The sequence below is a fragment of the Nocardioides sp. F233 genome (genome assembly GCF_057813895.1).
Map to the genome: position 1 here is coordinate 1 of NZ_JBVASH010000001.1, position 222,544 is coordinate 222,544.

At 72.5% G+C, this 222,544-nt stretch carries 217 protein-coding genes and 1 riboswitch (1 of these 218 cut by a window edge); of the genes, 111 read left to right on the top strand and 106 right to left on the bottom strand.

Features of this window, described 5'->3' with window-relative positions; translation table 11 throughout:
* Positions 1-184: 184 nt before the first annotated feature.
* The 9 genes from ACZYRU_RS00005 (at position 185) to ACZYRU_RS00045 (ending at position 8,853) form a co-directional block, all read left to right on the top strand.
* On the top strand, positions 185-1,594 hold the full coding sequence (locus tag ACZYRU_RS00005) for an HNH endonuclease signature motif containing protein (protein WP_488955017.1): 1,410 nt from the start codon (positions 185-187) through the stop codon (positions 1,592-1,594).
* Positions 1,595-2,049: 455 nt separating this feature from the next.
* Positions 2,050-3,060, top strand: coding sequence for an IS481 family transposase (locus ACZYRU_RS00010; protein WP_488955018.1), 1,011 nt, complete (start codon positions 2,050-2,052; stop codon positions 3,058-3,060).
* A gap of 151 nt (positions 3,061-3,211) precedes the next feature.
* Positions 3,212-3,835 carry a M15 family metallopeptidase gene (locus tag ACZYRU_RS00015; protein ID WP_488955019.1) on the top strand — a complete coding sequence of 208 codons (624 nt, stop codon included), beginning with the start codon at positions 3,212-3,214 and terminating at the stop codon, positions 3,833-3,835.
* Complete coding sequence (alr, locus tag ACZYRU_RS00020; protein ID WP_488955020.1) at positions 3,832-4,983, top strand: alanine racemase; 1,152 nt, start codon at positions 3,832-3,834, stop codon at positions 4,981-4,983. The genes ACZYRU_RS00015 and alr overlap by 4 nt, the downstream gene beginning before the upstream one ends.
* Positions 4,980-5,918: a D-alanine--D-alanine ligase family protein gene (locus ACZYRU_RS00025; protein WP_488955021.1), complete on the top strand. Its 939-nt coding sequence runs from the start codon at positions 4,980-4,982 to the stop codon at positions 5,916-5,918. The genes alr and ACZYRU_RS00025 overlap by 4 nt, the downstream gene beginning before the upstream one ends.
* 55 nt (positions 5,919-5,973) lie before the next feature.
* The gene (locus ACZYRU_RS00030) at positions 5,974-7,161 is read left to right on the top strand and encodes a sensor histidine kinase (protein ID WP_488955022.1); all 1,188 of its coding nucleotides are present in this window, start codon (positions 5,974-5,976) and stop codon (positions 7,159-7,161) included.
* Positions 7,137-7,814, top strand: a complete 678-nt coding sequence (locus ACZYRU_RS00035) for a response regulator (RefSeq protein WP_488955023.1) — start codon at positions 7,137-7,139, stop codon at positions 7,812-7,814. The genes ACZYRU_RS00030 and ACZYRU_RS00035 overlap by 25 nt, the downstream gene beginning before the upstream one ends.
* Positions 7,815-7,825: 11 nt before the next feature.
* Entirely contained in the window at positions 7,826-8,431 is a 606-nt protein-coding gene (locus tag ACZYRU_RS00040; RefSeq protein WP_488955024.1) for a GrpB family protein, read from the top strand.
* Positions 8,432-8,511: 80 nt separating this feature from the next.
* A complete protein-coding gene (locus ACZYRU_RS00045; RefSeq protein ID WP_488955025.1) occupies positions 8,512-8,853 on the top strand; it encodes a DUF2784 domain-containing protein in 342 nt (113 codons plus the stop codon).
* Here the strand turns inward: ACZYRU_RS00045 and kstD are convergent.
* Positions 8,816-10,519, bottom strand: a complete 1,704-nt coding sequence (kstD, locus tag ACZYRU_RS00050) for a 3-oxosteroid 1-dehydrogenase (RefSeq protein ID WP_488955026.1) — start codon at positions 10,517-10,519, stop codon at positions 8,816-8,818. The two genes, ACZYRU_RS00045 and kstD, sit on opposite strands and share 38 nt — an antisense overlap.
* Before the next feature lie 81 nt (positions 10,520-10,600).
* Here kstD and ACZYRU_RS00055 point away from each other — a divergent pair, with 81 nt between their 5' ends.
* The gene (locus tag ACZYRU_RS00055; RefSeq protein ID WP_488955027.1) at positions 10,601-11,179 is read left to right on the top strand and encodes a TetR family transcriptional regulator; all 579 of its coding nucleotides are present in this window, start codon (positions 10,601-10,603) and stop codon (positions 11,177-11,179) included.
* On the opposite strand, the gene ACZYRU_RS00060 is transcribed toward ACZYRU_RS00055, so the two are convergent.
* From ACZYRU_RS00060 to ACZYRU_RS00080, 5 genes are all read right to left on the bottom strand, one after another.
* Complete coding sequence (locus ACZYRU_RS00060) at positions 11,116-11,790, bottom strand: glyoxalase (RefSeq protein WP_488955028.1); 675 nt, start codon at positions 11,788-11,790, stop codon at positions 11,116-11,118. The two genes, ACZYRU_RS00055 and ACZYRU_RS00060, sit on opposite strands and share 64 nt — an antisense overlap.
* A gap of 144 nt (positions 11,791-11,934) precedes the next feature.
* Positions 11,935-14,151: a heavy metal translocating P-type ATPase gene (locus ACZYRU_RS00065; RefSeq protein WP_488956227.1), complete on the bottom strand. Its 2,217-nt coding sequence runs from the start codon at positions 14,149-14,151 to the stop codon at positions 11,935-11,937.
* 37 nt (positions 14,152-14,188) lie between these two features.
* Positions 14,189-15,121, bottom strand: coding sequence for a DUF8832 domain-containing protein (locus ACZYRU_RS00070; RefSeq protein ID WP_488955029.1), 933 nt, complete (start codon positions 15,119-15,121; stop codon positions 14,189-14,191).
* Positions 15,118-15,324 (bottom strand): heavy-metal-associated domain-containing protein, encoded by a 207-nt coding sequence (locus ACZYRU_RS00075; protein ID WP_488955030.1) that lies wholly within the window; start codon positions 15,322-15,324, stop codon positions 15,118-15,120. Before ACZYRU_RS00075 ends, ACZYRU_RS00070 begins: the two co-directional genes overlap by 4 nt.
* A gap of 44 nt (positions 15,325-15,368) precedes the next feature.
* Complete coding sequence (locus ACZYRU_RS00080; protein WP_488955031.1) at positions 15,369-15,686, bottom strand: metal-sensitive transcriptional regulator; 318 nt, start codon at positions 15,684-15,686, stop codon at positions 15,369-15,371.
* A gap of 135 nt (positions 15,687-15,821) precedes the next feature.
* Between ACZYRU_RS00080 and ACZYRU_RS00085 the strand changes: the two genes are divergently transcribed.
* On the top strand, positions 15,822-17,267 hold the full coding sequence (locus tag ACZYRU_RS00085) for an MFS transporter (RefSeq protein WP_488955032.1): 1,446 nt from the start codon (positions 15,822-15,824) through the stop codon (positions 17,265-17,267).
* Between the two features lie 106 nt (positions 17,268-17,373).
* Positions 17,374-17,916 carry a GNAT family N-acetyltransferase gene (locus tag ACZYRU_RS00090; RefSeq protein ID WP_488955033.1) on the top strand — a complete coding sequence of 181 codons (543 nt, stop codon included), beginning with the start codon at positions 17,374-17,376 and terminating at the stop codon, positions 17,914-17,916.
* A 44-nt stretch (positions 17,917-17,960) separates the two neighbouring features.
* Here the strand turns inward: ACZYRU_RS00090 and chrA are convergent, their stop codons facing one another.
* Genes chrA through ACZYRU_RS00105 form a run of 3 tightly spaced genes read right to left on the bottom strand, consistent with a single transcriptional unit; the run spans position 17,961 to position 20,767 of the window.
* Complete coding sequence (gene chrA / locus ACZYRU_RS00095) at positions 17,961-19,349, bottom strand: chromate efflux transporter (protein WP_488955034.1); 1,389 nt, start codon at positions 19,347-19,349, stop codon at positions 17,961-17,963.
* A 25-nt stretch (positions 19,350-19,374) separates the two neighbouring features.
* On the bottom strand, positions 19,375-20,553 hold the full coding sequence (locus ACZYRU_RS00100; RefSeq protein WP_488955035.1) for an NAD(P)/FAD-dependent oxidoreductase: 1,179 nt from the start codon (positions 20,551-20,553) through the stop codon (positions 19,375-19,377).
* Positions 20,546-20,767: a ferredoxin gene (locus tag ACZYRU_RS00105; RefSeq protein WP_488955036.1), complete on the bottom strand. Its 222-nt coding sequence runs from the start codon at positions 20,765-20,767 to the stop codon at positions 20,546-20,548. The genes ACZYRU_RS00100 and ACZYRU_RS00105 overlap by 8 nt, the downstream gene beginning before the upstream one ends.
* Positions 20,768-20,885: 118 nt before the next feature.
* Here ACZYRU_RS00105 and ACZYRU_RS00110 point away from each other — a divergent pair, with 118 nt between their 5' ends.
* Complete coding sequence (locus tag ACZYRU_RS00110) at positions 20,886-21,674, top strand: IclR family transcriptional regulator (RefSeq protein WP_488955037.1); 789 nt, start codon at positions 20,886-20,888, stop codon at positions 21,672-21,674.
* Here the strand turns inward: ACZYRU_RS00110 and ACZYRU_RS00115 are convergent.
* The 7 genes from ACZYRU_RS00115 to ACZYRU_RS00145 all read right to left on the bottom strand — a co-directional run bounded on the left by ACZYRU_RS00115 (position 21,592) and on the right by ACZYRU_RS00145 (position 27,648).
* The gene (locus ACZYRU_RS00115) at positions 21,592-21,993 is read right to left on the bottom strand and encodes a hypothetical protein (RefSeq protein WP_488955038.1); all 402 of its coding nucleotides are present in this window, start codon (positions 21,991-21,993) and stop codon (positions 21,592-21,594) included. The two genes, ACZYRU_RS00110 and ACZYRU_RS00115, sit on opposite strands and share 83 nt — an antisense overlap.
* Entirely contained in the window at positions 21,990-22,337 is a 348-nt protein-coding gene (locus tag ACZYRU_RS00120) for a hypothetical protein (protein ID WP_488955039.1), read from the bottom strand. Before ACZYRU_RS00120 ends, ACZYRU_RS00115 begins: the two co-directional genes overlap by 4 nt.
* Positions 22,334-23,608 (bottom strand): PepSY-associated TM helix domain-containing protein, encoded by a 1,275-nt coding sequence (locus ACZYRU_RS00125; protein ID WP_488955040.1) that lies wholly within the window; start codon positions 23,606-23,608, stop codon positions 22,334-22,336. Before ACZYRU_RS00125 ends, ACZYRU_RS00120 begins: the two co-directional genes overlap by 4 nt.
* A gap of 145 nt (positions 23,609-23,753) precedes the next feature.
* Positions 23,754-24,752 carry an ABC transporter substrate-binding protein gene (locus ACZYRU_RS00130; protein ID WP_488955041.1) on the bottom strand — a complete coding sequence of 333 codons (999 nt, stop codon included), beginning with the start codon at positions 24,750-24,752 and terminating at the stop codon, positions 23,754-23,756.
* The gene (locus tag ACZYRU_RS00135; protein ID WP_488955042.1) at positions 24,749-25,567 is read right to left on the bottom strand and encodes an ABC transporter ATP-binding protein; all 819 of its coding nucleotides are present in this window, start codon (positions 25,565-25,567) and stop codon (positions 24,749-24,751) included. Before ACZYRU_RS00135 ends, ACZYRU_RS00130 begins: the two co-directional genes overlap by 4 nt.
* Positions 25,564-26,580 (bottom strand): FecCD family ABC transporter permease, encoded by a 1,017-nt coding sequence (locus ACZYRU_RS00140; RefSeq protein WP_488956228.1) that lies wholly within the window; start codon positions 26,578-26,580, stop codon positions 25,564-25,566. The genes ACZYRU_RS00135 and ACZYRU_RS00140 overlap by 4 nt, the downstream gene beginning before the upstream one ends.
* A gap of 90 nt (positions 26,581-26,670) precedes the next feature.
* A riboswitch (cobalamin riboswitch) is annotated at positions 26,671-26,853 on the bottom strand.
* Positions 26,854-26,898: 45 nt separating this feature from the next.
* Positions 26,899-27,648, bottom strand: a complete 750-nt coding sequence (locus ACZYRU_RS00145; RefSeq protein WP_488955043.1) for an IclR family transcriptional regulator — start codon at positions 27,646-27,648, stop codon at positions 26,899-26,901.
* A 104-nt stretch (positions 27,649-27,752) separates the two neighbouring features.
* Between ACZYRU_RS00145 and ACZYRU_RS00150 the strand changes: the two genes are divergently transcribed.
* Genes ACZYRU_RS00150 through ACZYRU_RS00160 form a run of 3 tightly spaced genes read left to right on the top strand, consistent with a single transcriptional unit; the run spans position 27,753 to position 29,852 of the window.
* Positions 27,753-28,457, top strand: a complete 705-nt coding sequence (locus ACZYRU_RS00150) for a CoA transferase subunit A (RefSeq protein WP_488955044.1) — start codon at positions 27,753-27,755, stop codon at positions 28,455-28,457.
* Between the two features lies 1 nt (position 28,458).
* A complete protein-coding gene (locus ACZYRU_RS00155; RefSeq protein ID WP_488955045.1) occupies positions 28,459-29,109 on the top strand; it encodes a CoA transferase subunit B in 651 nt (216 codons plus the stop codon).
* Complete coding sequence (locus ACZYRU_RS00160; RefSeq protein ID WP_488955046.1) at positions 29,106-29,852, top strand: enoyl-CoA hydratase-related protein; 747 nt, start codon at positions 29,106-29,108, stop codon at positions 29,850-29,852. Before ACZYRU_RS00155 ends, ACZYRU_RS00160 begins: the two co-directional genes overlap by 4 nt.
* On the opposite strand, the gene ACZYRU_RS00165 is transcribed toward ACZYRU_RS00160, so the two are convergent.
* A complete protein-coding gene (locus ACZYRU_RS00165) occupies positions 29,818-30,798 on the bottom strand; it encodes a helix-turn-helix domain-containing protein (protein ID WP_488955047.1) in 981 nt (326 codons plus the stop codon). The two genes, ACZYRU_RS00160 and ACZYRU_RS00165, sit on opposite strands and share 35 nt — an antisense overlap.
* 107 nt (positions 30,799-30,905) lie before the next feature.
* Between ACZYRU_RS00165 and ACZYRU_RS00170 the strand changes: the two genes are divergently transcribed.
* The gene (locus tag ACZYRU_RS00170; protein WP_488955048.1) at positions 30,906-31,496 is read left to right on the top strand and encodes a cysteine hydrolase family protein; all 591 of its coding nucleotides are present in this window, start codon (positions 30,906-30,908) and stop codon (positions 31,494-31,496) included.
* A gap of 1 nt (position 31,497) precedes the next feature.
* Here ACZYRU_RS00170 and ACZYRU_RS00175 read toward each other — a convergent pair whose 3' ends face one another.
* Genes ACZYRU_RS00175 through ACZYRU_RS00205 form a run of 7 tightly spaced genes read right to left on the bottom strand, consistent with a single transcriptional unit; the run spans position 31,498 to position 36,382 of the window.
* Positions 31,498-32,385: an RNA polymerase sigma-70 factor gene (locus tag ACZYRU_RS00175; RefSeq protein WP_488955049.1), complete on the bottom strand. Its 888-nt coding sequence runs from the start codon at positions 32,383-32,385 to the stop codon at positions 31,498-31,500.
* Entirely contained in the window at positions 32,382-32,975 is a 594-nt protein-coding gene (locus ACZYRU_RS00180; protein ID WP_488955050.1) for a carboxymuconolactone decarboxylase family protein, read from the bottom strand. The genes ACZYRU_RS00175 and ACZYRU_RS00180 overlap by 4 nt, the downstream gene beginning before the upstream one ends.
* Positions 32,976-33,018: 43 nt before the next feature.
* Complete coding sequence (locus ACZYRU_RS00185; protein ID WP_488955051.1) at positions 33,019-33,957, bottom strand: M43 family zinc metalloprotease; 939 nt, start codon at positions 33,955-33,957, stop codon at positions 33,019-33,021.
* A 55-nt stretch (positions 33,958-34,012) separates the two neighbouring features.
* Positions 34,013-34,648, bottom strand: a complete 636-nt coding sequence (locus tag ACZYRU_RS00190; protein WP_488955052.1) for a DUF305 domain-containing protein — start codon at positions 34,646-34,648, stop codon at positions 34,013-34,015.
* 52 nt (positions 34,649-34,700) lie between these two features.
* Positions 34,701-35,060, bottom strand: coding sequence for a DUF6153 family protein (locus tag ACZYRU_RS00195; RefSeq protein ID WP_488955053.1), 360 nt, complete (start codon positions 35,058-35,060; stop codon positions 34,701-34,703).
* On the bottom strand, positions 35,050-35,841 hold the full coding sequence (locus ACZYRU_RS00200) for a helix-hairpin-helix domain-containing protein (protein WP_488955054.1): 792 nt from the start codon (positions 35,839-35,841) through the stop codon (positions 35,050-35,052). Before ACZYRU_RS00200 ends, ACZYRU_RS00195 begins: the two co-directional genes overlap by 11 nt.
* Before the next feature lie 19 nt (positions 35,842-35,860).
* Positions 35,861-36,382, bottom strand: a complete 522-nt coding sequence (locus tag ACZYRU_RS00205; RefSeq protein WP_488955055.1) for a GGDEF domain-containing protein — start codon at positions 36,380-36,382, stop codon at positions 35,861-35,863.
* Positions 36,383-36,570: 188 nt separating this feature from the next.
* On the opposite strand from ACZYRU_RS00205, the gene ACZYRU_RS00210 reads away from it, so the two are divergent.
* Both ACZYRU_RS00210 and ACZYRU_RS00215 read left to right on the top strand, forming a co-directional pair.
* Positions 36,571-36,921, top strand: a complete 351-nt coding sequence (locus ACZYRU_RS00210; RefSeq protein ID WP_488955056.1) for an ArsR/SmtB family transcription factor — start codon at positions 36,571-36,573, stop codon at positions 36,919-36,921.
* A 2-nt stretch (positions 36,922-36,923) separates the two neighbouring features.
* Positions 36,924-37,841 carry a cation diffusion facilitator family transporter gene (locus tag ACZYRU_RS00215; protein WP_488955057.1) on the top strand — a complete coding sequence of 306 codons (918 nt, stop codon included), beginning with the start codon at positions 36,924-36,926 and terminating at the stop codon, positions 37,839-37,841.
* A gap of 124 nt (positions 37,842-37,965) precedes the next feature.
* On the opposite strand, the gene leuE is transcribed toward ACZYRU_RS00215, so the two are convergent.
* Positions 37,966-38,622 carry a leucine efflux protein LeuE gene (gene leuE, locus ACZYRU_RS00220; RefSeq protein ID WP_488955058.1) on the bottom strand — a complete coding sequence of 219 codons (657 nt, stop codon included), beginning with the start codon at positions 38,620-38,622 and terminating at the stop codon, positions 37,966-37,968.
* 59 nt (positions 38,623-38,681) lie between these two features.
* Between leuE and ACZYRU_RS00225 the strand changes: the two genes are divergently transcribed.
* Entirely contained in the window at positions 38,682-39,302 is a 621-nt protein-coding gene (locus ACZYRU_RS00225; RefSeq protein WP_488955059.1) for a dihydrofolate reductase family protein, read from the top strand.
* A gap of 37 nt (positions 39,303-39,339) precedes the next feature.
* Here ACZYRU_RS00225 and ACZYRU_RS00230 read toward each other — a convergent pair whose 3' ends face one another.
* Positions 39,340-40,056 carry a cache domain-containing protein gene (locus ACZYRU_RS00230; protein WP_488955060.1) on the bottom strand — a complete coding sequence of 239 codons (717 nt, stop codon included), beginning with the start codon at positions 40,054-40,056 and terminating at the stop codon, positions 39,340-39,342.
* Positions 40,053-40,799: a FadR/GntR family transcriptional regulator gene (locus tag ACZYRU_RS00235; RefSeq protein WP_488955061.1), complete on the bottom strand. Its 747-nt coding sequence runs from the start codon at positions 40,797-40,799 to the stop codon at positions 40,053-40,055. Before ACZYRU_RS00235 ends, ACZYRU_RS00230 begins: the two co-directional genes overlap by 4 nt.
* A gap of 118 nt (positions 40,800-40,917) precedes the next feature.
* Here ACZYRU_RS00235 and ACZYRU_RS00240 point away from each other — a divergent pair, with 118 nt between their 5' ends.
* Genes ACZYRU_RS00240 through ACZYRU_RS00260 form a run of 5 tightly spaced genes read left to right on the top strand, consistent with a single transcriptional unit; the run spans position 40,918 to position 46,338 of the window.
* A complete protein-coding gene (locus tag ACZYRU_RS00240) occupies positions 40,918-41,988 on the top strand; it encodes an ABC transporter ATP-binding protein (RefSeq protein WP_488955062.1) in 1,071 nt (356 codons plus the stop codon).
* Positions 41,989-42,026: 38 nt separating this feature from the next.
* Positions 42,027-43,208 (top strand): extracellular solute-binding protein, encoded by a 1,182-nt coding sequence (locus ACZYRU_RS00245; protein WP_488955063.1) that lies wholly within the window; start codon positions 42,027-42,029, stop codon positions 43,206-43,208.
* Between the two features lie 2 nt (positions 43,209-43,210).
* The gene (locus ACZYRU_RS00250; RefSeq protein ID WP_488955064.1) at positions 43,211-44,122 is read left to right on the top strand and encodes an ABC transporter permease; all 912 of its coding nucleotides are present in this window, start codon (positions 43,211-43,213) and stop codon (positions 44,120-44,122) included.
* A gap of 13 nt (positions 44,123-44,135) precedes the next feature.
* Entirely contained in the window at positions 44,136-44,936 is an 801-nt protein-coding gene (locus ACZYRU_RS00255; RefSeq protein ID WP_488955065.1) for an ABC transporter permease, read from the top strand.
* 58 nt (positions 44,937-44,994) lie between these two features.
* Complete coding sequence (locus ACZYRU_RS00260) at positions 44,995-46,338, top strand: NAD-dependent succinate-semialdehyde dehydrogenase (RefSeq protein WP_488955066.1); 1,344 nt, start codon at positions 44,995-44,997, stop codon at positions 46,336-46,338.
* A 50-nt stretch (positions 46,339-46,388) separates the two neighbouring features.
* Here the strand turns inward: ACZYRU_RS00260 and ACZYRU_RS00265 are convergent, their stop codons facing one another.
* Both ACZYRU_RS00265 and ACZYRU_RS00270 read right to left on the bottom strand, forming a co-directional pair.
* Entirely contained in the window at positions 46,389-46,661 is a 273-nt protein-coding gene (locus tag ACZYRU_RS00265) for a hypothetical protein (protein ID WP_488955067.1), read from the bottom strand.
* Positions 46,662-46,711: 50 nt separating this feature from the next.
* Positions 46,712-47,101, bottom strand: a complete 390-nt coding sequence (locus ACZYRU_RS00270) for a VOC family protein (RefSeq protein WP_488955068.1) — start codon at positions 47,099-47,101, stop codon at positions 46,712-46,714.
* Between the two features lie 50 nt (positions 47,102-47,151).
* On the opposite strand from ACZYRU_RS00270, the gene ACZYRU_RS00275 reads away from it, so the two are divergent.
* Positions 47,152-48,033: an AraC family transcriptional regulator gene (locus ACZYRU_RS00275; RefSeq protein ID WP_488955069.1), complete on the top strand. Its 882-nt coding sequence runs from the start codon at positions 47,152-47,154 to the stop codon at positions 48,031-48,033.
* On the opposite strand, the gene ACZYRU_RS00280 is transcribed toward ACZYRU_RS00275, so the two are convergent.
* The 3 genes from ACZYRU_RS00280 to ACZYRU_RS00290 are packed head-to-tail and all read right to left on the bottom strand — an operon-like array spanning position 48,013 to position 49,561.
* The gene (locus tag ACZYRU_RS00280) at positions 48,013-48,483 is read right to left on the bottom strand and encodes a GNAT family N-acetyltransferase (protein ID WP_488955070.1); all 471 of its coding nucleotides are present in this window, start codon (positions 48,481-48,483) and stop codon (positions 48,013-48,015) included. The two genes, ACZYRU_RS00275 and ACZYRU_RS00280, sit on opposite strands and share 21 nt — an antisense overlap.
* The gene (locus ACZYRU_RS00285) at positions 48,480-48,965 is read right to left on the bottom strand and encodes a GNAT family N-acetyltransferase (RefSeq protein ID WP_488955071.1); all 486 of its coding nucleotides are present in this window, start codon (positions 48,963-48,965) and stop codon (positions 48,480-48,482) included. The genes ACZYRU_RS00280 and ACZYRU_RS00285 overlap by 4 nt, the downstream gene beginning before the upstream one ends.
* Positions 48,953-49,561, bottom strand: coding sequence for a TetR/AcrR family transcriptional regulator (locus ACZYRU_RS00290; protein WP_488955072.1), 609 nt, complete (start codon positions 49,559-49,561; stop codon positions 48,953-48,955). Before ACZYRU_RS00290 ends, ACZYRU_RS00285 begins: the two co-directional genes overlap by 13 nt.
* Before the next feature lie 63 nt (positions 49,562-49,624).
* Between ACZYRU_RS00290 and ACZYRU_RS00295 the strand changes: the two genes are divergently transcribed.
* The 5 genes from ACZYRU_RS00295 (at position 49,625) to ACZYRU_RS00315 (ending at position 53,606) form a co-directional block, all read left to right on the top strand.
* Entirely contained in the window at positions 49,625-50,701 is a 1,077-nt protein-coding gene (locus tag ACZYRU_RS00295; protein ID WP_488955073.1) for an oxygenase MpaB family protein, read from the top strand.
* A gap of 50 nt (positions 50,702-50,751) precedes the next feature.
* A complete protein-coding gene (locus ACZYRU_RS00300) occupies positions 50,752-51,042 on the top strand; it encodes a hypothetical protein (protein WP_488955074.1) in 291 nt (96 codons plus the stop codon).
* A 90-nt stretch (positions 51,043-51,132) separates the two neighbouring features.
* Entirely contained in the window at positions 51,133-52,230 is a 1,098-nt protein-coding gene (locus ACZYRU_RS00305; RefSeq protein ID WP_488956229.1) for an ABC transporter permease, read from the top strand.
* A 31-nt stretch (positions 52,231-52,261) separates the two neighbouring features.
* Entirely contained in the window at positions 52,262-52,942 is a 681-nt protein-coding gene (locus tag ACZYRU_RS00310) for an ABC transporter ATP-binding protein (RefSeq protein WP_488955075.1), read from the top strand.
* A gap of 70 nt (positions 52,943-53,012) precedes the next feature.
* A complete protein-coding gene (locus ACZYRU_RS00315; RefSeq protein WP_488955076.1) occupies positions 53,013-53,606 on the top strand; it encodes a TetR/AcrR family transcriptional regulator in 594 nt (197 codons plus the stop codon).
* A gap of 45 nt (positions 53,607-53,651) precedes the next feature.
* On the opposite strand, the gene ACZYRU_RS00320 is transcribed toward ACZYRU_RS00315, so the two are convergent.
* Positions 53,652-54,287 (bottom strand): pentapeptide repeat-containing protein, encoded by a 636-nt coding sequence (locus ACZYRU_RS00320; protein WP_488955077.1) that lies wholly within the window; start codon positions 54,285-54,287, stop codon positions 53,652-53,654.
* Between the two features lie 66 nt (positions 54,288-54,353).
* Between ACZYRU_RS00320 and folE the strand changes: the two genes are divergently transcribed.
* Both folE and ACZYRU_RS00330 read left to right on the top strand, forming a co-directional pair.
* Positions 54,354-54,959, top strand: a complete 606-nt coding sequence (gene folE, locus ACZYRU_RS00325) for a GTP cyclohydrolase I FolE (RefSeq protein ID WP_488955078.1) — start codon at positions 54,354-54,356, stop codon at positions 54,957-54,959.
* Positions 54,956-56,152 (top strand): NAD(P)/FAD-dependent oxidoreductase, encoded by a 1,197-nt coding sequence (locus ACZYRU_RS00330; protein WP_488955079.1) that lies wholly within the window; start codon positions 54,956-54,958, stop codon positions 56,150-56,152. The genes folE and ACZYRU_RS00330 overlap by 4 nt, the downstream gene beginning before the upstream one ends.
* An 80-nt stretch (positions 56,153-56,232) precedes the next feature.
* Here ACZYRU_RS00330 and ACZYRU_RS00335 read toward each other — a convergent pair whose 3' ends face one another.
* Together ACZYRU_RS00335 and ACZYRU_RS00340 are read right to left on the bottom strand one after the other, a co-directional pair.
* Complete coding sequence (locus ACZYRU_RS00335; protein ID WP_488955080.1) at positions 56,233-56,859, bottom strand: response regulator; 627 nt, start codon at positions 56,857-56,859, stop codon at positions 56,233-56,235.
* Positions 56,856-58,097, bottom strand: a complete 1,242-nt coding sequence (locus ACZYRU_RS00340) for a sensor histidine kinase (RefSeq protein ID WP_488955081.1) — start codon at positions 58,095-58,097, stop codon at positions 56,856-56,858. Before ACZYRU_RS00340 ends, ACZYRU_RS00335 begins: the two co-directional genes overlap by 4 nt.
* Before the next feature lie 144 nt (positions 58,098-58,241).
* Here ACZYRU_RS00340 and ACZYRU_RS00345 point away from each other — a divergent pair, with 144 nt between their 5' ends.
* The 6 genes from ACZYRU_RS00345 (at position 58,242) to ACZYRU_RS00370 (ending at position 62,440) form a co-directional block, all read left to right on the top strand.
* Positions 58,242-59,264, top strand: a complete 1,023-nt coding sequence (locus tag ACZYRU_RS00345; RefSeq protein ID WP_488955082.1) for an SMP-30/gluconolactonase/LRE family protein — start codon at positions 58,242-58,244, stop codon at positions 59,262-59,264.
* Positions 59,261-60,526 (top strand): ankyrin repeat domain-containing protein, encoded by a 1,266-nt coding sequence (locus ACZYRU_RS00350; RefSeq protein WP_488955083.1) that lies wholly within the window; start codon positions 59,261-59,263, stop codon positions 60,524-60,526. Before ACZYRU_RS00345 ends, ACZYRU_RS00350 begins: the two co-directional genes overlap by 4 nt.
* A gap of 47 nt (positions 60,527-60,573) precedes the next feature.
* Complete coding sequence (locus ACZYRU_RS00355) at positions 60,574-60,966, top strand: hypothetical protein (protein WP_488955084.1); 393 nt, start codon at positions 60,574-60,576, stop codon at positions 60,964-60,966.
* Between the two features lie 211 nt (positions 60,967-61,177).
* The gene (locus ACZYRU_RS00360; RefSeq protein ID WP_488955085.1) at positions 61,178-61,348 is read left to right on the top strand and encodes a hypothetical protein; all 171 of its coding nucleotides are present in this window, start codon (positions 61,178-61,180) and stop codon (positions 61,346-61,348) included.
* 46 nt (positions 61,349-61,394) lie between these two features.
* A complete protein-coding gene (locus tag ACZYRU_RS00365) occupies positions 61,395-61,703 on the top strand; it encodes a DUF1905 domain-containing protein (protein ID WP_488956230.1) in 309 nt (102 codons plus the stop codon).
* A gap of 2 nt (positions 61,704-61,705) precedes the next feature.
* The gene (locus ACZYRU_RS00370) at positions 61,706-62,440 is read left to right on the top strand and encodes a DUF4184 family protein (RefSeq protein ID WP_488955086.1); all 735 of its coding nucleotides are present in this window, start codon (positions 61,706-61,708) and stop codon (positions 62,438-62,440) included.
* On the opposite strand, the gene ACZYRU_RS00375 is transcribed toward ACZYRU_RS00370, so the two are convergent.
* From ACZYRU_RS00375 to ACZYRU_RS00410, 8 genes are read right to left on the bottom strand one after another with little or no spacing between them, the layout of a single operon-like run.
* The gene (locus ACZYRU_RS00375) at positions 62,418-62,891 is read right to left on the bottom strand and encodes an acyl-CoA thioesterase (protein ID WP_488955087.1); all 474 of its coding nucleotides are present in this window, start codon (positions 62,889-62,891) and stop codon (positions 62,418-62,420) included. The two genes, ACZYRU_RS00370 and ACZYRU_RS00375, sit on opposite strands and share 23 nt — an antisense overlap.
* A gap of 23 nt (positions 62,892-62,914) precedes the next feature.
* Positions 62,915-63,592: a response regulator gene (locus ACZYRU_RS00380; protein WP_488955088.1), complete on the bottom strand. Its 678-nt coding sequence runs from the start codon at positions 63,590-63,592 to the stop codon at positions 62,915-62,917.
* Positions 63,589-66,126, bottom strand: a complete 2,538-nt coding sequence (locus ACZYRU_RS00385; protein ID WP_488955089.1) for a sensor histidine kinase — start codon at positions 66,124-66,126, stop codon at positions 63,589-63,591. Before ACZYRU_RS00385 ends, ACZYRU_RS00380 begins: the two co-directional genes overlap by 4 nt.
* A 4-nt stretch (positions 66,127-66,130) precedes the next feature.
* Positions 66,131-66,733, bottom strand: coding sequence for a potassium-transporting ATPase subunit KdpC (kdpC, locus tag ACZYRU_RS00390; protein WP_488955090.1), 603 nt, complete (start codon positions 66,731-66,733; stop codon positions 66,131-66,133).
* Between the two features lie 23 nt (positions 66,734-66,756).
* Positions 66,757-68,769: a potassium-transporting ATPase subunit KdpB gene (kdpB, locus tag ACZYRU_RS00395; RefSeq protein ID WP_488955091.1), complete on the bottom strand. Its 2,013-nt coding sequence runs from the start codon at positions 68,767-68,769 to the stop codon at positions 66,757-66,759.
* Between the two features lie 59 nt (positions 68,770-68,828).
* A complete protein-coding gene (gene kdpA, locus ACZYRU_RS00400; protein WP_488955092.1) occupies positions 68,829-70,487 on the bottom strand; it encodes a potassium-transporting ATPase subunit KdpA in 1,659 nt (552 codons plus the stop codon).
* Positions 70,488-70,489: 2 nt separating this feature from the next.
* Positions 70,490-70,579 carry a K(+)-transporting ATPase subunit F gene (gene kdpF / locus ACZYRU_RS00405; protein WP_488955093.1) on the bottom strand — a complete coding sequence of 30 codons (90 nt, stop codon included), beginning with the start codon at positions 70,577-70,579 and terminating at the stop codon, positions 70,490-70,492.
* Entirely contained in the window at positions 70,576-70,956 is a 381-nt protein-coding gene (locus ACZYRU_RS00410) for a hypothetical protein (RefSeq protein ID WP_488955094.1), read from the bottom strand. The genes kdpF and ACZYRU_RS00410 overlap by 4 nt, the downstream gene beginning before the upstream one ends.
* A 138-nt stretch (positions 70,957-71,094) precedes the next feature.
* On the opposite strand from ACZYRU_RS00410, the gene ACZYRU_RS00415 reads away from it, so the two are divergent.
* Together ACZYRU_RS00415 and ACZYRU_RS00420 are read left to right on the top strand one after the other, a co-directional pair.
* Positions 71,095-72,999, top strand: coding sequence for an APC family permease (locus tag ACZYRU_RS00415; RefSeq protein WP_488955095.1), 1,905 nt, complete (start codon positions 71,095-71,097; stop codon positions 72,997-72,999).
* Between the two features lie 188 nt (positions 73,000-73,187).
* A complete protein-coding gene (locus ACZYRU_RS00420) occupies positions 73,188-73,517 on the top strand; it encodes a 4a-hydroxytetrahydrobiopterin dehydratase (protein ID WP_488955096.1) in 330 nt (109 codons plus the stop codon).
* 1 nt (position 73,518) lies between these two features.
* Here the strand turns inward: ACZYRU_RS00420 and ACZYRU_RS00425 are convergent, their stop codons facing one another.
* Positions 73,519-75,903, bottom strand: a complete 2,385-nt coding sequence (locus ACZYRU_RS00425) for an ATP-binding cassette domain-containing protein (RefSeq protein ID WP_488955097.1) — start codon at positions 75,901-75,903, stop codon at positions 73,519-73,521.
* A gap of 143 nt (positions 75,904-76,046) precedes the next feature.
* Between ACZYRU_RS00425 and ACZYRU_RS00430 the strand changes: the two genes are divergently transcribed.
* Positions 76,047-76,685: a hypothetical protein gene (locus ACZYRU_RS00430; protein WP_488955098.1), complete on the top strand. Its 639-nt coding sequence runs from the start codon at positions 76,047-76,049 to the stop codon at positions 76,683-76,685.
* On the opposite strand, the gene ACZYRU_RS00435 is transcribed toward ACZYRU_RS00430, so the two are convergent.
* The gene (locus tag ACZYRU_RS00435; protein ID WP_488955099.1) at positions 76,639-76,839 is read right to left on the bottom strand and encodes a hypothetical protein; all 201 of its coding nucleotides are present in this window, start codon (positions 76,837-76,839) and stop codon (positions 76,639-76,641) included. The two genes, ACZYRU_RS00430 and ACZYRU_RS00435, sit on opposite strands and share 47 nt — an antisense overlap.
* 156 nt (positions 76,840-76,995) lie before the next feature.
* Between ACZYRU_RS00435 and ACZYRU_RS00440 the strand changes: the two genes are divergently transcribed.
* Positions 76,996-77,613, top strand: coding sequence for a TetR/AcrR family transcriptional regulator (locus tag ACZYRU_RS00440; RefSeq protein ID WP_488955100.1), 618 nt, complete (start codon positions 76,996-76,998; stop codon positions 77,611-77,613).
* Here ACZYRU_RS00440 and ACZYRU_RS00445 read toward each other — a convergent pair.
* Genes ACZYRU_RS00445 through ACZYRU_RS00455 form a run of 3 tightly spaced genes read right to left on the bottom strand, consistent with a single transcriptional unit; the run spans position 77,603 to position 79,769 of the window.
* Positions 77,603-78,655, bottom strand: coding sequence for an LLM class flavin-dependent oxidoreductase (locus ACZYRU_RS00445; protein WP_488955101.1), 1,053 nt, complete (start codon positions 78,653-78,655; stop codon positions 77,603-77,605). The genes ACZYRU_RS00440 and ACZYRU_RS00445 overlap by 11 nt on opposite strands.
* Positions 78,652-78,999, bottom strand: a complete 348-nt coding sequence (gene trxA / locus ACZYRU_RS00450) for a thioredoxin (RefSeq protein WP_488955102.1) — start codon at positions 78,997-78,999, stop codon at positions 78,652-78,654. Before trxA ends, ACZYRU_RS00445 begins: the two co-directional genes overlap by 4 nt.
* Positions 79,000-79,007: 8 nt before the next feature.
* Positions 79,008-79,769, bottom strand: coding sequence for a glycoside hydrolase family 25 protein (locus ACZYRU_RS00455; RefSeq protein WP_488955103.1), 762 nt, complete (start codon positions 79,767-79,769; stop codon positions 79,008-79,010).
* A 43-nt stretch (positions 79,770-79,812) separates the two neighbouring features.
* Between ACZYRU_RS00455 and ACZYRU_RS00460 the strand changes: the two genes are divergently transcribed.
* The 4 genes from ACZYRU_RS00460 (at position 79,813) to ACZYRU_RS00475 (ending at position 82,912) form a co-directional block, all read left to right on the top strand.
* Positions 79,813-80,331 carry a hypothetical protein gene (locus ACZYRU_RS00460; RefSeq protein WP_488955104.1) on the top strand — a complete coding sequence of 173 codons (519 nt, stop codon included), beginning with the start codon at positions 79,813-79,815 and terminating at the stop codon, positions 80,329-80,331.
* A 46-nt stretch (positions 80,332-80,377) separates the two neighbouring features.
* A complete protein-coding gene (locus ACZYRU_RS00465; RefSeq protein ID WP_488955105.1) occupies positions 80,378-80,935 on the top strand; it encodes an NYN domain-containing protein in 558 nt (185 codons plus the stop codon).
* 37 nt (positions 80,936-80,972) lie between these two features.
* The gene (locus ACZYRU_RS00470) at positions 80,973-81,941 is read left to right on the top strand and encodes an NAD-dependent epimerase/dehydratase family protein (RefSeq protein WP_488955106.1); all 969 of its coding nucleotides are present in this window, start codon (positions 80,973-80,975) and stop codon (positions 81,939-81,941) included.
* Positions 81,942-82,042: 101 nt separating this feature from the next.
* Positions 82,043-82,912, top strand: coding sequence for an exodeoxyribonuclease III (locus tag ACZYRU_RS00475; RefSeq protein WP_488956231.1), 870 nt, complete (start codon positions 82,043-82,045; stop codon positions 82,910-82,912).
* A 4-nt stretch (positions 82,913-82,916) separates the two neighbouring features.
* Here ACZYRU_RS00475 and ACZYRU_RS00480 read toward each other — a convergent pair whose 3' ends face one another.
* The 3 genes from ACZYRU_RS00480 to ACZYRU_RS00490 form a co-directional block, all read right to left on the bottom strand.
* Positions 82,917-83,843 (bottom strand): glycoside hydrolase family 16 protein, encoded by a 927-nt coding sequence (locus ACZYRU_RS00480; protein ID WP_488955107.1) that lies wholly within the window; start codon positions 83,841-83,843, stop codon positions 82,917-82,919.
* Between the two features lie 160 nt (positions 83,844-84,003).
* Positions 84,004-85,215 (bottom strand): glycoside hydrolase family 16 protein, encoded by a 1,212-nt coding sequence (locus ACZYRU_RS00485; protein ID WP_488955108.1) that lies wholly within the window; start codon positions 85,213-85,215, stop codon positions 84,004-84,006.
* 262 nt (positions 85,216-85,477) lie between these two features.
* A complete protein-coding gene (locus ACZYRU_RS00490) occupies positions 85,478-86,725 on the bottom strand; it encodes an MFS transporter (RefSeq protein WP_488955109.1) in 1,248 nt (415 codons plus the stop codon).
* A 155-nt stretch (positions 86,726-86,880) separates the two neighbouring features.
* On the opposite strand from ACZYRU_RS00490, the gene ACZYRU_RS00495 reads away from it, so the two are divergent.
* From ACZYRU_RS00495 to ACZYRU_RS00505, 3 genes are read left to right on the top strand one after another with little or no spacing between them, the layout of a single operon-like run.
* Complete coding sequence (locus tag ACZYRU_RS00495) at positions 86,881-87,765, top strand: hypothetical protein (RefSeq protein WP_488955110.1); 885 nt, start codon at positions 86,881-86,883, stop codon at positions 87,763-87,765.
* A gap of 60 nt (positions 87,766-87,825) precedes the next feature.
* Positions 87,826-89,049 (top strand): sensor histidine kinase, encoded by a 1,224-nt coding sequence (locus tag ACZYRU_RS00500; protein ID WP_488955111.1) that lies wholly within the window; start codon positions 87,826-87,828, stop codon positions 89,047-89,049.
* A 4-nt stretch (positions 89,050-89,053) separates the two neighbouring features.
* Positions 89,054-89,722 carry a helix-turn-helix transcriptional regulator gene (locus ACZYRU_RS00505; protein WP_488955112.1) on the top strand — a complete coding sequence of 223 codons (669 nt, stop codon included), beginning with the start codon at positions 89,054-89,056 and terminating at the stop codon, positions 89,720-89,722.
* Positions 89,723-89,815: 93 nt separating this feature from the next.
* Here the strand turns inward: ACZYRU_RS00505 and ACZYRU_RS00510 are convergent, their stop codons facing one another.
* Both ACZYRU_RS00510 and ACZYRU_RS00515 read right to left on the bottom strand, forming a co-directional pair.
* Positions 89,816-92,332: a glycoside hydrolase family 65 protein gene (locus tag ACZYRU_RS00510; protein WP_488955113.1), complete on the bottom strand. Its 2,517-nt coding sequence runs from the start codon at positions 92,330-92,332 to the stop codon at positions 89,816-89,818.
* On the bottom strand, positions 92,329-93,084 hold the full coding sequence (locus ACZYRU_RS00515) for an HAD family hydrolase (protein ID WP_488955114.1): 756 nt from the start codon (positions 93,082-93,084) through the stop codon (positions 92,329-92,331). The genes ACZYRU_RS00510 and ACZYRU_RS00515 overlap by 4 nt, the downstream gene beginning before the upstream one ends.
* A gap of 262 nt (positions 93,085-93,346) precedes the next feature.
* On the opposite strand from ACZYRU_RS00515, the gene ACZYRU_RS00520 reads away from it, so the two are divergent.
* Positions 93,347-94,699 carry a cytochrome P450 gene (locus ACZYRU_RS00520; RefSeq protein ID WP_488955115.1) on the top strand — a complete coding sequence of 451 codons (1,353 nt, stop codon included), beginning with the start codon at positions 93,347-93,349 and terminating at the stop codon, positions 94,697-94,699.
* A 186-nt stretch (positions 94,700-94,885) separates the two neighbouring features.
* A complete protein-coding gene (locus ACZYRU_RS00525; RefSeq protein WP_488955116.1) occupies positions 94,886-95,326 on the top strand; it encodes a group I truncated hemoglobin in 441 nt (146 codons plus the stop codon).
* Here ACZYRU_RS00525 and ACZYRU_RS00530 read toward each other — a convergent pair.
* Positions 95,246-97,834, bottom strand: coding sequence for a LuxR C-terminal-related transcriptional regulator (locus tag ACZYRU_RS00530; protein WP_488955117.1), 2,589 nt, complete (start codon positions 97,832-97,834; stop codon positions 95,246-95,248). The two genes, ACZYRU_RS00525 and ACZYRU_RS00530, sit on opposite strands and share 81 nt — an antisense overlap.
* A 153-nt stretch (positions 97,835-97,987) precedes the next feature.
* Here ACZYRU_RS00530 and ACZYRU_RS00535 point away from each other — a divergent pair, with 153 nt between their 5' ends.
* The 5 genes from ACZYRU_RS00535 to ACZYRU_RS00555 all read left to right on the top strand — a co-directional run bounded on the left by ACZYRU_RS00535 (position 97,988) and on the right by ACZYRU_RS00555 (position 104,659).
* Positions 97,988-100,183, top strand: a complete 2,196-nt coding sequence (locus ACZYRU_RS00535; protein ID WP_488955118.1) for a cadherin-like domain-containing protein — start codon at positions 97,988-97,990, stop codon at positions 100,181-100,183.
* A 156-nt stretch (positions 100,184-100,339) separates the two neighbouring features.
* Positions 100,340-100,873, top strand: coding sequence for a Dps family protein (locus ACZYRU_RS00540; protein WP_488955119.1), 534 nt, complete (start codon positions 100,340-100,342; stop codon positions 100,871-100,873).
* A gap of 45 nt (positions 100,874-100,918) precedes the next feature.
* Positions 100,919-102,121: a cytochrome P450 gene (locus tag ACZYRU_RS00545; RefSeq protein ID WP_488955120.1), complete on the top strand. Its 1,203-nt coding sequence runs from the start codon at positions 100,919-100,921 to the stop codon at positions 102,119-102,121.
* Positions 102,118-102,633 carry a TetR/AcrR family transcriptional regulator gene (locus ACZYRU_RS00550; RefSeq protein WP_488955121.1) on the top strand — a complete coding sequence of 172 codons (516 nt, stop codon included), beginning with the start codon at positions 102,118-102,120 and terminating at the stop codon, positions 102,631-102,633. Before ACZYRU_RS00545 ends, ACZYRU_RS00550 begins: the two co-directional genes overlap by 4 nt.
* 64 nt (positions 102,634-102,697) lie before the next feature.
* Positions 102,698-104,659: an ABC1 kinase family protein gene (locus ACZYRU_RS00555; protein WP_488955122.1), complete on the top strand. Its 1,962-nt coding sequence runs from the start codon at positions 102,698-102,700 to the stop codon at positions 104,657-104,659.
* A gap of 155 nt (positions 104,660-104,814) precedes the next feature.
* Here ACZYRU_RS00555 and ACZYRU_RS00560 read toward each other — a convergent pair whose 3' ends face one another.
* From ACZYRU_RS00560 to ACZYRU_RS00590, 7 genes are all read right to left on the bottom strand, one after another.
* The gene (locus ACZYRU_RS00560) at positions 104,815-107,154 is read right to left on the bottom strand and encodes an arylsulfatase (RefSeq protein ID WP_488955123.1); all 2,340 of its coding nucleotides are present in this window, start codon (positions 107,152-107,154) and stop codon (positions 104,815-104,817) included.
* 14 nt (positions 107,155-107,168) lie between these two features.
* The gene (locus ACZYRU_RS00565) at positions 107,169-108,092 is read right to left on the bottom strand and encodes a formylglycine-generating enzyme family protein (RefSeq protein ID WP_488955124.1); all 924 of its coding nucleotides are present in this window, start codon (positions 108,090-108,092) and stop codon (positions 107,169-107,171) included.
* A 65-nt stretch (positions 108,093-108,157) separates the two neighbouring features.
* Positions 108,158-109,852, bottom strand: coding sequence for a dipeptide ABC transporter ATP-binding protein (locus ACZYRU_RS00570; protein WP_488955125.1), 1,695 nt, complete (start codon positions 109,850-109,852; stop codon positions 108,158-108,160).
* On the bottom strand, positions 109,845-110,735 hold the full coding sequence (locus tag ACZYRU_RS00575) for an ABC transporter permease (RefSeq protein WP_488955126.1): 891 nt from the start codon (positions 110,733-110,735) through the stop codon (positions 109,845-109,847). Before ACZYRU_RS00575 ends, ACZYRU_RS00570 begins: the two co-directional genes overlap by 8 nt.
* Entirely contained in the window at positions 110,735-111,694 is a 960-nt protein-coding gene (locus ACZYRU_RS00580) for an ABC transporter permease (RefSeq protein ID WP_488955127.1), read from the bottom strand. The genes ACZYRU_RS00575 and ACZYRU_RS00580 overlap by 1 nt, the downstream gene beginning before the upstream one ends.
* Positions 111,695-111,704: 10 nt before the next feature.
* A complete protein-coding gene (locus tag ACZYRU_RS00585; RefSeq protein ID WP_488955128.1) occupies positions 111,705-113,291 on the bottom strand; it encodes an ABC transporter substrate-binding protein in 1,587 nt (528 codons plus the stop codon).
* An 80-nt stretch (positions 113,292-113,371) separates the two neighbouring features.
* The gene (locus ACZYRU_RS00590) at positions 113,372-114,457 is read right to left on the bottom strand and encodes a helix-turn-helix domain-containing protein (protein ID WP_488955129.1); all 1,086 of its coding nucleotides are present in this window, start codon (positions 114,455-114,457) and stop codon (positions 113,372-113,374) included.
* 203 nt (positions 114,458-114,660) lie between these two features.
* Between ACZYRU_RS00590 and ACZYRU_RS00595 the strand changes: the two genes are divergently transcribed.
* From ACZYRU_RS00595 to ACZYRU_RS00605, 3 genes are read left to right on the top strand one after another with little or no spacing between them, the layout of a single operon-like run.
* A complete protein-coding gene (locus ACZYRU_RS00595) occupies positions 114,661-115,599 on the top strand; it encodes a TauD/TfdA dioxygenase family protein (RefSeq protein WP_488955130.1) in 939 nt (312 codons plus the stop codon).
* Between the two features lie 37 nt (positions 115,600-115,636).
* Complete coding sequence (locus ACZYRU_RS00600; protein ID WP_488955131.1) at positions 115,637-116,146, top strand: mycothiol transferase; 510 nt, start codon at positions 115,637-115,639, stop codon at positions 116,144-116,146.
* A gap of 16 nt (positions 116,147-116,162) precedes the next feature.
* The gene (locus ACZYRU_RS00605) at positions 116,163-116,954 is read left to right on the top strand and encodes a class I SAM-dependent methyltransferase (protein ID WP_488955132.1); all 792 of its coding nucleotides are present in this window, start codon (positions 116,163-116,165) and stop codon (positions 116,952-116,954) included.
* On the opposite strand, the gene ACZYRU_RS00610 is transcribed toward ACZYRU_RS00605, so the two are convergent.
* From ACZYRU_RS00610 to ACZYRU_RS00630, 5 genes are read right to left on the bottom strand one after another with little or no spacing between them, the layout of a single operon-like run.
* Positions 116,951-118,090 carry a glycosyltransferase gene (locus ACZYRU_RS00610; protein WP_488955133.1) on the bottom strand — a complete coding sequence of 380 codons (1,140 nt, stop codon included), beginning with the start codon at positions 118,088-118,090 and terminating at the stop codon, positions 116,951-116,953. The genes ACZYRU_RS00605 and ACZYRU_RS00610 overlap by 4 nt on opposite strands.
* Positions 118,091-118,095: 5 nt before the next feature.
* The gene (locus ACZYRU_RS00615) at positions 118,096-119,226 is read right to left on the bottom strand and encodes an aminotransferase class I/II-fold pyridoxal phosphate-dependent enzyme (RefSeq protein ID WP_488955134.1); all 1,131 of its coding nucleotides are present in this window, start codon (positions 119,224-119,226) and stop codon (positions 118,096-118,098) included.
* A complete protein-coding gene (locus tag ACZYRU_RS00620) occupies positions 119,216-119,866 on the bottom strand; it encodes an LbetaH domain-containing protein (RefSeq protein ID WP_488955135.1) in 651 nt (216 codons plus the stop codon). The genes ACZYRU_RS00615 and ACZYRU_RS00620 overlap by 11 nt, the downstream gene beginning before the upstream one ends.
* Positions 119,867-119,912: 46 nt before the next feature.
* Positions 119,913-120,929 carry a nitronate monooxygenase gene (locus ACZYRU_RS00625; protein ID WP_488955136.1) on the bottom strand — a complete coding sequence of 339 codons (1,017 nt, stop codon included), beginning with the start codon at positions 120,927-120,929 and terminating at the stop codon, positions 119,913-119,915.
* 14 nt (positions 120,930-120,943) lie between these two features.
* Positions 120,944-121,414 carry a DUF2231 domain-containing protein gene (locus tag ACZYRU_RS00630; RefSeq protein ID WP_488955137.1) on the bottom strand — a complete coding sequence of 157 codons (471 nt, stop codon included), beginning with the start codon at positions 121,412-121,414 and terminating at the stop codon, positions 120,944-120,946.
* 67 nt (positions 121,415-121,481) lie between these two features.
* On the opposite strand from ACZYRU_RS00630, the gene ACZYRU_RS00635 reads away from it, so the two are divergent.
* The 5 genes from ACZYRU_RS00635 to ACZYRU_RS00655 all read left to right on the top strand — a co-directional run bounded on the left by ACZYRU_RS00635 (position 121,482) and on the right by ACZYRU_RS00655 (position 127,864).
* Positions 121,482-122,681, top strand: coding sequence for an MFS transporter (locus ACZYRU_RS00635; protein ID WP_488955138.1), 1,200 nt, complete (start codon positions 121,482-121,484; stop codon positions 122,679-122,681).
* A 94-nt stretch (positions 122,682-122,775) separates the two neighbouring features.
* Positions 122,776-124,314 carry an amino acid permease gene (locus ACZYRU_RS00640; protein ID WP_488955139.1) on the top strand — a complete coding sequence of 513 codons (1,539 nt, stop codon included), beginning with the start codon at positions 122,776-122,778 and terminating at the stop codon, positions 124,312-124,314.
* An 11-nt stretch (positions 124,315-124,325) separates the two neighbouring features.
* The gene (locus tag ACZYRU_RS00645) at positions 124,326-125,159 is read left to right on the top strand and encodes a glutamate ABC transporter substrate-binding protein (RefSeq protein WP_488955140.1); all 834 of its coding nucleotides are present in this window, start codon (positions 124,326-124,328) and stop codon (positions 125,157-125,159) included.
* 12 nt (positions 125,160-125,171) lie between these two features.
* The gene (locus ACZYRU_RS00650) at positions 125,172-127,016 is read left to right on the top strand and encodes a putative nucleotidyltransferase substrate binding domain-containing protein (protein WP_488955141.1); all 1,845 of its coding nucleotides are present in this window, start codon (positions 125,172-125,174) and stop codon (positions 127,014-127,016) included.
* A complete protein-coding gene (locus ACZYRU_RS00655) occupies positions 127,013-127,864 on the top strand; it encodes a metallophosphoesterase (protein WP_488955142.1) in 852 nt (283 codons plus the stop codon). The genes ACZYRU_RS00650 and ACZYRU_RS00655 overlap by 4 nt, the downstream gene beginning before the upstream one ends.
* Here the strand turns inward: ACZYRU_RS00655 and ACZYRU_RS00660 are convergent.
* Positions 127,837-129,120 carry an MFS transporter gene (locus ACZYRU_RS00660; protein WP_488955143.1) on the bottom strand — a complete coding sequence of 428 codons (1,284 nt, stop codon included), beginning with the start codon at positions 129,118-129,120 and terminating at the stop codon, positions 127,837-127,839. The two genes, ACZYRU_RS00655 and ACZYRU_RS00660, sit on opposite strands and share 28 nt — an antisense overlap.
* 171 nt (positions 129,121-129,291) lie before the next feature.
* Between ACZYRU_RS00660 and ACZYRU_RS00665 the strand changes: the two genes are divergently transcribed.
* The 5 genes from ACZYRU_RS00665 to ACZYRU_RS00685 all read left to right on the top strand — a co-directional run bounded on the left by ACZYRU_RS00665 (position 129,292) and on the right by ACZYRU_RS00685 (position 132,854).
* Positions 129,292-129,531: a helix-turn-helix transcriptional regulator gene (locus ACZYRU_RS00665; protein ID WP_488955144.1), complete on the top strand. Its 240-nt coding sequence runs from the start codon at positions 129,292-129,294 to the stop codon at positions 129,529-129,531.
* Positions 129,528-130,886, top strand: a complete 1,359-nt coding sequence (locus tag ACZYRU_RS00670) for a type II toxin-antitoxin system HipA family toxin (protein ID WP_488955145.1) — start codon at positions 129,528-129,530, stop codon at positions 130,884-130,886. The genes ACZYRU_RS00665 and ACZYRU_RS00670 overlap by 4 nt, the downstream gene beginning before the upstream one ends.
* Positions 130,887-131,017: 131 nt before the next feature.
* A complete protein-coding gene (locus tag ACZYRU_RS00675; RefSeq protein ID WP_488956232.1) occupies positions 131,018-131,170 on the top strand; it encodes a DUF1905 domain-containing protein in 153 nt (50 codons plus the stop codon).
* A 119-nt stretch (positions 131,171-131,289) separates the two neighbouring features.
* The gene (locus ACZYRU_RS00680) at positions 131,290-131,640 is read left to right on the top strand and encodes a YciI family protein (protein WP_488955146.1); all 351 of its coding nucleotides are present in this window, start codon (positions 131,290-131,292) and stop codon (positions 131,638-131,640) included.
* Positions 131,637-132,854, top strand: a complete 1,218-nt coding sequence (locus ACZYRU_RS00685; RefSeq protein ID WP_488955147.1) for an RNA polymerase sigma factor — start codon at positions 131,637-131,639, stop codon at positions 132,852-132,854. The genes ACZYRU_RS00680 and ACZYRU_RS00685 overlap by 4 nt, the downstream gene beginning before the upstream one ends.
* Here the strand turns inward: ACZYRU_RS00685 and ACZYRU_RS00690 are convergent.
* From ACZYRU_RS00690 to ACZYRU_RS00715, 6 genes are all read right to left on the bottom strand, one after another.
* Positions 132,826-134,100 (bottom strand): sensor histidine kinase, encoded by a 1,275-nt coding sequence (locus tag ACZYRU_RS00690; RefSeq protein WP_488955148.1) that lies wholly within the window; start codon positions 134,098-134,100, stop codon positions 132,826-132,828. The two genes, ACZYRU_RS00685 and ACZYRU_RS00690, sit on opposite strands and share 29 nt — an antisense overlap.
* A 91-nt stretch (positions 134,101-134,191) precedes the next feature.
* Positions 134,192-134,929, bottom strand: a complete 738-nt coding sequence (locus ACZYRU_RS00695; RefSeq protein ID WP_488955149.1) for a response regulator transcription factor — start codon at positions 134,927-134,929, stop codon at positions 134,192-134,194.
* A 1-nt stretch (position 134,930) separates the two neighbouring features.
* On the bottom strand, positions 134,931-135,326 hold the full coding sequence (locus ACZYRU_RS00700) for a hypothetical protein (RefSeq protein ID WP_488955150.1): 396 nt from the start codon (positions 135,324-135,326) through the stop codon (positions 134,931-134,933).
* Positions 135,326-137,128, bottom strand: a complete 1,803-nt coding sequence (locus ACZYRU_RS00705) for an Ig-like domain-containing protein (protein WP_488955151.1) — start codon at positions 137,126-137,128, stop codon at positions 135,326-135,328. Before ACZYRU_RS00705 ends, ACZYRU_RS00700 begins: the two co-directional genes overlap by 1 nt.
* 186 nt (positions 137,129-137,314) lie before the next feature.
* Positions 137,315-137,863: a signal peptidase I gene (locus tag ACZYRU_RS00710; RefSeq protein WP_488955152.1), complete on the bottom strand. Its 549-nt coding sequence runs from the start codon at positions 137,861-137,863 to the stop codon at positions 137,315-137,317.
* Positions 137,864-137,898: 35 nt separating this feature from the next.
* Complete coding sequence (locus ACZYRU_RS00715) at positions 137,899-138,429, bottom strand: TasA family protein (protein ID WP_488955153.1); 531 nt, start codon at positions 138,427-138,429, stop codon at positions 137,899-137,901.
* A gap of 160 nt (positions 138,430-138,589) precedes the next feature.
* On the opposite strand from ACZYRU_RS00715, the gene ACZYRU_RS00720 reads away from it, so the two are divergent.
* Positions 138,590-140,530: a M3 family metallopeptidase gene (locus tag ACZYRU_RS00720; RefSeq protein WP_488955154.1), complete on the top strand. Its 1,941-nt coding sequence runs from the start codon at positions 138,590-138,592 to the stop codon at positions 140,528-140,530.
* A gap of 264 nt (positions 140,531-140,794) precedes the next feature.
* Positions 140,795-141,598: a PadR family transcriptional regulator gene (locus ACZYRU_RS00725; protein ID WP_488955155.1), complete on the top strand. Its 804-nt coding sequence runs from the start codon at positions 140,795-140,797 to the stop codon at positions 141,596-141,598.
* A 191-nt stretch (positions 141,599-141,789) separates the two neighbouring features.
* Here ACZYRU_RS00725 and ACZYRU_RS00730 read toward each other — a convergent pair whose 3' ends face one another.
* The gene (locus ACZYRU_RS00730) at positions 141,790-143,166 is read right to left on the bottom strand and encodes an aspartate aminotransferase family protein (protein ID WP_488955156.1); all 1,377 of its coding nucleotides are present in this window, start codon (positions 143,164-143,166) and stop codon (positions 141,790-141,792) included.
* A gap of 5 nt (positions 143,167-143,171) precedes the next feature.
* On the bottom strand, positions 143,172-144,659 hold the full coding sequence (locus ACZYRU_RS00735; protein ID WP_488955157.1) for a CoA-acylating methylmalonate-semialdehyde dehydrogenase: 1,488 nt from the start codon (positions 144,657-144,659) through the stop codon (positions 143,172-143,174).
* Positions 144,660-144,748: 89 nt separating this feature from the next.
* Here ACZYRU_RS00735 and ACZYRU_RS00740 point away from each other — a divergent pair, with 89 nt between their 5' ends.
* Complete coding sequence (locus ACZYRU_RS00740) at positions 144,749-146,314, top strand: PucR family transcriptional regulator (RefSeq protein ID WP_488955158.1); 1,566 nt, start codon at positions 144,749-144,751, stop codon at positions 146,312-146,314.
* On the opposite strand, the gene ACZYRU_RS00745 is transcribed toward ACZYRU_RS00740, so the two are convergent.
* Together ACZYRU_RS00745 and ACZYRU_RS00750 are read right to left on the bottom strand one after the other, a co-directional pair.
* On the bottom strand, positions 146,296-147,405 hold the full coding sequence (locus ACZYRU_RS00745) for a WD40 repeat domain-containing protein (protein ID WP_488955159.1): 1,110 nt from the start codon (positions 147,403-147,405) through the stop codon (positions 146,296-146,298). The genes ACZYRU_RS00740 and ACZYRU_RS00745 overlap by 19 nt on opposite strands.
* Entirely contained in the window at positions 147,398-147,985 is a 588-nt protein-coding gene (locus tag ACZYRU_RS00750; protein ID WP_488955160.1) for a SigE family RNA polymerase sigma factor, read from the bottom strand. The genes ACZYRU_RS00745 and ACZYRU_RS00750 overlap by 8 nt, the downstream gene beginning before the upstream one ends.
* 107 nt (positions 147,986-148,092) lie before the next feature.
* On the opposite strand from ACZYRU_RS00750, the gene ACZYRU_RS00755 reads away from it, so the two are divergent.
* On the top strand, positions 148,093-149,415 hold the full coding sequence (locus ACZYRU_RS00755) for a hypothetical protein (protein ID WP_488955161.1): 1,323 nt from the start codon (positions 148,093-148,095) through the stop codon (positions 149,413-149,415).
* A gap of 116 nt (positions 149,416-149,531) precedes the next feature.
* Here the strand turns inward: ACZYRU_RS00755 and ACZYRU_RS00760 are convergent, their stop codons facing one another.
* The 4 genes from ACZYRU_RS00760 to ACZYRU_RS00775 all read right to left on the bottom strand — a co-directional run bounded on the left by ACZYRU_RS00760 (position 149,532) and on the right by ACZYRU_RS00775 (position 152,472).
* Positions 149,532-150,584, bottom strand: a complete 1,053-nt coding sequence (locus tag ACZYRU_RS00760; protein ID WP_488955162.1) for a serine/threonine-protein kinase — start codon at positions 150,582-150,584, stop codon at positions 149,532-149,534.
* Positions 150,585-150,617: 33 nt separating this feature from the next.
* Complete coding sequence (locus ACZYRU_RS00765) at positions 150,618-151,523, bottom strand: GNAT family N-acetyltransferase (protein ID WP_488955163.1); 906 nt, start codon at positions 151,521-151,523, stop codon at positions 150,618-150,620.
* 48 nt (positions 151,524-151,571) lie between these two features.
* A complete protein-coding gene (locus ACZYRU_RS00770; RefSeq protein ID WP_488955164.1) occupies positions 151,572-152,126 on the bottom strand; it encodes a YceI family protein in 555 nt (184 codons plus the stop codon).
* A gap of 208 nt (positions 152,127-152,334) precedes the next feature.
* On the bottom strand, positions 152,335-152,472 hold the full coding sequence (locus ACZYRU_RS00775; RefSeq protein ID WP_179728396.1) for a hypothetical protein: 138 nt from the start codon (positions 152,470-152,472) through the stop codon (positions 152,335-152,337).
* Between the two features lie 233 nt (positions 152,473-152,705).
* Here ACZYRU_RS00775 and ACZYRU_RS00780 point away from each other — a divergent pair, with 233 nt between their 5' ends.
* The 3 genes from ACZYRU_RS00780 to ACZYRU_RS00790 are packed head-to-tail and all read left to right on the top strand — an operon-like array spanning position 152,706 to position 156,487.
* Entirely contained in the window at positions 152,706-152,969 is a 264-nt protein-coding gene (locus ACZYRU_RS00780) for a hypothetical protein (protein ID WP_488955165.1), read from the top strand.
* A 15-nt stretch (positions 152,970-152,984) separates the two neighbouring features.
* Positions 152,985-154,823, top strand: coding sequence for a glutamine--fructose-6-phosphate transaminase (isomerizing) (gene glmS / locus ACZYRU_RS00785; protein WP_488955166.1), 1,839 nt, complete (start codon positions 152,985-152,987; stop codon positions 154,821-154,823).
* A gap of 17 nt (positions 154,824-154,840) precedes the next feature.
* A complete protein-coding gene (locus tag ACZYRU_RS00790) occupies positions 154,841-156,487 on the top strand; it encodes a glycosyltransferase family 61 protein (protein ID WP_488955167.1) in 1,647 nt (548 codons plus the stop codon).
* 4 nt (positions 156,488-156,491) lie between these two features.
* Here the strand turns inward: ACZYRU_RS00790 and ACZYRU_RS00795 are convergent, their stop codons facing one another.
* Entirely contained in the window at positions 156,492-158,027 is a 1,536-nt protein-coding gene (locus ACZYRU_RS00795; protein ID WP_488955168.1) for a fibronectin type III domain-containing protein, read from the bottom strand.
* Positions 158,028-158,198: 171 nt separating this feature from the next.
* On the opposite strand from ACZYRU_RS00795, the gene ACZYRU_RS00800 reads away from it, so the two are divergent.
* The gene (locus ACZYRU_RS00800; protein ID WP_488955169.1) at positions 158,199-159,935 is read left to right on the top strand and encodes a DEAD/DEAH box helicase; all 1,737 of its coding nucleotides are present in this window, start codon (positions 158,199-158,201) and stop codon (positions 159,933-159,935) included.
* 16 nt (positions 159,936-159,951) lie between these two features.
* Positions 159,952-160,524, top strand: coding sequence for an aggregation-promoting factor C-terminal-like domain-containing protein (locus ACZYRU_RS00805; protein WP_488955170.1), 573 nt, complete (start codon positions 159,952-159,954; stop codon positions 160,522-160,524).
* A gap of 104 nt (positions 160,525-160,628) precedes the next feature.
* On the opposite strand, the gene ACZYRU_RS00810 is transcribed toward ACZYRU_RS00805, so the two are convergent.
* Positions 160,629-161,618, bottom strand: coding sequence for an NAD(P)/FAD-dependent oxidoreductase (locus ACZYRU_RS00810; RefSeq protein WP_488955171.1), 990 nt, complete (start codon positions 161,616-161,618; stop codon positions 160,629-160,631).
* A 27-nt stretch (positions 161,619-161,645) separates the two neighbouring features.
* Between ACZYRU_RS00810 and ACZYRU_RS00815 the strand changes: the two genes are divergently transcribed.
* The 3 genes from ACZYRU_RS00815 (at position 161,646) to ACZYRU_RS00825 (ending at position 165,908) form a co-directional block, all read left to right on the top strand.
* Positions 161,646-162,083, top strand: a complete 438-nt coding sequence (locus tag ACZYRU_RS00815) for a MerR family transcriptional regulator (RefSeq protein ID WP_218234725.1) — start codon at positions 161,646-161,648, stop codon at positions 162,081-162,083.
* 42 nt (positions 162,084-162,125) lie between these two features.
* A complete protein-coding gene (locus tag ACZYRU_RS00820; protein WP_488955172.1) occupies positions 162,126-164,063 on the top strand; it encodes a penicillin-binding transpeptidase domain-containing protein in 1,938 nt (645 codons plus the stop codon).
* A 375-nt stretch (positions 164,064-164,438) separates the two neighbouring features.
* Entirely contained in the window at positions 164,439-165,908 is a 1,470-nt protein-coding gene (locus ACZYRU_RS00825) for an NAD-dependent succinate-semialdehyde dehydrogenase (RefSeq protein WP_488955173.1), read from the top strand.
* Between the two features lie 9 nt (positions 165,909-165,917).
* Here the strand turns inward: ACZYRU_RS00825 and ACZYRU_RS00830 are convergent, their stop codons facing one another.
* Positions 165,918-167,168, bottom strand: a complete 1,251-nt coding sequence (locus ACZYRU_RS00830; RefSeq protein WP_488955174.1) for a low temperature requirement protein A — start codon at positions 167,166-167,168, stop codon at positions 165,918-165,920.
* Between the two features lie 118 nt (positions 167,169-167,286).
* Between ACZYRU_RS00830 and ACZYRU_RS00835 the strand changes: the two genes are divergently transcribed.
* On the top strand, positions 167,287-167,994 hold the full coding sequence (locus ACZYRU_RS00835; protein ID WP_488955175.1) for a hypothetical protein: 708 nt from the start codon (positions 167,287-167,289) through the stop codon (positions 167,992-167,994).
* Positions 167,995-168,015: 21 nt separating this feature from the next.
* Here ACZYRU_RS00835 and ACZYRU_RS00840 read toward each other — a convergent pair whose 3' ends face one another.
* The 4 genes from ACZYRU_RS00840 to ACZYRU_RS00855 all read right to left on the bottom strand — a co-directional run bounded on the left by ACZYRU_RS00840 (position 168,016) and on the right by ACZYRU_RS00855 (position 171,915).
* Positions 168,016-168,588, bottom strand: a complete 573-nt coding sequence (locus ACZYRU_RS00840; protein WP_488955176.1) for a TIGR03086 family metal-binding protein — start codon at positions 168,586-168,588, stop codon at positions 168,016-168,018.
* A gap of 7 nt (positions 168,589-168,595) precedes the next feature.
* Entirely contained in the window at positions 168,596-169,618 is a 1,023-nt protein-coding gene (locus tag ACZYRU_RS00845) for a sigma-70 family RNA polymerase sigma factor (protein ID WP_488955177.1), read from the bottom strand.
* Positions 169,619-169,762: 144 nt separating this feature from the next.
* A complete protein-coding gene (locus ACZYRU_RS00850; RefSeq protein WP_488955178.1) occupies positions 169,763-171,334 on the bottom strand; it encodes a glycerol-3-phosphate dehydrogenase/oxidase in 1,572 nt (523 codons plus the stop codon).
* Complete coding sequence (locus ACZYRU_RS00855; protein ID WP_488955179.1) at positions 171,331-171,915, bottom strand: TetR/AcrR family transcriptional regulator; 585 nt, start codon at positions 171,913-171,915, stop codon at positions 171,331-171,333. Before ACZYRU_RS00855 ends, ACZYRU_RS00850 begins: the two co-directional genes overlap by 4 nt.
* A gap of 17 nt (positions 171,916-171,932) precedes the next feature.
* Here ACZYRU_RS00855 and ACZYRU_RS00860 point away from each other — a divergent pair, with 17 nt between their 5' ends.
* Together ACZYRU_RS00860 and ACZYRU_RS00865 are read left to right on the top strand one after the other, a co-directional pair.
* Complete coding sequence (locus tag ACZYRU_RS00860) at positions 171,933-173,525, top strand: FAD-binding oxidoreductase (RefSeq protein WP_488955180.1); 1,593 nt, start codon at positions 171,933-171,935, stop codon at positions 173,523-173,525.
* Positions 173,522-174,451 carry a diacylglycerol/lipid kinase family protein gene (locus ACZYRU_RS00865; protein ID WP_488955181.1) on the top strand — a complete coding sequence of 310 codons (930 nt, stop codon included), beginning with the start codon at positions 173,522-173,524 and terminating at the stop codon, positions 174,449-174,451. Before ACZYRU_RS00860 ends, ACZYRU_RS00865 begins: the two co-directional genes overlap by 4 nt.
* Before the next feature lie 165 nt (positions 174,452-174,616).
* Here ACZYRU_RS00865 and ACZYRU_RS00870 read toward each other — a convergent pair whose 3' ends face one another.
* A complete protein-coding gene (locus ACZYRU_RS00870) occupies positions 174,617-175,768 on the bottom strand; it encodes an acyl-CoA dehydrogenase family protein (protein WP_488955182.1) in 1,152 nt (383 codons plus the stop codon).
* Between the two features lie 76 nt (positions 175,769-175,844).
* Between ACZYRU_RS00870 and ACZYRU_RS00875 the strand changes: the two genes are divergently transcribed.
* From ACZYRU_RS00875 to ACZYRU_RS00885, 3 genes are all read left to right on the top strand, one after another.
* The gene (locus ACZYRU_RS00875) at positions 175,845-176,546 is read left to right on the top strand and encodes a TetR/AcrR family transcriptional regulator (protein ID WP_488955183.1); all 702 of its coding nucleotides are present in this window, start codon (positions 175,845-175,847) and stop codon (positions 176,544-176,546) included.
* Positions 176,547-176,614: 68 nt separating this feature from the next.
* Positions 176,615-177,355, top strand: coding sequence for a GTP cyclohydrolase II (locus ACZYRU_RS00880; RefSeq protein WP_488955184.1), 741 nt, complete (start codon positions 176,615-176,617; stop codon positions 177,353-177,355).
* Positions 177,352-177,819: a MarR family winged helix-turn-helix transcriptional regulator gene (locus ACZYRU_RS00885; protein ID WP_488955185.1), complete on the top strand. Its 468-nt coding sequence runs from the start codon at positions 177,352-177,354 to the stop codon at positions 177,817-177,819. Before ACZYRU_RS00880 ends, ACZYRU_RS00885 begins: the two co-directional genes overlap by 4 nt.
* 103 nt (positions 177,820-177,922) lie before the next feature.
* On the opposite strand, the gene ACZYRU_RS00890 is transcribed toward ACZYRU_RS00885, so the two are convergent.
* On the bottom strand, positions 177,923-178,612 hold the full coding sequence (locus ACZYRU_RS00890) for a pirin family protein (protein ID WP_488955186.1): 690 nt from the start codon (positions 178,610-178,612) through the stop codon (positions 177,923-177,925).
* Positions 178,613-178,661: 49 nt separating this feature from the next.
* On the opposite strand from ACZYRU_RS00890, the gene ACZYRU_RS00895 reads away from it, so the two are divergent.
* The 3 genes from ACZYRU_RS00895 to ACZYRU_RS00905 all read left to right on the top strand — a co-directional run bounded on the left by ACZYRU_RS00895 (position 178,662) and on the right by ACZYRU_RS00905 (position 182,384).
* Entirely contained in the window at positions 178,662-180,014 is a 1,353-nt protein-coding gene (locus tag ACZYRU_RS00895; protein WP_488955187.1) for a GH1 family beta-glucosidase, read from the top strand.
* A gap of 212 nt (positions 180,015-180,226) precedes the next feature.
* Positions 180,227-181,192, top strand: a complete 966-nt coding sequence (locus ACZYRU_RS00900) for an NADPH:quinone oxidoreductase family protein (protein WP_488955188.1) — start codon at positions 180,227-180,229, stop codon at positions 181,190-181,192.
* Positions 181,193-181,196: 4 nt separating this feature from the next.
* Positions 181,197-182,384, top strand: a complete 1,188-nt coding sequence (locus ACZYRU_RS00905) for a hypothetical protein (RefSeq protein ID WP_488955189.1) — start codon at positions 181,197-181,199, stop codon at positions 182,382-182,384.
* Between the two features lie 10 nt (positions 182,385-182,394).
* Here ACZYRU_RS00905 and ACZYRU_RS00910 read toward each other — a convergent pair whose 3' ends face one another.
* The 4 genes from ACZYRU_RS00910 to ACZYRU_RS00925 all read right to left on the bottom strand — a co-directional run bounded on the left by ACZYRU_RS00910 (position 182,395) and on the right by ACZYRU_RS00925 (position 185,953).
* Positions 182,395-182,907 (bottom strand): CAP domain-containing protein, encoded by a 513-nt coding sequence (locus ACZYRU_RS00910; protein WP_488955190.1) that lies wholly within the window; start codon positions 182,905-182,907, stop codon positions 182,395-182,397.
* Between the two features lie 20 nt (positions 182,908-182,927).
* Positions 182,928-183,578 (bottom strand): CAP domain-containing protein, encoded by a 651-nt coding sequence (locus tag ACZYRU_RS00915; protein ID WP_488955191.1) that lies wholly within the window; start codon positions 183,576-183,578, stop codon positions 182,928-182,930.
* Positions 183,579-183,685: 107 nt separating this feature from the next.
* A complete protein-coding gene (locus ACZYRU_RS00920) occupies positions 183,686-184,219 on the bottom strand; it encodes a CAP domain-containing protein (protein WP_488955192.1) in 534 nt (177 codons plus the stop codon).
* A 72-nt stretch (positions 184,220-184,291) separates the two neighbouring features.
* A complete protein-coding gene (locus ACZYRU_RS00925) occupies positions 184,292-185,953 on the bottom strand; it encodes a TolB family protein (RefSeq protein WP_488955193.1) in 1,662 nt (553 codons plus the stop codon).
* Between the two features lie 72 nt (positions 185,954-186,025).
* On the opposite strand from ACZYRU_RS00925, the gene ACZYRU_RS00930 reads away from it, so the two are divergent.
* Complete coding sequence (locus ACZYRU_RS00930; RefSeq protein WP_488955194.1) at positions 186,026-187,981, top strand: M13 family metallopeptidase; 1,956 nt, start codon at positions 186,026-186,028, stop codon at positions 187,979-187,981.
* Positions 187,978-188,730 carry a hypothetical protein gene (locus ACZYRU_RS00935; RefSeq protein ID WP_488955195.1) on the top strand — a complete coding sequence of 251 codons (753 nt, stop codon included), beginning with the start codon at positions 187,978-187,980 and terminating at the stop codon, positions 188,728-188,730. Before ACZYRU_RS00930 ends, ACZYRU_RS00935 begins: the two co-directional genes overlap by 4 nt.
* Positions 188,731-188,763: 33 nt before the next feature.
* On the opposite strand, the gene ACZYRU_RS00940 is transcribed toward ACZYRU_RS00935, so the two are convergent.
* The 3 genes from ACZYRU_RS00940 to ACZYRU_RS00950 all read right to left on the bottom strand — a co-directional run bounded on the left by ACZYRU_RS00940 (position 188,764) and on the right by ACZYRU_RS00950 (position 190,617).
* Positions 188,764-189,339: a hypothetical protein gene (locus ACZYRU_RS00940; RefSeq protein ID WP_488955196.1), complete on the bottom strand. Its 576-nt coding sequence runs from the start codon at positions 189,337-189,339 to the stop codon at positions 188,764-188,766.
* A gap of 121 nt (positions 189,340-189,460) precedes the next feature.
* Positions 189,461-190,048 (bottom strand): hypothetical protein, encoded by a 588-nt coding sequence (locus tag ACZYRU_RS00945; protein WP_488955197.1) that lies wholly within the window; start codon positions 190,046-190,048, stop codon positions 189,461-189,463.
* The gene (locus ACZYRU_RS00950; RefSeq protein ID WP_488955198.1) at positions 190,045-190,617 is read right to left on the bottom strand and encodes a hypothetical protein; all 573 of its coding nucleotides are present in this window, start codon (positions 190,615-190,617) and stop codon (positions 190,045-190,047) included. Before ACZYRU_RS00950 ends, ACZYRU_RS00945 begins: the two co-directional genes overlap by 4 nt.
* A gap of 123 nt (positions 190,618-190,740) precedes the next feature.
* Between ACZYRU_RS00950 and ACZYRU_RS00955 the strand changes: the two genes are divergently transcribed.
* Positions 190,741-192,372, top strand: coding sequence for a LuxR C-terminal-related transcriptional regulator (locus tag ACZYRU_RS00955; RefSeq protein ID WP_488955199.1), 1,632 nt, complete (start codon positions 190,741-190,743; stop codon positions 192,370-192,372).
* A 143-nt stretch (positions 192,373-192,515) separates the two neighbouring features.
* Here the strand turns inward: ACZYRU_RS00955 and vapC are convergent, their stop codons facing one another.
* Positions 192,516-192,875, bottom strand: coding sequence for a type II toxin-antitoxin system VapC family toxin (gene vapC, locus ACZYRU_RS00960; protein WP_488955200.1), 360 nt, complete (start codon positions 192,873-192,875; stop codon positions 192,516-192,518).
* Positions 192,876-192,964: 89 nt separating this feature from the next.
* On the opposite strand from vapC, the gene ACZYRU_RS00965 reads away from it, so the two are divergent.
* Genes ACZYRU_RS00965 through ACZYRU_RS00975 form a run of 3 tightly spaced genes read left to right on the top strand, consistent with a single transcriptional unit; the run spans position 192,965 to position 199,156 of the window.
* Entirely contained in the window at positions 192,965-195,085 is a 2,121-nt protein-coding gene (locus ACZYRU_RS00965; protein WP_488955201.1) for a RecQ family ATP-dependent DNA helicase, read from the top strand.
* A 52-nt stretch (positions 195,086-195,137) separates the two neighbouring features.
* A complete protein-coding gene (locus ACZYRU_RS00970; protein WP_488955202.1) occupies positions 195,138-196,349 on the top strand; it encodes a hypothetical protein in 1,212 nt (403 codons plus the stop codon).
* A 50-nt stretch (positions 196,350-196,399) separates the two neighbouring features.
* A complete protein-coding gene (locus ACZYRU_RS00975; RefSeq protein WP_488955203.1) occupies positions 196,400-199,156 on the top strand; it encodes a DEAD/DEAH box helicase in 2,757 nt (918 codons plus the stop codon).
* Here the strand turns inward: ACZYRU_RS00975 and ACZYRU_RS00980 are convergent.
* On the bottom strand, positions 199,147-200,214 hold the full coding sequence (locus tag ACZYRU_RS00980) for a methyltransferase domain-containing protein (protein WP_488955204.1): 1,068 nt from the start codon (positions 200,212-200,214) through the stop codon (positions 199,147-199,149). The genes ACZYRU_RS00975 and ACZYRU_RS00980 overlap by 10 nt on opposite strands.
* Positions 200,215-200,240: 26 nt before the next feature.
* On the opposite strand from ACZYRU_RS00980, the gene ACZYRU_RS00985 reads away from it, so the two are divergent.
* Entirely contained in the window at positions 200,241-200,930 is a 690-nt protein-coding gene (locus tag ACZYRU_RS00985; protein WP_488955205.1) for an SWIM zinc finger family protein, read from the top strand.
* On the opposite strand, the gene ACZYRU_RS00990 is transcribed toward ACZYRU_RS00985, so the two are convergent.
* Positions 200,927-201,658, bottom strand: a complete 732-nt coding sequence (locus ACZYRU_RS00990; RefSeq protein ID WP_488955206.1) for a PaaX family transcriptional regulator C-terminal domain-containing protein — start codon at positions 201,656-201,658, stop codon at positions 200,927-200,929. The two genes, ACZYRU_RS00985 and ACZYRU_RS00990, sit on opposite strands and share 4 nt — an antisense overlap.
* A 63-nt stretch (positions 201,659-201,721) precedes the next feature.
* Between ACZYRU_RS00990 and ACZYRU_RS00995 the strand changes: the two genes are divergently transcribed.
* Entirely contained in the window at positions 201,722-203,347 is a 1,626-nt protein-coding gene (locus tag ACZYRU_RS00995; protein ID WP_488955207.1) for an acyl-CoA dehydrogenase family protein, read from the top strand.
* 68 nt (positions 203,348-203,415) lie between these two features.
* On the opposite strand, the gene ACZYRU_RS01000 is transcribed toward ACZYRU_RS00995, so the two are convergent.
* Entirely contained in the window at positions 203,416-204,015 is a 600-nt protein-coding gene (locus ACZYRU_RS01000; RefSeq protein ID WP_488955208.1) for an SACE_7040 family transcriptional regulator, read from the bottom strand.
* A gap of 99 nt (positions 204,016-204,114) precedes the next feature.
* Between ACZYRU_RS01000 and ACZYRU_RS01005 the strand changes: the two genes are divergently transcribed.
* The 6 genes from ACZYRU_RS01005 (at position 204,115) to ACZYRU_RS01030 (ending at position 212,227) form a co-directional block, all read left to right on the top strand.
* Entirely contained in the window at positions 204,115-205,266 is a 1,152-nt protein-coding gene (locus tag ACZYRU_RS01005; RefSeq protein ID WP_488955209.1) for a ScyD/ScyE family protein, read from the top strand.
* 46 nt (positions 205,267-205,312) lie between these two features.
* Positions 205,313-206,863 (top strand): carboxyl transferase domain-containing protein, encoded by a 1,551-nt coding sequence (locus ACZYRU_RS01010; protein WP_488955210.1) that lies wholly within the window; start codon positions 205,313-205,315, stop codon positions 206,861-206,863.
* 132 nt (positions 206,864-206,995) lie between these two features.
* The gene (locus ACZYRU_RS01015; protein ID WP_488955211.1) at positions 206,996-208,795 is read left to right on the top strand and encodes an ATP-binding protein; all 1,800 of its coding nucleotides are present in this window, start codon (positions 206,996-206,998) and stop codon (positions 208,793-208,795) included.
* Positions 208,792-209,733 carry a hydroxymethylglutaryl-CoA lyase gene (locus tag ACZYRU_RS01020; RefSeq protein ID WP_488955212.1) on the top strand — a complete coding sequence of 314 codons (942 nt, stop codon included), beginning with the start codon at positions 208,792-208,794 and terminating at the stop codon, positions 209,731-209,733. The genes ACZYRU_RS01015 and ACZYRU_RS01020 overlap by 4 nt, the downstream gene beginning before the upstream one ends.
* A gap of 95 nt (positions 209,734-209,828) precedes the next feature.
* On the top strand, positions 209,829-210,992 hold the full coding sequence (locus ACZYRU_RS01025) for a hypothetical protein (protein WP_488955213.1): 1,164 nt from the start codon (positions 209,829-209,831) through the stop codon (positions 210,990-210,992).
* The gene (locus ACZYRU_RS01030; RefSeq protein ID WP_488955214.1) at positions 210,989-212,227 is read left to right on the top strand and encodes a hypothetical protein; all 1,239 of its coding nucleotides are present in this window, start codon (positions 210,989-210,991) and stop codon (positions 212,225-212,227) included. The genes ACZYRU_RS01025 and ACZYRU_RS01030 overlap by 4 nt, the downstream gene beginning before the upstream one ends.
* Positions 212,228-212,321: 94 nt before the next feature.
* Here the strand turns inward: ACZYRU_RS01030 and ACZYRU_RS01035 are convergent, their stop codons facing one another.
* Positions 212,322-213,038 (bottom strand): EcsC family protein, encoded by a 717-nt coding sequence (locus ACZYRU_RS01035; protein WP_488955215.1) that lies wholly within the window; start codon positions 213,036-213,038, stop codon positions 212,322-212,324.
* 43 nt (positions 213,039-213,081) lie between these two features.
* Here ACZYRU_RS01035 and aat point away from each other — a divergent pair, with 43 nt between their 5' ends.
* From aat to ACZYRU_RS01050, 3 genes are all read left to right on the top strand, one after another.
* The gene (gene aat, locus ACZYRU_RS01040; protein WP_488955216.1) at positions 213,082-213,822 is read left to right on the top strand and encodes a leucyl/phenylalanyl-tRNA--protein transferase; all 741 of its coding nucleotides are present in this window, start codon (positions 213,082-213,084) and stop codon (positions 213,820-213,822) included.
* Positions 213,823-213,987: 165 nt separating this feature from the next.
* Positions 213,988-214,425 (top strand): hypothetical protein, encoded by a 438-nt coding sequence (locus tag ACZYRU_RS01045; RefSeq protein ID WP_488955217.1) that lies wholly within the window; start codon positions 213,988-213,990, stop codon positions 214,423-214,425.
* 24 nt (positions 214,426-214,449) lie between these two features.
* Positions 214,450-215,070 (top strand): hypothetical protein, encoded by a 621-nt coding sequence (locus ACZYRU_RS01050; protein WP_488955218.1) that lies wholly within the window; start codon positions 214,450-214,452, stop codon positions 215,068-215,070.
* 72 nt (positions 215,071-215,142) lie between these two features.
* Here the strand turns inward: ACZYRU_RS01050 and ACZYRU_RS01055 are convergent, their stop codons facing one another.
* Genes ACZYRU_RS01055 through ACZYRU_RS01070 form a run of 4 tightly spaced genes read right to left on the bottom strand, consistent with a single transcriptional unit; the run spans position 215,143 to position 219,452 of the window.
* Positions 215,143-215,481: a rhodanese-like domain-containing protein gene (locus ACZYRU_RS01055; protein ID WP_488955219.1), complete on the bottom strand. Its 339-nt coding sequence runs from the start codon at positions 215,479-215,481 to the stop codon at positions 215,143-215,145.
* A gap of 35 nt (positions 215,482-215,516) precedes the next feature.
* The gene (locus tag ACZYRU_RS01060; protein ID WP_488955220.1) at positions 215,517-216,785 is read right to left on the bottom strand and encodes a DUF1501 domain-containing protein; all 1,269 of its coding nucleotides are present in this window, start codon (positions 216,783-216,785) and stop codon (positions 215,517-215,519) included.
* Between the two features lie 7 nt (positions 216,786-216,792).
* Positions 216,793-218,547: a DUF1800 domain-containing protein gene (locus tag ACZYRU_RS01065; protein ID WP_488955221.1), complete on the bottom strand. Its 1,755-nt coding sequence runs from the start codon at positions 218,545-218,547 to the stop codon at positions 216,793-216,795.
* A 26-nt stretch (positions 218,548-218,573) separates the two neighbouring features.
* Entirely contained in the window at positions 218,574-219,452 is an 879-nt protein-coding gene (locus tag ACZYRU_RS01070) for an Fpg/Nei family DNA glycosylase (protein ID WP_488955222.1), read from the bottom strand.
* A 159-nt stretch (positions 219,453-219,611) separates the two neighbouring features.
* Here ACZYRU_RS01070 and ACZYRU_RS01075 point away from each other — a divergent pair, with 159 nt between their 5' ends.
* From ACZYRU_RS01075 to ACZYRU_RS01085, 3 genes are all read left to right on the top strand, one after another.
* On the top strand, positions 219,612-220,832 hold the full coding sequence (locus tag ACZYRU_RS01075) for a hypothetical protein (RefSeq protein ID WP_488955223.1): 1,221 nt from the start codon (positions 219,612-219,614) through the stop codon (positions 220,830-220,832).
* 68 nt (positions 220,833-220,900) lie between these two features.
* Positions 220,901-222,109: an ATP-binding protein gene (locus ACZYRU_RS01080; protein ID WP_488955224.1), complete on the top strand. Its 1,209-nt coding sequence runs from the start codon at positions 220,901-220,903 to the stop codon at positions 222,107-222,109.
* A 22-nt stretch (positions 222,110-222,131) separates the two neighbouring features.
* Positions 222,132-222,544, top strand: the 5' portion of a protein-coding gene (locus ACZYRU_RS01085; protein WP_488955225.1) for a hypothetical protein. The gene runs 238 nt beyond the window's last position; 413 of the gene's 651 nt are visible here — the first part of the coding sequence; the start codon lies at positions 222,132-222,134; its stop codon lies off the right edge, out of view.

The window sequence follows — 222,544 nt, forward strand, 5'->3', positions numbered from 1 at the left end:
GCGATACGTCGGCAATGGCCGACCACCCGGAGGCCGCGGCCCCGGACAAGTGTCAGGGAAGTCTTGAGACACCTTCTGTCAGGGATGTCCTGATACAGAACTGTCAGGGATCTCCTGAGACATCACAGCCGTGCAGCGGAATAGGCGACTTGTATTCGAACATATGTTCGAGTAGGATGAGCGCATGACTTCTCCCGGAGCGCTCGATCAGGCCACTGCCGTGGCCGAGCGTGCCGCGGAGCTGGCGGGCGCCGAGTGGGGCCTGCTGGACGGTCCCGAGTCTGTGGCGGGCGTGGAGGCGATCACCGCGGCGCGGTCGTTCCTGGACGCCGCACTGTTGCGGGGCGTTGCTCGCCTCGAGGCCACCGGCGCTCAACGTCCGTTGGGGTGGGCCTCGGTCAAGGACTTCCTGACCCACCTCACCGGCGGCCACAAGGGCACCGGCGGCGGCCTGGTCCGCGCCGCCGAGCAGCTGCGCGACCTCCCCGAGGTCCAGACCGCCCTCGAGTCCGGGCAAGTCACCCTGCCGCAAGCGCGGGCGATCGCCACCAAGGTGCACACGCTGCCCCGGGTCCACGAGTTCCGCACCGCGGTCGCAGGACGGATGCTCGAGCTGGTCGACACCCACGGCCACGACGCCAGTGATCTGCAGACCGCGTTCGGTGACGTGGTCCGTGAGCTCGACCCCAACGCGGAGATCATCAACGCCGAGAAGGAGAAGGCGAAGGCCGAACGCGCCGCCCACCACGCCCGCCACCTCTCCTTCGCCGAGGACGGCCACGGCGGCGTCAGGGTCAAGGGCTACGGCACCATCGAGGACGCCGAGAAGATCAAGGCCACCCTCCACCCCCTCGCCGCCCCGGCCACCACCGAACCCGGAGCCTGCGGTGGGGTGAGCCGTGCACCGGGTGAGGCGATGTTCGACGAGGATGGTGTCTCCACGAGCGCGGCGTGTCTGACGCCGGGATGTGGGCACGATGGGCGTGACCCCCGCGATGCAGGCGCCCGGCTGTGGGACGCCCTCGTCGACGCCTGCGACCGGCTCGCCGCCACCGACGACCTGCCCCGCGACCACGGCACCCAACCCCGCATCGTGGTGCTCATCGACCAGGAATCACTCAAGCAGAAGGTCATCGACGCCGGTCTGGCCCGCAACGGCGAGACCCCGACCGGCGCCAGGTTCTCAGCGAGCGCCGTACGACGCCTGGCCTGCGACGCCGAGATCATCCCCGGTGTGCTCGGTGCCCACGGCCAGGTGCTCGACGTGGGCCGTACCCAACGGCTCGTGACCGCGGCGATCTGGATCGCGCTGGTGATCCGGGACCGGCACTGCGCGTTCCCGGGCTGCACGAGGATGCCCCTCGCGTGCGATGCCCACCACGTTGTGCACTGGGCCGACGGCGGCCCCACTGCTCTCTCGAATCTCGTCCTGCTGTGTCGCCACCACCACGTCCTCCTCCACCAGACCCCCTGGGTCGTGAAGATCGACGACGACACCGGACGACCCGTCTGGACTCCACCACCCCGACACACCCTCGACGATCTGCGCAGATCCGGAATCACCTACCAAGCCGCGCGACCACGCGCCGCCTGAGCGACGCGCACGTAGGTTGGCCTCGTGCCGAGCCGTCTCGAGATCGTCCCCTTCCACGACCCGCCCATGCCGGCGGGGGCGTCGCCCTGGGTGGCGGGTGTCGGCCCGAGCTCGGACGTCGGCGCGCGCTCGGTTGGCGGGCGCTGCTCATCGAGCACGTCGGCTCTTTCGAGCACCGACTGATGCGGGGCATCGACCCGGTCAGTCACGTACACGTCTTCGGCCCGGAGAGCCCGGAGGTCGTCAGGCACCGGCAGTTGCGTGACCGGCTCCGTGGCAACGCCGACGACGGGCGGCAGGCGAGCACGGGATGCAGTACAACGCGCGCTAGGTGTGATGCCCAGGCGCGTTGGTCGAGGACCTGTGACGACACGGCCTGAGGTGTAGATGGGCGAAGGCCTCCCGGTGTGGAGTGGAGCTGTCTAAGGAACCGCTCCGCCACCAAGGAGGCCTTCGTGTCCCACGCTACCCATGCCAACGCCGCTCTGACCCCGCGTGCCCGACTCCGACTCGCCCGGCTGGTCGTCGAGCAGGGCTGGTCGCCGGCCCGCGCTGCCGAGCGCTACGACGTGTCTTGGCGGACCGCGAAGAAGTGGGCCGACCGCTACGAGGCTGAAGGACCAGCTGGGATGGTCGACCGGTCCTCCGCGCCTCATCACCAGCCCAACCGGACCCCGGCGCCAGTCGTGCGCAAGATCGTGCACCTGCGCTGGAAGCAGCGGCTCGGTCCGGTCGAGATCGCCGACCGACTCAACATGGCGTCCTCGACCGTGCACGCGGTCCTGGTGCGGTGCCGGCTCAACCGTCTGTCCCACATCGACCGCGCCACCGGCGAACCGATCCGCCGCTATGAGCATGAGGCGCCCGGCGATCTGCTCCACGTCGACGTCAAGAAGCTTGGCAAGGTGCCCGACGGCGGCGGCTGGCGCTACGTAGGCCGACAGCAAGGGTTGAAGAACCGAGCAGCGACCTCAGCCAGGACCGGAGTGCCGAAGAGCAAGTACCACCAGCCCTTGGTCGGAACCTGCTATCTGCACACCGTCATCGACGACCACTCCCGCGTGGCCTACGTCGAGGCCCGAGATGACGAGACCAAGGAGACCGCGACCGAGGTGCTGCGCCACGCAGTTGCCTGGTTCGCCGACCGCGGAGTGAGCGTGCGTCGCGTCCTGAGCGACAACGGCGGCGCCTACCGATCCCATCTGTGGCGCGATACCTGCGCCGAGCTCGGCGTCACCCCGAAACGGACCCGGCCCTACCGGCCGCAGACCAACGGGAAGATCGAGCGGTTCCACCGCACCCTGGCCGAGGGCTGGGCGTTCAAGAAGTTCTACAGCTCTGAATCAGCCCGGCTCGCGGCTCTGCCAGCATGGGTCCACGAGTACAACCACCACCGGCCCCACTCAGCAATCGGGAAGGCCGCACCCATCACCAGATTGAACAACCTGGCCGGGCATCACAGCTAGGAGCGGGTCGTGCGGGAGATCTACGAGCGCGCCTTCACGGCGATGGGCCTGCTCGATCCGACGGCGGGCTGACGCCCTCGGCACCTGAGGACCGCGACGCGGCACCTCAGGCGGAGGTGCGGAGGACCGCCGTATTCCTAGCGTGGACGGCATGACGATCCTGCTGTCCGATCCCCGCGTCCGTGCGGTTCCCGTGGCCGAGTGCGGCGAGCCGCTGGTGCGCCTCCCGCACGACCTCTCGCCCGCCGGCGCCCTGGTCCGCGCGGACCTGGCCGACCGGCTGGTCGCCGCCGACCGGTTGCTGCCGGCCGGCATCCGGCTCCGCGTGGTGGAGGGCTACCGGCCGGTCGAGGAGCAGCGCGCCATCGTGGCGTCGTACGGCGCCGAGCTGGCCGCGCTGCATCCCGGCATCGGTGACACGGCACTGGAACGGCTGACCAGTCGCTTCGTGGCTCCGGTCGAGGTGGCGCCGCACGTGGCCGGGGCGGCGGTCGACCTCACCCTGGTCGACATCACGGGTGACGAGCTCGACCTGGGTACGCCGATCGACGCGACGCCGGAGCAGAGCGACGGCCGGTGCTGGTTCGCGGCGGCGGGGATCGGCCAGGACGCGCGGGCGCACCGCACCCTGTTGGCCCGGGTGCTGCGCTCGCAGGGACTGGTGAACTACCCGACGGAGTGGTGGCACTGGAGCTACGGCGACCGGTACTGGGCGCTGCTCACCCACGCGCCGCACGCGCTCTACGGCCCGGTCGCCGCGGCGGTCGCGGCATGACCGGCGGGCTCGCCGTGGCCCCGCGCCCGGCGACGGCGTCGACGCCCCGGCTGACCGTCGACCTCGGCGCCGTCGCCCGCAACACCCGCACCCTCGCGGACCGTGCGTCCGGCGAGCTGATGGCCGTGGTCAAGGCCGACGGCTTCGGGCACGGCGCGACCGACGTGGCCCGGACCGCGCTGGCCCACGGCGCCACCCGGCTCGGGGTCACCCACCTCGCGGAGGCGTTCGCGCTGCGCGACGCGGGCCTCGTCGTACCTGTCCTCAGCTGGCTCAACCCGGTCGACGCCGACTTCCCTGCGGCCGCCGTCCGGGACATCGATGTCGCCGTCCCGAGCCTCGCCCACCTCGCGGCCGTGGCCGACGCACCGGGGAGGAGCCGGATCCACCTGCACGTCGACGCCGGCATGGCGCGCGACGGTGCCGAGCCCACCGAGTGGGCCGCACTGTGCCGCGCGGCCCGTCGCGCCGAGCAGCGTGGGGAGGTCGAGGTCGTCGGTGTGATGGGACACCTCGGCTGTGCCGACGACCCGGCCGACGCGTGCAACGCCCGCGGCCGGACCCGGTTCGCGTGGGCTGTCGAGGTCGCCCGCGCCGCCGGCCTGCGGCCCCGCGACCGGCACCTCGCCGCGACCGCCGCCACCCTCACGGACCCGCGCACCCACCACACGATGAGCCGCGTCGGCGCCGGCCTGGTCGGCATCGACTCGTCCCGGACCACCGCGCTGGAGCCGGCGATGACGTTGACCGCGCCGCTGGTGCAGGTACGACGTGTCCGCGCCGGCACCCCGGTCGGGTACGGCCACGACCACCGCACGACCCGCGCCACCCACCTCGGCCTGCTCCCGCTCGGGTACGCCGACGGCCTGCCGCGCGTCGCCTCCGAGCGCGCCGAGGTGCTGGTCCGCGGCGCACGGCGTCCGGTCGTCGGCCGGATCTCGATGGACCAGGTGGTCGTCGACCTCGGCGCCGACGGCGCGCAACCCGGCGAGACCGTCACCGTCTTCGGGCCCGGGCGCGACGGCGAGCCGACCGTCGCCGAGTGGGCCGCGTGGGCCGGCACGATCGAGCACGAGGTGGTCACCGGGATCGGCGCCCGCGTCCCGCGTCTGGTGCGCCCGACGTCGTACCTGCGGCGGCTGGCATGAGGACCCGGGTGGCCGTGATCGGCGGCGGGCAGAACTGCGAGCACGACGTCTCCCTCGCCTCCGCGGCCTCGGTCGCGGGCGCGCTCGACCCGGCGACGTACGACGTCGTCCCGCTCACCATCGGCCGCGACGGCACCTGGCGCGACCGCGGCCTGCGCCCGATCGGGCTCAGCGGCGCGGCCCAGGTGCTGCGCGGCTGCGACGTGGTGTTCCCCGTCGTGCACGGCCCGCGCGGCGAGGACGGCGCGCTGGCCGCGCTGTGCGAGCTCGCCGGCCTGCCGTACGTCGGCAGCGGCATCCGCCCCGGCGCGCTCGCGATGGACAAGTGGGCCACCAAGCTGGTCGCCCAGGCCGTCGGGATCGCGGTCGCACCCGGCGTCCTGGTCACCCGGGCGACGGCCGCGCACCTGCGCTGGACCCACCCGGTGGTGCTCAAGCCGGTCGCGGCCGGTTCGAGCCAGGGCGTCAGCCGGGTCGACGTACCTGATGCGCTTCAGCCCGCTCTCGACGCCGCGTTCGCGCTCGACGACCGGGTACTCGTCGAGGACCTGGTGGTCGGTCGCGAGGTGGACGTGGCGGTGCTGCGGCGCGCGGACGGCAGCCTGTTCGTCCCACCGGCACTGGAGATCGTGGCCGACGGGATCTTCGACTACGACGCGAAGTACGGCGGCCACGCGGACTTCCGGCTTCCCGCCCAGCTCGACGAGACCGACGCCAAGGCGCTCAAGGAGGCAGCGGTCGCCGTGTTCGAGGCGCTCGGCTGCGCGGGCGTCGCGCGGGTCGACTTCTTCCTCACCGACGCCGGCCCGGTGCTCAACGAGGTCAACACGATGCCTGGCATGACCGCGCACTCGCAGGCGCCCCGGATGTTCGCTGCCGGCGGGATGGCGTACGCCGAGCTGCTCGACGAGCTCGTCCGCTCCGCCCACCGATGAGGCGTGTGGTTCGCTGTCCGCAGACCATCCCGATCGACCCGGCAGGAGGACCGGCGTGAACCGTGCCGAGCGCTGGCTGCCGGACCTGGCCGCCGGGGCGGCCGCCTTCGTCATCGGGCTGCTCGAGGTCAAGCGGTCCTACGAGCCCGACCCGTGGGCCGCGCTGCTGGTCGTGATCGGCGTGGCGGTCGCGGTCGGCCTGTCCCGGCGGTTGCCCGCGGCGGCGCTCGTGGTCGCGTGGGGGACCGGGCTGGTGCAGGTCGTGATCGGCGTCGAACCGATGCTGACCGAGGTGCTGCTCGCGGTGGTCGCCTTCGGCTGCGCGCGGTGGGGCCGGCTGCCGACCGTGTGGCTCAGCGGTCTCTCGATCCCCGTGAGTGCGGCGATCGCGGTGCTGATGTGGTCGCCGTACGCCTTCTACGAGGCGCTGCAGATGCTCGGCGTCGATCGGCTCGCCATCGACGCCTACAGCCGCTACGACTGGCGGCTGGCCGCGGGACTGGTCGGCTTCGCACTGTTGGCGACGCCGTGGCTGCTCGGCCTGGCGCTCCGCTTCGCCGCCCGGTCGCAGGACTCGCGCCGCTCGCAGGTCGCCGCCGAGGCGCAGCGCGACCAGGCCGAGGAGATCGCGCGGCTGCGTGAGGAGCAGGCCCAGCTGGCCCGCGACGTGCACGACGTCGTCGGCCACTCGCTGGCCGTGATCCTGGCCCAGGCCGAGGCCGCGCAGTACCTCGAGGACGCTGACACCCAGGGCCTCAGGACCACGATGGCCAACATCGCCGGCTCCGCCCGGTCCTCGCTCGAGGACGTCCGGCAGGTGCTCTCCTCGACCGCCGGACAGGCCGGGCCCACCGCGGCCGCGCAGCACACCGACCTCGACAGCCTGGTCGACGGCGTGCGGGCGAGCGGGCACGAGGTGGTCACGACCGAGGTCGGTACGCCGCAGCCGATGCCGCCCGAGCTCGCGGTCGTCGCGTTCCGCGTGCTCCAGGAGATGCTGACCAACGCGATCAAGCACGGCCGGCGCGACCAGCCGGTCCACGTCGAGCGGCACTGGGAGGGTGACTTGCGGATCGAGGTCCGAAACGCCGTACCTGCGGGGGAATCGGCCGACAGCGGGGGCCAGGGGCTGGACGGGATGCGGCGCCGACTGGAGGCGGTCGGTGGCCGGCTCGACGTACGCCGCCGCGCGGATCCGCCGACCTTCACCGCGACCGCGTGGGTGCCGGTGAGGAACCGGTGATCAGCGTGCTGCTCGTCGACGACCAGGAGCTGTTCCGCGAGGGCGTCCGGGTGATCGTCGACGCCCAGGAGGGGATGGAGGTCGTCGGTACGGCGGCCGACGGCGTCGAGGCCGTGCGCCTGGTCGACGAGCTCGCACCCGACGTGGTGCTGATGGACATCCGGATGCCGGAGATGGACGGTGTCGAGGCGACCCGCCAGATCTTCCTGCCCGACCGCGCCGCCCGCCGCGAGAAGCCGGTCCGCGTCGTCGTGCTCACCACCTTCAACCTCGACGACCGCGCCGCGACCGCGATCAGGTACGGCGCCAGCGGGTTCCTGCTCAAGGGCACCACTCCGGTCATGCTGCGCGACGCCATCCGCACCGTGCACTCCGGCAACGCCGTGCTCGCCCCGGCCGACCTGTCCACCCTGCTCGACAGCCAGTTCAGGGCGGCCGCCGCCCCACCGGCGTCGTACACCGGCCTCACCGACAAGGAGCGCGAGGTCTTCGCCGCCGTCGCGCGCGGGCTGTCGAACCAGGAGATCGCCGGGCAGGTGTTCCTCAGCGAGTCGACCGTGAAGACCCACGTCGGCGCGATCCTGCGCAAGCTCGGGCTGCGCGACCGCGTGCAGATCGTGGTGTTCGCGCACGAGCACGGGCTGGCGGGCTGAGGGAGCCGACCGTGCCGAGCCGCCACGACATCGTCACCTTCCACGACCCGCCCGTCCCGCCCGGCGCCTCGCCGTGGGTCGACGGCGGCGGTCCTTCACCGGAGGTTGCGGTCGTGGCGGCGGATCCCGCATGGGCCGGCCTCTACGACGAGGTCGCTGCGGGGATCAGGGGAGCGCTCGGCTGGCGAGCGCTCGTCAACGAGCACGTCGGCTCCACCGCCGTCCCCGGCCTGCCCGCCAAGCCCGTGATCGACGTCGACCTCGTCGTCGCCGACCCGGCCGACGAGGCGGCGTACGTCCCCGCGCTGGAGGCGCTCGGCTTCGTGCTCCGGGTGCGTGAACCCTGGTGGTTCGAGCACCGACTGCTGCGCGGCAGCTCGCCGACCTCGCACGTGCACGTGTTCGGCCCCGACAGCCCCGAGGTGGTCAAGCACCGGATCTTCCGCGACTGGTTGCGCGGCAACCCCGACGAGCGCGAGCGGTACGCCGCCGCCAAGCTCGCCGCGTCCGCTGCCTCGAGCGCCGCGGGTGAGGACGGCATGCAGTACAACGCCCGCAAGGAGCAGGTGGTGCGCGAGATCTACGCGCGGGCGTTCGCGGCGGCCGGGCTGGTCTGAACGGCGCGGGTCTCGAGAAGCGCCCGTCGATCATGGCACCGCTCCCGAACCTGTGACGCCGTGTCACTACAATCCGGCCCATGCACCGGGTCGTCGCAGCAGGAGCCTTCGTGGTCCACGTGCTGTTCGTCGGCTTCACGGTCGTCGGTGGCTTCCTCGCCTGGCTGATGCCGTGGGTGGTCATCCCGCACCTCGCCGCCGCCGCGTGGGGTGGCCGGATGGCCGCGACCGACGCCGCCTGCCCGCTGTCGCGGCTCGAGGACTGGGGTCGCGAGGGCGCCGGCAAGCCGCGGATGGACGAGCGCGGGTTCATCGCGCACTACTTCGAGGGCCGGATCTACCCCTCGCGCCTGGCTCGTCGGGTCGAGGTCGGCGTCGCGACCGTCATCCTCGGTTCGTGGCTCGGGTTCGCGGTCCGCTGATCTCCCCAGCGCCCACGCAGTCCAGCGCCGCGAGGTAGCCGAACACGAGCGCCGGCCCGATCGTGGCACCCGGGCCGGCGTATGTGTGGCCCATGACGGCGGCGCTCGCGTTGCCCGCGGCGTACAGCCCCTCGATCACGCTGCCGTCCGCGCGCAACGCCCGCGCCCGCTCGTCGGTGAGCACGCCGCCCTTGGTGCCGAGGTCGGCGGGCACCATCCGGGCTGCATGGAACGGCGCCTTCGCGAGGACGCCGAGGCTCGGGTTGGGCTTGTTCGTGGTGTCGCCGTAGTAGTGGTCGTACGCCGACTCGCCGCGCTGGAAGTCGGCGTCCACCCCGGCCCGGGCGAACCCGTTGAACCGCTCGACGGTCGCGGAGAGCGAGGCAGCCGGTACGCCGATCGCCTCCGCCAGCGCCGACAGGCTCCCCGCCCGCGTGATGGCGCCGTCGGCCAGCCAGGACTTCGGCAGCGGCCGGCCGCCGGTGACGCCGGCGAACAGGTAGCGGTCGCGGTAGGTCTGGTCGAACACGAGCCAGCACGGGAGGTTCTCCGCCGGACCGTCGCCGGCGCCGTACGGGCCGCCGAACATCCGGTGCGTGGCCTCGACGTACGGCAGCGACTCGTTCATGAACCGCTCGCCGCGCGCGTTGACGATGATGCTGCCCGGCAGCGAGCGCTCGGCGAGTGCGAACCACGGGCCGCGGGGGAGCGGGATCGACGGCGCCCACCAGGCGTCGTCCATCAGCGCGGTCGCGGCGCCGACGTCGACCGCGGCCCGGATGCCGTCGCCGGTGTTGGTGGTGGCGCCGAGCGAGAGCTGCGGTCCGGCCGGCTCGCGCTGGTGCTCGGCGCGCATCGTGGCCGAGTGGTCGAAGCCGCCGCAGGCGAGGACCACCCCGCGCCGGGCGGTGATCCGGTCGCCGGTCGCCGTCAGGACACCGGTCACCCGGTCGCCGTCGCGGACCAGCTCGGCGAGGGCGGTGTCGAGCCGCAGGGGTACGCCGAGCTCGCGAAGCCCCACCAGCAGGGACGACGACAGCGCGCTGCCCAGCCCGACCAGGCGGCGTCCGCGCAGCCTCGCGAGGATCGTGCGCAGGCCGACCCGCAGCATGTGCAGCGGACCGCGCCAGTGCCGCAGCCCGGTGCTGAGCCAGCGGTAGTCGGACTGCTTGACCACCACGTTGAGCGGCGCCTTCGTGTAGAAGGGCTGCATCGTCGCGGCATCCGGGCCGATCCGGCGCGTGTCGAACGGCCGCGGCTCGCAGGACCGGCCGGCTGCCCGGCCGCCGGGCGCCTCGGGGAAGTAGTCCGAGTAGCCGCGCACCCACTCGAGGTCGAGCGCGGAGTTCTCGGCGAGGAAGCGCAGCGCCTCGGCCCCGCGGTCGAGGTAGGTGTCGATCCGGGCCGGGGCGACACCGGCGGCGGGATCGACGATGGCGTGCAGGTAGCGCCGGGCCTGCTCGAGGTCGTCGGCGGGTGCGTGCTTGCGGAGCACGTCGTTGCCGGGGATCCACACGCCGCCGCCCGATCGGGCCGTCGTACCGCCCCAGACGGGGGCTTTCTCCAGCACCACCGCGGACAACCCGTGCGCGGCGGCGGTGATCGCCGCCGCCATGCCGGCGCCGCCGGAACCCACCACGACCACGTCGAACGTCTCGTCGGCCATCTCGACTCCTTGATAGTCACTCCGAATGTGGGAGTTTCTATCAACTTGTGAGGATGTCCGCAACCGTGGGAGGGTCGCCGGGTGGCCCTGACCCTGCGCGAGCGCAACCGGCTGCGGGTGCGCCGCGACATCCAGGACGCCGCCTGGACGCTGTTCGCCGAGCGCGGCTTCGCGGCGGTGACGACCGACGAGATCGCCGCCGCGGCGGGCGTCTCGACGAGCACCTACTTCCGCTACGTCGCCGCCAAGGAGGACCTGCTCCTCCAGCCGCTGCTGGTCAGCAGTGCCGAGATCGTGGCGACGTACGCCGCCCGCCCCGACGACGAGCCGGTCGCGCCCGCGCTGTCCGCGGCCATCCGCGAGCGCAGCGCCGAGGTGCCGGACGCCGAGCTGCGCCACTGGCGCGACGCGATGCGCACCGCGCCCGAGCTGTCCCCCCGCGTCGTCCTGATCACCGACGGCGACCGCGCCGAGCTGGTCGCGATCGCCGCCGGAAGGATGGGGGTGCCCGACGGCGACGTCCGGGCGGGCGTCGCCGTCGAGGTCGTGCTGGCGGCGGCCGAGTACGCCTACCGCCGGTGGCTGGCCGCGGAGGATCAGTCGTTGCTGGAGCTGATCGACGCAGCGCTGGACGAGGTCGTCTCCGGCGCCTGGCGCTGAGCCGGCTCCCACGGGAAGCCGTCGGGGTCACTCGCCGCGGTGTCGCCACCGACGAGCACCACGCGGTGCGAGCCGCTGCCCTCGATCGGTACGCCGGCGTCCTTGGCCAGCGCCTTGCGGGGCAGCAGGCCGAGGGTCACCGCGCCCGAACCGGGCTCGAACTCGACGTACTTCCGCCCGAAGCTGCGGGCCACCCCGAAGCCGCGGTCGACGTAGAACTGCTTGGTGGCGGTGATGTCGTCGCAGCCGATGAGCAGCACGATGCTCTCGATGTCGCGGCTGGCCGGGCCCTTGTTCTTCTTCGACGAGCTGACGACCTTCCAGATCGCGCCGTCGGGCGCCCGCAGCACGCCGCCGTAGCCCCAGAAGGACTTGGCGACAGGCTTGATCGCGGTGGCCCCGGCCGCCAGGGCGGTCTCGGCGAAGCTGTCGACGTCGGCCGGCTGGGCCAGGGTGAGGGAGACGTGGAAGCCGCGGAAGCCGTCGGTCGGTGCGTCGGAGGCACGGAAGTCGAGCGGCAGGTCCGGACCGAAGGCCCGGGCGTAGAAGTCGCGAGCGGCGGCCGGGTCGGCCACCTCGAGGAGGATGGTGTCCAGGGAGTTCGTGTTCATGTCCCTGACGCTATGACCGACCCGGCCGCCGCTGCTTCTCGATTCCTGACGGGTTGAGCTCGTCGAGTAGCCCGAGCCGCTAGGCGAGGGCGTATCGAGACGCAGGGTGAGGCGTCTCGATACGCCGCTCGCTGGCGCTCGCGGCTACTCGACGGACTCTGGCTTGAACGAGCGCAGCCGCAGGCTGTTGGACACCACGAACACCGACGAGAACGCCATCGCGGCGCCGGCCAGCATCGGGTTGAGCAGGCCGGCCGCGGCGAGCGGCAGGGCGGCGACGTTGTAGGCGAAGGCCCAGAACAGGTTGCCCTTGATCGTGGCCAGGGTCCGCCGGGACAGGCGGATCGCGTCGACCGCGACCTGCAGGTCACCGCGCACCAGGGTCAGGTCACTGGCCTCGATCGCCACGTCGGTGCCGGTGCCCATCGCCAGGCCGAGGTCGGCCTGGGCGAGCGCGGCGGCGTCGTTGACGCCGTCGCCGACCATCGCCACCACGCGGCCCTCGTCCTGCAGCCGCTTGACGACGTCGACCTTGTCGGCAGGCAGGACGTCGGCGATCACGTCGGCCTCGTCGATGCCGACCTCCGCCGCCACGGTCCGGGCCACCACGGCGTTGTCGCCGGTGAGCAGCACCGGCCGCAGCCCGAGCTCCCGGAGCTGGGTGATCGCGGTGGCCGAGGTCGGCTTGATCGCGTCGGCGACCACGATGACCCCGCGCGCACGGCCGTCCCAGCCGACCGCGACCGCCGTACCGCCGGTGTCCTGGGCCTGCGCCAACGCGGCGGCCAGGGCCGGCGACAGGTGCTGCGACCACTCCTCCAGCAGGCGTGGCCGGCCGACGAGCACCGCGTGCGATGCGTCGCCGTCGAGCAGCACGCCCTGCACACCGAGGCCCTCGATGTTCGCGAAGTCCCCGACCGCCGGCAGCGGACCGGCCTCGCGGGCGGCGTCGGCGATGGCGCGGGCGATCGGGTGCTCGGAGGAGTCCTCCAGCGCACCGGCGTACCGCAGCACCTCCGCAGCGTCCTCGCCGTCGTCGGCGATCACGTCGCGCAGGGTCATCCGGCCGGTCGTGACCGTGCCCGTCTTGTCGAGGACGACGGTGTCGACGGCCTTCGTGGACTCCAGCACCTCAGGCCCCTTGATCAGGATGCCCAGCTGGGCGCCGCGCCCGGTGCCGACCATGAGGGCAGTCGGCGTGGCCAGGCCGAGGGCGCACGGGCAGGCGATGATGAGGACGGCGACCGCGGCGGTGAACGCCGCGGCGAGGCCGTTGCCCGTGCCGAGCCAGAAGCCGAGCGTGCCGGCCGCGAGCAGGATGACGATGGGCACGAAGATCCCGGAGATCCGGTCGGCCAGGCGCTGCACCTGGGCCTTGCCGTTCTGGGCGTCCTCGACCAGCCGTGCCATCTGCGCGAGCTGGGTGTCGGCGCCGACCCGGGTCGCGCGGACGACCAGCCTGCCGCCTGCGTTGACCGTCGCGCCCACCACGGCGTCGCCCTCGCCGACCTCGACCGGCACGGACTCGCCGGTCAGCATCGAGGCGTCGACCGCGGAGGAGCCGCGCTCGACCACGCCGTCGGTGGCGATCTTCTCGCCGGGGCGTACGACGAACCGGTCGCCCACCGTCAGCTCCCCCACCGGGACGCGAACCTCGACGTCGTCGGGCCCGAGCACCGCCACCTCCTTGGCACCGAGCTCGAGCAGCGCCTTGAGCGCCGCCCCGGCCCGCCGCTTCGAGCGCTGCTCGAAGTAGCGCCCGGCCAGGATGAACGTCGTCACGCCGGCCGCGGCCTCGAGGTAGATGTTGCCGCTGCCGTCGCTGCGCTCGATGGTCAGCTCGAACGGGTGCTTCATCCCGGTCGTGCCGGCGGTGCCCCAGAACAGCGCGTACAGCGACCAGCCCAGCGCGGCGAGCGTGCCGAGCGAGATCAGCGTGTCCATGGTGGAGGTGCCGTGGCGCAGGTTGGTCCAGGCCGCCTTGTGGAACGGGTACGCGCCCCACACCACGACCGGCGCCGCCAGGGTCAGCGACAGCCACTGCCAGTTGTCGAACTGGAACGCCGGCACCATCGCCATCGCGATCACCGGCACCGTCAGCAGCGCCGAGACGACCAGCCGCTGCCGCAGTGTCGCGACCGGATCCGGCTCTGCTGCGGGCTCCTGGCCCTCGGCAGCGGGCGGCTTCGGCAGCGAGGCGCCGTAGCCCGCCGCCTCGACGGCGGCGACCAGGTCGTCGGTCGAGACACCCTCGGCGTACGACACCTTCGCCTTCTCGGTCGCGTAGTTGACGGTCGCGGTGACGCCCTCGAGCTTGTTGAGCTTGCGCTCGATCCGGTTGGCGCACGACGCGCAGGTCATCCCGGTCAGCGCGAGCTCGACCTGGCTCTTTGGCCCGTCAGTGTGCGTGTCCACTGCCCTGTCCCTCCTGCTGGCCGTGCTTCTCCCCGGCCCCGGAGCTCCCGGCGGCGACGGTGAACGCCGCGGTGCGGACGACGCCGTCGTGCTGGAAGTCGAGGTAGAGGTGGTAGGTGCCGGCGCTGGGGACGGCCGTGTGGAACACGACGTCCGGCCCGGGCTGCGTCGTACCGTCGCCGGGCTCGCCGTCCGGGTGGACGTGGAGGTAGGCGAGGTCACCGCTGCGCAGCGCGACGAGGTGGCCGTAGGCGCCGAGGTAGGGCTGCAGGTCGGTGACGGGCTTCCCGTCCTTGCTGACGCTCAGCGTGAGCTTCGCGTCGGCGCCGGCGGAAAGGTCGCCGTCGAGGGTGACCCGGTAGCCGTCGACCGTGGCGGTGCGGTTCTCCTGCGCCGGCGGTGCCGCCTCGAACGCACCGTCGACCGCGAGGTCGGTGCCGAGGGTCAGCGCCTCGCCGCCGGTGGCCTTGAAGTCGGCGAACAGCCGCCACGTCCCGGGCGTCAGCGCGAGGTCGGTCGACCAGGTGCCGTCGTCGAGGGTGGGGTGGACGTGCTGGAAGCCGCTGAAGTCGCGTCGTACGGCGATCAGGTGGAGCTGCTTGTCGTGCTGGACGTCGTACGACGTCACGGGGGCGCCGTCGGGTCCGGTGATGGTGAAGCTCACCGGTATCGCGCTGCCGGCAGCGGCCTGCGTGCGGTCGAGGGTGAGGGTGTAGCCGTCCTGCGAGGTCATGAGTCCTCCGGGGATCTCGGTTCCCCCGGCCGGCGCCGGCGTCAGGTGGGTGCGCTCCGCGTGCGTGTCGTGGGTCGCGGGCTCCGCGCCGACCGGGCCGATGGCCCGGCCGGCGAGGAGGGCGACTCCGAACACGACCGCGGCGACGGCACCGAAGCCGGCCAGCCGTGTCGGGGTGTTCATGCGAGCTGGTAGCCGGCCTCCTCGACGGCGGCCTTCACGGCGGACTCGTCGAGGGGGGCGGCGCTGGTGATGGTGACCGCACCGGTGGGCAGGTCGACCGCGACGTCCTGGACGCCGGCGATCTCCTGCACCTCCTCGGTGACGGAGGAGACGCAGTGGCCGCAGGTCATGCCGGTGACGGTGAAGGTCTGGGTGGTGCTCATCGGAGGATTCCTCTCGTTGGGGATGGACGTCGGATCGGGACGCGTCAGGAACGGACCAGGCGGGCGATGGCGTCGGAGGCCTCCTTGAGCTTGATGTCGGCCTCCTCGCCCCCTTCCTTGGCGGCGTTCACGACGCAGTGCGCCATGTGCTCGTCGAGCAGGCCGAGGGCGACGGACTGGAGGGCCTTCGTCATGGCGGAGACCTGGGTGAGGATGTCGATGCAGTACTGCTCCTCCTCGACCATCCGCTGCAGACCCCGCGCCTGGCCCTCGATGCGGCGCAGCCGCTTGAGGTAGTCGTCCTTGGTGCGGTTGGCGATGTAGCTGTGCTGGTGCTCCGCGCCGGTGTCGCTGTGTGCCATGGCCCTCTGTCCTTCGTGTGCTGGGAATCGACCTGCCCGAACAGGATACCCCCCTGCGGTATTCCGTGGTAGCGTCCCGATCCGTTCAGTACGGTACCCCCCTAGGGTATCTGTTCGTCAAGAAGGAGATCCACGATGTCTGTCCTCACCCCACCGGAGACCAGCCGCGGCAACCGCCGCTGGCTCGGGCTCGCGGTGATCGCCGCCGCCCAGTTCATGGTCATCATGGACACCTCGATCATCGGCGTGGCCCTGCCCGAGATGCAGCGCGACCTCGGCTTCACGCCGGAGAACCTGTCCTGGGTGTTCAACGCGTACGTCGTCGCGTTCGGCGGCCTGCTGCTGCTCGGCGGCAAGGTGTCCGACGTCCTCGGTGCCCGCTCCGTCTTCGCCGCTGGCTGGGTCGTCCTCGCCGCCGGCTCACTCGTGGCCGCGGTCGCCGGCAACGTCGAGGTCGAGCTCGCCGGCCGTGCGATCCAGGGCGCGGGCGCCGCGCTCATCGCGCCCTCCGCGCTGACCCTGCTGATGATGCTGTTCGGCGGCAACCCGCGCGAGCTCACCAAGGCACTCGCGCTGTACGGCGCGGCCGCGCCCGCCGGCGGCACCGCTGGTGTCTTCCTCGGCGGTGTGATCACCGAGTACCTCAGCTGGCCGTGGGTGTTCGCGATCAACATCCCGATCGCGCTGCTGATCCTCGCCCTCGTCCCGTCCTCGATGCCGGCCGGTCGCTCGGGTGCGTCGCGGCGGGTCGATGTCATCGGTGCGGTCACGGTGACCGCCGGCCTCGCCGCCGTGGTGTACGCCGTGGTCCAGGCTCCCGAGGTCGGCTGGGGTGCCGCACGCACCTGGTGGGTGCTCGGTGCCGGCGTCCTGCTGGTCGCCGTCTTCGTCGCCCAGCAGGCCCGCGGCCGCGACCCGCTGCTCCGCCTCGGCATCTTCCGCGCGCCCGACCTGGCCGCTGCCAACCTCGCCCAGCTGCTGCTCGGCGCGGCGTGGATCCCGATGTGGTTCTTCCTGAACCTCTACCTGCAGCAGGTTCTCGGCTTCACCGCGTTCCCGAGCGGCGCGGCGCTGCTGCCGATGACGCTGCTGATCATGGTCGGGATGGTGGTGCTCGCCCCTCGCGTCCTCGCCGTGCTCGGCGTACGGACCGCGACCGTCACCGGGCTGGTCCTGCTCGCCGCCGGCATGGCCTGGCTGGCGATGATCGACGCGGACGGCAGCTACGCGGTCGACGTACTCCCTGCCTCGCTGGTCGCCGCCCTCGGCATGTCGCTCGCCTTCATCCCCACCCTCGGCACGGCGATCTCCGCCGCGCCGCCGGAGGAGGGCGGCCTCGCCTCGGGCATCGTCAACACCAGCTACCAGATCGGCTCGGCCCTCGGCCTCGCCGTGATGACCGCGATCGCAGCGGGCGCCGGCGCCGACCGGCTGGGCGACCCGGCCGCGCTCACCGAGGGCTACTCGGCGGCGTTCGTCGGCGCGGCGGTCGTGGCCGCGGTGGGTGCGCTCGCCTCGGCCGCGCTGCTCCGGGGACCTGAGCGCTCGTCGAGTAGCCGCCGAAGCGAGGGACGAGCGTAGGTGGCGTATCGAGACGCCGCTCGCGACGTGTTCCGGGTCGCCGCCGCGTGCGCACTGCGCTGCGCGGCGGCGGCCCTGGCCGGCTCGGTCGTGCCACGATCGCCGGGTGGCACCGGTGATCGTCCGACCTCGGCGTGCTGCTGACCTGCCTGCGCTGGCCGCGGTGCTGCGGCAGCAGCAACCGGCGACCCGGTATCCGTTCCGTGACCCGCTGCCGGTCCCGGTCGAGCAGTTCCTCCACGCCGACGCGGCGGCGGCGTGGACCGCGGAGGTCGACGGCCGCCCGGTCGGTCACGTGTGCCGGACCGGGCCTGCCGCCGGCTTCCCGGACGCGGCCGCACTCAACGACGTGTGCGCCCGGGCTCATGACTGCGAGGTCGCGGACCTCGCCTGGGTCAGCACGCTCTTCGTGGACAGCGGCGTTCGCGGACACGGCGTCGGCCGCCTGCTGCTCGACACCGTGGTCGCCGACATACGGGCGACGGGCCTCCGACCGTGCCTCGAGGTGCTGCCGGTCCACCCGGCGGCGTTGGCGCTCTACCGGCGCGCCGGCTGGACGGAGGTGCTGAGCCTGCGTCCCGAGTGGTTGCGCATGGCGGCTGGCGACGACGGGCCAGATGTGCTGGTGCTGACGCTTCCCGCCGCCTGACGGTCATGGAGTTCCGGCGCAAAGACCGGCCCGGCGGCACCGCTCTAGCCCACCAGCCCGACCACGAACGTCCCGACGCCGAGCGCCGCGCACAGCCCGAGCGTGCGCAGCGGGCTCCACCCCCACCTGAACATCACGCCGAGTGCGACGGCGGTGATCGCGAAGGCCACCGGGTCCCACGAGCCGAGCACGGGGACGTCGACGTGGATCCACCCGGCGTCGACGCTCCGGTTGCGGTCGAACAGGTTGTGCAGCGCGAAGAACACCGCGAGGTTCGCGATCACGCCGACCACGGCGGCGGTGATGCCGGTGAGGGCGGCGCCGAGGCCGCGGTTGTCGCGGAGGCGCTCGACGTACGGCGCTCCGAGGAGCACGAACAGGAAGCACGGCACGAAGGTCACCCAGGTGACGAGCAGCGACGCCAGGACCGCCGCGACCCACGGGTCGAGCGATCCGGGCTGGCGGTAGGCGCCGACGAAGGCGACGAACTGGACCACCATGATCAGCGGTCCGGGGGTGGTCTCGGCGAGGGCCAGGCCGCGGACCATCTCGCCGGGTGCCAGCCAGTGGAAGACGCCGACGGCCTGCTGGGCGACGTACGACAGGACGGCGTACGCGCCGCCGAAGGTGACGACCGCGGCGCCGGAGAAGAACAGGCCCTGGTCGACGAAGACGGAGGTGCCGGTCGTGCCGGCGAGGACGGCGAACGCGGCCACCGGTGCGAACCACAGCACGGCCCCCAGCAGCAGCACGCTCCCGGAGCGGCGGACGGTCGGCAGCTCGTGGTGCAGGGCGTCGTCGCTGATCAGCGGTTCGGGTCCGTCGCCGGAGGCGTGGACCGGGGGCTCGCGAAGGGCGGGGAGACGCAGGCTGAGCAGCCAGCCGAGCAGGCCGGCCGTGAAGACCACGACCGGGAAGGGCACCGCGAAGAAGGTGAGGGCGGCGAAGGACGCGACGGCGAGGGCGACCAGGGCCGGGTGGTGCAGCGCCCGCTTGCCGACCCGGTGCACGGCCTGGACGACGATCGCGATGACCGCGGGCGCGACCCCGGCGAAGAGCGCGGTGACGACGTCGGTCTCGCCGTACCCGACGTAGATCCCCGACAGCACGAGCAGCGCGAGCATCCCGGGGAGCACGAACAGGCCTCCCGCGATCAGGCCGCCGCGGATCCCGTTGAGGAGCCAGCCGGTGTAGATCGCCAGCTGCTGGGCCTCGGGCCCCGGCAGCAGCATGCAGAAGTTGAGCGCGTGCAGGAAGCGCTTCTGGCCGATCCACCGCTTCTCGTCGACCAGCTTGTGCTGCATCACCGCGATCTGGCCGGCCGGGCCCCCGAAGGTCTGCAGCGAGATCTGGAACCACGCCCTGGTCGCTTCCCGCAGCGGGATGACGTCGCCACCGGTCGGGTGGAGCGGATCGGGCCGCGCGCCGGACATGGCAGCAATGTCCCACACCAGGCCCTCAGAGCAGCGCGCGGTAGCTGCCCACGACCTCCGGCCGGTTGAGGAGCACGACACCGACCAAGGCGTCCTGGTGGTGGTAGCCGAGGACCGGGGCCTCGCTCAGCTGCCCGTCGAGGACCCGGTGGTCCCGGGTGCCGAGCCCGGGCAGGCCCAGCCCCTGCAGGCGTACGCCGAGCTGGTCGGTCCAGAACGTCGGCAGCGGGTCGAACGGAGCGGCCGCCGCCGCCGGCGCCCCGAGCTGCGCGGCAAGGGTGCGGCCGGCGTGCCGGCCCGACTCGGAGGCGAACGCCCAGTGCTCGACGCGGACCAGGCGCCCGCCGTACCGCCGCGAGGGGAAGCGGACGACGTCGCCGCAGCCCACGACCCGCGCGGTGCCGACCACGGCCAGGTGCTCGTCGCAGAGCAGCCCGTCGGTCAGGTCGAGGTCGTTGCCGCCGAGCCAGTCGGTGCTGGGGACCGAGCCGACGGTCTCGACGACGAGGTCGGCCCGCACCTCGGTCCCGTCGGACAGCCAGGCGCCGGAGGCCGAGTAGCCGAGGACCGCACTGCCGGTGTGGAAGACGGTGCCGCGCTCCTCGTGGCGTCGGCGCAGCTCGCCGGCCAGGGACGTGCCGAGGACCGACTGCATCGGGACCTCGTCGGGACCGACGACGACCTGGACCGCGACCCCGGCGTCGGTGAGCATCGAGGCGAGCTCGCAGCCGAGGACCCCGCCACCGACGACCAGCGCGGTCCGCGCGCCGGTCGCACGCTCGCGCAGGAGCGCGGCGTCCTCGAGGGTGCGCAGGGTCAGCGGTGCCGGGCCGGGCAGCGGGAGCCGGCGGGCGCGGACGCCGGTCGCGACGACGAGCCCGTCGTAGTCGACGGTCTCACCGTCCGGGAGCGTCAGCCGGCGTGAAGCCAGGTCTGCCCCGACGACGCGGGTCGACGTGCGCCACTGCACGTGCTCGGAGTCCGGCAGCGTGAACGACGCCGGCTCGAGCGGTCCGGCCAGCAGGTCCTTCGACAGCGGCGGGCGGGAGTACGGCGGGTGCGGCTCGTCGCCCAGCACCGTGATCCGGCAGTCCAGGCCGGAGCGCAGCAGCGCCTCGACGGCCCGGAGCGCGGCGAGTCCGGCGCCGACGACCGCGACGTACCGCGGCCGGTCAGGCCCTCGGTCAGACCCCCGGTCAGGCATCGTCGCCGACGAGCTCGATCGCCTGCGCGGGGCACGCGAACATGGCCTCCTCGAGCTCGTCGCGCATCGCGTCCGGCAGCGGCTCGGAGCGGAACTCGTCGAGGCCGCCCCTGCGCAGTCCGAGCTTCCCGCGCTTGTCGAGCGGGAAGGACGAGGACGTGAAGGCGCAGTGCCCGTGGTCCTGGCAGGCGCGCAGGTCGACGACGAATCTCATGTGTCCATGGCACCGCACCGGCCGGTACCGTCGCTACGCCGCCGGCGGCCTCCCCGTCTGGGATTGCAGACGTTGAGACGCGTTCCCCGGCGACGAGACGAGGACTAGCGTGCGAGGCGTGCGAGAGGTCCCGGCAGCCGCGAACGCGATGGCCATGCTGCGCTTCCTGGCGGGTCAGCCGAGCCCCGTGACGGCCGCGGTGCTGGCCGCCGAGGTGGGGGTGCCGCGCTCGACGACGTACCAGCTGCTGGCCACGATGGAGGCCCAGGGCTTCGTCATGTCCTACCCGGAGGACCGGCGCTTCGGGCTCGGCCCGGCGGCGTACGACCTCGGCGCGGGCTACCTGCGCCAGGTCCCGCTGCAGCGGATCGCGCGCACGCCGGTGGCGGCGCTCAAGGAGCGGGTCGGGTTCAGCGTGCACATGACGGTGCTGCACGGCCGCGATGTCGTCTACGTCCTCGAGGACAAGGTGCCGGGCGGCCCGCACCTGCTCACCGAGGTGGGCGTCCGCCTCCCCGCCGTGCGTACGGCGAGCGGCCGGGCCATGCTCGCGATGCTCACCCCCGAGCAGCTGCGCGCCAGCCTCACCGCCCTGCCCGGGCTCGACCGCGGCGCCGGCCAGTCCCGGCTCAGCGCGGTCCGCGAGGAGCTGCGCCACGTCCGGGCGCGCGGCTACGCGACCGAGGTCGGCGAGGTCGCCGACGGCCTGGCGTCGGTGGCGGTCGCGGTCATCGACTCGCAGGAGTACCCGGTCGCCTGTGTCGCGGTGACCTACCCGATCGGTGCGGTGGCGCCGGACAGCGTCGAGGCGCTCGCCGGCGAGGTCACGCGGACGGCGCGAGAGCTGGGGCGGCGGATGGGACGGCGCGCGAGCGGTGCAGCCACCCGAGCAGCACGACCGGGATGACCAGCGGCACGAACGCGTAGCCGGCGCCGTACGCCGACCACACGGTCGGGTCCGGGAACAGCCCGGGCGCAGTGAGGCTGAGCGTCCCGACGGCGAGGACGCCGGCGAGCTCGACGCCCGCGAGGAGGCCGATCAGGCGGCGGCGCTGCCCGGCGCGGCGCGGGCTGGTGGCGACGTACCCCGCGAGGTAGCAGCAGAACGCCAGCGTCGACAGGGCGTGGGAGAGGGGCGCGTGGCCCGGGTCGTCCAGCCATTCGACGAGCGAGCGGCCGCCCGCGGCGACGGCGAAGAGCAGGTAGAGGGCGCGGGCGAGGATCATGAGATCGCCTCGATCCGCAGCGCGAGGACGACGGTCGCGAGGCAGCCGATGCCCGCGGTGAGGGCGCGGGAGCGCCCGGTCGCGCCGGTGCCGAGGACCAGCGCGGGCAGCAGCAGCGCCCCGGCCAGCAGGTAGGCGACCTGCTTGGCCTCGACCGGCCGGTCGTCGCCGGCGAGGTCGACGGCGTGGACCAGCACCAGGGCCAGGATCGCCAGCTCCAGCGCGCCGAGGACCAGGCCGAGGTCGCGCGAGAGGCCACGGCCGGTGGCCGCGGCGAGGGTGCACGCGCCACCGGCACCGAGCGCGAAGAGCACGGTGCCGGCGGCGATCGAGGTGGTGGTCACGCGGTGGCCGTGGCCCGCGCGGCCTCGCGGGCCTTCTTGCGGCGGTGCCGGATCGCCCAGCTGGTCAGGCCGGTCGTGAGCAGGAGCAGCGGAGCCAGGCCGAACACGGCCCAGACCAGCCGCACCCAGCCGTTCAGGTACCAGCCGAAGTGGCTCGGGTAGAGCAGCTCCTCGTAGACCCGGTTCTGGACCGGGGCGTCGTGCCCGCTCCACACGACCTTGGTGTGCGTCGGGTCGTACTTGTCGACGTACACCCAGTCGTTGCCGGCGAGCATCGTGCCGTCGTAGGGGTCCCAGTCGGGCTCGGAGATCTCGAAGAGGTACGCCGACGCGGGGTCGCTCGGGTCCGGCAGCGTGTGGTTGCTGATCCGCCCGTCGACCTGGGTCAGCGCGGCCTTCGCGGCCTCGTCGAGGCCGATCTCGGTGGCGCCGTCCGTCGGCTCGCTGGCGAAGTCCCAGTTGAGCGCCTTGACCTGGCCGGTGTCGCCGCCGGTGACGGCCAGCAGGCCCTGCTCGATCGCCGGGTACTTGGCGGCCGCGCCGGTCAGGCCCCACATCAGCAGGAAGGGCAGCGCGATGATGCCGACGACCTTGTGCAGCTCGCGGTGGGTGATGTAGCGGGACTTGCCGCGGCGGAACCGGAAGCCGCTCGAGATCCGGCGCAGACCGGGCCACCACAGGTAGAGCCCGGACAGCGCGAGCAGCACCAGCGCGACGCCGAGCAGGCCGATCAGCGAGTCGCCGAGGGTCTTGCCCTCCAGTGCGGAGATGCCGAAGCTCGGCATCGAGGTGGCCATGAACGGGAGGTAGCCGGGGTAGCGCGGACTGGAGAGGCCGAAGGCGTGCAGGTTCTCGACGAAGCCCTGGAACCCGCCGTAGTAGTGGCCGGAGCCGGTGATCTTCCCGGTGCCCGGGTCGACGCCGTACGCCAGGTTGAGGCGCTGGTCGGCCACCACGTAGATGCCGCTGTCGGAGACGACGTTGCCGGCGGTGAAGTCGGGGTGCGCGTCCCGGACCACCTCGAGCGCCTGCTGCGCGGTGATCGGGTGTGCCGAGTGGGTCGGCTGGTACATGTCGGCGTTGCGTGCCCGGAAGCTCTCCGCGCCGTACAGCAGCGGGACGCCGGCGGCCATCAGCACGACCAGGAAGGCGGAGACCACCAGCGACGTCCAGCGGTGCACCGCGGCGAGCCTGATCCGGAGCCCCTGCTTGCGCGGCTTCGGCCGCGCCTGCTCGGCTGCCACCGTCGGCTGCTCGGTGTCCTGTGCCATCGTGACCCCCTTCGACGCCTCGGCCGGCGTCTTCCTCGTCGGCAAAGTTAGGCGTGACGGGGCCTCCGGGTCTGTGGCCGGGACACGGATCCCGTCTGGGATTGCAGACGTTGTGGACGCGACCCTCGGGCGGAGCGGGGCGCGCTCAGCGGCCGGGGACCAGGCCCCAGCCCTCCAGCGCGGACCGCACCTGCTCCGCTGCATCGACGTTCAGCGGCCCGCTGGTCCACAACGCGTAGGGCAGGTTGATGAAGCGGCCCTCCTTCACGGCGGGCAGGTCCCTCGTGGCGGGGTTGGCCCTCAGCACCGCGACCTTCTGCTCGAAGGTCTGGCCGGGGTAGTCGACGAAGGCGAACGCATCCGGTTGCGAGGTCGCGAGCTTCTCCCAGGAGACCTCGGTCCACGTGTCCCGCACCTGCGCCATCGCGTTCACGCCGCCACCCGACTCGATGATCGCCTGCGGCGCGCCGAAGGCGCCGGAGGTGTAGACCGCCTTCTCGCCGCTGTCGAAGACGAAGACCACGGGCGGTTCCTCCGCCTGCGGGGCGGCGGAGAGGGCCGCGAGGCGCTGGTCGACGTCGGCCACCACCTGCGCGGCGCGGTCCTCGTGGCCGGTGATCGCGCCGAGGTTCGAGAGGTCGTCACGCAGCGCGGTCCACGGGTCGACGATGCCGCGGGCGCTGGTTCCGGCCTGGCGGCAGGACTCGGTGAGCACGTACGCCGCGATGTCGCGCTCGGCGAGGCTGTCGGGGGTGAGCTGCTTCGTCTCGTCGTACCCGTAGCTCCAGCCGGCGACCATCACGTCGGGGCGGGCGGCGACCACGGTCTCCAGGCTCGGGTAGTCGTCGGACACCTGGTTCAGTCCCGCCACCGCGTCGCCGTAGTGCTCGGTCAGCACCTCCTCGTCGCGCCCGATGCTCGACACCGCCGCGACCTGGTCCTCGGCACCGAGCGCCAGGACCATCGAGATCAGGTTCGAGTCGTTGACGAACAGCCGCCGGGCCGGGGTGGGGAAGTCGACCTGCTGGCCGCAGTTCGTGATCGGGGCCGAGGCACGCTTCGGCGCCTCCTCGGCCCCGGCCGAGCAGCCGGTGAGGACGAGGACGGCTGCGGCGGCGAGGACGCCGTACGAGCGCAGGTTCACGGGTGGGTCTCGCTTTCGTCGTGGCTGAACAGCAGGTGCGTCCGGCCGGTGAGGGGGTGGGTGACCCGGGTCGCCAGGACGCCGAAGGCGTCGTGGAGCACGGTCGGGGTGAGGACGTCGTCGGGCTCGCCGGTGGCGACCAGCCGCCCGTCGTGGAGCACCGCGATCCGGTCGCAGAAGGTGGCGGCGAGGTCGAGGTCGTGCAGGGCGAGCACGACCGTCCGGCCCAGGCCGCGGATCAGCCGCATCAGGGCCAGCCGGTGGCCGATGTCGAGGTGGTTCGTCGGCTCGTCGAGGAGCAGCAGCGGCGCCTCCTGCGCCAGGCCCCGCGCGAGCACGGCCCGACGCCGCTCGCCACCGGAGAGCCGGTCCAGCGGCTGGGCGGCGGCGTACTCGAGGTCGACGAGCCGCAGGGCGTTGCGTACGGCGGCCCGGTCGTCCGCGCAGAGCCCACCCCAGGCGCCGCGGTGGGGCACCCGGCCGAGCGCGACCAGCTCGGCGACCAGCAGGTCGGACGGTGCCGCCTCCTCCTGGGCCACGTACCCGATCCGGCGCGCCCGCTCCTGGGGTCGCAGGCGCGCCAGCGACCGGTCACCGACCCGCACCTCACCGGCAGCCGGGGACCGGACGCCGGCCAGGGTCCGCAGCAGTGTGGACTTGCCGGTCCCGTTGGCCCCGATCAGCCCGAGCACCTCGCCCGGCACCACGGCGAGGTCGACGTCGCGCAGCACGGTCCGCCGCCCGATCGCGCAGGTCAGGCCGTGGGCGCTCAACGCCGGGACGGAGGTGCGGGTGGTGGAGTCGAGGAGGCTCACTCGTCGCCCCCGAACCGGTAGCGGCGCCGTCCGAGCAGCACCAGGAAGACGGGGGCGCCGATCAGGCCGGTGACCACGCTGAGCGGGATCTCGGTCGGCCGCACCGCCACCCGGGCGGCGATGTCGACCCAGACCAGGAAGACGGCACCGGCCAGTGCGCTGACGGGGAGCGCGACCCGGTGCCGCGGCCCGACCGTCATCCGGGCCAGGTGAGGCACGACCAGGCCGACGAAGCCGATCCCGCCGGCGACCGCGACGAGGACGCCGACCAGCACGGCGAGCAGCGCGAACAGGCCGATCCGCAGGCGGGCGACCGGTACGCCGAGTGCCGCGGCGGTGTCCGGCCCGACCGCGAGGGCGTCCAGCCAGCCGCTGGCCGCGAGGAGCAGCACGAAGCTCACGACCACCGCGATCGCCGGCAGCCACAGCTGCTGCCACGTCGCGCCCGACACCGAGCCCAGCAGCCAGAACAGCACGGACTGGGCGGCCTGCGGCTCGGCGCTGCGGAACACCAGGAAGCTGGCCATCGAGGAGAACGCCGCGGACAGGACGGTGCCGGTCAGCACCAGGCGGAGCGGGGTCAGGCCGCCCTGCAGCATCGCGATGCCGAAGACCAGGACCGACGCGAGCAGCGCGCCGACCAGGGCGCCGAGGGACAGCGCCCACAGCCCCGCACCGGCGAGCACGCCGGTCGTGATCACCGCGGTGGCGCCCACGCTGGCTCCCGCGGACACCCCGAGCAGGTACGGGTCCGCCAGGGGGTTGCGCACCAGGGTCTGGATGCCGGTGCCCGCAAGAGCCAGTCCGGCGCCGACGACCAGAGCGAGCAGGGTCCGGGGCAGCCGGATGTCCCAGACGATGGCGTCGTACGCCGGGTCGACCGGGGCTGCCGAGAACCGCGCCGCGAGCGTGTCGACGACCACCCCGACGGGCAGCGGCTCGGCGCCGAAGGCGGTCGAGAGGACCACGGTGACGACCGCGGCCGTCACCAGGACGGCGATGCAGGCCGCCACGGGGAGGCGGCGTGCGTCGGGTCGACGCTCCACCGCATCGAGGTTGTGCATCGAAGACCTGTCGGGCCGGGAGCTCAAGTCGCGAAGCTCGGTGGACACATCGAGCCAGCAGGTCTTCGGACTCGGGGTCAATCGGACGAGGCGCCTTCCCAGGCCAGCGTGCGGCCCAGTGGCTTCGTGCCTCGCCCGTCGCCCTCACCGCTGCGCGACAGTTCCGGATTCTCACCGGATTCCCTCACCCCGGGGGGTGTGACTGGCTCGAAGCGGAATCTACGCACCCCGGTCAAGGGCCGACAAGGCCGGGGGGTGTCGGACGGGTCACGCCAGCCGCGAGAGCCGGTGCGCCTCCTCGAGCAACAGCTTGCCGAGCACCGGCTGCCGGTCGCGCCGGAACCGCTGCTCGACACCGGTCAGCGTCAGCGCCCACTCCGGGCGCCCGGCCTTGTCGAACACCGCGGCGGCCATGCCCCACGAGCCCTCGACGACCTGGCCGGGGTTGACGGACCAGCCGGTACGACGGGTCGCGGCCAGCCGCTTGCCGATCGCCGCCGCCGAGTGCTGCTCGCCCCACTCGGCGGTGAGGTCGACCCGGGCGAGGAAGGCGTCGATCTCCCGGTCGGGCAGGTGGGCGAGGATCGCGATGCCGGCCGAGACGACGCCGAGGGGGAAGCGGGCGCTCTCGTAGAGGACGTAGGAACGGATCGGGAAGTCGCCGTCCTCGCGCAACAGCACGACGGTCTCGTCGCCGCGGCGCACGGAGAAGAAGGCGCTCTCGCCGGTCTCCTTCGCCAACCGGAGGACGCTCGTCCGGGCCTCGTTGGTGAGGTCGTAGCGGGTGGCGGCGGCCATGCCGAGCACGTAGGTCTCCGGGCCGAGGAACCAGCGCCCGGTCTGCGGGTCGCGGTCGGCCAGGCCCTCGGCGGCGAGCGACTCGAGCAACCGGTGGGTGGTCGCGCGGGGTTGGTCGGTGGCGGCGGCGAGCGCGGTGGTCGTCGTACCGGACTCGGCAGTGGAGAGGGTGCGGAGCAGGGCGGCGACCTTCTCGACCACACCGGGCGCACGTTCCACGGCACGATCCTACGCGTCCACTCAGTGGACGCCAGCGGCCGGCGGCATCCGCGCACCGGTCACTTCGTTGACGCGACCGGCGCCGGTCGGCGGTGATGGCAGGCATGAGGAAGCTGGTGGACGACGCCCGCACGGCGGTGGCCGAGCGGGTCCGGGACGGCATGACGATCGCGGTGGGTGGCTTCGGCCTGTGCGGCATCCCGCGCGACCTGATCGAGGCGGTGCGCGACAGCGGCGTGCGCGACCTGACCATCGTGTCCAACAACATGGGCGTCGACGGCAAGGGTCTCGGCGTGCTGCTGGAGAACAACCAGGTCGCGAAGGTGATCGCGTCGTACGTCGGGGAGAACAAGCTGTTCGCGCAGCAGTACCTCGACGGCGCGCTCGAGGTCGAGTTCTGCCCGCAGGGCACGCTCGCCGAGCGGTTGCGCGCCGGCGGCTCCGGCATCGCCGGGTTCTACACGCGCACCGGCGTCGGCACCGAGGTCGCGGAGGGCAAGCCGCACGAGGTGTTCGACGGCGAGACCTTCGTGCTCGAGCGCGGCATCGTCGCCGACCTGGCCCTGGTCCACGCCCACACCGCGGACGCCGAGGGCAACCTGCGCTACCGGATGACCGCCCGCAACTTCAACCCGCTGGTCGCGATGAGCGGCCGGGTCTGCATCGCCGAGGCCGAGCACGTCCTCGACGGCTTCCTCGACCCGGACGAGGTGATCACGCCGGGCATCTTCGTCAACGTGACCGTGCAGGCGAGCGACCGGCCCAAGGACATCGAGCAGCGCGTCGTGCGCCAGAAGATCGGAGCCTGACATGGCCTGGAGTCGCGACGAGATGGCGAGCATCGCCGCCCGCGAGCTGAACGACGGCGACTACGTCAACCTCGGCATCGGCATCCCCACCCTGGTGGCCGACCACCTGCCGCCGGGCGTCAACGTGCTGCTGCAGAGCGAGAACGGCCTGCTCGGCATGGGCCCGTTCCCCTACGAGGGCGAGGAGGACGCCGACCTGATCAACGCAGGCAAGCAGACGGTCACGACCGCGCCGGGTGCGTCCTTCTTCGACTCCGCGACCAGCTTCGCGATGATCCGCGGCGGGCACGTCGACATCGCGATCCTCGGTGCGCTGCAGGTCGCCGGCAACGGCGACCTCGCCAACTGGACCGTCCCCGGCAAGCTGGTCAAGGGCATGGGCGGCGCGATGGACCTGGTCGCCGGCACCCGCCGCGTCGTCGTGATCACCGACCACGTCGCCAAGGACGGCACCCCGAAGATCGTCGAGTCCTGCACGCTCCCGCTCACCGGCGCGGGCGTGGTCGACCGGATCATCACCGACCTCGCCGTGCTCGACGTGACGCCCGAGGGCCTCGTGCTCGTGGACGTCGCGCCCGGCATGGACATCGGGAAGGTCCGCGAGCTGACCGGCGCGCCGGTCCTCGACCCGGTTCCCGACCCCGCGTCGTGACCGCGGTCGTCCACTACGCGCGGGTCGAGACCGAGGGTTGGCCGCACGCGGTCGTCACCCTCGACTCGGACCGCAACCGCAACGCGCTGTCCGCCCAGCTCCTCGAGGAGCTGCGGACTGCGCTGCACCGGGCGGCCGAGGACGACGTCCTGGCGGTGGTGCTGCGGGCCGAGGGTCGCGCGTTCTGCGCCGGCGCCGACCTGGCCGAGGCTCACCGGGAGGGGATGGAGGTGTCCGCGCAGCGCCTCGCCGGCCTGCTGCGCGCGATCCTGGCCCACCCCCTCCCGGTGCTCGCCCGGATCCACGGCCCGGTCCGGGCCGGCGGCCTCGGCATCGTCGCGGCCTGCGACCTCGCGGTGGCCAGCGACGACGTCAGCTACGCCTTCACCGAGGCCCGCCTCGGCCTCACGCCCGCGGTCATCTCGCTCAGCGTGCTGCCGCGGATGAACGCCCGGGTCGCCGGCACCACCTTCCTCACGGCCGAGACCTTCGACGCCCGCACCGCGCTCGACAGCGGGCTGATCACCCATGCGGTGGCACCGGACCGGCTCGACGCCACGGTCGACGACCTCGTCGCCGGGCTGACGGCGTGCGAGCGGCAGGGGCTGGAGGCGACGAAGCGGCTGCTGAACGCCGACGCGCTGATGTACCTCGACGACCGGCTCGAGGACATGGTCGCGCTCTCGGCCGAGCTGTTCGCCTCGGATGTCAGCCGACGGCACCTCGCCGCATTCCTGAGGTGAGCGCGAAGTCCGAGCGGTAGCGGGTCGGCGTCACGCCGAGCGCGGCGGTGAAGTGGGTCCGCAGCCGGGCCGCCGTACCGAATCCGACGCGGCGGGCGACCTCGTCGACCCCCAGACCGGTCGTCTCCAGCAGGTCCCGGGCGCGGGCGACCCGCTGGGCGACCAGCCACGGGTGCACGCTCGATCCGGTGCGTGCCCGGAACGCACGGGTGAAGGCGCTGCGGCTCATGCACGCCCGGCCGGCGAGCGCGTCGATGCCGAGCGGGGTGTCGAGGGCGCCGGCCGCCCACGCCATGGCGCGGGCGACGGCGTCGTCGGAGGCCTCGGGCACGGGCGTCTCGATGTACTGCGCCTGGCCGCCGGCGCGGTGCGGAGCGGCGACGATCCGGCGCGCGACCCTGGTGGCGGTCGACTGCCCGGCGCGCTGGGCCAGGACGTACAGGCAGGTGTCGACGCCCGCCGTCGCACCGGCGCCGGTGATGACCGAGCCCTCGTCGACGTACAGCGTCTCGGGGCGCAGCTCGACGGCGGGGAACCGGCGGCGGAAGGTGTCGGCCCACTGCCAGTGGGTGGTCGCGGCGCGGCCGTCGAGCAGGCCGGCGTCGGCGAGCACGAACACGCCGAGGCAGAGCCCGACGACCTGCGCGCCACGGTCGTGGGCCGCGCGCAGCGCCTCGAGGATCGGCTCGGGTGCGGGCTGCTCGGGGTCGTCCCACCACGGCATCACGACGATGTCCGCGCGTTCCAACGCGTCGAGACCGTGCTCGACGGTGATCGCGTAGCCGCCCGAGGTCCGCAACGGACCCGGGTGCACCGCAGCCAGCTCGATCGGCCACGGCGCCATCTCGCCGACCGGCTGCTCGGCGCCCCACACCAGGGACGGCACCGACAGGTGGAACGGGCTGATCCCGTCCACCGCGATCACGGCCACCCGTGGCTGCGTCACGACGTACCTCCGGCCGATGTCGATGTCAGGCGACCCGATTCGACCTGTTGGGACGGATTCGGGTCAGCCACCATGGAAGCACCGACACCCGTGGAAAGGAAACCCCCATGACCTCGACCCCGCTCCGCACCCTCGGCGGCGCCGACGACGCGCCCGCCACCCTCGCCGACGCGACGGTGGTCCTCATCGACTACCAGAACACCTACACGACCGGCGCGATGGAGCTGGAGGGCTGGGATGCCGCGCTCGACCGGGCCGCCGACCTGCTCGGCAAGGCCCGCGCCGCCGGCGCGACCGTCGTCCACGTCCAGCACGACGACGGCCCCGGCAACCTGTACGACACCTCCGCCGAGATCGGCGCGATCCACGACAAGGTGCGCCCGGTCGAGGGCGAGGCCGTGGTCACCAAGGGCGCCCCCAACTCCTTCCACGGCACCGAGCTGGCCGAGCTCCTCGAGGCGGCCGGCAACCAGCAGGTCGTCCTCGCCGGCTTCATGACCCACATGTGCGTCACGTTCACCTCCGAGGGCGCGCTCCTGCGCGGGTACGACGTCACCGTGGTCGCCGACGCCTGCGCCACCCGCTCGCTGCCGAGCGCCGCCGGCGACGTCCCCGCCGCCCAGCTGCACGCCGCGGCGCTGGCCACCATCGGCGACGTCTACGGCACGGTCGTGGGCTCGGTCGCCGACCTCGGCTGACCTACTCGCCGGCCTCGCGGCTCAGCACGAACTCCTCGGTGAGGGAGGTCAGCTTGGCCGGGTTGCGGACCACGAGGATCTTCGAGATCCGGCCGTCCTCGACCTCCAGGCTGATCGCGGTGACCTCGCCGCGGGCGTCGATCCGGGCGCCGAGCGAGCCGTTGATCCACACCGGCTCGATGACGCCGTCGGGTGCGAAGGTCGCGAAGTTCGCCAGCAGCCGGGCGACCGGCTCGGAGCCGTGCAGCGGCTTGCGGATCGCCTGGGCGACGCCGCCGTGGTCGGCCAGCAGCACGACGTCGGGAGCCAGCGAGTCGAGCAGCGTCTGGAGGTCGCCGCCCTGCACCGCGGCGAGGAAGCTCTCGACGACGGCCTGCTGCTCGCTCCGGTCGACGTCGACCCGCGGCCGCCGGGCGGCCACGTGGTTGCGGGCCCGGGTGGCGATCTGCCGGACCGCGGCCGAGGTCTTGCCGACGGCGGTCGCGATCTCGTCGTACGGCAGGTCGAACACCTCGCGCAGCACGAACACCGCCCGCTCGGTCGGCCCCAGCGTCTCGAGGACGGTGAGCATCGCCATCGACACGCTGTCGGCGAGCTCGACGTCCTCGGCGACGTCGGGCGTGGTGAGCAGCGGCTCGGGGAGCCACTCGCCGACGTAGTCCTCGCGTCGCCGGCTCAGGGTGCGCAGCCGGTTGAGGGCCTGGCGGGTGACGATCCGGACCAGGTACGCACGCGGCTCCTGCACCTGCGCCTGGTCCACCTCGGCCCACCGCAGCCAGGTCTCCTGCACGACGTCCTCGGCATCGGCCGCGGAGCCGAGCATCTCGTAGGCGACCGTGAAGAGCAGGTTGCGGTGGGCGACGAAGGGATCGGAGTCCCGAGAGGTCATGCGGGCGAGCCTACGGTGGGTCGCTCGGCGAGCGGCTTCATGCCGCAGGCCGCGGCGAAGCCCTCGGACTCGATGCCGAGCGCGGTGTTGGACCGGGTGGTCAGGTTCGCGAACCCGATCACGCTGGTGAGCTCGATCAGGCCGGCCGGGCCGAGCGCGGCGAGCAGCGGCTCGACCATCTCGTCGGTGACCGTCGGCGGCGTCTGGCTGGCCGCCTCGGCGTACTCCATCACCTGGCGCTCCAGGGTCGAGAAGACAGTCGCGGCCCGCCAGTTCGGGACCTCGCGCGCCTTGTCGACGTCGAGCCCCTTGTCGCGGGCCATGAAGTAGTTGAAGTCGAGGCACCACGAGCAGCCGACGAGCGAGGCGACGGCCATGTGGGCGTAGGTCTTGAGGGTCTCGTCGCACTCGTCCCACTTCTGCAGCTTCTGGCCGTAGGACATGCTCGCCTTGAGTGCGGGCTGGTGGTGCCACAGCACGCCGATCGACTCCGGCATCGAGCCGAACATCTTCGTGGCGAACTTCCTCACCAGTGCTCCGTAGAGGCCGGTGACGGGGGCGGCGGGGACGCGGGTTCCTGAAGTGGTCATGCCATCAAGACACCGGCCGACCGCCAGGTGTGACAGGCGATTGCTACGGCTTCGCGCGGAAGGCCACCCAGGCGTCGCTCATCCGCTGGGCCTGGCCTGAAGTGAACATGTTCATGCAGGAGTCCTGCGTGTAGTCCATGAAGTTGTGGATCGGGTCGGGGCCGGGGGCCGAGCAGGAGTCCGCGCCCTCGGGGCAGTCGAACTGAGCGGCCGCCTCGCGCGGGGTGTCCGCCACGCCGTCACCGGACGCCGAGCAGCCGCCCTGGAAGGTGTGCTCGAGCATCAGCCAGTGGCCGACCTCGTGGGTGAGGGTGTCGCCGAGCGAGTACTTGCCGGCGGTGCCGCCCGGCATCGACTCGTCGAGCATGACGACGCCGTCGATGTAGTCGCGGCCGTTGTTGTAGCCCTTGGGGAAGTACGCCCAGCCGAGCAGCCCGTCGCCGATGTCAGCGGTGTAGACGTTGAGCACCGTCGAGTCGCCGGTGTGCAGCGCCTGCTTCATGTCGCGCTCGGTCTTGCCCGGCGTCACGGTGTACCAGGCCGGGTTGTCGACGAACTGGATCGAGTCGAGGGCGAACCGGAACGGGGTGTCGGCGGCGTCCGGCGCCGTCTGCCCGGAGTACGACGCGTTGAGCACGTCCATCTGCGCGTGCACCATGTCGGCGAGCCGCTCCCTGTCGGCCTGGCTGGCGCCATCCGTGATCACGTGGAAGACGGTCCGGACGGTGACCGTGCCGTTGCCGAGGTACGGCGAGTCCTTGATGACGCCGTACTTGTTGGCCTCGTTCTTCGGGTACAGCGCCGGCTCGGTGGCGTGCGAGCCCGCGGCGACGCGGGCCGCGGAGCCGTCGTGGCAGTCGGCGACCGCAGGCGACGCAGTGCCGGCCGTCGCCACGATGGGCACGGCGGACGCGAGCGGGACGGCGAGCATCAGGGAGCCGGCAGCGACCCCGAGCATCCGGTGCGGGGTGGTGTGGCGCATGGCCAGACCCTAGGACCGGGCGCGGGGTGCTGTCAGCCCCATGATGCCGTGCCGATCAGCCCTTCGCGAGCAGGTCCTCCATGGTCGCGATCTCGGCCGCCTGGCTCTCGGCGATGGACGTCGCCAGGCCGATCGCGTCAGGGAACTTCCCGTCCGTCTGCTCGGCCTTCGCCATCGTGATCGCGCCCTCGTGGTGCTCGATCATCATCGTCATCCAGAGCCTCGGGAACTCCGCGTCGGAGGCGTCCTCGAGGTCCTTCACCTGCTCGCCGGACATCATTCCGGGCATGTCGTGCCCGGGCGCCTCGCCGCCCATGTCGTCCATGTCGTGGCCGGCGTTGGCGTGGTCCATCGAGGTGGCCGGGATGTCCTTTCCCCAGTCGGTCAGCCAGGTGGTCATCGTCTCGACCTCCGGCGTCTGGGCAGCCTGGACCTGGTCGACGAGCGCCCGGACCTCCTCGGGCAACGGGCGGTCCTGGGCGAGCAGCGCCATCTGCAGCGCCTGCGCGTGGTGCGGGATCATCGCGGTCGCGAAGTCCACGTCGGCGCCGTTGAAGACGTCGCCGTTGCGGGCGGTCTCGACCGCCGCGGGCCGGTCGTCCTTGCCGTCGTCGCCGCACGCGGCGAGGCTCAGGGCAAGGGTGATCGCGCCGGTCGCGGAGGCCAACCGGCGGAGGGTGGTGCGGTGCATCTCGTTCTCCTGGTCTGTTCGGTGTGCGTTGCGTGGTGGGAGCGGGGGCTCCTCAGCAGCGCTGCACCGACAGCCGGTGGAGATCGGGTGGGTCGCGGAACCGCGCCGCCCGGGCGACCAGGACCCGCCAGCGGGCGGGCCTGTCTCGCGCGGCGACGAGCGGACGTCGTACGGCGAGCAGGTCGACGACCAGCCCCGCCGCCATGACCAGCAGCGCCAGGCACAGCCCGGCCATGTCGTGACCGGTCGAGCCGCCGTGGTCGGGCGGTGCTGTGTCGTGGTGGGCGACGGCTGCGGCCGGCAGCGGCGCGGAGGCCGCGCCGTGGTCGGCGAGGCCGTGCATGGCGAACAGCCCCGCCAGCGCCGCGATCGTGACGAGCAGGCGGCGCAGGAGGTCGGGCTCAGGTCGCATAGCCGAGGCCGAGCTCGCCCATCGCCGCCTCGAGCCGGTCGAGCGCGATCGGCCCGACCCCGTGCAGTGCCGCGAGGTCGGCCCGGGTCCAGCCGCTGACCGCCTCGAGGGTGTGCACGTCGACCGCCCGCAGCGCGCGGGTCGCCGGGGCGCCGATGGTGCGGGGCAGCGGGGTGCCGGTACGACGAGGCGCGCGCTCGCGAGGCCCGTCCTCGTGGTCCAGGACCGCCTCGCCACGGGGTGAGAGCCGGTACCCGATCGCCAGCGACTCGGTCAGCCCGCGCTCCTTGAGCTTGCGGACGTCCTTCTTAAAGTCGGGGGTCTCGCGGCCCAGCTCGGCAGCGAGGTCGGGTGCCCGGACCTCCGGGTTGCGGTCGATGATCCGCAGCGTGGTGCGGGTCCACGGCCCGATCGCCGAGGCCGCATCCAGCCGGTCGAGGCCCGCGAGGATGGGGGCGATCTCGCCCGCCTCCGGGACGGTGGCGCGCAGGGTCTCGCGGGGGTCGGTGCCGCCGTACCGCAGGCCGACGCGGAACACGGGCCGGTCCGCTCGCGCGGCGAGGGCGTCCTTGAGCGCGGCCAGCGACGCGGCTCCCGCGCGGCGGGCGTCGTCGGCCCGCAGCCGTGAGAGCGCGACTTCCTCGACGCTGGTCACCTCGACCACCCCGACCGCGGTCCGCAGCTGGGTGCCGACCTTGACCCGCGGCCGGTCCCAGCGCCGGAACGCCAGGTCGACGGTCCCGGCGCGCACGCCCTCGAGCTCGGCCGGTCGCATCATCACGACGACGGAGCCTAGCCCTCTAGTCGTGAGGGTCGTCGGCCGTGCGAAGCTCGAAGAGCTGCCCACCCGGGCGTCGTGCGGCAGCGAGCGCCTGGTCCGCCCGGCGCAGCACGGAACGGGGATCGTCGGTGCCCGGCCGAGCCGTGGTGCCGCCGAGACTGGCCGTGACGAAGTACGGCCGCACGCCGAGGATGACGGGCGGGCTCAGCTCGACGACGATGCGGTGGGCGAGGGCCTCGAGTCCGTCCTGGCCGACGTCGCCCGGGAACACGAGCGCAAAGATCTCCGGGCCGTAGCGGCCGACCGAGTCGATCCCGCGGACGGCCGCACTGAGCCGTTCGGCGACCTCCTTGATCACCGCGCGGGCATCGGAGTCGGCGACGGGTCCGTCGGTGCCCTCGATCGAGGTGAGCGCGACGAGGACCACGGCAACGTCGTGTCGGGTGCGCTCGGCACTCCGCAGCGCCATGCCCAGGCGATCCACGACCAGGCTGCGGGTCGGCAGTCCGGTCTCGGCGTCGTACAGGCTGGCGTCGGCCATGGTCCCCACGATGTCCCCCACTCATGGCGGACGTCCCACACGCCGCCCTGGCTCCCACGATACGGGGCGGAGGGCGCCCCGGCCGGGCAAACGCGACGATGCCGCACGCAGCGACGTCTGCACCCGTCCGACGGCGCCCCGACCCTCTCCGCTTGACCACGTTCGCCATTCGGTGATTACATCGCCACATGGCGATGAATCAGCTGGACGGCACGCTGCCCGAGGCGCCCACCGAGGTCGACGCCCTGGCCGACGTGGCGGGCCTGCTCCACGCGCTCAGCGACCCCAACCGGCTGGCGATCCTCGAGCACCTCACCCTCGGCGAGCACCGGGTCGTCGACCTCACCGCCCACCTCGGGCTGGCCCAGTCGACGGTCTCCAAGCACCTCGCCTGCCTGCGCGACTGCGGCCTGGTCGTCTCGCGTCCGAGCGGTCGGGCCTCGTTGATCTCGCTCGCCCAGCCCGAGCTGACCCGCGAGGTGGTCCGCGCAGCCGAGCGGTTGGTCGCGGTCACCGGCGGCCCCTGCGGGAGGGACTGACCATGGGCGTCGGGCACGGGCACGGTCACGGCGGCGACAGCGGGCACGCCGGCGGCCGCCACCGCTGGCGGCTGGGCGTCTCGTTCGGCCTGATCGCGGCGTTCTTCGTCGTCGAGCTGGTCGTCGGCCTGGTCAGCGGCTCGCTCGCGCTGATCTCCGACGCGGGCCACATGGCTGCCGACGTCGTCACGCTCGGGGCGGCGCTGGTCGCGACCAAGATCGCGACCCGCGCGGACAGCACCGGGCGTCGTACCTATGGGTCGTACCGGGCCGAGGTCTTCGCCTCGGGCCTCGCGGTGCTGATGATGCTCGGGGTCGCGGTCTACGTCGTGGTCGAGGCGATCGGACGCATCGGCGCGGATCCCGACGTCGCGACCGGACCGATGCTGGTCGTCGGCTTCCTCGGCCTGGTCGTCAACCTGATCGCGATGGCGCTGCTGCGCGGGGGCTCGCAGGAGTCGCTCAACGTGAAGGGCGCCTACGTCGAGGTCGTCGCCGACACCGCCGGCAGCGTCGGCGTCATGGTCGCCGGCGGCCTGATCCTCGCCACCGACAACACGGTCTGGGACACCGTCGTCGCCTTCCTCATCGGCGCCTTCGTCGCGGTCCGCGCGGTGATGCTCGGTCGCGAGGTGCTCGCCGTCCTCGGCCAGCACGTCCCCGCCGGCGTCGACATCGACACCGTCGCCGGCGCGCTCGGCGGTATCGACGGCGTCTGCGACGTCCACGACCTGCACGCCTGGACCCTCACCTCCGGCATGCACGTCGCCACGGCGCACCTCGTCCTGGTCGAGGGCGCCGACGGCTCCGGCGTGCTCCGGCAGGGGCAGCTGTTGCTGCGTGAGCAGTTCCAGATCGAGCACGCCACGCTGCAGATCGAGGGCCACCGCTCGGCGGCCTGCGACGCCGTCACCTGGTGACCGATCCCTGAGCTCGTCGAGTAGCTGCCGGAGCGAGGAACGAGCGGAGGCGGCGTATCGAGACGCGGTGAGTCGTCTTGATACGCCGCTCGCTGGCGCTCGCGGCTACTCGACGAACTCGGGGTCAGGCGTGCGCGAGGGAGAGCTTGACCGCGAACCCGAGGAAGATCGCGCCGACGGCCGACGTGCCCGCCGCCGAGAGTCCCTTGCGCCGCCGGAAGGCCGCGGCCAGGCGGGTGCCGCCGAAGATCAGCGCGCTGAGGTAGGCGACGCTGGCGACCTGGGCGAGCGTGCCGAGGACGAGGAACGACAGCGCCGGGTGGGCGTACGCCGGGTCGACGAACTGCACGAAGAAGGCGACGAAGAACAAGATCGCCTTCGGGTTGAGCAGGCTGATGACCAGCGCGCGGCGGTACGGGCGCTCCCCGGCCACTGGCGCCGGAGCCCCCTCCTCGACCGCCTTCACCGCCCGCCGCCGGGCCCGCCACATGATGACCGCGCCGCGCAGCATGGTGAACGCGAGGTACCCGAGGTAGCCCGCGCCGACCCATTTCACGATCGAGAACGCGACGTGGTTCGCCTGCAGCAGCGAGGCCACCCCGGCCGCCGACAGCGTCATGAGCACCGCGTCGCCGGTCCACACGCCGGCCGCGGCGGCGTACGCCGGCCGGACGCCACGGCGTGCGGCCACCGACAGCACGTAGAGCGAGTTCGGGCCGGGCAGCAGGATGATCAGGATCAGGCCGACGAGGTACGTCGACAGGTCGGTGATGCCCAGCACGGACCGAATTGTCCCACGTACGCCGATGAGTCGGCGCCCCGATTTCGGTCAGCACCGGCATGGGAATCGTGACCGCGGACATCAGCACCACCCTCGACGGCTTCGGCGCCGCGACCGACCAGACGCGCGAGCACCCGTTCGGGTCGCTCGACGAGAACCAGCTGCACCGCTGGATGTTCGAGCACGGCGACGACAACGCCGCCGAGGTCGCGGCGATCGTCGACGCCGGCGCGTTCGTGATGGGCCGCAACATGTTCGGCCCCGGGCGTGGTGACTGGGACCTCGACTGGCGCGGCTGGTGGGGCGAGGACCCGCCGTACCACGCACCGGTGTTCGTGCTGACCCACCACGAGCGCCCGTCGCTGGAGATGGAGGGCGGGACGACCTTCCACTTCGTCACCGACGGCCTCGACGCCGCGCTCGCCCGGGCCCGCGCCGAGGCCGGCGAGCGCAATGTCGCCGTCGCCGGCGGAGCATCGACGATCAACGCCTGCCTGGCCGCGGGTCACCTCGACGAGCTGCGCCTCCACCTGGTGCCGTACGTCGCCGGGCTGGCCGACGGGTTGGCCACCGGACCCCGGCTGTTCGACGGGACCGGTCCGCTCGGGCTGGAGCCGGTCGCGAGCCGGCACACGCCGTACGTCACCCACCTGACCTACCGGCGGCGGTCCGCTGGTTGAGGTGTGAGGCTCGTCGCACCTCAACCACCGGGAGGCATCAGTCGAGGGCGACCACCGCGAGCGGCAGGTCGCCGACCCGCTGGTCGTCGGGGAGCTCGTCGAAGGAGACCCCGTCGAGCAGGTCGCCGCACAGGTGGCGCCCGCTGTTGCTCGACAGGATCCGGCTGAACCCGTTGACCACGGCGATCCGGTGCTCGCTGGCGCGCAGCGCCGGGAGCAGCGCCTGCTCGGCGTTCTTGACCGCGACGTCAGCGCCGCCGACCCCGCAGAACCGGCCGTCGACGAGGACCGGGACGGTGAAGGTGAGGGTGTACTCCTCGGTGCACAGGTAGTCGACGTACGGCCCGGTCACGTGCCGCCGGCCGCTCTCGCGCGGGACGACGTACCACGGCAGGTGCTGGTAGTCGTAGAAGCCGATCGCCTGCGGCTCGGAGTGGGTGATCAGCCGCTGCGGCCTGCCATCCGTGCCGCGCGCGAACCACTCCAGCCACCACTCGGCGTCCTGGAGGACACCGGGCGCGGCGACGAAGCCGGCGCCCTGGACGGGCTGCCTGCCGTCGGAGAGGACCGGGACGACGAGGGGCTCCACCGCCGCGAGGTCGGCACGACGCGGCGCGGCCCGGCCGGCGAGCGCCTGCTCGACGCTCGTCGCGATGGATGCGGCCAGCCCGAACGCGTGGTCGGCGATCTCGGCGACCGCCGCGATCACCGGCGCGGTGTCGGCGGGGGAGAGGCGGGTCCTGGGCGTGCTCATGCGTGCACCTCGCTCAGCTGGTAGTCGATGAGACGGGCGGTGGAGTCGGCCACCCGCTGCTCGGCCGCCTCACGGGCGGCGTGGGGATCGCGGTCGGCGATCGCGGCGACGACGGCCCGGCAGCTGCGGACCATCTGGGCGTGGCTGTCGTCGTCGCCGAAGGCGAGCCACAGCAGGGTCCCGAACTCGGCCTGGAGGCTGACTTCCTCGTGGTAGAGCCGGGGGGACTGGGCGGCCGCGGCCACCTCGATGTGGAACTGCGCGTCGGCCCGGCGCCGGGCGTCGGGCTTCTCGGCGTGCTCGAGCGCGTCGGCCACGCGCTGCAGCCGGTCGACGTCGTCGGGGCTGGAGCGGCGGGCGGCGAGGGCCGCGCTGGCGCCGCAGATGGCGGCGTACACGTCGCCGAGGTCGCGCAGCTCGCCCAGGCTGAACCCGTCGAGGCGACGCCGGGCGAGGTGGCTGATCCCGTCCTCCGGCGTCCGCACGAAGCTGCCGCCGCCGCGCCCGCGGCGGGTCTCGATGAGCCCTTCGGAGCGCAGCACGGACAGCGCCTCGCGCACGGTCACGGTGGAGACGCCGAAGATCCCGGCGAGGTCGAGCTCGCCGGGCAGCTGCTCGGCATCGGGGAGCAGGCCGAGCGCGATCGCGTCCGTGAGCCGTCGTACGACGAGCTCCGATCGGCTCAGCGACTCCAGCGGCGAGAACACCGCCGCAGATGCTCGCCCGTAGAACGGCACGGCCACCGTCTCGCCTCCAGTCCCTCGTCCCCGGCTGTCCCCGCCATCTTGCCGGAGGCCCTTGTGCTTTGAACTCTGAAGTCATATCTTATCGCCAATCCGTACGTGACGAAAGGCACATCCGATGTCTCTCTCGACCAGTGCTCCCGCTGAGGCCGCTGCCGTCGACCGCACCCCCGCCATCTCGATCCGCGGACTGCGCAAGACCTACGGCGACGTGGTCGCCGTGGACCACGTCGACCTCGACATCGCAGACGGCGAGTTCTTCTCGATGCTGGGCCCGTCCGGTTCCGGCAAGACCACCGTCCTGCGCCTGATCGCCGGCTTCGAGCAGGCCACCGCCGGCTCGGTCGAGCTCGGCGGCGTCGACGTCACCCGCTCCGCGCCCTTCGAGCGCGACGTGCACACCGTCTTCCAGGACTACGCGCTCTTCCCGCACATGACCGTGCTCGACAACGTCGCCTACGGCCTGCGGGTGCGCAAGATGGGCAAGAAGGAGCGCCGCGAGCGGGCCCAGCACGCGCTCGACACCGTCCGCCTCGGCCACCTCGGTGCACGCCGCCCGGCCCAGCTGTCCGGCGGCCAGCGGCAGCGGGTCGCGCTGGCCCGGGCGATCGTGCTCCAGCCGCGGGTGCTGCTCCTCGACGAGCCGCTCGGCGCCCTCGACCTCAAGCTGCGCGAGCAGATGCAGGTCGAGCTCAAGCAGCTCCAGCGCGAGCTCGGCATCACCTTCGTGTTCGTCACCCACGACCAGGAGGAGGCGCTGACGCTCAGCGACCGGATCGCGGTCTTCGACGCCGGTCGCATCCAGCAGCTCGGCACCCCGCGCGAGATCTACGAGAACCCGGCGTCGGCGTACGTCGCCGGCTTCGTCGGCACTACCAACCTCTTCGACGCCGAGACCTCCCAGCGCGTGCTGGGCGTCGCCGGCGAGCACGCCGTGCGCCCCGAGCGGTTGCGGCTCTCGTCGGGCACCGACACCGAGGCCGCCCGCGACGGTGAGGTCCGGCTCGACGCGGTCGTCGTCGAGACCATCTACCTCGGCACCGGCAACCGGGTGCACCTGCGCACCCCCGACGGCCTGGACCTGGTCGCGCTCGAGCAGTCGACCGGCTCGCTCGACGCCCGCGAGCACCGCGGCGAGGACGTCACCGTCCGGTTCGCCCGCGCGGACGTCGTACCCCTCAGCTCATGAATGCTCCCCGCACAACCAACGAGAAAACGGAGAACCCGATGAAGAACACCTTCCGGAGAGGCCGTGTGGCCGCGGCCTGCCTGACCCTGCTCTCGGTCTCCGTGCTGAGCGCCTGCGGCAGCGGTGACAGCGACAAGAAGACCGAGGCCGTCGAGAAGCTCGGCAAGACCGAGGGCAAGGTCTCCATCCTGGCGTGGCCCGGCTACGTCGAGGACGGCAGCAACGACCCCAACGTCGACTGGGTCTCCGCGTTCGAGAAGGAGACCGGCTGCGAGGTCACCAGCAAGAGCTACGGCACCTCCGACGAGGCCTTCAACCTCGCCAAGTCCGGTGAGTACGACGTCATCGCCGCTTCCGGCGACCTGTCGCTGCGCCTGGTCGCGTCGAAGGAGGCCCAGGCGATCAACACCGACCTGGTCCCGAACTACAAGAACGTCTACGACTTCCTCAAGAACACCGAGTGGAACACCGTCGACGGCAAGAACTACGGCGTCCCGCACGGCTACGGCGCCAACCTGCTCATGTTCAACAAGAACGACGTCGACCCGGCGCCCACCTCGTGGGGCGCGGTGTTCGACAAGGCGCAGCTCGAGAAGAACAAGGGCAAGGTGACGGCGTACGACTCGCCGATCTACATCGCCGACGCCGCGCTGTACCTGATGAAGACCAAGCCCGAGCTGAAGATCGAGAACCCCTACGCGCTCGACCAGAAGCAGCTCGACGCCGCCGTGGCCCTGCTCAAGGAGCAGCGCCAGTACGTCGGCGAGTACTGGTCGGACTACCTCAAGGAGATCCAGGCCTTCGAGACCGGCGACTCGGTCGTCGGCACGACCTGGCAGGTCATCAAGAACAACATCAAGAACAAGGACGTCGAGGTCACGCTGCCCACCGAGGGCGCCACGGCGTGGAACGACACCTGGATGTTGTCGTCGCAGGCGAAGAACCCCAACTGCGCCTACAAGTGGATGGACTACATCCTCTCGCCCGAGGCGAACGCGCAGGCGACCGAGTACTTCGGCGAGGCGCCGAACAGCCCGCAGGCCTGCGAGAAGACGACCGACCCCGACCACTGCGCGACCTTCCACGCCGGTGACCAGGACTACGCCAAGCAGCTGTGGTTCTGGCGTACGCCGGTCAAGAAGTGCCTCGATGGCCGCACCGACGTCGAGTGCACCGACTACTCGCAGTGGACCGAGGCCTGGACGGAGATCAAGGGCTGATCATGTCCGCCACGTCCGACACCCGGCCCGGCCCGGCCACCGACCCCGCACTGCGGGGGCCGGTGGCCCGGCCGGGGTCCCGGCTGCTCCACCGCATGGTGTGGCTCCGGCTCTCGCTCCTGCTCTCCGCGCCGCTCGCCTGGATGCTCCTGGTGTACGTCGTCGCGCTGGCGGCGCTGCTGATCACCTCGCTGTGGTCGGTGGACAGCCTCACCAGCGAGATCGACCGGACGTGGACGCTCGACAACTTCCGCACGCTCCTCGACAACGAGGTGTACCGCACGGTCACGATCCGCACCGTCGGCGTGGCCCTGGCGGTGACCGTGATCGACGTGGCGATCGCGCTGCCGATCGCCTTCTACATGGCCAAGATCGCCTCGCCGCGCGTGCGCCGGATGCTGGTGGTCGCGGTGCTGACCCCGCTGTGGGCCAGCTACCTGGTCAAGGTCTTCTCCTGGCGGGTGGTGCTCTCCGAGGGCGGGCTCGCCGACTGGACCGGTCTCGGCTCGCCCGGCTACGGCCTGGCCGCGGTGGTCATCACCCAGGCCTACATCTGGCTGCCCTACGTCATCCTGCCGATCTTCGCCTCGCTCGAGCGGGTCCCGGACTCGCTGCTCGAGGCGGCCGGCGACCTGGGCGCCCCGAGCGGGCTGGTGCTGCGCTCGATCGTCTTCCCGCTGCTCGTCCCCGGCATCGTGGCCGGCGCGATCTTCAGCTTCTCGCTGACGATGGGCGACTACATCACCGTCAACATCGTCGGCGGCGCCAACCAGATGCTCGGCAACCTCGTCTACATCAACGCCGGCGCGGCCAACAACCTGCCGCTGGCGGCGGCGATCGCGATGATCCCGATCGTGGTGATGCTGGTGCTGCTGACCGCGATCCGTCGTACCGGCGCCCTGGACAACCTCTGATGGAGATCCTGCGATGACCCTCAGCCCGCTCGCCCGACGCGTCCTGGCCGGCCTGACCTTCGGCGTGCTCGCGCTGATCTACGTGCCGCTGCTGGTCGTCGTCGCGAACTCGGTCAACCCGAGCCAGTCGATGACCTGGCCGCCCGACGGCGTCACCTTCGAGTGGTGGCGCCGGGCCGCGCACAGCGCCGGCGCCCGGGAGGCGCTGGTGACCAGCCTCCAGGTCGCGGTGATCGCCACCGCCATGGCCCTGCTCCTCGGCACGCTGCTCGCCCTCGCTCTGCAGCGCTACTCGTTCTTCGGCAAGAACGCCGTCAACCTGCTGGTGATCCTGCCGATCGCGCTGCCCGGTGTGGTCACCGGCATCGCGCTGAACAACGGGTTCAAGGGGATCCTCGGCGTGGACCTCTCGCTGTGGACCATCGTCGTGGCGCACGCGACCTTCTGCATCGTGACCGTCTTCAACAACGTGCAGGCCCGGCTGCGGCGGATGGGCACCAGTCTCGAGGAGGCCTCCGCCGACCTCGGCGCGGGCGTGCTGACGACCTTCCGGCTGGTCACCCTGCCGCAGCTGCGCTCCGCACTTCTCGCCGGTGGCATGCTTGCCTTTGCGCTGAGCTTCGACGAGATCATCGTGACGACGTTCACGGCCGGACAGGGGGCGACCACGCTGCCCATCTGGATCCTCAACAACATGTTCCGCCCCAACCAGGCCCCGGTGGTCAACGTCGTCGCGGTCGTGCTGATCGTCTTCTCGATCATCCCCGTCTGGCTGGCGCAGCGGCTGTCCTCCGACGTCGAGGGCGTCCGTTGATCCACCCCACCCCGTTCCACCCATCGTCCACGTGCACCATCAGAAGGAGCCCCACCCCATGACCGAGTACGCCGTCCGCAACCCCGCGACCGGGGAGCTGGTCGAGACCTTCCCGACCGCCACCGCCACCGACATCGCCGCCGCGATCGACGCGGCCTCCGCGGCGTACGGCTCCTGGGGCCGGACCTCCACCGTCGCCGACCGCGCGGCGCTGATCCGCCGGGTCGCCGAGCTCCACCGCGAGCGCAGCGCCGAGCTGTCCGCCGCGATGGTCGAGGAGATGGGCAAGCCGCTGGCCGACGCCGAGGGCGAGGTCGACTTCTCCGCCTCGATCTACGAGTTCTACGCCGACAACGCCGAGCGCTTCCTGGCCGACGAGCCGATCGAGCTCGGCGAGGGCGAGGGCACCGCGGTCGTCCGCAAGATGCCGGTCGGCGTCCTGCTCGGGATCATGCCGTGGAACTTCCCCGTCTACCAGATCGCCCGCTTCGCCGGTCCGAACCTGATCATCGGCAACACGATCCTGCTCAAGCACGCGCCGCAGTGCCCGCGCTCGGCCGCGCTGCAGGAGCAGATCTTCAAGGACGCCGGCTTCCCCGAGGGCGCCTACGTCAACATCTACGCCACCAACGAGCAGATCGCCGACGTCATCGCCGACCCGCGCGTCCAGGGTGTCTCGCTGACCGGCTCGGAGCGCGCCGGTGCCGCCGTCGCCGAGATCGCGGGCCGCAACCTGAAGAAGGTCGTCCTGGAGCTCGGTGGCTCGGACCCGTTCATCGTGCTGTCCTCCGACGACCTCGACGCCACCGTCGAGGCCGCGGTCTTCGCGCGCATGGACAACGCCGGGCAGGTCTGCAACGGCGGCAAGCGGTTCATCGTCGTCGACGGCCTGTACGACGACTTCGTCTCCCGCTTCACCGAGAAGCTGCTCGAGGCATCCGGCGGCTCGCCGCTCTCCTCGGTCACCGCCGCCGAGAACCTCGCGAAGCAGGTCGACCAGGCCGTCGCCGGCGGCGCGCAGCTGGCCACCGCGGGCGAGCGCAACGGCGCGTTCTACCCGAGCGGCGTGCTCTCCGGCATCACGACCGACAACCCGGCGTACCGCCAGGAGCTGTTCGGCCCCGTGGCGATGGTGTTCCGCGCGGCCGACGAGGCCGAGGCGGTGGAGATCGCCAACGACACGCCGTACGGCCTCGGCTCGTACGTCTTCTCCACCGACGCCGCCCAGGCCCAGCGGGTGGCCGACCAGATCGACGCCGGCATGGTCTTCGTCAACGGCGTCGGCCTCGACGCGGCCGAGCTGCCCTTCGGCGGCATCAAGCGCTCCGGCTTCGGCCGCGAGCTGAGCCGCTACGGCATGGAGGAGTTCGTCAACAAGAAGCTGATCCGCACGGTCGGCTGATCGCTTCGCTGGTTGAGGTGCGAGGCCGCCCGCGGCCGAGCCTCGAAACCCTACGCACGCACCTGACGGATGGGCTCCGTATCCGGTTGATACACAGCCCATTCGTCAGGTGCGTCGCCGTACCGGGCCGCGAGCAGGTCGACCAGGCCCGGGACGTCCTCGAGCGCGAGCTGGAAGCTGCCGGTGCACACGTTGTCGCGCCACAGTGACAGGACGACGACCTCGGCCTCCGCGTGCCAGCTGACCCGCATCGCGCGGCCGTCGCCGCGGGCGTCGAGGTAGGCGGCACCCGCGCTCGGGAGAGGGTGGTGGACCCGGCGCATGGCCCCATCATGTGCCGGGGTGCGCCGGGCTGTCACCGGTTCGGGTGAAGTCAGCCCTCCTGGGGCGGGCAGAGGCAGAACGGGTGCCCGTCGGGGTCGAGCATGACCCGCCACGAGCCGCCCACCTCCGCGGCCGGCTGGGTGTCGGCCACGCTCGCGCCGAGCGAGCGGGCGTGCTCGGTGGCGGCCTCGAGGTCGGGGACCCGGAAGTCCAGGTGGAACTGCTGCGGGTGCGCCTGGCCCGGCCACTGCGGGCGCGAGAAGTCCTGCACGGTCTGGAAGTTGAGGGTCGCGCCGAGGACGGAGGCCGACGCGTACCCGTACTCCGGGTAGTCGCCGGTCACCTCCCCGCCGGTCAGCTCGGCGTAGAAGCGGGCCAGCGCGGCGGCGTCGGCCGAGTCGATGGTGAACGCGATGAGCTCGGTCACGGGAGAAGTCATGTCCCCACCATGCCCGTGGCCACCGACAGTGTCTTGAAAGAATCCGACACATGCGCTGGACGCCCGACGGACCGCTCGACGTGGTCGAGCCCGCCCAGCTGCGCGACGTCCGCGGCTACAGCCCCTCGCTGCGGCGCTACGCCCCACCGCCGTCGCTGGCCGACGCCGTGCGCCGGTTCTGGGTGCCGGTCTGGTCCCTGCCGCCCGGGCAGAGCTCGGTGCAGCGGGTGCTGCAGTACCCGGTGTGCCAGGTCGTCGTCGGCCCCGACGGCGGGCAGCTGGTCGGCCCGCACGCCGGGCTCAGCACCGAGGAGCTGAGCGGCACCGGGTGGGCGGTCGGCGTGATGATGCAGCCCGCCGCGGGGCTCGCGCTGGTCGGGGGTCCGGTGGCGGAGCTGACCAACCTGCGTCGTCCGCTGTCCGACGTGGCGGGCCTGGACGCCGTCGGGCTGGCCGCAGCGGTGGCGGACGCACTCGGGGACGACCCCGCCGAGGTCGCGCGGCAACAGGAGGCGTGTGCACTGGTGGCCGAGGCGCTCGGCGTGCTCGTGCCGGTCGACGACGAGGGGCGACTGGTCAACGCGGTCGTGGAGTACGTCGAGGGCGAGCGCGAGGTGCAGCGGGTCTCGCAGGTGTGCGAGAAGTTCGACATCGGCGAGCGCGCGCTGCAGCGGCTGACGCGCCGTCGGATCGGGCTGTCGCCGAAGTGGCTGGTGCAGCGCCGCCGGCTGCACGACGCCGCCGACCTGCTGCGCGCCGGCGAGCGGGTCGACCTGGCGCGGGTCGCCGCCGAGCTGGGGTACGCCGACCAGGCGCACCTGACCCGCGACTTCCGCTCGGTCACCGGCGTCACGCCGGGGGAGTTCAGCGCGCAGCGGTCCCCGGAGGTCGAGGAGGTCGCGCAGCGACCGTCACGAGACCCCCGGGCCTGACACCCCGAGCTCGAGCTGGGGGAGCACGCGGCCGGGGATCGACGCCGACGGGACGGCAGCGACCCGGACCGCGCCGTGCGCGAGGTAGAAGGCCTCGGCGTTCGGGTCGGCGTCGACGGTGAGCACCGTGAAGCCGTCGGCCCGCGCCCGGTCGAGCAGGTGGGCGAGCAGGGCCCGGCCGACGCCCCGCCCGATCGCCACGGGGTCGACGAAGAGCATCCCGAGCTCGCCCCGGGGCGGCTCGCCCTCGAGGGTCCCGAATCCCGCGATCCGTCCGTCGTGTTCGGCGACGATGGCCCTCCGCGAGGCGAGCTCGTCGTCGCGGAGGGTGAGCTCGGCGCGGCAGGCCTCGAGGAAGGCGGCGTCGTAGCCCCAGTGGCCCTTCGACCGCAGCGCGAGGTCCGACAGCAGCGCGGCCTCGCCGGGACGGGCCTCCCGGACCAGCGTCACGTCAGCTCGCGGAGGTAGCAGAGCATCCGGTAGTCCTCACCGGGCTGGATGTTCGTGAACCCGTGCTGCTCGTAGAACCGCCGGGTGTCGGTGTCGACCTCGTCGACGTTGATGTGCACCTCGATCCCGCCGCGCAGCTCGACCTCGTCGAGCGCGCGGGTCAGCAGGGCGGTGCCGATGCCGTGGTCGCGCAGCGGCGGGACGACGTACAGCTCCTCGAGCTGGGCGAGCGGGCCGTCGCCGTACGGCGTGGGACGCAGCGTCAGGAAGCCGAACCCGGTCGCGTCGCCGCTCGCGGGGTCCTCGGCGAGCACGACGAACACGTCGGGGCGCGCGAGGAGCGCGGTGAAGCGGTCGCCGAAGTCGGCGGCGCTCGGGGTGGGGGTGTCGTACTCGGTGTTGAAGTCGAACAGCAGCCCGCCGACGACGAAGGCGTCGGCGGGGGTCGCGAGCCGGATCGTGGGGGCGCTCACCGGAGCCATGCCCCGATCATCGCGCGGGCCGAGGCGGTGAGCCGCTCGGCGCTGAACTCCTCGGGCTCGGCGAGGACCAGCTGGCCGAAGTGCTCGAGCAGCGCGAGCACCGCGTGGGCGAGCACGTCGGCGTCGGCACCCGGGACGACCGCGGCGACCATCATCCGGATGGTGCCGAGCACGCGACTGCGGTCGCCCTCGATCCGCTCGCGCACCGGGTCCGGCGCGTTGCCCGGCGACTGCAGGATCGCGCGCCAGGTGACCGGGTCGGCCAGGACCATCGCGTGCAGCGACGGGATCCCCTGCTCGACGATCCCCAGCGGGGTGCCGGTGAGCGCGGTGAGCGGCAGGGCGCCGTACAGCTGGGTGATGGCGCGCTGCTGCTGCCGGTCGAGGAGCGCGGTGAGCAGCGGGCCGAGCCCCTCGAAGGCGCCGTACACGACCGGGCGGGTGACCCCGACCTCGCGGGCGATGGCGTCGATCGAGACGCCGTCGTACCCGTCGCGGTCGATGATCGTCAGGGCGGCGTCGAGGAGCTGCTCGCGGCGCTCGGCCATCGGCACGCGCGGGGCGTACGGGCGGCGCTTGCGGGCGGTCTCGGACATGGCGCCCACCCTAGGTCGAAACTCCCTCTTCCATTTACTACACAACCGTAGCATTCTGTCGTCATGGCGATCCTACGGATGAACCGGGGCAGCGGCTCCCACGAGATCACGCCCGCCGAGGACTACGGGTTCTTCGGCCCCGACTCGGTGGCCTGGAAGGTCTGGGGCTACCCGACCTCGCTGACCATCGGCTTCAGCCGGGCGGTCGTCGTCGAGGAGCTCGACCCCAACCTGGTGGCCTCGGTCGACCGGACCCAGGACATCTACCAGCGGCCGCGGACCCGCTACGACCGCACCATCCACTACTTCGCGCTGGTGGCGTTCGGCGACAGCCGGACCACCGCCCGTGCCGCGGACGTGCTGGTCAAGGTGCACAGCAAGGCGATCGGCACCGAGCCGTACGGCGGCGGGCAGTACGACGCGAACGACCCCGACTCACAGCTGTGGATCCTCGTCACGGGGTGGCACTCGGTGCTCAAGGCGTACGAGATGTACGGGCCCGGCCGGCTGTCCGAGGCCGAGGAGGCGCAGTACTGGGAGGAGTGCGCCCGCGCTGCCGAGCTGCAGACCTGCTCGCCCGACGACGTGCCGAGCTCGCGGGCCGAGCTGCACGCGTACTACGAGCGGATGCGACCGGTCATGTCCGGCTCGCCCATCGCGCAGCGCGCGATGAAGCACCTGATGGACATCGACCAGCTGGTCGACGTACCGCTCGTGCTGCGACCGGCCCAGTGGGTCGTCGGGCGGTTCTTCCGGGCCGGCGTGATCGCGACCCTGCCGCACTGGATGCGGGAGATGGGCGACGTGGGCCAGCCGCGGTTCATGGACGTCGTGGCGCGGCCGGTGCTGCGCACGACGTTTGCGGCGATCTCGGTGAGCAAGCGGCTCCAGCTGCGAGTCCTCGCCCTGCTCTCCCCCAGCACGGTCCCGGTGGTCGCGCCGGTCCTGCTCGGCGTACCACCGGTGACCCCGGAGCTGCTGACCCCGGTGCAGGCCCAGGAGCGGTACGGGTACGACCGACCCGCCGAGGCGCACCTCGCCTGGCGCGCCAAGCAGCACGACAAGGTGTTCGGCCAGGGTGAGGCGCCGAGTGACGCCGGACTCGTCGAGTCCGAGGCCGTGTTGGGCCGCCTGGCCTGAGGGTCCGCCTGCCAGAGTGAGCCCACCTGTTCTGTGCTGAAGGAGAACCCATGGGTCTGAACCCCGTCGCCGACGTCCTCAAGCGCGCCGACAAGGTGCTCAGGAGCGCCGAGACCGCGCTCGGCAACGTCGACACCACGCTCGGCACGGTCGGCACGACGCTGGCCGACGTCGACGGCAAGCTGACCACCGTCGACACGACGCTGGCCGAGACCAAGGTGGTGCTCGGCGAGGTGCAGGCCCTGCTCGGCGACCTCAACGAGAAGCTCGTCCTGCTCGACGAGGTGCCCGAGCTCAAGACCAAGCTCGACGCGGTGCTGGCCGCGATCCAGAAGGGCTGAGTCCTCCGTCACGGTCTCCTGGATTCCTTGTTTGCAGACACTGCGTCGATATGATGTCGACACAGTGTCTGCAAGCAGGGAGTGGTGGAGATGTACCTCGCGCTGAGGGAGCTGCGTGTCGCTCGGGGACGATTCGTCCTCGTCGGGTCGGTGATCGCCCTGGTGGCGATGCTGACCACCATGTTGTCGGGTCTCGCCAACGGGCTCGTCGACGACGGCATCTCCGGCCTGCGCCGGCTGCCGATGACCCACCTCGCGTTCCAGCACGGGGCCGAGGAGACCTTCAGCCGCTCCACGCTGAACGACAAGGACCTCGAGCAGTGGTCCGATGTCGACGGAGTCGACGCCTCGCCGCTGGGGGTGTCCTTCGTGAACGCCCGGACCGAGGGCGGCAAGACGGTGGACGTCGCGCTGTTCGGCGTACCGGAGGGCTCCTTCCTCGCGCCGCGCCACGACGCCGAGAAGGCGCTCGCCGGGCCCCCCGGGCTGGTGCTGAGCCACGAGTTCAAGGAGCAGGGGATCAAGGCCGGTGACGAGCTGACCATCGTCGGTGTCGACGAGAAGCTCCCGGTCCTCGGCTTCACCTACGCCGGCTCGTACGGCCACGTCGACATCGCCTTCACCAGCCTCGAGACGTGGCAGTCGCTGCTGTACGGCGACAACGCCCGCGGCCGCTTCTCGGCCATCGCGCTCAAGGGCGACCCCGACACCGTCGCCGCCGCGGCCAAGCGGATCGACGCCGCCGACAGCACGTCGACGGTCACCAAGGAGCAGGCGTACGCCGGCTCGCCCGGGTACGCCGGCGAGACCCAGACCATGTCGATGATCCAGTGGTTCCTGCTCGTCATCTCCGCGCTCATCGTCGGCGCCTTCTTCGTGGTGTGGACCATGCAGCGCGCTCGCCAGATCGCCCTGCTCAAGGCACTCGGCGCGTCCCGCGCCTACGTCGCGAAGGACGCGGTCGGCCAGCTGGTCGTCGTGCTGCTCGGCGCGACCTTCCTCGGTGGCCTGGTCGCGTTCGGCGCCGGTGCCCTCGTCGACAACACCGCCGTTCCGTTCCGGCTCGCCGCGGCACCGGCGCTGACGTCTCTCGGGCTGCTGGTCGTCGCCGGCCTGCTCGGCTGCCTCGCCGGCATCCGCAAGGTGGTCTCGGTCGACCCCGCCATGGCGCTGCGCAGCGCCGACTGACCCCTCGCCCTTCCGCCCCTCAGGAGATCCCATGTCCCTCCACCTGGAGAACATCACCGTCGCCGTCCCGGACGGCACCGCGCGCCGCGTCCTCCTCGACCGGCTCGACCTCGAGGTCCAGCCGGGCGAGACCGTCGCCGTCACCGGCGCCTCGGGCTCCGGCAAGTCCACCCTCGTCGCGGTCGCCGGCCTGCTCCGCGCCCCCGACGAGGGGCGGGTGCTGATCGGCGGCACCGACGCGAGCGCGCTCAAGGACCGCGGCCGGGTCCGGCTGCGCCGCGACGAGGTCGGCATCGTGTTCCAGTCGCCCAACCTGCTGCCCGCGCTCACCGCGCGCGAGCAGGTCGAGGTCGTCGCCCACATCGCCGGCAACCTCGACGCGGCGGCCCGCGCTCGCGCGGTCGACCTGCTCACCCGCGTCGGCCTCGCCGACCGCCTGGGCGCCCGGCCCGCCGAGCTGTCCGGCGGCGAGCGGCAGCGGGTCGGCATCGCCCGCGCGCTGATGAACGAGCCGAGTGTCGTGCTGGCCGACGAGCCCACCGCCTCGCTCGACCCCGAGCGGGGCCAGGCCGTGCTCGACCTGCTCCTCGACGAGGCCCGACGCGTCGGCGCCGCTACCGTGGTGGTCACCCACGACCCGGACCAGGCCGCCCGGGCGGACCGGCACCTGCACCTGAGCCAGGGCGTGGTCCAGGTGGGCAGCAGGACCTGACCGACCCCGGGCGGACGCACGGGCCGACACCCGACCCCGACACCCGACCCTGACCACGGGAGGAGCCCCCATGCCGCGGATCACCGGCGCGAACATCGCCGAGCACGTCGCCGCGCAGGAGGCGGCCGTGGTCGAGGCCGCCCAGCGGCTGTTCGCGGAGCGCGGGGTCGCGGCGGTCTCGCTCGGCGACATCGCCGCCGAGGTCGGCCTCGGCCGGACCTCGCTCTACCGCTACTTCCCGACGAAGGGGCACATCCTCCAGGTCTGGTTCGACCGGGAGATGGACCCGCTCCTCGCCCGCTCGCAGGAGGTCGTCGACGAGCTCGGCCCGACGCCGGCCGGGTTGCGAGCCTGGCTCGACGTGCAGCTCGACTTCGTCACCGACGAGGCGCACGGCGCCCTGGTCGACGCGAGCGCGGCAGCGCCCGAACTGTCGCCCGAGATCGTCGCCCACTTCGGGCAGCGACACCGTGAGCTGTACGCCACGCTCGGGCCCGTCCTCCGGGCCGGCGGCGCCCGTACGCCGGAGGAGGCGCGGGTCCGCGCCCTGCTGGTGGCCGGGCTGGTCCGGTCGTCGGCGGACCTCGTGGCGGGCGGCGTGCCGGCGGCCGTCGTACGCGAGGAGCTGCACCGGGCCGCGACGGCGGTGGCCGGGCTCGACTGATCGTGGCGGGCCGCGGGCCGGCCGGATCGGTCCGATGTGGAGTTGTCAGGACTCCATCGGCACCGCCTCCTCGACCTTCAGGCCGAGCGCGCGCACCAGCACCACGGCCTGGTCGAGGTCGATGACCGCCTTGCCGAGCGAGGCCGCGACCGGGTCGAGCGAGGTCAGGTCGGAACCGCGCAGGTCCGCCCCCGACAGGTCGGCCTGGTGGAGCCAGGCGCCGCCGAGGTCGACGTGGTGGAGCGTCGCGCCGGCAAGTCGGGCACCGGTGAGGTCGGCCTCCCGGAAGCTGGCCCGCCGGACCGTGGCCTGCCGCAGATCGGCACCGGGCAGGCCGACGAACTGCCAGTTGCCGCCCACGATCTCGACCGGCCCGAACCGGCAGCGGTCGAACATCGACCCCACCAGCTTGCAGCCCTCGAACCGGGCGCCGAAGAAGGCGGACTTCGTGAAGGTGCAGTTGAGGAAGCCGGTGTCGGTGAACTGCCCGCCGTTGAGGTCGCAGTCGCGGAACGTGCACTCCTCGAAGGTCGCGCCCCGGGCAACGACGTCGGTCAGGTCGACGTCGACGAAGGCCACCCGTTCGAAGGTCCGGCCGGACAGGTCCTCGCCGTCCCAGCGCTCGGCGACCACCTCGGAGTCGGTCGGTGGGGCGGGGGTGCCGTGTCGTCGGTCAGCCATGGAAGGAGTCTGGACGCAGGGTCCGACTGTTGACAGCGGCCCCTCCACAGGTTCTAAATAGTAAGCGTGACGATTTTAGAGGAACAGTGGCGGCCGAGGGTCGTCACCGATGGTCCGTCCGTCGACCGCGCGGGCGCCCACCGCGCTGCGGTCGACCTGCTCGCCGCGCTCGGTCTCGACCTCACCGTCGAGCACCTCGCCGACACCCCGCGCCGGATGGTCGACGCGCTGGCAGAGCTGACGTCACCGCCGGAGTTCGAGATGACGACCTTCCCCAACGAGGACGAGTACGACGAGCTGGTGCTCGTGGAGGACATCCCGGTCCAGTCGCTGTGCGAGCACCACATGCTGCCGTTCGTCGGCGTCGCGCACGTCGGGTACCTGCCCGGCGGCCGCATCCTCGGGCTGTCGAAGTTCGCCCGCATGGTCGACCACCACGCCCGCCGGCCGCAGACCCAGGAGCGGCTGACCAAACGGATCGCCGACCACCTGCAGCGTGCCCTCGAGCCGCGCGGCGTGGGCGTCGTGATCGACGCCCAGCACACCTGTATGAGCCTGCGCGGGGCCCGCGCCACCGGCTCGCGGACGCTGACGTCGGCGATGTTCGGGCAGCTGCGTGACGACGCCCGCAGCCGCGCGGAGTTCCTCGACCTGACGAGGGGGCGGCGATGAACGTCGTGGTGATCGGCGCCGGGCTGGCAGCCGCCAACGCCGCCAGCGAGCTGCGCGAGCAGGGCCACACCGGCGACATCGTCGTCGTGGGCGGCGAGCCGTACCCGCCGTACGAGCGTCCTCCGCTGTCCAAGGGCCTCCTCCTCGGAACCTCCGAGCCGGAGGACGCCTACGTCCACCCGCGTGAGTGGTACGACGAGCACCAGGTCGACGTCCGCGTGGGGACCGTCGCGACGGGCCTCGACCTCGACCGGCGGCGGGTGCACCTCGACTCGGGGGAGCTGCCCTACGACCGGCTGCTGCTCGCGACCGGCGCCACCCCGCGGCACCTGCCGATGGCCGACGCATCGGGCGCACCGGTGGTCCACCTGCGCACCCTCGACGACGCCCTCGCCCTGCGCGAGCGGCTCACCGAGGGCGCGCGGATCGCGATCATCGGTGCCGGCTGGATCGGGCTCGAGGTCGCCTCGGCCGCCCGTCAGCGCGGCGCGTCGGTGACCGTCCTCGAGTCCGCGCCGCTGCCGCTGAAGCGCGTGCTCGGCGACGAGATCGCGACCGTCTTCGCCGACCTGCACCGCGGGCACGGCGTCGACCTGCGGCTCGGGGTCCAGGTCGCCGGCATCGAGAACGAGCACGGCGAGGCCGTCGTCCACGTCGAGGGCTCCGACCCGGTGGTCGCCGACCTGCTCCTCGTCGCCGTCGGCGTCTCGCCCACCGACGAGCTCGCGGCCCGAGCGGGTCTGGCCGTCGACAACGGCATCCTCGTCGACGCCTGGCTCCGCACCCCCGACCCGGCAGTCTTCGCCGCCGGCGACGTCGCCAACCACGACCACCCCGCCCTCGGCACGCACATCCGCGTCGAGCACTGGGACACCGCGATCCACCACGGCCGCCATGCCGCGAGGGTGCTCCTCGGCAGCGACGAGCCGTACACGCGGCTGCCGTACTTCTTCACCGACCAGTACGACCTCGGGATGGAGTACGTCGGTCACGGCGCCGGGTACGACGCCCTCGTCGTCCGCGGCGACTTGGCCGGTCGGCAGGCGAGCGTGCTGTGGCTGCGGGAGGACCGGGTGATCGCCGGGATGCACCTCAACGACTGGGACGCGATCGGGCCGCTGCGGGCCGTGGTCGGCAGCCCGGTCACCGATGCGGTCCGGGACCCGGCCGTGCCGCTGGCCGAACTCATGTAACTAAGTGTTACGTCGCTGATTTGGGGCCAGTGGGGCGCAAGTGGTGGAAAACCGCGCTGTAACACTTAGTTACAAGGGGCTCAGGCGCGGATGATCCGCCGCTCGATGGCGGCGGCGACGGCCCCGGCGCGGGTGTCGACGCCGAGCTTGGTGTAGATGTGCGACAGGTGCGACTTCACCGTGGCCTCGGAGACGAACAGCTCGCGCGCCATCTCCTTGTTGCCGAGGCCGCGTGAGAGCAGCTCGAGCACCTCGACCTCGCGCTCGGTGATGGTGACCGCGCCGGGGGTGGTACGACGCACGAGCGTCGCGGCGACCGATGGTGCGAGGACGGTCTCGCCGCGGGCGGTGGCGCGGATGCCGGCGAACAGCTCGTCGGGCGGCGCGTCCTTGAGCAGGTAGCCGCGGGCGCCGGCCTCGAGCGCGCGCAGGATGTCGGACTCGGTGTCGTACGTCGTCAGGACGAGTACCTCCGGCGGCGAGTCGAGCGCCCGCAACGCGGCGGTGACCTCGGCACCCCCGGCCTCGCCGTCGCCGAGGCTCAGGTCCATCAGCACGACGTCCGGCCGGTCGGCGGTGACCACCGCGACCGCGCGGTCGAGCCCGTCGGCCTCGCCGACCACGGACAGGTCGTCCTGCCCCTCGACCAGGGCACGCAGCCCGGCCCGGATGACCGGGTGGTCGTCGACCAGCACGATCCGGATCATCGCTCCTCCTTCTTCTCGGTCACGGGGAAGCGGACGGACACGGTCGTGCCTTCGCCCGGGGCGCTCTCGATGTCGGCGCGGCCGCCGAGGGCCTCCGCGCGGTCGCGGACGCCGGCGAGGCCGCGACCGCGCGTCCCCACAGCGCGCACCTGCGCGGGTTCGAAGCCGCGACCGTCGTCGCGGACGTCGAGGACCACCTCGTCGAGGTGGTAGGTCAGGGTGAGGGCCACGCGCTGGGCCTCGGCGTGCTCGCGCACGTTGGCCAGGGCGCCGCGGGCCGTGCGGACCAGGGCGGCCGCCACGTCGGGGGGTACGACGACCGGCTGGCCGTCGACACGGACCTCGACCCGCATGCCGGGGGAGGCCTGGGCCCACTGGTCGGCGGCGAGGCGCAGCGCGTCGGGCAGGGCGTGGCCGGTGACGTCGCCGGCGAGGTCGGCGGGCGCCAGGTCGCGTACGACGCGGCGTACCTCGTCGAGGCCGTCGCGGGCCGTGGCGGCGGCGGTCCGGACGTGCTCGCGGGCGGTGGCCGGCTGAGCGGACCAGGACTGCTCGGCGGCCTGCAGGAGCAGGTTGATGCTCGAGAGACCCTGGCCGACGGAGTCGTGGATCTCGCGGGACAGGCGGGTCCGCTCGGCGAGGGCGCCGGTGCGGTGCTGCTCCTCGGCGAGCTCGGCCTGCGCCTCGACCAGCTGGTCGAGCAGGTCCTGGCGGGCCCGCCACTCGTTGTCGAGCGCGCGGTAGGCGAGCACGGTGACCAGACCGACACCGATCGGTCCGGCGACCTGGACCGGGTCGAAGCCCTCGGTGATCCGCTGCCAGGCGGCGGTCAGCAGCACCGTCATCAGCACGACCGTGCCGACCGCCCAGGGGAATGGGAGCACCCGCATCACCGCGAACGCGACCGGCACGGCGCACCACGCGAACGACGGCGCGACCGCGGTCAGCGCGCCCCACAGCACCACCATGCCGGTCACCCAGGCCGTCGGCCACCAGCTGCGGTCGGCCATCAGGCCGCGGGTCGCGTAGGCCAGGCCGAGCACGAGCGCACCGGCCAGCACGGCGGCGCCGGTCGCATCGAAGGCGTGCCGGTCGACGTACCGCACCGCGCAGGTGACGAGCATGACCACCAGCACGACCAGCAGCCACCGGTCGAGGCGGCTGGCGGGCGCGAGGATGCCGTGCTCGCCGGGCCGGCGCAGGCCGAGCGAGACCGAGGACAGGGAGGGCAGGGACATGGTGCGCCCACCCTAGGGAGGTACGGCGGTCGGCGGCATCAACCATTTGGCTATCGAGGGGTAGCCGGCTGCCCGACGTCCGGGGGGTGGTGGACGGGGGAGGGTTGGGGACATCAACCTGATCCACCACTTCCAGGAGAGACGATGAACCGCAAGACCATCGCCAGCACGCTGCTCGCCGCCACCGCGGTCAGCACCCTCGGCGCCGCGTTCGGCACCGCGACCCCGGCCTTCGCCGACAAGGACCGCGACCACGGCCGCGCCGCCGTCTACAACCTGACCGGTGACGGGTCCTCGCTGTTCGAGGGCATCGGCGCCGACGAGAAGCGCGGCCGCTTCTACGTCAGCGAGGTCACCGGTGGCGAGATCCACCGCGGCAAGGTCGGTGTCGCCCAGACCCAGGAGTGGCTCGGCGGTGCCGGTACCGACGGCCGCTTCACCGCGCGCGGCGTGACGGTCGACGACAAGGGCCGCGTCTACATCGCCGGAGGCCCGAACGGCATCAACGACGCCGGCGCCAACGGCATCGGCAACCCCGGCACCGACAACACCTCGCGCCCCGACCTGTGGGTCTACTCCAAGACCGGCAAGCTGCTCGCCGCGCTCCAGGTCCCCGGCAAGCCGGTCTTCCTCAACGACGTCGCGATCGGCCCCGACGGTGCGGCCTACTTCACCAACTCCAAGGACGCCGAGGTCTACAAGGTCGCCAAGGGCAAGAACGGCTGGAAGGCGGAGCTCTGGTCCGACGCCAGCGCCAAGATCGCCGTCGCCGCCGGCTTCAACCTCGGCGGCATCGTGGTCAGCCCGGACGAGAAGTCGCTGGTGGTCGCGCAGGGCAACAACGGCAAGCTGTGGCGCTTCGCGCTCAGGACCGGCAAGGTCACCGAGGTCAAGACCGGCGGCGCCGACCTCGTCAACGCCGACGGCCTGGTCCTCCAGGGCAACCGCCTCACCGTGGTGCGCAACTTCAGCAAGATGATCGCCACGCTGCGCCTGTCCGACGACGGCCGCAAGGCCAAGCTGATCCGCCAGCGCGCCTCCTCGCCGAACCGCGTGCTGACCACGGCCAAGGAGATCGCCGGCCAGGTCCTGTACGTCGACAGCAAGTTCGACGAGGGCGCGAACGCCACGGGCCCGTACGAGGTCATCGCGGACCCGACCCGATGAACCGTCGGCTCGTCGTCGCCACCCTCCCGCTCGCGCTCGTCCTGGGCGCGTGCGGGGGCGGGGGCTCGACCGGACCGACCGGGCCGACCGACGCCGGTCGCCCGGCGGAGCGGCCCGTCACCGCCGAGCCGACGACGAGCCCTGCTCCCACCCAGGCGCCCGTCCCGCAGGCCCGGCTCGACCGGCGCCTGCGGGACGCGGCCTGGGCGAACGACGTCCCCCGCGCCCGCCGGCTGATCGAGCTCGGCGCGGACGTCAACGCGAAGGACGAGACCGAGCAGTCGGCGTACCTGATCGCCACCAGCGAGGGCTACCTCGACCTGCTCCGCCTGACGCTCCGGCACGAGGCGTTGGTCGACGACAAGGACAGCTGGAACGGCACCGGCCTGATCCGCGCCGCCGAACGCGGGCACGGCCTCGTCGTCGGTGAGCTGCTGCGGGCCGGCATCGACCGCGACCACGTCAACCGGATCGGCTACCAGGCGATCCACGAGGCGGTCTGGCTCGGCGAGGACACGGCGTCGTACGCCACCACCGTGCGCGTGCTCGCCGCCGGCGGCGTCCGACTCGACAAGGTCTCGCCGTCGGCGGGACTGACCCCGCTGCAGATGGCCCGCGCACGCGGGTACGACGGACTGGAGAGGATCCTGACGAACGTGACCACCGCTGATGCTCCGCGCGACGCCGACGCCGCGCTGCTCCGCGCCGCCCGCACCGGGGACGCCGATGCCGTCGCCGTCGCCCTGCGTGCCGGCGCCGACCTCGAGGCCCGCGACGACCACGAGCGCACTGCCCTGCTGCTGGCGTCGACCTACGACCACGTCGCCGTCGCCGACGTCCTCGTCGCGATGGGCGCCGACCCCGACGCCCTCGACGACCGCCACGACACCCCGTGGCTGGTGACCGGCGTGACCGGAAGCGTCGCGATGCTCGAGGCGCTGCTGCCGGCCAACCCCGACCTGACCATCAAGAACCGGTACGGCGGCCTCTCGCCGATCCCCGCCGGCGAGCGTGGCCACGTCGACTACATCCGCCGGGTCGTGCGGACCGACGTCGACATCGACCACGTCAACGACCTCGGTTGGACCTCGATGCTGGAGGCGATCATCCTCGGCAACGGCAGCGAGCCGTACCAGGAGATCGTCCGGATCCTGCTCGACGCCGGCGCCGACCCGTCCATCGCCGACCGCGAGGGCGTCACGCCCCTGCAGCACGCCGAGCAGCGCGGGTACGACGCGATCGCGGACCTCCTGCGCCGCTGATCCCCTGGCCGTGCGTAGGTGCGGTGCTTCGGGGCAGGATCGCCCGCATGTGGGAGCAGTACCAGGCGCCGGACGAGCAGCCGTCCGAGCAGCCGTCCGAGCAGCCGACCGAGCAGCCGCAGCCGTTGCTGGCCGCGGACGAGTTCACACCGGTGCGAGGCGCCCCGGCCAGCTCGGATGCCAAGGTCCTGATCGGCGGCGTCCTCGTGATCGCGATCGTGCTCATCGGTGCGGTCGTGGCGTCGTCGTCCTCCGCTCCGACGGGCGGCGGCAACGACTACTCCGACTGGTACGACTGCATCGCCGACGAGGAGGCCGACGGCAGCGGCTTCCTCTCGCCCGCCGACCTGTGCGACATCGGGCACGAGCGGCCGCCGGACTACGTCGACACCTACGAGTACGACCCGTACGACGACGGCGGCTTCGACAGCGGCTACTGATCCGGCGGACCGGGCATCAACCGATCGGCTATCCAGAGCTGGCCGGCTGCCCGACGTGCGGGACCCGGTCCGGGACGGAGCGTGGACTCAACACCACGAGCCACCCCGACCAGGAGATCACGATGAACCGCAGCGGTCGTCCCGACCTGTGGGTCTACAGCAAGGACGGCGACCTGCTCGCCGCGCTCCGCGTCCCCGGGCCACCCTCCGAGTGTCCGCCGACGGCAGCAGGCTGCTCACGCTCGGCCAGGAGGCCAGCGCGGCCGACCGCGTGCTGACCACCGCGAAGACGCTGCGCGGCCGGATCCTGTACGTCGACAGCAAGTTCGACGAGGCGGTCGCCTCGGGCCCGTACCAGGTCATCACCGACCCGACCCACTGATCGACCGGACCCGTCGGGGTCGGGGGACTACCGTGGCCGCGTGCCCATGTCCCCCGACCCCGGTTTCGTCTTCTCCGGCGCCGTTCTCGAGTGGCGCGGCCCGGCGCCGTTCCACTTCCTCGAGGTGCCCGTCGAGACCAGCGACGACATCAAGGAGGCCGCCCGCGGCCAGGAGTACTGGGGCCAGGTCGCGGTCGACGTCCGGATCGGCGACACCGACTTCCGCACCGCGCTGTTCCCCAAGGACGGGCGCTACCTGGTGCCGCTGAAGGTCGCTGTGCGACGGGCCGAGGGGATCGAGGTCGGGCAGCAGCTCACCGCGACCCTCGCGCTGGCGGCCCGGGACCGGGACTGACCGTGCCGGTCACCCTCGCCCATCCGGCCGCCGTCCTGCCGCTGCGCGGCCTCGGAGTGCCGTTGTCGGCGCTGGTGATCGGGTCGATGGCGCCGGACCTGCCGGTGCTCGCGCAGACCTGGGGGCTCTACGGCTTCAGCCACAGCCCCGCCGGGATCGTCACCCTCGACCTCGCGCTGACCCTGTTCCTGCTGGCCTTCTGGGACCTGCTGGGGCGCGACGCCCTCGTCGACACCGCGCCCGCCGCGGTCCGCGACCGGCTCCCCGCCCATGCCCGGATCGGGCGCCGGGCCTGGTTGCTCGCCCCGCTCGCGGCCGTCGTCGGCTCCACCACGCACGCGCTGTGGGACGCCTTCACCCATGACGGCCGCTGGGGAGTGCGGCACGTCGCCTGGTTGCAGGAGACGCACGGCGCCCTGCCCGGTCACCAGTGGGCGCAGTTCGTGTCCGGGATCCTCGGCCTCCTCGTCGTGGGCTGGGCGATCCTGCACCACGTCCGCCGCTTCCCGCGGAGCGCACCTCGTCCCCGGCGGCTGCCCGCCGCGACCCTGCCGGCCGGATTCGGTGTCGCCACCGCGATCTCGCTCGCCGGCGGCGTACGACACCTCGACGACGGTCTGCACACCGCTGCCTTCCACGCTGCGGTCGCCGGCATCCTCGCCCTGGCCGCGCTGGTCGGCCTGCTCGGCCTTGCCTGGCGGATCGCGCCGGAGGTCAGTGACCCGGTCGGGGCCTGAGCGCCACCGGCTCGCCGGTGTACGCCGCCAGCGCGGCGCGTACCGCGTCGGAGATCGGCCACGACGACCCGGCCGCGGTGTCCCAGAACACCGCGCTGGTCTCGGCGACGACGGCCGGCGGGTGGTCGGGCGCGACCCGCAGCTCCAGCGAGACCGCGAACGAGGAGCGGCTGACGTGGCTGACCCAGATCCGCACCAGGAAGGGCTGGTAGGCGGCGAAGCGCATCTCGGCGTGGTACTCGACGTGCTGGGAGCCGACCAGCTCAGTCACGCCCTTCGGCAGGTCGCGGAGCAGGCCGCGGGGCTCGTCACCGTCGGTCAGCCGCGCGTGCCGGAAGAACATCAGCCGGGCCTCGTCGAGCACCCGGATCGCCTCGACGTTGTCGACGTGGCCGCCGAGGTTGATGTCGCGCAGCCGCGCCTGGATCTCGCACTCGAAGACCTTGCCCACGAGCCGCATCCTCGCAGCAGGCATCACAGCTCGAAGCGGTAGCCCATCCCCGGCTCGTTCCTGATGTGCACCGGCCGCGCGGGGTCGGCCTCGAGCTTGCGGCGCAGCTGGGCGACGTACAGGCGCAGGTTGCCGTGGGCGTTCTCGTACCCGGGCCCCCACACCTCGGTCAGCAGCTGGCGCTGGCTGAGCAGCTGGCCCGGGTTGCGCAGCAGCACCTCGAGGAGGTGCCACTCGGTCGGCGTCAGCCGGACCTCCTCGCCGCGGACGGTGACCCGGGTGGCGCCGAGGTCGACGGTGACGTCGCCGAACGCGACCACGGGAGCTGCCTCGCCGATCGGCGCGGTACGACGCTCCATCACCCGCAGCCGGGCGAGCAGCTCGTCCATCCCGAACGGTTTGGTGACGTAGTCGTCGGCACCGGCGTCGAGGGCCTCGACCTTGTCAGCGCTGTCGCTGCGGCCCGAGAGGACGAGGATCGGGACGGCGGACCGCGCGCGCAACCGGGTGATCACGTCGACGCCGTCGAGGTCGGGCAGGCCGAGGTCGAGGATGACCAGGTCGGGCGGTGCGAGGTCGGCGACCGCGACCGCCTCGGTGCCGTCACCGGCCGTGGTGACCTCGTAGCCCCGCGCCCGGAGGTTGATCGACAGCGCCCGCACGATCTGCGGCTCGTCGTCGACGACCATGATCCGCGTCATCCCACCCGCTCCCTGATACCGAGGTCTCCTCCGGCGGGCTCGCCGGCCGCGACGGGCAGCGAGATCACCATGGTCAGCCCTCCACCGGGCGTCTCCTCGGGCTCCAGTGTGCCGCCCATGGCCTCGACCAGGCCGCGGGACAGGGCCAGACCGAGGCCGACGCCGGTGCTGTTGTCGTGGTCGCCGAGCCGCTGGAACGGCAGGAACACCCGCTCGTACTCGGCCGCCGGGATGCCCGGACCGGTGTCGACGACCCGGATCTCGACCCGGTCGAGCACGGCGCTGCCGGTCAGCAGCGGCGGCGCGCCCTCGGGTGCGTAGCGGTGGGCGTTGGTGAGCAGGTTGACCACGACCCGCTCCAGGAGGGCGGCGTCGACCAGCGCGGGCGGCAGGTCCTCGGCGACGTCGAGGCGCACCGGGCCGGCGATGCTGACGTCGTCGAGGGCGCCGGCGATGACGTCCTCGACCAGGGTGGGGGACAGGTGCACCGGCAGCGCACCTGCCTGCAGCCGGCTGAGGTCGAGCAGGCTGTCGACCAGCCCGGCGAGGGTGTCCAGCGCGTCGTCGGCGGTGCGCAGCAGCTCGCGCCGGTCGTCCTCCGTCAGCGCGACGTCCTCGGCCCGCATGCCCGACACGACGGCCTTCGCGGCCGCGAGCGGGGTGCGCAGGTCGTGGCCGACGGCGGCCAGCAGCGCCGTACGCACGTTGTTGGCCTCGGCGAGGGTGCCGGCCCGGGCGGCCTCCTCGGCGAGCCGGATCTGGTGCACCGCCTGGCTGGTCCGGGCCGCGAACGCCGCGGCGACGCGGGCGTCCTCGGGTGCGAGCCCGCGCCCGCGCAGGGCGAGGGAGGTGTCCGGATCCGCCGGTACGACGGTGTCCGCCGCCTCGGGCGTGGTGGCCGGGTCCGGTCCGGCTGCGCTCAGCAGCCGCCAGGTCCGGTCGTCCTTCTCCAGGAAGGCGACCGAGTCCAGCGACAGGCTCTCGCGGAAGCGTTCCAGGAGCACGGCGAGGTCGTGGCTGCCGGTGAGCGGGGTGGCGGCGAGGCTGGCGAGGACGTGGGACTCGGCGACCGCGCGCGCCGCCTGTCGGGTACGCCGGGCGGCCAGGTCGACCACGGAGCTCACCATCACCGCCACGAGCAGGTAGACGCCCAGCGCCAGCGCGTTGTTGGTGCTCGCGATGGTCAGTGTGTGCACGGGTTCGGTGAAGAAGAAGTTGAGCAGGAAGGACCCCAGCAGCGCGGCCACCACCGCCGGTCCGACGCCACCGACGAGGGCGACGGCGACCACCAGCAGCAGGAACAGCAGCACGTCGCTGACCAGGTTGAGCGCGTGGTCGACGGGCAGCAGCGCGAGCGTCAGCAGCGCCGGCAGCAGCACGGCCAGCGCGTAGCCGCGCATCCGCCGGCGCAGGCTGAGCGCGCCCCGGCCCACGGGCAGCCGGCGCCCCTGGCCGGCGTGGGTGTGGGACACGATGTGCACGTCGATGTCGCCGGACGCCCGGATGGTGCGGGCGCCGATCCCCGGCGGCAGGACGTACGCCGCCCACCGCGACCGCCGGCTGTCGCCGAGCACCAGCTGGGTCGCGTTCTCCGCGCGGGCGAAGGCGAGCAGGGTCTCGGGGACGTCGTCGCCGAGGAGCTGGTGGTAGGTGCCGCCGAGCGACTCGACCAGCTGGTGCTGGCGGGCGAGGTGCGTGGGGTCGGCACCGGTGAGCCCGTCGGAGCGGCTGACGTGGAGCGCCAGCAGGTCGCCGGTGCCGGAGCGGGCGGCGATCCGCGCGGCCCGTCGTACGAGCTGCTCGCCCTCGGGACCGCCGGTCAGCGCGACCACGACCCGCTCCCGGGCCTCCCAGGTGCCGGTGATGTCGTGCTGGCGGCGGTAGCCCTGCAGGGCGTCGTCGACCTTGTCGGCGACCCAGAGAAGCGCCAGCTCGCGCAGCGCGGTGAGGTTGCCCTCGCGGAAGTAGTTGGAGAGCGCGGCGTCGATCTTGTCGGGCGCGTAGACGTTGCCGTGGGCGAGCCGGCGGCGCAGCGCCTCGGCCGACATGTCCACCAGCTCGACCTGGTCGGCGGCGCGGACCACCGCGTCCGGCACCGTCTCCTGCTGCCGGACCCCGGTGATCTTCTCGACCACGTCGTTGACCGACTCGAGGTGCTGCACGTTGACGGTGGAGATGACGTCGATGCCGGCGTCGAGGAGCTCCTGCACGTCCTGCCACCGCTTGGCGTTGCGCGACCCGGGCACGTTCGTGTGCGCCAGCTCGTCGACGAGCGCGACCTTCGGTCGGCGCCGCAGGACGGCGTCGAGGTCCATCTCCTCCAGGTCGGTGCCGCGGTAGCGGGTGCTCCGGCGAGGCACCACCTCGAGCCCGTCGAGCATCGTCGCGGTGTGGCTGCGGCCGTGCGTCTCGACGTACCCGACCACCACGTCGGTGCCGCGGTCCAGCCGGCGCCGGCCCTCGCCGAGCATGGCGTAGGTCTTCCCGACGCCGGGGGCGGCGCCGAGGTAGACCCGCAGCCGACCTCGCTTCATGCCCTCAGTCTTCCAGCCCGTCGAGGGCGAGGTTGAGCTCGAGCACGTTGACGCGCGGTTCGCCGAGGAAGCCGAGGGTGCGGCCGGTGGTGCTCTCCTCGACGAGACGCCGGACGGTGGCGGCCGGGAGGTCGCGGGTGCGGGCGACCCGGGCGACCTGCTGGGCGGCGTACTCCGGCGAGATGTGCGGGTCCAGGCCCGAGCCGCTGGCGAGCACGGCGTCGGGCGCGACGTCGGCCGGGTCGACGCCGTCGAACGCCGCGACCTCCTCGATCCGCTGCCGCACGGTGGCGACCAGGTCGGGGTTCGCCGGGGAGAGGTTCGACGCACCGCTGGCGAGCGGGTCGTAGCCGTCGCCCGCGGCGGACGGACGGGACTGGAAGTACGCCGCGTCCCCGGCGTACGACTGGCCGACCAGGGTCGAGCCGACGATGGTGCCGTCGCGCTCGACCAGGGCGCCGTCGGCGCGGTGCGGTACGACGACTCGGGCGAAGCCGGTCAGTGCGAGCGGGTAGGCGAGGCCGAGGAGCACGGTCAGCACGCCGAGGACGCGGGCTGCTGCGGCGAGCTGCGTGAGGCCGCCGCGCAGGGTGGAGGTGAGGGACATGGGATCTCTGCTTTCCGGGCCGGTCAGCCGATGCCGGGGATGGTGGACACCAGCAGGTCGATGAGCTTGATGCCGAGGAAGGGCGCGACCAGGCCGCCGAGCCCGTAGACGGTCAGGTTGCGGCGCAGCATCGCCGAGGCGCTCGACGGCGTGTACTTCACACCGCGCAGGGCCAGCGGGATCAGCGCGACGATGATCAGCGCGTTGAACACGACCGCCGAGAGGATCGCGGACTCCGGCGACGAGAGCCGCATGACGTTGAGCGTGTCGAGGCCGCCGTACACCCCGGCGAACATCGCCGGGATGATCGCGAAGTACTTCGCCACGTCGTTGGCGATCGAGAACGTCGTCAGCGCGCCGCGGGTGATCAGCAGCTGCTTGCCGATCTCCACGATCTCGATGAGCTTCGTCGGGTTGGAGTCGAGGTCGACCATGTTGCCCGCCTCCTTGGCGCTGGAGGTGCCGGTGTTCATCGCGACGCCGACGTCGGCCTGGGCCAGCGCGGGCGCGTCGTTGGTGCCGTCGCCGGTCATCGCGACCAGCCGGCCGCCCTCCTGCTCGCGCTTGATCAGCGCCATCTTGTCCTCGGGCGTCGCCTCGGCGAGGAAGTCGTCGACCCCCGCCTCCTCGGCGATCGCCTTGGCGGTGAGCGGGTTGTCGCCGGTGATCATCACCGTGCGGATGCCCATCCGGCGCATCTCCTCGAAGCGCTCGCGCATCCCCTCCTTCACCACGTCCTTGAGGTGGATGACGCCGAGGACCCGCGGTACGGCGCCCGCGGTGCGCTCGGCGACGACGAGGGGCGTGCCGCCGGCGGACGAGATCGCGTCGACCGTCGTACCGACCTCGGGGGAGGGACTGCCGCCGTTCTCCCGCACCCACGCCGTGACCGCGGTCGCGGCGCCCTTGCGGATCTCGCGGCCGGGCAGGTCGACGCCGGACATCCGGGTCTGCGCGGTGAAAGGCACGAAGTGGGCGTCGGTCAGCTCGCCGGCGGAGCGCTCGCGCAGTCCGTGCGCGCGCTTGGCGAGGACGACGACCGAGCGGCCCTCCGGCGTCTCGTCGGCCAGCGACGCCAGCTGGGCGGCGTCGGCGAGGACCGCGACACCCACCCCGTCGGCGGGGATCAGCTCGGCGGCCTCCCGGTTGCCGAGCGTGATGGTGCCGGTCTTGTCGAGCAGCAGCGTGTTGACGTCGCCGGCGGCCTCGACCGCGCGCCCGGACATGGCGAGCACGTTGTGCTGCACGAGCCGGTCCATGCCGGCGATGCCGATCGCACTGAGCAGCGCGCCGATCGTGGTCGGGATCAGGCAGACCAGCAGCGCGACGAGCACCAGGATCGACTGGTCGGCGCCCGAGTAGATCGCCAGCGGCTTCAGGGTCACCGTCGCCGCCAGGAAGATGATGGTCAGGCTGGCCAGCAGGATGTTGAGCGCGATCTCGTTGGGCGTCTTCTGCCGGCTCGCGCCCTCGACCAGCGCGATCATCCGGTCGATGAAGGACTCGCCGGGGTTGGTCGTGATCCGTACGACGATCCGGTCGGACAGCACCTTCGTGCCGCCCGTCACCGAGCAGCGGTCCCCGCCCGACTCGCGGATGACGGGCGCGGACTCGCCGGTGATCGCGGACTCGTCGACGCTGGCGATGCCCTCGACCACGTCGCCGTCGCCGGGGATCACCTCGCCGGCCTCGACGACCACCCGGTCGCCGACCCGCAGGTCGGTCGCGGGCACCGGCACCAGGTCGCCGTCCGCCTCGAGCCGGCGGGCCAGGGTCTCGGTCTTCGCCCGGCGCAGCGTGGCGGCCTGGGCGCGGCCGCGACCTTCGGCAACGGCCTCGGCCAGGTTGGCGAAGGCGACCGTCAGCCACAGCCAGACGGTGATCGCCCAGCCGAAGGCGGTGCTGTCGCGGAGGGCGAGCACGGTGCAGAAGACCGCGCCGACCTCGACGACGAACATGACCGGGGTGCGGACCATGACCCGCGGGTCGAGCTTGCGCAGGGCGTCGGGGAGGGACGTCAGGAGGGTGTGCAGCATGGATGTCTCCGTGTCGGGGGTCTGCTTCGACGAGGAACTCGCTGAGGGACGTGGGGTGGTCATAGGCCCTCCGCCAGGGGGCCGAGCGCGAGCGCGGGGAAGAAGGTCAGGCCGGCGACGATGAATGTGACGACCGCGAGCATCCCGACGAACAGCGGGCCGCGGGTCGGCAGCGTTCCTGCGGTCCGCGGGACCGGGACCTGCCGGGCCAGCGAGCCGGCCAGCGCGAGGACCAGCACGATCGGGACGAACCGGCCGAGCAGCATCGCCAGCGCGATGGTGATGTTGTAGAACGGCGTGTTCGCGGACAGGCCGGCGAACGCGGAGCCGTTGTTGTTGGCGCCGGACAGGTAGGCGTAGAGCACCTCGCTCAGCCCGTGCGGCCCGTGGTTGAGGATCGACTCCCGCGGGCCGGGCAGCGAGAGCGCCAGCGCGGTGAAGCCGAGGACGAGCAGCGGCATGGTGAGGATGTTCAGCGCCACCAGCTTGATCTCGCGGGCGGTCAGCTTCTTGCCGAGCAGCTCGGGGGTGCGGCCCACCATCAGGCCGGCGATGAAGACGGTGAGGATCGCCAGCACGAGCATCCCGTACAGGCCGGTCCCGACGCCGCCGGGCGCCACCTCGCCGAGGCCCATGTTGAGCATCAGCAGGCCGCCGCCGACCGGGGAGAAGGAGGAGTGGAAGGAGTTCACGGCGCCGGTGCTGGTGCCGGTCGTGGACACCGCGAACAGGGCCGAGCCCGGTACGCCGATCCGTGTCTCCTTGCCCTCCATCGCCGACCCCGCGACGTCGTACGCCGCGGTCGGGTGTGCGGCCTCGATCGCCCAGACCGCGGCGAGCATGATCACCCAGATCACGGCCATCGCGGCGAGGACGGCGTACCCCTGGCGGACGTCGCCGACCATCTCGCCGAAGGTCCGGGTCAGGCAGACGGGGATGAGGAGCAGCAGGAAGACCTCGAACAGGTTGCTGACCGGGTTGGGGTTCTCGAACGGGTGCGCGGAGTTGGCGTTGAAGAAGCCGCCGCCGTTGGTGCCGAGCTCCTTGATCGCCTCCTGGGAAGCGACCGGCCCGCCGGGGATGCTCTGGTGGCCGCCGGTCAGCGTGGTCGCGTCGACGCCGCCCGACAGGTTCTGCACGACGCCCAGCAGGATCAGCGCGACCGCCGCCACGACGGCCAGGGGCAGCAGCACCCGGATCGTGCCGCGGGTCAGGTCGACCCAGAAGTTGCCGAGCCGGCCGGTGCGGGAGCGGGTGAAGCCGCGGATCAGCGCGACCGCGACCGCGAGGCCGACGGCGGCGGAGAGGAAGTTCTGCACGCCCAGGCCGGCCATCTGGACCAGGTGGCCCATCGTCGACTCGCCGGAGTACGCCTGCCAGTTGGTGTTCGTGACGAACGACGCGGCGGTGTTGAACGCCAGGTCCGGGGCGACGTCCGGGAAGCCGAGCGACCACGGCAGGTGGTCCTGCAGCCGCTGGAGGGCGTAGAGCAGGACCAGGCCGGCGGCGGAGAAGGCGAGCAGCGACATGGCGTAGGTGCGCCAGGCCTGGTCGCCGCGCGGGTCGATCCCGACGACGCGGTAGATCCCGCGCTCGACGCGCAGGTCACGCTCGGTGGTGAAGACGTGGGCGATGTAGCTGCCCAGGGGGCGGTAGCAGAGGGCGAGGGCAGCGATCAGTGCGCCGACCTGGAGCAGGCCGGCCAGGGTGTCGGGCATGTCTAGAAACGCTCCGGGAGGATCAGGGCCAGCACGAGGTAGCCGAGGAGGAGGGCGCTGACGACCAGCGCGACGACGTTCTCGGCACTCATGACGGCTTCTCCTCGGTCGAGCCGAGCAGTGCGGCGGCCAGGGCGACGACCACGAAGCCGGCGAGCAGGGCGAGGTCGCGCGGCGCGAGCGTCAGCTCGCCGTACGCGTGGATGGCGAAGCCCTCGGCGAAGGCCCAGCCGGCGATGCCGAGCCCGCAGGCCAGGCCGCGGGTCAGCGGAAGGGCCGCGGCGGCGGTGACGCCGAGCACGACGGCGGTGCCGAGGGCGGAGGGCAGGTCGAGGACGGTGACCAGCCCGGCGGCGAGGAACAGCGCGAAGCCGCCGAGGCCGAACCGGACGGCGGGCTCCTCGGTGATCCGCGGCGCGGCCGGCTGGGCCGGCACGGCAGCGCGGTGGAGGAGGTGGATCGATGTCATGACTCGGAGTCTTCGCCCGGTCCGGCCCGGCGGCGCGGGTCCTGACGCGTCCCTAACGGCGGCCTGACAGGGCCTAACGGGTGTTAGGAACGTGTTAGGGGATGCGCTGCCGGGGGCGGGCGCGGATTGACTTGAGGCGTGAGCACCCGAGTCCCGATCCGTCGCTCGCCGCAGCACCCACCGGCGGACCCGGGATCAGTGCACGACCACACCCGTCCGTGGTGGCAGGTCATGTGCCTGACCGGCGTCGACTACTTCTCCACCCTCGGCTACCAGCCCGGCATCGCGTTCCTCGCCGCCGGCCTGCTCAGCCCGCTGGCGACCGTGGTCCTGGTGCTGCTGACCCTGTTCGGTGCGCTGCCGGTCTACCGCCGGGTCGCGGCGGAGAGCCCGCACGGGCAGGGCTCGATCGCCATGCTGGAGCGGCTCCTCGTCGGCTGGCGCGGCAAGCTGTTCGTGCTCGCGCTGCTCGGCTTCGCGCTCACCGACTTCATCATCACGATCACCCTCTCGGCCGCCGACGCGAGCGCGCACGTCGTCGAGAACCCGCACGTGCCGGACTTCCTGCACGGCCAGGAGCTGTGGATCACGCTGGGCCTGATCGCCCTGCTGGGCGGTGTCTTCCTCAAGGGCTTCACCGAGGCGATCGGGCTCGCGGTCGGCCTGGTCAGCGTCTACCTGGTGCTCAACGCGATCGTGATCGTGGTCAGCGCCGCGCACGTGTTCGAGAACGGGCACGTCGTCACCGACTGGACCAGCGCGCTGACCGCCGAGCACGGCAACGTCGTGCTGATGATCGCCGTCGCGCTGACCCTGTTCCCGAAGCTCGCTCTCGGCATGTCCGGCTTCGAGACCGGGGTCGCGGTGATGACCCACGTCCAGGGCGCGCCGGACGACGCCGCCCGGCGGCCCGCCGTACGCATCCGCAACACGAAGCGGCTGCTCACCACGGCCGCGATCATGATGAGTGTCTACCTGATCTGCTCGAGCCTGGTGACCACGCTGCTGATCCCGGCGAAGGAGTTCGAGGACGGCGGCAGTGCCAACGGCCGCGCGCTGGCCTATCTCGCGCACGACTTCCTCGGCGACGGCTTCGGCACCGTGTACGACGTCTCGACGATCCTCATCCTCTGGTTCGCGGGCGCCTCGGCGATGGCCGGCATGCTGAACCTGATCCCGCGCTACCTGCCGCGCTACGGCATGGCGCCGGAGTGGGCGGGCGCCGTACGCCCGCTGGTGTGCGTGCTCACCGTGACCGCCTTCGTGATCACCTGGATCTTCGACGCCGACGTCAACGCGCAGGGTGGTGCGTACGCCACCGGTGTCCTCGTCCTGATGACCTCCGCGAGCGTCGCCGTCGCGCTGGCCGCCCGCAAGGCCCGCGAGCGCGGCTGGACGGTCGCGTTCACCGTGATCTCGGTCGTCTTCGTCTACACGACGATCGACAACGTCCTCGAGCGCCCGGACGGCGTCAAGATCGGTGCCTGCTTCATCGCCGCCATCGTCGCCGTCTCCCTGCTGTCGCGGATGACCCGATCCCTCGAGCTGCGCACCACCGACATCGAGTACGACGCCAAGTCGGACGCCTTCATCCGCGACTGCGCGCGCCGTACCCTCCGGCTGGTCGCGCACGACCCGGAGCACCGCGACGCCGGTGCCTACCGTGCGAAGGTCCGCAAGATCGTCGAGGCCCACGAGCTCACCAACGGCGGTGACCTGATCTTCGTCGAGGTCGTGGTCGAGGACTACTCCGACTTCGAGAGCCGGGTCGTGGTGACCGGGTCGGTCGCGCACAAGGAGTACCGGGTGCTCACCGTGCACGCCGCCACCATCCCCAACGCCCTCGCCGCACTGCTCCTCGACCTGCGCGACCGGACCGGCGTCCGCCCGCACATGTACTTCGAGTGGACCGAGGGCAGCCCGGTCCCGCAGATGGCGCGCTTCCTGCTCTTCGGCACCGGCGAGGTGGCGCCGCTGACCCGTGAGGTCCTGCGCCGGGCGGAACCGGACCCGCGGCGGCGGCCGTACGTGCACGCGGGCTGAACCTTCGCGGATCGCCACCCGGCAGCGGCCGTCGCTGTAACACGCCGTCCACCCGACTACCTGACCGTTGTCCGCAGGTGCGTCGGCGTGTCGTCGGCGTGTCGTGCTGAGAACCGCCGACCAGAGCGGTGGACGGCGTGTTACTTGCCCCGAGGCGGCCCGCACGCGCGACGGCGTACGGTCGGAGCATGGGCTACGAACGGATCAGCGCGGAGCAGTTCAACCAGGCCGAGGGTGTCGCGGACTGGCAGGTCCTGGGGGAGCACGCGTACGCCGTGTTCCGCACGGGGAGCTTCGTCAAGGGGCTCGCTCTGGTGAACGCGATCGGTGAGCTGGCCGAGGCGGCCAACCACCACCCGGACCTCAAGCTGGGCTACCCGTCGCTCGCGGTGCACCTGACCACGCACGACACCGGGTCGCTCACGTCAGCCGACCTCGACCTGGCGCAGCGGATCTCGGCGGCCGCCCGCGACCTGGGTGTCGCGGGCGACCCGGAGGCCGTGCGCGCCTGGGAGTGAGCTACTCCCCGACGTACGCCGCCAGGTGCTCGCCGGTCAGCGTCGACTGCTTCGCGACCAGCTCGGCCGGCGTGCCCTCGAAGACGACCGTGCCGCCGTCGTGCCCGGCGCCCGGGCCGAGGTCGATGAGCCAGTCGGCGTGGGCCATCACGGCCTGGTGGTGCTCGATCACGATGACCGACTTGCCGGCGTCGACCAGACGGTCGAGGAGGCCGAGCAGGTTGGCGACGTCGGCGAGGTGGAGGCCGGTGGTGGGCTCGTCGAGGACGTAGACGCCGCCCTTCTCGCCCATCCGCATGGCGAGCTTGAGCCGCTGCCGCTCGCCGCCCGACAGGGTGTTGAGCGGCTGGCCGAGCTTGAGGTAGCCGAGGCCGACGTCCTCCATCCGCTGCAGGATCGCCGCCGCGGCGGGGGTCTTGGCGTCGCCGGAGGCGAAGTAGGCGTGCGCCTGGGCGACCGGCAGGTCGAGGACCTCGGCGATGTTGAGCTCGCCGAGTCGCAGCTCGAGCACCGAGGCCTGGAAGCGCTTGCCCTCGCACTCGTCGCACACGGTGGCGACGGTGTCCATGAACCCGAGCTCGGTGTAGATCATCCCGTTGCCGTTGCAGCTCTCGCAGGCGCCCTCGGAGTTGGCGCTGAACAGCGCCGGCTTCACGCCGTTGGCCTTCGCGAAGGCCTTGCGAATCGGCTCGAGCAGGCCGGTGTACGTCGCCGGGTTGCTGCGTCGCGAGCCCTTGATCGCGCCCTGGTCGATGACCACGACCTCGTCGCGCCCGGCGATCGAGCCGTGGATGAGCGAGCTCTTGCCGGAGCCGGCGACGCCCGTGACGACGCACAGCACGCCCAGGGGTACGTCGACGTCCACGCTGCGCAGGTTGTGCGAGGACGCGCCGCGGACCTCGATCGCGCCGGTGCGCTCGCGCACCGTCTCCTTCAGCTCCGCCCGGTAGGACAGGTGGCGCCCGGTGAGGGTGTCGGAGGCCCGCAGTCCGGCGATGTCGCCCTCGAAGCAGATGGTGCCGCCGCCCGTACCGGCGCCGGGGCCGAGGTCGACGACGTGGTCGGCGATCGCGATGGTCTCGGGCTTGTGCTCGACGACGAGGACCGTGTTGCCCTTGTCGCGCAGCTCGAGGAGCAGCTTGTTCATCCGCTCGATGTCGTGGGGGTGCAGCCCGATGGTGGGCTCGTCGAAGACGTAGGTGACGTCGGTGAGCGCGGACCCGAGGTGGCGGATCATCTTGGTGCGCTGCGCCTCGCCGCCCGACAGCGTGCCGGCCGGCCGGTCGAGCGAGAGGTAGCCCAGGCCGATCTCGACGAACGCGTCGAACAGGTGGAGCAGGTTGGCGACGAGCGGCCCGACCGACGGGTCGTCGATGCCCCGGACCCAGTCGGCGGCATCGGTGATCTGCATGGCGCAGACGTCGGCGATGCCCTTGCCGTTGATCTTCGAGCCGCGGGCGGCCTCGTTGAGGCGGGTTCCGTCGCAGGCCGGGCAGGGCGCGAACACGGCCGCCCGCTCGACGAACGCCTTGATGTGGGGCTGCAGCGAGTCGACGTCCTTGCTGAACATCGACTTGCGGATCTTGGGGATCAGGCCCTCGTAGGTGACGTTGATCTTGTCGACCTTCACCTTGCGCGGCTCGGCGTACAGGAAGTCCTCGCGCTCGGCCTCGGTGTACGCCGAGACGACCTTCTCCGGCGGCAGCACCGCCTTGAACGCCGCCACCATCCAGCCGTCGGCGGTGTAGCCCGGCACCAGGATCGCGCCGTCGACCAGCGACTTCGACTCGTCGACGATCGCGGTCAGGTCGAGGTCGGAGACGCTGCCGCGGCCCTCGCACTCGGGGCACATGCCGCCGAGGTAGATCGCGTTCTTGACGACCTTCTTCTCGACCTTGCCGCCAGCCTTCTCAGTCTGCATCACGCCGCCGGCCTTGCGGGTCGGCACGTTGAACGCGAACGCCGTCGGCGGGCCGATGAACGGGTCGCCGATCCGGCTGAACAGCACGCGGAGCATCGCGTTGGCGTCGGTGGCGGTGCCGACCGTCGAGCGCACGTTGGCGCCCATCCGCTCCTGGTCGACGAGGATCGCGGTCGTGATCCCCTCGAGGTTGTCGACCTCGGGACGGGCCAGCGACGGCATGAAGCCCTGCACGAACGTCGAGTACGTCTCGTTGATCATCCGCTGCGACTCGGCGGCGACGGTGCCGAAGACCAGCGAGCTCTTGCCCGACCCGGACACGCCGGTGAACACGCTCAGGCGGCGCTTCGGGATGTCGACGTCGACACCCTTGAGGTTGTTGACGTGGGCGCCCTGCACCCGGATGTAGTCGTGGCTGTCGGCGGGATGACTGTCGCTGGTGCGGGGGGCGGCAGGCTTCGGCATGCGCCCATCATGTCCGACGGCACCGACACGGTCTCCTCCACTTGCGGGACCCGGGCCGCCCGCCGTCGTTGAGGTGTACGAGAATCATCCGTCCTGGTGGGGGATCCAGGGCGAACATGGGGGGAACCGTGCCGGAGGGAACCGTGACCGACGAGGTCACCACGCCGACGACGAACACGCAGAGCACGCCGACGACGTACGAGGAGTTCGGGGTCGCGTGGATCCGCCGGGTGCTCCACAAGGACCGGATCCTGCGCACCGTCGACGAGGTGCTGGGCGACCAGATCGCCCTCGGGCCGATCGGCGCAGGCCCGGGCCGGGCGTTCGCGAGCGTCAGCTTCGTCGGGACCTACCAGCCCACCACGGGCGAGCTGGTGCCCGGCGAACTGCTGACCTACGCGATCGACCTGCCGATCAGCGTGGTGTTCGAGCTCGGCCTGCCGATGGACCGGCTGATGTTCAACGCGGAGGTCGTCGTACCGCTGGTGCTGGTGGTCCACACCGAGGCACCGCTCAAGCTGCGGCTGGAGCTGAAGACCCCGACCGAGGACCAGATCGGCCTCGTGCTCAAGACCGACACCCGGCGCGGGGCGATGCTGCGGAAGGTCGCCGGCCTCGACGCCGAGCTGCGGCGGTTCCTGCTCAAGGTGCTGGACACCGAGCTGGCCAAGGCCTACGTGCGCAAGGCGACCCACCTCGACATGGAGCAGCTGATCGAGGAGGCCTGGCCGGCCTTCACCGAGCAGTTCCTGCCGCGGGGACCCGACGACCGACGGGGCTGACCGGAGCGCGGTGAGCCGAGGCAGTACGCCGAGCCACCCGCGCCGGTGCGACGACAGCGTCGTGGAGCACGCCGAACGCCATCGCGACGAGCGGGATCCACAGCGGGATCAGCATGAAGGCGAAGATCGGCACCAGGGTCATCAGGTCGTGCATCGCGGGCTCCTCGGGTGGGGTTCTCGACCTCACCGAGTCTGCGGCGGGCGCCGGACCCGTCGCTCGTGCCCAGCGACAGAGAGCTGCCGCGGATTTGTGCCCGCGTCACAGTCGACCGTCGGCGGCATCGGTCAACGCGCGTGTCACGATGTCCGGGTGACGGAGGCGCGACGGTACGGCGGCCGCGCGGCCGGGGAGCGGGTCGCCGAGCGCCGTGCGCGCCTGCTGGAGGCGGGCCTGGAGCTGATGGGCACCCGCGGGGTCGCCGGCGCGACGGTGCGCGGGGTGGCCGAGGAGTCCGGGCTGGCGGCGCGGTACTTCTACGAGAGCTTCGCGAGCATCGAGGCACTCCAGCTCGCCGTGTTCGAGCAGATCGCCGGCGAGGCCGCCACGCGTTCCCTGGGGGCGCTCGCCGCTGCTCCCGACGACACCGCCGCGCGGACCCGGGCCGTGCTGGCCGAGATGGTCGACCTGTTCCTCGAGGACCCGCGCAAGGGGCGGGTCGCGCTGCTGGAGTCGATCACCTCGCCGGTGCTCGGCCCCCGGGTGCTCGAGGAGTCCCGCCGCTTCGCCGGGATGCTGGCCGCCACCGCATCCTCCGGCGACCCGGCGGAGTCCCCCGAGGGACTGCCGGTGGAGGTGCGGCTGCGGGCGCAGTTCCTCATCGGTGGCGTCGCCCACACGCTCGGCGCCGCCCTGCAGGGCGACATCGAGGTCGAGCGGGACCGGCTGGTCGACGTTCTCGTGGAGCTGTTCGTCAGCCTCAGACCGTGACAGGGGCGTCGGCGAGCAGCTCGCGGACCCGCGGCACGACCTGGGTGCCGTAGAGCTCGATGCTGCGCATCAGCTGCGCGTGCGGCATCGCGCCGTTGCTGTACTTCAGGTCGAAGCGCTGGACCCCGAGCGCCCGGACGGCGTCGGCGATCTTGCGTGCGACCGTCTCGGGGGAGCCCACGAAGAGCGCACCATGGTCGACCTCGGCGTCGTACTGCTCGCGGGTGGCGGGACCCCAGCCGCGCTCGGCGCCGATCCGGGTGCGGCTCTCCGTGAAGTGCGGGTACAGCCCCTCGCGCGCCTCGTCGTCGGTGTCCGCGACGAAGCCGGGGGAGTGCACCGCGATCGGGAGAGCGGGCTGGCCGAGCTCCGTGAGCGCGCGGCGGTAGAGGTCGGTGAACGGAGCGAACCGGGCGGGCTCGCCGCCGATGATCGCGATCGTCAGCGGGAAGCCGTACCGGGCAGCGCGTACGACGGACTCGGGCGAGCCGCCGACGCCGATCCAGGTGGGGATGGAGCCGCGCTCGGTGGTCGGGAAGACCCGCGCGTCGCGCAGGGCCGGGCGGTGGGTGCCGCGGTCCCAGGTGACCGCCTGCTCGCCCTGGAGGGCCGCCCAGAGGTCGACCTTCTCGCTGAAGAGCTGGTCATAGTGGGCCAGGTCGTACCCGAACAGCGGGAACGACTCGGTGAACGAGCCGCGGCCCAGGGTGATCTCGGCGCGACCGTTCGACAGCGCGTCGAGGGTGGCGAACCGCTCGTAGAGGCGGACCGGGTCGTCGGAGCTGAGCACCGTCACCGCCGTACCGAGCTTGATCGTCTCGGTGCGGGCTGCGATCGCCGCCAGCACCATCTCGGGGCTGGTGACCGCGAAGTCCGCGCGGTGGTGCTCGCCGATGTTGAAGACCTCGACGCCCACCTGCTCGGCCAGCACGGCCTGCTCCACGATGTTGCGGATCACCTGCGGGTGCGCGAGGGCCTCGCCGGTGGCGGGGTCGAGCGTGACGTCGCCGAACGTGTCGAGCCCGAAGACGAGCTCGCTCACTGGTCGGCCTTCGCGGCGTCGACGTCGAAGTCGCGGACGGCGGCGATGACCTGTGCCAGCGCGGGCGCGGGCAGCGCACCGGCCTGCGAGAACACCAGCGCGCCCTTCTTGAACGCCATCAGGGTCGGGATCGAGGTGACCCGCGCGGCGGAGGCGAGCTGCTGCTCCTCCTCGGTGTTCACCGAGCCGAAGACCAGGTCGCCGTGCTCCTCAGCGGCCGCCTCGTAGATCGGGGCGAAGTTGCGGCACGGGCCGCACCAGGACGCCCAGAAGTCGACGAAGACGATCTCGTTGTCGAGGACCGTCTGCTCGAAGTTGCCGGCGGTGAGGTCGATGGTGGACATGTCACTCCTCAACGTTTCTCGATCGGAAATGTTCCCCGGTTGCGGTCGACGCCGCCGGTGACACCGGGCACCGAGCCGCGGTCGTCGTACTGCCACACGGCCCACTCCCGCGCCGGCGGCCGGTCGCCGAGCCGTCGTACCCACTGCGGGTGGTCGGCGAGGTCCCCCGCGAGCCCGTAGCGCGCCTCGAGGTCGGGGTAGAGGTAGACGAGCGTGGTGATGCCGAGGCGCTCGTCGACGGTCCGCAGGAAGGCACGGACCTGCTGCAGGAGGGCTGCCCGGGGCGGTGGGTCCGCGCAGCTGCCGGCCAGCTCGAGGTCGAGGGCGGGCGGTGGCTGCTCCTGCGGGTCGGGGCCGAGGACGTCGAGGAAGTGCTCGGCCTGGGCCGCGCCGTCGCTGCACAGCTGGAAGTAGTGGTAGCCGGCCACCGCCACCCCGGCGCGTACGGCGGCGGCCCGGTGGGCCGCGAACCGGGGGTCGGTGAAGCCGGTGCCCTCGCTCGCCTTGAGGTAGGCGAACCGGATCCCGGCGCCGGCCACCTGCTCCCAGTCGATCGGTCCCTGGTGGTGGGAGGCGTCGATGCCCTCGGCGAGCTCCGGGGTGGGGGTCGGCGTGGGGGTCGGCGTGGGGGTCGGGGTGGGCGGTGCGGTGGTCGAGGGCGGCGGTGAGGGGGCAGGGGTCGGCCCGGCTGCCGGCGTACCGCTGCACCCGGCGAACGCCAGCACCGCCGCGACCGCGGCGACCCGGCCCAGGGACCTCGGGCTCCTCACGCAGCCCAGCCAACCACGCGCCGCCGCGACGTATCGTCGACCCATGCGGAAGCTGCTGCTGACCTTCGTCGTCGCGACCCTCGCCGCCGTCCTCGCGGTCCCTGCCCCGGCCCGTGCCGCCGTGAAGGTGATCGACGACGGGGTCGATCCATCGCTGCCCGCCCAGATGGACATCCTGCGCGTGAAGATCGACAACCGCGCCGACCGCGTGGTGCTGAAGCTGACCTTCCGCGACCTGACGGAGACCCGCCGGGCCCAGACGAAGGTGTTCATCGGCACCGACCCGGCCACCGAGGCGGGCTTCATCGCCTACACCAGCCACCGCCCCGGCACCGCCCCGCTCACCCAGCTGTGGGAGCCGACCGACCAGGAGTTCGGCGGTACGCCGGTCGAGTGCACCGGGATCCGCGGGAGGTGGCGCTTCGACGTCAACCGGGTGCGGATCGTCGTACCCCAGGCGTGCCTGGCCAGTTCCGCGCCGCGCTACCGCTTCAAGGCGGTCGCCGGTTTCTACAAGCTGAAGGGTGACTGGACCGAGTTCCGCGGCGTGAAGCGCGGCTGACCTCTCCGCCGACCCACCGGCCCCGCGGCCCGGCTAGCCTCCTCCCATGGAGACCGCGCGGATCACCCACGTCCTGGTGGACGGGGAGAACATCGACGCCACCCTCGGTACGTCGATCCTCGGCCGGCGGCCCCGGCCCGAGGAGCGGCCGCGGTGGGAGCGGCTGCTGCAGTTCGTGGAGCGGCAGTGGGGGCAGCCGACCAACGGGCTGTTCTTCCTGGCGGCCAACAGCGAGCTGCCGATGTCGTTCGTGCAGGCGCTGCTGGCGATCGGCTACCGGCCGATCCCGCTGTCCGGCGGCGCGAACCAGAAGGTCGTCGACATCGCCATCCAGCGCACGCTGGAGGAGCTGAAGAACCGCGACGCGGACGTCGTCCTGGTCAGCAACGACGGCGACTTCGTGGAGCAGGTCGAGAACGTCCTCGACGGACGCAGGGTCGGGCTGGTCGGGTTCACCGAGTTCCGCAACAGCGCGTTCGCCCAGCTCACCTCGCGCGGCCTCGACTTCTTCGACCTGGAGTACGACGTCAACGCGTTCAACGAGCGCCTGCCGCGGGTCCGGATCATCCCGATCGACGAGTTCGACCCGACCCAGTTCATCTGAGCGGCAGGTCCAGCCACCGGCAGGGCATGCTGTCGGGATGAGGCTCCTGGTTCTCGGCGGCACCCAGTTCCTGTCCCGTGCGGTCGCGTCCGAGGCGGTGCGCCGCGGGCACGACGTGGTGTGCGCCAACCGGGGCCGCTCCGGCACCGTGCCCCCGGGTGTGACCAGCATCCGGTGGGACCGTGACGAGGCGGCGCCCGAGAAGCTCACCGACGGTGATCCGTACGACGCCGTGGTCGACGTGTCGCGCACGCCCTCCCACGTCGGCCGGGCCCTGGCCGCCGTACCCGACGCGCACTGGGTGTTCGTCTCCACCATCTCGGTCTACGCCGACGACGCCGACCCGGCCGGCCCCGGCGCCGGCCGCCTCAAGGACGCGATCGCCGAGGACCTCGACCCGATGGCCAGCGTCGAGAACTACGGCGGGATGAAGGTCGCCTGCGAGCAGCTCGTCCTCGACGCCGACCCGAAGGCGGCCGTCGTGCGGCCCGGCCTGATCGTCGGCCCGGGCGACCCGAGCGGGCGGTTCGCGTACTGGGCGCGCCGCTCGACCTCGACCGGCGAGGTGCTCGCCCCCGGCGACCCGCAGGACCTGGTCCAGGTGATCGACGTCCGCGACCTCGCCGCCTGGATCGTCACCCTGGCCGAGGACCGCACGGGCGGCACGTACGACGCCGTCGGCCCCGCCCAGCCGATCGCCGACCTCCTCGCGGCAGCCCTGCCCGACGCCGAGCTGGTCTGGGTCGACCAGGACTTCCTCGAGGCCGAGGGCGTCGAGCCGTGGTCGGGACCCGACAGCATCCCGGTCTGGCTCCCGCGGCCGGCGTACGACGGCATGCTGGCCCACGACGCCGCCCCCGCCCTGGCGGCGGGTCTCGAGCCCCGCCCGGTCGGGGCCACCACCCGCGACACCCGGGCCTGGCTGGACGCCGATCCTGCGGCGCGGATCACGGGGATCACGACCGAGCGGGAGGCCGACCTCCTGGCGCGCTTCCGGGCTCGCTGACGTCGCGCTGCCCTGCGGTTCAACTACCGAATTTGTCGCGAAGGGCCGCGATTGGCGACGAATTCGGTAGTTGAACCGTTCCCACTACAGTCCGGCCAGTGCTGAGAGTCGCCACCGCCAACATCAACGGCATCCGCGCTGCCCACCGTCGCGGCTTCGGCGACTGGCTCGCGATGCGCGGCTGCGACGTCGTCACCCTCCAGGAGGTGCGCTGCCCGGTCGACGCGCTCCCGGAGAAGGCGTTCGGCGACTACGCGGTGGCGTACGACGCCGGCGAGCTCGCGGGCCGCAACGGGGTCGCCGTGCTGACGCGCGAGCCGGCCGCCGCGGTGCGGACCTGGTCGGTCCCCGACCCCGATCGCCTCCTCCCGCGGGCGCTGCGCAACCACGCGACCGAGGGCCGGTACGTCGAGGTCGACCTGGCCGACGTACCCCTGACCGTGGCCAGCCTCTACCTCCCCAAGGGCGGCCTGCCCGCGCACCTGCAGGACCCGAAGCGGATGCGGGAGGCGCCGGACGGTGGGGCGAAGTACGACCGCAAGATGGCGTTCATGGCCGGCTTCGCCCGCCACCTCGCGGCCTCTCGGAAGCACGCGGCGAGCAGCGGGCGCGAGTTCCTGCTCACCGGCGACCTCAACGTCGCGCACACGAAGGCCGACGTCGCGAACTGGCGGCGCAGCAACCAGACCGAGGGCTTCCTGCCCGAGGAGCGTGCCTGGCTCGACGCCCAGCTGTCGCCGCGCACGCTCGTCGACGTCGTCCGCAGGCTGCACCCGGACGTCGAGGGCCCGTACTCCTGGTGGAGCTGGCTCGGCCAGGCCTACGCCAAGGACGCCGGCTGGCGCATCGACTACCACCTCGCCACGCCCGCGTTGGCCCGCACGGCGGTGACCGCGGTCGTGGACCGCGAGCACGCCGGCGTCCGGCTCAGCGACCACGCGCCGGTGGTCGTGGACTACGAGTTCGGCTGAGCCCCTACTTCCAGGCCCGGACCCAGGCGACGTCCATGGTCGCCGTCTTCGGCGAGGTCGACGTACGCGCGGCCGAGCCGGTGCCCCAGATCTGGGTGAGGACGACGTAGAACGGCTTGTCGAACGGCGCCGGCGGGCGGACGTTCGTCGGCGTCCAGGAGTGGGACCAGCAGAGCTGGTCGTCGTAGGTGAACCTCATGACCGTCGGCGTCCAGTCGAGCGTGTAGGTGTGGTAGCCGGTGCTCGCGGCGGGGCCGGGGCACGTGCGGCCCGTGCTCTTCGACTTGTCCTCACCGAAGTAGTGGACCGACGGGTACACGTGGCTCGGGTCGTTGCCCATCCACTCGGCGATGTCGACCTCGCCGGAGAGGGGCCACCGGCCGTAGGTCTGCACCTGGGGGTAGAGCCAGAACGCCGCGTGACCTCCGGTGGCGGCCGAGAAGCGCACGCGTGCGGAGAAGCGCCCGTAGGTCTGGGTGAACCGGGAGATGGTCGCGACCGTCGACACCTCCGAGTTCGTCGGGAACGGCGCGTAGGGGCTCTGGCACAGGAACACCTGGTCGAGGATGGACGAGGTCAGGCGCAGCGTCCCGCCCCCGACGCTGATGGTCCGCTTGTTGTCGCGGTAGCACCCGCCCTGCCCGGTGAACACCCCGGTCAGCGCGGTGTCCTGCGCCATCCAGCGGGTCCGGTCCAGCGCGGTGCCGTCGAACTCGTCGTGGAAGCTGCAGGAGAGGTACGACCCGTCGGGACGCTGTGGCCGGGTGCCGCACGCGTCGACCGGGTCGAGCAGCTGGCGGACGGTGCGTGTCCCGCCCTGTGCCTGCGCGGCGGGGGCTGCGGGTGCCAGCTGCAGGCCCGCTGCGAGTGCCGCCAGTGCCGCGACGGCGGCGATCCGGCGCGCGCCGAAGTGCTTCCCCATGCTGTTCATGACCCTCTCCTCGGGAGCTGTGAAGGGCGAGGGGGGTCGGGCACCGAGAGTGATCTCAGGTTAGGGGTCGGCCGACCGGCCGATCCGGGCCGGCCGGTCTTTTACCGAGGATTGGGGAACCTCCGCCCCTCGGGGAGAGGTCAGGTGCCGGAGGTCCCGGTCACTGCCAGACGCGGACCCAGTCGACCTCGAGGGTCGACGTCGTCGGCGACGACAGCCTCCGCGCGGCCCAACCGGATCCCCAGATCTGCGCGAGGACCATGTTGAACGGCTTGTCGAACGGCGCCGGCGCACGGACGTTCGTCGGCACCCAGCGGTGGGACCAGCAGAACTGGTCGTCGTAGAAGAACGTCATCTCGGTCGGCGTCCACTCGACGGTGTAGGTGTGGAAGCCGGTGGTCGCCCCGGGCACGGGGCAGTCGCGGCCCGTGCTCTCCTGCCTGCCCTCGCCGAGGTAGTGGACGGACGGGTACACGTGGGACTGGTCGTTGCCGAACCACTCGGCGACGTCGATCTCCCCGGAGAGCGGCCACTTGCCGTAGGCGTGGTCCTCGGGCGAGAGCCAGAACGCCGCGTGGCCGCCGGTCGCCGCGGAGAAGCGCATCCGGGCGGAGAACCGGCCGTAGGTCTGCGTGAACCGCGAGGTCGTCGTGACGGTCGCGACCTCCGAACGGGTGGTGAACGGTGCGATGGAGCTCTTGCACAGGAACATCTGGGGGTGGATGGTCGCGGTCAGGCGCAGCGTCCCGCCCTCGACGTCGATGGTCCGGGGGTTGTCCCGGTAGCACCCACCCTGCCCGGTGAACACGCCGGTCTGCGAGGTGTCCTGGGCCGTCCAGCGGGTCCGGTCCAGCGTCGTGCCGTCGAAGTCGTCGTGGAGGCTGCAGGAGTAGTACGAGCCGTCGGGGCGTTGCGGCTGCGGGCCGCAGGCGTCGGCCTGACCCGCCGGCACCGGAACGGAACCGCTCCGGACCCGGCGTGACTGGCTCGCTCGGCCCGCCGCGACCGCCCGGAACACGCGCGAGCGTGGTGGTGCGGGCAGGGTGACCGAGAACCGCCCGGACGACGCGGACCGGCGTACGGCGACCGTGGTCCACCGCCCGCCGCCCCGCATCTGCAGGCGTACGGCGGTCCGGGGCCGGGCCCGACCGCGGAAGGTCACGGACGTGCCGTGGTGAGTGGGGCGCCTCAGCACGGGGACCGCCCTCGCGCCGGCCTCGGCCGATGCTGCACCGGGCACGCCGGCAACGGGTGTCGCCGGTAGCGCCAGCAGACCCACGGCGAGTGCTGCCACGACGGTGACGACGGCGATCCTGCCCTGCCAGAACCGAAGGCGGCGTCCCCCTGCCGGGGGTGCTTCCACGCTCTCCATGTCGCTGCTCCTCGTTCGGCGTGTGCCGGCGTCTCGACCGGGTCCGTTGGCCACGGCTCGCCACGCAGGAGCATCGAGCACGAGACCGCGGTGGTCTCGGCAGGAGGCGGTTCCGGACAACAGGGAGCAGTGCTGGGCCTCGGTCAACGTCGGACGGGTCCCGCCGCTGGGGCCGAGGTCGGCGCCAGACTAGTGCGACGAGGTGAGAACTGGTACCCGTTCTACTTTTCGACAGCCGCGGGCGGTCCGAGCGGGGGGTCCGTCAGGCGTCGATCCGCCGCTCGCCGCCCACGGGCACGACCGCCACCGCCAGCAGCGGGAGCGCGGCCGCCAGGGCGTACGCCGCGCCGTACCCCCACGCCGTGATGGTCAGTCCCGCGACGGGCGGGACGGCGACCGCGGCGAGGTGCTGGGCGCTGTTCTGCAGGCCCAGGGCGCGGCCCGACCAGAACGGGCCGGCGCGCTCGGCGACGGCGGTGAAGGCGAGGCCGTTGTCGGCGACGGTCACGGCCGAGGCGACCACCAGCAGTGCGACCGCCAGCGCCGTCACCGGCCCGGACCCGCCGGCGCCCGCCGCGGCCAGGCCGAGCAGCCCCATGGTGGCCGCGGCGAGGAAGGCGACCGCACGCATCGGCCGCATCCTGCTGCCGACCAGGTCGGAGGCCCAGCCCGCGCCGATCCGGGCGGCCGCGCCCGCGACCTGGGTGCCGGCGACGACCAGGCCGGCGATGCCGGGCGACCAGCCGAGGTCGTCGACCAGCCAGGTCAGGCCGAAGGTCCACACCAGGAACTGGGGGACGACGAGCAGCACCGAGGCGGCGTGGATCCGGGCGAGGTAGCGGTCCGCGCGGTAGGGGTTGACGGCCGCGACCGCCGCGGCGACGGGAGGCCGCGGCGGGTCGAGGACGACGACCGCGACGAAGGCCGCGACCAGGACGGCGGCCGCGGTCGGCACCCACAGGGCCGGCCCGATGCCGTGGCGGTCGGCGATGACGGCGACCGTGCCCGCGGCGATGCCGACGCCGAGCGGCTGCCCGGTCTGCCGGATCCCCATCGCGATCCCGCGCCGCTCGGGTGGGAACCAGCCGACCACGACCCGGCCCGAGGCGGAGTTGGTCGCAGCCGCACCGATGCCGGCGAAGCCGAGCGCCACGGCCATCGGCCACGGCGAGGCGAGAGCGGCGGCAGCAGCACCGCCGAGGGCGGTCACGACCAGCCCGGCCAGCAGCGCGAACCGCTCGCCGCGCCGGTCGACCACCAGGCCCCAGAGCACGAGCGTGAACATCATCCCGGTCATCGACGCCGAGGCGACCAGGCCGGCCTCGGCCAGGCTCATCCCGTAGCCGCCGTCCGCGACGGGACGGTGCAGCTCGGGGATGAGGAAGCTCGGTGCGGTGACCATCGCCGCGGTCGCTGCCTGGGCGCCGGTGCCGGCTGCCAGCATCGCCCAGCGCCGGGCGGCGGAGACCGTCCGCACCCCCGCCGGGGACGGGGCGGCGGTCGAGGTCACTGCCTCAGTCAAGCACCGGCGCCGGGGCCGCCCGTCGTCGTACCAAATTGTGGGGATTCGGCTCGTCAACCCTCCCGCCGGCGCCTCGTGTTCCCCGACGCTGGTCATCCGGCGCGTTCTGGGGGGACGCGCCGGGTCCAAGGGAGGGACCACGCATGAACCCGTTGAGCTCGCACGTCCTCGACGACCTCACCGACTTCGTCGGTGCTGCGCTCGGGTGCCCGGTCCGGCTGATGTCGCAGCCCGGCGTACCCGGTGAGACCCAGTTCCACGTGTACGACGACCGGGCGCACCGCGTCGCCGTGGTCCGCTGGGCCGACGACGACGCCGGGGCACGGCGGGTCCTCGACGGCGCCACCGCGCTCGCGACCCTCGAGGCGCACCACCACGGCAGCCGGCTGGTCGCGCCCCGGCTCCTCGCGCTGACCACCCGGGCGGATCGGCCGCTCCTCGTGCAGGAGTGGTGCGCCACGCCGTACCCGGGCCGGGTACCGACCCGCCCGGCGCGGTTCGACGCCGAGAGGGTCCTCGTCGAGCTGGCCACGATCGCGGACCTCGACCACTCCTACGCCGGCGACCTTCGCGCCCGGCTGCAGGGTCTCCCGGCTTCGGCGTTCGGCGACCAGCTGCTCGCCGCGCTCGACCAGCTCGGCTCGCGCCACGACCTCGACGCGCTGGCGCGCGGCGCCTGGCACGGCAGCTGGTCGCGCCGCACCGTCGCGGCCGGAGCGCACGGGACCGTGCTGGTGCGGGAGTGGGACCGCTATGGCCTGAACCGCCCGATCGGCTTCGACACCCTGCACTTCCGGCTCGACGAGCTGCGTGGCGAGCTGCGCTGGTACGGCGCCGGCACGGCGCTCGTCGAGGAGGCGCCCCGCATCCTGGCCCGCTGGCACGGCCGGGTGGTCGTCGAGGCCCGGTGCGTCGCCCGGCTGCTCCTGCTCGAGCTCGCTGCCCGGGAGCTCGCCGAGGTCGGCCCGGGCCGCGCGCCCGTCTCCTGGCTCGCCGACTGGATCGCCCCGACACTGTTCAGCGCCTGATCCCTCGATCGCCTCCCGGGCGGGGAATGAAGGAGGCCGGTTCGGGGAACCGTTGCGGGTGTGGAGGTCGACGCATCGCTGGCCCGCACCCTGGAGCTCCTCGCCGAGGGTGTGATCGAGTTCGCCGGGTTCCGCGTGGCTGCCGTCAGCCTGGTCGACGCCGGCCTGCTGCACACGGTCGCTGTCGTCGGCGACGACACCGCCGCCGCCCAGCTGCTCGACCAGCGCACCCCGGTCGAGCTCCTCGAGCGCGAGCTCGTCGCAGCGGACGTCTGGGGCGCGCTGCGCTTCGTCCCCGCCGACCGCTCCGGTGGTCACCTCGACGAGCACGTGTGGGTCCCCGACGTCGTGCCGCTCGAGGAGCCGGACGCCTGGAACTCGCGTGACCTGCTCTGCGGTCTGCTCCACGACCAGGTGGGGCAGATGCGGGGCGTGCTGTGGGTCGACCTGCCCGCCAACGGCCACCGGCCCGACGCCGCCCAGCGCTCGACGCTGCAGATGTACGTCCGGCTCGCCGAGCGTGCCCTCGTCACCGCGCTGGAGCGCGACGACCTCGAGCTGCGGGTCGAGCACGAGCACGCGCTCGCCGAATACCGTCGCAGCATCATCGACGTGCTGTCCCACGAGCTGCGCGGTACGGCGGCCGCGATCGCGCACACCGTCGACTCGCTGCGCGGCGAGCCGGGGCTCGGCGACGCCGTGGCGGCCGGGCTCGCCGTGGTGCACGGCGGCACCGAGCGGCTCCGGTCGGTCGTCGACGACATGGCGGCGCTGGCCAAGCTGGGCCGGACCGACGCACCGCTGCGGTTGCTGACCACCGACCTCGGCCACCTCGCCCGGGAGGCGGTCGCGCTGCACGGCGCGGAGGCACGGAGCCGGGGTGTGAGCGTGGAGCTGGAGGTCGTCGAGGAGCCCACGCTGCGGGGCGATCCCGAGGACCTCGACCGGATGGTCGCCAACCTGGTGTCCAACGCCATCAAGTACTCCGAGCCGGGCGGGCGGGTCCTGGTCCGCGTCGTGCCGGGGCCGTCGTGGGTGGTGCTGACGGTGCGCGACGTCGGGATCGGGATCGACGCGGCCGACCGGGATCGGGTGTTCGAGGAGTTCTTCCGCTCCCGCCACCGAGCCGTACGCCGCCGCCCCGGCGCCGGCCTGGGCCTGGCGATCGTGCACCGGGTCGTGGAGCTGCACGGCGGCATCGTCCGCGTCGACTCGGCGCTCGGTGAGGGCGCGACGTTCACCGTCGAGCTGCCCCGGGCGGGCGTCGTACCCGAGGCGGGGTGATCGCGTGCGCGCCCGGCTCCGGATCGTCATCGTCGAGGACCACGCGCTCTTCGCGCAGTCCCTCGACTTCGCGCTGACCCGCGAGGGGCACGACGTGCGGGTCCTCACGCCCGACGACTTCACCTCCCCGGCCGCACTGCTCGCCCGGATCCGCGAGCTCCGGCCGCGGATCGTGCTGCTCGACCTCGACCTCGGGCCGCTCGGCGACGGGCGCCTGCTCATCGGCCCGCTCACGCAGGCCGGGATGCAGGTGGTGGTCCTGACGGCGACCACGGACCGGGTGCGGTGGGGCGAGTGCCTGGCGGTCGGCGCCCGGCGGGTGCTGTCGAAGGCCGGCACCCTCGACGGCGTGCTCGCCGTGATCACCGCCCTGTCCCAGGGCGGTCGGCTGATGGACGAGACCGAGCGCGCCGAGCTGATCGCCCTCGCCCACGCGAACGGCCAGGAGCACCGGGAGATCCGCGGGCGGTTCGAGAGGCTCACCCCGCGCGAGGCCGTGGTGCTCGGGCATCTGATGCGCGGAGAGACCGTTCACGACGTGGCGGTGGCGTTCGTCGTGTCCGAGAGCACCGTGCGGACCCAGGTGAAGCGGATCCTCGGCAAGCTGGAGGTGTCCTCGCAGCTCGCCGCAGTCGGGCTGGCCAACCGGATCGGGTGGCAGCCGCCTGCATGAATCACCTCCTCAGAGGTGAAACCTGCACTTACCGCCCGTTGCAATGGGCAGTAAGCGAGGGAATCGCCTCCCAGGAGGCGATTCCTGCAGCCCTCAGTCCCCGCTCGGCACGATCGCCGAGATCACCGTCCCGTCGGCGCGCTGGATCCCGGCCGGGTACGGCGGCTCGCCGTCGAGCGCTGGTCCCTGGTGCTCGAGCGGGACGACGACGGGCTCACCCGGACCGACCTTCACCAGCGCACCCCGCACCGCGAAGGTGACCGGCTCGGTGCCCTGCTCGACGTACAGCTCCAGGTCGGCCGGCCGCACCGTCACCCGCACCCGGGTGCCGTGGAGGGTCACCCGGAAGACCAGCGACGACCACGACGAAGGCAGCCGCGGGTCGAGCTGCCACTGCTGGTCACCGGCCCCGGAGCCGATGTCACGGAAGCCGCCGAAGCCACCGACCAGCGCGCTCCACACGCCGCCGGTCGAGGCGACGTGGACGCCGTCGGCGGTGTTGTTGTGGCGGTCGGCGAGGTCGACGAAGAGCGCGGAGTGGAAGTAGCGCAGCGCGAGTGCGGAGTAGCCGACCTCGGCGGCGACGATCGACTGCACGACCGCGGACAGCGTGGAGTCGCCGGTGGTGATCGGGTCGTAGTACTCGAAGTCGGCCTTCTTCTGCTCGGCCGTGAACTCCTCGCCCTGCAGGTAGAGCGCGAGCACGACGTCGGCCTGCTTGAGCACCTGGAACCGGTAGATCACCAGCGGGTGGTAGTGCAGCAGCAGCGGCCGCTTGTCGAGCGGCGTGTTCTCCAGGTCCCACATCTCGCGTTCGAGGAAGTGCGCGTCCTGCGGGTGGATGCCGAGGAAGGAGTCGAACGGGATCGACATCCCGTCGGCGCACTCCGCCCACTCGTCGGCCTCGTCCGGGGTCAGTCCGGTACGACGCACCAGGTCGTCGTACGCCGCCGGGGCGTCGCGCTGCAGCTCCCACACCGCCCTGGCCGCGCGACGGAGGTTGAAGCGCGCGAGCACGTTCGTGTACAGGTTGTCGTTGACGACGGTCGTGTACTCGTCCGGCCCGGTCACGCCGTGGATGTGGAAGGTCCTCCGGGTCTCGTCGCGCCAGAACCCGAGGTCGGCCCACATCCGCGCGGTCTCGACGAAGATGTCGACCGCCTCGCGGGCCAGGAACTCCTCGTCGCCGGTGGCGCCGACGTACTGGCTCAGGGCGTACGCGATGTCCGCGTCGATGTGGTACTGCGCGGTGCCGGCGGCGTAGTAGGCCGAGGCCTCCTGCCCGCTGATCGTGCGCCACGGGAACAGTGCGCCCTTCTGGGAGAGCTCGCGGGCCCGCGCGCGGGCGCTGTCGAGGAGGTTGTAGCGGAACCGCAGGGCGTTCCGCGCCGCCCACGGCACCGTGTACGTGAGGAAGGGCATCACGTAGATCTCGGTGTCCCAGAAGTAGTGGCCGCCGTACCCGGACCCGGTCACGCCCTTGGCCGCGATGCCCTGCCCCTCCGCACGCGCCGCCGCCTGCAGGACCGAGAAGAGGTTCCACCGGATCGCCTGTTGGACCGCCGGCTGGCCGGGCACCTCGACGTCCGCGCGTGCCCAGAAGCCCGTGAGCCAGGCCTCCTGCACCTCGTACTGGTGGGCGACGCCCTCCTCACGGGTGCGGGCCAGGGTGCGCTCGCAGCGGTCGATCAGCTCGCGCGGCGGCACCGTGGCCGCGGTGTGGAAGGACACCAGCTTGGTCAGCTTCACCGGGACGCCGGGCTCGGCCGCGACCCGGTAGATCGCCTTGGCGAGGTCGTCCTCGGCGTGCACCTCGAGGGAGTACGGCGACGCCGTCTCCAGCACGTGGTCCGCGACGACCCCCAGTGTCATCCCGCTCTGCGCCGCCCGGTAGCCGAGCTTCAACCGGCCGGTGACGGCGCTGGCCTCGTGGAGCCGCGGCAGCAGCACGCGGCGGTCGAACGCCTCGGCACGGCGGGGGTCCGCCGTACCTCCGCCGCTCTGGTCGAGCGGGCCGGCCTCGCGCTGCTCGTCCTGCCGGTTGACCAGCTGGGAGGAGATCGCCAGCGACGCGCGCTGGTCGAGGAGGGTCACCTCGAAGGTCAGCACGGCGAGGTGGCGCTGCTCCAGGGGCACCATCCGCGTGCTGCGGATATGGACCCGCTTGCCGCCGGGCGTGCGCCAGACCAGGTCGCGGGTGAGCACGCCGGTGCGGAAGTCGAGCGAGCGCTCGTACTCGATCAGGTCGGCCACCGACAGGTGTAGCGGCTCGTCGTCGACGTAGAGCCGGATCACCTTCGGGTCCGGCACGTTGACGATGGTCTGCCCGATCCGCGCGAAGCCGTAGGCCTCCTCGGCGTGGGAGATCGGCCAGGTCTCGTGGAAGCCGTTGATGAAGGTGCCGTCGAGGTGGGCGTCGCGGCTCTCGGGGTAGTTCCCGCGCAGGCCGAGGTAGCCGTTGCCGACGGTGAACAGGGACTCGGTGGTGCCGAGGTCGCTGCCGTCGAACCGGGTCTCGACCAGCCGCCACTCGTCGACGGGGAACCGGCTGCGGTCGAGCGGGTCGCCGGCCGGCGGCGCCTTGTGGGACGGGCCCTCGGGTGCGTTCATGCGTCCTCCTCGGGGACCAGCTCCGCCAGATCGGGTACGACGACGGTGGCTCCCGCCGCGCGGAGGGCGTCCTCGCCCGCGCCGCGGTCCACCCCGATCACCAGCCCGAACCCGCCCGCGTGCCCGGCGGCGACCCCGTTGATGGCGTCCTCGAGCACGACGGACCGGGCGTTGGTCGCACCGAGGGTCGCCGCGGCATGGGTGAAGGTGTCGGGCGCCGGCTTGCCCGGAAGTCCGAGCTCGGCGGCCAGGCCGCCGTGCATGATCGTCGCGAAGTAGTCGGTCAGCCCGGCCGCGGCGACCACCGCGGGCGCGTTGCGTGACGAGGACACGACGGCCATCGGCTTGCCGGCCTCGTGCAGCTCGGCGATCAGCGCCACCGAGCCCGGGTAGGCGACGACCCCCTCCGAGCCGAGGATCTGGTTGAACGCCTCGTTCTTCCGGTTGCCCAGCCCGCACACCGTCTCCGCCGTGGGCGGGTCGTCCGGCGACCCCTCCGGCAGGGTGATCCCACGTGCGGCGAGGAACGAGCGGACCCCGTCGTAACGGGGCTTCCCGTCGACGTAGGTGAAGTAGTCCTGCTCCGTGTACGGCGGGTACGCGACGCCGTCCGCCGCAGAGCGCGCGGTCAGGAACGACGTGAACATCGCCGACCACGCGTGCATGTGCACCTCGGCGGTGGGCGTCACCACCCCGTCGAGGTCGAAGAGCACTGCATCCCACGCATCCCAGTCCACCGGTGTCCGAGGCACCTGAACAGGCTATCCGTCCGAGTTCGTCGAGTAGGTCACGGCCGAGGAACGAGGCCGTGACCGTATCGAGACGCCTCGACGGGTCTCGATACGCGCCTCGCGGCTTCGCACGCTCAGCCGCGGCGCTTCTCGACCTCCCCGCCTGATCTGGTGCTCGCCTCGTCCCTCGGCGCCCACCAGGCCGCGACCTCAGGGTCGGGTCAGGGCGCGATCCGGGTCACACCTGATATATCGGGTCGTCTCGTCTGATGGAATACGGCTCATGCGCATCCCCCTCTTCGACTCGCTGCTCCGGCCTGTCCTGGACCCCGTGCTCGGTCCCGCCAAGCAGCGGATCGGCATCTGGCTGCTCAACCGGACCATGCGCAACGGCATCGACCTGCGCAAGCTCCGCTTCCTGCCGGACGCGTTCACGCTCCCGCTGCGCCGTGACGGGCTCGACCCGGTGCCCGAGCTCACGAAGGCACAGGCCGACGAGCCGGTCAAGAAGCTCGCCGACCTGTTCGGCAAGGGCGTGTGGCTGGTCAGCGGGTACGACGAGTCGCGCGAGGTGCTCGCCGGTGGCGCCGAGCTGTGGTCCAACGACCTCGGTCAGTTCGTGTCCCAGGAGGGCCGTTCCGACGAGGAGCAGATCGGCGGACTCGGCATGACCGACCCACCGCTGCACACGGCGCTGCGCCGCTACCTGACCCCCGAGTTCACGATGCGCCGCCTCGCCCGGCTGCAGCCCGGCATCGAGGCGATCGTGCGGCAGCGGCTGGACGCGATGGCCGAGGCCGGCCGCGACGGACGCCCGGTCGACATGGTCGAGGAGTTCGCTTTCGCCGTACCGTTCGACGTCATCTGCGACCTGCTCGGCCTCCCGGTCGACGACCGGGCCCGGTTCCTGGAGCTCGGCGTGGCGCGCTTCGACCTCACCGAGGGCGGCGCCGGTGCGTTCGGCGCGGCCGCGCACACCCGCGAGTTCCTCATCAACGCCGTGCGCGAGCAGCGGGCGAACCCGGGCGACGGCCTGATCGGCGCGCTGCTGAAGGAGCACGGCGACGAGCTCGACGACGTCACCCTCGGCGGCATCGCCGACGGTGTCTTCCTCGGCGGCTACGAGACCTCCGCGTCGATGCTGGCGCTGGGCGCCTACCTGATCGCGACCACCCCCAAGGCCGGCGAGATGCTGCGCTCGGAGGACGCCGAGCAGGTCAACAAGGTCGTCGAGGAGCTGCTGCGCCACCTGTGCGTCGTCCAGCTCGCGTTCCTGCGCTTCGCCAAGCAGGACGTCGAGATCGGCGGCACCCTGATCAAGGAGGGCGACGCCGTCGGCGTCTCCCTGCTCGCCGCCAACCGCGACCCGCGGCTCGCGCCCGGCCTCGACGAGTTCGACCCGAGCCGCGAGCCGACCCGGCACCTCGCCTTCGGGTGGGGCATGCACCGCTGCGTCGGCGCCGAGCTGGCCCGGATGGAGCTGCGCACCGCGCTGCGGATGCTCGCCGAGCGGTTCCCCGATCTCACCATGGCCGCGGACATCTCCGAGCTCGACTTCCGCAAGCTCTCGGCGGTCTACGGCGTCGAGGCGCTCCCGGTGCTGACCGGCGGCGACCGGGTGGCCGAGCCCGCCTGAGCCGGCTGAAGCGGATTCATCACGGTATGTAGATGGACAGGTGCATCTGTAGCGGAGCTCCGCAGGGGAAGCGGCTGCTCGACCACATCCCGTGGTGAACCAGCCACCCGCTTTCCGACGTGGCCACGCAACCTGAGTAACCGATACTCAGGACCAGGGCCGGGTGGCGTCGCTAGCGTCGCCCCCATGAGCGCGTACGACGCCATCGGCGGGGCCGGTGCCGTGAAGGCCGTGGTGTCGGTGTTCTACCAGCGGGTGCTGGACGACCCCGACCTGCGGGACTGGTTCGAGGGGATCGACGTGAGTCGCCTCAAGGCGCACCAGCGGGCCTTCCTCAGCCACGCACTCGGCGGCCCGGAGCTGTTCGCGGGCCGGCCGCTCGCCGAGGCCCACGCCGGGCTCGACATCACCGACGGCGCGTTCGACGCGGTGGCCGAGCACCTCGTGATGACGCTGCACGACATGGGCGCCGGGGCCGAGCAGATCGACCAGGTGCGGGTGGCGCTGGAGGCGCGGCGCGCGGTCGTGGTCGACGTCAGCGCCGCATCAGCGCTTCCCCAGCTCCTGCCGACCGCTGATCCCGAGCTTGGTGTAGACCGACTGCAGGTGGTTGTCGACCGTCCGTGAGGACAGGAACAGCTGGGCGGCGATCTCCTTGCTGGTCGACCCGGCCGCGGCGAGGGCCGCGATCTCCTGCTCCCGCGGCGTGAGCGGGCTGGCCGACTCGTCGGCGCGCAGGACGGGCAGGTCCAGGCCGTCGCAGCGGCGGACCAGGTCGGCGGCGCGGGCCCGGGCGGCGGTGGCCGTGCGGGCGTTGCCGAGGGCGCGGGCGGCTCCGGCGGCGGCGACGGCGGCCAGGCGCAGGCCGTCGCGCTGCTCCCACTCCTCGCTGATCGCCAGCAGTCGTGCGTGGTCGCGCCCCGCGGCGGCGGTCGCGTGCTCGGCGAGCAGGGCGATGAAGGTGCTGTCGCACTCCGCGGAGAGCTGCGCAAGTGCGTCGACGGCGGCGTCGGCCCGGTCGATCTCGAGCGCGGTCTGCCAGGCCTGGGCGGACAAGGTGCGGTTGCCGGCCTCGTGGGCACGGGTCGCGGCATCCTCGATGTGGCCGAGGGTGGCCGCCGTACCGGACGCCATGCCTTCGGACCAGCCGCGGGACAGGGCCAGCCAGGAGGCCGGGACCAGCTCGGCGGAGATCTGCGCGAAGGTGGCGCGGGCCAGGTCGAGGTCGCCGGTCGCACCCTGGACGGCGGTCAGGCTCAGCCGGGCGAGCACCGCCATCCCCGGCGGACCGACCGACCTGGCGCCGCTGATGGTCTCGGCGAGCCAGCGCTCGGCGGAGGCGAGGTGGCCGGCGTCGGCCGCGATCCGGCCGAGCAGGAACTCGATCGACCGGCTGAGGATCTCGTCGCCGTTGTCGGCCGCCTCGGTCAGCGCCCGTACGGCGGAGACCCGCGCGACGCCGTACCTGCCGGCGAGGTGCTGCACGGTGGCCAGGGCGAGCAGCGTCTCCGCGCGGCTCATTCCCAGCACCTTGCCGTCGGTCTCCTCTGCGAAGGCCACCGCCCGCTCCGCCGCGGCGACCGCCTCGGTCTCGCGGCCCAGGCACGCCAGCGGTACGGCGCGCGCCAGCCCGATCCGGATCCGCGCCTGCTCGGAGTCGCCGAACACCGGGGCGATGCCGGTCACCACGGCCTCGGCCTCGGTCGAGCGGCCGGCCGCGACGAGCGCCGCGGCCCGGGTGAGCTCCAGGGCAGGGTGGGGACGGTCGGCGGCCTGCGCGACCCGGTCGAGCACGTCGAGAGCGGCCAGGGGGCCGCGGCCGGTGAGCTGACCGACCGCGACCAGCCGGGCGATCCGGGCGCTGTTGTCGGGGTGGCGTTCGAGCAGCGCCAGCGCCTCGGCGGAGCGGCCGACGCGCAGCAGCGAGTCGGCCTGGAGGAGCAGCAGCTCGGCGTCGCCGGGTGCGGTGCGCAGCCCGGCCTCGGTCAGCCGGATCACCGCGGCGTGGTCGCCCGTGCCGGCGGCGTACTGCGCGGCGGCGGTGATCACCGCGGGGTCGGCGCCGATGCCCGCCTCGACCTGCCACATCGTGACGTGGAGCAGGTCGCTGTCGTCGGATCGGCTGGCGAGGAGGGCGGCCTGCTCGGTGAGGATGTCCTCGACCCGCAGCCGGGACAGCGACCCGGCGACCACGGTGCCGTAGACGGGTTGGGCCAGCCCGACCGTGCCGTCACCGCTGACCCGGACCAGGCCGGCCGCCTCCAGGGTCGCCAGCGCTGCGCGCACGCCGTCGCCGGGGAGCTGGTCGGGACGCAGGTCGCCGCACACGGCGAGCCGCTCCAGTGCGTCGCGGGCCGCCTCGCCCAGCGGCGCGACCCGGGCGAGCACCAGGTCGCGCAGGGTCGGAGTACCGGCCGGGCCCCCGGCCAGCTGCCACACGCCCGTCGTGCGCGACAGGCTGCCGTCGCCGAGGGCACCGACGACCAGCTCGCGCAGGTACATCGGGTTGCCGCCGCTCGCGGCGTGCAGGGTCGTCGCGGTCCGGTGGGCCACGGCACCGTCGAGGGCGCCCTCGAGCACCTCCTGGGTGGTGCCGGCGGTCAGCGGTACGAGGTCGATGCGTACGTCGCGCGCCGCGCTCCACGTCATCACCAGCGGCTCCGGCAGCGGGTCGCCGTGCCGCAGCGCCACGACCAGCCGGACCATGCCGGCCGCGGCCAGCTGGGCGACGAGGAGCACCGACGCCTGGTCGAGCAGGGTCACGTCGTCGACGACCAGCACGACCGGCCGGCCTCCGGCCGCGGCGGACAGCGCCGCGCTCGCCTCCGCGAACAGGCGGGCCGGGTCGAGCGGGGTGCCGTCGTACGGGCTCAGGCCGGGGAACTGCGCCGACAGCGCCCCCAGCGGTACGACCGCCAGGATCGCGTTGCCGCTCAGCTCGACGACGTGCCGGCCGGCCGCGGTGGCCCGGGACGCGACCTCGGCCAGGAGTCGGGACTTGCCCACGCCGGTCGGGCCGTGGACGGTGACGATGCGGGCCGCTCCGGCGAGGGCGGCGAGGGCGGTGTCGAGGTCGCGGTCGCGTCCCAGCAGCGGCCACTGCCGCTCGGGGTGCGGCACGACCGTCGTCGACATGGCTGGGATTCTAGGGCCGCGATCGGCCCGTTCCGGCACGAATGGTGAGTAATCACCACCCCGGTCTGAGTAAAAGTCCTCCACTGTGTTGAGCAGCCGGATGAGCAGGCCTTGCCCATCCGCCGGGGGCGCCGACGGCCCGAGGGTGGAGGCATGTCCCCACGCATCCCCCTGCGCGCCCTCGTTGCGGCCGTCACCACGGCTCTCGCGGTCGCCCTGGTCGCCCTCGTCCCGGGCGCCGCGCACGCCGACCCGGCAGCCGCGCCGACCGCCCCGATCCGCTACCTGAGCACGCCCAACGCCACTGCGCTCACTGTCAACCTCTGCGCCGGCGCGACCGACCCGCAGGGCGACCCCGTCTCGCTGTCCGCCATCGGCCCCAACGGCTGGAGCGTCAGCTACGACAAGCAGACCTGCATGACGACGATCACCGCCAGCGGCAACGGGGGCAACGGGGACCTGACCTACCGGCTCACCGACGGCACCAACGTCAGCGACTGGCTGATCCTCAGGATCACCTTCGGCCAGCCCGGCAACGCACCCGTGGTCGCGCAGCCGGACACGCTCGCGGTGGCGAAGGGCCTGAAGAAGCTGGTCAGCGACCTCAAGGCCGACCTGGCCGCCAACGACACCGACCCCGAGGGCTCCGCCGTCTCCGTGACGTCGATCGTGGCCGAGTCCGGTCTGCTGCCCGGCGAGGACCTCACCAACGCCAGCTGGATGACGCCGACGACCTGGGTCTACACGCCCCCGACCGACTACGTCGGGACCCGGCGCTTCGTCTACACCGTCTCGGACGGTTCCAACGCCGGCCGGCAGGTGCTGACCATCACGATCGCCGACCAGGGCCCGCCGAAGGCGCCGGTCGCGAATCCCGACTCCTACGTCGTCCCGAAGAACGGCAGCCTGGTGATGACCAGGGCCACCGGCGTGCTGGTCAATGACACCGACGCCGACTCGGCGTACATCGAGGTCGGCTCGCACGGTCAGCCCAGCCACGGCACGCTCAGCAGCTTCAAGGCAGCCGCGGGCACGTGGACCTACACCCCGCAGGCCGGGTACGTCGGCCCGGACTCCTTCCAGTACCAGACCCGCGACTCCGAGGGGCTGACGTCGGCGTACGTCACCGTGTCGCTCACCGTGAAGACCATCCCACCGGTGGCCGTCGACGACGCGATCCAGGTCGCGAAGGACGCTGCGTTGGTCGTCCCGTTCGCGACGCTGACCGGCAACGACACCGACGTCGACTCCGCGTTCGCCATCAGCAACGTGCTGCCGGGGACCCACGGCACCGCGCTGGCCGACTACGTGGCGAAGACGCTCACCTACACGCCGGCCGCGGGCTACACCGGCCCGGACCTCTTCGGCTACCGGCTCACCGACGCCGACGGGAACACCAGCAACTGGGCCAGCGTGATCGTCACCGTCGTACCGCCGCTGGTCAACCAGGCGCCGGTCGCCAAGGACGACACCTACGAGATCCACCAGGGCCAGACGCTCACCGTCGCCGCGGCGCAGGGCGTGCTCGCCAACGACACCGACGTCGAGAACGAGGACCTCGACGTCGGCTTCCGGGGTGCCGCCCAGCACGGCACCTTCACCGCCTTCGACGTCGAGACCGGCGCCTTCAGCTACCAGCCCGATGCCGGCTGGCACGGCACCGAGACGGTGACCTACGCCAGCACGGACCCGAAGGGCGCCCCGAGCAACCAGGGCACGATCACGATCGTCGTGCGCAACGACGCGCCTGCCGCGGTGGCCGACAGCTACCAGGCCGTCTCCGGCGTGCCGCTCGTCGTACCGGCGGCGCAGGGCGTTCTCGCCAACGACACCGACGCCGAGGGCGGGGCGATCAAGACGTCCAGCTGGTCGATCCCGCAGCACGCGACGCTGGTCTACGCCAACGACGGCAGCTTCACGCTGACCCCGGACGCGGGCTACACCGGCCTCGTCACGTTCTGGTACACGATCCGTGACGAGCTGCTGCAGGAGTCGGAGCAGGCCACGGTGACCATCACCGTCAGCGCGGCCCCGCCGGTCGTCGACGAGCCGGTCTCCGACGCTCCCTCGGGTGCCGGGCCGGGCGCGATCGAGGGCAGCACGCCGCGGATCTCGGGCAAGGCACGGGTGGGGCACCGGCTGACGGCAGTGGCGGGCATGTGGGGCCCGGCGCCGGTGCTGCTGACCTACCAGTGGTTCCGCAACGGCAAGCCGATCAAGGGAGCCTCCAAGGCCGGCTACCGGTTGAAGGCGCGCGATCGGGGGAAGAGGGTCTCCGTGCAGGTGACCGGCACCCGCCCGGCGTACGCCGCGGTGGTGCGGTTGAGCGCAGCCAAGCGGGTGCGCTGACCCACCCAGGACCCCTGCGCCGCGTTCGCCCATCGTGGGGATGGCGGGCGCGGCGCAGGCCTGCCGGGGGTGAGGCAAGGCTCGCTTTTCTGGAATCGTTCCAGAAATGGTGGCAGGCTCGTGGGCACCGACCTCCATCGAAGGGAGCACCACCCCGTGGCCACCACCGTGACCCGTCACCGCTCGTCCCAGCACGTCTCCCACCCCGCCTTCCGGGCCGACACGGCCCTCGCCGGCCACCTCCAGCGGGTCCTCGTCGACCTCAACGACCTCGCCCTCCAGGGCAAGCAGGCGCACTGGAACGCGGTCGGCCCGAACTTCCGCGACCTGCACCTGCAGCTCGACGAGATCGTCGACGCTGCCCGTGAGTTCACCGACGCCGTCGCCGAGCGGATGCGTGCGCTGTACGTCGTCCCCGACGGCACCTCCGCCCGTACCGCCGCCCAGTCCAGCCTCCCCGCCTTCCCGGGTGGCGAGGTCGCGACGGGTGACGCGATCGACGCGATCGTCGCCTCGATCTACGCCGTCACCGGCACCGTCCGCGAGGTCCACGACGACGTCGACGCCGCCGACCCGACCACGGCCGACCTGCTGCACACCATCCTCGACCGGCTCGAGCAGCTGGCCTGGCTGACCGACGCCGAGCGCCGGGCTCCCGAGGGGTCCGTGCCGGAGGCGATCATCGCCTGACCGCCGGCACTGGACAGATCGGCTGACATGTCTCACTCTTGGGGCATGTCGGCTGAATTGTTCCAGGGCTACCGGCCGGGCGGTGGCGAGGCGTGGCGCGACCCGTGGGCGTCGTACGCTTGGCTGCGCGACCACGACCCGGTCCACCACGTGGTGCCGTCGCGGCACCCGGAGCACGACCACTACGTGCTGTCCCGGCACGCCGACGTGCTGGCCGCGGCGGTCGACGTGGCGACGTACTCCAGCACCGGCGGGCTCACGGTCGAGTACGACGAGCTCGAGCGGATCGGGCTGGTCGACAACCCGCCGTTCGTGATGACCGACCCGCCCGTGCACACCACCTTCCGCCGGCTGGTGGCGCGCGGGTTCACGCCGCGGCAGGTGCGCGACCTCGAACCGGTGGTGCGGGCGTTCGTCGTGGAGCGGCTCGACGCGTTGCGGGAGGCCGGTGGCGGCGACGTCGTGGCCGAGCTGTTCAAGCCGCTGCCCAGCCTGGTCGTCGGCCACTACCTCGGCGTCCCCGTCGAGGACCAGCCGCGCTTCGACGACTGGAGCGGCGCGATCGTCGCGGCCAACGTCTCCGGTGACGGCGTGCTCGCCGCGGCGGACGCGGCGAGCGCCACGACCGAGCTGATGACCTACTTCGCCGACCTCGTCGAGCGGCGCCGCCGCGACCCGGGCGAGGACACCGTCTCCCAGCTGGTCATGGCGGAGACCGACCTGCTGGAGATCCTCGCGTTCGTCTTCACCATGGTCGCGGGCGGCAACGACACCTCCACCGGCGCGCTCGGCGGCGCGGCCCAGCTGCTGGCGGCGCACCCCGACCAGCGCGCCCTGCTGGTCGACGACCCTGGCCTGGTGCCGGACGCCGTCGAGGAGTTCCTCCGGCTCACCTCGCCGGTGCAGGGCCTGGCCCGCACGACGACGCGTGAGGTCGAGCTGCACGGTGTGCGCATCCCGGCCGGACGCAAGGTGCTGCTGCTGTACGGCGCCGGCAACCGCGACCCGCGCAGGTACGGGCCGGACGCCGAGCTGCTCGACGTACGCCGCCGCCCGAGCCAGGTGCTCAGCTTCAGCCAGGGCCACCACCACTGCCTGGGCGCGGCCGCCGCGCGGCTGCAGATCACCGTCGCGCTGGAGGAGCTGCTGGCCCGGATCCCCTCGTTTACGGTGGACGAGGACGCGGTGACCTGGGCGCCCGGCCCCTATGTCCGCCGCCCGCTCTCGGTGCCGCTGGTCGTCTCGTGAGCTGGGTCGACCGTCGTACGCCGGCGGTGGAGCGGATCCTCGACGCCGCCGGTGGGCTCTTCGCCGAGCGCGGGGTCGACGCCGTGGCGATGGGGGAGATCGCCGCAGCCGCCGGCTGCTCGCGCGCCACGCTCTACCGCTACTTCCCCGACCGGCCGGCCCTCCAGCTGGCCTTCGTGCAGCGCGAGGCGGTCCGCGTCGGCGCACTGGTCGCCGCCGACGCGCCTGCCACCGTGACCGACGCCGTCCTCGCGGCGCTGCGCCACGTGCGGGCGGCGCCGGCGCTCGTGGCCTGGTTCCGCGAGCCCGACGCCGGTCGTACGGCGGACCTGGCCCAGGGCTCCGAGGTGGTCGAGGCGCTCGGCCTCACCATGGCGCCCGACCCGGAGGCGGCCCGCTGGCTGGTCCGCGTGATCGTCTCGCTGCTCACGGTCCCCGGTGGCGACGCGGCCGAGGAGCGGCGGCTGGTCGAGCGGTTCGTCGCGCCGGTGATCGCCCTGACCGTTCCCTGACCGGCCCCTGAACCTGCCCTGACGCTCCCGGGAACCGGGGCTCCCGCCGCTTACGGTGGGGCGCGTGGGAGCAGTGGTCTGGATGTACACGGTCGTCACGAGCCTGTTCCTGGCGGCCGGTCTCGCTGCGGTGATCCGCCGCATCCTCGGCGCCCGGGTGGGCTGGTTGCGCACGCTGCTGGTCGCCTGGATCGCCCTGCTGGTGGGGGTTCCGGTCACCGGCAAGCTCGCCGTCGCGGCTGGGGTCGGCACCGAGAGCGGCCGGCTGACCACGTCCCAGGGCACGGCGGTCGCGTTCCTGTTCGTCAGCTGCCTGTGGGTCTTCGCGGCCGCGCTCGCGACCGTGATGCTCCTCGAGGTGCTGGTGCCGTCGGGCACCGTGCCCGGGCCGCGCGAGACCGTCGGCCGGCTCCGGGCCTGGCTACGTCGTACCCGTCGCTACCTCCAGATCGGCCGTGCCGCCACCGGATCCGGGCTCGGCGCCGTGCTCCGCGGCGGTCCCGGATCGGCGTCCTTCGGCCCCGCCCTCGCGTCGGTGTTCAACAAGTCGGGCGTCACCTTCGTCAAGCTCGGCCAGATCCTCGCCACCCGCGACGACCTGCTGCCCGCCGAGACCACCCGCGCCCTCGCGACCCTGCAGTCCGACGCCGACCCGGAGCCGTACGACGCAGTGGCCGCCACGATCGAGGCCGACCTCGGTGACCGGCCGGACGCCCTGTTCGCGAGCTTCGACACCGATCCGCTCGCCGCGGCCTCGGTGGCCCAGGTCCACACCGCGACCCTGCGCGACGGCCGCGAGGTCATCGTCAAGGTGCAGCGCAGCAAGGCCCGCCGGCAGGTCGAGGTCGACACCGACATCCTGGTCCGCCTCGCCCGCACCGCCGAGCAGCGCTGGCCGTGGGCACGTGACATGGCCGTGTCGCGGCTCGCTGCCGGGCTCGCCCAGTCGCTGCGCGAGGAGCTCGACTACCGGATCGAGGCGGGCAACACCGCCACTGGTGCGGCCGCGCTGCGGGCGCGGCCCGACATCCTGGTCCCGGCCGTGGACACCACGCTGAGCACCGGCCGCGTGCTGGTGATGGACCGGCTGCACGGCACACCGCTCTCGGCGGGGGAGTCCGCCGTCGCCGGTCTCACTGCCGAGCGTCGGGTCGAGCTCGCCGACACCTTGATCGGCGCCCTCCTCGACACCGTCTTCGTCGCCGGCGTCTTCCACGCCGACCTGCATCCCGGCAACATCCTGGTCCTCGACGACGGACGGATCGGGCTGCTCGACTTCGGTGCCGTCGGCATCCTCGACAGTGAGACCCGGCAGCTGCTCGCCCTGCTGCTGTTCGCGATCCTCAGCGACGACGCGGTCTCCGCCGTCGACGCGCTGACCCTGGCGTTCGACGTACCCGACGACCTCGACGTCCCCCTGCTGCGCCGCGAGCTGGGCCGCGAGATCGCTGCTCTCCAGCTGCAGACCACCATCGGCGGCGACACGTTCACCCGGATCTTCGTGGTGCTGCGGCGCCACGGCATCGGCGTGCCCGGCGACGTCGCCGCGGCCTTCCGCACGCTGACCTCGGTCGAGGCAGCGATCACCCTGCTCGATCCCGGCAGCAGCCTGCTCGGGTCGGCCCGCGCCCAGCTGCCCGCCCTGCTGCGCCGGCTCGCCGAGCCGAAGCGGGTCGCCGCCCAGGCTGTCAGCCAGGCCGGCGTCGTCGCCGCCATCGCCCGCCGCCTGCCCGAGCGGGTCGAGCACCTCACCAGCGCGCTGGGCGACGGCACCTTCACCGTCCGCACCCGCGCCTTCGGCGACGCCGAGGACCGGGCGTGGCTGCGCGACCAGGTCAACAACGGCCTTGCCGCCGCGTTCGGGATCACCGCCTGCATCCTCGCCGTCGTGCTCGCCCTGAACGGCGGCGGGCCCCAGCTGACCGAGGAGCTCTCGCTCTTCGGTCTGCTGGGGCTCGCGCTCGGGTTCTGCGGGGTGACCCTGGCGCTGCGGGTGGTCGTGCGGCTGTTCCAGCGTCGGGAGTAGGTCCGGCCGCCTCGCTGTAACACGCTGTCCACCCCACTGCCTGGCGCTTCTCAGCAGCGACCTCGGCGTGTCGTCGGCGTGTCGTGCTGAGAACCGGCGACCAGTCAGGTGGACAGCGTGTTACAGCGGGTGGCCCGCCGGCGCTGGCGGGCCGGCTACTGCGTGACCAGCACCGCCTGCACCTGGTCCTCCAGCGGCGGGGTGAGGGCATCGGTGCCGGTCACGATCTCGACCTGCTGGATCCGCCCGGTGAACCGGTACCCGTCGCGGGTTCCGTAGTCGTCGGTGACCGGCGTGCCGCGGTCGATGCCGACGTCGAGGGTCTGGTCCATCGAGAACATGCCCGGCAGCGAGCGCTCCAGTCGACCGCTGCCGACCACCTCGCCGTCGAGCACGAGGGTGATGTCGGCGCCCTTGCCGAAGCCGCCGCCGTCGTACGCGAACCGGACCTCGGCGACGTGCTCGCCCTCGGTCAGCGGGACCGACGAGCGCACGTGGGTCCAGTCGATCGCCGCGTAGCTGTAGGCCCAGGTGAGGATTCCGTCCTTGACGTAGAGCGACCAGCCGCCGAAGTACCCGCCCTGCGCGACCAGCACCCCCCGCGTCGAGGGACCGCCCGAGAACACGGCGCGGACCAGGTGCGAGGCGTTGCGGACGATCGGTACCGCGTCGTCGCGCAGCCGTCCCGACGTCGGACCGAGCACGATCGACTCCGGCGGCGCGGGCCGGCTCCCGGCGGAGCGGGCGAAGACCAGCTGGTCGTCCATCGGCAGGACGTGGTTGCGTCGCGCCTCGTCGAGGAACAGCGACTGCAGAGCGGCCAGCCGCTCGGGCTCCGCGGCAGCGAGGTCGCGCGCCTGGGTCCAGTCGGTGGTGGTGTCGTACAGCTCCCAACGGTCGTCCTCGAAGCGCGGCGTCTCCTCGAACCGCGGGTGCCAGGGGGCCTTGTGGGCGGCGACCGCGGTCCAGCCCTCGTGGTAGATCCCGCGGTTGCCGAACATCTCGAAGTACTGCGTCGTGTGCCGCTCCGCCGCCTCCGGTGCGTCGAAGGAGTAGGCGAACGAGACACCGTCGAGCGGCGCCTGCTCGACGCCGTCGACCGTCGAGGGGACGGGTACGCCGGCCACCTCCAGCAGCGTCGGCAGCACGTCGTTGACGTGGTGCCACTGGTGCCGCACCTCGCCGCGCGCCCGGATGCCGGCCGGCCAGTGCACCACCAAGCCGTTGCGGGTGCCGCCGTAGTGGGAGGCGACCTGCTTGGTCCACTGGTACGGCGTGTCCATGGCCACCGCCCAGCCGGCGGGGTAGTGCGCGTAGGTGTCCGGCCCGCCGAGCTCGCCGGGCCGCTCCTCGATGAACCGGGCGATCCGCTCGGGCGACTCCTCGATCCCGTTGAAGTGCAGCCCCTCGTTGAGGGTGCCGGCGTCGCCGCCCTCGGCGGAGGCCCCGTTGTCGCCGAGGATGTAGAGCACGATCGTGTTGTCGAGCTCGCCACGCTCGCGGAGCGCCTCGATCACCCGCCCCACCTGGGCGTCGGTGTGCTCCGCGAACGCGGCGTACAGCTCCATCAGGTGCTGTCCGGTCTCCCGCTCGAGCTCGGAGACGTCGTCCCAGTGCGGGACGCCGGGCGTCCAGGGAGCCAGCTCCGCGTCGGGAGGTACGACGCCCAGCTGCTTCTGTCGCTCCAGGGTGAGCTCGCGCTGGCGGTCCCAGCCGTGCGCGAACTCCCCGCGGTACCTGTCCCGCCACGACTCCGGCACCTGGAACGGCGCGTGGGTGGCGCCGAAGGCCAGGTAGCAGAACCACGGCTTGTCCGGCGCGTGCCGGCGCACGTCGCCGGTCCAGGCGATCGCGCGGTCGGCGAGGTCCTCGGAGAGGTGGTAGCCCTCGGCCGCCGTGCGCGGCGGGTCAACGAAGGTGGTGCCGTCGACCAGGGTCGGCTCGAACTGGCTGGCCTCGCCGCCGAGGAAGCCGTAGAACCGGTCGAATCCCTCGCCGGTGGGCCACCGGTCGAACGGCCCGGCAGCGGTCTGCTCCCACGGCGGGGTCTGGTGCCACTTGCCGAAGGCACCCGTGCTGTACCCGTTTCCGCGCAGGATCTGGGCCAGGGTGCCGGCGCTGCGGGGTCGCTGGCCGTCGTACCCGGGGGCGCCGGTGGAGATCTCCATGACCGTGCCGACGCCGACGGCGTGGTGGTTGCGGCCGGTCATCAGTGCGGCGCGGGTCGGCGAGCACAGCGCCGTCGTGTGGAAGCGGGTGTAGCGCAGGCCCTCGTCGGCGAGCTCCTCGGCGACGGGCGTCCGGCACGGGCCGCCGAACACGGACGGAGCGCCGAAGCCCATGTCGTCGAGGAGGACGACGAGCACGTTGGGCGCGCCCTCCGGTGCCTCGAGGCGCTCACGCAGGGGCAGCGGCGCGACCTGGTCGCGGGCGTCGAGCTCGGCCTCGAAGGGGACGCGGTCGCGGTGGAAGGGCAGGTGGGTGCGGTCGGTCATGGGAGTTCCGTTCGTCAGGGAGTGGGGAGGGAGTTGCCGCACCGGAAGCCGATGTTCGCGGACGCCGAGTCGGGAGTGTTGCCGGTGCGGGCGGCGACCCGGTAGCGGTTGCAGTAGGAGTCGTGGCACAGGTACGAGCCGCCGCGCATGACCCGGGCGTGGCCGTGGTGCGGGCCGCGCGGGTCGTCGGTGGGGGAGCCGGCGTAGTACGTCGGGTCGAACCAGTCGGCGCACCACTCCCAGACGTTGCCCACGGTCTGGAAGAGGCCGTAGCCGTTGGGCCGGTACGACTTCACGGGCGCGGTGGTGAGGTAGCCGTCGTCGAGGCTGTTGGCGACCGGGAAGTCGCCCTGCCAGACGTTGAGCCGCCAGGCGCCGCCGTCGTGCAGCGCGTCGCCCCAGGGGAACCGGCGGCCCGCCAGACCGCCGCGGGCGGCGTGCTCCCACTCGGCCTCGGTCAGCAGCCGCTTCCCGGCCCAGCGGCAGTAGGCCTGCGCGTCGTGCCACGTGACGTGCACGACCGGGTGGTGCGGCAGGTCGCCGATCGAGGAGAGCGGGCCCGCGGGGTGCCGCCAGTCCGCGCCCTTCACCGCGACCCACCACGGGGTCGTGTCGAGCCGGTGCAGCACGTCGGCCCGGGACGCCTCGACCGCGAGGTGGAAGACCGCGGAGACGCCGAGCTGCTCGGCCTCGGTGACGTAGCCGGTCGCCTTCACGAACCGGGCGAACGCCACGTTGGTCACCGCCGTCTCGTCGACGAGGTACGGCGCCAGCCGCACCTCGTGCACCGGACCCTCGCCGTCGCCGGGGGCACCGTCGCCGAAGGGATCACCCATGGCGAAGGTGCCGCCCGGCACGGGCAGTTGCCCCCGGGTGCTGCGGTGCGCGGGTTCATCACGGGATGTAGTCGAGTCGGGGCTTCCCGTGCGGAACTCCACTGGGGAAGCGTCGAGATCCCTACATACCGTGGTGAATCCGCCGCCCCCAGAGCAGCAGGCACCGCTCACGACGCGAGCTCGCGCACCCGGCGCCCGCCGCGGCGGGCCGGGTCGGGCACGGGGACGGCGTCGAGCAGCCGGCGGGTGTAGTCCGCCTCCGGCTGCGCGAACACGCGGCCCACCGGGCCGACCTCGACCAGCTGGCCGGCCCGCAGCACGGCCACCCGGTCGGCCACCTGGTGCACGACGGCGAGGTCGTGGCTGATGAACAGGCAGGCGAACCCGAGCCGCTCCTGCAGGTCGCGGAACAGCTCGAGCACCCGCGCCTGCACCGACACGTCCAGTGCGCTGGTCGGCTCGTCGGCCACCAGCAGTGCGGGCTCCAGCGCCAGCGCCCGGGCCAGGGCGATCCGCTGCCGCTGGCCACCGGAGAGCTCGCGCGGCCGGCGCTCGGCGTACGACGCCGGGAGCTGGACCGCCTCGAGGAGCTCGGCGACCCGCGCGTCCCGCTCCGCGGGGGTGCCCACGCGATGGATGTCGAGCGGCTCGCGGATGCTCGCACCCACGGCGTAGCGCGGGTCGAGCGAGGCCTCGGGGTCCTGGTGCACGAACGCCAGTCCGCGGCGCAGGTGGCGCCGCTCGGCGCGGGGGGCGGCGAGGACGTCCTCGCCGCGCAGCAGCACCTGGCCCTCGGCCAGCGGCACCAGGCCAGCGGCCAGCCGGCCGAGTGTGGTCTTGCCCGAGCCGGACTCGCCGACCAGGCCGACCACCTCGCCGGGCGCCACCTGCAGCGAGACGTCCGTGATCGCGGGGAAGGCGCGGCCGCGGCGGCTGGATCCGTAGTGCACGTGGACGCCGCGGAACTCGACGGCAGGGATGGTCGAGGCGTCTCGATACGCCCCTCGTTCCTCGGGACTACTCGACGAGCTCGGGGCGGGCAGAGCGGGCTCGACGACACTGTCGAGCTCGGGCAGCCGCAGCACGGAGGCGAGCAGGGTCCTCGTGTACGGCTCGCGCGGCTGGGCGAACAGCGCCCTGGTCTCGCCCTCCTCGACGACGTTGCCGGCCTGCAGCACGACGACCCGGTCGGCGATCTCGGCGACCACGCCCATGTTGTGGGTGATCAGCACGATCGCGGTCCCGGTCCGCTCGCGGATCCGGTCGAGCAGCCGCAGGATCTCGGCCTGCACGGTCACGTCGAGGGCCGTCGTGGGCTCGTCGGCGAGCAGCACGTCCGGTTCGTTCGCGAGGGCGAGGGCGAGCACGACGCGTTGCTTCTGGCCGCCCGAGAGCTGGTGCGGGTACGACGACAGGCGGCGCTCCGGCTCCGGGATCTCGACCGCCGTCAACAGCTCGATCGCCCGTTCCGTGGCGGCTTTCCGCGACGTGGTGCCGTGCGCGCGCAGTGCCTCGCGCAGCTGCCAGCCGATGGTGCGGACCGGGTTGAGCGCGGTCTGCGGCTCCTGGAAGACCATCGCGATCCGGGCACCGCGGATCCGGTTGAGGTCGGCCTCGGGGAGGCCGAGGATCTCCTCGCCGTCGTACCGGATCGAGCCGGTGGCCCTCGCTCCCGGCGGCAGCAGGCCGAGGACGGCACGGGCGGTCATCGACTTGCCGGAGCCGGACTCGCCCACCAGGGCGAGGATCTCGCCGCGGTGCAGGCTCACCGACACGTCCTCGACCGCGGGTCGTGGGTGGGCGAAGGAGATGGCGAGGTGCTCGATCGTGAGCACCTCCTCGGTGGAGTGGAGATCAAGCACGACGGGCCTCCGACAGGGACTGGGAGATGAGCAGGAGCCCGAGGACCAGCGCGACCACGACGGCCAGCGGACCCACGGCGAAGAACGGGGCTTCGTGCAGCAGCCGGACGCCGTCCTTGATGAGCGAGCCGAGCGACGGGTGGGGCGGGCGCACGCCGAGGCCGAGGAAGCTCATCGCGCCCTCGACGAACACCGCCACCGACATGGAGACGGCGAGCTGGACGGTGAGCGGCTCGAGCGAGTTGGGCAGCACGTGCTTGCGCAGCACCCACACGGGTCCCGCGCCGACGACCTGGGACGCCTCGACGAACGGCATCTCGCGGACCGTGCGCACGGCCGTGCGCACCAGCCGCCCGAAGACCGGGATCTCCAGCGCGACGATCACGATGCCGACCGTCAGCAGGCCGGGCCCGAGGAACGCGGTCAGCAGGATGCCGAGGATCAGGGCGGGGAAGGCGAGCAGCAGGTCGAACACCCGCTGGGCGATCACGTCGGTGACCGTCCACCAGCTGGTGACCAGGCCGAGGAGCACGCCGAGCACCGCGCCCACCGGGACCGCTGCGAAGACGACGACCAGGTCGACCCGGATGCCGTACAGCGTGCGCGACAGGATGTCCCGGTTCAGCTCGTCGGTGCCGAGCCAGTGGCCGGCGCTCGGGCCGAGCAGGTTGGCGCCCTTGACCTGCTCCGTCGGACCGTACGGCGCCAGCAGGGGCCCGAGCAGGCCGAGCAGCACCACCGCGCCGACGAGCACGACGCCCACCAGGCCGCGGCCGTGGCGCAGCGCGTGCAGCAGGCCGGGACGCCGCGCCGGTGCGGGGTCGCCGGGGACCGGCCCGACCGGGACCGGGACGAGCGGCTCGGCGATCGCGATGTCGGCCATCAGGAGACTCCGTTCAGCCGGACGCGCGGGTCGAGCCACGCGTGGAGGAGGTCGCTGGCGAGCTGGGTGAGCACGAACACGACGACCGAGAGCAGCAGCAGGACCTGCACGACGGGGTAGTCGCGCGCCGAGATCCCCTGCTCGATGAGCCGGCCCAGGCCGGGCCAGGCGAAGACCGCCTCGACCAGGATGGCGCCGCCGAGCAGGGTGCCGAACTGGATGCCCAGCACCGTGATCGACGACGGCAGCGCGTTGCGCAGCGCCTGGGTCAGCACGATCCGGCGCCGCGGGATGCCCAGCGCTCGCGCGGTGGTGACGTACGGCTGCTGCAGCTGGGTGCGCAGTCCCTCGGTCAGGAACCGGGTCAGCGCCGCCCACGCCGGCAGGGCCAGGGCGAGGCCCGGCAGCAGCAGGTACTGGACGGCGATGTCCGGGTGGGAGAAGAACCCGCCGGGCGGCGTACCTCCGGCCGGGAGGACCGGGAAGCGCACCGCGAACACCAGCACCAGCACCAGCGCCGTCGCGAAGGTCGGCACCGCCACCGCGGCGGTGTTGAGCGCGGACAGCAGCGAGTTCAGCCACCGCTTGTCCCACACGACCGCGGCGGTGCTGGTCAGCAGCGCGCCGGCCGAGGCCAGCACCAGCGCGAACAGGGTCAGCACCACGGTGTTGAGCGCGCCGTCGGCGATCAGGTCCCCGACGTCACCGCCGAGCTTGTACGACGGCCCGAGGTCGAAGCGCGCCAGGTCACCGAGCCAGTGGACGTACTGGCTCCAGAACGGCTGGTCCAGCCCGAGGTCCGCGCGGATGGCCGCGCGGGACTCGGGCGTGGCGTCCGGCCCGGCGAGCACCGAGACCGGGTCGCCGGGCACCAGCCGGATCAGGGCGAAGATCCCGATCGAGGCCAGCACCGTCACCAGCAGGGCCGAGCCCAGTCTGCTGAGGAGGTAGCGGATCATCGTGATCGACTCACTTCGTCAGGTAGGTGTCGTAGAACAGCGGCTCGCCACGCTTGGTCTCGCCGATGTCGTGGACCTGGGTGCTGCTCGCGTCCTGCGGCAGCGTGATCGCGATCTCCAGCAGGAACGAGCCCTTGAGCAGCTGCTCGTTCAGCGCGGTGTAGTCGGCCGGGTCGACCTCGCCGGGCTTCTGGTTCCACACCTTCTCCGCGGCTGCCTTGTAGTCCTCGTCGACGTAGAGCGACGCGTTGTGGTCGGCGTTGAACGGGTACGCCGAGACCGCCAGCGTCGACGGCGTGTAGTGCGCGTAGCCGTGGCTGAGGATCCACAGCGCCGGGAACTTCGCGCCGATCAGCTGCTGGATCACCTGCGCCTGCTCCTGGGGGTCGAGCTCGACCTCGATGCCGACCTTCGCCAGGTCCGCCTGCACGATCTGCGCGATGGCGCCGTAGATCGGGTTCTCCGAGGGGTAGGTCAGCGGGAGCTTCGGGATCGCCACGCCGTCGGCCTTCGCCTCGTCGACGAGCGCCTTGGCCTTGTCGAGGTCGTAGTCGTAGGTGGCGTTGGTCTTCTCGTCGTACGCCGGCGAGTAGCTCGGCCACGGCAGGCTGATCGGGACGCCGGCACCCCGGAAGACCTCGTCGACGACGCGCTTGCGGTCGAGGGCGTAGGCGATCGCCTGGCGGACGCGCACGTCGGACAGGGCCGGGTTGGTCACGTTCGTGCCGACGTACACCTGGCCCTCGGCGCCGTCCCACTGGTTGACGTGGAACTGGTCGTCCTTGCCGAGGCTCTCGAAGTCGCGGTACGACGCGCCGAGGATCAGGTCGAGCTGGTGGGCGCGCAGCTGGGCGACCTGGGCCTGCGGGTCCGGGATGACGCTGACGTCGATGCCGTCGAGCGACGGCTTGCCGCGCCAGTAGTCGTCGTTGCGGGTGAAGCTGATCTTCGCGCCCGGGCTCCAGCTCTTGAACTCGAACGGACCGGTGCCGACGAACGCCTTGCCCTCACGCAGCTGGTCGATCGTGTCCTTGTCGATGATCGGCAGCATGTCGAGCAGGTCGAAGACGTTGCTGAGCGGGTGCGCGAAGGTCAGCGTGATCGCGTGCTCGTCGCTGGTGTCGAAGCCGGTGATCGCGGCGGCCGTGCGCTGCAGCTGCACCGTCCAGACCGGGTCGGCCCAGGTCTTGATGCTGAACTCGACGTCCTTGCTGGTGAACGGACGGCCGGAGTGGAACTTCACGTCGTCGCGCAGCTGCAGCGTGAGCTGGGTGCCGTCCTGCGACAGCTCCCACGACGTCGCCAGCGACGGCTGGGGCTCGAGCTTGTCGAGCGGGTAGTCGATGAGCGAGTCGTAGACGCTGCCGATCAGCAGGTTGATCGAGTCGCTGGAGTTCGTGAAGATCCGCGCCGGGATGATGTCGTTGAGTGCGCCGACCCGCAGGGTGCCGCCCTCCTGGCGCTCACTGGAGCTGGACTTCAGCTCGTCGACGGCCGACGAGCACGCCGTGGCCGCCAGCAGGGTGGTCGAGGCGAGCAGTGCGGCCGCCAGGCGTCGGAGTCGTCGGCGCGGGTGCGCGGGGGCAGAGCTGGACACAGGTGTTCCTTTCGCAGGGGTGCGGGAGGGTGATTCGGTGGTCGAGGAGGTCGCGCAGCGACCGTCTCGAGACCGGGTGGTCAGGCGCCGGGTCGACACGCGCCGTCCGCCTCGACACCGGTGAGCTCGACACAGCCGAGCGGGTCGTCGAGGACGGGACCGAGGGCGACGGTGCAGGCGCTGATCGCCTGGATGTCGCTGCCGAAGCGGGTGAACGACACGGGGACCCGGTGGTCGAGGGCGGTGTGCTCCTCGTAGGCCGTGACGATGACGTCGAGCAGGCCCGGGTCGCCGGTGAAGGCCTGGCCGACCAGGACCACCTGGTCGGGGGAGAGCATGTCCCGCACCGAGCCGGCCATCGCGCCGAGGGTGCGGGCCCGCTCCACGGCAGGAAGTACGTCGACCGCCGCCGCCAGGCAGCCGGAGCGACCGCAGGTGCACGGGACGTCCGCACCGGTGGGGAAGTGGGTCAGGCTCGCCGCCCTGGTGACGTCGGTCTGCACGCCGCGGTCGACCGCGACCGACCAGCCGAAGGTGTCGCGGGCGTAGAGGTAGAGGGTCAGGCCGCCGGTCCCGCTGCGACCGTGCCGGCGGTGCAGGAACTCGGCAGCCGCCACCGCGGAGATGTGGTCACCGGTGCGGACCGGGAGCCCGGTGAGCTCGTGCAGCTCGGCCTCGCGCTCGGTGGGGACCAGGCCGATCTCCCGCCAGGGTGAGACCAGCCCGGCGGCCAGGGGCACCCGGCCGGGGTGGGAGCCGAGCAGGGTGGCGGCCTCCCGGCTGAGCTGCTCGAGGTCGGGCTCGGTGCCGAGCGGGCGTCGTACCGTCGCCGAGGCGAGGACCCGTCCGGTGAGGTCGCCGAGCGCGACCGTGGCGATCCGGCGCCCGACGTGGACGCCGATCGTGACGTAGTGGTCGGCGTCGATCTCGACCGGCACGCCGGGCCGTCCGGTGGCGCCGGGCCGGGCCAGGTCGGGCCGCTCGCGGAGCAGGCCGCGCTCGACGAGGAGCGCGGCGGTGCGGCCGACGGTGGCGATGCTCAGGCCCGTGGCGGCGGCGATCTCGTCGCGTGAGGCGCGGCCCGCGGTGCGGACCTGCTCGAGCACCTGGGTCGCCGTGGAGCTGAACCGGCCCCGGGACACGGTGATGATCGGTGAGCGCGTCATGCCGTGCCTCCTGTTCCGGTCGCCGATCTGTAATGTCTATCAACCTACTCGACAAACTGTAGAACACGACGGAGGGTGCGGCGCAACCGTGTCCCGGGATCCGGGCGGGTTCGGCTCACGGTGAGCGAAAGCCTTGTCCGGCGCGGGTTTCCTCCCCACCGTTGGGCCTCGTTCGATTCCCCAGCGACCCGAAGGACGCCCTCATGACCATCAGCCTCGACCGCGAGACCGCCGCTCCCACGACCATCACGGTGAGCAAGCTGGGCAGCCGGATCGGCGCCCGGATCGACGGCGTACGCCTCGGCGCCGACCTCGCGCCGGAGACCGTCGCCGAGATCCGGGCGGCTCTCAACGAGCACAAGGTCGTCTTCTTCCGCGGCCAGGACCACCTCGACGACGACGGACAGATCGCGTTCGGCGAGCTGCTCGGGCCGCTCACCACGGCCCACCCGACCGTCAACACCGGCAGTGCGCGGGTGCTCGCGCTCAAGGCCACCCAGGGCATGGCGGCGAACTCCTGGCACACCGACGTCACCTTCGTCGACCGGGTGCCGGCGTTCTCGATCCTGCGCGGCGTGACCATCCCGGCGTACGGCGGCAGCACGGTCTGGGCCAACACGGTGACGGCGTACGACACCCTTCCGCCGCAGCTCAAGGCCCTCGTCGACGACCTGTGGGCCGTGCACACCAACGACTACGACTACGCCAATCACTACACCGAGGAGGGCGAGGCGAACACCCAGTTCAGCCGGGCCGAGTTCGCCTCGACCGTCTACCAGACCGAGCACCCGGTGGTGCGGATCCACCCGGAGACCGGCGAGCGCTCCCTGCTGCTCGGGCACTTCGTGAAGAACTTCGTCGGCTTCAACACCAAGGAGTCCTCGACCCTGTTCAACCTGCTCCAGGACCGGGTGACCAAGCTCGAGAACACCGTGCGCTGGACGTGGGAGCAGGCAGACGTCGCGATCTGGGACAACCGCGCCACCCAGCACTACGCCACCGCCGACTTCGACACCCAGCTGCGCGAGGTCCGCCGGATCACTGTGCAGGGCCCGGTCCCGGTGTCGATCGACGGCCGCGAGAGCCGCGTGCTCAAGGGATCGGCCGACGTCTACAACCGGCTCGACGAGCTCATCCACTGACTGCCGCGCGTCGGCGCGCGGGCGTAGCGTCGGTGGCATGACTCCTGCCGAGCTGCTGACCGACTCGCTCTCCCGCGTCCTCGGCGTCGTCGAGACGGTCCTCGACGGCGCCGACGACGCGCTCCTCGTCCAGCGCCCGGGGCCGGACGCCAACAGCATCGCGTGGCTGGTCTGGCACCTGACCCGGGTGCAGGACGACCACGTGGCCCACGTCGCCGGGACCGGCCAGGTCTGGACCGACGACGGGTACGCCGACCGGTTCGGCCTGCCGCTCGACCCGCGCGACATCGGCTACGGCCACTCCAGCGAGCAGGTCGGGTTGGTCGTCGCCCCGGCCGGGCTGCTGCTCGACTACTACCGCGCCACCCACGCCCGCACCCTCGGCTTCGTCGGCGCGCTGAGCGCCGACGACCTCGACCGGGTCGTCGACACCCGCTGGGACCCGCCCGTCACGCTCGGTGTCCGGCTGGTCAGCGTGGTCGACGACTGCGCGCAGCACGCCGGGCAGGCGGCGTACGTGAAGGGGTTGCTGCTGGGTAGGGTCTGACCCCGGAGGTGCAGGGATGAGGGCGAAGATCGCAGCGCGACGCGCGGCGTCGAAGGTGGTCCACGTCCGCGGAGGTCTGCTGGACCCGCGGCGCCGGCAGTGCAACGTGTGCGGGAAGCGGAGCCGGTTCTCGGACATCACCGCCGATCTCGACACGACACTGGCCGCGCACGGCAGCAAGTACCGGGTCGCCGACTTCGAGACGCTGAATGCGACCTACTACCAGTGCCAGGAGTGCGGCTCGTCCGACCGTGACCGCCTCTACCTGCTCTGGTTCGAGCGGTTCCTGTCGCGAGGCCCACGGCGCCGCGTGCTCGAGTTCGCCCCGTCCCGCCCGCTCGAGGCCCGGCTGCGGGAACGGCTCGACGTCGACTACCGCAGCGCCGACCTGTTCATGCCCGATGTCGACGACGTCGTCGACATCACCGACATGAAGGGCTACCCGGACGCCTCCTTCGACGTGTTCATCTGCTCCCACGTCCTCGAGCACGTCTCCAGCGATGCCGACGCGATCAGCGAGCTCCACCGGATCCTCGCGCCCGGCGGCCACGGCATCGTCATGGTGCCGATCGCACCCGAGGGCTCCTTCGACGAGGACGTCACCGAGACCGATGTCTCCGAGCGCTGGCGCCGCTTCGTGCAGGACGACCACGTGCGGCTCTACGACCGGAGCACCTTCGTCCGCAACCTCACCGCCGGCGGCTTCCAGGTCGAGCAGCTCGGCTGGCGCGCGCTCGGACTGCACCGGATGGTGCGGCACGCACTGGCGCCGCGGTCGGTGCTGTACGTCGTGACGAAGCCGGCTTAGCGCCGGATCCCGAGGCGCCGGAGCAGCCGACCGCCCCGGGGGGTCGGTGCGGCCGTAGCCCGCTCGTCCTCAAGCCGGCTCAGGCGGCGCTTGAGCTCCTTGACCCGGCCCCGCAGCTCCAGGACCTTCGCCGTGCGCTGGTCGAGCTTCTCGCGGAGGATGCCGACGTCCCGGCTCAGCAGGGTCCCGAGTTCCTGCGCGTCGACGAGCGCCGCACGGTCCGCGGCCCGACCGGCGGCCTGGCCGCGGATACCGAGGGTCGCCCACAGCGGGTGGGCTTCGACGGTCTCGCGGAGCAGCCCGACCCCGGGATCCTGGCTGTCGGCGGCGCTCACGCTGCCGAGGATGCGGCCCGCGTGCCGGGCCAGCGCCTCGTCGGTCCCGGGGATCCCGGCCACGAGCCCGGCGGCTCCCTCGATGGCCGCGGCGTGCCCCGCCGCCTGCTTCTGCCAGAACTGCAGGGGCGCGGTGACGCTGTCGGACCACACGCCTCCGGCGTGGCGGCGGTACACGGACATGACCTCCGGGTCGACCAGGATCCTCCCGGACGAGGCGTGCAGCACGTGGAGGTACCAGTCCAGGGGCATCACGGCCGGCACGTCGTCGTACCCGTCCCGGCGCCGGTAGACGACGGAGTTGGTCTGGATGAAGTTGTCCTCCACCAGCGCGGCCAGGGTGGGCTCCGCGAGCCGCTCGGGCGAGGGGAAGATGCTCGGCTCCGCCGAGTCGTCGTCCCAGACCACCCGGACCGGGTGGAAGCAGACCGTCGCGTCGGGGGCGGCGTCGAGGAGCGTGACCTGGCGGGCCAGCTTCTGGTCGTCGATCCAGTAGTCGTCGCCCTCGCACAGGGCGAGGTACTCCCCGGTGGCGCGGTTCATCGCGTCGACCAGGTTGGCGTGGATCCCGATGTTGTCCTCCCGCAGGACCGGGACGAGCACGTCCGGGTGCTGCGCGGCGAGCTCGCGGATGATGGCCGCGGTCCCGTCGGTGGAGGCGTCGTCCGCGACGACGACCTCGAAGGGGAACGGAGCCGCCTGCGACAGGATCGTCTCGAGCGTCTCGCGCACGAACTGCTCGTGGTTGTAGGTGATCACGACGACGCTGACCCGGGGCGGGGTGGCGGGGCTGCCGGGCACGGTGCTCAGTCCTTCTCACGCAGCGCGGTGATGACACGCTCGATGTCCGCGGGGGCCATGGCGTCGTGGATCGGCACGGACACGATCCGGGCGCACAGGTCGTCGGTGACCGGCAGGTGCGGCAGGTCGGTGTCCCCGCCGGCGGTGCGGTGGAGCCGCTGCCGGTGCACGGGCGGGTTGTAGTAGTCGCGGGCATCGACGCCAGCGGCCGCCAACCGCGCCAGCGTGGCCTGCTTGGCAGCACTGTCCGGCGCGGCCAGGCTCGCGAAACCGAGCGTCGACTGGTCCGCGTTCACCTGGAAGGAGTAGCGCTCGCCGAGAGCCTCGCGGTAGCGGGCATGGACCTCGCGGCGACCGTCGAGGCGGGCATCGAGGCCCTCCAGCTGGAGCAGCCCGATCGCCGCCGACAGCTCGGGCAGCTTGGCGTTGAGAGCGAGGACGACGCTCTCGCGGGTGGCGTCGAAGCCGAAGTTCTCGAAGCGCTCGATCCGCCGCGCCAGGTCGGCGTCCCGCGTCGTGATGATCGCTCCCTCGCCCACACCGAACGGCTTCGTGGCGTGCATCGAGAAGACCTCGCAGGTGCCGCGAGCGCCGAGCCGCTCTCCGTTCGGGTACCAGGAGCCGAAGCCCGCGGCCGAGTCGATGACGAGCGGGACGCCGAGCTCGGCGGCCAGCGCCTCCCAGTCGGCGACGTCGGGGTTGCCGACGCCGAACACGTTGGCGAGCAGGATCCCTCGCGGCGGCCGGCGCCCGGACGTGGCGAGCTCGCGGGCGTGCCGCACGTCCGGTTGCCAGGTCTCGGGGGAGATGTCGACGAAGCGGGGGACGTGCCCCGACCACGTGACGGCCTGGGCCGCGGCCACGAAGGTGAAGGAGGGGACCAGGATCTCGCCGGTCCCGTCGCCGTGACCGACCGTGCACTCGAGGGCCGCGATCAGGGCGAGCGTCGCGTTGGCAGCCGTGGTGGCGGTGACGTCCTGGCCGACGTACGCCGCGAGTGCGGCGCTGAAGCGGCGCTCGACCGGCCCGAAGTTCGTGTACCAGTTGGCCTCGACGATCTTCTCGTAGGCAGCGGCCACGGCTGCGGGCGCCGGGAAGGCCGGGCGGATGAACGGGATCGGGGGCTCAGAGGGCATCGAGCCACTCCTCCCGGACCCGGACGGTGCGCGCGGGCACACCGACGACGACGGCGTTCGGCTGCGGGACGTCCTCGAGCACGACCGCGCCCGCTCCGACCACGACTCCGTCGGCGATCGTCACTCCGTCGGAGACAGTGGCACCGACCCCGATGAAGACGCCGTCGCCGAGGGTGACGTTGCCGGCGATCCGGGCGCCGGGACCGATCGTGGCGAAGGCGCCGGTGCGGACGTCGTGGCTGACGCTCGCCCCTACGTTGACCAGGTTGTGCTCGCCGAGGCGCACACCGGTGGTGATGACGGCGCCGGGAGCGACGACGGTGCCGGCGCCGAGCTCGCAGTCGCCGGCGATCCAGGTCTGCGTTCCCACGACGGTCGCGTACGTCGTCCCCGGCCACGCGCCGACCAGGGCCCGGCGCACCGCGGGCGGGCCCACCGCAGCGACGACCGGCATCGCGCGATCCTCGGCGGACGGGGCATCGATGTCGATCCGCCGCCAGGAGCCGGCGACGTCGTACCCCGCACTCACGGCGACGAACGCCACGGACTCCGTCGTGAGGTAGGACCGGATCTCCCGCGCCTGCGCGCCCGCGCCGAGCAGGCCGATGGCCCGTTCCTCCGTCGCGCGCCTGTGCTCCAACCCGTTTCCCCCTCCGTGATCCTGCGCGGGCGACACTACCGGGGTCTCACAGGCCGACCGTCAGCTCCCGGACGATCTCCCCGGCGGGCCGCTCCTCGGCGCTGCGCCAGCCGGTCCCCGCCCACAGGTGCAGCCGGTGCGGATCGCCCGTGCGGGCGGCGGTCCGGCGCAGGTCGCGGGTGAGGTGGTGCAGCTCCGGGTAGCCGTACGGCGCGTCCGCGTGGTGCCGCTCCGCGAACCCGTTGCGCAGTGCCCGCGCCGGCCGGCCGGTGAAGGCATGGGTGACCACGGTCGTCGTGAACGCCGGGTCGGCGAGCGCGGCTCGGTGCGTCGGTGTCGTGCCGGCCTCGGTGGCGCGGAGCAGCACGGTGCCGGCGGCGACCGCCTCGGCGCCGGCCGCCACCAGGTCACGTACGTCGGCCGACCCGGCCACCCCACCGGCCGCGACGAGCGGCAGCCGGGTCACGCCGGCCACTGCGCGCACGACGTCCGCCGTGGCGGCGTCGGTGATCGTGCGGCGCGGGTCGAAGGTGCCGCTGTGCCCACCTGCCGCGGGACCCTGGACGACCAGCCCGTCGACCCCGGCGTCCTCGGCGGCACGGGCCTCCTCCGGCGTGGTCACCGTCGCGAGGACTCGCGAACCGGCGGCCCGCAGCACGGCGATGTCGGCGCGGTCGGGGAGCCCGAAGGTCAGCGACACCACGGGCACGGGGGCGGCCACGAGGAGAGCGACCTTCTCCCGCCACGCGTCGTCGTCGTGCCGCGGCTCGGTGGGGAGGTCGACGCCGAGGGCCTCCGCGTCGGGTCGGACGGCCTCCCGGTAGGCCCGGTAGGCATGCGGCTCGATCGCGCCCGGCTGTGGCACGAACAGGTTCACCCCGAAGGGCGTGCCGGTCGCGTGCGCGGCTGCCAGGTCGTCGGCGAACGCCTCCGCCGACAGGTAGCCCGCGGGCAGGAAGGCGAACCCGCCCGCGGCGGTCACGGCCGCTGCGAGCGCCGGTGTGGAGGGGCCGCCGGCCATCGGGGCCGCGGCGAGGGGGAGGGCGGAGTCGAGCAGCGTCACGACTCCATCGTGGCTCAGTGCCCGGAACCACCGGGAGTGGCCGACGACGACACCTGGTCGCCCCACGCCGCGCGGGCACCCGAGTCGCCGACCCGGTACACCTGCACCGCCGTCGCCAGCGCCGCCACGACGGCGAGCGCGGCGACACCCTTCAGCACGGTGGCGCCGGCGTCGCGCCGGTGGAGCCAGGTCAGGGCGGCCGCGAGCAGCAGCAGCGGGATCGCGAACCAGATCAGCTGGTCGCCCAGTGCGGCGTGGCGACCCGGGTCCCCGACGTGCTTCTCGAGCGCCTCACCGCTCGACGTCGCGACCGGGACCAGCACGGCCGCGACGAGGACGGTGCCGACGACGAGGACGCCGTACCGCTCCCGCCAGGCGGGGCGTAGGGCGATGGCGATCGTGCCGAGGACGGCGATCGGCAGCAGGACCACGACGGCGTGGACGACGAGCGGGTGGAGGGGCAGGCCGTTGACCAGGTCGAACATGCCGGCAGCGTGCCGGACCGGACCTGACGACAACCTGACTGCGCGCGTGCCCGAGAATGGCCGGGAGATGAGCGAGAGCACCGTGGACCCGTGCGCCCGCGGCGTCCTGGTCACGCTGTGCGTCACGGTCACCGTCGCGTACGGCGTCCTCTACTACTCGTTCACCGTTCTCGCGCCGGGCATCAGTGCCGACACCGGCTGGTCCACGGCCGCCGTCACCTCGGTCTTCTCGGCGGGCAGCCTGGCCGGCGCGTTCGCGGGTGTGCTGGCCGGCCGGGTCATCCAGCGCCGTGGCCCGCGGGTCGTGATGACCGCCGGCAGCCTGCTCGGCGCGCTCGGCGTGGTGGTGATCGCCGCAGCGCCGAACCTGCTGGTGTTCACGCTCGGCTGGCTGGTCGCGGGCGCGGCCGGTGCCGGCACGTTCTACCCGCCGGCGTTCGCCGCCCTCACCCAGTGGTACGGCGACCATCGGGTCCGCGCCATCACCACCCTGACCCTGGCCGCTGCCTTCTCCTCGACCATCTTCGCGCCGCTGATCGCGTTCCTCGACGCCGAGTGGGGCTGGCGGGCGACGTACGTCGTGCTCGGCGCGATCATGCTCGTCGTGACCGGGCCGGCCCATGCGCTGGTGCTGCGTCTGCCCTGGCACGCCGCCACCGTCGAGCACGGCACCCACGAGCGCTCCCGCACCGACCGCGAGATCCTGGCCAGCCGCACGTTCGTGCTGGTGGCCGCGTCCGGCGCGCTGACCACGCTGGTCATGTTCGCCTCGCTGGTCCACCTGGTGCCGCTGCTCCTCGACCGCGGGATGAGCGTCCAGCTGGCCGCGTGGGCGCTCGGGCTCAGCGGCGCCGGCCAGGTCGTCGGCCGGCTGCTGTACGCCGCGCTCGAGCGCCGCCTCCCCACCAATACCCGGGCAGCGCTGGTGATGGTGCTGCTGGCGGCGATGGTCCTCGCCCTGGCCCTGGTGCCCGGGCCGGTGCCGCTCCTCATCGTGATCGCCGTGCTGGCCGGCGCCGCCCGGGGCCTGTTCACCCTCGTCGGCGCGACCGTGGTCAGCGACCACTGGGGACCGGAGCGGTACGCGGCGCTCAACGGCGTCTACAACGCACCCGTCGGCGTCGCCGCCGCGCTCTCCCCCGCCTTCGGTGCCGCCGTCATCGCCGCGACGGGCAGCGTGACCGGGCTCTTCGTCGTCCTCGCCGCTCTCGGCCTGGTCGGTGCCGCGCTGGCGGTCGTCGCCGGCAACACGCCCGACCATCGGTAGTACTGGTCACCGCACCCCCGACGGGTGCACGATGCCCAGACGCGGATCGTGTGCCGGCCCACTCGGGGGCCGACACGGACCAAGGAGGGCGCGGATGACCCAGGTGAGTGGCGCGCAGTCGGCGCTCGACGCGGAGCAGGTCGGGTACAAGCAGACACTCGGCCGCCGGCACGTCCAGATGATCGCGATCGGTGGCGCCATCGGCACCGGGCTGTTCCTCGGCTCGGCCAGCAGGCTGCACAGCACCGGTCCGGCACTGTTGTTCAGCTACGCGTTCGTCGGCGTCATCGCCTACTTCCTGATGCGGGCCCTCGGCGAGCTGGTGCTGCACCGCGCGACGTCGGGTGCGTTCGTGTCCTACATGCGGGAGTTCTACGGCGAGGCGGCGGCGTACGTCACCGGCTGGATGTACTGGCTCAACTGGGCGCTCACCGGCATCGCCGAGCTCTCGGCGGTCGGGCTCTACATGCAGTACTGGTTCCCGAACCTGCCCGCCTGGGCGACGGTGCTGGTCGCGCTCGCGGTCGTGCTCGCGATCAACCTGCTCTCGGCCCGGGCCTTCGGCGAGTTCGAGTTCTGGGCCGCGATCCTCAAGGTCACCGCGATCGTCGTCTTCCTCGTCGTCGGCCTGGTCGTCGTGATCGGCACCTTCGACATCGGCGGCCACGAGGCCGGCGTCTCCAACCTGTGGAGCAACCCGGGCGGGTTCTGGCCGGCCTCGGACGGGTTCTACTGGTACGGCCCGATCCTGGTCATGTCCGGCGTCGTGTTCGCGTACGCCGCGATCGAGATGGTCGGCGTCGCCGCCGGCGAGATGGAGGACGCCCAGCGTGAGGTGCCGAAGGCCGTCAACGCCGTCATCATGCGGATCGCGGTCTTCTACTGCGGCTCGATCCTGCTGCTCGTCTGCATGCTGCCGACCTCGGAGTTCAAGCCCGGCATCAGCCCGTTCGTCACCGTCTTCGACCGGCTCGGGCTGGACTGGATGGGCGCCGCGATCCAGGTGATCCTGATCGTCGCAGCCATGTCCAGCCTGAACTCCGGTCTCTACTCGACCGGTCGGGTGCTGCGCAGCCTCGGCATGTCCAAGCAGGCGCCGGCCTTCACGCTCAAGATGAGCGAGTCCGGCGTGCCGTGGGCAGGGATCGCCATGACGTCGATCGTCTACGTCTTCGGTGCCCTCCTCAACGCGCTGGCTCCCGACGCCTTCGAGATCGCGCTGGAGGCGGCCGCGATCGGCGTGGTCTTCACCTGGGCCTCGATCTTCCTGTGCCAGATCCGGCTGCGGCAGCTCTCCGACCGCGGCGTGGTCCCACCCAGTCCGTTCCAGGCGCCCTGGTCGCCATGGACGTCGATCGTCGGGCTGGTCTTCCTGGCCCTGGTGATCGTCGGGCTCGCCGTGTCCGGGTGGCAGAGCTCGCCGTACTTCTGGCACAAGACGACCTTCCTCGTCGTCGTGATCGGCATCCCCGTCATCGCGCTGGTGCTGTGGATCGGCTGGATCGTGGTCCGCCCGAAGGTCGCGGCCGACACCGGCGGGCGGATGCAGTCGGTGTGGACCAACGACGGACCGCGGTACGTCGACGAGGAGCCGTTCCCGATGGGCGGCAACGTCGAGGGGGCCGAGGGATGAGGAGGACAACCGTGCGGAGCAGCATCGCGATCGTCCTGGCGGTCGTCGCCACCACCCTCGCCGGCTGCAGCGGCGACGGCGAGATCAAGTCCCCCGACCTGGTGAAGGGCGCCCAGGAGGGCGGCAAGCTCACCATCGGCATCTCCTTCGACGAGCCCGGCGTGGGTTTCAGGAAGGGCGACACCTACAGCGGCTTCGACGTCGACACGGCCACGTACGTCGCCAAGGCGCTCGGCGTCGACGCGAAGGACATCACCTGGGTGCGGGCCGACCCCGGCGAGCGCGAGCAGCTGCTCGAGAGCGGGCAGGCCGACCTGGTCGTCGCGACGTACTCGATCACCGACGAACGCAAGCAGGCCGTCGACTTCGCCGGGCCGTACTTCGTCGCCCACCAGGACCTGCTGATCCGCCGCAACGACACGGAGATCACCGGCCCGAAGACCCTCGACGGACGCACTCTCTGCTCGGTCACCAGCACCACGTCGTCGGACTACGTGCGCATGCACTACAAGGGCGACATCACGCTCAAGGAGTACCCGCGCTTCTCCGAGTGCGTCGCCGCGCTGCTCGACGGCACCGTCGACGCCGTCACCACCGACGACCTGATCCTCGCCGGCTACGCGAGCGAGAAGAAGTACAAGGGCAAGCTCAAGGTGGTCGGCGACGGCTTCACCGACGAGCGCTACGGCATCGGGATCAAGAAGGGCGACCAGGAGCTGGTCGACCAGGTCAACGCGGCGTTGGAGCAGTACGTCGAAGACGGCTCCTGGAAGGCCGCGCTGAAGCAGTCGGTCGGCGACTCGGGCTACAAGATCCCCGACCCGCCGAAGCCCGGCACCGCCTGAGGCCCGACGCCGGTGCCGGTCCCCTCGCCCGAGGTGCTCGCCGCCCTCCGGGCCACCCCACCCTTCGACCAGCTCACCGACGCGGAGGTGGCCGCCCTCGGCAGCGCGGCCAAGGTCGAGGAGCACGCCGACCAGGAGGTGCTGCTCGACGCGTTCACCGCCACCCCGCGGCACGTCTTCGTCGTCGTGGCGGGCGAGGTCGCGCTGTGGGTCGACCCCGAGGGCGAGCCGGACGCCCCCGACTTCGTCCTCGGGCCGCACGACGTGTTCGGGCTCGACGCCACCCTGACCGGGCGGGCGATCGGGCCGCTCGCGGTCGCCGCCGGACCCGTCACGGTGATCCGACTCCCGGCGGCCCGCGTGTCGGAGCTGCTCGCGGGGGACCGGCCGGTCGTCGTACCGGACCGGTTGGCGGGCCCGCCGGCCTCCGAGTCCCCGGCGTACGTCGTCGTGGACGAGCTCGTCGTCAGCGAGCCGGTCGTCGTCGACCCCGCGGACCGGGTGGTCGACGTGGCGCGGGCGATGACCGCCGCGCGGCACGGGTACGCCGCGGTCCGGCTGCCGGAGGGCTGGGGGATGGTGACCGACCGGGTGCTGCGCGAGCGGGTGCTGGCCGGCGACGTGACGGCCGAGACCGCGGTGGGTGAGCTGGTCGCCGGCGAGACCCCACACCAGGTGGTGAGCGGGTCCTCGGCCGCCGAGGCGCTGATCCTGCTGCTCGACCGGAAGGCCGACTACGTGCTCGTCGTCGACCGCGACGGCACCTTGCGCGGATCGGTCGAGCCCCGCGACTTCGTGGTGTCGTCGACGACCGCCGGGGTGTCCCTGCACGAGCAGCTGCGTCGGGCCGCGAGTGTCGAGGAGCTGCAGGAGCGGGCGCGCGGGATCCCCGGCGTGCTGGCGACGCTCCTCGACGGGGGGCTCGCGTCCGGCAAGGTGATCCGGGTGCACACGGCGATGCTCGACACGACCGTGCGCCGGATGATCGAGCTCGCCTTCGCCCGGCACCCGGCCCTCGACCCGGATGCGTTCACCTGGCTCTCGCTGGGCAGCAACGGCCGCGGCGAGGCGGTCCCCAGCTCCGACATCGACTCCGCGGCCGCGTTCGACGACGCGGTCACGGCCGACGACATCGTCCGCTACCGCCACGTCTTCGCCGAGATCGCCGACGCCCTCGCCGCAGCCGGCCTGACCGGCGACCAGCACGGCGCGACCGCGGCCCGCGACGCCTTCTCCCGCACCAATGCGGCCTGGCGCGCGGCGGGGGAGCAGTGGCTGGCCGCACCGGACCGCAACAACGGCGCGATGATGACCTCGCTGCTCGTCGACGGCCGCCCGATCTACGGCGACCCGGGCCTGCCCGCCGTCGCGCAGGTGATGGCCGGGATGCGCGGGCACCCCGGCACGATGCGGCTGCTGCTCCAGGAGTCCCTGTCGCGGCGGGCCCGGATGCGCTCGCTGCGCGACCTGGTCCCGGGCCGCGGCCGCGACCGGTTCGACCTCAAGACCCACGCCCTGCTGCCGATCGTCAACCTCGCCCGGTGGACCGCGCTCAGCGTCGGCTCGCCCGCCCTGGCGACGACCGAGCGGCTCCGCGCCGCCTCCGGCACCACGGCCCTCCCCGCCCCGCAGGCACTCGCCCTGGTCGAGGTGTTCGAGGCGCTGCAACGGGTCCGGCTGCGCCACCAGCTGCGCCAGGTCGAGCAGGACCTGGCCCCCAGCGACCTCGTCGAGCTGAACGCCGTCTCCGCGATCGACCGCAGCATCATCACCCGCGCGGTGCGCGAGATCGCCGCCGCGCAGCGGCGGATGGACAACATCGCGTTGTACGACGACCCGGAGCGCTGGGGCCGATGACCGATCCGGTGACCGACCACCCGCGGGTCGCCGTGATCGGTGACGTCGGCGGGCACCTCGGCGAGCTGCGTGCGGAGCTGGCCCGGCTCGGCGTACCCGATGAGGGGCGGGGCCCGCTCCCGCCCGCGCTGAGCGTCGTCCAGGTCGGCGACCTCGTCCACCGCGGGCCGGACTCCGAGGAGGTCGTGCGCCAGGTCGACGGCTACCTGCGCCAGCAGCCCGGGCAGTGGGTGCAGCTGATCGGCAACCACGAGGCGCAGTACGTCCGCCGGGCCGCCTTCCAGTGGTCGCCGGCGCTGGACCCGCGGGCCGCGGACCGGGTGCAGGCGTGGTGGCGCGAGGGGCTGATGGTCGCTGCGGTCGGGCTGTCCGTCGCCGGCGAGCAGCTCCTCGTCACCCACGCCGGCGCGACCTCCTCCTTCTGGCGGTCGGTGCTGGGCGCACCGCCGACGGTGGCGGAGGCGGTGGCTGCGATCCGTGCGTTGGGTGACGATCCCGCGCTGTTCCGGGCCGGCTGCATGATGCAGGGCCGTGACCCCGACCCGCTGGCCGGTCCACTGTGGGCGGCCGCGGCGAGCGAGCTGGCGGTCTCCTGGGCCGGGGAGACGCTGCCGTTCAGCCAGGTGCACGGTCACTCCTCCGCCTGGGACTGGGATGCCGGCGCCTGGCGGCTCCCGCCCGACCTCGCCGCCCACGCCCACCTCGACGAGGACGACCGGCACGTCACGCTCACCCTCCCGGGTGGGCGGATCGTCGGCGTCGACCCCGACCACCGTGCCACGCCGCGCAGCCCGTGGCGGGGGTGGGAGGCCGGTGGACCTCAGGCGGTCGTCGAGGTGATCCGGTAACGCACGAACGACGGCACGGCGAGCGCTGCCGCGACCACCAGCACGACGACCAGCACGCCGCCGCCGGCTGCCGCGGTCGCCGTACCGACCATGGCGGCGGTGGCACCGTGGGCGACGTCCGCGATCCGCGGGCCGCCGGCGACGACCACGACGAAGATGCCCTGCAGGCGGCCGCGGACCTCGTCGGCGGCCGCGGTCTGCAGCATCGAGGTGCGGAAGGCGGCCGAGGCCATGTCGGCGGCGCCGCCGACGACGAGCATGAGGACGGCGACCACGAGCCAGCCGCGGGCGGCCCCGGGAGTCGCGTCCGCGCCGAGCACCGCCAGGCCGAAGCCGACCATCGCCAGGCCCCACACCACGATGCACCACACCACCGCCCGGCCCTGCGCGGAGATCCGCGAGACCCAGCCGGAGAAGACACCGCCCAGCACCGCACCGGCGGGGATGCCGGCGAACAGCAGCGCGAACGCGAGACCGCCCTCGTCGGGGCCGAGGAAGCTCTCGTGCGCGATCTCCGGGAACAGCGCGCGTGGCATGCCGAAGACCATCGCGATGATGTCGACGACGAAGGACATCATCAGCACGGGCTGCCCGCGCAGGTAGGCGATGCCCTCGATCACCGAGCGCAGGCCGGGCGTCCCGGTGCTGACGCCCTCGATGGGCAACGACGGCAGCCGGACCACCGCCCACAGGGTGGCGAGGAGCGAGACCGCGTCGCCGGCGTACAGCCAGGCGAAGCCGGTGAACGGGATCAGGATGCCCGCGATCAGCGGCCCGCCGATCGCGCCGGCCTGCATCACCGTCATGTTGAGCGAGTTGGCCGCGGGCAGCACCTCGTCGTCCAGCAGTCGCGGCAGCACCGCCGAGCGGGTCGGCTGGTTGACCGCGAAGAACGCCTGCTGCACCGAGAACAGCCCGAGCAGCACCCACACGTTGCTCATCCCGAGCGCCGCCTGCAGCCAGAACAGCGCCGCGGTGCCGATCAGCCCGCACGTGGTGACGAGGAGCATCGTGCGCCGGTCGAAGTGGTCGGCGAGCGCGCCGCCCCACAGGCCGAACACGACGAGGGGGACCAGGCCGAAGACGCCGGTCAGGCCGACGTACGCCGACGAGCCGGTGTCCGCGTAGATCTGGGCCGGCACCGCGACCACGGTGAGCTGCGCGCCGACGACCGTGATGATGTTGGCCGACCACAGCCGCCGGAAGTGCGGGTCCTGCAGCGGCCGGGTGTCGGCCAGCATCCCGCGCAAACTCACCGGAGCAGGCTACGGAGCGTGTGCCCGCGCCGATGAATCGGCCCGGTGCCGGGAGCGGCGGTGGATGTGCTGACCGACATCGGCGAGGGTGCATATCCACCCATTCGGACGTTGCGTTGATATTCGCCCATTGCGCCGATGGGTTAATATCAACGCATCAGGAGGTGCTGCATGGCCGCCAACAACCCCATTCGGTCCCAGAAGGCACTGGGCGAGGCACTCGCCCGCCTGCGCTACGACCGCGACGTCACCCAGCAGGAGCTCGCCGACACCCTCGGCATCTCGCGCCGCTACATCTACGACCTCGAATCCGGCCGGCCGACGCTCTACGCCGGTCGCCTCTTCGAGATCCTGCGCGACCTCGGCGCCCACATCGAGATCGTCAGGGACGATCGAGGGGACGCCGGGTGAGTCAGCCGACGGGGGCCCGGGAACCGCTCGCCATCTGGCTCTACGGCGTCAACCTCGCGCGCCTGGACGAAGACGTCCACGGACGGATGGCCCTGACGTGGACCGACGAAGCAGGGGACACCTTCGGCCAGGGCTCCCGCGTGCTCTCGGCGACGATGCCCATCGGCAGGCCCGCGGTGCCGCCGTTGGTGAGGAACTACATCGACGGTCTCCTGCCTGAAGGCAACGCCCGCACCAATGCTGCGTTGTCGGTCGGCGTTCCCCCCGACGACTCGTACGCGCTCATCCGGGCCTACGGGCGTGACACGCCCGGCGCGGCACAGGTCGTCGCCGCAGGCCACGGCGATCCCACACGTGCCGGACGCTACGAGCCGCTCGGCCTCGCCGAGGTTGCCGAGCGGGTCAGGACCGCCGACCAGCACTCCCCTGCCGACCCCACCGGTGCCACGGGGGAGTCCTCCACGCTGCCGGGCATGGTTCCCAAGATCACCCTGCACCGTGACGAGACCGGCTGGTACGCGTGCAAGCAAGGCGCTGCCTCGACGTGGATCATCAAGCGTGCGTGGTCACCCGAGTCGAACGTCGGCGACGTGATCGACACCGAGGTCCTGAGCCTGGCGCTGGCGCGCCGGATCGGACTGACGTCGATCCGGGCCGAGATTCTCGACCTCGACGACGTACGGGCCATCGCGGTCTCACGCTACGACCGCGACCTCGACGGCCCGGATCTGCGGATCCACCAGGAGGACCTCGCCCAGGCGATCGGCCTCGACACGAGAGACCCGAACCGGAAGTTCCAGTGGGGTTCGAGGATGCCGTCGCTGAAGCACGCCTACGACGTCCTGAGCGACGGCGGTGGTGACCCCGCTCCGTTGTTGCGACTGGCCACGTTCTCGTACCTGATCGGCAACACCGACATGCACGCCAAGAACATCTCGTTCCTCCGCATGCGGGACGGGCGAGTCGCGCTGAGCCCGGCCTACGACGTGGCGATGCACCTGCACCATCCGCGCGACAACCACCGAAGCGCCCTCGACGTCAACGGCACGTTCACGATGAACGACATCCGCCTCACGGACCTCGTCGACGAAGGGGTCGGGTGGGGGATGACCCGACGTCGGGCCCAGTCGCTCGTCCTCGGCACCGTGCACGACCTCGCATCCGCGATGGACCTCGAGGACCCGGCCGACCATCCAGGGGTGCCGCCCGAGGCGTGGGACGTGGTGCGCGCCCGTGTCGACGACGCCGTGTCGTCGGGCAGCACCCCGGCTCCGGTGCCTGCCGCGAAGGCGGCGCCACGGGACGCGACGGAGACGTCGTCGCGGCGGCGAGGCCCGCGACCGCCGCGCCGATGAATCGGGCCCCGAGCTCGTCGAGTAGCCCGAGGCGCTAGCCGAGGGCGTATCGAGACGCGACTGGGTCTCGATACGGCGGTCGCGCCTGCTCGCAAGCTCGCAGCCGCGCGCCTACTCGACCTTCGGGCCTGATCGGCCGGCTCGCAAGCTCGCCGTCCGGGCCCTCGTTCATGGCGCTCGGCGACGGCACCCACAAGCTGCCGGTCGCCACCGCGCTGCGGGTCGACTCGGGCAAGCAGGCCGGGGACACCGTCGAGATCCACCTGACCGAGCGATTGGCCTGACGCCGTACCCGCGAGAAAAAGAACCGTGCAAGGCTGTCGTACCGAGCATCGCCCGTTCGTGGAGAGGGTGAGCGACGGTCATCGGGACCGTCCCGCACCGACCGAGACCAGGAGATCCCATGACCCAGTACCTGCTGGCCGTGCACGGCAACGAGGACGGCTACGCCCAGATCACCCCCGAGCAGATGCAGCAGATGTTCGCCGACACCGACCGGTTCAACAAGCAGCTCCAGGCCGACGGCGTCTGGGTGTTCGCGGGTGGGCTCGAGACCGTCGCGTCCGCGTCCGTCGTCGACGGCACCGGCGACGCACCGGTCGTCACCGACGGCCCCTACCTCGAGACCAAGGAGCACATCGGCGGCTTCTGGATCATCGACGTCCCCGACCACGACACCGCGATGAGGTACGCCGCAGCGGGCTCGAAGGCCTGCCAGGGCAAGGTCGAGGTCCGTCCCTTCCAGGCCGAATGAGCCAGGACGCCCGCGAGGCCGTCGAACGGATCTTCCGCGACGAGTACGGCCGGCTGATCGCCTCCCTGGTCCGTCGCTTCCGCGACATCGACCTGGCGGAGGACGCGGCCGGCGAGGCGCTCGTCACCGCACTCGAGAGGTGGCCGGTGGACGGCGTACCGCCCAACCCGGGCGCGTGGCTCACCACCACCGCCGGGAACCGGGCGATCGACCGCCTCCGCCGCGAGAAGCTCCGTGATGGCAAGCACCAGGCCGCCGTCATGATCGAGGACGACACACCCCACGAGCCGACCGGCGTCATCGAGGACGACCGGCTCCGGCTGATCTTCACCTGCTGCCACCCGTCGCTCGCGCCGGAGGCACGGATCGCGCTCACCCTGCGCCTGCTCGGCGGCCTCACCGTCGCCGAGATCGCCAGCGCCTTCCTCGTCCAGGAGACGACGATGGCGCAGCGGATCACCCGCGCCAAGGGCAAGATCAAGGGCGCCAACATCCCCTACCGGGTGCCCGCGGCCGCGGACCTGCCCGCGCGGGTCGGTGCCGTGCTCGCCGTGCTGCTGCTGATCTTCAACGAGGGCTACCTCTCCTCCGGCGACGGTGACCCGATCCGCGAGGAGCTCACCGGCGAGGCGATCCGGCTGGCCCGGATCCTCCACGAGCTGCTGCCCGCCGACCTCGAGGCCACCGGTCTGCTGGCGATGCTGCTGCTGACCGAGGCGCGTCGTACCGCACGGGTGCGGGGCGGCGAGCTGGTCCCGCTCGAGGAGCAGGACCGCGGCGGCTGGGACCGCGCCCTCATCGCCGAGGGCCACGACCTGGTGCGCGCCTGCCTCGCCGCCAACCGCCCCGGCCGCTACCAGATCCTGGCCGCGGTCAATGCCGTGCACACCGACGCCCCGACCGCCGCCGCGACCGACTGGTCCCAGGTGGTCGCGCTCTACGACCAGCTCGCCCGGATCGACCCGTCGCCGATCGTCGCGCTCAACCGCGCGGTCGCGGTCGCCGAGCTCGACGGCCCCGAGGTCGCCCTCGCGATCGTCGAACGGCTGCCGCTCGACGGCTACCACGCCTGGCACGCCACGCGGGCCGAGCTGCTGCGCCGGTCGGGCCGCAGCGCCGACTCCCGGGAGCAGTACGACGCCGCGCTGGCCGTGTGCGACAACCAGGCCGAGCGCGCCTTCCTGCTCAGGAAGCGGGGACAGCTGGCCGGGTGACGGTGCGGTCGCGGGGCGGGAGCCACAGCACGAACCGCGTCGTGGCCGACGTCGTGTCGAGCGACAGGTGACCACCGCACACCTCGGCCAGCTCCGCCGCGACGGCCAGGCCGATCCCCTCCGAGCCGGCGGATCCGCTGCTCACCCCGCGCCGGAACACCTCGGGGCTCAGCGGCGCCGTGCCCTCGTCGCCGACGGCGATCTCGAGGTGGGTGTCGGCGTCGCGGACCTCGACCGTGATCGTGCCCCGGCCGTGCTTGCGGGCGTTGTCGATGAGGACGTCGAGAACCTGCTCCAGCGGGCCGAGAGGCACCGGGGTGCGGGACCGTCGTCCGACCTGCCCGACGACGAGCTCGCGCGACTCCGCGGCCAGGCGCCGCGCCCAACGTGCCTCGCCCGCGCGCACGACGGCGACGAGGTCGACCACCTGCTGCGCCTCGATCCGCCGGCCGCGGGCCAGGTCGAGCAGCTGGTCGATGGCGCCGCTGAGGCGGTCCAGCTCGCCGAGGCCGCGCTCGAGCTCGGTCGCGACCGCAGGGTCGGTCTCGGGCCACAGGGTGAGGTCCTCGAGGTTGAGCCGGAGGGCGGTGATCGGCGTGCGCAGCTGGTGGGAGGCGTTCGCGGCGAACCCACGCTCCCGCCGCACCAGTCCGTCGAGCTGGCTGGCGGCACCACGCAGGGAGGCGCCGATCGCGTCCGCCTCCGGGACGGCGTACGACGGCACGTCGATGTCGAACCGGCGGTGACCCAGCTCGCGGGAGAACCGCGCGAGGTCCTGGAAGGGCCGCGACAGCCGACGGGCGATCAGGGCGCCCAGCACGGCGGCGGCGATCGCGAGGCCCAGGCCGAGGAGGACCAGCGGCAGCAGGGCCTCGCGGATGCTCGCACCGATCGACTCCCCGGAGACGCTCAACCGCAGGGTGCTGCCGTCAGCGAGGTGGCGGGTGACGGTGACGCCCTCCGCGTCGGTGGCGCCGTCGCCCACGACGAGCGGGCTGCCCGCGGGCCGGTCGAGCTCGACGCGGTCGGCGGCGACCAGACCGCTCCGGAGCAGCGCCGCGTCGACCTCGCCCCCCGTGCGTGTCCGCTCGGTGACCAGGTCATCGAGGACCGCCGCGCTGCCCGCCAGGCTGGTACGGGCGTGCTCACGGACCAGGTCGGCCAGGAAGTAGGCCCGCGGCACGCCGTACAGGCCGATCACCGCGACCGCGAGGCCGACGAACGCGAGCATCAGCCGTTCACGCATCGGACGTGGCGTCCTCGGGAGGAACGCAGGTCGATCGCGCTTGCGCCGTGCCGGCGCACTCACCACCCGACGCTCGCGACGGCGCCATCGGTCAGCCTTCCTCCAGCCGGAAGCCGACGCCGCGCACGGTGTCGAGCCGGATCGGTGCGGAGCCGTCGACCAGCTTCTGGCGCAGCCGGCCGACCGTCGTGTCGAGCGTCTTGGTCGACCCGAACCAGTTCTCGTCCCACACCTGCGCCATCAGGTCCTCGCGGGTGACCACCGCGCCGCGACGCTCGTCGAGCAGCGCCAGGACGTCGAACTCCTTGGCGGTCAAGGACAGCTCGGTCCCGCCGACCCAGGCCCGTCGGGCGTCCCGGTCCACGCGGAAGGACTCGCCTGCGGGCGCGGCCGGGTCGGTCGGCACGGTCGGAGCGTCTTCCGCCACGAGCACGTCGGCCGCCTCCGTCGCCCCGCCCGGCCGGTGCGAGCGGCGCAGCAGGGCCCGCACCCGGGCGAGCAGCTCGGAGAGGCTGAACGGCTTGGCGAGGTAGTCGTCGGCGCCGACGTCGAGGCCCACGACCCGGTCGAGCTCGCCGGCGCGGGCGGTGAGGATGACGATGCCGCCCTCGAAGCCGTCGGCCCGGACCTGCCGGCACACGTCGAGCCCGTCCATGTCGGGCAGCCCGAGGTCGAGCAGCAGCAGGTCGACCCCGCCGGCGGCGACCTGGTCGATCGCCGGCTGGCCGGCCGCGACCCGGTCGACGTCGTACCCCTCGCGCTGGACGGCGCGCACGAGCGGGGCGGCGATGGCGTCGTCGTCCTCGACGATCAGCAGGCGCACGGGCACCTCACCGAGCATAGGGGTCGTCGTCGTGCGAACCGGCCGACCGCGCCCGGCGGGTGCGGATCCGACGGTCCGCGTCGATCGCGACCAGTACGGCGAACGGCACCACCAGGCCGGCGACGGCGGCGGCGTCGAGGACCTGCCGCGCCTGGCCCGGCAGCCCGATGGTCAGCGCGAGCGCGGTGAGCAGGATCGGCGCGGTCGCCACGAGGACCACGGCCAGCCGCGTCTCGAGGCAGTTGACCCGGGCCAGCGCTGCCGCGGCGAGCAGGCTGAGCGGAGCGAGGACCAGCGCGGTGGTCGTGGCGCGGTCGCCGCCGATCGCCCAGCCGACCTGGCCCGCGCCGAGCAGCGCGGTGAGGACTGCGGCCGTCCACGAACCCCGGGTGTGAGCGCCCATCAGAACTCCCGGTCCGCCGCGCCCGACTCGGTGGCCGGGGTCGCGGCACAGGCGCCGCCGCTCGTGGACTGGGCCGCGGTGGACGGTGTCCACACCATGGTCGAGGGGGTCGTCACGGTGCGCAGCCCGCTGCCGCTCGCCAGGGTGCCGACCGTGATGGTGACGACGGTGCGGTCGATGCCGTCGACGGTGACGGTGGTCGCCGTCATCGTGGCGTTGAGCTGTGCGGTCTTGCGGCCCTTGACGTAGTCCTCACGCAGCCCGACGGAGCCGAGCTGGACGGCGGCGCCGTTGCGCAGCACGTCGATCGCATCGGTCTTGCTGGTGCCGCCGAGCAGGTTGCCGTCGCGCAGCCGCAGGGTCACCGGCAGCGAGGTGCCGGTCCAGCCGGCGGTGATGCTGGCCGGTGCGACGACGTCGCTGTAGGTCAGGGTCAGGGTGTCGCCCGCGCCGACGCGGCCGGCGGTCCCGTCCCCGTTGCTGGTCTGCACGTCGACCGCACGGAGCCTGCTGTTGTCGACGCGGCGACCGCTGACGACCGCCGAGGTCGAGGTCGAGCCGTGGCCGTCGGTCAGGACGGCCCGCAGGTCGTAGGAGCCGTTGGCGACGGTCGTCGTGTCCCAGCTGCAGGAGTACGGCGCGGTGGTCGCCGTGCACAGGTCGGTCCAGGACGTGGTGCCGCTGACGGCGTACTGGATCCGGACCGCGGCGATACCGGCGGTGGAGCTGGCCTGGGCGGTGATCGTCGCCTTGCCGGACAGGAAGGCGCCGGGGTCGTCGAGGGACACCGACGAGACGGTGTTGTCGACGACGCGACCGGTCACCGGCGCCGACGTGGCGGTGTTGCCGGCGGCGTCGGTCGCGATCGCGCGGAACGCGTAGCTGCCGTCGGCCAGTGCCGTCGTGGCGAACCGGCAGGAGTACGGGTCCACGGTGAGCGTGCACAGGGGCTGGAAGCCGCCGCCGGTGGCGGCGTACTGGAGCACGACCTGCTGCACGCCGGAGCCCGCGTCGCCCGCGGTCGCCGCGAAGGTCGCCGTACCGCTGAGCGGGGTGCCGGGGTCGACCATCGTGACCGTGGGCGCCGCGTTGTCGACGAGCACGTCGCTGACGACGGCCGAGGTACTGGAGGTCAGGCCGGCCGTGGCGACCGCACGCAGGTCGAAGGAGTCGTTGGTGAAGGCCGTCGTCGACCAGGAGCAGGTGAACGGCGTGCTCAGCCCGCTGCACAGCGTCTTCCAGCTGCTGCCACCGCTGGTCGTGTACTGGACGGTGACCAGCCACGGCAGGACGCCGCCGTTGTAGACGGTGGACTTCAGCGACACGGTGCCCCGCACGACGTCGCCGGGGTCGCCGAGGACCACGAGGACGTTGTTGGCGACCGTGGTGCTGACGGTGTCCGACACCGTCGTGTAGCCGGCGCCGTTGACGGCGCGGGCGCGCAGGTCGTAGCCGCCGTCGGCACCGGCGCGGGTGTTCCACGCGCAGCTGTACGGCGCGGTCGTGGTCGTGCACGCCGTGGTCCACGTGCTCGCGCCCGGCGCGAGGTACTGGAAGGCGACGGAGGTGATGCCGGACTCGGCGTCGGTCGCGGTCGCGGTCAGGGTGACGGTGCCCTGGACCGACGTGCCGGGCTGGGCGACGACGACGGCCGGCGGTGTCCACTCGGCCGCCGCCCGGACGGTCGCGGTGTTGGTGGTCGACTGCACGTACGTCGCGTCCGAGGACGCCGTGGACGCCAGGACCAGCCACGCGCCGAGCAGGCCGAGGACGGCCAGGCGCAGGGTGGTCGGGAATCGCATGGGGCGTCCTTCGTGACGGAGGAGGGAGACGGCAAGGTGTCGTCCTCAACGCTAGGGAGGACGACACCACGGGAGATCCACGCGCAGCCCACGCGATCTCCACAAAAGGGGGCGGAGACATGGAGCGCCGGGCCCGCGTTCCCACAGACGCGAGCCCGGCTGTCCCCCAGTCGACGGCAGCTGCCGTCAGGCCGTCCGGACTCGACCCCCCAGCGCCGGGTCAGGACGGGAGCGGAGTGCGGCCACGAGCTGCCCGAGGCTGAGCAGCGCGACCAGGCCGGCCGGTACGCCGATGACGAGCATCCGGGTGTCCCGGTCGGCGAGAGCGATCAGGGCGTAGCCGACGTACGGCACGGAGAACACGACCACCGGCTGCTCCTGCGAGGTCAGCGAGAACCGCCACGGGTCGGGGTCCGGGTTCGCGTCGCCCTGGGTGCGCAGCACCTGCCGGCCCTGCGCGTCGTGCTTGACCCGGATGACCCGGTGGGTCACCAGCGTGGTCACGCCGGACGCGGCGGGCGGCTGGTAGGTGATGACGTCGCCGACCGCCAGGTCGCTCGCCGGGACCTCGCGCTCGAAGACCACCGAGCCCTTGTCGTACGTCCCGGTCATCGACCCGCCGGTGATCACGTAGCGCTGGAAGCCCAGGGCCGACGGCAGCACGAACGCGACCGCCGCGAGCGAGACGACGACCAGAGCGAACGTGCCGACGCCGCTGGCGACGCGACGGGCCACGCCCGGACGGTGAGGACGGCGGTGGGCGGCCATGGTCAGTTGTTGACGGTGTCGCCGTTGAGCTGGACCGAGTCCCACTGGTACACAGCGGAGGCGGCCTTGCCCTGGTCGGCGTTCGGGGCGGTGGTGGCGAGCTTGACCGTGAACCGGAAGCTGTTGACCGCGCCCGGCTGGATCACGCCGATGTCCGTCTTCGCCCCGTCGACCAGACCGCCGAAGGTGCCGTTGAAGACGGTGGCGCCGGTGGTCGTGTTGGTGATGGCCAGGCTCAGGTCGTCGCCGGTGAAGCCGTTGGTCGACGACGCCTCGGTGAGGCTGAAGGACGCCGGGAGGCTGCCGGTGTTGGTCAGCGACAGGGTGCCGTTGAGGGTGTCGCCCGGCTTGAGGTTGGTGAGGTCGAAGATCGCACCGCCGTCCTTGGAGTTCGCCTGCGACAGCGTGCCCGAGGTGACCGCACTGATGGTGTTGCCCGAGTGCGACGTGAACGTCGCGCCGGAGCCCACGGCGATGGCGCCGGCGGCGGACAGGGTGGCGAGCGGGACGAGGATCTTGCTTGACAGTCGCATGGCGGTGGTTCTCCTGTGGGGTCGTGCTCGTCATGAGCAGCGGCAGTGGTGATGACAGGAACACTGCTCCGTGGCGATCCACAGCCGGTCCACGCGAAGTCCGCCGTACCTCCCCGATATCGCCACAGGTCGCCACGCGGGGCACTCGTACGCTTGCGCCATGACGCCGGCTCCCCTCGACCTGCCCACGTCCGCCGCCGACTGGCCCGCCTGGTTCCAGGCGCGCACCCGGTCGGAGCTGGCGCGGGCGACCGAGCTGGTCGACGTACTGAAGGCCGACCCGCCGGCCGATCCGGTCGCCGTGCTGCGCCAGTGGGACCGCGCCGCCGGCCACCTCGGCAACGCCGCCGCCGCGGGCTCGCTGTTCGGCAACGTGCACCCCTCCGACGAGGTGCGCGACCTCGCGGATGCCGCCGAGCAGGAGGCGCAGCGGATCGGCACCGCCTGGGGCCTGGACCGTGCGTTGTACGACGTGTTCGCGGCCATCGACGACAGCGCGGTCGCCCACGATCCGCTGGCCGCGCGGCTGCTGGCGAAGGTGCGCGACGACTTCCGCCGCTCCGGCGTCGACAAGGACGAGGCCACCCGCACCCGGATCGCCGAGGTCAGGGAGCGGATCACCGAGCTCGACCAGGAGTTCAGCCGGGTGATCCGCGACGACGTCCGCACCGTGCGGGTCACGCCGCAGCAGCTCGCCGGCATGCCCGACGACTGGCTGTCCGCCCACCCCGTCGACGACGAGGGCATGGTCACCGTGACCACCGACTACCCCGACTCGGTGCCGGTGCGGATGTTCGCCCGCGACCAGGACGTGCGCCGCGAGGTGACCATCGCGTTCCTCGACCGCGGCTGGCCGACCACCGAGCCGCTGCTGACCGAGCTGTTCACGCTGCGCCACGAGCTCGCCACGACGGTCGGGTACGCCGACTGGCCGTCGTACGACGCCGACGTGAAGATGATCGGCGACGGACCCGCCATCCCGGTGTTCATCGAGCGGATCGTCGAGGCGGCCGAGGAGCCGATGCGCCGCGACCTGGCCCAGCTGCTCGAGCGCTACCGGCGCGACGTCCCCGACGCGACCGAGGTCCCCGGCTACGACTACAACCACTACGCCGAGCTGGTCCGCGCCGAGAAGTACGACGTCGACTCCCAGCGGGTGCGCACCTACTTCGACTTCGCGAAGGTGCGCGCGGGGCTGCTGGACGTCACCGGGCGGCTGTTCGGACTGCGCTACGAGCAGGTCGATGCACCCGTGTGGCACGAGGACGTGACGGCGTACGACGTCTTTCGGGCGGGCGAGGACGAGCCGATCGGGCGGATCCACCTCGACCTGCACCCGCGCGACGGCAAGTACAAGCACGCCGCGCAGTTCACCCTCACCGACGGCGTGGCCGGCGAGCAGCTGCCGGAGGGCGTGCTGGTCTGCAACTTCTCCCGCGGGTTGATGGAGCACGACCACGTGGTCACGCTCTTCCACGAGTTCGGCCACCTGCTGCACCACGTCCTGGGCGGCCACGGCGACTGGTTCCGCTACGCCGGCGTCGCCACCGAGTGGGACTTCGTCGAGGCTCCCAGCCAGATGCTCGAGGAGTGGGCCTGGCACGCCGATGTGCTGCGCACCTTCGCCACCGACGCGGCCGGCGAACCGATCCCCGCCGACCTGGTCGCCGCGATGCGCGCCGCCGACGACTACGGCAAGGGCATCTACGCCCGCACCCAGATGTTCTACGCCGCCATGTCGTACTGGTTCCACGCCGACCGGGTCCACGGCGACGACGCTCCCGACCTCACCGACCGGATGGTCCAGCTCCAGGCGCGGTACGCCGCGCTGCCCTACCTCCCCGGCACCCACATGTTCGCCAGCTTCGGCCACCTCGGCGGCTACAGCTCGGGCTACTACACCTACATGTGGTCGCTGGTGATCGCGAAGGACATGTTCAGCGCCTTCGACGAGTCGGACCTGTTCACGCCGGAGGTCGCCCAGCGCTATCGCGACCGGGTGCTCGTCCCCGGTGGCGCCGGCGATGCCGCCGACCTGGTCGCGGACTTCCTCGGCCGGCCGTCGTCGTTCGACGCGTACGCCGCCTGGCTGGCCCGCTGAGCCGGCGGCGGCACTTGTAACTAAGTGTTACGTCTCGAATATCCACCACTTGAGCCCCTTGCGTCCCAAATCGGTGACGTAACACTTAGTTACAAGGGCGCCCCCGCGCAGGCTCGATAGGGCTGCCGTTACGCCGACCCCTTGATCTGTGACCTCTCGTCGCGTACGGTGGCGATATATCGCGATACGAACACGAACTGTTCTCGCGATATCTCAAACCGAAACGGGGCTCACGAGGCCCCCGCAACCGAAGGAGGTCCCGCCATGGGACACCACGAGAACTCACGTCCGTACGACGACCGCGACCCCTGGGGTCGCTCCGAGCCCCGGGGCTTCCAGCGCCGCAACCGCGGCGGCCCCGGTCCCTGGGGCGGTGCCTGGGCCGGCTGGGAGTGGGGCGAGCCCGGCCGTGGCCGCGGCCGCCACGGAGGCCCCGGCTTCGGCCCGGGTGGACCGGGCGGACCGGCCATGCCGCCGCCGTGGCTGGCCGGCCTGTTCGGCATGGGTCGCCCCGAGCCGGGCCGTGGCCCGCGGGTACGCCGCGGCGACGTCCGCTCGGCCATCCTCGACGTGCTCCGCGACGCCAACCAGCGCGAGGAGTCGCCGAACGGCTACCAGGTGATCCAGGCGATCACCGACCGCAGCGGCGGTGTGTGGAAGCCGAGCCCCGGCTCGGTGTACCCGACCGTCCAGCAGCTCCAGGACGAGGACCTCGTCGAGATCGACGAGACCCGCGGCCGCCGCGCCATGCGGCTCACCGCCGCGGGAGCGGCCTGGTGCGAGGAGCACGCCGACGAGCTCACCGCCGTCTGGGAGCCCTTCGACCGCTCACGGGAGAAGGCCCAGGCCGGTACCGCCGACCAGGGTCACGCCGACCTCAAGGCCGAGATCGGCCAGGTCATGGGCGCGGTCTGGCAGATCGTGACCGCCGGCTCCGACGCCCAGCGCCGGGCCGCGGTCGACGTCCTGGTCGAGGCCCGCCGCAGCCTCTACGGCATCCTCGCCGACGGCCCGAGCCGGGAGACCGACCCCGAGGACCCCGCCGACCCGGCGCGAACTGGCTCCTGATTCGTGCCGACCCGGCGCGAACTGGCTCCTGATACGTGCCGACCCGGCGCGAACTGGCCGGAAAACGACGCCGACCCGGCACAAAGTGGCCTGACAAAGAACCACTTTGTGCCGGGTTGGCTCGTTTTCGGAACCACTATGTGCCGGGTCGGCCCGTTTTCGGGGCTACTTCCTGCCGGGTCGGCGGGACCTCAGGAGCCGGTGTAGTACTCGTCCGCCACGCTCAGCGCCTCATCGAGGATGGCGAGGCCCTCGAGCAGCTCCTCCCGGGTGGTGGTGCACGGCGGCGCCACGTGGGTGCGATTGAAGTGCACGAACGGCCACAGGCCGCGCTCCTTGCAGGCGGCCGTGAACCGGGCCATCGGCTCGGCGTCCGGGCCGGCGGCGTTGAACGGGACGAGCGGCTCGCGGGTCTCGCGGTCGCGGACCAGCTCGATCGCCCAGAACATGCCGAGCCCGCGCACGTCGCCGACCGACGGGTGGCGAGCAGCCAGCTCCGCGAGCCGGGGACCGATCACGTCACGACCCATCTCCTTCACGTGGTCCAGAACGCCGTCCGACATCACCTTGATCGACGCGACCGCGGCCGCGCAGGCCAGCGGGTGGCCGGAGTAGGTGAGGCCGCCGGGGTAGGCACGCTCGCGGAAGGTGTCGAAGATCTGCTCCGAGATCACGACGCCGCCCAGCGGTACGTACCCGGAGTTCACGCCCTTCGCGAACGTGATCAGGTCCGGTACGACGCCCCAGTGGTCGATCGCGAACCACTCGCCGCAGCGGCCGAAGCCCGCCATCACCTCGTCGGCGATGAGCACGATGCCGTGCCGGTCGCACAGCTCGCGTACGCCGGCCAGGTAGCCCGGCGGCGGCACCAGGATGCCGTTCGTGCCGACGACCGTCTCGAGGATGATCGCGGCGATCGTCGAGGGGCCCTCGACCATGATCGTGTCGGCGAGGTGCTGCAGGGCGCGGGCCCCCTCCTCCGCCTCCGACGTGGAGTGGAAGGCCGAGCGGTAGGTGTACGGGCCCCAGAAGTGCACCGATCCGGGGATCGACGGCTCGGAGGGCCAGCGCCGCGGGTCGCCGGTCAGCGCGATCGCGCCGGCGGTGGCGCCGTGGTAGCTGCGGTAGGTCGAGAGCACCTTGTGCTTGCCGGTGTGCAGCCGCGCCATCCGGATCGCATTCTCGTTGGCCTCGGCGCCGCCGTTGGTGAAGAACACGTGGTTGAGGTCGCCCGGGGCGCGCTCGGCGATCAGCCGGGCGGCCTCGCCGCGCACGTCGTTGGCGAACGCCGGCTGCACCATGCACAGGCGCGCGGCCTGCTCCTGGATCGCTGCCACCAGTTCGGGGTGCTGGTAGCCGAGGTTGAGGTTGACCAGCTGCGAGGAGAAGTCGAGGTACTTCCGCCCCTCGTAGTCCCAGAACCGGGAGCCCTCGCCGCCGGCGACCGGCAGCGGGCTGATCTTGTCCTGCGCCGACCACGAGTGGAACACGTGCGCCTTGTCGTCGGCGACGACGGTCGCGGCGAGCGAGTCGGCCGGCGAGTTGGTGGCGGAGTCGAGGAGGGTCATCGTGCTCACCGGTTCCGCGGGAAGCCGAGGTCGACCGTCGAGGTCGCCGGGTCGGGCCAGCGGGAGGTGACGACCTTGGCGCGGGTGAAGAACGCCAGGCCCTCGGGGCCGTACATGTGGTGCGAGCCGAACAGCGAGTTCTTCCAGCCGCCGAACGAGTGGTGCGCGACGGGAACCGGGATCGGCACGTTGACGCCGACCATGCCGACCTCGATCTCGCGCTCGAACTGGCGGGCGGCGCCGCCGTCGCGGGTGAACAGCGCGACGCCGTTCGCGTACTCGTTGCGGTTGATCAGCGCGATCGCGTCGTCGAAGGTGTCGACCCGCACGACCGACAGCACCGGGCCGAAGATCTCGTCGCGGTAGACCGACATCTCCTCCGAGACGTTGTCGATCAGCGAGGGCCCGAGGAAGAAGCCGGACGCCGGGAGCTCGGACTGCCGGCCGTCGAGGACGACCGTCGCGCCGGCGGCGGACCCGGCGTCGACGTACCCGGCGACCCGGTCGCGGTGCGCCTCGGTGATCAGCGGGCCCATGCCGGTGCCGGCGACGGTGCCGTCGCCGACCACGATGTCGTTGGCGCGGACGGTGATCTCCTTGATCAGCTGGTCGGCGACGTCGCCGACCGCGACCAGCACGGAGACCGCCATGCAGCGCTCACCCGCGGAGCCGTACGCCGCCGAGACGGCCGCGTCGGCCGCCATGCCGAGGTCGGCGTCGGGCAGGACGACCATGTGGTTCTTGGCGCCGCCGAGGGCCTGGACCCGCTTGCCGGCGCGGGTGCCCGACTCGTAGACGGACTTGGCGACCGGGGTGGAGCCGACGAAGCTGACCGCCGCGACGTCCTCGTGGTCGATCAGTGACTGGACGGCGGTCGCGTCGCCCTGGACGACGGTGAAGACGCCGTCGGGCAGGCCGGCCTGCTTCCACAGCTCGGCGAGGAGGAGGGACGCCGAGGGGTCGCGCTCGCTGGGCTTGAGGATGAACGCGTTGCCGGCGGCGATCGCGGTGGTGCACATCCACAGCGGCACCATGACCGGGAAGTTGAACGGCGTGATGCCGACGACGACACCGAGCGCCTCGCGGACGGTGCGCACGTCGATGCCGGTGCTGACCTCGGAGGAGTAGCTGCCCTTGAGGTGCTCGGCGATGCCGACGGCGTAGTCGACGTTGTCGAGGCCGCGGGCGACCTCGCCGGCCGCGTCGTCGAGGACCTTGCCGTGCTCGGCGGTGATCGCGGCGGCCAGGTCGTCGGCGTGGCTGCGGACCAGCTCGCGGAAGGCGAACAGCACCTGGGTACGACGCGCGAGGCTCGAGCGGCCCCACGCCGTCGCGGCGGCCGCCGCCGAGGCGACGGCCCGGTCGACCAGGGCGGTGTCGGCGAGCTGGAGCTGGCCGGTGACCTCGCCGGTGGCGGGGTTGAAGACGGGCTGGGTGCGGGCGTCGGGGACGGTCACTGCGGCGCCGTCGATCCAGTGGCTGATCGTGCTCATGACTCGAAGGTAGGCGCACCGACCGGCTGCTGAGTAGCATCAATCTGTCACGAGATCGCGGATCGTCATTACAGATTGGAAGTCGCCCGATGCTGCCGACTCTGGCCGAGGTGCTGGTGCTGCCGGAGGTGCGGCGCGGCGACCCGGTGGTGCTCGCCGGCGCGGGCCGGCTGCAGCGGTCGATCCGATGGGTGCACGTCGCCGAGCTGGTCGACATCGCGCCGCTCCTTCAGGGCGACGAGCTGCTGCTCAACACCGGCATCCTGCTGCCGTCGACCGAGCGCGGCCTGCGCGAGTACGTCTCCGGGCTCGCCGAGGTCGGGCTGGCCGGCCTGGCGATCGAGCTCGGCCGGCGCTACACGGACCGGCTCCCGGACGCCCTGGTCGAGGCCGCCGAGGAGCACGACCTGCCGCTGATCGCGTTCCGCCGCGAGACCTCGTTCGTGGCGGTCACCCAGGCGGTCCACCAGATCGTCGTGAACGCGCAGATGACCGAGCTGGAGGCGTCCGAGGAGGCGCACCGCGCCTTCACCCGGCTCACCCTCGGTCGGGCCCGGCCGCAGCAGGTCGTCGACCTGGTCGCCGAGATGGCCGACCGGCCGGTGGTCTTCGAGAACCTGGTCCACCACGTCATCGCCTACAGCACCGCCGGCCGCGACCACGACGCGGTGATCGGCGACTGGGAGCGCCGCTCCCGCAGCGCGCGGATGCTCGGCACCGACGCGGCCGTCGACGTCGGCCCGGAACCGGGCCGGTTCGGCCGCCTCGTGCTGCTGACCGACGGCACCGACGAGGCGATCACGCCCCGGCAGCAGATGCTCCTCGAGCGCGGCGCGACCGCGCTGGCGATGGGCCGGCTGATCGACCGCGACGCCCAGAACCTCGAGCTCCAGGCGCACCGCACCCTGCTCACCGAGCTCGCCGCCGGCGTCGACGTCCCCCACCTCGCCTCCCGGCTCACCTCGCTCGGGCTGCGCTGGAAGGGCAGGCACGTCACCGGGATGGTGGTCCGGCTGCCGGGGCCGGACGCCGATGAGCTGCGGGGGGTGGCCTCGGACCTGCTCGACGAGCTGCGGGTACGCCGCACGAGCGGGCTGGTCGGCCTCGTCGACGACGAGCGGGTGGTCGCCCTGGTCGCCCACGCGCCGGGCTCGGCCGACGCCGTCACCGACCGGCTGGTCGAGCGGCTGGCCCGCACCGGCACCCGCCTGGTCGTCGGCGTCGGCTCGGCCGTCGACGACGTCGCGGGCTCGGGCGGGAGCGTGCGCGAGGCGCTCGTCGTCGCCGACTCCGCCGCACCCACCGCCCCAGCGCGGGCCGTCCGCCTCTACGACCTGCGGCTGCGCGGCCTGCTCCACCTGCTGCAGAACGACCCCCGCGTGCAGCAGTACGTCGAACGCGAGCTCGGCACGCTGCTCGCCCACGACGCCCGGACGGGGGAGCAGCTCACGACCACGCTGGCGGCGTACTGCCGCACCGGTGGCAACAAGGTCCGCACCGCGGAGATCTGCCACATCTCGCGGCCGGCGCTCTACGCCCGGCTGCAGCGGATCGGCCACGTCGTCGACATCGACCTGGCCGACCCGGAGAACGTGCTCGCCCTCCACGTCGCGCTGCTGGCGCGCGAGGTGATGGGTCAGCCGACCATCAGGTAGTCCGCCGGCAGCGCGATCGGGTTCTCCTCGTCGATCCACGGGATCGGGGCGTCCGTGCACGTCCCGTCGACGCCGCACCGGCGCAGGGTCGCCGGCTCCTCGTCGAGCTGCCCGACGACCCGGCCGCCGATGGTCCAGCTGCTCAGGCCGGTGAACCCCGGCAGCTCCACCGGCGTCCCGCCCGCGGCCGGCTCGACGGTCGCCACGGACCCGGTGCCGTCGAAGCGCACGACGAGGACGTGGTCGCCGTCGGGCGAGAGCTTCGTGGTCTCGATCCGCGGGCCGAGGTCGCGGATCACGTCGCCGGTCGCGGCGTCGACGACGGTCCAGCGGCCGTTGTCGTCGAACGAGGTCGCCACGCCGTCGTGCACGTCGACCGGTGAGAACGGCAGCTCCTGGTCCTCGCCGGTCCGCCAGTCGACCCGGTGCGCCGTGCGCACGTCGGTCCCGACGTAGACGAAGTCGCCGTCCAGCTGGACCTCCCGCAGGCCCGACTTGCCACCCTCGGGGGTCTCGCCGGGCAGGTCGACCCGCAGGGTGGTCAGCTCCTTGTCGTCCGTGACGTCCCACACGTGGATCCAGCCCTCGTTCTTCAGCGGCACCAGCCAGGCCACCCGGGGGTGGTGCGGGTCGCCGGAGACGCTCCACGCGTCGACGGGGATCGACAGCGGCGTCACCGTGCCGTCCGGGCGGACCAGGCTGAACGCCTTGCCGTCGGAGCTGCCGAACTGCTGGGTGACGACGCCGACCGACGTCTGGGCCAGGTGGTGGGGCGCGGGGGACAGGTCGGCCGTGGAGTCGCCGACGGAGACGTGCTCGCCGACGGAGAACGCCCCCAGCTCGGCATACGCCTCGTCGGCCGGGTCCTGCGTGGCGATGTGCGAGCTGCGGGCCGGGCCGTCGTCGAGGCCGGCGACGACCGCGCCGCCGACCCCGGTGGCGGCGACGACGGCGGCAGCGACGGCGATGGTCCCGACCCGGCGCCGGGTACGACGCGCGCGGCCCGCCGTGGCGATCGCGAAGGCGTCCGGGTGGGGGACGGGCACGTCGTCCACCGTGTGGTGGAGCAGGTCGGTGAGGCGCTCAGCCATGGTGGCCTCCGTTGGTCGGGGCGGTCAGCGAGGTGGTCGAGGGGGTGGGGGCGGCTGCGTCGGGGAGGTCGACGCCGTCGCCGAGCAGGCGGCGCAGGTTGCCGAGCGCGGCCGAGGTCTGGCTCTTCACGGTGCCGGTGGTGACGCCGAGCAGGTCGGCGGTCTCCTCCACGGACAGGTCGTCGTAGTAGCGCAGCACCACGACCGCGCGCTGTCGCGGAGCCAGCTGCGCGAGCACCGCCAGCAGGTCGATCCGGTCTCCGGTGGGGCCGCGCGGGTCGTGGTCGGTGACCGGTTCCGGCAGGTCCGCGGTCGGCCGCTCCCCGTGGAACGAGCGGCGCCGGAACCAGCTGGTCGCCGTCGTGACCAACGCCCGTCGCGCGTACGCCCGGGCGGCGCCGACGTCCCTGATCCCCGACCAGCGGCTGTAGGTCCGGGCCAGCGCAGTCTGGACCAGGTCCTCGGCCAGCGCGTGGTCGCGGACCAGCAACAGGGCCGTGCGGTACAGCCCGGGCCAGGCCACGTGGACCAGCTCGGCGAACTCCTCGTCGGTGGGGCCCCGAGATGCGCGCAGCGCCATGGTGGCCATCCTCTCCTGCGTGTCGGTGTGGTGCTCACAGAAGGACGCGCGACGAGCCGGTCGGGTTGGGGCGCTCCGGATCTTTTTGGGTCTCATAAGGTTCAGGCGTGAGTCCGCGACGCGCTCCCGCCCTGCTCGCCAGTGCCACCGCCCTGGCGTGGCTGGCGCTGACGACCGGGTACGGCGCCGCGGCGGCCACCACCGGCGTCGACCTGGGCGGCGTGCCGCTGCCCGCGAAGGCGAGCACCGACGAGGCCCAACCCCTGGCGCTGGCGCCCGGCCTGTGGCGCGCGACCCTCGGGCCGTCGTACCCGCACTTCTTCAGCTACCAGCGCCGGATCAACGGCAGCCGGGTCCACATCGGCGTGCTGGGTGCGCCGCAGGGCGAGAGCAGCGACGGGATCCGGGTCCTCGCGGGCGTCGCGACCGAGGGGTCGAGCGACCTCACCAGCTGCGGCGACGAGAACGACACCGCCGAGAGCAACGTGCCGGAGGCCGTCATCGGCGCCCGGGTCGTGGTCGGTGGCGAGGACGGCAGCACCGGCGAGACCTGCCGCGACGCGGGCACGGTGGAGATTGAGGTCAACCGCGGGTACGGCTCGCCGACGACCGACCTGCCCTACGTGATCAAGGTCGTCGAGGAGGCCCCGTCGTCGGGGAGCGGCGACGCGAAGCCGGACGACGCGCCGACGTACGACCGCCCGAAGGCGGGGAAGGCCGAGCCGCTCCAGGGCGCGACGTCCTTCGACGAGGCGCCTGAGATCGACGTCCAGGACGGACCGGCGACGGTCAGCACCACGATCACCGAGGGCACCGAGCAGCTGTGGCGCGTGCCGCTGACGTGGGGCGACCTGCCGGTCGTGCGCGTCGACGTCGCCACCGCGGAGGACAAGGACGCCTTCGCCTACAGCGGACCGAACCTGACCCTCCACCTCGTCGACCCGACGCGCGGCCGGATGGTCCACGCCGACTCGGCGGCCGAGGACTCCCCGACCGGCCAGTACCTCGCCGAGTCCGCCGACCGCGACCCGACCGTCCTGGTCGGCTCCGGCTTCCCGGTGCGCCAGGTCGACGACCGGCTGCCCGGCGACTACTGGGTCTCGCTCGCGGTCTCCCCGCGGCCCGAGTCGGAGAAGCGCAAGGCGGTCGCCGTCCCGGTGAAGGTCACCGTCGCGATCAACCACCGGGCCGGCGCCACCCCGACGTACGACGGCGTCGTGGTCTCGCAGGACAAGAAGACCAGCCTGGAGGGCTACTCCCCGGACCGGCCGTTCCTCGTCGGCGAGGACACCTTCGCCGCGGTGGCCTCGGGCAGCCCGATCGGCGGCGACGGCTGGTTCTCGACCCGGCACTGGGCCGGGCTCGGCCTGGCCGCGGCCAGCGTGGCCTGCCTCGGTGCCGGGGTGGTCCGGCTGCGGGCACGGCGCTGATCGTGGCCAGCCCGTCTCGGCTTCATCACGGGATGTAGGTCAATCGCCGGTTCTGTAGCGGAACTCCACTACGGAACCGACTGCTCGCCTACATCCCGTGATGAATCGGCGCCGGCTCAGCCGAGCAGGAGCAGCAGCGCCACGACGAGCCCGAGCACGCCCACGCCGAGCAGCACGAACGCGTCGACGGGGCGCTTGGCGGCGACCGGTGCGCCGTATGTCGTCACCGCGGCGGTCGCGGCCGCGGTGGGGACCGGCGTGCTCGGAGGTGGCGGGGGCGGCGGGTAGGCCATCGTCGCCCGGCTCGGGGTCGGGTCCGGGGCCGTGGGGTACTCGTCGACCACCACGATCCGGTCGGCCAGCGCCGGGTCGTCCCAGCGCTCGACGAGACCCCGCAGGGCGGGGTGGGCGAGCAGCTCGGTGGCCGTGGGGCGCTGCGCGGCGTCGTACGCCGTGGCGGCGGCGACCACCTCGAGCACCGCGTCGTGCTCGGGGTTGCCGGTGCGCAGGGCCGCGACGTCGATCGGGCCGGGCTCGCCGTCGGCAGGTGGCCGGCGTCCGGTGAGCATCTCGAGCACGACGACGCCGAGGGCGTAGATGTCGGCGCTGGGGTCGGGGTCGGCGCCCCGGTACTGCTCGGGCGGCATGTAGCCGGGCGTCCCGATCACCATCGCCACGTGGGTCAGCCGCGGCTCGTCGCTGGGCACGGCGATGCCGAAGTCGGTGAGCCGCAGGTGCGGCCGGCCGTGGCCGGTCGGCTCCAGCAGCAGGTTGCCGGGCTTGATGTCGCGGTGCACGATCCCCGCGAGGTGCACGGCCTCCAGCGCCTGCAGGGTCTGGTCGGTCAGTACGGCGATCCAGCGTGCCGGCAGGGTCCCGCCGTTGCGCTTCATCAGCCCGGACACCGATCCGCCGCGCACCAGCGGCATCGTGAACAGCACCCGGTCGTCGACGCCGGCCCACGACTGCGGTGTCACGACGTGGGTGTGGTCGATGCGCACGGACTGCTCGCGCACGAACCGCAGCAGCATCGCCGCGTCGCCCTGGCGCAGCATCTTCGCCGCCTTGACGTCGCCCGCCGTCCGGTCGAGCACCCGCCACACCGTGCCCATGCCGCCCGCGGCGATCGGGTCCAGCAGCTCGTAGCGCCCCGCGAACACCTCGCCCATGCGGGCGACCCTATCCGCCGTCCGGGGGCAGGGTCAGTCCAGCCGCACCGCGCGGTGCACCCAGGTCGCCTCGACCTGCATGCCGACGTTCTCGTAGAGGCTGAGCGCGCCGGTCCGCGAGTCGGTCGACAGCGAGGAGGAGGTCGCCCCGCGCTCCCGGCCGGCCGCGAAGGCCGCGACGAGCAGCGCCTGGGCGAGGCCGCGGCGACGGTGGGCCCGGGCCACGGCGAGCTTGGAGACGAAGGTGTCCGTGCCCGCGTTCCAGGCGTGCGCGACGGCCACCACGCCGCCATCGGGCCCGGTCACCAGCTGCAGGTGCCAGGGCGCGGATCCGGGGCGGCCCCACACCTGGGCGCCGAAGTCCTCGAGGCTCGCCCGCTCGCGCACCGACCACTCGAGGAAGGCGTCCTCGGTGACGGCCCAGACCTGCTCGCGATCGGCGGGCGTCGCCTCGCGCAGCGTGTAGCCCTCGGGCAGGGCTCGCTCGGCCACCTGCGCGCCCTCGGGCAGCCGCAGCACCCAGCTGGTCCAGCGCACGCCGTACCCCAGCGCGGTCAACAGGCGGTCGCCGTCCGAGCCGTCGGGCACCGGCATCCCGACGATCGCGACGCCGCGACGGCGGGCCAGCTGCTGGATCCAGCCGGCCAGCCAGGTCCCGATCCCCCGCCCGCGGTACGACGGCACCACCGCCGCGTCGTACCTCTCCTCGCCGAGGTGCTCGGCGTACGCCACGATCCGCTCGCCGTCGAGCACCGCGACCGAGCTCGTCCCGAGGTCGTACGACGGCCGCCCCCAGTCGGCGAGGAGGTCCGCCTCCTCGACCTCGACGGTGCCGGTGTCGTGCTGCTCCTGCTCGGCGATGACGGCGAAGACGGCCGCGGCGTCGGCGAGGGTGAGCGGTCGGGAGGTCAGCCCGGAGGGCAGCGAAATGACGGACACCCGGGTGAGTCTGGACGACTCACCCGGGTGTCTGCGCGCGATTTACGATCAGGCGTTCTTGATGGCGGAGATGTCGAACTCGAGCTTGATCTTCTCCGAGACGAGGACGCCGCCGGTCTCGAGCGCGGCGTTCCAGGTCAGGCCCCAGTCCTTGCGGTTGACGGTGACGTCGCCCTCGAACCCGACGCGGATGTTGCCGAACGGGTCCTTGGCGGAGCCGTTCTCCTCGAACTCGATGGTGACCGGCTTGGTGGTGTCCTTGATGGTCAGGTCGCCGGTGATGGTCCACTCGTTGCCGTCGCGGGTGACGTGGGTGGAGACGAACTTCCACTCGGGGAACGCGGCGGTGTCGAAGAAGTCGGGCGAGGTCAGGTGGCCGTCGCGGTCGGTGGAGCCGGTCGAGACGCTGGCCGGGTTGATGGTCACGGTGACCGAGGAGGCGGCGGGGTTCGCGGTGTCGATGTGGGCGGTCGCGTTCCAGTCGGTGAACTGGCCGCGGACCTTGGTGACCACCGCGTGGCGCGCGACGAAGCCGAGGCGGCTGTGTGCGGTGTCGAGGGTGTAGTCGCCGGTGATGTCGGTGAGGGCGGTGGACTCGCTCATGGTGCTGGCTCCTGAGTGGTGGCGGGGTTTGTTTGAACTTTCAAAGACCGTAACCAATGGTGACACGGCAACCATTCCAGGGCAAGGGGTGACCTGCGTCACGCAGGTGACCGGTCGGTGAAGTCCTGGGGCTTCGCGCGGCACTACCCGGAAATGCCGGAAGCCACTCCCCGGGATCGGGGAGTGGCTTCCGAAGAGTTGTCCTGCGTCAGGCAGCGTGCGAGTGCGCGGCCGCAGGCTGGCCGACCTCGACCCAGACGGCCTCCATCCGGGTGCGTCCGTCCGGGGCGGTCACGGGCAGCCAGCGCATCTCGAGATGCGTCTCGGTCATGTTCGTGTCGGTCATGGGTCACCTCCTGTTCACCTTGTGTTCACCAAGATAGCACGTCCCCCACTCGGGTGGCTCGAATCGCCGGAAAGCAGGCCACTGTGCTCCACCGCGTGCCACCGGGGATGGTGATGAGAGGGCTCTGTCCTCCACCGCGAGCGGCAGCTCGGCGTACGACGCCAAGAACGCCGATCTGCCCGATTTCGGGCAGGAACTTGAGAAACGGTGACACCGGGGTGCAGGCTCGCCGGGTGCACGTCGATCCGCGGCTCCTCCAGCACGTCCAGGACAGCACGGGACTGGGAGCGACGGAGGCGGCGCGGCTGGTCCAGGACGTCCTCGCCTTCCACGACGAGACGGTGGAGGGCTGGGTCCGGCGGCGGCACGCGGAGCTGAAGCTGCACGGCGCGAGGAACGACGAGATCTTCGCCCGGCTGCGCGAGGAGCTGCGGACCACGGTGGTCGCGGCACCGGACCTGACGGAGCGCCAGCTCCGCCGCATCATCTACGGCTGAGGGAGATCACGGGACATGTGCGGAATCGTCGGCTACATCGGGACCCAGCAGGCGGCACCACTGCTGCTGGAGGGACTGACCCGGCTCGAGCACCGCGGGTACGACTCCGCGGGCGTTGCCGTCCTCGGCAGCAGCGGGCTCAAGGTCGCCAAGCAGGCCGGCCGGGTCCGTGACCTCGCCGACAGCCTGCCGAAGCGGTTCGGGGGCAAGATCGGCATCGGCCACACCCGGTGGGCCACCCACGGCCCGGCCAACGACGTCAACGCCCACCCGCACACCGACGAGGCCGCCCGGGTAGCCGTCGTCCACAACGGGATCATCGACAACGCCGCGGCGCTGCGCGCCGAGCTGGCGGACGACGGCGTCGTGCTCGCCTCCGACACCGACACCGAGGTGCTCGCCCACCTGGTCGCGCGCTCCACGGCCAAGACCCTCGAGCAGCGCATCGCCGAGGCACTCGGCCGGGTCGAGGGCACCTACGGCATCGCCGTCGCGCACGCGGACTTCCCCGACCGGCTCGTCGTCGCCCGCAACGGCAGCCCGCTGATCATCGGCGTCGGCGACCACGAGATGCACGTCGCCTCGGACCTGGCTGCCCTGGTCCGCTACACGACCACGGTCGCCCACCTCGACGACGGCGAGATGGCCACGATCACGGCGGCGGGCTTCACGACGTACCGGATCGAGGCCACGGGCCTGGCGGCCACCGACCGCCGTGCCAAGGAGGTCGACATCGACCCCGAGGCGTACGACGCGGGCGAGCACGACTCGTTCATGCACAAGGAGCTGCTCGAGCAGCCGGCGCGCGCCGAGGCGGTGCTCCGCGGCCGGCTCGACGAGCGGTTCGGCACCGGTCACCTCGGCGGCCTCAACCTCGACGCCCGCGAGCTGCGGGCCTTCCGCCGGGTCAAGATCCTCGGCTGCGGATCGGCGTACTACGTCGGCCAGATGGGTGCCTCGCTGCTGGAGGAGCTGGCCCGGATCCCCGCGGACGCCGAGGCGGCGAGCGAGTTCCGCTATCGCAACCCGATCGTCGAGCCGGACACGCTGTACGTCGCCGTGAGCCAGTCCGGGGAGACGATCGACACCCTGCTGGCCGTGCAGGAGGTCCAGCGCAAGGGCGGTCGCGTGATCGGCCTGGTCAACGTGGTCGGCTCGGCGATCGCGCGTCAGGTCGACGGCGGCATCTACCTCCACTCGGGTCCCGAGGTCGCGGTCGCGTCGACCAAGGCGCTGACCAACATGTTCCTCGCCTTCGGCATGCTCGCCGTCCAGCTCGGCCGGGTCCGCGACCTGTCCATCGCCGACGGCAAGCGGCTGATCGCCGGCCTGACCCGGATCCCCGAGCAGATCGACCAGGTGCTGGCCACGGAGGCCGATCTGGCGCTGGTCGCCAAGCGGCTGGCCGAGGCCGAGAGCCTGTTCTTCATCGGCCGGGTGCGCGGCTTCCCGGTCGCGCGCGAGGGCGCGCAGAAGTTCAAGGAGATCACCTACCGCCACGCGGAGGCGTACCAGACCAGCGAGCTCAAGCACGGCCCGCTCGCGCTGATCTCGCCCGAGGTGCCGACGGTCGCGATCGTGCCCGACGACGAGCTGGTCGAGCGCAACGTCGCGGCGCTCCACGAGATCGCCGCCCGGGGTGGCCCGCTCGTCGTGATCACCCACGAGAGTGTGGACCTCGGTGAGCTCGAGGGCATCGTGGCCGGGCGGATCGACGTACCCCGCAACGAGCGTGAGCTCGACCCGATCCTGCTGACCGTCCCGCTGCAGGTGCTGGCCTACCACGCCGCCCTCGAGCTCGGTCACGACATCGACAAGCCCCGCAACCTCGCCAAGTCCGTCACCGTGGAGTGACCTCCTAGTCTGGCCGCATGCGTCCGGGAGCACCTGCCAGGCGATTCGCGTGGGGCCGGCGCCGCTCGCCCGGCCAGAGCCCGGACGACGCCGTCGTCGACCTCGTCGCCGCCCACCTCGCCGGGCGTGCGGAGGCCCTGGTGGTGGTGATCGGGGCGCCCGGCCTGGCAGCACCGCTGCGCGCCGCCGGGCCGCAGTGGCGGGTGCTGCACTCCGACGCCGCTCCCGCCGAGCGCCTGGTGGACCTCGCACTGGCCGGACGGGCCGACGTCATCGTCGACCTGTCCGACGGCGAGCAGCGGCTGCGGCGCTTCCATGCCGGCTTCTTCCACCTCGCGGCCGGTGGGGCGTACGTCGTCCCCGGTGCCGCCGGCGAGCTCGGCTCCAGCCCGGGGCCACTCGGCGCGTTCCTCGCCGCGTGCTGGGCGAGCGACCCGAAGCCGTTGCGTGCCGGCAAGCGCTCGCTCACCGACAGCCGGCGGATCGCGGTCCGGATGCACGTCACCGGCCGTGCCGAGGCCGGTGCCCTGGTCCTCACCCACGACCTCCCCGACGTCCTGGTGAAGCTCGACGAGCCCCAGGGCAACGCGTACGTCGACCGCCTCGGCGGCCCCCACCGCGTGCTCTCCGTCCTCGCCGCCGAGACCCCGCCCGACGCCCGGGTGATCACCGAGGGGCCCGAGCAGCGTGAGCCGGCGATGGACCGGCCGGTCGCCGAGGCGGCGATCGCGCTGCGCGACTACCGCGACGTCGTCGTCGACGTGGAGCAGACGGTGATGACGGACCTGGTCGTGCTGCCCGACACCTTCCGGCACAACCAGTGGCCGCGCCTGGTCACCCGCCGGATCGCCGACGTGGCGCCGCGCTTCGGCGTCCCCATGACGCCGGTGCCCGCCGACCTGCCCCGGCTCGCGGGCACCTACCTCCACCTCGACAACGAGTTCCGCGGGCACTTCGGGCACCTGGTGACCGAGGTGGTCTCCCGGATGTGGAGCTGGCCGGCGGCGCTCGAGATCGACCCCGACGTGCGGGTGCTGGTCGGCGCCGCCCGGAAGCGGCCGGAGGTGGCGGCGTGGGAGTACGACTTCTACGAGGCGTGCGGCATCCCGCGGGACCGGGTGGTCCGCATCGACGGCCAGGTCCGGGTCGAGCGCCTGCTGTCGGGGAGTCCGATGTTCAGCAACCCGAGCTACGTGCACCCGCGGATCGTGGAGACCTGGGACCGGATCGGCGATGCCCTGGCCGCGCAGGCGCCCGAGCGCGACCGTCCCGAGCGGATCTTCGTCGCCCGCAGGCTCGCCAAGCGCTCCTGCACCAACGCCGACGAGGTCGAGGCCCTCTTCGTCGACCACGGCTTCGAGGTCGTGCACCCCGAGGACCACCCGCTCGGGGAGCAGGTCGCCATGTTCCGGGGCGCCCGTGTGGTCGCGGGGTACGCCGGCAGCGGGATGTTCACCACCGCCTTCGTCCCGCACCCGCAGCGCCTCGTCCTGCTCGGCTCCACGGCGTACACGCCCCGCAACGAGGTGCTGATCGCCGCCGTGCGCCGGCACCGGATCGACTCCGTCGTGAGCCGCGCCGACGGGACGGACGTGCAGTCGTCGTTCCGGGTCGACCTGGCGAGGGAGGGGCCCTTCCTCCGCTCGGTGCTGGCCTCGCTGTGACCCGTCAGGGGATGGTGACGGTGACCCGCACGGGTGCGTGGTCCGAGAGCAGGCTGGTCCACCGCCCGTTGGCGTAGGGCTCCTCGGTCTGCCACGACGCCACCCGCGCGTTCGGCGGCACGAACACCCGGTCGATGTGGCCGCCCCAGCGCGGGAGGATCCGCGGGACCGGGGACCACTCGGTGAACGAGTTGAGGTACGGCAGCGCGTTGTAGGACTCGGCGACGTCGTACGCGTCGTCGTAGCCGAAGGAGTTGAGGAACTCCCGTGCGCCGTCCCAGCCGCTGCCGCGGTCGGAGTTGAAGTCACCGCCGATGACGACCGGCAGCCCGGCCGCATCGGCGGACACGGCGGCCCAGAAGGTGGCGGCCTGGTTGGCGCGGGTCTGGTCGGAGGCCTGGGCCGGCGGCGCGAGGTGGACCGACGCGAGGACCAGCTCACGGCCGGTCCCTCCGGGCGCGGTGTCCTTGACCTTCACCCAGCAGCCGCCGTGGGTGTAGCCGCTGAAACGGATGCCCCGCGCGCTGTTGGGGACGATGGTGAACTTCGAGGTCTTGATGATCAGCGACTGGTTGCGAGCTCCGCCGAGGACCGGGTCGCCCGGGTAGCCATCGCCGATCCGGCAGCCCAGGGCATATCCGGGGGTGTCGTCCAGGTCGTTGATGGCGGGCGCCGACTCCTGGAACGCGACCGCGTCGGGACCGATGGCAGCGACCCGGGCCTTGGCGGCGGCCGCACGGTCTGCCCAGGGGTGCTGGCCGTCGCAGTTGTCACCGCCGCCGCTGCACACGTTCCAGGTCATCATGTTGACGGCGAGGTTCCCGCCGAGCTGGCGGCTGGTGGGGACGGTCCGCTTGCACCCCGCAGCGCCCCAGGCGCCGGTGCCGCGCGGCCCGGTGGCGCGCGCCTGGAAGCAGTAGGTCTTCGCCGGCTCCAGGCCGCCCACCAGCGCACCCACCGTGCCGGTCCCGGAGGCGGGGACCTGCACGACCAACTTGTTCTTGTGCTTCTGGATGTCCTTCTCGCCCGGGACGTAGGCAAGCTCGTACGACGTCGCGCCGGCGACCTCGTTCCACCGGAAGGTGAGGGCGACGCTCGCGCCCTGGATCTGCTGCCGGTCGACCCAGACCGGCTGCACCGGGGCGAGCCGGGCCGTCGTACGGCACCGGGTCTTCGACCACTTGCCCTTGCGCTTGCCGTTGTAGGCGCGCACGCGCACGCAGTAGTCGGCGCCCTGGGCGAGGCCCTTGATCGTCATCGTGGTCGTGCGGCTGCGGTCCTTGTGGGCCTTGCCGCCGGGCGTGCGCCACTGGACCTTGTACGACGTCGCGCGGGCTGCGCGCTTCCACTTCACCTTGAACGACGCGGTCGTGCCGTCGACGCGGGGCTTGGTGAGCTTGACGCCCTTCACCCGCGCCGGCTTGGGCGCGGCGCTAGCGGGCTCCACGAACCCGGCAACCAGACCGGTGGTGCACAGGAGGACGGCGATCGCCGCGAGCAGCAGCTGCCGCGCGCGGCGGGGGGTGGTGTCGGGCCTCATGGAGCTCTTTCTCGTCGCGGAGCATGACCGTATGCCGAGGGTGACAGCGGACGCATCCGTTCCGGCATTACAGGCTGTCCTTACCAGATCACACCCCGTTGAATCCGCCGTGACCCAGCGCACCGCGACGAGGATCACGCCTCGGGCGCTTGACGGCACTAGTCTTGACGGGTGAGTGACCTTCCCAGTGACGCCGCGGACCTGCCCGCCACCTTCGCCGACCTCGGTCTCGGTGACCGCATCCTGAAGGCTCTCAAGGACATCGGCTACGAGTCGCCGTCCGCGATCCAGGCCGAGACCATCCCGCACCTGCTCGCGGGTCGCGACGTGATGGGCCTCGCGCAGACCGGCACCGGCAAGACCGCCGCGTTCGCGCTGCCGATCCTCGACCAGCTCGACCTGTCGCAGAAGACCCCGCAGGCGCTGGTCCTCGCGCCGACCCGTGAGCTCGCGCTCCAGGTGTGCGAGGCGTTCGAGAAGTACGCCGCCAACCTGCGCGGCGTCCACGTCCTCCCCGTCTACGGCGGCCAGGGGTACGGCGTCCAGCTGTCCGCGCTGCGCCGGGGCGTCCACGTCGTCGTCGGCACGCCCGGCCGAATCATGGACCACCTCGAGAAGGGCACCCTCGACCTCACCGAGCTGCGCTTCCTCGTCCTCGACGAGGCCGACGAGATGCTCAACATGGGCTTCGCCGAGGACGTCGAGACGATCCTCGCCGACACCCCGTCCGACAAGCAGGTCGCGCTGTTCTCGGCGACGATGCCCAAGCAGATCAAGTCGCTGTCGGCGAAGTACCTGAACAACCCGGTCGAGGTCGCCATCGAGCGCAAGACCCGGACCGCCGAGAACATCAAGCAGCGGTACCTGATGGTCAGCTACCCGCAGAAGGTCGACGCGCTGACCCGGATCCTCGAGGTCGAGAACTTCGAGGGCGCGATCGTGTTCGTGCGCACCAAGAACGAGACCGAGACGCTGGCCGAGAAGCTGCGCGCTCGGGGCTACAGCGCCGCGGCCATCAACGGCGACATCGTGCAGGCCCAGCGCGAGCGCACCGTCAACCAGCTCAAGGACGGCAAGCTCGACATCCTGGTCGCCACCGACGTCGCGGCCCGCGGCATCGACGTACCCCGGATCAGCCACGTCTTCAACTACGACATCCCCACCGACACCGAGGCCTACGTGCACCGGATCGGCCGCACCGGACGCGCCGGCCGCAGCGGCGACGCGGTCTCCTTCATCACGCCGCGCGAGCGCTACCTGCTCAAGCACATCGAGAAGGCCACCCGTTCCACGCTGGAGCAGATGCAGCTGCCGAACGTCGACGCGATCAACGAGTCGCGCCTGAGCCGCTTCGACGACCGGATCACCGCGGCCCTCGAGTCGCCGCAGATCGACTTCTTCCGCGACGTGGTCGGCCACTACATCCGCGAGCACGACGTGCCCGAGGCCGATGTCGCCGCGGCGCTGGCCATCGCGCTGCAGGGTGACACCCCGCTGCTGCTCGAGGAGGAGCCGGAGCCGGAGCGCCGTCCGCGTCGCGAGTACGACGACCGCGACCGTGGTGACCGCGGCGACCGCCGTGGTGGCGACCGCGACCGCGGCGAGCGTGGTGGCCGCGACCGTGCCCCCCGGGCGGGCGGCAACTTCCAGTCCTACAAGATCCAGGTCGGCAAGCGGCACCGCGTCGAGCCCCGCCAGATCGTCGGCGCGCTCGCCAACGAGGGCGGCCTCGACCGGCGCGACTTCGGCAAGATCACGATCCGCCCCGACTACTCGATCGTCGAGCTGCCCGCGCAGCTGACCGCGGACCAGTGGGAGCGGCTCAAGGACACCCGGATCAGCGGCAAGCTGATCGAGCTGGCCAAGGACTTCGGCCCGCCGAACCGGTCGCGCAAGCCCCGGGACTGACCTACCCTCGGACTCCATGGGGGGTCTGCGTCGCTCGGCCGCGCCCGCTGCACTCGCAGCGGGCGCGCTGCTGCTGAGTGCCTGCGGCAGCACGACGGCTCCCGTCGCAGAGCCGGCTGCCGCGGCCTCCTCGGCCGTGCCCGCGCCGACTCCACGCGAGGCCGAGCCGTCGCGCTCGGGCGCGCGGGTCGACGTACCCACCGTCGAGATCATGGCGGCGCTCGCGCGCAGGGCCGAGCGGATCGCGAAGAAGCTGCCGCCGGTGATCGTGCCGGCCGAGGTCGACCCGGCGTCGAACCGTGGGCTCGGCTACCGGGAGATGATCGAGTTCGGCTTCCCGGCCGACCAGTGGCCCTACCTCGACGCGCTGTGGCAGCGCGAGTCCGGCTGGAACCACCTCGCCGAGAACCGCAGCTCCGGCGCCTACGGCATCCCGCAGTCCCTGCCCGCCACCAAGATGGCGGTCGTCGGCAGGGACTGGCGCACGAACCCGGAGACCCAGATCCGGTGGGGACTGGCCTACATCGCGGCGCGCTACGGCAACGTGCAGAAGGCCTGGGAGCACTCCCAGCGCACCGGTTGGTACTGACCGACCGAGCTCGTCGAGTAGCCGCGAGCGCCAGCGAGCGGCGTATCGAGACGCCTCGCCTGATCTCGATACGCGCGTCACGACCTCGTTCCTCGGTCGTGGCGCTACTCGATCTCCCCGTCTGCGCTGGCGGCCGCGAGCAAGCTCGCGTCCGCCAGGACGGCGAGCGCCGCGTCCTGCACGCAGGCCGCGGCGGCCATCATCCCGGCGGCCGCGGCGACCAGCACCGACGCCATCGGCATCGGCAGACCGGGGCCCTGGGCGAGGTCGCCGGCGGCGTAGACCCCGGGGACGCTGGTGCGGCCGAACGCGTCGACGACCACGGCACCGACCTCGGAGGTCTCCAGCCCGAGCTGGGCGGCGAACGGTGCTGCCTGCTCCCACTCGGTCTTCACGAACAGCCCGCCGAGCGCGAGCTGTTCGCCGCCGGCCAGGGTGACGACGAGGCCTGCCCCCTCCTTGCGTACGTCGACCAACCGGTCGGTCACGACGCCGGCTCCGGTCCGGGCAATCTGCGCAGCGGTCGCCTCGTCGAGGTCGCCACCATGGGTGAGCACCACCCTGTCCTCGGCGATCGGCTGCACCATCGAGGCCATCGCCGCGACGTGCGGCGCCGAGCCGAGGATGCCGACCCGGGTGCCGGCGTACTCGTGGCCGTGGCAGAACGGGCAGTGCGCGACCAGGTCGCCGAAGTTCTCGGCGATGCCGGGGACGTCCGGCAGGGTGTCGCGGACGCCGGTGGCGAGGAGCACGCGGCGGGCGCGCACGGGCTCCTCGCCCTCGACGTCCAGGGCGAAGTCGCCGAGCTCGCCGGAGATCCGGGTGACGCCGGCGCCGACGACGTCGAGGAAGCGCACGTCGTCGTACGCCTCCGCGTCCTTGCGGGCCGCGAGCCGCAGCTCGGCGGGCGGGGCGCCGTCGTGGCCGAGGAAGTTGTGCATGTGGCCGGTCGGGTCGTTGCGGTAGCGGTCGGTGCCGATCACCACGGTCGAGCGGTGCATCCGGCCCAGGGTCTGGGCGGCCTGCAGGCCGGCGGATCCGGCGCCGACCACGGCGACGTCGTACACGTTCGGTGAGAGGTGTGAGTTGATCATGAGCCCAGCGTGTGACTTCATGTGAACATGAAGTCAAGTACCCGGAACATCCGGTGGTCCGTGGGTGAGCTGGCCGCACGCTTCGAGCTCGAGACCCACGTGCTGCGGCACTGGGAGGACAAGGGCCTGCTGCACCCGGAGCGCGACTCCGCGGGCAGGCGCGTCTACGGCGAGGACGACGCGTACCGGGTGGCGGCGATCCTCGCCAGCAAGGCCTCGGGCATGAGCCTCGACCAGATCCGCACCCTCGTCGACGCCTCCGTGGAGGGCCGCCGCGATGCGCTGCGCGCGCACCTCGACGAGCTCGACCGGCGCCAGGCCGAGCTCGAGCGGTCGCGGCACATGACGAAGCACGCCCTCGAGTGCCGCGCGCACGACATCACCACCTGTCCGGGCTTCCAGGCGCACGTCTCCGACATCGTCGACGGCACCACGCAGGGCATCCGGTTCCTCGCCGGCCACTGACGTCTGCGGGTAGGCGCGGACCGGGCTGGTAGAACCTTCACCATGCGGCGGACCTCGGCAGCCCTCACCTCCCTGCTCGTGCTCGGTGGTGCCCTGAGCGCGTGCTCCGGCGACGACACCGGCGGCGCTGAGGCCGTCGCGGAGCAGCTGGCCGGTGCACTCGTCGCCGCCGCCACGCCCCAGACCGGCGACGCGAGCAAGGCCCCCGACCCGCTCGCCTCCGTCCCGTTCACGGGCACCGACTCCGCGACGGTGACCAAGGCGTACGCCGCGATCGTCGACGACATGGACGGCGTCGTCCCCACCGTCGCGGTCGGGAAGGTCGACGCCGAGGCCGACGAGCCGACCGCGACCCTGCGCTGGTCCTGGCCGGTCGTCGACGGCGCCGACCCGTGGGCCTACGAGACGACGGTCGCACTGAGCCACCAGGGCGACAAGTGGTCGGTCGGCTGGGCGCCCGACGTGGTCGCGCCCGACCTGGCCGCCGGCGAGGCCCTCGACGCGGTCACCCAGCCGACCGACCGCGGCGACATCACCGGCGCCGGCGGCACCGTCCTGGTGACCGAGCGCGCCGTCGTGCGGGTCGGGATCGACCGGTCCAAGGTCGACGCCGCGACCGCGCCGGCCTCCGCGAAGGCGCTGGCCAAGTTGGTCGGCATCGACGTGAAGCCCTACGTGAAGGCCGTCCGCGCCGCCGGTCCGCGCGCCTTCATCGAGGCGATCACCTACCGTGCCGGCGAGGAGCCGGCCGGCTTCGCCGACGCCCTCGCCGCCATCGTCGGCGGCACGACCGTCGACGCCGAGCTCGCCCTCGCGCCGAGCCGCGACTTCGCCGCCCCGATCCTCGGTCGGGTCGGCCCGGTGACCGCCGAGATGGTGGAGAAGCACCCCGACGCCTACCGCTCCGGCGACGTCGCCGGGCTCTCCGGCCTCCAGGCGCGCTACGACGAGCAGCTCCGCGGCAGCGTCGGCCGGGTCGTGTACGTCGTCCCCGCGTCCGACAGCAAGGACCCGGGGACCGACAAGCGTGAGCTCTACCGCCACGACGCCACACCGGGCCAGCCGCTCGCGATCACCCTCGACGAGCGGCTACAGACGCTGGCCGAGCAGGTGCTGGCGAAGACCGGCCCGGCCGCCGCCCTGGTCGCGCTCCGCCCGAGCGACGGCGCGATCCTCGCGGCCGCCAACGACGCGGCCACCGGTGGCCAGAACTACGCCACCTTCGGGCAGTTCGCGCCCGGGTCGACGTTCAAGATCGTGACCTCGCTCGCCCTGCTGCGCGCCGGCCTGACCCCGGACAGCCCGGTCGAGTGCACCCCGACGGTCAGCGTCAACGGCAAGCAGTTCAAGAACTACTCCGACTACCCCTCGTCGGCGCTCGGCACGATCCCGCTGCGCGAGGCGGTCGCCCAGTCCTGCAACACCGCGCTGATCGGCCAGCGCGACGCCCTCGGCAAGGGCGACCTGGCGTCGGCGGCGGCCACCCTCGGTCTCGGAGTCGACCACGACCTCGGCTTCCCGTCGTTCTTCGGCGAGGTCCCCGCCCCGGCCAGCGATACCGAGGCCGCGGCGTCCCTGATCGGCCAGGGCAAGGTGCTCGCCTCGCCGATGGCGATGGCGACCGTGATCGCGAGCGTCCAGGCCGGCACGACCGTCGTACCCCGTCTCGTCGACCAGGTCGACGTCAGCGTGCCCGCCGAGGCGAAGCCGCTCGCCCCTGCCGAGGCCGACCAGCTGCGCGCGATCCTGCGCCAGGTCGTCACGGAGGGCAGCGGCCGCGGCCTGGCCGACGTCCCGGGCCCCCCGGTGATCGCCAAGACCGGCACCGCCGAGTACGCCGATGGCGACACCGTCCGCACCCACGCCTGGATGGTCGCCGCGCAGGGCGATCTCGCGGTGGCCGTGTACGTCGAGACCGGCGAGTCGGGCTCGCAGACGGCCGGCCCGATCCTCGAGGCCTTCCTCCGCGGCGCCCGCTGAGCACGACTGAGCCTGACTGAGCCCTGCGGACCATGCACCCGGGACCAAGGTCCCGGGTCACGGGGGACGACCGGAGGAAATCTCGATGCGAGGTCTTGTCCCTCGGGTTCGGCGCGCTAGAGTGGCACCAGTCGTACTTCGGAGGGAGCACCGATACGACTGAGCCCCTCGTTGACCCCATGCAATGAGGGGCTCTCTCCATTTTTCACCGCCCGCGGAACAGGCGGGGAGGTCGAGTAGGCGACGGCCTCATCGAGACCTGTGAGACGACGTCTCACGACGGGACGCCGAGGTTCGGGCTACTCGACGGGCTCACCGGGCTACTCGACGAACTTGGGGGTTCTGGCCGTTGCCCCGCAGTGCCAGAGTGGGCCCATGACCTTCCGCGAACGCCTTGCCCACCTGCTCCCGGAGTCGCGTCGCCAGCTGTACGTCGGCGGCAGCTGGGTCCCCTCGGGCAACGGTGCCCGGATCGACGTGCTGGACCCGGCGGACGGGTCGGTGCTGACCGACGTCGCGGACGGCACCCTCGACGACGCCCGAGCCGCCCTCGACGCGGCCGCGGGCGCCCAGGAGTCGTGGGCGGCGACGCCGCCGCGCGAGCGCGGGGAGATCCTGCGCCGGGCGTTCGGCCTGGTCACCGAGCACGCCGACGACCTCGCGCTGGTGATGAGCCTGGAGATGGGCAAGCCGATCGCCGAGGCCAAGGGCGAGGTGACCTACGGCGCCGAGTTCCTGCGCTGGTTCTCCGAGGAGGCGGTCCGCATCCACGGCCGCTGGATGCAGAACCCGGCCGGCGGCAGCCGGCTGCTGACCGTGCGCAAGCCGGTCGGCCCGTGCCTGTTCATCACGCCGTGGAACTTCCCGCTGGCCATGGGCACCCGCAAGATCGGCCCGGCCGTCGCCGCCGGCTGCACGATGGTGGTCAAGCCCGCCTCGCAGACCCCGCTGACCATGCTCCTGCTCGCGGCGCTGATGGCCGAGGCGGGCCTGCCGGCCGGCGTGCTGAACGTCGTGACGACCTCCGACTCCGGCGGCCTCAGCAAGACCCTCCAGGCCGACTCGCGGCTGCGGAAGGTCAGCTTCACCGGCTCGACCGGCGTCGGCAAGTCGCTCGTCGAGCAGTCGGCCGGCCAACTCCAGCGCATGTCGATGGAGCTCGGCGGCAACGCACCGTTCCTCGTGTTCGCCGACGCCGACCTCGACGCGGCCGTCGACGGCGCGATGATCGCCAAGATGCGCAACATGGGCGAGGCCTGCACCTCCGCCAACCGGTTCCTCGTCGAGGCCTCCGTGGCCGAGGAGTTCGGCGCCAGGCTCGCCGAGCGGATGGGCGGCCTGCGGGTCGGGCGCGGCCAGGACGTCGGCGTCCAGGTCGGCCCGCTCATCGACGCCAAGGCGGTCACCTCGGTCTCCGCGCTCGTCGACGACGCCGTCGACCGCGGCGCCCGGCTGCTCACCGGCGGCAAGGCACCCGGCGGCGAGGGCTTCTTCTTCCCGCCGACGGTGCTGGCCGACGTACCGGCCGACGCCGACGCCGTGCGCAACGAGATCTTCGGACCGGTTGCCCCGATCACGACGTTCACCAGCGAGGACGAGGCGATCCGGCTGGCCAACTCGACCGAGTACGGCCTCGCCGCCTACGCCTTCACCCGCGACCTGGCCCGCACCATCCGCCTCGCCGAGCGCCTCGAGACCGGCATGCTCGGCATCAACACTGGCCTGGTCTCCAACCCGGCCGCGCCGTTCGGCGGGGTGAAGGCGAGCGGGTTCGGGCGGGAGGGCGGGTTCGAGGGGATCGAGGAGTACCTCGACACGACGTACGTCGCGCTGCCGGTCTCCTGACCCGACCGGTCAGCTCCGCAGGTCCTCGAGCACCTCGAGGTTGTGCCGGTACCCGAGCGCCTCGTAGCCGGCCACGGTCACCCACGGTGTGAGCGAGAGGACGACCAGGCACCACACGAGGTCGACGCCGGCGGCCGCCATGAGCACCGAGGCGGCGATCACGGCCGCGGTGACGACGAGCAGGACCACGTGCAGCCGGTCGAAGGTGCGGGTCAGCCACGAGTACCCGGCGTAGAAGACGACGGTGAAGGCGACCACGGGGACCACGACCGTGAGCAGCGTCCCGATCTCCGTGAGGTGGGCCTCGTGGTCGAGGTAGTAGGCCGCCACGTGCAGGCCGGCGCCGATCGCCACGATGCTGCCGAAGATCGGCAGGTGGCCGTAGCCGAACGAGAAGGACCGTTCCCGGCGCGCGTGCAGGATGTCGCCCGTCGGCACCACGAAGTAGGACCACCAGATGCCGAAGGTCAGGGCGGTGCCGGCCAGGGCGAGCAGGGCGATGTCCCAGGTGAGGCCGTCCTCGGCGAGCACGTTGATCGAGGCCATCGTGCCGATCATCCCCTCGCCCAGGGTGATGATGATCATCAGGCCGTAGCGCTCGGCGATGTGGTGCGCGTGCCACGGGGTGCCGCCGAGCCGGGTCTCGGCGTACGCCGGACCGCCGATCTCGATCAGGAACGGCACCAGCATCACGGCGAAGGTCGTGCCGACCGGGAGGTCGACGACGGCGAGCACGCACCACAGCACCTGGGCGATGACGATCGAGACGATGTAGGCGCGGCAGACGTCGCGGCGGGACTCGTCGTGCTGGCCGGCCCGCCACCACTGGACCACCATCGCGACCCGCATCACGACGTACCCGCAGACCATGACGTCGTTGTCCAGGGTCTTCTCGTGCGTCGTGACCGACTCGAACATCGGCTTGAGCCCGAGCGCGAACACCAGCACGCCGACCATCTGCAGCATCGTCGTCAGCCGGTACACCCAGTCGTCGGTGTCGTACGCCGACGCGAACCAGGTGAAGTTGATCCACGCCCACGAGATGCCGAAGGTGGCGAAGCAGAAGGCGCCGATGCCGGCGGCCACGTGGTCGTGGGCCACGGCGTGGGCGAGCTCGTTGGCCGCCGTACCGAAGGCGACGACGAACGTCAGGTCGAACAGCAGCTCCAACGGCGTCGAGACGCGGTGGGACTCGTGCGGGTCGCGGCCGAGCATCCGGCGGCTGCGGTGACGGATGTTCGGTACGGCGGTCTCCGGCATGCGCCGCAGTCTAGGACCGCACTTCGGCCGTCGAGGTTGCCCGCGCGCGCTGCGGGGTAGGTGGTGGCGGGTCGGTACCGACCCGCCACCAAGGACATAGAGGGAACGAGAACCCACCATGCGCACGACACTGACAGCACTGGCCGCGATCACGACCATGGTCACCGGACTGGGGGCCACGGCCACGCCGGCCGCGTCGGCGGACACCGGGTGGGAGACGGTCACGTCGTGGGCCGGCGGCCACGCGAAGGTCTGCGCCTCCTCGAACGGCAACGGCACGTCCACGGTCCAGGCGTACTGGGACGGTCGGAAGTACCCGACCGTCGCTGGCCCGTTCGTGGCATCGGGCGCTGCCGGGCTCGGCCACGTCTCCGACGACTTCGTCATCTCCGGGTGGACCTACTCGCACAGCGACAAGGGCACGGTCGGCCCCACCATCTCGATCCAGCGCCCCAGCAACGGATGGGTCTACGTGCTGTCCGGCTCGCAGGTCGGCATCACCGTCGAGACAGTGCTGCCCGTCCGCGCGCTGGCGACCTGCCCCGGGGCCGGTCGCGTGACGGCGCGGACCGCCCGTCAGCCTGCCGAGGTCGCAACGCCGCGCGCAGCGAAGTGCGTCTCCAGGAAGGAGTTCCGCCGCATCGACAAGGGGATGCGCCCCGGTGCGGTCAAGCGCACCGTCAAGGCCGGCGGCGTCGTCGTGACCGAGGCCGAGTACAGCGAGGTCCGGCGCTACACCCGCTGTGGCGGCGGCTCCGTCGTGGTGAACTTCAAGCGGGCTGCCGCGGGCAAGCCGCTGAAGGTCGACAGCCGGTTCAGGGGCTGACGTCCTCCGGGCCGAACACGGTCAGGAGCGTCGGCCGAGCAGGGCCAGCACGTGCGCCCCGGCGTGTGCCTCGACGTCGACCGGCAGGGGTGGCGCGAACCGGTCATCTCCGGCCAGTGCGATCTGCAGGGCGGAGGGCAGCAGCGCCACGGCGAGCGGCTCGGGCAGCGGCTGCGCCTGGCCGGTGGCCTGACGCACGTCCCAGCCGTGGACCGCGATCTCGAGGGCCGCGATCCGGGCGATCGCGTCGACGGGCAGCGGGTGCCCACCGACGTCGACACTCGGCTGGTCGGCGCGCAGCCAGGCGGTGAGCAGCGCGCAGGCCTTGAGCTGCAACGCCTGGACCCGAGCCTCGAGCGGGGTCGGTGCGGCGCTGCTCAGGCCCACCGCACCGTCCGCGGCTTCCGCGAACGCGTCGAGCGCGTCCTCCATGTGGGCGAGCAGGTCGGCGAGGTTCCAGCCGGTGCAGGGCGTCGGGCGGTCGACGTCGGCGCAGGTGATCGTGCCGAGCGCGGCGCGGGTGTAGTCGAGCGCGCGCTGCAACAGGTCGAGGCCGGCGACCATCCCGTCCGGCGCTCTCGTGGGCGCGGACATGGTGACCTCAGGCCGGGACGTAGTCGGCGGGCAGCCGCTCGGGCAGCCCGAACCGCATGAACAGCCGGGCGTCGAAGAACGCCGTGACGTGCTCGACGCGCAGGTCGTCGCCGGAGCCGGTCAGCTGCAGGACCTGCAGGTGGAACGGCTCGAAGTGGCCGTCGGGCTGGCGCATGTAGAGGCCGAACGCCGGCTGCCCGTTGGCGATCGTCTCGACCATCGGCATGTCGTTGCAGCCGCCGGGGCACTTGGTGCCGATGAGCTGGCCGATCGCCTCGGTGCCGCGGTAGTGGTTGAGGAACGGCGGCATGTCCCAGGTGGCGTCGTACTTGAGGAGCTGGACGATCTGATCGATGTCCTTGCGCCAGAACGCCTGCAGGTAGGCGTCGAGCAGGGTGCGCTGGGCCTGGTCGAGATCGGGCTCGACCGTGTCGGGGGACAGGCCGCGCTCGGCGAGCTGGGCGTGCGCCCGCTGCAGCGCTGAGTTCACGGCCGCGGTCGTGGTGTCGAGCGCCGTCGCGGTCTCGGCGGCCGACCAGCGCAGCACGTCGCGCAGGATGAGCACCGCACGCTGGCGCGCCGGCAGGTGCTGCAGGGCGGCCACGAAGGCCAGCCGGATGGTGTCGCGCTCGGCGACCTCGACCGCCGCGTCCGGGATCGGCTCCAGCCACGGGACCTCGTGGTCCTCGAGCAGCTCGTCGGAGGGAGCTGAGTCAGCCGTGCCGAGGCCGGTCGGCAGCGGGCGCCGCGGCTTGGCCTCGAGGTTGGTCAGGCACACGTTGGTGGCGATCTTGTAGAGCCAGGTGCGCACCGAGCTGCGGCCCTGGAAGCTCGCCGACGCCTTCCACGCGCGGAGGAAGGTCTCCTGCACCAGGTCCTCGGCCTCGTGCACCGACCCGCTCATCCGGTAGCAGTGCGCCATCAGCTCGCGCTGGTAGCGCCCGGTCAGGGTGTCGAAGTCGGCGAGCTCGTCACTCGCCGCTGCTGCCGTCGCCGTCGTCTTCGCCTCGGTCACCGTTGCGCTTCCCATCGCTACCCCCGTGGTCTTGCCAGTCTGCCTGATGGGTGTGACCGGGCGCGATCGGAAAACTCATCGCCGGGTGCTGCAGGAATCACCTCTTCAGTGGCGATTCCCTCGCTTCCTGACCGTTGCAACGGTCAGGAAGCGACAGTGTCACCTCTGAAGTGGCGATTCCTGCACGAGCGCCAGGACCCTCTCCGCAGCGGGTACGGCGAGCACCCGGTCGGCGGGCACCAGCCCGATCCGGGTACGCCGGTCGAGCAGGTCGGCGACGTCGGCGGCGCCTTCGTGGGTGACGCCGAAGAACAGCTCGGCCCACACGGTGGGGATGCCCTCCGCGATCGGCGCGAGCAGCTCGTGCTCGGTCCAGCCGCTGGCCTCGACGGCAGCGCGGAGGGCGAGGTCCGCGTCGGCGCCGTACCGGCGGACCAGGCGGGCTGCGCCCGGTTGGCCGGCCTTGGCGGCGCGGTCGGCCAGCGCCTCGCGCGGGGCGGCGCCGGCCAGCGGCAGGGTCGCGGTGACGCAGGGGCCAGCGGTGAGGCGGGCGTGGGCGACGGCCGCGTCGACGGCGTCCTCGGCCATCCGGCGGTAGGTCGTGAGCTTGCCGCCGACGATCGTCACGACGCCGGTCGGCGAGGTCAGCACGGCGTGCTTGCGGGACAGGTCGGCCGTCGAGTCGTCGCCGCTGTCGAGCAGCGGGCGCAGGCCGGCGAAGGCGCCGACCACGTCCTCGCGTCGCAGCGGCCGGGCGAAGGAGGCAGCGACCACGTCGAGCAGGAAGCCGATCTCGACCTCCGTCGGCTCGGCCACGTCGGGGATCGGTCCGTCGACCGGCTCGTCGGTCAGCCCGACGTAGAACTGCCCGTCGGGCTGCGGCAGGACGAGCACGAAGCGGTTGGTCTCGCCCGGGATCGGCGCGAAGACGGCCACGTCGAGGCCGGGCAGGGTGCCGGCGCGGAGCACGAGGTGGGTGCCGCGCGAGGGGCGGAGGCGTACGTCGTCGACCAGGTCGTCGGCCCACACGCCCGCGGCGTTGATCACGGTGTGGGCGGTGACGGTCGCGGTCTCGCCGGTGAGCTCGTCGCGCAGGGTGACCTCGCGGCCGGTGGCGGTCAGGACCCGGGCGTGGGTGCGCACGTGGGCTCCCCGCTCGGCCGCGGTGCGCGCGATCGTGGTGACCAGGCGGGCGTCGTCCTCGAGCTGGCCGTCCCAGCCCAGGTAGGCGCCACGCAGCCCGTCGGTCCGCAGCGGCGGCGCGACCCGGCGGGTCTCGGCGGCGCTGAGCCGACGCGGCCGGGGGAGCGTGTCGCCGCTGGTGCCGGCGGCCCGGCGCAGCAGGTCGCCGCCGAAGAACCCGGCGCCGGCGAGGGTGCCCATCGGGCGACTCACGCCGGCCGACAGGGGGATGATCGACGGCAGCGGGCGGGTCAGGTGGGGGGCGGTGGTCTCCATCAGGATCCCGCGCTCGACGGCACTCTCGTGGGCGATGCCGACCTGGCCGGAGGCGAGGTAGCGCAGGCCGCCGTGCACCAGCTTGGACGAGAAGCGCGACGTGCCGAACGCGAGGTCGTGGGCGTCGACGGCGAGCACGGTCAGCCCGCGCGAGACGGCGTCGAGGGCCACGCCGGCGCCGGTGACGCCGAGACCGACCACGACCACGTCGACCTCGGTCGGGACGTCGGCGAGGCCAGGGACGATGCGGGTACTGGGCTGGGGTGCGGTCATGGCGCGAGGCTCCGGGAGATGAGGGCGTGCAGCTCGTCGTCGAGCGCGGACTGGTCCACCGCGTCGTCGACCATCGTGTGTGCGGACAGGACGAAGCCGTGGGCGGCGAGGACCAGGCCCCGGGCGACCGCCTGCGGGAGGCCGTCGGTGATCAGGCCGGCCTCCTGGCCGGCGGCGATCGCGCCGGCGAGGACCTGGAGGATCAGCTCCTGCGAGCGGCCGCGGCGGGCCAGCAGGTAGGGGAGGATCAGCTCGGGGTCGAGCTCGACGATCCGGGTGAACAGCTCGTTGTCGCGCAGCGCGTGGACCGTCGTGACCACCGCGTCGGCGATCGCGTCGGGCGTGGGGGAGGCAGTCACGTCCACCCCTGAGGCGACGAGCGTGCCCCACTCGCGGGTCATCAGGTCGCCGAGCAGCGCCGGCATGTCGGACCACGCGCGGTAGATCGTCATCCGCGACACGCCGGCCCGGCGGGCGACCTCGGTGAGCGTCGTACGCCGCCAGCCCACGTCGAGGATGCACTCGCGGGCGGCGTCGAGGTAGCCATCTCGAGGATCACTGTTGTGACGATGTGACGTCATGTGTAACACTGTAACACATGACGATCGAGCGCCCCTCCGTTCTGCAGCCCGAGATGCCCGCCACGCGCTGGGGCGACCCGGCCCACGCCGCCGGACTGCCGGACGGCGTCCGCGACCTCGTCGGCCTCGTGTTCCCGATCCAGGACACGCCTGCCCGCACCGACGTCACGGTCCCGGCACCCCGCCTCGCCGACGACCAGGTCGCCGGCCTCCGCGCGATCGTCGGCGAGGGCAACGTCGTCCTCGACGACGAGCTGCGCCGCCAGCGCACCCGCGGCAAGTCGACCCCCGACCTGCTCCGCCAGCGCACCGGTGACCTCGGCGACGCGCCCGACGTCGTCGTCCGACCCGCCGGCCACGACGAGGTCGTCGCCGTGCTGGCCCACGCCCAGGAGCAGCGGATCGCCGTCGTCCCCTTCGGCGGCGGTACGGCGGTCACCGGCGGCCTGGTCGCCGACCCGGCCGGCCTCACCGGCGTCCTCTCCCTGGACCTCGGCCGGATGCGCGGCCTGCTCGCGCTCGACCCCGTCTCCTCGACGGCCACTCTCGAGCCGGGCCTGCGCGGCCCGGAGGCCGAGGCGCTGCTCGCGGCCCACGGGCTGATGCTCGGCCACTTCCCGCAGTCCTTCGAGTACGCCACGATCGGCGGCTTCGCCGCCACCCGCTCCAGCGGCCAGTCCAGCGCCGGCTACGGCCGGTTCGACTCGATGGTCGTCGCGCTGCGCGTCGCGACCCCGGTCGGCGAGGTCCGCCTCGGCGCATCACCGGCGAACGCGTCCGGCCCGGACCTGCGCGAGCTCTTCCTCGGCTCCGAGGGTGCCTTCGGCGTGATCACCGAGGTCACCGTGCGGGTCCGCCCGCTGCCCGAGGTCAAGGAGTACGAGGGCTGGCGCTGGCCCAGCTTCGACGCGGGCGCCGACGCGATGCGGGCGCTCGCCCAGTCCGACCTGCTGCCCACCGTCATCCGGCTCTCCGACGAGAACGAGACCGCGATCAACCTCGCCGACCCCGAGTCGATCGGCGGCGAGGGGAATGCCGGCTGCCTGATGATCGTCGGCTACGAGGGCACGCCCGCTGCCGTCGCCGCCAAGAAGGCCGCCGTCACCGAGGCGCTGACCGCGCTCGGCGGCACCGCCCAGGGCTCTGGCCCGGGTGAGGCCTGGGCGCACGGGCGGTTCAACGCGCCGTACCTGCGCGACAGCCTGCTCGACAACGGCGTCCTCGTCGAGACGCTCGAGACGGTCACCTTCTGGAGCAACCGCGACAACCTCTACACGCGCGTGAAGAGCGCGCTGCAGGAGACGCTCGGCGAGGGCGCGATGGTGCTCTGCCACATCTCGCACGTGTACGCCACCGGCTGCTCGCTCTACTTCACCGTCGCTGCCCCGGGTGGCGCGGACCCGCTCGCCACCTGGCTCCCGGCCAAGGCCGCGGCCTGTGAGGCGATCGTCGCGGCCGGCGCCTCGATCACCCACCACCACGCGGTCGGCACCGACCACAAGCCGTACCTCACCGCCGAGATCGGCGAGGTCGGCGTCGAGGTGCTGCGCGCGGTGAAGAGGGCCGTCGACCCGGCGGGCATCCTCAACCCCGGGGTGCTGATCCCGTGACGACGGGCAGGGCCTTCGCCTTCCTTGTGAACCCCGCCTCCGGTGGCGGCGCGGCGCCGAAGGTCGTCGTCCCGCTGGCGCGGGCGCTGCGCGAGGCGGGCGCCGAGGTCGAGGTCACCTACACGACCTCGGCCGCCGAGACCCCTGCGCTCGTCGACGCCGCCGTCGCCCGTGGCGCCGTCGTGGTGTCCGTCGGTGGCGACGGGATGCTCTCCTCGGTCGCCGGCTCCGTCGCCGAGCGCGGCGGCGTGCTCGCCGTCGTCCCGGCCGGGCGCGGCAACGACTTCGCCCGGATGCTCGCGATCCCCACCGACACCGCTGCCCAGGCGCGCCTGCTGCTCGACGCCGAGCCGCGGCTGATCGACCTGCTCCGCGTCACCCAGGCCGACGGGTCGTCGTACGTCGTTGCGGGATCGGTCTACGCCGGTGTCGACGCCCGCGCGGCCGAGATCGTGGACCGATCGCACTGGCTGCCCTCGAAGCTGCAGTACCCCTGGGCCGCGGTCCGCGCCCTCGCCACGTACCGCCCCGTCGAGTGCACCCTCGAGGTCGACGGCGTCCGCACGACCCACCAGGCCGCGACCGTCGTCGTCGCCAACTCGCGCTTCTACGGAAAGGGCATGGCGATCGCGCCGAGCGCGTCGGTCGACGACGGGCTGCTCGACGTGATCGTGATCGAAGCTGCCGGACACCTCGACCTGATCCGCTCCCTCCCCAAGGTGTACGACGGCAGCCACGTCGACCTCGCCGAGGTGACCGTGCGCACCGGCAGGAGCGTCAGCATCTCCGGGCGGCACCGCGGCGGCGCCGCCGTACCCGTGGGCGCGGACGGCGAGAGCCTCGGTGCCCTCTCTGCTGACGCCACCACGCCGCTGACCGTCGAGCTCCTCCCCGCGGCGGTCCTGGTCCTCGCCGACCCGGCCTGAACTGGCTCGTATTTCCCGCCGACCCGGCACAAAACTGCTCGAAAAAACCGCTGACCCGGCAGAAAGTGGCCTGCGAAAAGCCACTTTCTGCCGGGTCGACGCGATTTCGGAGCCAGTTCGAGCCGGGTCAGCGTATTTGCGGAGCCAGTTCGAGCCGGGTCAGCGTCAAGCGGGAGCCGGGAGAGAGCGAGCGATGATCTCCTTCATGATCTCGCTGGTGCCGGCGTAGATCTGGGAGACGCGGAGGTCGGCCCAGGCGCGGGCGATGGGGTACTCGTTCATGTAGCCGTAGCCGCCGTGCAGCTGCAGGCACATGTCGGCGACCTTCTGCGCGCGCTCGGAGCACCACAGCTTGGCCATGGCGACGGTGGGGATGTCGAGCTGCTCGTCGAGGTGCAGGCCGACGCACTCGTCGACGAAGGAGCGGGCGACGCGGGCCTCGGTGGCGATCTCGGCCATCTTGAACTTGGTGTTCTGAAAACCCCAGATGGGCCGGTTGAACGCGTGCCGGTCGTGGACGTAGCGCATGGTCTCCTCGAAGCAGAGCTCCATCGCGGCGACGTTGGAGACCGCGACGATCAGCCGCTCCTGGGGCAGCTGCTCCATCAGCTGGATGAAGCCCTGGCCCTCCTCGGAGCCGAGGAGGTTGGTGACGGGGATCCGGACGTCCTCGTAGAACAGCTCGGAGGTGTCCTGGCCCTTCATGCCGATCTTGTCGAGCACCCGGCCCCGCGAGAAGCCGGGGGTGTCGGTCGGCACGATGACCAGTGAGATGCCGGCCGCCGCCTCCTCGGGGGCGGTCTTCACGACGGTGACCACGACGTCGGACTGGGCGCCGTTGGTGATGAAGGTCTTGGCGCCGTTGACGACGTACTCGTCGCCCTCCCTGATCGCCTTGGTCCGCACGTTCTGCAGGTCCGAGCCGGTCCCGGGCTCGGTCATCGCGATGGCGCCGACGACCTCGCCGCTGGCCATCTTGGGCAGCCACTCGAGCTTCTGGGCCTCGGTGCCGTAGTTGAGGATGTAGTGCGCGACGATGCCGTTGTGGAGCGAGACGCCCCACGAGCTGTCGCCGACCCGGGCCTGCTCCTCGATGAGGATCGCCTCGTGGGCGAACGAGCCGCCCCCGCCGCCGTACTCCTCCGGGACCGAGAGGCAGAGCAGACCGACGTCCCCGGCCTTGTTCCACAGGTCGCGGTCGACCTGCTTGTTGGCGATGTAGGTCTCGACGTTCGGCTTGATCTCCTTCTCGCAGAAGGTCCGCGCGAGGTCGCGGAAGTCGTCGAGGTCGGTGTTCATCCAGGGTGAGCGGCGCATGGGTACAGGGTGTATCACGCAAGCCGATCCGGGTACAAGGTGTATCCGGAAGTCCGTGCGCGATAGCGTCGGCCGCATGGTCGACGTGGCGGACGTGGCGAAGTGGGTCGACTCGACCGTGCGCCGGCGCAACGCCAAGGAGGCACTCGAGAGCGACGCCCGCCGCGCCCAGGTCGTCCAGGCCGCCGTCGACGCGATCGAGGAGGGCGGCGGGCAGGTCGGGATGGGCCAGGTCGCCGAGCGCGCCGGCATCCCGCGCCCCAACGTCTACCGCCACTTCGCGAGCAAGGAGCAGCTCGACGCCGAGGTCGCCCGGTTCGCCGCGACCGAGCTGCTGCGCCGGGTCCGGCCGCACCTCTCGACGCCGGGCACGCCGGTCGAGATCGTCCGCGGCCTGATCGCCCCGTGTGTCGCGTGGGCCGCCGAGCACCCCCACCTGTTCCGCTTCCTCGCCGCCCAGCAGCAGACCAAGGCGCTGCACCGCGCGCGCCTCGGCCGCACCCGGCTGCTGAGCGAGATCGCCGACGCCGCCCGCGCGTACCTCAGTGAGACGTCGCTGTCCGCCGACCCGCCCGAGGGTGTCCTGGTCGGCGTGATGGGGATGGTCGACGCAAGCATCATCTGGTGGTTCGACCACCACGACGAGAGTCAGGAGCAGCTCGTCGACCGGCTCACCCGCCAGGTCGTCGCGGTGCTGGTCGATGCGCTGGCGCAGTCCGGCCTCGTCGTCCCCGAGGACCTGGTCCTGCGACCGGTCGCGGGAAAACCGGGCGCCTGAGCGGGAATACCTGCGGTCGCGGCCGCCTTGTGCCAACATCATTTCAAGTTTGAAATAATGGAGCGACCATGACGACCTGCCCCACCCGCGCCCGCCGGGCGCGCCGCGTCACCGCCGACGTCCCCGCGGTCCCGTACGCCGCCGCCCCGGCCGCCCCGGAGGCCGGTCCCGCGGCTGCCGTCCGCACCCGCGTCGTCGTACCCCTGCGCTTCCCCGACGGTTACGAGACCACCGCCGACGTCGTCACCTTCGACGGCCTCGTCGACGGCAAGGAGCACCTCCTGCTCGGCCTCGGCGCCTGGCGCGAGCGCCTCGACGCCGCGGCCACCGGGGGCCCGGCGCCGCTGGTCCGCCCGCACAGCGAGTGCCTGACCGGCGACGTCTTCGGCTCGCAGCGCTGCGACTGCGGCCCGCAGCTGCGCGAGGCCGTCGAGCGGATCACCGACGAGGGCGGCTTCCTGCTGTACCTGCGTCAGGAGGGTCGGGGCATCGGCCTGTACGCGAAGCTCGACGCCTACGCACTCCAGGACGCGGGCCTCGACACCTACGAGGCCAACGTCGCGCTCGGCCGCGGCGAGGACGAGCGCGACTACCGCGCCGCGGCCCAGATGCTGCGCGCCGCTGGCGCCGACCGGATCCGGCTGCTCAGCAACAACCCCGACAAGGCCCGTCAGCTCGGGGAGTACGGCGTCGCCGTCGACGAGCGGGTCCCGACCGGCGTGCACCTGTCGGCCGCCAACGAGCGGTACCTGACCGTCAAGCGCGACCACACCTCCCACACCCTCGACCTCGACGGGCTCTCGGCATGAGCGAGCCGCGCTGGCTGGACGAGGAGGAGATGGCGGCCTGGCTGCCGCTGGTCCGCCTCGTCCAGGAGCTCCCGCAGGCGATCGACCGGCGGCTGCGCGAGGAGGCCGGCATCACCCACACCTACTACGCGATGCTCGCCAACCTGTCCGCCGCGCCGGACCGGATGCTGACCATGGGCGAGCTGGCCCGGCTCACCGCGACCAGTCCGTCGCGGCTGACCCACGCGGTCGCGGTGCTGGAGCAGCGCGGCTGGGTCACCAAGGAGCACTGCCCCAACGACCGCCGCAGCCAGTTCGCGGTGCTCACCGACGAGGGCCGGGCACTGCTCGAGCGGATCGCCCCCGGCCACCTCGCCCAGGTCCGGGAGCTGGTCTTCGACCGGCTCACGCCGGAGCAGGTGCGCAGCCTCGCCGAGGTCGCCACCGCGCTCGTCGAGCCGGCAGAGGCGTTCGGCGAGGCCTGAGGCGCCGTACTTCTGGACCGATTCTCGCGCTTCTTGACCGTTGCAACGAGCAAGGAGCGCAGGAATCGCCGCTGAAGAGGTGATTCCTGCGGCCGTGCCCTGATCAGGCGAACGACCAGACCAGGACCTCGGTCGGCACCCCCGCTGTCAGCTCGTACGACGCCCCGTCGGTCACGCACATCGTGTCCCCGGCGGCGAGCGGCTCGGCCAGCGACGAGCGGAGCAGCGCGCCGGTCGTGAGGAAGGCGTGCACCCGCGTCGCGGCAGGCAGGGCCACGGTCTCGCCCGCGCCGAGGCGGACCACGTCGAGCGCCGCGCCGGCGACGCCGACCGACAGCGGCCCGCCGTCACCGACCACCCGCACCAACCCGGACCCGGGCGCCGCGGCCACCGTGGCCCGCCCGTAGGCAGGCGCGAGCTCGGGGTCGTCGGGTCGCAGCCACACCTGCACGAACCGGGCCGGCCCGTCCGGGCCGGCGATCTCCGCGTGCCGTACGCCGGCGCCGGCCGACAGCACGCCGCACTCACCCGCAGTGAGGACCTCCTCGGCGCCGGTGCCGTCGCGGTGGACGACCGCGCCCGACACCACCCAGGTGATGATCTCGAGCCCCTCGTGGGGGTGCTCCTCGAAGCCGGTGTCGCGGCCCAGGACGTGGTCGTCGTGACACACCATCGGGCCGAACGACAGACGCTCGGGGTCGAGGTGCGGCCCGAAGGAGAAACAGTGCTGGCTCAGCCGGCCGGGCTCTCGTTCGACGAACCGGGCGGTTCCCCTGCGGATCTCGACGCTCACGTGTCAGATTGTGCCGGTGTCGTGGGAGTCTGGTCCCGTGGGGGACAGGGTGGGAGATCTCGCGAGCCGTTTTCCGGCTGACTTCAGGTTCGGCACCAGCACGGCGTCGTACCAGATCGAGGGCGCCGTCGACGAGGACGGACGCGGCCCGTCGATCTGGGACGCCTTCTGCGCCGAGCCCGGCCGGGTCGTCGACGGCTCGAGCGGAGCGGTCGCGTGCGACCACTACCACCGCTACCCCGAGGACATCGCCCTCATGCGCGCCCTCGGCGCCTCCGGCTACCGGTTCTCGATCGCCTGGCCCCGGATCCAGCCGACCGGTTCCGGCACGGTCAACCAGGCCGGCCTCGACTTCTACGACCGGCTCGTCGACGGCCTCCTCGAGGCCGGCATCAAGCCGATGGCGACGCTCTACCACTGGGACCTCCCGCAGGCACTCGAGGACGACGGCGGCTGGCTCAACCGCGCGACCGTCGACCGTTTCGCCGACTACGCCGCGATCGTCGGCGAGCGCCTCGCCGACCGGGTCACCGACTGGGTGCCGGTCAACGAGCCCAACGTCGTGACCCTGATGGGGTACGGCGTCGCGATGCACGCGCCCGGCAAGGCACTGATGTTCGACGCGCTCCCGGTCGGCCACCACCTGCTCGTCGCCCACGGCCGGGCCGCGATCGCGCTGCGGGCCGCCGGCGCGACGAGCGTCGGCTGCGCCAACAACCACGCGCCGATCTGGCCGGCCAGCGACGACCCCGCCGACGTGGGCGCAGCGAAGCTCTTCGACACGCTGTGGAACGCCCACTACATGGAGGGCATGCTCCTCGGCCGCTACGGCGACGACCTGATGATGCTGCTCGAGCCCCACGTGCGCGAGGGCGACTTCGCGACGATGCGCCAGCCGCTCGACTTCTACGGCGTCAACTACTACAACCCGATGCGGATCGCGGCCGCCAACGAGACCGCCGAGCTGCCGTTCGAGTTCCGCGAGGTGCTCGGCTACCCGATGACCGACTTCGGCTGGCCGGTCGTGCCGGATGCCCTGCGGGAGTGGCTGATCACGTTCCGCGCGCGGTTCCGCGCCGCCGTACCGCCCATCATGATCACCGAGTCCGGCTGCTCCTACGGCGTCGGACCCGACGAGCACGGCATCGTCGACGACCACCAGCGCGTCGACTACCACGCGCTCCACCTCGGGGCCGTCGCCGAGGCGATCGAGCGCGGCGTCGACGTCCGCGGCTACTACGCCTGGTCGCTCATCGACAACTTCGAGTGGTCCGAGGGCTACACCCAGCGCTTCGGCCTCGTGCACGTCGACTACGCGACCCAGAAGCGCACCCCGAAGCGGTCGTTCAACTGGTACGCCGACCTGGTCGCCGCGCACGCCCGGCGCTCTGCCACCTCCTGACGTCCCTCGGGACAGGACCACTAGTGGTCATCTCCGGAAGTTCTCCGGGTGTCCCGCACCCCGAGCACGCACCTCGCGGCGTTGCAGACGCTCGCGAGACAACCCGGTATGGCTTCGCGCCTGCGCCTTGCGATGCACGCACTCGGGGGCCACTTCGTTCAGACCCGGGCCACCCCGAACAACTTCCGGAGATGACCACTAGCCTGCGAGGCATGCGCGCAGTCCAGGTCGTCACCACCACCGGTCCCGCCGACGTCGTCGTCCGGGAGGTGCCGGACCCGACGCCCGGGCCGGAGGACGTGCTCGTCGAGGTGCACAGCGTCGGGGTGTCCTTCCCGGACCTGCTGCTCAGCCGCGGCCAGTACCAGCTGCGCCCCGAGCCGCCGTTCACGCTCGGCGTCGACTACGCCGGCGTCGTGGTGTCCGGCCCGGGGTTCGAGCCGGGGCAGCGGGTCGTCGGCGTCGGTGGGTACGGCGGCGCATCCGAGCTGGTCGCCGGCCCCCGCCAGTCGACCTTCGCGCTGCCCGACGGGGTGAGCTTCGACGAGGCCGCCGCACTCCCGATGAACTACCTCACCGCGCTGTTCGCCCTCGACGAGCGCGCCGGCCTGCGCCCGGGCGAGACCGTGCTCGTGCACGGCGCCGCCGGCGGGGTCGGCACCGCCACGCTCCAGGTGGCCAAGGGCCTCGGCGCGCGCACCATCGCGGTCACGAGCACCGAGGAGAAGGCGGCGTACGCACGTGCTGCGGGTGCCGACGAGGCGGTCCTCTACGACGGGTTCAAGGACGCCGTGAGGGAGCTGACCGGCGGCAAGGGTGTCGACGTCGTCCTCGACGTGGTCGGCGGTGCCGCGTTCACCGACTCGCTGCGGGTGCTGGCGCCGCTGGGCCGGCTGATGGTCGTCGGCTTCGCGGCGGGCGCCGGCATCCCCGAGGTCAAGGTCAACCGGTTGCTGCTCAACAACATCGACGTGCGCGGCGTCGGCTGGGGCGCGTACGCCTTCTTCAAGCCCGACTACCTGCAGCAGCAGTGGTCACAGCTGGTGCCGATGATCGAGTCAGGCGTGGTGAAGCCGCCGATCGGTGAGGTGTACCCGATGGCGGACTTCGGTCGGGCGCTGGCCGACATGGACAGCCGCGCCGCGCTCGGCAAGCTCGTCGTGCGCCTGCGCGGCTGACGCGATGCGGCGACTCGGCGCCTTCCTGTCCGGATGGAGCAACGGCAGTGTGCCGCGTGCGGCGGGCATCCTGGTCCTGGTCAACCTCGGCGTGGTCGTGGTGGCCTGGGGCGGCTGGGCACTGTTCCTGCTGCCCGCCTTCTACGACGCCCGGGTGCTGCCGACCATCCTGATGTGGGTCTTCGCGGTCGGCGTCTCGATGGGCCTGCTGTGGACGATGGGCTTCTGGGGCACGGTCGCGACCCGGGGCGTGGGGCACGGCGAGGAGCACCTCGAGCGCTTCACCCCCGGACAGGCGCTCGGGCTGGGCCTGCTCCGCTGGGCACTGCAGCTCGTGATGATCGCAGGGGTGTCCGCGGCAGCGGTCTTCGTGACGGTCGACGGCCGCTGGTGGCACCTGTTCGGCACCGACGAGATCGACGCACTTCCCGACCGGGTGGCCGCCGTACCGATCCCGGCCGACTGGGACCTCGACCACAGCGACAACGGCGACGACGGTGGCAACCACCACCCCAACATGCGGTTCTGGCTGACCTACGACGTCCCGGCGACGTACACCTTCGACGACCTCAGGGTGTGGTTGGACGACCCGGCCTGGACCGACAACCCGGCCGGCCGGTCGTTCGGCGCGATCCGGGTGGTCAGCTGCGACACCGAGCAGCAGGAGTGCAGCGCCCAGCTCGTCCCGCCGGCGGGCGAGCCGGTCGAGTACTTCGTGCGCGTCGACCGCGACGACCCGCCGTACGACGGAGCCCCCGCCGAGGTGGACGTCCAGGTGACCTACAGGCAGTACGTCGAGCCGGACTGGGAGGTCGGTCGTGGTGTGGTCGCGCGCGGCCGGGCGATCCCGGTGCCCGCCGACTGGATCGCCGACGACGAGGACTCCTCGAGCAACGACAGCGGTGAGTACTTCACCCGCCGCTTCGGGGTGCCGGCCACCTTCACGCCGGCCGACCTGCAGGCGTGGATCACCGGCCCCACCTTCGCGGACCCGCCGGCCGGTCGCGCCTTCGGTGCGATCACCCTCGACGAGTGCCGGTCCTACGACCCCGGGACCTTCGGCTGCGACGCGACCGTCGACGACACCTGGTCGACCGACGAGTACGGCATCGCGCGCGCCGGCGACTGGGTCGAGGCGACGCTCGACACGACCCGTCACACCGTGCGGGTGTCCTTCCGGCACACCGACTGACAGAAGCGGGTCAGTGGCGCTTGCGGACCAGGTCGATGGTCCACCACAGCTCGTTGCTGTCGGCCTGCACGCCGAGACCGACCAGCCGCATCCGGCAGTCCAGCAGCAGCGCGCGGTGCGGCGGGCTGTCGAGCCATCGGCGCAGCGCCTCGCGCGCGCTCATCGGGCCCATCGCGATCACCTCGCCCATCAGCGCGGCCTGCGGGTAGCCGGCTGCTGCGATCCGCTGGCGCAGGTCGGCCTCGCCGGAGACCTGGTGGGACATGCTGTTCTGCGCCGCCATCGCACTGGAGTGCGCGGTCGCCGATCCGTGCAGCCCGGACCGCGCTTTCAGGCGCCGGCACCCCGACTGGCGTCGTACGACGTTGACCTGGTCGAGGAGCTTGACCTCGATCCGCGCCGTGTCCGGCCCCCGGGCGTGCTGCTGTGCTGGAGCAGGGCGCGACGAGGCGGGGACCGCCGTCAGCAGGACCGTCGCGAGGACGGCCGCGGGGAAGAGAGCCGAGCGCACGAGGAGCATCATGTCGGTCGCCGAGGAGTTTGTCAGCGGCGTCCGAAGTCCTGGGTCCACCAGAGCTGGTCGCCCTGGGCGACCACGCCGACACCGAGGTGCCGCAACCGGCAGTCGAGGATGTTGGCGCGGTGCCCGGGGCTGGCCATCCAGGCCTGCATCACGGCGCTGGGCGAGCCGTAGCCGGTGGCGACGTTCTCGGCGACGCGGCGCCAGCCGTGGTAGCCGGCGAAGGTGATCCGCTCACCGAGGCCGGCCTCGCCGGGGAGGTAGTGCGTCATGGTGCGGTACTGCGCCATGCCCACGCTGTGGGCGCGCGCCGAGGCGCGCAGCTTCTCGTTGGGGTGCAGGGCGCGGCAGCCGGCGCGGGCCCGCCGCTTGTTGACCAGGACGACCACGCGGTCCTCGAGGTCGGCGGCGACCGTCATCGGGATCGTGGCCGGCGCTGTGGTTCCGGGGGTGCTCGGCTGCGGGGCAGGCACCGACTTCTGGCCCCCGAGCAGCGCCGCCAGGAGGTTGGTGAGCAGGTTCGTCAGCGTCCCGGTCAGAGTCGGGGTGTCCGACGAGCTGACGACCGGTGCCGTGGGCGTGGCCGTCGCGGGCGCGACCCGGAGGGTCGTGGGCAGGGCGATCAGGACCGTCAAGGTGGCCATCGCGACCAACCGGGTGCAACGCAGGAGCATGGGCACGATCGTGCGATTTCCAACGGCGTTGCCGCGTCGGTGCTCCGTGCGGGACCTGCTAGTCCCGAAGGACTAGCAAGAAGTCGCGATCGTCCCTCGGAGCGGGCTCAGCGCACGCCGAAGTCCTGCGTCCACCAGAGCTGGTCGTCCTCCAGCACGACGCCCACCCCGATCTCGCGGAGGCGGCAGTTGAGGAGGTTGTGCCGGTGGTCGGGGCTGTTCATCCACGCGTCCATGACCGACTCGGGGGAGCTGAAACCGCGGGCGATGTTCTCGGCGACCAGGCTCCAGCCGCGGTAGCCCGCCCGCGTGATCCGGGTGGAGAACTTCGCCTCGCCCGGCAGCTGGTGCGACATGACCTCGGCCTGCGCCATCGAGACGGTGTGCCGGCGGGCGGCCTTGCGCAGCTTGTTCGACGGCTTCAGCGCGCGGCAGCCGTTGCTCGTGCGCTGCTCGTTGACGAGCTCGACGACCCGGTCCTCCATCGCGCGCTGGACCAGACCGCGCCCGGGCACCACGTCGGGCGCGACCGGGCGCAGCACGGCGGCGGTCGCCGTACCCGTGCCGGCGTCGGCGGCGGTCGGCGCCAGCACGCCCAGGCCGAGCACGAGGCACGGCACGAGAGCGATCAGGCGGTTCATGCCCTGCTGATCGGTGCCCGGTCAGGGGTCCTGAGCGCGACCTGGGAAGTCGGGACCTAGGTCCCCGCGTGTTCAGCCGATCGGGCCCCGCGCGTAGACGTCCTGCGTGGCGTTGGCGTCGGAGACGCCCGGCACCAGGTTGGTGGCGTTCGTGCTGAAGGCGGCGTAGGTGCCGCCGGCGGCGAGTGTCGCCGAGAGCGTGGCCCCGTCCGGGTTGCCGGACGCGGCCGGGGACAGGTTCGTGAACTGTCCGGTGGCCCGGGTCCACAGCATCGCGGAGTCGAGGAAGGTGCCGGTCCCGGTGAGGTCGTCGGGCTGGGCGAGGAACACGATCCGGCTGCCGTCGGCGGACATCGTCGGGTTGTAGGCGCTGGTGTTCCCGATGGTGCTCGGGTTGGTCGGCCGGGACACGAGGACCTGGGCCGCCGGGGTGTCCCGGCTCCAGAGGTAGACGTCCTTGGTGGTCTCGAGGTCGGTCTGCGCCAGCACGTTCGTCGCGTCCGTCTCGTAGGCGACCAGGTTCCCGTCGGTCGAGAGGGTCGGCCAGAAGGCTCCTTCTGCGCCGCCGGTCGCGGCGTTGAGGCCGGTCTTGTCGGTCGAGACCAGGAACGGCTCGGTGGTCGAGCCCATCGCGTCGTCCCAGAGGAAGACGTCGCTCCGCGCATTGGTGTCCGTCTGGCCGCCCGCGGCGCTGACCAGGTTGGTGGCCTTCGACTCGTAGGCGACGTGGTGGCCGTCGGCGGAGATCGCGGGGAACCTCGACGTGTCGTTCGCCGCGATCCCGGCGCCGTGCGAGACGAGGGTGAAGGTGTCGGGGGCGCGCCAGAGGAAGACGTCGTCCGCCGCGCCGCCGCCCGCGATGGTCGTGGCGGACGACGTGAACGCGATCGCGGATCCGTCGGCCGAGACGGCCGGATCGGTCACGCCGCCGTCCAGGTTGTCGTGGGTCAGTCGCTGGAAGGTGTCCGTGGTGCGGTCCCAGCGCCACAGGGAGTCGTAGGCCATGCCAAGGACGCCACCGAGCTGGTTGGCACCGCTCTGGAAGACGACGTAGCGGCCGTCGGCCGAGATCGCGGGATCCCGCGACGCGCTCGACCCGGGGGACCCGTCGGCCTTGTGGGAGACCAAGGTGAGCCCGCCCGTCGTCCGGTCCCACAGGTAGACCTGCCACACGTTGTTGCTGCCGCCCGGCAGCAGGTCGCCGGCGAAGGACTCGAACACCACGAACCGTCCGTCGGCGGAGATCGAGGGATCGGTCGACTCCTCGTCGCCCGTGGTGGCGCCCGCCGGGAGGTGCGAGGCCAGCCGCGTGCTCGGCGCCTCGGGTGCGGCCGGCCCGCCGGACGTCCGTCCGGTGACGGTGAACGCCGTGCCCCGCCGGCCCGGCGTGCTGCCCTGGCGGACGAGGACGACCCGGTACGTCGTCGTACCCGGCACGACGGCGACCGCGAACCGGACCCTGCGGACCGCGCCGTTGCGCGGCAGGCGACGGGCGGCGACCTTCGTCCAGGTCGAGCCGGTACGGCGCTGCAGGCTCACCCGCTGGCGGGAGGCGCCGCCCCGGACCCGGACGGTCGCCGTCACCGTCGTACCGACGGCGACGTCGGTGGCCGACAGGGAGACCCGGACCGTGGGGCGGGCGGCGGCGGTCGCGGACGGGGCGGGGCCGGCGACGAGGACCAGCACCACCGCGAGGACGAGGGCGAGCGGCGGCAGGAGGCGGCGGAGGACCATGGCTCCAGCCTGTCGACGCGACGGTGCGATGTCCTGAGCAACGATTACTCATCCGGGTCTAGGCTCGCCCGGGTGAGCATCCTCGACGACGCCCGACCGGGCATGGACCTCGACATCCGCCCGCAGGACGACCTCTTCGGCCACGTCAACGGCACCTGGTTGACCGAGGCGGAGATCCCTTCCGACCGGTCCAGCTGGGGCCCTTTCGTCCAGCTCGCCGACCAGGCCGAGGAGGACGTGAGGGCGATCATCACCGAGCTGGCGGAGACTGCCGGCGCGAGCGGCGACGAGGACGCCCGCAAGATCGCCGACCTGTTCAACTCGTTCATGGACACCGAGCGGGTCGAGGCCGCCGGCATCGCGCCGGCCCAGCCGCTGGTCGACGCCGTCGCCGGGCTGCGCGACGTCCGCGACGTCGCCGCCTTCCTCGGTGAGTTCGAGCGGATCGGCGGCTACGGCCTGTTCGGTTCCTACGTCGACACCGACAGCCGGCAGTCCGACCGCTACCTGTTCCACGTGGTGCAGGGCGGGCTCGGGCTGCCCGACGAGTCCTACTACCGCGACGACAAGTTCGCCGAGATCCGCACGGCGTACGTCGCCTACCTGGCCCGGCTGCTCACCCTCGGCGGCCACGCCGAGCCCGAGGCCGCCGCCCAGCGGATCCTCGCCCTCGACACCGAGCTCGCCAAGGGGCACTGGGAGCGTGCCGAGACGCGCGACGTCCAGAAGACCTACAACCTGATGACCGCCGACGAGCTGAAGGCGCTGTGCCCGGCGTTCGACTGGGACGCCTACATCACCAACCTCGGCGGCCACCTCGGCGGCGAGCACGCGACCATCGCGGAGGTCGTGGTCAAGCAGCCGTCGTACCTCGAGCACCTCTCCGGCGTCCTCGAGTCCGAGCCGATCGAGGCGTGGCGCGACTGGTTCCTCTCGCGCGTGCTGCGCTCGGCGGCGCCGTACCTCTCCGACGCGTTCGTCGAGGCCAACTTCGACTTCTACGGGCGCACCCTGTCCGGCACGCCCGAGCTGCGGGCCCGCTGGAAGCGCGCGGTGTCCTTCGTCGAGGGTGCGATGGGCGAGGCCGTCGGCAAGGAGTACGTCGCCCGGCACTTCCCGCCCGCCAGCAAGGCGATGATGGACGACCTGGTCGCCAACCTGCTCGCGGCGTACCGCCAGTCGATCAGCAAGCTCGACTGGATGACCGACGAGACCAAGGAGCGGGCCTACGACAAGCTCGCGACCTTCCGGCCCAAGATCGGCTACCCGGAGAAGTTCCGCGACTACACCGCGCTGGTCGTCGTACCCGATGACCTGGTGGCCAACGCCCAGGCCGCCGCCGGCTTCGAGACCGACCGCCAGCTCGTCAAGATCGGCTCCCCGGTCGACCGCGACGAGTGGTTCATGCTCCCGCAGACCGTCAACGCCTACTACAACCCCGGCACCAACGAGATCTGCTTCCCGGCCGGCATCCTGCAGCGGCCCTTCTTCAGCCCCGACGCGCTCGAGGCCGAGAACTACGGCGGCATCGGCGCGGTCATCGGGCACGAGGTCGGTCACGGCTTCGACGACCAGGGTGCGCAGTACGACGGCGACGGCAACCTCAACGACTGGTGGACCGCGGACGACAAGGCCGCGTTCGAGGTGAAGTCGAAGGCCCTGATCGCGCAGTACGACGGCTTCGCGCCGCGCAACCTGCCCGACGAGCACGTCAACGGCGCGCTCACGGTCGGCGAGAACATCGGCGACCTGGGTGGCCTCACCATCGCCCACACCGCTTTCGAGATCGCGCAGGGTGGCTCCGCCTCGCTCGAGGACCGCACGCGCCTGTTCCTCAACTGGGCCTACGTGTGGCGCACCAAGCGCCGTCTCGAGCAGGAGCAGCAGTACCTCACCATCGACCCGCACAGCCCGCCGGAGTTCCGCGCCAACATCGTGCGCAACCTCGACGAGTTCCACGAGGTGTTCGGCACCGCGCCCGGCGACGGGCTGTGGCTGGACCCCGAGGACCGGGTCCGCATCTGGTGAACGACGAGGCACCCCGCGAACGCTCGGGCGATCCGGGACGGTGGCCTCGCTACCTCGAGCCCGACGAGCGGCTCAGCGAGCATCTCGACACCGACGGCCTGCCGCTGCCGCCTGCGGGCGAGGGGCCCGACGCGATCTCGGCATGGGAATCGCGACGGGCCAGGGCGCGGCGGTCGCGCAACAAGTGGCTCCGGCTGGGGGTGTTCGTCGCCGTGGTCTCGACCTGGGGCGCGGTGGACCGGGCTGGTGGGGGCGAGCAGGAGCCCGACCCGCTGCCGGCGGAGGACGGGTACCAGCCGATCGCGACCGCGGAGAGCTTCGCAGCCCTCGGCGCGGCCTTGACGACGCAGACCGGCGGGACCGACGTCCTCGAGCTGCGCGGCTACGGCACCGACGAGATGCAGGTGACGATCCCGCCGGCGCAGCCCGGGGACCTCGCCGAGGTGTGGCGCTGGGACGGCCACACCCTGGAGAAGTGGATGGGTGAGCAGGCCGGCGACAAGCTGGCCTTCGCCCTCGCGGACGTCGACCCGGCCGTCCTGGTCGCCGTCGACCAGGACGCGCGGAGCCGCAGCGACGGGCAGATCAGTGACAGCAGGTACGACGTCGAGAAGCCGGTCGACGTCGAGTACGACCACTGGATCTACCTGCACGTCGACGAGGTCGACCACGGTGGGGTGTCCCTGTGGGCCGGCCTCGACGGCACGATCGAGTCGGACCTGGCCCACGAGAGCTGGCGCGACGACTGAGCGACCCGCCACCGGCGGGCCGCTCAGTCGGGATCAGTTGATCTGGAAGAGGAAGGGCTGCTGGTCGAGAGCCGTGTTGGCGCCGTCGCGAAGGAGGGTCACGACGCGGAAGCCGCCGGCGCAGTTGGTGTCGTTGACCCGCGTACTCGACTCGATGATCGCGTTCCGGGTACCCACGTTGGTGTTGTCGTCCTTGTAGTTCGGCGACGCGACGAGGCCGGCGGTCTGGGGGTTGACGGCGCGGGGACCGCCCGTGACGGTGATGCAGTAGTAGCCAGGCGTGCCCGGGTCGGCCAGCGCCGTCACCGTCGTCCCGGTCGGGGCGCGGAACACGGTCAGCACGCCCGACTTGCTCACCGCCCCGGAGACGGTCAGGTCGCCCAAGCCCGAGCGGACCGCGGCGGACAGGTCCGCGCTGTCGACCGAGCCGTCGGCGACGTCGGCCCCTGTGAGGTTGTTGTTCTTGATGTCCTTGGTGGTGACGGTGTTGTTCTTGATCTGCTTGCCGGTGATCATCGCGCCGGCGACGGCGCCGCCCGTACCGGCGGTGAGGACGAGGCCGGTCGCGACGGCGATGGTGGCGATGCCGGACTTGCTGAGGAGAGCCATGGTTTCCCGATCTGTTGGTGGAGGGGTCGTGCCTGAGGTCAGTTCGTCGAGTCTGGGTCGGTGGACCCGGTGGAATCCTGAGCAGCCGTTGCTCATTCGTCGGTGGGGATTACTCAGCCGCTCAGGGTTGGGCGGGAACGCAGAGCGCCCAGACCTCGAGGTGGGCCACGGTGCCGCTGTGGTTCATCCCGCTCATCGCCCAGCCGTCCGGGGCGCCGCTGAAGTCGTAGCTGGCGCCGGTGGGCTGTCCGCTGCCGTCGCGGACGGCTCGGACGGGCTGGTCGGTCTCGATCGTCGACGCCCCGGCCGAGCCGAGGCTCGGCACCCACCGGCCGCCACCGCCGACGACCAGGTGGCCCGCCGGGCAGTACGCGAGGGCGCCGGAGCTGCTGCCGTCGGCGGCGGCAGGCTCGTTCGAGCTGTTCACCACGACGTACCCGTCGCTGAGGCTGGCCGGATCTCCGGGAGCCCCGGCCGCGCCTGGAGGTCCGGCAGCTCCGGCAGGTCCGGCGGGGCCGCGCAGGGAGGACTGCGCCTCGGTCGCCAGGTCGCCGGTGCCCAGCGACCCGTCCTTGACGTCGCGACCGGTGACGGTGCCGTTCTTGATCTGCTTGCCGGTGATCATCGCCCCGGCGACGGCGCCGCCGGTCCCGGAGGCGACGACCAGCACCGTCGCGGCGGCCACGGCCGCGAGGGCGGCGCGCCTCATCCGGCCGCCTCGACCATGAGGCGCAGCAGCTTCTCGCTGGTCGCGACGAGCTCGTCCTCGGTCAGCCCGACGCCCTGGGCGAGGTTGAGCGTGTAGATCACGTGGCCGACGAGCACGCCACCGGCGACCTGCAGGTTCTCGCCGCCGGCGATGGTGCCGACGTCCACGTACGCCGCGTCCCCGATGCCGGCGAGGTCGCGCCGGGTGGGCGTGTCCATCGCGCCCTTCGTGCCGGACTGGTAGGTCTCGTAGCCACCGTTGGCCTGCACGTCGGTCGCGCCCAGCGAGCCGCTCAATGCGCGCGGGTCCTCCTGGTCGAACTCGCAGGCGTCGAAGGGGCCGGTGCTCGTGGTCACCGTCGCCCCCACAGCGGCGGTGAGCTGGTCGGCGGTCACCAGGTCGCAGAACACCGGGAGCGCTGCTGTGCCGGTGCCGGTGTCGGTGCCGGCTGCCGTGGCGGCGCCGGTCGCTGCAGGTACGTCGTCCGCGGCCCCGCCCTCGCTGTCGTTGCACCCTGCCGTCAGCGCGGCCACCAGTGCCAGTCCGCCGATCGTCCCCATCCACCGCATCCGGCCACCTCCGTGTGTCGCGGCGCCCGACTCTTCCCGACCGGGAGGGGGCGCGTCGGTAGGGAATGGTCGTAATCCCGGATCCGGCCGTGAACCCGCGCGGCCCGTGGGAACCTTCGGGTCATGGACCGCGACGCCCTGCTCGACGACGTGCTCCGGCACCTGGCCGAGGGGACGCCAGAGGCAGCGCGCACGGTCTGCCTGGCCGCGGCCGAGGGTGGGAGCGGTGACGACGGCGCGGCGGCGTACGGCTTGGCGGCGCTCGCCGACTTCTGGCTCGGTGACTTCGCCGGCGCGACCCGGCATGCGTCGTACGGTCTCGGGCTGGCGGTGTCGGACCCGACCCGGGCACTGTGCCTGGCCACCGCCGACCTCGCCGCCGGCGGCGACCTCGTCGCGGCCCCCGTCGACCGGGACGCGTTGCGCCGGCTCCTCGCCGCGGCCGACGGGCCGGGATCGCGCTGGTGGTCGGCGGTGCGGTACGTCGCCGCGGAGGCGGCCCTCGTCGGTGCCCGGATCCGAGACGCTGCGGAGGTCGACGCGCTCGGACCGCCGGCCGGCGAGGCCTGGGCGGGGCATCCGTTCGCGGCCGTGCTGTGGGTCTGCCAGGCCCGGATCGCTGCGTTCTCCGGCCGGATCGAGGCGGCCGACGCCCTGCTCGGGACGATGCGCGCGGCGGTGGTCCCCGGCTCGCGGGTCGCGCCGGTCGTCGAGTCCGTGGCGGTGCTGGTGCGGGGCAACGCGGGCGACGAGGACGGCGTCCGGGTGGCGGAGGCGATCGCCGCCCACGTGCCGGCCGAGCCCCGCGACTTCATCGACCGCGGTGCGCTCCTGCTCCTCGCCTACGGCGCGATCGCGCTCTACGACGTGGCGACCGCGGCCGCGCTCGCCTTCCGGGCCGGATCCGACGAGTCGCTCAGCCACTGCACGCTGATCGACCGCGCGATCAGCTTCGAGATGTTCCTGCACGCGGCGCTCCTCGAGCAGGACCGGGGCGCGGTCGAGGCCTGGCTGGCTGCGCTCGACGAGCTGGCCGCCCACCCGATCACCGAGCCCACGGTCCAGCGTGCCCGCGCCAGGGTCGCGATCGAGGCCGGCGATGCCGCCACCGCGATCGACCTGCTGACGACGAGCATCGAGCGCTGCACCGCCGAGGAGCGCGGCGTGGAGGCTGGCGAGGGCCAGATCCTGCTCGCCCGGGCCCGGATCCTCGACGCGGACCTCGGCACCGCGTCCCGCAGCCTGCGCGCGCTCGTCGCCGAGAGCGACCGCGCCGGCTTCGGCGCGATGCGCCGCGCGGCCGGCGCCACCCTCGCCGCCTCGGGACGCCGGCTGCCCCCGGTGGCCGGCGCCGGCTGGGGTGCCCTCTCGGCCCGCGAGGCGGAGGTCGCCCGGGCGGTCCTCGCCGGCCAGGAGGTCGAGGAGATCGCGGCGGCGCTGTTCCTCTCGCCCCGCACGGTCCGCACCCACCTGTCCCGGGTGCTGTGCGCCTTCGGTGTCGCCACCCGGGTCGGCCTGCTGGCTGCTGTCGGAGGCTGCTCGGAGTCGGCGCCGGTCGTCCCCGGTGCTTCGGCACTCAGCCCCCGCCAGGCCGAGGTCGCCGCCCTCGTCGCCGCCGGTCGCACGAACCCGCAGATCGCCGGCGACCTCGGCATCTCGGTCAAGGGCGTGGAGAAGCACGTGGGCGACGTACTGCTGCGCTGGAACGCCGGATCCCGCTTCGAGCTGGCCCGGATCTGGTGGTCGCTGGCCTGAGCCCGCGCCTGCCTGCCCGGGAGGCGCGCGGAAAAATAGGTGCAGCCGCCGGCGTCTCGGGTCACCAGCGGCTGCAGGAAGAACTCTACGGGGCCGGTGGTCGGGCCGTCCCGGGAATCCGCCGGTTCACTGGGTAAAAGATCTCAGCGGCTCAGCAGGGACTGCTCGCGCAGCTCGGTGACCTCGGCGATCACGCTGAAGTCGGCGTCGCGGTGGAGGAGCGGTACGTCATGCCTGATGGCGATCGTGGCGATCAGGCAGTCGACCTTCGAGCGGACCGTGCGCCCGGTGCGACGCACCGCGCGGTAGATCGCAGCTGCGTCGTGGAAGTCCGTCTCCGGCTCGATCGGGAGGGTGCTCTGGCTCGCGACCAGCTTCTCGACCCGTCGAACGGCGACCTCGTCGGTTGGGCCCAGGAGGAGCTCCATCTCGATCGGCTCACACATGGCGGCCTGCTCGGCCAGGAGCAAGCCCTGCAGCTCCTCCGACATGTGGCCCGTCACGGCCCTGGACCTGTGGACAACGTCTCGTCGTGAACACCCCCTGTGGATGCAGGAGCCGTCCTGTCGGGCGCCGCTGGTAGACACGGGGCATGGACACCCAGGCCCCCACCGACGCCGCCGTCCGCACCCGTGCGGAGGAGCACCTCCGTGCGCTGGTCGGCCACCCCGACGCGACGCTGTACGACGACCAGTGGGCCGCGATCGCCGCCCTGGTCGTCGACCGGCGGCGCGCCCTCGTCGTCCAGCGCACGGGATGGGGCAAGTCCGCGGTCTACTTCGTGGCGACGCTGCTGCTGCGCGAGCAGGGGAGCGGGCCGACGGTGATCATCTCCCCGCTGCTGGCCCTGATGCGCAACCAGATCGCTGCCGCGGAGCGCGCCGGGATCCGGGCGGTGACGGTCAACTCGACCAACATGGAGCAGTGGGACGAGGTCCACCGCGCGATCGCGGCCGGCGAGGTCGACGTGCTCCTGGTCAGTCCCGAGCGGCTCAACAACCCGGGCTTCCGCGATGAGGTGCTGCCCCGGCTCGCTGCCACCTGCGGCCTGCTGGTGGTCGACGAGGCGCACTGCATCTCCGACTGGGGCCACGACTTCCGGCCCGACTACCGCCGCATCCGGACCCTGCTGCGCGAGCTCCCCGACGGCATCCCGGTGCTCGCCACCACCGCCACCGCCAACCAGCGCGTCACCGACGACGTGGCCGAGCAGCTGGGTGGCGACGCGCTGGTGCTGCGCGGCACCCTCGACCGGGCGTCCCTGCGCCTCGGCGTGGTGCGGCTGACCACGGCCGAGCAGCGACTGGCCTGGCTGGCCGACCACCTCGCCGAGCAGCCGGGCAGCGGCATCGTCTACTGCCTGACCGTGGCGGCCACCCAGGAGGTCGCCGACTACCTGCGCTCCCGCGGGCACCGGGTGGCGGCGTACTCGGGCCAGACCGAGCAGACCGAGCGGCTCGCGCTCGAGCAGGCCCTGGTCGACGGCGAGGTCAAGGCGCTGGTGGCGACCAGCGCGCTCGGGATGGGCTTCGACGCGGCGCTCGGGTTCGTGGTCAACCTCGGCGCGCCCAACAGTCCCGTGGCCTACTACCAGCAGGTCGGTCGCGCGGGCCGTGGCACGGTCGACGACGCCACGGTCGTGCTGCTGCCGGCGATCGAGGACCGCGACATCTGGGCCTACTTCGCCTCGCTCGCGTTCCCGCGCGAGGAGCTGGTCCGCGAGACGCTCGCGGTGCTGGCCGAGGAGGGGAGGGCGCTCAGCACCGCCGCGCTCGAGCCCCGCGTCGACCTGTCCCGCAACCGGCTCGAGACCATGCTCAAGGTGCTCGACGTCGACGGGGCCGTACGCCGGGTCAAGGGCGGCTGGGAGTCCACCGGCCAGCCGTGGTCCTACGACTCCGAGCGCTACGAGCGGGTCGCCGCCGCCCGCCAGGCCGAGCAGCAGGCGATGCTCGACTACCTGCGCAGCGACGAGTGCCGGATGCGCTACCTGCGCCGCCAGCTCGACGACCCGGCGGTGCTGGCCGACGCGGAGTGGCGCTGTGGCCGGTGCGACAACTGCGGCGGCTTGGGCCTGTCGACCGAGGTGTCCGCCGCCGCGGTCGAGGAGGCCGCCGACCGGATCGCCCGGCCCGGCGTCCCGATCGAGCCCCGCAAGCTGTGGCCGACCGGCCTCGCGGCGATCGGGGTCAGCCGGTCCGGTCGGATCAAGCAGACCGCCGAGGAGGGGCGGGCCATCGCGCGGCTCACCGACCTCGGCCACGGCGCCGCGCTGCGCGGGCTGTTCGCGGTCGACGCCCCGGACGGGCCGGTGCCCGACTCGCTGGCCCGGGCGATGGTCACGATGCTCCACGACTGGCAGCCACGGGTCGACGCGATCGTGGTCGCCGAGTCCGAGCGCAAGCCCCAGCTGACCGCCGACCTCGCCGGCGGACTGTCCCGCTTCCTGCAGGTGCCGGTCGTCGGTCGTTGGGACGTCGTCGACCTCTCGGTCGGGCCGGACCGGGGTGCCACCAACTCGGCCCAGCGGGTGGCCGCGGTCAGCCGCCGGTGCGCGCTCCGGCTCGATGACCCGGTGGCCGTCCAGGACCGTCGGGTGCTGCTCGTCGACGACCGCCTGGTCACCGGGTGGTCGCTCACCCTGGCAGCGGAGGCGCTCCACGAGGCGGGCGCGGCCGCCGTCGTACCGCTCGTGCTGGGGGTGAGTTCCTAGCCCGACGCCCACCTCCCGCGATCGGGTGCCCCACGGTCCTAGAGTCCGATGCATGACCGACGACGCTCCCGCGAACGGCACCCCCGAGCAGCCCGGCGACGGGCCGCCGCCCCCGCCTGCGTCGATGGCGCCCGACACCATCATCCGCCCGCCGGCGTCGGCCATCGTGGCCGACCCGGACGACGCGGACGGTCCGGTCACCGACGACCACGGGGCCGGCCAGCCGCCCCTGCCGCCGGTCGGTACCGGGCTGCCGGGCCCGATCGGGCCGGGGGACCCGACGCGCGCCGCCCGAGCGGGTACGACGGCCGGCCTGGTCGCCCTCGGTGCCGGCCTGCTCGGCGCCGCCGTGGTCATCGCCGGCTTCCGCAGCCGCAGCGACGACGGGCTCGACTGGTCCAACTACGGCGTCGGCCTCGGTGCCACCGCAGTGCTGCTCGTGATCGCGGTCCTCGGCGCCCTCGCCGGTCGTCGTACCGGCGGCCGGGCGCGCGAGGAGGTCGTCACCTGGCCCGGCACGGTCGGCATCCTGGCCACCGGCCTGATGATCGGCATCGGGATCGACCGCAACGACCACTGGGTCGGGTACCTCATCGGTGGCGTGATGACCGTCCTCGCGGTGGTCGGGTACCTCGCCGCGCGGCGCGCCGCCTTCGTGGTCGTGGCGATCCTCGGCCTGGCCATCGTCTACTGCCTCCTCTTCGACGACCTGCTGGCCGACAGCATCGGCAGCGACCACCCGCAGGTGACGGGCGCGGCGCTCGTGGTCGTCTTCGTCGCGGCCGTGACCGTCGTCGGCTGGGCCCTGCCCAGCCGGGCGGTGTCCGGTGTCGTGGTCGGCGCCTTCGGCCTGGTCGGCATCCTCGGGACGCTGGCGTCGTTCGCGGTGATGCGCTTCCTGGGCGGGATCTTCGGTGAGATGGGCTCGATGCTCGGGAGCGACACGAACAGCGGTCGGAAGGGCTTCGCGTCGACCATCAGCGTGTCCGGTGGCTTCGACGCCTCCGACGTGTGGTGGGTGGTCGCGTTCGGCGGCGTCCTGGCCGTGCTGTGGGCGCTGGCCGCGACGGCCTCCAACCACGCCGGGTTCTCGGTGCTCGCGATCGCGATGCCGGCCCTCGGTGTCCCGCTCGCGTCGATCGCGCTGGCCGCCGAGCACCCGACCTGGTGGGCGGCGAGCGCCGCGGTCGCCGGCGGGGTGCTGCTGCTCGGAGCCGCATTCCTCGCCCGGCTCCGCGGCCGTCGTACGGCGACCGCGGGCTGAAGGGCGCCCGCGACGGCGCCGAGTTCCCAGCCATGGCCTAGCGTCCCCATGTGAGCTTCGTTCCCGTCTCCGGACCCGCGACCTTCCGGACCGGGGACCCCGCGACGATCGAGTTCACCGACGCCGACGGTGCGCGCCGGATCGCGCTGCCGGTGAGCGCCGCGCTGCCCGTGCTGAGCCGGGCGCGGTCGGCGTCCGACGCCCACGCGAGCGTCCGCCTGCTCAGCGGGGCGGCCCTGCTCGGCCTGCGCCTGGTCGCCGCCGGCAAGGTGGCGCCCGACGAGGCCGGCCGTGCCTGGCGGGTCGAGGGGCTCGACCCGCGCGACCTCGACGCGGTCGACCGCCTCGCCCGCTCGTTCGACGCCGAGGACGTCGTGGTGCGCGGGATGCTCGACGCGGTCGCCGACACCCTGCCGCGCGCGGCACCGACCGGCCGCCGCAGCCCAGCCCCCGAGCAGCCCGAGCAGCCGGAGCAGGAGCAGCGCACGCCCGACCACTTCGCCGAACGGGTACGCCGGCGGATGGCCGAGCGCCGCGACGACGCCGTGCTGCCCGAGCTGGTGCGGGTCTCGCTGCGGGTCGAGGCCGACGAGGAGGAGCTGGTCGCCGGCACGGTCCGGGTGGTGCTGCAGGTCCACGACGAGCGCGACCCGCTCCACGTCAGCGACGCCGCGCTGCTGTGGACCGGCGGCCCGGCCGAGCACGGCTTCGGCAGCCGCGCGCGGGTGCACGCGAGCATCGCCCTGCGGGCCGCGGCCGACGCGTGGCCGGTGCTCGACCGGCTGCTGGGTCTTGCCGTCCCCGACCAGCTGACCCTCGACGGTGAGGAGATCGGCAGCCTGCTCGGCCACGTCGGCGCGCTCCGCGACGCCCGGGTCGACGTGCACTGGCCGCGCTCCCTCGGCCCCGAGCTGACCACCCGCGCGGTCCTCGACCGGCGCCGCGAGAGCACGGGGCCGACCCGCGGCGAGGAGCTGCCGCTGCAGGACAGCCCGTTCTCGACCGAGGGGCTGTTCTCGTTCTCGTGGCAGGTCTCGCTGCACGGCGAGGCTCTCACCAGCGACGAGATGGCCGAGCTCGCGAAGGCGGCCAGCCCGGTCATCAAGCTGCGCGGCGCCTGGACGGTCGTCGACCCGACCGTCGCCGCGCGCGCCCGCAAGCGCCTGATCCGCAAGGCCACCGGTGCCCAGGCCCTGGCCGCCGCGCTCACCGGCGTCACCGACCTGCCGGCCACGGGCGACGAGCAGCCCGCCACGACCGAGGTGGTCGTCGGCGCCAGCCTGCTGAAGGTCCGCGAGCGGGTCCTCGACGCCGCGACCCGTACGCCGATCCCCGAGCCCGCCGGGCTCGCCGCCCGGCTCCGCGACTACCAGCGCCACGGCCTGACCTGGCTCGCGGACCTCACCGGACTCGGCCTCGGCGCCTGCCTCGCCGACGACATGGGCCTCGGCAAGACGATCACCCTCATCTCGCTCCACCTGCACCGCCTCGAGCAGGGCACGTCGCACGGCGGGCCGACGCTCGTCGTCTGCCCGGCCAGCCTCCTCGGCAACTGGGAGGCCGAGGTCGAGCGGTTCGCACCCGGCGTACCCGTCCGCCGGTTCCACGGCGGCTCCCGCTCGCTCGAGGGTCTCGACAAGCTCGACCAGCGGGGTGGCGGGTTCGTGCTCACCACCTACGGCACCCTGCGCCGCGACGCCGAGAGCCTCGCCGAGGTCGCCTGGGACCTGGTCGTCGCCGACGAGGCCCAGCACGTCAAGAACTCCCGTACGTCGACCGCCCGGGCCCTGCGCCGCCTGCCCAGCCGGGCGCGGGTCGCGCTGACGGGTACGCCCGTCGAGAACGACCTCACCGAGCTGTGGTCGATCCTCGACTGGTGCGTCCCCGGGCTCCTCGGCAGTCGTCAGGCGTTCCGCCGGGTGTGGGGCGCGCCGATCGAGTCGGGCGCCGAGCCGACCAAGGCGCGGCAGTTCGCGGACCTGATCGGCCCGTTCCTGCTGCGCCGCCGCAAGTCCGACCCCGGCATCGCCCCCGAGCTGCCGCCGAAGACGGAGACCGACCACCTGCTCGGCCTGACCCGCGAGCAGGTCGTCCTCTACGAGGCGTTCGTCAAGGACACGATGGAGCGGATCGAGCGCGCCGACGAGGAGACCCGCCGCGGCCTGGTCCTCGCGCTCCTCACCGGCCTCAAGCAGATCTGCAACCACCCCGCCCAGTTCCTCAAGCAGTCCGGCGCGATCCGCCTCACCGGCCGCTCCGAGAAGCTCGAGCTGCTCGACGAGCTGGTCGCGACGGTGCTCTCCGAGGACGGCGCGGTCCTCGTGTTCACGCAGTACGTCGCCATGGCCCGCCTCGTCGAGCAGCACCTCACCGCCATCGGCGTGCCCCACCAGTTCCTGCACGGCGGCACGCCGGTCCACCAGCGCGAGCAGATGGTCCGCCGGTTCCAGGCAGCGGAGGTGCCCGTGTTCCTGCTCTCGCTCAAGGCCGGCGGCACCGGCCTCAACCTGACCCGCGCCGACCACGTCGTCCACTTCGACCGGTGGTGGAACCCCGCCGTCGAGGAGCAGGCCACGGACCGCGCGTACCGGATCGGCCAGACCCGACCCGTGCAGGTGCACCGGATGGTCACCCGCGGCACGATCGAGGAGCGGGTGGCCGGGCTGCTCGACCGCAAGCGCCAGCTCGCCGACGCCGTCCTGGCTCGCGGCGACGCCGCGCTCACCGAGCTGAGCAACGAGGAGCTGCGCGACCTGGTGACCCTGCGCCGCCAGGCCCGCGAGGCGGCGACGGAGGATCAGCGATGACGGAGCAGCCGCGCCGCGATCCGGCGCAGCCGTGCCCGGAGGGTCCTGCTCCGGAGCCGGTCGAGCTCGGCCTGCAGGTCCTGCGAGCGCTGCTTGAGCCGGTGGACCCGGCGCTCCAGCTTCCCGATCCGCGCCTGCAGCGGGGCGAGGTCGTCGTACAGCCAGCCGGGCAGGTCGGTGCCGGGGTCCGGCTCGGCGAGACCGTCGGGCGCCTGCCCGTCGACCCCCTTGCGCAGCAGCACGAAGAACTCGCCGGCGCGGGGCTTGTCGGGCGTCACGGACTCGACGAACCAGTTCGTCACGCCGAGGGCGCGCAGCTCCTGGACCTGGTGGAGGAAGTCGGTCGGCGACCACAGCCAGACGTGGCAGTCGACGTAGTGCCCGGCGCGGTTGAGCTCGACCAGGCGGCGCGCCTCGTCCAGGGTCGAGTGGACCCGCCGGTCGCGGCCGGGGATGGTCTTCAGCTGCGCCATCTCCCACGAGTCCACGTCGAGCGCGGAGGCCGCGAAGTCGTGCAGGGCGCGGGTCCCCGGCCGGGTCTGGCCGAGCTCGTGCGCCTCCAGCGCCTGGCCGACGGTCGTCGGCGGGCGGTGCCGGTCGAAGGACTGGCGCCGGTCCGGTACGGCGAGCAGCAGAGCGCCTCCGTCTGCCGTCAGCCCCGCGATCTGGTCCAGCCAGCCGATCACGTCCGGCACGTGCTCGATGACGTGCGAGGCGATCACCCAGTCGTACGGCGCACCGGGCCCGGCTGCGGTCGCGAGGTCGCGGTAGGTGCCACCCACGTAGTGGGGGAAGTCGACCTCGGGGATCAGGTCGAGCAGCACGTTGGGGTCGTCCGCGTAGTGCTCGCGCAGTCCGGCGGTGTCCTTGATGTCGACGTAGCTCACGTCGTCGACGGCCTTGTCGGTCAGGGCCGAGTCGAGAGGGCCGATCTCCAGGCCGTGCCCCGACGTGAAGTCGTGGAGCGACAGCATCCGGGCGCGCCGGAGCGCGAGGTGGTGGAGGTGCGCGTCGTTGCCGCGCAGCCTCCTGTCGACGGTGTCCGAGTTCCCGTTCACCGACGCCACGCTAGGTGGTTCCGCTGATGCGCACCACCTTCACCCGCCAGACCCAGCCGACGCGCGGCGTCCGCTCGTGGTGGGGCAAGGCCTGGCAGCGCGCGGTCGAGGAGGCGGCGTACTCCGAGGCAGAGCTGCGCCGGGGCCGCACCCACGCCCGCCGGGGCGACGTCGGCGCGATCAGCGTCGAGCCCGGCAGCCTGCTCGCCGCCTGCCGTGACGGCGACGATGCCTGGACCGTCCAGATCGCCCTCCCCGTGCTCGATCCCGCTGCCCGCATGGCCCTGGTCGAGGCGGTCGCGGCGGAGTCCGGCCGGATCGCCGAGCTGCTCGCCGGCAACCTCCCCCACGACCTGGTCGAGCACGCCGAGGAGGTCGGCGTCGAGCTGCTGCCGTACGGCGGCGAGCTCACCGCGACCTGCACCTGCACCCACTACCTCGACCCCTGCCCGCACGCCATCGCCGTGCTGATGCAGGTCGGCTGGCTGGTCGACACCGATCCGCTGGTGCTCTTCGCCGTCCGGGGCGTGGAGCGCGACACCCTGCTCGCCGACCTGCACGCCCGGACCACCCCGGCCTCCGACGCCGCCGGGCACCTGATGGTGTCCGCCGACCTGGCCGACGACGTCGAGCTCGTGGTCGATGCCGCCGTCCGTGCCCAGCGGCTGGTCGCGCTGTTCGAGGCGGGGGCCGAGCTGCCCGACGGGCTGGTCTAGGAGACCTGCTGGCGCGGGGTGAGCGCCAACTCGCGCAGCTCGTCCTGGTAAGCGGCGTACGCCGTCCGCATGGCCGTCGCCGGCCAGTCCGCCGGGAGCAGCGTGGCGGGTAGCAGCGGGTCGGCCGCCAGCTGCCGCACGAGGTGCGCCGCGACCGCCAGCCGGGTGGCCGGCTCCCGGGTCGCCTCCAGCTGCGCGAGCAGGGCACGTCCCCGGGCCGCCCATCCGCCGAGGTCCCACAGCTGCCGGACGAGAACGACCGGGTCCTCGTCGGGCGTCGCGGTGAAGGTGCTCAGCACCAGCTCGGCGGCGTACCCGCGCCCGCGGCGCAGGTTGGCCGGCCGGGTCCACACACCCTCGCGCAGCTCCGCCATCCGGTACGACGCCAGCCGGTCCCGCAGCGCCGCGCGCTCGGTCCCGGTGCGGCCGGCGACCACCACGACCGCCATCTCCCAGCTGCCGTCCCACGCGGTCTCGGCGTCGAGGACCGCCTCGTCCTGCCGGCGCTGACGGGCGGCGAGCCGCTCGCCGAGGAGGTAGTCGCTGTCGGCGCGCCGCAGGTCACCTGCCGCGACCGCCCGGGTCAGCGCGACGCGGGCGGTGGCCGCCGGCACTCCGAAGTGCTCGCCCGCCCGCACCAGCTCCGCGGCGGACATCCGGTCCGGGTGGGACCCGAGCAGCAGGCTCAGCATCACCGAGCGCGCCGAGAGTGGGGCGACGTCGGGCATGGGCACAGTCTCACATCGTTACAGTTCTGGACACAACTGTCTGCGCAATCGTAATATCTGGACATGGCTACGCACGAGGTCGTCAACCAGGTCCCGCCGCTCGTCGACCACGACACCTCCGCCGACCCGGCGCTGCTCGAGGGCATCGAGCGTGAGGGCGCGGGCTGGGCGCTGCCCGAGATCCAGGCCGTCGGCCGCCTGGCCGGGACTCCCGAGGCCATGGACCTCGGTCGCCTCGCCGAGCGGGTCCCGCCACGGCTGCACACCCACGACCGCTACGGCCGCCGCGTCGACGAGGTCGAGTACGTGCCGGCGTACCACCGGCTGACGGAGACCGCCGTCAGCCACGGCATCCACGCCGCCCCCTGGGCCGACGACCGCCCCGGCGCCCACGTCGCCCGTGCGGCCAAGTTCTACGCCTGGAACGTCGACGCCGGTCACGGCTGCCCCATCTCGATGACGTACGCCGTCGTCCCGGCCCTGCGCGCCAACCCGGACCTCGCCGCGCGCTTCGAGCCGCTGCTCACCAACCGCGAGTACGACTTCGGCCTGCGCGACCCCGAGACCAAGCGCGGCCTGATCGCCGGCATGTCGATGACCGAGAAGCAGGGCGGCTCCGACGTCCGTGCCAACACCACGACGGCCACCCCGCAGCCCGACGGCACATACCGGGTCGTCGGCCACAAGTGGTTCACCTCGGCGCCGATGTCCGACCTGTTCCTGACCCTCGCCCAGGCTCCGGGCGGCCTGTCCTGCTTCCTGCTCCCGCGGGTGCTGCCGGGCGGCGACGCCAACCCGATCCGGTTCCTGCGGCTCAAGGACAAGCTGGGCAACAAGTCCAACGCGTCGTCCGAGATCGAGTACGACAACGCCGTCGGCTGGCTGGTCGGCGAGGAGGGCAAGGGCGTCAAGACCATCGTCGAGATGGTCAACATGACCCGCCTCGACTGCGTGATCGGCTCGGCCTCCGGGATGCGGACCGCGCTGCTGTACGCCGCCCACCACGCCCGCCACCGCGCCGCCTTCGGCAAGCTGCTGATCGACCAGCCGCTGATGCGGAACGTGCTCGCCGACCTCGCGGTCGAGTCCGAGGCTGCCACGACCGCGATGATGCGGCTCGCCGGCGCCAACGACCGCGCGATCCATGGCGACGCCGGCGAGGCCGCGCTGCGTCGCCTCGCCCTCGCCGCGACCAAGTACTACGTCTGCAAGCGCGGCCCGGTCCTCGCCAACGAGGCGCTCGAGTGCCTCGGCGGCAACGGCTACATCGAGGACTTCGACATGGCGCGGATCTACCGCGAGCTGCCGCTGCTCTCGATCTGGGAGGGTTCCGGCAACGTCGCCGCCCTCGACGCGCTGCGCGCGATCGGCCGCGAGCCCGAGTCCCTCGACGCCTTCTTCGCCGAGGCCGAGCTCGCCGTCGGCACCGACCAGCGCTACGACGACGCGGTGACCTCGCTCAAGAAGGAGCTCACGCAGTTCGACGACATCGAGCTGCGCGCCCGCCGCCTGGTCGAGCAGATCGCCGTCGTGTTCCAGGCCGGCCTGCTCATCCGCCACGCCCCGACCGCCGTCGCCGATGCCTTCTGTGCCAGCCGCCTGGCCCGCGACTGGGGCAGCGCCTTCGGCACCCTGCCCGCCGGCCTCGACCTGGCCCCGATCCTGGAGCGGACCGAGCCGGGCTTCTAGCCTCCTGTTCCGTGCGGCGGATTCATCACGGTATGTAGGCGAGTGATCGGTTCTGTACCGGAATTCCGCTACAGAAGCGGCGATTCGCCTACATACCGTGATGAATCCGCGACCCCGAGCGCACCCAGCGCCATCGACGCGAGCAGGTCGCGCAGGGCGGCATCGGGGATCGCGTGGCCGGCGCGGGGGGTGGAGTTGAGCAGCCCGAACGCGGCCTGGGCGGCGGCATGGGCGCGGGGCTTGTCGAGGTCAGGGCGCAGGGCGCGCAGCTGGTCGGCCCACAGGTCGACGTACCTGCGCTGGAGCCGGCGTACCTGCTCGCGGGCGTCCACGGGCAGCGACTCCCAGTCGCGGTCCTGGACGATGATCAGCGGCCGGTGGCCGAGGGCGAACTCGACGTGCCAGTCGACCAGGCCGCGCAGGGCGGCCGACGGGTCGCCGGCGCCGGCCGCGACTCGCTCACGGCCCACCTCGAGCAGCCGCTCGCTGATCGAGGTCAGCATCTCGGCGAGCACCGCCTGCTTGGACGCGAAGTGCTTGTAGAGCGCGGGACCGGAGATGCCGCACGCGGCGCCGAGGTCCGCGACCGAGACGCCGTGGAAGCCCCGGGCGGCGAACAGGTCGGCGGCGGTGGCCAGGATCTGCTCGCGGCGGGTCGGCTCGGTCACCCCCGAAGGCTACCCAGATTGGGTCATGACGCTGTCGTGGCGCCGCTGCTAGGCAGGGTGACGGTGCGGTGCGCGCGCCATCGACCCGAGGAGCAGACCATGGGCAAGGCAGCGATCAGGATCGGTACGGCGGTGGCGGCGCTCGCGCTCGCGGCGACCGGAGCCCCGGCGGTGGCAGGGCAGCAGGACGGCGGCCGGGCCGCGCCGAAGACCGTCGCCTCCCTCATGGGTCCCCGCGGCGTCGACGCGCTCGGTCACGGCCGAACGCTCGTCACGGAGACCGGCGGCAACTTCAGCCTGGTCGTGGAGCGCAGGCACAAGGCGGCGCGCGTGGTCCCGCTCGGCAACCTCCCTACGGACTTCCCGCCGGCGATCTCGAAGGGCCCGCACGGCACGATCTACCTGCTGACCGGCGCGTCCGGCCCGCCGCCGGAGCAGCGCCCGTCGGTCCTGCGTGGCGCCTCGGCGCCCGCGCCCGGGACCACGCTGTTCAAGTGGAAGCGCGGCTGGCCCGCGCCGAAGGTCGTCGCCGACATCAGCGCGTACCAGAAGACCGACCCGGACCCGTGGGACCAGGAGGGCTTCCCGGCCGACAGCAACCCGTTCGGCGTCGTCGCGCTGGACGACGGCACGGTGCTCGTCTCCGACGCGGCCGGCAACGACCTGCTCCGCGTGTGGCCGAAGACCGGGAAGATCAGGACGGTCGCCCGGCTGATGCCGCGCACCGTGCTGGTCCCGGCCGGGCTGCCAGAGGTACCCCCGGAGATGGGCGGACCGCTCCCGCCCGCCGGCACCCCGATCGTCTCCGAGGCCGTCGCCACGTCGGTGACCGTCGGGGCCGACGGCTACTGGTACGTCGGCGAGCTGCGCGGCTTCCCGGCGACCCCGGGCACCTCGCAGGTGTGGCGGATCAAGCCGGGCACGAAGAACGCGACCTGCGACCCGGAGCACCCGCGCAAGGGTGCTTGCAAGAGGTACGCCGACGGCTTCACCTCGATCACCGACCTGGCCGCCGGCCCGAAGGGCATCTACGTCCTGGAGCTGTCGAAGAAGAGCTGGTTCGCCTTCGAGATGGGTCTGCCTGGCGCCCAGGAGGGCGGCCTGTTCCTCATCCGTCCGCGCGGCACCGCGCCGCGGGTGCGTGAGCTGGCTGCCGGCCAGCTGACGAACCCGGGTGGGGTCGACGTCAGCGACCACGTCTACGTCGTCGGCCCGCTGTTCGGCCCCGGAGCCCTGCTCCGCCTCCGCTGAGGTCAGGGGGATTGCGGGACAGGTTAATGATCATTAACCTGTCCCTGTGTCCGAGACTTCCGAGCCCACCCTCCGGGACCTGGCCGTCGACCTGCGCGAGCGCCTCGCGCGCGTGCGCCAGGGCGGCAGCGAGGCCGCCCGCACCAAGCACACCGACCGCGGCAAGCTCCTTGCCCGCGACCGGGTCGACGGCCTGCTCGACCCGGGCAGCCCGTTCCTGGAGCTGGCGCCGCTGGCGGCGTACGGCATGTACGGCAAGCCGGGCAGCACCGACGACTACGCCGTCCCCGCGGCCGGTGTGGTCGCCGGCATCGGCCGGGTCGAGGGCCGCAACGTCATGGTCGTCGCCAACGACGCGACCGTGAAGGGCGGCACGTACTACCCGATGACGGTCAAGAAGCACCTCCGGGCGCAGGCCGTCGCCGCCGAGAACGACCTGCCCTGCGTCTACCTCGTCGACTCCGGCGGCGCCTTCTTGCCGATGCAGGACGAGGTGTTCCCCGACAAGGAGCACTTCGGCCGGATCTTCTTCAACCAGGCCACCATGTCGGCCCGCGGGATCCCGCAGCTCGCCGCCGTGATGGGGTCGTGCACCGCCGGTGGCGCCTACGTCCCGGCGATGTCCGACGAGACCGTCATCGTGAAGAACCAGGGCACGATCTTCCTCGGCGGCCCGCCGCTGGTGAAGGCCGCGACCGGTGAGGTCGTCAGCGCCGAGGACCTCGGCGGCGGAGACGTGCACGCCCGCAAGTCCGGCGTCGTCGACCACCTCGCCGACGACGACGCCCACGCGCTGCGCATCCTGCGCGGCATCGTCGACACCCTCCCCACCCCCGCCGCCGCCGAGCGGACCGAGGTCGAGGACCCCCACGAGCCGCCGGAGAGCATCTACGACGTCGTGCCGGTCAGCACCCGCACGCCGTACGACGTGCGCGAGGTGATCCGACGCCTCGTCGACGGCAGCCGGCTCCAGGAGTTCAAGCAGCTGTACGGCGAGACGCTCGTCTGCGGCTTCGCCCGGATCCACGGCCACCCGGTCGGCATCGTCGCCAACAACGGCATCCTCTTCTCCGAGTCCGCGCTCAAGGGCGCGCACTTCGTCGAGCTGTGCAACCAGCGCGGCATCCCGCTGCTGTTCCTGCAGAACATCTCCGGCTTCATGGTCGGCCGCGAGTACGAGAACCGCGGCATCGCCCGTGACGGCGCGAAGCTGGTCACCGCCGTCGCCTGCTCGGTCGTGCCCAAGCTGACCGTCGTGATCGGCGGCTCCTTCGGCGCCGGCAACTACGGCATGTGCGGCCGGGCCTACGACCCGCGCTTCCTGTGGATGTGGCCCAACTCCCGGATCTCCGTGATGGGTGGCGACCAGGCGGCCGGCGTGCTCGCCACCGTCGCCGGCCGCGAGGACGACGAGGAGTTCAAGCAGCCGATCAGGGACCAGTACGAGACCCAGGGCTCGCCCTACTACGCGTCCGCTCGGCTGTGGGACGACGGCGTCATCGACCCCGCCGACACCCGTCGGGTGCTCGGCATGGCGCTCGACGTCGTCTCCGCGGTACCGACGCCCGCCCCCAACTACGGCATCTTCCGGATGTGATCAAGCGAGCAGCGGCATGCGAGGAACGAGCATGGCGCGTTGCGAGACGAGGTTGAGCAAGCCCAGCGACCGAGGGACGAGGTCGCGACGGGCGCGTCGAAACCCACCAGCCGAACCCAAGGGAGTCACCCGATGATCACCACCCTCCTCGTCGCCAACCGGGGCGAGATCGCCCGCCGGGTGTTCCGCACCTGCCGCGACCTCGGCATCCGCACCGTCGCGGTGCACACCGACCTCGACGCCGACGCGCTGCACGTGCGTGACGCCGACGTCGCGCTGCGCGTCCCCAGCTACCTCGATGCCGACGCCGTCCTCGCCGCCGCGAAGGAGGCCGGCGCCGACGCGATCCACCCCGGCTACGGCTTCCTGTCCGAGAACGCATCCTTCGCCGCCGCAGTCACCCACGCGGGCATCGCCTGGGTCGGGCCCAGCCCGAAGGTCATCGAGCAGATGGGCCGCAAGGACGCGGCCCGCGACCTGGCCGTCGCCGCCGGCGTACCGGTCGTCCCCTCCTACGCGATCGACGAGGACCCCGCGACCTTCGCCTACCCGGTGCTGGTCAAGGCCGCCGCCGGCGGCGGCGGCAAGGGCATGCGCGTGGTCCGTGCGGCCGGCGACTTCGACGCCGCCGTCGCGGCCGCGAAGCGCGAGGCCGCCAGCGCGTTCGGCGACGACACGATCATCGTCGAGAAGTACGTCGAACGCGGCCGCCACATCGAGGTGCAGGTGCTCGGCGACAGCCACGGCACCGTCGTCCACCTCGGCACCCGTGAGTGCTCGGTGCAGCGCCGCCACCAGAAGGTGCTCGAGGAAGCCCCCGCCCCCGCGCTCGACGACGAGCTGCGCGACCGCATCCACGCCTCCGCCGTCGACCTCTCCGCCTCGGTGGGCTACGAGAACGCCGGCACCATCGAGTACCTCCTCGACGCCAGCAGCGGCGACTTCTACTTCCTGGAGATGAACACCCGCCTGCAGGTCGAGCACCCGGTCACCGAGCTGCATGCGGGAATCGACCTCGTCGCCTGCCAGATCGCCGTCGCATCGGGGGACCCGCTGCCGTTCGACCAGTCGGGCCTGCGGTTCCACGACCACGCCATCGAGGCCCGGATCTACGCCGAGGACGCGTTCGGCGGCTTCCTGCCGCAGGCCGGTACGGCGACCGTCGTGTCCTGGCCCGAGGCCGCGCGCGTGGATCACGCGCTCGAGTCCGGCCAGGTCGTGAGCACGTCGTACGACCCGATGCTCGGCAAGGTGATCGTCGCCGGTCGCGACCGCGAGGCCGCCCGGCGTGCGCTGGTCGCCGCGCTCGACGACACCGCGATCCTCGGCCTCACCACCAACACCGGCTTCCTGCGGGTGCTGGCGGCGGGCGACGAGTTCGCCGTCCCCGGCGGCATCGACACTGCGTGGCTCGACCGCCACGAGGTCCCTGCTCCCGACCGGGGGGCGGCCCGGGCGGTCGCGGCCCGGCTCTGGCTGGACGCCAACAGTGCGGCGAGCGGTCCGTTCGCCGGTGACGGCTTCCGGATGGGCGCCCCGGCGGCGGCCCCGGTCGTCGAGCTCGACGAGCCGGCCATCCCGGTCGCCCGCGTCCCCGCCGGCACGGTCGCCCGGGTCAGCCGCCACCACGTCGAGCTCGCCCACCAGGGCCAGCGCTACGTCTTCCACCGCCCCGACGCCAGCACCGACCACGGGGCGGCCGCCGGCGACGGCACCGTCCTCGCGCCGATGCCCGGCACCGTCCTCGACGTGAAGGTCGCGGTCGGCGACACGGTCGCCGAGGGCGACGTGCTCGGTGTCGTCGAGGCGATGAAGATGGAGCTGGCGCTCAAGGCGCCGTACGCCGGCACGGTCACCGCTGTCGGTGCGAGCACCGGCCAGCAGGTGGCCCTGGGTGCGGAGCTGTTCGTCGTCGAGGGGAGCGGGTCATGAGCACGTTGCCGATGGTGGTCCCCGAGCCGGGCCTGCCCGCGAAGGTCACGATCTACGAGGTCGGGCCGCGCGACGGCCTGCAGAACGAGAAGTCCGTCGTACCCACCGACGTCAAGGCCGCCTTCGTGAAGCGGCTGATCGACGCCGGGCTGCCGATCGTCGAGGCCACCAGCTTCGTGCACCCCGACTGGGTCCCGCAGCTCGCCGACGCCGCCGACCTGATGACCGGCCTCACCGCCGACCTCGGTGACGTCGCCCGCCAGCTGCCGGTCCTGGTGCCCAACCAGCGCGGCCTCGACCGGGCCGTCGAGCTCGGCCTGCGCCACGTCGCGGTCTTCGCCTCGGCGACCGAGACCTTCGCCGACAAGAACCTCAACCGCAGCCTCGAGTCGCAGTTCGAGATGTTCGAGCCCACCATCAAGGCCGCCCTGGTCGCCGGCATGGACGTCCGCGGCTACGTCTCGATGTGCTTCGGCGACCCGTGGGAGGGGGCGGTCCCGATCGAGCAGGTCGTGGCCGTCGGCACGCGGCTGCTCGACCTCGGCGTCGGCCAGCTCAGCCTCGGCGACACCATCGGCGTCGCCACCGCCGGCCACGTGAAGGCGCTGATCGCTGCCTTCGCCGACGCCGGCGTCGCCTGCGAGCGGCTCGCACTGCACTTCCACGACACCTACGGCCAGGCCCTCACCAACGTCCATGCGGGACTCCAGTCCGGCGTCACGACGTACGACGCCTCGGCGGGCGGCCTCGGCGGCTGCCCCTACGCGAAGAGCGCCACCGGCAACCTCGCGACCGAGGACCTGGTCTGGTTCCTGACCGGGCTCGGCATCGAGCACGGTGTCGACCTGGCCGCGGTCGTCGGCGCCAGCGTGTGGATGGCGCAGCAGCTCGGGCGTCCCAGTCCCTCGGCGGTCGTCCGGGCCCTGAGGGGCGCCTGACCGGACGAGGCCTGCTGCGCGGCGCTCGCGACGGCCCCGCCCGGTCAGGCGCCCCTCGGTTCCGCCGATTCCTGGCGCCCCCTTAACGTTGGGCCATGAGTGGTCGACGACGCGCCTGGGGGTGGGTGGCCGCGTTGCGGAGCGGCGCGACGACGCCGTGGCTCGACTGGCCGGCCGACGGCTCCGGTGAGGGCGAGACCCTCGGCGCCGAGCTTCCCGGCGCCCAGCAGCTCGCGCTGCTGCGCCGCCTCAACGCTCACGCCGCCGCGGCCGGTCGCACCGTCCCGACGACCACCGCCGAGCGGGTGCTCGCCGCCGGCGTCTCCGGACGCGGCCGCAGCGAGCTCGAGCTGGTGGGTGTCGACGACGCTCCCGACCAGTTCGGACCGCGCCCGGTCGACCCGGACGCGCTGACCGACGACGAGCTGCTCCGGGTCGCCAGCGCGCTGATCGCCGACGACATCGCGGCCGTCTCCGCCGTGCCCCCGGCGGAGAAGACGTTCGTCGACAAGGTCCGTGCCGTACGACGCCCGTGGGTGCGCTCGTTCGTCGTCGTCGGGATGCCCTGGCGCGCCGACGCCGTCCGCGCCGAGCTGACCGCGCAGGGGCACCGTCCGGGCGGGCGCCGGCCGACGGCGTACCTCCTCGCCGACGACCTCGAGACCGTCCTCGTCCAGGCCTGGGCCGCCCGCAGCTTCGACCAGGGAGGTGCCTCCTGGCGCGGCTTCGTACGCGCCAACGCCGGCGCCGGGCACCTGCCGCCGCGCGCCGACCTGGCGCGGATGGCGCGGTCTGCTGCCTACAAGTACGGCGCCGAGCGGGTCCGCGTCGTCCTCGACGACCGGCTGCTCGCCGACGAGCTCGGGGTGACCCGGCTCGGAGGCCCGCCGCGCCTCGGCGCGCACGCCGTCGACCTGGTCCGCCGGGTCGGTGAACCGCTGGGCCTGCTGGTGGCCTCCGAGGACCGCCCGCGGCTGCTCCGCGAGACCCTGGGCGAGCGTCTCGACGGGCTCGGCGGCCCGTCGCCGACGCTCCCGCCGCGGTGGGACGGCTGGCTCAGCACGCAGGCCGAACGCACCCGCCACGACCTCGCCGCTGCTCGCTACCCTGTGCTCGGCGACCTCGACCGGCTGCTGCCCCGCCCCCTCGGTTCTGGGCCGGTGGCGCCGGTCGACGCCGAGGTGCTGGCCCTCGCGCTGGGGCTGCTCCTCGATCCCGTGACGGCGACAGCCAGGACCAGAGCCAAGGAGGAAGCGTGAGTCGGCGAGTCCTGCTCCACGTCGGGACGCCCAAGACCGGGACGTCGTACCTCCAGGACGTCCTCTACAAGAACCGGTCGAAGCTCCTCAAGCAGGACGTGCTCTACCCGGCCGAGCGCTTCGACGAGCACTTCCTCGCCGCGCTCGACCTGATGCGGCTGCGCTGGGGCGGGCTCGAGGCCCAGGCCGTCGGCGCGTGGGACCGGCTCGCCGAGCAGGTCCGGGCCCATGACGGCACCGCGATCATCAGCCACGAGATCCTCGCCTCCGCCTCGCGCAGCCAGGTCGCCCGCGCCCTCGCCTCGCTCGGCCACCGGCCGGGCGGCGACACGAGCGACGGTGGCACCGAGGTGCACCTGATCCTCTCCGTGCGCGACCTGGTTCGGCAGATCCCGGCCGAGTGGCAGGAGAACGTCAAGCACCGCGCCCGCTTCGGCTACGGCCGCTTCCTCGAGCTGATCCAGGACCCCGAGCGCGCCCACCGGGTCGGTGCCTGGTTCTGGGGCGTCCAGGAGATCCCCGACATCCTCGACCGCTGGGGCGCGGACATCCCGCCGGAGCGGATCCACCTGGTCACCGTGCCGCCGTCCGGCGGCTCGCCCGACCTGCTGTGGGACCGGTTCAGCACGACCTTCGGCCTCGACGGGCTCGACCTCAAGCTCACCACCCGGCGCGCGAACCCGAGCCTCGGCGTCCCCGAGTCGGCGCTGATCCGCCGGATCAACCGCACCGCCGCGCGCGACCTGCCGCCGCAGCACTACCGGCCGCTGGTCCGTGAGCTGCTCGCGCACCGCACCCTCTCCAAGCGCACCAAGTCCGCCCGCCTCGGCCTGCCGCCGGACCAGTACCCCTGGGTGCACGACCTCACCGAGAGCTGGATCGCCGAGCTGTCTCGCCGTGGGTACGACGTCACCGGCGACCTCGAGGACCTGCGCGGCGCCCCCGTCCCGGCCGGCAAGTGGGTCGACCCCGACCACCCGCCGGAGCGTCAGGTCGCCGCTGCCGCGGTCGACGCGATCAAGGCACTGCTGCTCGACAACGCCGAGGCGCACGCCGAGAACGAGCGGCTGCGCCGCAAGCTCGAGGCCGCCCGCCGCGAGCTGGTCCGCGCCCGGACGCCCCGGCTGATGCGGTCGATGGAGTGGACCGTGCAGAAGCTGGAGCGCAGCGGCAAGGGCCGCCAGGCACTGGACGTCTACCGCAAGGCGCGCAACCGGGCGCCGCAGGAGCCCTGAGCTCGTCGAGTAGCCGCGAGCGCTAGCGAGAGGCGTATCGAGACGCCTCGCCGACGTCTCGATACATCTTCGCTCGTGCCTCACGACAGATCGCCTAGCGGCTCGGGCTGCTCGACGAGCTCGGCCGCAGCGGCCGGAGCTCGCGGCCGGCGTACCGGCCGATCCGGTAGGTGCTCCACCCGTCGGCCACCGCACCGACCGCACCGCCGACCAGCGGCACCTTCTTGCCGACCGTCGTGGCGAGCCGCTTGCCGATCACCCGGCCGATCAGCTCGCCGGCCAGCACCGTCGAGACCGTCCGGTCCAGGGTGGGATCGTGCTGCGGCGCGGTCGCGATGGCCATCGGCGGCGCGGGCAGCTGCTGCCGCTTGACCATCGCCTGAACCGTGTCCTCACCGAGGATGCAGACCAGGATCGCGTTGCGCACCCGCGGGTCGTCGAGGTCGTAGCCGCGCAGGTGGGCGATCCCCGCCACCATCCGGCACTGGATGAGCGCGAGCCCGGTGATGCTCGCCGGCGCCATGATCGCGGCCGTGACCAGGCCGCCGAGGTTGGTGGCGAGGCCCTCCACGCTGGCGTAGGCCACGTGGTTCTCGATCAGCTCCCGCACGGCCTTGTCGACGTTGCCGCGCTGCTCGTCCAGCTGCACCTGCGCCGCCTCCGCCGCCGGCGGCAGCGGCCCGACGCCCACCAGAGCGCGGTGCAACGCCTCGCGCACGAAGGACTGCGTCAGCCCCGGCGCCAGCCGGGTGACCTTCGGGGCGAGCTGCTGCGCGGTCCGCAGCGCCAGGCCCTTCTTGAGCGAAGCCATGTCCCGAGCCTAGAGGGGCAGCCCGAGCGCTTACGCTCGGCTCGTGCCCGTCGAGCCCGAGCCCAGCCCCTGGGTCTTCCCGACCCGTGCGGAGCTGGCGGCGCTGCCGGTGCTCGACGACCCGGGCGAGTACGACGACGAGGACGAGGACGACGGCACCCACGACGGCAGCGACCTGGTCGCGGTCGGCGCCGACCTGGCGCCGGGCACCCTGCTGGCGGCGTACCGCAGCGGGCTGTTCCCGATGCCCGAGGGCCGGGCGGTCGGGTGGTGGAGCCCGGCGTACCGCGGGGTCCTGCAGCTCCACGAGCTGAAGGTGTCCCGCTCGCTGCGGCGCTCTGCCCGCGACTTCGAGATCCGCGTGGACACCGCCTTCGACGAGGTGGTCGCCGCGTGCGCCGACCCGCGCCGGCCGCACGGCTGGATCGATGCCCGGATCGCCCGTGCGTACGGCGACCTGCATCGCCTCGGGTGGGCGCACTCGGTCGAGACCTGGCGAGACGGGCGCCTCGTCGGGGGCCTGTACGGCGTCGCGATCGGCGGGCTGTTCGCCGGGGAGTCGATGTTCCACCACGTCACGGATGCCTCGAAGGTCGCGCTGATCGGGCTGGTCGAGGGCCTGCGGGCGGACGCCGACGGTGCGGCCGGCAACCGGCTGGTCGACGTGCAGTGGGCCACCCGGCACCTCGCGAGCCTGGGCGTGCGTGAGGTCCCGCGGGCGTCGTACGTCGTGGCGCTGGAGGGGTTGCTCGCGGTCCCGCCGGCCGCGCTCTGGGACCGCTGACGGCGTTGTTGCACCACGCCGGTCACGGGGTCGCAACCTGTTGTTCGCCCTACCTGTGAATAGTCTGAGGCCGGTGGGGGCAGGGTGACCGCGTGGTTGCCCGTGCGGCCGCGCTCCCGTCGGGGGCGTGGCGAGTGCTCCGCTCCCTGACGGAAAGGAATCGACATGACCCCGATCAAGCGCCCGCTGGCTGCCGCCGGCGCTGCCGTGCTGCTGGGCCTCAGCCTCACCGCCTGCGGCGGCAGCAGCTACCCGACCGACGCGTCGGTGAAGGACTTCTGCGGCGGTTTCGAGGACATCTTCAAGGTCATCACCACGATCAAGGGCGAGGAGCCCACCGAGAGTGAGTGGAAGAAGGTCCAGAAGGCGTACGGCGACCTCGGCGACATCGGTACGCCGAAGAAGATCTCCGACGCCGAGCGCAACGGCTTCGAGGTCATGGTCGACACCGTGACCGGTCTCGACTACGCCGAGGCGAAGAAGTCCTTCGGCTCCAAGGACGGCGACGACTCGATCCCTGGCGTGTCCAAGGACGACGAGAAGGACGTCACCACGTTCACCGAGTACGCGCAGAAGACCTGCGCCGACCAGTTCGGCGGCTGACGCCGCCACCACGAAAGGAAACACATGACGCTCATGAAGCGCCCGCTGGCCTCCGCCGGTGCCGTCGTCCTGCTCGCCCTCTCGCTCACCGCCTGCGGTGGCGGCGCGCCGTCCGACGCGTCGGTCAAGGAGTTCTGCAGCATCTCCGCACAGACCGCTGACGAGGAGTTCCTGAAGGCCTTCGAGAAGAAGGACTACGACAAGATCGCCGACCTGTTCCAGCAGCAGGCCGAGGAGGCCGAGAAGATCGGCACCCCGAAGGGCATCCCGGACGACGCCCGCGAGGGCTTCGAGATCCAGGTCGACGCGCTCAAGGACATCGACGGCGACACCGTCAAGAAGGCCTTCGAGTCCAAGGACCCGAGCAAGTTCGAGGACGAGCTGATCTCCAAGGACGACCAGAAGAAGGTCGAGGCGTTCACGAAGTACGAGGACGAGAAGTGCTCCGGCTCGACCGGCTCCGACTCGGGTGAGCCGACGGACCTGCCGACGGACCTCCCGACGGACCTGCCGACGGACCTGCCGTCCGGCATCCCGACGGATCTCCCGACCTCGCCGGAGGACCTCGAGAGCCTGCTCTCCGACCTCCCGTCGAACCTGCCGACGGACCTCGAGAGCCTGCTCTCGGACCTGCCCACGCAGTGACGCACTGAGTGTCGTACGACGACGGCCCCGCTGACCGACAGGTCAGCGGGGCCGTCTCGTTCGGTGAGGACCTCAGACGACGTACGGCGGCTGGTCGCCGTCGGCGGTCATCGCCCGCCCGGCGCGCTCCCAGCCGAGCATGCCGTCGACGAGGTTGACGACGTCGTACCCCTGCTGGGCGAGGTAGGCCACCGCACGGGCCGAGCGGCCGCCGCCCTTGCAGACCACGAGCGTCTGCGGCGCCTCGAGCTCCACGAACTCGCCCAGCCGGGCGGGCAGCTCCATGAGCGGGATGTGGAGCGCGCCGTCGATGTGGCCGGCGGCCCACTCGTCGTCCTCGCGGACGTCGAGCACCACCAGGCCCTCGGGGAGCGGGTCGGGCACGCCGTCGATCTCGATCTGAGGGATCATGGCTCAACTCTAGGAGGCGTCCTCGGACGCGGTTCTCAGGGCGCCCGCACGACGCCGACGCTCTCCGGCTGGAAGCCGGGGAACACCTGGGCTGACGACGCGCCCAGACGACCGACGACCACCTCGGACAGCACGCTGCGGTAGTCGGTGGTGACCAGCAGGTCGCCGTCGACGTCGTTGACCAGGCCCGGCCACCGGCCGTGGTAGCCGCCCGTGACGCCTGCGCCGAGCAGGAACATCACGTTCCCGTAGCCGTGGTCGAGGCCGTAGTTCGCGTTCTCCTTCGTACGGCGCCCGAACTCCGAGAGGGTCACGACGGTCACCTTCGACGCGAGCGGTCCGAGATCGGTGAGGAAGGCGGCGAGCGCGGCGGCGAGCTCCTTGGTCATCCGCTGCATCTGGCCCCAGTCCAGGGTGCCGAGGTCGACGTGGTGGTCCCAGCTGCCGGTGTCGATGGTGATCACCTCCGCCCCGACGTCGCCACGGATGGTGCGCGCGGCCGAGGCCAGGCTCTCGCCGAGGTCGCCGTCGGGATAGACCGCGCCGTTGGCGGGCGTCGCCGGGGACGTGCGGACCGGCGCGAAGTCGGCGATCGCCTTCATCGCCGACCGGGCGCCCACCCCGAGCGGGCCCCCGGCGTCCGCCCACATCGTCGTCATCGACTGCGGCCGCCGGCCCTGCGGGTCCCAGCGGTCCGCGCCGGCGAGCACCATCGACTCGACCCGGTCGACGGCCACCGCGGGCTCGGGCCCCAGCAGCGAGGCGGGCAGCACGGAGTCGCCGAACTGGACGGCTTGCAGCGGGTCCGTGTCGGTGTCGCGGCCGATCAGCCGGTTCAGCCAACCGATCCGCGCGGCCGACCCCGGGTCGGCGTCCTCGACGGCCTCGATCGCCGCGAAGTGCGAGCGGTTCGGCGCAGGGAGCCCGGTCGCGTGGACGGCGGCCATCGAGCCGGCGTTCCACCACGGCACCAGGGGAGCGAGGTCGGGGTGCAGGCCGAAGAAGGCGTCCTTGGCGAGCAGCCTGCTCGACGGTACGGCGATCCGCGGGCGCGCCGCGTAGTACACCGGGTCGGCGTGCGGCACCACCAGGCTCATCCCGTCGACGGCACCGCGCATCGACAGCACGACGAGCACCGCAGGGGCGCTCGCTGTGGCGGCGTACGACGTCGACATGAACGCTCCGCCGATCGCGGTGGTGGTCGTCACCGCCGCCGTCGTGGCGGCGAGACCGCGGAACAGGCCGCGCCGGGTCAGCCCACCGTCGAGGGCGGCGAACTCGTCGCACGAGCAGGAGGACGTCATCGGCACCTCACCGGGTCATGTGCAGGGGTGAGTCGAGCAGGACGGTGACCAGGCGCGGCATCTCCCAGGCCACGATCCGGTGCTGCGGCGTGATCACGTCGGTCGGGGCGCAACCGGCCGCCTCGCACGCCGCCTGCAGCATGGTCGGTGCGACCGGCTGGCCGAGCATCGTGCGGCACAGGTGGTCGACGAGCTCGTCGAACCGGATGCTCGCGACGGGGTTGGTCGGCGTCTCCGGCTCGTCGGGCGGCTCGGGCACGACCGGGTCCGGTGGTGGCGGGCTCGGCGGGGGAGCGGGGTGCTTCTTCTTCTTTTTCTTCTTCTTTTTCTTCTTGTCCTTCTTCGGGCGCCCGACGACCAGCGGCTCGTTCGCCGCGCCGGGGGTCGCGGGGGGCGCCGTGGGCAGCCAGTCGATCGGCTCGCGGTAGCGGGCACCCTCCTCGGGCCACCAGCCGCCGCTCATCGTGTAGTGGACGTCCAGCGAGGCCAGGAAGCGTGACGTCGACGACCAGGCCTGCGCCGTGTCGGGCCGCCCGTCGGGTCGCGGCCAGTTGAACGGCTTCGCCCCGATCCGCTGGGCCTGCCAGATCATCGTGTTGGCCGCCGACTCGTCGGCGAGGTCGGTCGGTCCACCGGTCAACTCCACCCCGAGCGCGCGGTATGTCGCCACCACGTCCTCGGGTGGCGTGCGCACCTTGGCGTCGGCGGCCGCGCGGTACTCGGCGGAGGCGACCAGGGCCAGCAGCACGGACGTGATGTCGGTGTCGTGGTCGACGTACACCGCGGCCAGCTCGTCGACCAGCGCGTCGGAGGGCGCGTCGGAGACGAACCGGACGGCCAGCTTGCGGGCGATCCGGCGCGCGGTCGCGGGGTGCCGGGCCAGGTAGCGCAGGTACGCCGACAGGGCGGCGCGCCCGTCGGGATCGCTGTTGGGGTGGCTGAACCCCATCACCTGCACCGGTCCGGTCCAGTGCGCATTCGGGTCGTAGGACGTGGCCCAGGTCGTCCAGATGCCCACCTTGAACCCGGTCAGCAGCCGCGCGGAGCTCTTGACGTCGCTCTCGCCGTACTGGCCGATGCCGACGGTGTGCAGCTCGAGCAGCTCCCGGCCGAGGTTCTCGTTGGGAGCGGACTTCGTCGAGTTCGCGTTGCCCAGGTAGACGCTCATCGCCGGGTGCGTGATCGCCGCCTCGAGCAGGTCGGAGAACCTGCCGAGCGCGTGCTTGCGGATCTCCTTGCCGTACGCCGTCCGGAACGGCCCGACCGCGCCCTGCGCCGGCACGTGCAGGTGGTGCTCCCACAGCTCGGCCATCGTCTCCAGCACCTGGCGCTGCGAGCCGAAGCGCCGGACCATCGCCCAGCTCTGGTAGTTGGCGTCGGCCCACCACAGCGACTCGACGTCGGTCCGGTCGCGCTGCCACACCGTCGCGTCGTCGGCGTTGATCGAGAACCACCAGCGGGAGGTCGTGTCGTACCACGTGTCGTCGTACGAACCGTCGAGCTGGCGGGCGAACCACGCCTCGAACCCGCCGGCCTCGGCGACCTGCACGCGCAGCGCGGGCGTGTAGCCCGCGGTGAACCGACGGATGCCGTGCCAGGTCGCCGCGTCGGGGATCGGGGTGGCGGGGTAGCCACGCACGTCGGGCGCGGCGAGGGCGACGCCGGGCCGGGCCAGCACCGCGCCCAGACCGGCGGCGGCGCCGGTCAGCACCGCGCGGCGGGCCGCGCGGGAAGGGGTCGGCGAAGGCGGCCTCAGGCCCATGGATCCAGGATCGGCCGTCGTGGGTGCTACTTGAGCAGCTTGCTCATCCGGCGGTCGGCGAGTGGCTTGCCGCCGGTCTGGCAGGTCGGGCAGTACTGCAGGCTCGAGTCGGCGAAGGACACCTCGCGGACGATGTCGCCGCACACCGGGCACGGCTTGCCGGTCTGGCCGTGCACAGCGAGGTTCGACTTCTTCTCGGCCTTGAGCTCGCTGGCCGCCAGTCCGCGGGAGCGCTCGACCGCGTCGCCGAGCGTGTCGCGGACGGCGGCGTACAGGGTCGCCAGCTCGTCCTCGGACAGGCTGTCAGCCGGCTTGAACGGCGACATCCGCGCCGCGTGCAGGATCTCGTCGGAGTAGGCGTTGCCGATCCCGGCGATGGTGCCCTGGTGGCGCAGCACGCCCTTGAGCTGCTTGCGCCCGGCGTCGGCGAGGATCCCGGCGAGCCGCTCGGGCGTGAAGTCGTCGGTCAACGGGTCCGGGCCGAGACTGGCGATGCCGGGTACGTCGAGCGGGTCGCGCACCAGGTAGAGGGCCAACGACTTCTTGGTGCCGGCCTCGGTGATGTCGAGGCCCGGCGTCAGGCCGTCGCGCTCGTCGAGCACGACCCGGACCGCCAGCGTCGACTTGGTGCTGGGGCGCGGCGGCAGCGCGGGGACCTCGTCCTTCCAGCGCACCCAGCCCGCCCGGGCCAGGTGGAGCACGAGGTGCAGGCCGCTGGCCTCGATGTCGAGGAACTTGCCGTGGCGGCGTACGTCGTCGACCAAGGTGCCCTCGATCGCCGACAGCGGCGGGTCGTAGGTCTTGAGGGCGCTGAACGCCGCGATGTGGACGCGGGTGATGGCGCGCCCCTCCAGCCGGCCCCGCAGGTCGAGGGCCAGGGCTTCCACCTCGGGCAGCTCGGGCACGCGCCCCAGCCTAGGACCTTCCTCCGACCTGGCCAGGGGATCCGGGACTTCGTCCTGTTTCCGGCCCGGTGCCGTCACCCCGCCGCGGGCCCGCGTGTTGTCCGGTCATCGGCGCCGCTCGGGAGCCCCTCCATTTCCCATTCCAGAAGGGCCCCTCCCATGCACAGCAGGCACCTCACCCTTGGAACGCTTGCCCTCGTGGCGGTCATCGGCGTCGGTTCCGGGCTGCTCCCGTCAGCGGCCGCGACGCCCGGTTCCCCGGCGCGCCCGGGCGACCAGCGGGGCTGCGGGCAGCCCGAGGTCCCGGCGCAGTGGGGGACCATCGAGCACCCGGCCGTGACCCGGACCGTGCCCGCGGTCACCGCCACGGCGTGGCGCTGGCAGCGGACGACGGGGACGATCGAGCGGGCGTACGCCCGGGAGACGGCCGCGGCCGTCGTCCTCGTGCACTGGACCCGCACCACCGATGTCGTCGAGCGTGAGCACGCCTGGACCGTCGTCGACCGGCCGGCGTCACCCGGCTCCCCGGAGCAGGGCCACACCGAGACCCGGGTCGTGACCCCTGCGGTGACGGTCGTCGAGTGGGAGTACGTGCAGCAGCAGAACGGCAACACCCGCTGGGAGCGCGAGGGCTGGAACGCCGGCGACAACGGAAAGGGCTGGTCCCCGACCGGCCGCACCCGCGACGTGGTCGTGAAGCCCGCCGTCACCGAGGACGTCTGGGTCGTCGACCGGCCCGCCGTCTCCGCCACGCCCGAGCAGTCCCACGTGGAGACCGCCTGGGTCGCCGACGGTACGACGCCGCCCGCCGGCTCGACCCCGACCGGCCGCACGCGGGTCGCCTCCTCGAGCACCGAGGAGCAGGACCTGCCGGTCGGCGAGCAGCCCACCGGCACCGGCTGGGTCGACGGCGCCACCTCCGAGATCTCGGCCGCCGAGGAGGAGCGGGTCTGGCTGCCCGACGGCACTGCGCCCGACGCCGGTTTCGCCGCCACCGGTGAGACCCGACCCGGTACGCCGGCCGTCGAGACCACCCCCGCCGCGACCGTGCTCCCGCCGGCCGGCACCGGCTGGACCCAGCTGCCCGGATCCGCCGCCGAGGTGGTCGTCGAGGCCGCGCACGACATCGTCGACCAGCCCGCCTGGGTGGAGGACTACATCGTGGTCCCGGGCCAGCCGGCCACCCCGGACTGCGTGCTGCCGATCGACGAGGGCGTCGACCCGGCGGTCGTCCTACCGGCTCAGCCGGAGGTGCCGACGGGGGTGCTCGCCGAGACCGAGGTGCAGCCGGTGATCACCTCGGTCACCGTGCCGGACGGTGCGGTCGCGCCCGCCACCGAGAGCGCGCCGTCCGGCGCGCTGCCGTCGACGGGAGCCTGATCAGCCCGACGATCCGACACGCTAGCCGAATCTAGGGAACCCGCTAGACACCTCGATAGCGTCGGATCATGGACCCGATCCGCAACCCGTACGCCCCCGGCGCCGGGCAGCGCCCGCCCGAGCTCGCCGGTCGCGACGAGCAGCTGACGGCCTTCGACGTCGTCCTCGAGCGGGTGGCGCGCGGTCGCCCGGAGCGCTCGCTCGTGCTCACGGGCCTGCGTGGGGTCGGCAAGACGGTCCTGCTCAACGCGCTGCGCTCGGCGGCGGTCCGCAAGGGCTGGGGGACCGGCAAGCTGGAGGCCCGGCCCGACCAGTCGCTGCGCCGGCCGCTGTCCTCGGCGCTGCACCAGGCGGTCCGCGAGCTCGGGCACCCGGAGCCGGCCGAGGCCGACCACGTGCTCGGCGTGATCCGGTCCTTCGCCCAGCGCGAGGCCGGCACCGACGCCAAGCTGCGCGACAAGTGGTCGCCCGGCATCGACGCTCCGGTGGTCCGTGGCCGGGCCGACTCCGGCGACGTCGAGATCGACCTCGTCGAGCTGCTCACCGACGTGGGCGGCCTCGCCGCCGACGTCGGCAAGGGCGTGGCGGTGTTCATCGACGAGATGCAGGACCTCGGCGCCGACGACGTCTCCGCGCTCTGCGCCGCCTGCCACGAGCTCAGCCAGAACGGCCTGCCCGTGATCGTGGTCGGCGCCGGACTGCCCCACCTGCCGGCCGTCCTGTCGGCGAGCAAGTCCTACTCCGAGCGACTGTTCTCCTACCAGCGCATCGACCGGCTCTCCCGCGACGCCGCCGACCGCGCCCTCGTCGCGCCCGCCGCCGAGGAGGACGCCGAGTTCACGCCCGAGGCCCTCGCCGCGATGTACGACGCCACACGCGGCTACCCGTACTTCATCCAGGCCTACGGCCGCTCCGTGTGGGACCTCGCCCCGCGCGCCCCGATCACCGCCGAGGACGTCGCCGTCGCGGGGCCCGAGGCCGAGACCGAGCTCGCCGTCGGCTTCTTCGGCTCCCGCTACGAGCGGGCCACCCCGGCCGAGCGCGACTACCTGCGCGCGATGGCCGACGCCGCGGTCGCCGCCGCCGACGACGGCGTCGAGGACCCGGTCGGCTCGGTCGCCACCGCCGACGTCGCGACGGTGCTCGGCAAGAAGCCGCAGTCGCTCTCGCCGGCGCGGGACTCGCTGCTCAAGAAGGGGCTGATCTACTCCGGCGAGCGGGGCCGGATCGCGTTCACGGTCCCGCACTTCGGTCGCTATCTGCGCACCCAGGCCTGAATTCGCACCTACGCTGTCGGCCATGACTCCCGCACCTCGGGACGCGCCGAGGCCGCCCTCCGTGATCGGCAGCTACCTGCCGCCCGTCCTGTTCCTGCTCCTGTGCGGGGTCGTCGGCCCGATCTTCCTGGTCATGGGCCTCGCCATCGGGGGCGAGGAGCCCGGCAGCGGTTGGCTGCTGCCGACGGGCATCGGCATCACGGTCCTCGACCTGGTCATCGGCGTCCTCGTCGGTCGCGGCCGCTACCGGTCCGCGAAGAAGCTGTACCGCTTGCGCAGCAAGGGCCGCCCCGCTCGCGCCCAGGTGCTCTCCTTCGACCCCACGAACGTCCGGATCAACGACCAGCCGCTGCTCAAGCTGCGTCTGCGGATCCACGGCGACGACGTCGTGCCCTTCGAGGTCGAGAGCCGCACCGTCGTCCCCGACTTCCGGAT

Excerpts from the sequence above, each read along its gene's own strand:
- ACZYRU_RS00005 (WP_488955017.1), top strand. The coding sequence starts at position 185 with ATGACTTCTCCCGGAGCGCTCGATCAGGCCACTGCCGTGGCCGAGCGT.
- ACZYRU_RS00015 (WP_488955019.1), top strand. The coding sequence starts at position 3,212 with ATGACGATCCTGCTGTCCGATCCCCGCGTCCGTGCGGTTCCCGTGGCC.
- alr (WP_488955020.1), top strand. The coding sequence starts at position 3,832 with ATGACCGGCGGGCTCGCCGTGGCCCCGCGCCCGGCGACGGCGTCGACG.
- ACZYRU_RS00025 (WP_488955021.1), top strand. The coding sequence starts at position 4,980 with ATGAGGACCCGGGTGGCCGTGATCGGCGGCGGGCAGAACTGCGAGCAC.
- ACZYRU_RS00045 (WP_488955025.1), top strand. The coding sequence starts at position 8,512 with ATGCACCGGGTCGTCGCAGCAGGAGCCTTCGTGGTCCACGTGCTGTTC.
- kstD (WP_488955026.1), bottom strand. The coding sequence starts at position 10,519 with ATGGCCGACGAGACGTTCGACGTGGTCGTGGTGGGTTCCGGCGGCGCC.
- ACZYRU_RS00060 (WP_488955028.1), bottom strand. The coding sequence starts at position 11,790 with ATGAACACGAACTCCCTGGACACCATCCTCCTCGAGGTGGCCGACCCG.
- ACZYRU_RS00065 (WP_488956227.1), bottom strand. The coding sequence starts at position 14,151 with ATGACCTGCGCGTCGTGCGCCAACCGGATCGAGCGCAAGCTCAACAAG.
- ACZYRU_RS00070 (WP_488955029.1), bottom strand. The coding sequence starts at position 15,121 with ATGAACACCCCGACACGGCTGGCCGGCTTCGGTGCCGTCGCCGCGGTC.
- ACZYRU_RS00075 (WP_488955030.1), bottom strand. The coding sequence starts at position 15,324 with ATGAGCACCACCCAGACCTTCACCGTCACCGGCATGACCTGCGGCCAC.
- ACZYRU_RS00080 (WP_488955031.1), bottom strand. The coding sequence starts at position 15,686 with ATGGCACACAGCGACACCGGCGCGGAGCACCAGCACAGCTACATCGCC.
- ACZYRU_RS00085 (WP_488955032.1), top strand. The coding sequence starts at position 15,822 with ATGTCTGTCCTCACCCCACCGGAGACCAGCCGCGGCAACCGCCGCTGG.
- chrA (WP_488955034.1), bottom strand. The coding sequence starts at position 19,349 with ATGTCCGGCGCGCGGCCCGATCCGCTCCACCCGACCGGTGGCGACGTC.
- ACZYRU_RS00100 (WP_488955035.1), bottom strand. The coding sequence starts at position 20,553 with ATGCCTGACCGGGGGTCTGACCGAGGGCCTGACCGGCCGCGGTACGTC.
- ACZYRU_RS00105 (WP_488955036.1), bottom strand. The coding sequence starts at position 20,767 with ATGAGATTCGTCGTCGACCTGCGCGCCTGCCAGGACCACGGGCACTGC.
- ACZYRU_RS00115 (WP_488955038.1), bottom strand. The coding sequence starts at position 21,993 with ATGATCCTCGCCCGCGCCCTCTACCTGCTCTTCGCCGTCGCCGCGGGC.
- ACZYRU_RS00125 (WP_488955040.1), bottom strand. The coding sequence starts at position 23,608 with ATGGCACAGGACACCGAGCAGCCGACGGTGGCAGCCGAGCAGGCGCGG.
- ACZYRU_RS00150 (WP_488955044.1), top strand. The coding sequence starts at position 27,753 with ATGAGGAAGCTGGTGGACGACGCCCGCACGGCGGTGGCCGAGCGGGTC.
- ACZYRU_RS00155 (WP_488955045.1), top strand. The coding sequence starts at position 28,459 with ATGGCCTGGAGTCGCGACGAGATGGCGAGCATCGCCGCCCGCGAGCTG.
- ACZYRU_RS00170 (WP_488955048.1), top strand. The coding sequence starts at position 30,906 with ATGACCTCGACCCCGCTCCGCACCCTCGGCGGCGCCGACGACGCGCCC.
- ACZYRU_RS00175 (WP_488955049.1), bottom strand. The coding sequence starts at position 32,385 with ATGACCTCTCGGGACTCCGATCCCTTCGTCGCCCACCGCAACCTGCTC.
- ACZYRU_RS00180 (WP_488955050.1), bottom strand. The coding sequence starts at position 32,975 with ATGACCACTTCAGGAACCCGCGTCCCCGCCGCCCCCGTCACCGGCCTC.
- ACZYRU_RS00185 (WP_488955051.1), bottom strand. The coding sequence starts at position 33,957 with ATGCGCCACACCACCCCGCACCGGATGCTCGGGGTCGCTGCCGGCTCC.
- ACZYRU_RS00190 (WP_488955052.1), bottom strand. The coding sequence starts at position 34,648 with ATGCACCGCACCACCCTCCGCCGGTTGGCCTCCGCGACCGGCGCGATC.
- ACZYRU_RS00195 (WP_488955053.1), bottom strand. The coding sequence starts at position 35,060 with ATGCGACCTGAGCCCGACCTCCTGCGCCGCCTGCTCGTCACGATCGCG.
- ACZYRU_RS00205 (WP_488955055.1), bottom strand. The coding sequence starts at position 36,382 with ATGGCCGACGCCAGCCTGTACGACGCCGAGACCGGACTGCCGACCCGC.
- ACZYRU_RS00210 (WP_488955056.1), top strand. The coding sequence starts at position 36,571 with ATGGCGATGAATCAGCTGGACGGCACGCTGCCCGAGGCGCCCACCGAG.
- ACZYRU_RS00215 (WP_488955057.1), top strand. The coding sequence starts at position 36,924 with ATGGGCGTCGGGCACGGGCACGGTCACGGCGGCGACAGCGGGCACGCC.
- ACZYRU_RS00225 (WP_488955059.1), top strand. The coding sequence starts at position 38,682 with ATGGGAATCGTGACCGCGGACATCAGCACCACCCTCGACGGCTTCGGC.
- ACZYRU_RS00230 (WP_488955060.1), bottom strand. The coding sequence starts at position 40,056 with ATGAGCACGCCCAGGACCCGCCTCTCCCCCGCCGACACCGCGCCGGTG.
- ACZYRU_RS00240 (WP_488955062.1), top strand. The coding sequence starts at position 40,918 with ATGTCTCTCTCGACCAGTGCTCCCGCTGAGGCCGCTGCCGTCGACCGC.
- ACZYRU_RS00245 (WP_488955063.1), top strand. The coding sequence starts at position 42,027 with ATGAAGAACACCTTCCGGAGAGGCCGTGTGGCCGCGGCCTGCCTGACC.
- ACZYRU_RS00250 (WP_488955064.1), top strand. The coding sequence starts at position 43,211 with ATGTCCGCCACGTCCGACACCCGGCCCGGCCCGGCCACCGACCCCGCA.
- ACZYRU_RS00255 (WP_488955065.1), top strand. The coding sequence starts at position 44,136 with ATGACCCTCAGCCCGCTCGCCCGACGCGTCCTGGCCGGCCTGACCTTC.
- ACZYRU_RS00260 (WP_488955066.1), top strand. The coding sequence starts at position 44,995 with ATGACCGAGTACGCCGTCCGCAACCCCGCGACCGGGGAGCTGGTCGAG.
- ACZYRU_RS00265 (WP_488955067.1), bottom strand. The coding sequence starts at position 46,661 with ATGCGCCGGGTCCACCACCCTCTCCCGAGCGCGGGTGCCGCCTACCTC.
- ACZYRU_RS00270 (WP_488955068.1), bottom strand. The coding sequence starts at position 47,101 with ATGACTTCTCCCGTGACCGAGCTCATCGCGTTCACCATCGACTCGGCC.
- ACZYRU_RS00275 (WP_488955069.1), top strand. The coding sequence starts at position 47,152 with ATGCGCTGGACGCCCGACGGACCGCTCGACGTGGTCGAGCCCGCCCAG.
- ACZYRU_RS00285 (WP_488955071.1), bottom strand. The coding sequence starts at position 48,965 with ATGGCTCCGGTGAGCGCCCCCACGATCCGGCTCGCGACCCCCGCCGAC.
- ACZYRU_RS00290 (WP_488955072.1), bottom strand. The coding sequence starts at position 49,561 with ATGTCCGAGACCGCCCGCAAGCGCCGCCCGTACGCCCCGCGCGTGCCG.
- ACZYRU_RS00295 (WP_488955073.1), top strand. The coding sequence starts at position 49,625 with ATGGCGATCCTACGGATGAACCGGGGCAGCGGCTCCCACGAGATCACG.
- ACZYRU_RS00300 (WP_488955074.1), top strand. The coding sequence starts at position 50,752 with ATGGGTCTGAACCCCGTCGCCGACGTCCTCAAGCGCGCCGACAAGGTG.
- ACZYRU_RS00305 (WP_488956229.1), top strand. The coding sequence starts at position 51,133 with ATGTACCTCGCGCTGAGGGAGCTGCGTGTCGCTCGGGGACGATTCGTC.
- ACZYRU_RS00310 (WP_488955075.1), top strand. The coding sequence starts at position 52,262 with ATGTCCCTCCACCTGGAGAACATCACCGTCGCCGTCCCGGACGGCACC.
- ACZYRU_RS00315 (WP_488955076.1), top strand. The coding sequence starts at position 53,013 with ATGCCGCGGATCACCGGCGCGAACATCGCCGAGCACGTCGCCGCGCAG.
- ACZYRU_RS00320 (WP_488955077.1), bottom strand. The coding sequence starts at position 54,287 with ATGGCTGACCGACGACACGGCACCCCCGCCCCACCGACCGACTCCGAG.
- ACZYRU_RS00330 (WP_488955079.1), top strand. The coding sequence starts at position 54,956 with ATGAACGTCGTGGTGATCGGCGCCGGGCTGGCAGCCGCCAACGCCGCC.
- ACZYRU_RS00335 (WP_488955080.1), bottom strand. The coding sequence starts at position 56,859 with ATGATCCGGATCGTGCTGGTCGACGACCACCCGGTCATCCGGGCCGGG.
- ACZYRU_RS00340 (WP_488955081.1), bottom strand. The coding sequence starts at position 58,097 with ATGTCCCTGCCCTCCCTGTCCTCGGTCTCGCTCGGCCTGCGCCGGCCC.
- ACZYRU_RS00345 (WP_488955082.1), top strand. The coding sequence starts at position 58,242 with ATGAACCGCAAGACCATCGCCAGCACGCTGCTCGCCGCCACCGCGGTC.
- ACZYRU_RS00350 (WP_488955083.1), top strand. The coding sequence starts at position 59,261 with ATGAACCGTCGGCTCGTCGTCGCCACCCTCCCGCTCGCGCTCGTCCTG.
- ACZYRU_RS00355 (WP_488955084.1), top strand. The coding sequence starts at position 60,574 with ATGTGGGAGCAGTACCAGGCGCCGGACGAGCAGCCGTCCGAGCAGCCG.
- ACZYRU_RS00365 (WP_488956230.1), top strand. The coding sequence starts at position 61,395 with ATGTCCCCCGACCCCGGTTTCGTCTTCTCCGGCGCCGTTCTCGAGTGG.
- ACZYRU_RS00380 (WP_488955088.1), bottom strand. The coding sequence starts at position 63,592 with ATGACGCGGATCATGGTCGTCGACGACGAGCCGCAGATCGTGCGGGCG.
- ACZYRU_RS00385 (WP_488955089.1), bottom strand. The coding sequence starts at position 66,126 with ATGAAGCGAGGTCGGCTGCGGGTCTACCTCGGCGCCGCCCCCGGCGTC.
- kdpC (WP_488955090.1), bottom strand. The coding sequence starts at position 66,733 with ATGTCCCTCACCTCCACCCTGCGCGGCGGCCTCACGCAGCTCGCCGCA.
- kdpB (WP_488955091.1), bottom strand. The coding sequence starts at position 68,769 with ATGCTGCACACCCTCCTGACGTCCCTCCCCGACGCCCTGCGCAAGCTC.
- kdpA (WP_488955092.1), bottom strand. The coding sequence starts at position 70,487 with ATGCCCGACACCCTGGCCGGCCTGCTCCAGGTCGGCGCACTGATCGCT.
- kdpF (WP_488955093.1), bottom strand. The coding sequence starts at position 70,579 with ATGAGTGCCGAGAACGTCGTCGCGCTGGTCGTCAGCGCCCTCCTCCTC.
- ACZYRU_RS00410 (WP_488955094.1), bottom strand. The coding sequence starts at position 70,956 with ATGACATCGATCCACCTCCTCCACCGCGCTGCCGTGCCGGCCCAGCCG.
- ACZYRU_RS00420 (WP_488955096.1), top strand. The coding sequence starts at position 73,188 with ATGGGCTACGAACGGATCAGCGCGGAGCAGTTCAACCAGGCCGAGGGT.
- ACZYRU_RS00425 (WP_488955097.1), bottom strand. The coding sequence starts at position 75,903 with ATGCCGAAGCCTGCCGCCCCCCGCACCAGCGACAGTCATCCCGCCGAC.
- ACZYRU_RS00435 (WP_488955099.1), bottom strand. The coding sequence starts at position 76,839 with ATGCACGACCTGATGACCCTGGTGCCGATCTTCGCCTTCATGCTGATC.
- trxA (WP_488955102.1), bottom strand. The coding sequence starts at position 78,999 with ATGTCCACCATCGACCTCACCGCCGGCAACTTCGAGCAGACGGTCCTC.
- ACZYRU_RS00460 (WP_488955104.1), top strand. The coding sequence starts at position 79,813 with ATGCGGAAGCTGCTGCTGACCTTCGTCGTCGCGACCCTCGCCGCCGTC.
- ACZYRU_RS00465 (WP_488955105.1), top strand. The coding sequence starts at position 80,378 with ATGGAGACCGCGCGGATCACCCACGTCCTGGTGGACGGGGAGAACATC.
- ACZYRU_RS00470 (WP_488955106.1), top strand. The coding sequence starts at position 80,973 with ATGAGGCTCCTGGTTCTCGGCGGCACCCAGTTCCTGTCCCGTGCGGTC.
- ACZYRU_RS00480 (WP_488955107.1), bottom strand. The coding sequence starts at position 83,843 with ATGAACAGCATGGGGAAGCACTTCGGCGCGCGCCGGATCGCCGCCGTC.
- ACZYRU_RS00485 (WP_488955108.1), bottom strand. The coding sequence starts at position 85,215 with ATGGAGAGCGTGGAAGCACCCCCGGCAGGGGGACGCCGCCTTCGGTTC.
- ACZYRU_RS00495 (WP_488955110.1), top strand. The coding sequence starts at position 86,881 with ATGAACCCGTTGAGCTCGCACGTCCTCGACGACCTCACCGACTTCGTC.
- ACZYRU_RS00510 (WP_488955113.1), bottom strand. The coding sequence starts at position 92,332 with ATGAACGCACCCGAGGGCCCGTCCCACAAGGCGCCGCCGGCCGGCGAC.
- ACZYRU_RS00520 (WP_488955115.1), top strand. The coding sequence starts at position 93,347 with ATGCGCATCCCCCTCTTCGACTCGCTGCTCCGGCCTGTCCTGGACCCC.
- ACZYRU_RS00525 (WP_488955116.1), top strand. The coding sequence starts at position 94,886 with ATGAGCGCGTACGACGCCATCGGCGGGGCCGGTGCCGTGAAGGCCGTG.
- ACZYRU_RS00530 (WP_488955117.1), bottom strand. The coding sequence starts at position 97,834 with ATGTCGACGACGGTCGTGCCGCACCCCGAGCGGCAGTGGCCGCTGCTG.
- ACZYRU_RS00535 (WP_488955118.1), top strand. The coding sequence starts at position 97,988 with ATGTCCCCACGCATCCCCCTGCGCGCCCTCGTTGCGGCCGTCACCACG.
- ACZYRU_RS00545 (WP_488955120.1), top strand. The coding sequence starts at position 100,919 with ATGTCGGCTGAATTGTTCCAGGGCTACCGGCCGGGCGGTGGCGAGGCG.
- ACZYRU_RS00560 (WP_488955123.1), bottom strand. The coding sequence starts at position 107,154 with ATGACCGACCGCACCCACCTGCCCTTCCACCGCGACCGCGTCCCCTTC.
- ACZYRU_RS00575 (WP_488955126.1), bottom strand. The coding sequence starts at position 110,735 with ATGGCCGACATCGCGATCGCCGAGCCGCTCGTCCCGGTCCCGGTCGGG.
- ACZYRU_RS00580 (WP_488955127.1), bottom strand. The coding sequence starts at position 111,694 with ATGATCCGCTACCTCCTCAGCAGACTGGGCTCGGCCCTGCTGGTGACG.
- ACZYRU_RS00590 (WP_488955129.1), bottom strand. The coding sequence starts at position 114,457 with ATGACGCGCTCACCGATCATCACCGTGTCCCGGGGCCGGTTCAGCTCC.
- ACZYRU_RS00595 (WP_488955130.1), top strand. The coding sequence starts at position 114,661 with ATGACCATCAGCCTCGACCGCGAGACCGCCGCTCCCACGACCATCACG.
- ACZYRU_RS00600 (WP_488955131.1), top strand. The coding sequence starts at position 115,637 with ATGACTCCTGCCGAGCTGCTGACCGACTCGCTCTCCCGCGTCCTCGGC.
- ACZYRU_RS00605 (WP_488955132.1), top strand. The coding sequence starts at position 116,163 with ATGAGGGCGAAGATCGCAGCGCGACGCGCGGCGTCGAAGGTGGTCCAC.
- ACZYRU_RS00615 (WP_488955134.1), bottom strand. The coding sequence starts at position 119,226 with ATGCCCTCTGAGCCCCCGATCCCGTTCATCCGCCCGGCCTTCCCGGCG.
- ACZYRU_RS00630 (WP_488955137.1), bottom strand. The coding sequence starts at position 121,414 with ATGTTCGACCTGGTCAACGGCCTGCCCCTCCACCCGCTCGTCGTCCAC.
- ACZYRU_RS00635 (WP_488955138.1), top strand. The coding sequence starts at position 121,482 with ATGAGCGAGAGCACCGTGGACCCGTGCGCCCGCGGCGTCCTGGTCACG.
- ACZYRU_RS00640 (WP_488955139.1), top strand. The coding sequence starts at position 122,776 with ATGACCCAGGTGAGTGGCGCGCAGTCGGCGCTCGACGCGGAGCAGGTC.
- ACZYRU_RS00655 (WP_488955142.1), top strand. The coding sequence starts at position 127,013 with ATGACCGATCCGGTGACCGACCACCCGCGGGTCGCCGTGATCGGTGAC.
- ACZYRU_RS00665 (WP_488955144.1), top strand. The coding sequence starts at position 129,292 with ATGGCCGCCAACAACCCCATTCGGTCCCAGAAGGCACTGGGCGAGGCA.
- ACZYRU_RS00680 (WP_488955146.1), top strand. The coding sequence starts at position 131,290 with ATGACCCAGTACCTGCTGGCCGTGCACGGCAACGAGGACGGCTACGCC.
- ACZYRU_RS00685 (WP_488955147.1), top strand. The coding sequence starts at position 131,637 with ATGAGCCAGGACGCCCGCGAGGCCGTCGAACGGATCTTCCGCGACGAG.
- ACZYRU_RS00690 (WP_488955148.1), bottom strand. The coding sequence starts at position 134,100 with ATGCGTGAACGGCTGATGCTCGCGTTCGTCGGCCTCGCGGTCGCGGTG.
- ACZYRU_RS00700 (WP_488955150.1), bottom strand. The coding sequence starts at position 135,326 with ATGGGCGCTCACACCCGGGGTTCGTGGACGGCCGCAGTCCTCACCGCG.
- ACZYRU_RS00705 (WP_488955151.1), bottom strand. The coding sequence starts at position 137,128 with ATGCGATTCCCGACCACCCTGCGCCTGGCCGTCCTCGGCCTGCTCGGC.
- ACZYRU_RS00715 (WP_488955153.1), bottom strand. The coding sequence starts at position 138,429 with ATGCGACTGTCAAGCAAGATCCTCGTCCCGCTCGCCACCCTGTCCGCC.
- ACZYRU_RS00720 (WP_488955154.1), top strand. The coding sequence starts at position 138,590 with ATGACGCCGGCTCCCCTCGACCTGCCCACGTCCGCCGCCGACTGGCCC.
- ACZYRU_RS00725 (WP_488955155.1), top strand. The coding sequence starts at position 140,795 with ATGGGACACCACGAGAACTCACGTCCGTACGACGACCGCGACCCCTGG.
- ACZYRU_RS00730 (WP_488955156.1), bottom strand. The coding sequence starts at position 143,166 with ATGACCCTCCTCGACTCCGCCACCAACTCGCCGGCCGACTCGCTCGCC.
- ACZYRU_RS00735 (WP_488955157.1), bottom strand. The coding sequence starts at position 144,659 with ATGAGCACGATCAGCCACTGGATCGACGGCGCCGCAGTGACCGTCCCC.
- ACZYRU_RS00740 (WP_488955158.1), top strand. The coding sequence starts at position 144,749 with ATGCTGCCGACTCTGGCCGAGGTGCTGGTGCTGCCGGAGGTGCGGCGC.
- ACZYRU_RS00745 (WP_488955159.1), bottom strand. The coding sequence starts at position 147,405 with ATGGCTGAGCGCCTCACCGACCTGCTCCACCACACGGTGGACGACGTG.
- ACZYRU_RS00750 (WP_488955160.1), bottom strand. The coding sequence starts at position 147,985 with ATGGCGCTGCGCGCATCTCGGGGCCCCACCGACGAGGAGTTCGCCGAG.
- ACZYRU_RS00760 (WP_488955162.1), bottom strand. The coding sequence starts at position 150,584 with ATGGGCGAGGTGTTCGCGGGGCGCTACGAGCTGCTGGACCCGATCGCC.
- ACZYRU_RS00770 (WP_488955164.1), bottom strand. The coding sequence starts at position 152,126 with ATGAGCGAGTCCACCGCCCTCACCGACATCACCGGCGACTACACCCTC.
- ACZYRU_RS00775 (WP_179728396.1), bottom strand. The coding sequence starts at position 152,472 with ATGACCGACACGAACATGACCGAGACGCATCTCGAGATGCGCTGGCTG.
- glmS (WP_488955166.1), top strand. The coding sequence starts at position 152,985 with ATGTGCGGAATCGTCGGCTACATCGGGACCCAGCAGGCGGCACCACTG.
- ACZYRU_RS00790 (WP_488955167.1), top strand. The coding sequence starts at position 154,841 with ATGCGTCCGGGAGCACCTGCCAGGCGATTCGCGTGGGGCCGGCGCCGC.
- ACZYRU_RS00795 (WP_488955168.1), bottom strand. The coding sequence starts at position 158,027 with ATGAGGCCCGACACCACCCCCCGCCGCGCGCGGCAGCTGCTGCTCGCG.
- ACZYRU_RS00805 (WP_488955170.1), top strand. The coding sequence starts at position 159,952 with ATGGGGGGTCTGCGTCGCTCGGCCGCGCCCGCTGCACTCGCAGCGGGC.
- ACZYRU_RS00810 (WP_488955171.1), bottom strand. The coding sequence starts at position 161,618 with ATGATCAACTCACACCTCTCACCGAACGTGTACGACGTCGCCGTGGTC.
- ACZYRU_RS00815 (WP_218234725.1), top strand. The coding sequence starts at position 161,646 with ATGAAGTCAAGTACCCGGAACATCCGGTGGTCCGTGGGTGAGCTGGCC.
- ACZYRU_RS00820 (WP_488955172.1), top strand. The coding sequence starts at position 162,126 with ATGCGGCGGACCTCGGCAGCCCTCACCTCCCTGCTCGTGCTCGGTGGT.
- ACZYRU_RS00825 (WP_488955173.1), top strand. The coding sequence starts at position 164,439 with ATGACCTTCCGCGAACGCCTTGCCCACCTGCTCCCGGAGTCGCGTCGC.
- ACZYRU_RS00830 (WP_488955174.1), bottom strand. The coding sequence starts at position 167,168 with ATGCCGGAGACCGCCGTACCGAACATCCGTCACCGCAGCCGCCGGATG.
- ACZYRU_RS00835 (WP_488955175.1), top strand. The coding sequence starts at position 167,287 with ATGCGCACGACACTGACAGCACTGGCCGCGATCACGACCATGGTCACC.
- ACZYRU_RS00840 (WP_488955176.1), bottom strand. The coding sequence starts at position 168,588 with ATGTCCGCGCCCACGAGAGCGCCGGACGGGATGGTCGCCGGCCTCGAC.
- ACZYRU_RS00845 (WP_488955177.1), bottom strand. The coding sequence starts at position 169,618 with ATGGGAAGCGCAACGGTGACCGAGGCGAAGACGACGGCGACGGCAGCA.
- ACZYRU_RS00850 (WP_488955178.1), bottom strand. The coding sequence starts at position 171,334 with ATGACCGCACCCCAGCCCAGTACCCGCATCGTCCCTGGCCTCGCCGAC.
- ACZYRU_RS00855 (WP_488955179.1), bottom strand. The coding sequence starts at position 171,915 with ATGACGTCACATCGTCACAACAGTGATCCTCGAGATGGCTACCTCGAC.
- ACZYRU_RS00860 (WP_488955180.1), top strand. The coding sequence starts at position 171,933 with ATGACGATCGAGCGCCCCTCCGTTCTGCAGCCCGAGATGCCCGCCACG.
- ACZYRU_RS00870 (WP_488955182.1), bottom strand. The coding sequence starts at position 175,768 with ATGCGCCGCTCACCCTGGATGAACACCGACCTCGACGACTTCCGCGAC.
- ACZYRU_RS00875 (WP_488955183.1), top strand. The coding sequence starts at position 175,845 with ATGGTCGACGTGGCGGACGTGGCGAAGTGGGTCGACTCGACCGTGCGC.
- ACZYRU_RS00880 (WP_488955184.1), top strand. The coding sequence starts at position 176,615 with ATGACGACCTGCCCCACCCGCGCCCGCCGGGCGCGCCGCGTCACCGCC.
- ACZYRU_RS00885 (WP_488955185.1), top strand. The coding sequence starts at position 177,352 with ATGAGCGAGCCGCGCTGGCTGGACGAGGAGGAGATGGCGGCCTGGCTG.
- ACZYRU_RS00900 (WP_488955188.1), top strand. The coding sequence starts at position 180,227 with ATGCGCGCAGTCCAGGTCGTCACCACCACCGGTCCCGCCGACGTCGTC.
- ACZYRU_RS00905 (WP_488955189.1), top strand. The coding sequence starts at position 181,197 with ATGCGGCGACTCGGCGCCTTCCTGTCCGGATGGAGCAACGGCAGTGTG.
- ACZYRU_RS00910 (WP_488955190.1), bottom strand. The coding sequence starts at position 182,907 with ATGATGCTCCTCGTGCGCTCGGCTCTCTTCCCCGCGGCCGTCCTCGCG.
- ACZYRU_RS00915 (WP_488955191.1), bottom strand. The coding sequence starts at position 183,578 with ATGCTCCTGCGTTGCACCCGGTTGGTCGCGATGGCCACCTTGACGGTC.
- ACZYRU_RS00920 (WP_488955192.1), bottom strand. The coding sequence starts at position 184,219 with ATGAACCGCCTGATCGCTCTCGTGCCGTGCCTCGTGCTCGGCCTGGGC.
- ACZYRU_RS00925 (WP_488955193.1), bottom strand. The coding sequence starts at position 185,953 with ATGGTCCTCCGCCGCCTCCTGCCGCCGCTCGCCCTCGTCCTCGCGGTG.
- ACZYRU_RS00940 (WP_488955196.1), bottom strand. The coding sequence starts at position 189,339 with ATGGCTCTCCTCAGCAAGTCCGGCATCGCCACCATCGCCGTCGCGACC.
- ACZYRU_RS00945 (WP_488955197.1), bottom strand. The coding sequence starts at position 190,048 with ATGAGGCGCGCCGCCCTCGCGGCCGTGGCCGCCGCGACGGTGCTGGTC.
- ACZYRU_RS00950 (WP_488955198.1), bottom strand. The coding sequence starts at position 190,617 with ATGCGGTGGATGGGGACGATCGGCGGACTGGCACTGGTGGCCGCGCTG.
- ACZYRU_RS00955 (WP_488955199.1), top strand. The coding sequence starts at position 190,741 with ATGGACCGCGACGCCCTGCTCGACGACGTGCTCCGGCACCTGGCCGAG.
- ACZYRU_RS00965 (WP_488955201.1), top strand. The coding sequence starts at position 192,965 with ATGGACACCCAGGCCCCCACCGACGCCGCCGTCCGCACCCGTGCGGAG.
- ACZYRU_RS00970 (WP_488955202.1), top strand. The coding sequence starts at position 195,138 with ATGACCGACGACGCTCCCGCGAACGGCACCCCCGAGCAGCCCGGCGAC.
- ACZYRU_RS00985 (WP_488955205.1), top strand. The coding sequence starts at position 200,241 with ATGCGCACCACCTTCACCCGCCAGACCCAGCCGACGCGCGGCGTCCGC.
- ACZYRU_RS00990 (WP_488955206.1), bottom strand. The coding sequence starts at position 201,658 with ATGCCCGACGTCGCCCCACTCTCGGCGCGCTCGGTGATGCTGAGCCTG.
- ACZYRU_RS00995 (WP_488955207.1), top strand. The coding sequence starts at position 201,722 with ATGGCTACGCACGAGGTCGTCAACCAGGTCCCGCCGCTCGTCGACCAC.
- ACZYRU_RS01005 (WP_488955209.1), top strand. The coding sequence starts at position 204,115 with ATGGGCAAGGCAGCGATCAGGATCGGTACGGCGGTGGCGGCGCTCGCG.
- ACZYRU_RS01015 (WP_488955211.1), top strand. The coding sequence starts at position 206,996 with ATGATCACCACCCTCCTCGTCGCCAACCGGGGCGAGATCGCCCGCCGG.
- ACZYRU_RS01020 (WP_488955212.1), top strand. The coding sequence starts at position 208,792 with ATGAGCACGTTGCCGATGGTGGTCCCCGAGCCGGGCCTGCCCGCGAAG.
- ACZYRU_RS01025 (WP_488955213.1), top strand. The coding sequence starts at position 209,829 with ATGAGTGGTCGACGACGCGCCTGGGGGTGGGTGGCCGCGTTGCGGAGC.
- ACZYRU_RS01035 (WP_488955215.1), bottom strand. The coding sequence starts at position 213,038 with ATGGCTTCGCTCAAGAAGGGCCTGGCGCTGCGGACCGCGCAGCAGCTC.
- ACZYRU_RS01045 (WP_488955217.1), top strand. The coding sequence starts at position 213,988 with ATGACCCCGATCAAGCGCCCGCTGGCTGCCGCCGGCGCTGCCGTGCTG.
- ACZYRU_RS01050 (WP_488955218.1), top strand. The coding sequence starts at position 214,450 with ATGACGCTCATGAAGCGCCCGCTGGCCTCCGCCGGTGCCGTCGTCCTG.
- ACZYRU_RS01055 (WP_488955219.1), bottom strand. The coding sequence starts at position 215,481 with ATGATCCCTCAGATCGAGATCGACGGCGTGCCCGACCCGCTCCCCGAG.
- ACZYRU_RS01060 (WP_488955220.1), bottom strand. The coding sequence starts at position 216,785 with ATGACGTCCTCCTGCTCGTGCGACGAGTTCGCCGCCCTCGACGGTGGG.
- ACZYRU_RS01065 (WP_488955221.1), bottom strand. The coding sequence starts at position 218,547 with ATGGGCCTGAGGCCGCCTTCGCCGACCCCTTCCCGCGCGGCCCGCCGC.
- ACZYRU_RS01075 (WP_488955223.1), top strand. The coding sequence starts at position 219,612 with ATGCACAGCAGGCACCTCACCCTTGGAACGCTTGCCCTCGTGGCGGTC.
- ACZYRU_RS01080 (WP_488955224.1), top strand. The coding sequence starts at position 220,901 with ATGGACCCGATCCGCAACCCGTACGCCCCCGGCGCCGGGCAGCGCCCG.